Source organism: Pseudomonas sp. R37(2017), assembly GCF_002113375.1.
Classification (GTDB): domain Bacteria; phylum Pseudomonadota; class Gammaproteobacteria; order Pseudomonadales; family Pseudomonadaceae; genus Aquipseudomonas.
In genome coordinates, this window is record NZ_NEHO01000003.1 from 283,615 (window position 1) to 476,571 (window position 192,957).

Below are 192,957 nucleotides of genomic sequence, written 5' to 3' on the forward strand. Positions count from 1 at the left end.
TGATCTTGTCCAGCGGCAGGCTCTTGAGATAGCTCAAGGACGAATAGCCGGTTCCGAAGTCGTCGATGGCGATCAGCGCGCCGGAGCGGCGCAGGCTGAGCAAGTGCTGGGCGGCGGTGCTGATGTCTTCCATCAGGCCGGTTTCGGTGACTTCCAGCTCCAGGCTGCGCGGTGGCAGGCGGTATATTTGAAGCAGGTTGTTGACCACCCGCGGCAGTTCGGCGTGGTGCAATTGAACCGTGGACAGGTTCACCGCCATGCGCAGGTCGCTGAAACCCTGGTCATGCCACTCGCGTAGTTGTTTGCAGGCCTGATCCAGCACCCATTCGCCGATGGCAATGATGGTGCCGTTCTGTTCGGCCAGCGGGATGAACAGGTCTGGCGGCACCATGCCGTGCTCGGGGTGTTGCCAGCGAATCAGGGCTTCGACGCCCACCACGCGGTGATCGCGATAACTGATCTGCGGCTGGTAGACGAGGTAGAACTGGTTGCGGATCAGCGCGTCGCGCAGGTCTTTTTCCAGCTCGCGGCGGCGACGCATTTCGGTGTCGACGCTGGCGATATAGAACTGATACCGGTTGCGCGAGCGGGTCTTGGCCAGCGTCATGGTCTGCTCGGCCTTTTGCAGCAACTTCTCGGTGCTGTCGCCATCCTCGGGGAACAGAGTGATGCCGATGGTGGCGCGCAGGCGGATCTCCTGGTGGTCGAGGGCAAACGCCGCTTCCAGATCATCAAGAATGCTTTGCGCCAGCTCGGCGGCTTCGTAGGGTTGCTCGATATCGGCCTGGACCAGGGCGAACTGGTCGCCACCGAGGCGGGCGAGGGCGCCCAGGCGACCGCTATGACCGCGCAGGCGATCGGCCAGGGCCAGCAGCAACTGGTCGCCGGTCTGGTAGCTGAACTGCTCGTTGATGCCCTTGAAGTCATCGAGGCCGACACACAACACCGCGACCCGGCGCTGCAGTCTGCCAGCGTCGATGAGGATCTTGTCCAGTTGTTGCTGCAATTGCTGGCGGTTCGGCAGTCCCGTCAGGAAGTCGTACTGGGACATGCGCAACAGACTGTTTTCCGCTTCGTGGCGCAGATGGGTATTGCGTTCGATGGACTCGAGCAACTGGTTGGCGGTGTTGATCCAGATGCCCAGTTCGTTTTTCTCGTGCCCCTTGAGCAACGGAATCTTGTGTTCGCTGGGACGATCCGGGTTGATTTCCGTGAGGTGTTCGATGATCCGCGACAGCGGCTTGGTCAGCAGCCAGTGATAGACCAGGTACAACACCAGCCCCATTGCCATCGCGCGCAGTACGCCGGAGATGAAGATGATCACCGAGCTGACAATGAAACCCTGGCCGTAGGTGGCGGTATCGAGGGTGATGCTCAGGTCGCCGTAATACTCGCTGTAAGGCCCGCGACCGACCAACTGGGTGGTGAAGGTGCGTTCCTTGCCCAGAATCAGGTCAGTCAGCCAACGACTGCTGGAATGCTGCAACTCGCGGGTTTTTTGCGCGAGCATGGCTTCGTTGGGATGGCCGATGGAGGCCTGGCGCACGGCATCGTCCTGAAACAGGCCTTCGATCACCTGCATGCCCATTTCCCGGTCCAGGCTGTAGACCGCCTGGGTCGAGGGGTCGCGGAACATGTCGAGGATGCGTTCGGCATCGTTGGCGACGGCCTGGCGTGTTTTATAGGCATCGAACACGATCTGCGCACAGCTCAAGACCACGCCGACGATCAATGCCGACAGGAGCACGACCCGGAGCAACTTCACCGACAAGCTGTTCTTGAGTTCCAGCTTCAAAGGGTTATTCCTTGTTCCGTGCGGGTAGCATCAAATTGCCATGAGTATTGGCAATCCCGTGATGGCAGTCAAAGGGACAATCATCCTTGAGGGATTTTGCCTGCAGCTTGGCCGATTTGCAGTTGTCTTGACGAGTTAGCCTGTTAGCACTGTGTCGGTTGTCGAGTCCTTCAACTTGAGGAGAGAGCGCAGATATTTTCCATTTGTTGATGTTAGTCGGCGTGGGCGGGGGGGCAAGGGGCGGGAGGCTGGTTTCATCTTGGGATATTGGCTTCGTGCGGGTTTGGGTGGGGTACATATCCGTTTTTTTGGTAACGGCGACTGATGGTTTCGCCCTTACGGCGAGTCACTTTTAACAAGCGCCTTAAAAGTAACCAAAAGCGCTCGCCCCGGCGTCCGGCCCCTCGCTGAGGCTCGGGGTTCCTTCGCTCCGGCATTCATCCGGGGGCATCGCCCTCCGGTTTGCTTCGCTGCACCTACATGCGATGAGTTCGACTGCGTCGAACGGCGCTGCGCGCCAATCCCCGGATGAACACCTCCACTCAGCCTCCCGAAGGGGCGGATGGATCAAGATCAAGAGCGGCAGACGAGCTAACGCTCGGCCTGTTGAGTGGTGAAGAGCAGAGCGGGTGTTCGCCGATCTGCCTTTGCTCTGCTCTTCTGTGGGAGCGGCGGTGCGGCGATCCGACTTGCTCGCGAAGGGGGCTTGACAGCCGACCAGTATTTCTCGGATGTACCCAGTCCCTGTGGGAGCGAGCCTGCTCGCGAAGACGGCGGGATAATCGCCACCGTCCCCTCTGCTCATATTCCTTCCATAAAAAAACCCGGCAAAAGCCGGGTTTCTTGACTGGCGTCGAGCTTAAGCGGTGAAGGTCTTGCCTTCGAACTGCTCGGCCACGAACTTCCAGTTGACCAGGTTCCAGAACGCTTCGACATACTTCGGACGAAGGTTGCGGTAGTCGATGTAGTAGGCGTGTTCCCAGACGTCGCAGGTCAGCAGCGGGGTGTCGCCGTTGGTCAGCGGGTTGCCGGCGCCGATGGTGCTGGCCAGGGCCAGGGAACCGTCAGCCTTCTTCACCAGCCAGCCCCAACCGGAACCGAAGGTGCCGATGGACGTCTTGCTGAACTCTTCCTTGAACTTGTCGAACGAACCGAAAGCAGCGTTGATGGCTTCAGCCAGCGCGCCGGTTGGTTGACCACCAGCGTTTGGCGCCAGGCAGTTCCAGTAGAAAGTGTGGTTCCAGACCTGAGCCGCGTTGTTGAAGATACCGCCCGAGGAAGTCTTGACGATCTCTTCCAGGGTCTTGCCTTCGAACTCGGTGCCTGGCACCAGGTTGTTCAGGTTCACGACGTAGGTGTTGTGGTGCTTGTCGTGGTGGTATTCCAGGGTTTCCTTGGAAATGTGCGGCTGCAGGGCATCGTGTGCGTACGGCAGCGGCGGCAATTCGAAAGCCATAATGATTCTCCTATCAGGTCAGTTGCGGTGAGCGCAAGGCCTATCACGGGCGGCCAGACAAGCGCCGGGGAGTTTGTACTCTTTGCGGCGCAGGGAGTCGGATCATAGCACCGGGGGGGCGGCATAACCACGCAACAACTGTGTGGAATAGAGGTTCCGCGAGTCAGATGGCCGTGATCAACTGAAGCGCCACGGCAAACATCATCAGCGCCACCAGCAGATCGAGAATTCGCCAGGTACTGGGGCGGGCGAGCCAGGGGGCCAGCCATGCCGCACCGAGCGCCAGGGTGAAGAACCACAGCAGCGAGGCACTGGCCGCGCCCACGACATAAGCACCGGGCTCGGTTTGTTGTGCGCCCAGGGAGCCGATCAGCAGGACGGTGTCCAGATACACATGGGGATTGAGCAACGTCACCGCCAGTGCACTGAGCATCACTGCCCGCAGCGAGCGTACGGTCTGGCTCTCGCCCTGCTCAAGGCTCTGCTTCGAAAAGGCCCGGCGCAGTGCCTGGCTGCCGTACCACAACAGGAACGCTGCACCGCCCCAACGGGCAATCGCCAGCAGTGTCGGGTTTTGTGCCAGTACCGTTGCCAGGCCGAATACTCCGGCCGCCACCAACAGGGCGTCGCAGGCCACGCAGAGCGCCGCTACCGGCAGGTGATGTTCACGCCGCAGGCTTTGCGCCAGGACAAACGCATTCTGGGTGCCGATCGCCATGATCAGGCCGAAGGCTACCAACAGGCCGTTCAGATAACTTTGCCACATGATGTTTTACTCCGCGTTGGCTGCCAGATCCCGCAGCACTTGCAGGGCACGGTCGGCGTCGGCCTGGCCGACAAACAAATGGTCGTGGTAGTAGCCGGCGATCACATTGCAACTGATGCCGGCCTTGCCCAATGCCGTGGCGAACGCGGCGGTCAGGCCGACCGCTTCGAGGGCCGAATGCACGTTCAGGGTGATCCAGGCGGCGATGTAGTCGAAGCTCAACCCGGCTTTTTCGGCGTGGGCGCGTTCGAGAATCACGGTCAGGCCTTCCTGCTCGCGGAAGCTGCCGACAATCTCCAGATCCGCAGGCAACCTGCCGTCGCGCAGGGTACAGAACACGTATTCGCCGGCGTTGAGTTGCGGGCTCATGCTGCGCAGCAGCGTTGCCAATGAAGTTTCGCCAGCCATGTGGGTGATCCTTGTTCAAGTGTTCTTGCTGGTCATTGTCCTTGTGAAGGTTGTATAAGAAAAACCAATCTTGCTGATCGCTCATTAGGAAAACTGATGTTCGACTATAAATTGCTTTCTGCCCTGGCCGCCGTGGTCGAGCAGGCCGGTTTTGAACGTGCAGCCCAGGTGCTGGGTTTGTCGCAATCGGCGATTTCCCAGCGCATCAAGTTGCTGGAAGCACGGGTTGGCCAGCCGGTGCTGGTGCGGGCCACGCCACCCACGCCGACGGAAATCGGTCGGCGACTGCTCAACCATGTGCAGCAGGTGCGCTTGCTTGAACGGGATTTGCAAAGCCTGGTGCCGGCGCTGGATGAAGAGGGCCTGCCGGAACGCCTGCGGATCGCCCTTAACGCCGACAGCCTGGCCACCTGGTGGGCGCAGGCGGTGGGCGAGTTTTGCGCCGAGCAACATCTGTTGATGGATCTGGTGGTCGAAGACCAGACTGTCGGCCTCAAACGCATGCGCGCCGGTGAAGTGGCGGCCTGTGTGTGCGCCAGCGAGCGCCCGGTGGCCGGTGCGCGCAGCGTGTTGCTGGGGGCCATGCGTTACCGTGCACTGGCCAGCCCGGCTTTTATTGCCCGGCATTTTCCACAAGGCGTACGTGCCGATCAGCTGGCCCGCACCCCGGCGCTGGTGTTTGGCCCGGACGATTTCCTGCAGCATCGCTACCTTGCGTCCCTGGGCGTCGAGGGTGGTTTCGAACACCATCTATGTCCGTCCTCCGAAGGTTTCATTCGGTTGACGGAAGCCGGGTTGGGCTGGGGGCTGGTGCCGGAACTGCAGGTACGGGAACAACTGCAAAGGGGCGTGTTGCAGGAATTACTGCCAGATAAGCCGATCGATGTGCCGCTGTACTGGCATCATTGGCGTAATGGCGGCCAGTTGCTGGGTTTACTCACCGATCAATTGGTACGCGCGTCGAAACAATGGCTGGTGCCCTTGGCGCAGCCTTGAGCGTCAAGCTGCAAGCCGCAAGTGAAGCGCTTGCGCACTCGATTTAACTTGCAGCTCGTAGCTTGAAGCTTGTAGCTGCATCTGTAGGAGCAATTCATGAAGATTCTGGTTACCGGCGCAAGCGGCTTCATTGGCGGGCGCTTTGCGCGTTTTGCCCTGGAGCAGGGCCTGGACGTGCGGGTCAACGGTCGCCGGGCCGAGAGTGTGGAGCATCTGGTGCGCCGGGGCGCCGAGTTCATCCAGGGGGATTTGAGCGATCCGGAACTGGCGCGCGAATTGTGTTCGGACGTCGAGGCCGTGGTGCATTGCGCCGGTGCAGTCGGTTTATGGGGACGTTATCAGGACTTCCATCAGGGCAACGTCCAGGTCACCGAGAACGTGGTCGAGGCCTGCCTGAAGCAACGGGTTCGGCGGCTGGTCCATTTATCGTCACCCTCGATCTATTTCGATGGTCGCGATCATCTTGGCCTGACCGAAGAGCAGGTGCCCAAGCGCTTCAGGCACCCTTACGCCGCCACCAAGTACCTGGCCGAGCAAAAAGTCTTCGGTGCCCAGGAGTTCGGCCTCGAAACCCTGGCCCTGCGCCCGCGTTTCGTCACCGGGGCTGGCGACATGAGCATCTTCCCGCGCCTGTTGAACATGCAACGCAAAGGGCGCTTGGCAATCATCGGCAACGGTCTGAACAAAGTCGATTTCACCAGCGCGCAAAACCTCAACGAGGCGTTGCTCAGCAGTTTGCTGGCCAGCGGTTCTGCGCTGGGCAAGGTTTACAACATCAGCAACGGCACGCCGGTTCCGTTGTGGGACGTGGTCAATTACGTCATGCGCAAAATGGAAGTCCCACAGGTCACCCGCCATCGTTCCTACGGCCTGGCCTACGGTGTGGCGGCGTTGAACGAGGGTGTGTGCAAGTTGTGGCCGGGGCGCCCCGAGCCGACACTGTCGCGCCTGGGCATGCAGGTCATGAACAAAAATTTCACACTGGACATCAGCCGCGCCCGGCATTATCTGGACTACGATCCCAAAGTCAGTCTCTGGGCGGCCCTCGATGAATTCTGCGGCTGGTGGAAGGCCCAGGATGTTCGCTGATGCTCGAACAACGGCCCCTTACTGAACCGGAAACGGGACCTCAGGGTCAATGGTTATGGCTGTGGGGTTTATACTGCGCGGCATAACGCCATTATGTGATTCATTAAGGTTGATCCAATGTCCATGCGTAACGATGCCAACGACGACTTCGACGATGTACCGAGCCTGCGTGCAGACGTTCTCGATGACGATTTTCCACCCACGATCCGCTCGGTAGTGCATCCGCGCACGGCGCCGGTGGTAAAGGTCAAGGCGGCGAGCACCGGACCTCTGTGGGCGTTGGTCGGGGCCTTGTTCTTTGCGTTCGCGGGCCTGGCCTGGTGGAGCTTCCAGCAGATTTCTCTGATGGAACAGCAACTGGTGGCGACCCAGGAAAGTTTCGCCCGGATCAGCGAGGAAGCGGCCGGGCGCCTGCAGGATATTTCCGGCAAGGTTGTGGCCAGCCAGACCAGTGTCACCACCGACAGCGAAGCCCTGAAGCTGCAAATCCGCCAGCTGGAAAGCAAACTCCACGACCAGGGCGCTCAGCAGCAAGGGGTTGTCGGCCAAGCCTCGGAGCTGGACAAGCGTCTGGCACAAATGACCACGCAAACCGCCGAGGTGGACAAACGCCTGGTGCAGTTGACAGCGCAGGGCGCCGAACACCAGGCGGCCAATACGCAGTTACAGGCCGAGGTCAAAGCCTTGAACGCTGAATTGGCTGCGCTGAAAAATGCCCCGTCCGACTCGGAAAAGATCGATGCACAGCTCAAGAGCCTGGGCGCCGATATCACCGCGCTGAAGAAGCAAGGCAACCCGAGCGCTGCCATCGAGCGTCTCGAGCAAGACATGATCGTGGTCAAAAGCGTGCAGGATAACCGTCCGGCTTCCGCTCAGGGCTCGACCAACACAGCCGAGTTCGACGCATTCCGCAGCCAGGTCACCCGCAACATCAATACCCTCCAGGCGCAGATCCAGAACCTTCAGCAGCAACTGCGCGCCAAGCAGTAATCCAGGTATTTGTGGCGAGGGAGCTGGCTCCATCGCCACACAAGATCATCTCCCACAGTGATCTCTGGCGTGCACAAATTCTGCAATGACTGGAGATCCAATGTGGGAGCGAGCCTGCTCCGGGCGGCGTTCCGACGAATACAGGCAACGCGGTCTACCTAGCGAACCTTGTCCTCGCGTCCGCGCAGCAACATGTTCGGCATGGCAACCGCCGCCGCCAACCCCAGCAACGACACCAGCGCACTGACCGTCAGCAAATGCCGGAACGTCAACAACAACTCGGCGCGCAAAGCGTTTTGTGCATCACCTGGCGCGGCGTTCAAGCCATCGAGCAACACATTCCCCGAACTGCCTTCGGCCATCAGCGACGAGCCGGCCAGGTGGGCGAAACTCGAATCCTGCAACAGCGCCAGCAGCAGCGCCGACATCAATGCCACGCCGACCGCGCCCCCCAACGAACGAAACAGATTGGTGGTGCTGGTGGCCACTCCGATATCCCGCTGGTCCACGGCGTTCTGCGTACCCACCAATGAAGTGGGGAACTGCATGCCGGAGGAGATCCCGCAGAGCAGCATGAACAGGCTACTCACGATGAAAGACTGCGGTGGGCTGAACGCCATGCCCATGATCGCAATGGGCATCAGTGCAGCGCCGGTGAGGATCATCGGCTTGTAGCGCCCGGTCACGGACGTGCGCCGGCCAGCGAAATACGCGCCAATCGGCAGGCCCATGGCCAACGGCAGCAGGTGCAGGGCGGCGCTGTCGGCACCGGCACCGGTCACGCTCTGGAAGCGCAAGGGCATCAGTACGATCAGCGAGATGGCCTGGAAACTGGTGAAGAAGATCGTGCACCAGCACAGGATCGCATGGCGGTTGGCGAACAGATGCATCGGCAGCAATGGCTCCCGTGCCCGCCGCTCATGGGCGACGAACAGCCCCAGAACGAGCACTGCACAAGCGAGCAACGCCAGCACTTCGACACTTCGCCACGAATGGCCCTGACCGACCTGGGTGATGCCCAGCAACAAAGCGGTCAGGCCGATGATCATCAGCACGGTGCCCAGGTAATCGATGATCGGCTTGCGTTGCGGAATCGGCAGGCCCACCAGCGTGCGCCAGGCTACCAGCCAGGCGCCCAGGCCCAGCGGCAGGTTGATCAGGAACACCCAGCGCCAGGACAGGTATTCGGTCATGTAGCCGCCCAGCACCGGGCCGGCCACGCTGGCCACGGCATACATGCTGCTGAAATAGCCTTGATACCGACCGCGTTCCCGTGGCGGCACGATGTCACCGATGATCGCCTGACTCACCGAGATCATTCCGCCGGCCCCGATGCCCTGGAAGACCCGCGCCAGCACCAGTTGCTCCATGCTCTGGGCCATGCCGCAGAACACCGAGGCCAGGGTGAACAGGCCCATGCCGAACAGCATCAGCTTGCGCCGCCCGTACAGGTCGCCCAGCTTGCCGTAGATCGGCACCGCCACGGTCATGGCCACCATGTAGCCGGAAATCACCCAGGCCAGCAGGCTGACGTCCTTGAACTGCGCGGAAATGGCCGGCATCGAAACGGCGACGATGGTCTGGTCCAGCGCCCCGAGAAAGATCGCCAGCATCAGCGCGATCAGCACGCTGCGGATGGCGGGTTTGGAGGTTTGAGGCTGGTGGAGATTGGTCACGGGAAAACCTGCGGGCAGTGATGGACCCGCACGAGGCAAGGCGAGCGGGGATGCTCGCCAGTTTAGATCGATAGCAAGCTATTCGATAGCCTCGTAGGGAAGTCCTACGTAATTTTCCGCAATGGTCTTGCGACCCGCCTCGGAGTCGATGAAGTACTCCAGTTCCGATTCGGCAATGCGCTGGCTGAAGGCATCGTGCTCATCGAAGCGGTGCAGCATCGAAGTCATCCACCAGGAAAACCGCTCGGCCTTCCACACTCGGCGCAGGCAGATTTGCGAGTACTTCTCCAGCAGATCAAGGCGATCTTCGCGATAAACCTTGAGCAGGATGTTGAACAGCGTGCTGACGTCACTGGCCGCCAGGTTCAGGCCCTTGGCGCCGGTGGGCGGGACGATGTGCGCCGCATCGCCGACCAGGAACATGCGCCCGTATTGCATCGGTTCGACCACGAAGCTGCGCAGTGGCGCGATGCTTTTTTCGATGGACGGGCCAGTGACCAGTTTGTCTGCCAGCGCTTGGGGCAAACGCAACTTGAGTTCGTCCCAGAAACGTTGATCCGACCAGTTGTCTACATGATCGCTGGTGGGTACTTGCAGGTAGTAACGGGTGCGGGTCGGCGAGCGCATGCTGCACAGGGCAAAACCGCGCTCATGGCGGGCATAGACCAGTTCTTCGTGGACCGGCGGGGTATCGGCGAGGATCCCGAGCCAACCGAACGGATAGATCCGTTCGAAGACTTTCAGGCTGTCGGCGGGAATCGATTGTCGCGCCACGCCATGGAAGCCGTCGCAACCGGCGATGTAGTCGCAATCGAGGCGATAGCGTTCGCCGTCTTTCTCAAAAGTGACAAAGGCTTCATCGGTTTTCATGCCGTGGGGAACGACGTTCTCGGCTTGATAAATCGTCTGCGCGCCAGCCTCCCGACGAGCGGACATCAAGTCGCGGGTGACTTCGGTCTGGCCGTAGATCATCACGGTCTTGCCACCCGTCAGGGCGTGCAGATCGATGTGGACCCGGCGTCCGTCGAGGGCCAGTTCGAAGCCATCATGCACCAGTCCCTCGGCGTCCATGCGCTGACTCACGCCGGCCTGGCGCAACAGCTCTACCATGCCTTGTTCAAGCACGCCGGCGCGGATTCGGCCGAGTACATAGTCCGGGGTCTGGCGTTCGAGTATGAGAGTGTCGATGCCGGCGTTGTGCAGCAGTTGGCCGAGCAACAGGCCGGAAGGGCCGGCGCCAATGATGGCGACCTGGGTTTTCAGCGTTTTCATTGTTTTTATGACTCGCAAGCTTCACACGGCCAGGGCCGGTGATTGATTTTTATGGATCGAGTGCTTGCATTTTTCCCTTGCGGGTCTGTCAATTGAAGGTGAAAACTGAGCCGATAGCTGTACATTCTGCCAATCGGTGCGATTATCGCCCGTCATCTACTCCGAGGCCTGGATTGAAGTGATGAACAAGCCTGACCTGCCTTCGATTCCGGTGTTCAAGCTCTACGGTGAAAGCCTGGATTGGCCGACCCCGGACTTGCTGCACTGTGAAACCATTTCCAAACGCAGCCGCGAACATCATTGGGAAATCAAACCTCACCGCCACGCGGATTTGTGCCAGTTGCTCTTCGTATTCAAAGGTCAGGCAGAGCTTGAAATCGAAGGCAAGCGAACGCAACTGGTGGAACCGGCCATCCAGATCCTGCCACCGTTGTCGGTGCACGGCTTTCGCTTTTGCGAAGACGTGGAAGGCTTTGTCGTGACCCTGGCCGCGCCGCTGATCGCCCACCTGCAGATGCAACTGGGGCACTCGGTCAATGCCCTGGCCCAGTCCGAAAGCTACCCGGCCGGCAAGGATGCCGAGTACCTCAACAGCCTGTTCAGTGCGTTGCAGAACGAATACAACAGCCATCAACCGGCGCGGGAAATGCTCATGCACTCTCTGGTCAGTGTGATCGTGGTGTGGATCAGTCGTCAGGTGATCCAGCGTCGCACCGCCCTGGCACGACCGCAGCGGGCCAGGGAATACCTGAACGGTTTTATTCAACTGGTGGAAGAGACCTATCGCCAGCACGTCAAGGTCGAGGACCTGGCTCATCGGCTGGGGATTTCCGTGTCCCACCTCAACGGCACCTGTCGTGAGCTGGCCGGGCAACCGGCGTTGCAGATCATGCATGAACGGCAATTGCTGGAGGCCAAGCGTTTGCTGACCTACACCAGCATGACCATCTATGAAATGTCCGACGTGTTGGGGTTTTCCGATCCGACCAACTTCACACGCCTGTTCCGGCGTCGCGTGGGGATTTCGCCAAAGGCGTTCCGCGACCGCTTGAAGGCCGATCAGGGCAACGAAGCCTGACCCCCTTCGTTACCGTAGGGCGTTGAGGGTCGCGTTGTGGGGAATGCAGCGCTCGAAGTTGCAGCTCGCGTATTCACGGGGCAGGTTGCGCAGTTGCTCGACGCGCCAGGCGGCAGCGCCATACAGTCCGAGCGTGACCGCGCAGGTGATGAAAATCGCGAGGTACCTTCTTGTTCTGATGTTCATGGCGTTGACCTCTGAACGAATACCTTTCGGTATTACTTTGAGCATAGGTCACTCGATGGCAGCTGCAAGCTTCAAGTTTCAAGCTGCAAGCAGGTGCTTTGATCTTGTAGCTTGTAGCTGGGTCAAAGGCCCACATCCCACTCAGGTTCCTCCGGAAATCTGAGCACCAGAAAATCCAGCAAGCTGCGCAACGCCGCCGGCATGTGCTTGCGCGAGGCATACACCGCATACACGTTCATTTGCCGGGGCTCGGCCGCCGGCAACAGGCGAATCAACTCGCCGCTGTGGATATGTACGCCGGCCTGGTAGGTGGGCAGCATCGCCACCCCGGCGCCGGCGATCGTGGCGCGCAACAACGTGCCGGTTTCATTGGCGCTGATGTTGCCCTGCACCGGCACTGAAACCTGCTCGCCGTCCTGCTCGAAATGCCAGAGGCTTTTGCCGAAGTAGGAATGGGTCAGGCAATTGTGCAGGCTCAGATCCTCGACCCGTTGCGGCACCGGGTGCTCGCGCAAGTAAGCAGGGGAGGCGCAGATCACCGAGCGGCAGACCGTCAGGCGGCGGGCGATCAGGTTCGGGTCCAGGTCGTTGCTGGTGCGGATCGCCAGGTCGATGCGTTCATCCACCAGGTTCACGGTGCGGTCGAGCATCTGCATGTCAATGCTGACGCCGGGGTAGCGCCTGACGTACGCAGCCATGGCATCGGCCAGTTGCGCCTGGCCGAAGGAGGTGCTGACACTGATCCGCAACAGCCCGCGCGGTGCGTCGTCCGGCTCACTGACGGCGGCTTGCATATCGGTGGACAAGTCGAGCATTTGCCGGCAGCGCGGAAGGATCTCGTTGCCCGCGGCGGTCAGGCTCAACTTGCGCGTGGTGCGGTGCATCAGGCGCGCGCCGACCCAGTTTTCCAGTTCCGCCAGATAGCGCGACACCACCGGCCGTGACAGCTCCAGATGATCGGCGGCGGCTGACTGGCTGCCGAGATCGACCACCGTGACGAACACACGCATTGCTTGAAGACGATCCATGATTTGCCCGTTTTCAGAAACAAACTATGTTCAAGCATCGCATTTTTTGTACTGAGTCAGGCAACTAAGCTCTACCTCATTCTCCCTCTACCCTGTAGGAGCGAGCACGCTCGCGATGGACCTGAGAACACCGCTGGGTTTCAGGGTGTCAGGGGGCCAGCGTTATCGTTCACGACCATCGCGAGCTTGCTCGCTCCTACAGGGGGAGGGACGGTGTTATTTGACTACGGAGCAACAGATGATCGGACTCATTTCTCTCAAGCGCATTTTGCTGGCTACGGCCACCCTCACTTTCGCCGCCCACGCCAGCGCGTCAACGCTGACCCTGGATGTCTACAACCCCGGCGAGAAAGCCATTTTTCCAGTGACCTCGGTGCTGGTCAGTGGCGAAAAAGAAGCGATCCTGGTGGACGCGCAGTTCGGCAAATCCCAGGCCGAACAGGTGGTGGAAAAAATCCGCGCCAGCGGCAAGCAACTGACCACCATCTACATCAGCCACGGTGACCCGGACTACTACTTCGGCCTCGATACCCTGACGACCGCATTCCCCAAGGCCAAGGTCCTCGCTTCGCAGCCGACCGTTGACCACATCAAGCGAACCGTCGACGGCAAACTGGCCTTCTGGGGGCCGAAAATGGGTACCGACGTGCCGGCAAAAACCATCGTGCCGGGCGTGCTCAAGGGCGACAGCCTGATCCTTGAAGGGCAGAAGTTGCAGGTGATTGGTCTTGATGGCCCACAGCCGGATCGCAGCTTTGTGTGGATTCCGTCGATCAAGGCGGTAGTCGGTGGTGTCGTGGTGGCGCAGAACATTCACCTGTGGATGGCTGATACACAAACTGCGCAGTCCCATGCCGATTGGTTGACCACGCTGCATTCCATTGAAACCCTGAAACCGCAGACCGTGGTGCCGGGTCATTACCTGGGTGACAGCACGGGTTCTTTGGCCTCTGTGCAGTTCACCGCCGACTACATCAAGGCCTTCGACGAAGAAACCGCCAAGGCCAGGGATTCTGCGGCACTGATCGCCGCGATGAAAAAACGCTTCCCGACCCTGGGTGACGAGAGCTCCCTGGAGCTGAGCGCCAAGGTCGCGAAGGGCGAGATGAAGTGGTAACCCATTGAGCTACCCAATCCGTAGGAGAATGTCATGAGCAAAATCGCAATCATCGGGGCCACCGGTCGTGCCGGCAGCCAATTGCTGGAAGAGGCCTTGCGTCGCGGCCACAGCGTCACTGCCATCGCCCGCGATACATCGAAGATCGATCAGCGTGAAGGTGTGGTCAGCAAGAATGTCGATGCCCTTGATGCTGCCGCCTTGCAAGCAGCCGTCGCCGGTCATGATGTGGTGATCAGCGCGGCGCATTTCGCCACCCTGCCAGCCAGTGCCGTGGTCGGGCCGGTGAAGAAGGCCGGGGTCAAGCGCCTGCTGGTAGTAGGCGGTGCCGGCTCGTTGTTGTTGCCGGACGGCACTCGGGTGATCGATAGCAAGGGCTTCCCGGCCGAGTACAAGGCAGAGGCCGGTGCCGGTGCCGAGTTCCTGGGTAGCCTGCATCAGGAAAAGGAACTGGACTGGACTTTTCTGTCGCCATCGGCGGAGTTTGTCGAAGGTGAACGCACCGGCAAGTTCCGCATCGGCAAGGATGATTTGCTGGTGAGCAGCGAAGGGCGCAGCTGGATTACCTTTGCCGACTACGCGATCGCGATGCTCGACGAAGTGGAAGCACCGAAGCATTCGCGGCAGCGGTTTGCAGTCGGGTATTGAGGTCCCTGATCTCCTGTAGGAGCGGGTGCCCGCTTGCGGCATGCTCGCGATGGTCGTCAACGATAACGCGGGCTGCCTGACGCCCCGCGGTGCCTGGTCTTGCATCGCGAGCATGCTCGCTCCTACAGGGTTACCGACTCTGCGCCTGCTCCACCAGCCAGCCCATCAATTCACGCAACTTCGGCGAAGGTCCGGGTTTTTCGGGGAACACCAGGTAATACGCCAATCCCGTTGTCACCTTCAGTTCGAATGGCATGACCAGCCGCCCGGCGTTCAGGTCGTCGCCGATCAGCGACCAATCGCCAATCGCCACCCCCGTTCCCTGGGACGCCATCGACATCGCCAGGTCCAGTGTTTCGAAATGCTGGCCCTTGCCGACATTCGTCAGCTGTACATCCGCCGCTTTCAACCAGGCTTTCCAGTCCCGTTCATCGCGGGTCGGGTGCAATAGCAGGTGTCGTTGCAGATCGGCAGGGGTCTGCAGAGGCATGGGGCCTTCGAGCATGGGCCTGGAGCACACCGGCGTGAGTTGTTCATCGAAGAGTTTTTGCGACATCAATGAATCGTCAGGCGGTGTGCCGTACATCACTGCCGCATCGAACTGCTCGCGATGAAAATCCACGCCGTGCTTGACCGTGGTGGTCAGTTCCACCGGCACGTCCGGGCGCTCCCTTTGCCATTGCAGCAGACGCGGCAGCAACCAGCGCATGACGCAGGTCGGTGCCTTGAGTTGCAGGGTTTCGCGCTTCTCGCCGATCTGTTCCACCGCCTCGTCGATCAGGCCGAAAATCTGCTGCACCCGTGGCAGCCACTCTCGTCCTTCGGCCGTCAGGTCCAGGCCTCGGGCCTGGCGAATGAACAGTTCATAACCCAGATGATCTTCCAGACCGGCGATCTGTCGGCTGACCGCGCCCTGGGTGATGTGCAGTTGTTCGGCAGCCCGGGTGAAGTTGCAGCACTGCGCGGTAATCAGAAAAGTGTGCAGCGCCGGCAGGGGAGGCAGTCGTTTCATTGGGATCCAAGGTATGACGTGAGGACATGGCTAGTATGACTTTTTATCCATTGTTGCGACTACCTGTCGCCCGTTCCAATGAGGCCATTCCCGGGCCTGCGAATCCATCATAAACACAGCGCATGCCCGGTGTCTCAAACGAACAAGAAGGGCAAAGACATGGCGACGTGCGGCGAAGTATTGGTCAAGTTACTCGAAAACTACGGAGTCGAGCAGGTGTTCGGCATTCCGGGGGTGCATACCGTGGAGCTGTATCGCGGGCTGGCCCGTTCGAGCATCAACCACGTCACGCCGCGCCATGAACAAGGCGCCGGCTTCATGGCCGACGGCTATGCGCGCACCAGCGGCAAGCCGGGGGTGTGCTTCATCATCACCGGCCCTGGCATGACCAACATCACCACCGCCATGGGCCAGGCCTACGCCGACTCGATCCCGATGCTGGTGATCTCCAGCGTGCAATCGCGCAGTCAATTGGGCGGCGGTCGCGGCAAGTTGCATGAACTGCCGAACCAGGGCGCACTGTGCTCCGGTGTCGCGGCGTTCTCTCACACCCTGATGTCGGCGTCGGAATTGCCGGGCGTGTTGGCTCGCGCCTTTGCATTGTTCCAGGCTGGCCGTCCGCGTCCGGTGCACATTGAAATTCCGCTGGACGTATTGGTCGAAGACGCTGACGAATTGCTCGCCAGCCTGCCGGTCAACATCGACCGCGCCGGTGCTTCGCCGAGTGCCGTGTCGCGCATGACCGATTTGCTGGCCGCCGCCAAGCGTCCGCTGATCCTCGCCGGTGGTGGTGCCATCGATGCCGCTGCCGAACTGACTGCGCTGGCCGAACTGCTGGACGCGCCGGTAGCGCTGACCATCAATGCCAAGGGCATGCTCGCCTCCGGCCACCCGCTGCTGATCGGTTCGACCCAGAGCCTGGTCGCCACCCGCGCGCTGGTCGCCGAGGCCGATGTGGTCCTGGCCATCGGCACCGAACTGGCCGAGACCGACTATGACGTGACCTTCGCCGGTGGCTTCGAGATTCCAGGCCAACTGCTGCGCGTGGACATCGATCCGGACCAGACCGTGCGCAACTACCCACCGCACGTGGCACTGGTGGCCGACTCGCGCAACGCCGCCCAGGCCTTGCTCAGCGCCCTGTCGCACAAATCCCTGGCCGAGCGCCGCAACGATTGGGGCCAGGTACGTGCCGCTCGTTTGCGTGAAGAGCTGGCCACCACTTGGGATGCACCGACCCTGGCCCAGACCCGATTCCTCGAAACCGTGCTGCACGAACTGCCGGATGCGGTGTTCGTCGGCGACTCGACCCAGCCTGTGTACACCGGCAACCTGACGTTCAACCCGGAGCGCCCGCGTCGCTGGTTCAACTCGTCCACCGGTTACGGCACCCTCGGTTACGCCTTGCCGGCGGCGATTGGCGCGTGGCTTGGCGGCAGTGCTGAAAACGGTACTCGCCCGCCAGTGATGTGCCTGATCGGCGATGGTGGCCTGCAGTTCACCCTGTCGGAACTGGCCAGCGCCGTTGAAGCGCGCACTCCGGTCATCGTGCTGCTGTGGAATAACCAGGGCTACGAAGAGATCAAGAAATACATGGTCAACCGCGCCATCGAGCCGGTCGGCGTGGACATCTACACCCCGGACTTCATCGGTGTGGCCAAGGCATTGGGCTGCGCTGCCGAAGCGATCGACAGTGTCGAGCAACTGCGCGGCGCATTGCGCATGGCGGCGGATCGCCAAGGCCCGACCCTGATTGAAATCGATCAGGCCGTGTGGATGAAGGCGGTGTCGAAATGACTTTCCCGACTACCTTGGACGGCCTCTACATCAACGGCCAATGGTCGGCCGGTAACGAACACCTGCGGGTGATCAACCCGGCGACCGAAGCCCTGTTGACCACGGTCAATGGCGGCGACGAGCGCGCTGTCGATCAAGCGGTGAGCGCGGCAACCCAGGCGTTCGCCGACTGGTCGAAAACCACCGGTGCCGAACGCGCTGCAATCCTGCGCAAAATCGCCGCGGGCGTGCAGGCCCACCGTGAAAAACTGATGTACCTGCAGTCGAGCAACAACGGCAAGCCGCAGTTTGAAGCGGCGATCGACGTCGATGACGTGATCGCCACGTTCGAGTACTACGCCGGCCTTGCCGAAGGGCTGGATGCGAAACAGGACAGCGCCGTTGAGCTGCCGACTGACGACTTCAGCGCTCGTTTGCGCCGCGAGCCGTGCGGTGTGGTCGGCCTGATCGTGCCGTGGAACTTCCCGATGGTCACCACCGCGTGGAAACTCGCCCCGGCCCTGGCCGCCGGTTGCTGCGTGGTGCTCAAGCCTTCGGAAGTGACGCCGCTGCCGGAGCTGGAACTGGCGGCAATCATCGCCCAGGCCGGCGTGCCGGCGGGGGTGTTCAACCTGGTGTGCGGCACCGGTCTGGCCGTTGGTGCGCCGCTGTCGGCAGATCCGCGCATTGCCAAGGTGTCGTTCACCGGCAGCAATGCGGTCGGCGTGCAGGTCATGCAGCGTGCGGCAGAGTCCGTCAAGGGCGTGAGCCTGGAACTGGGCGGCAAATCTTCGCTGCTGGTGCTGGCCGATGCCGATCTCGACCTGGCGGTGGAAGTGGCATGCGGCGGCGGTTTCTTCAACGCCGGGCAGATGTGCTCCGCCACCAGTCGCGTGCTGGTCGCCGATGAGTTGGCCGATGAGTTCCTCGGCCGCGTGAAGGCGCGTGCCGAAGCCATTCGCGTGGCCGACCCGTTTGACCCGAATGTGGAAATGGGCGCACTGGTCAATCAGGCGCAATACCAGCGCGTGCTCGGCCACATCGATCGCGGCTTGAGTGCCGGTGCCAGGCTGGTGTGCGGCGGCAATCGCCCGGCCGACCTGCCGCGCGGATATTTCTTGCAGCCGACGGTTTTCACCGAAGTGCCCCTCGACAGTGCGCTGTGGAATGAAGAGATTTTCGGCCCGGTGATCTGCGTGCGCCGTTTCACCTCTGAAGCCGAGGCGATTGCCCTGGCCAACGATAGTCAGTTCGGCCTGGTGGCCAGCGTGGTGACGCGCAATGCACAGACCGCTGACCGCGTCGCCAATGCTTTGCAGGCGGGGCTGGTGTGGATCAACGCGCCGCAGGTGATCTTCCCGCAGACCGCCTGGGGTGGCTACAAGCAGAGCAGTATCGGCCGTGAGTTGGGGCCGTGGGGCTTGCAGGCTTTCCAGGAAATCAAACACGTGGTTCGAGCCGTATGACACCCCTCCTGTACTCCTGTAGGAGCGAGTGCCCGCTTGCGGCACGCTCGCGATGGGCGCAAGGACGACACGGGCTGTCTGACGCCCCACGTTATCGCTGACGTCCATCGCGAGCTTGCTCGCTCCTACAGGCACAGGGAGGCATGCGCTGGTGTCATGGCTTCAATGAGTTTTTATCGATAGTCAGGGGTTTTAAGCGACCTCAGGATTAACTCACTGGTTCAGCCAACCCCCGAAAACAGAGGGGCCAACGCTGATCAAGTGATGCGGATGCAACAGTTTCGACCTGCCTCATACCTACAAAAACAAAGGGAGTCCGTAATGGGCGAGCATGATCTGAACAGACGTCAATTCATCAAGACCGTAGGCGTAGCCTCGGTAGCGGCAGCGGCGATGAGCATGCCGTTCATCAAGGCCAATGCCAGTGATACACGCTTTGCCGGCAAGACCCTGCGTTTGCTGACCTGGTCCGACGATACCGGCCTGGCTGCACTGCGCAACATTGCTGCGACTTTCGAAGACAAGTACGGCTGCAAGGTCATCGCTGACCGCACCGGCAGTACCTCGGAAATGGTCGCCAAACTCAAGGCCGGCGGCGATCGTCCGCAGTACGACGTCATCACCCTGGCCGGCGTCGGTGCCGAAGGTCTGGCCGCCGCCAACCTGTTGGAAAAACCCGACCTCAACCGCATCCCCAACCTGGTCGATGTACCGGAAAAATACCGCACCGGCGCCAATGGCCACGGTATCGGTTACCTGCTGTGGTGCAACAGCCTGGTCTACAGCACCCGCACCCAGAAGGAAGCGCCAACCAGCTACGCTTCCCTGTGGGACGCCGACCTGGCACCGAACATCTTCCTGCCGCCGCCGAACTGGACCGAGGCCATGGACCTGATCATCATCGCCGCCAAACTGGCCGGCGGTGACGAGCACAACATCGAGCCTGGCTTCAGGAAACTCGCCGAGCTGAAGGATCGTGTGGTGACCCTGGGTGAAAACCCGAACCAGATCGCCGAACTGTTCCGCACCGGTTCCCTGGACATGGGCGGCCTGTACGCGCCAGCCTTCTTCCCGAAACAGATCCGCGATCCGAACTACGGCCTGGGCGCCACGTTCGGCATGAAGGAAGGTTTCTACACCGACCTGATGCTGTCGGTGATGCCGAAGAACCGTCCTGGCGATACCGACCTGGCCTATGCCTTCATCAACCACTCTCTGGACCCGCTGGTACAGGGCAAGATGGCTGAAGACATCTACAACGGCCCGGTCAACGCCAAGGCGATCATTTCCGCCGAAGCACGCAAGAGCCCGTACATCCTCACGCCGGAGCAGATTGCCGAGAAGGCGATCATGCACGACAACGCCTTCCTGGCGACTGTGCATGACCAATGGATTCGTCGTTACACGGAAATCTTTTCTTCCTGATCGAGTGACGAACACAGGATCTTCAAACACTGAAGATCCCCTGTGGGAGCGAGCCTGCTCGCGAATGCGTCAGCACATTCGGTAAAGATGTGACTGACACACCGCTTTCGCGAGCAGGCTCGCTCCCACAAGGGGCCGATGCGTCTGGAGGTCTTGTGTCTGTCAGCCGCTTTCCATTGACGAGACCCTTTGCTATGGAACACCAACCTCTGACCCATCCGGTGAGTGCCGCTCCCGTGCGCGTAGCTCAGGGTGTTTCACCCACGACGCGCGCCTGGTTTTTCCTCTCGCCGTCGATGCTGTTTCTTGGCGTATTGATTGCCGCGAGCCTCCTGGTACTGCGCATGAGCGTGGGCACCAAAGGCGCGGAATAGTCCGGGTTCAGCCTGGCCAGCTACGCCCAGTTGCTGGAACCCTATTACCTCAAATCGCTGGTGCTGACCCTGCGCCTGGCGCTGATCAGCGCGGTGATCGCCGTGATGCTGGCGATCCCGGTGGCCTACACCATGTCGCGCCTGACCTCGCCATTGGTGCGGCGGATCTTCCTGGCGGCGGTGTTGCTGCCATTGCTGGTCAACCTGCTGCTGCAAAGCTACGGCTGGCTGGTGATCCTCGGTCCCGGTGGCATGCTTAACCAGACCCTGATGGGACTGGGCCTGATCAGTCGCCCGATCATGCTGTTGTACAACCAGAACGGCGTGTTGATGGGCCTGGTGCAAACCGCCTTCCCGCTGGCCGTGTTGCCGATTGCCAGCGCCATGCGCGGCGTCGCCCGCAGCTACGAAGAAGCTGCCGCCACCCTCGGCGCCAGCCGCTTGCAGGTGTTCCGCCAGGTGGTCTTGCCGATGAGCCTGCCGGGGATCATTACCGGAGCGACCCTGGTGTTCGCCTACAACGCCAGCAGTTTCGTGGTGCCGTTGCTGCTCGGTGGTCGGCGCGTGCCGATGCTGGCGGTGATGGTGCATGACCAGATCGCCCCGCTGATGAATTGGCCCGCCGCATCCGCTGCCGGTGTGGTGCTGATCGTGACCACCCTGGCGATCATGACCTTGTCCGAATACATCACTGGCCGTCGTCGCCGCATGCTGGAGGCTTCGCAATGAGTACCCTGATCAAGAAGCGCCAGTTGTTGCCGGGTGATACCGGCAGGTTTGCCGGCATCCTTTCGGGCTTCATCCTGCTGTTGGCGGTGCTGCCGATCCTGACCATGATCGTGATGTCGTTCAGCGGCGCGTCGAACCTCGACTTCCCGCCGAGCAGCTACAGCCTGCAATGGTACAAGGCCGCCTGGCACACCTTCGTGTCGCCGGATGCCAGTGATGTCCTGAGCCTCGGCCAGGCCATGACCACCAGCCTGCTGGTGTCGTGCCTGACCATGATCTTCGCCACGATCATCGCGGTGCCGGCAGCCTACGCGCTGACCCGTTGCGAGTTCCGTGGCAAGGCCGTGGCGCTGCAACTGATGTCGTTGCCCCTGGTGTTCCCGATGGTAGTGTTGGGCCTGGCGTTGCTGCTGGTGTTCGACAGCCTGCCGTTCCACATGACCACTTCGCGCCTGGTGATTGCCCACGTGATCCTCGCGTTGCCGTTCGTGATCAAGAACTGCACGGCGGCGATGCTCTCGATCGGCAGCGAAGTCGAAGAGGCCGCGCAAATGCTCGGTGCTTCACCGTTGCGGGCGATTGTCGATGTGGTGGTGCCGTTGATGAAGTCGGGGATCCTGGCGGGCATGCTGCTGGCGTTCATCGTCTCGTTCAACGAGTTCACCGTGACTTACTTCCTCTACACCATCGATGTGATGACCGTGCCGATCTGGATGTACAGCCGCACCGTGTCTTCGCTCGACCCCACCGTATTTTCGTTTGCCGTGCTGATTGTGTTGATCGACTTCGTCCTGATCTGGGCGCTCGAAAAACTGGTTGGTGAAGGTGGCGTTTCGTTCTGATTTCTTGAGGTGCTTCATATGTCTGGTCTGATTCTGGAAAACGTCGAGAAACATTACGGCTCGGCCTGCGCGGTAACCGATGTAAACCTGCATTTGCCCGAGGGCAAGCTGGTGTGTTTCCTCGGCCCTTCGGGCTGTGGCAAAACCACCTTGCTGCGCATGATCGCCGGCCTTGAAACCCTGACCGGCGGCGAGATTCGCCTGGACGGCGAAGACATCGGCAACACCCCGGCGCACCTGCGCAACTTCGGCATGGTGTTCCAGTCCCTGGCCCTGTTCCCGCACATGACCGTGGGCGAGAACATCGCCTACCCACTGAAACTGCGCGGGGTCAGCAAGGCCGACCAGCAGGCGCGGGTGGTGGAGTTGCTGGAACTGATCCAGCTGCAACCGATGATCAATCGCCCGGTGGCCAAGCTGTCCGGTGGCCAGCGCCAGCGCGTGGCGATTGCCCGGGCGATTGCCTCGCACCCGAAGATCCTCCTGCTCGACGAACCGTTGTCGGCACTGGATGCCAAACTGCGCGAATCGATGCAGGTGGAAATCCGTCAACTGCAACAACGTCTGAACATCACCACCATCATGGTGACCCACGACCAGCGTGAGGCCATGACCATGGCCGATATCGTGGTCGTGCTGGGTGAACATCGGATTCAGCAGGTGGGCACGCCGATTGAAATCTACCGCCATCCGGCCAACGAGTTCGTCGCGGATTTCATCGGCTCTGGCAACATCTTCCCGGCCACTGTCCTGGGCAACGGCAAGGTCATCCTGCCTGGGGGCGATGCGCTGCAAGTACCGATCTGCAGCAGCATTGGGGCCGGGGAAAAGGTGAAGATGCTGATTCGCCCCGAAGACCTGCAACTGTCGGCGCCACAGGCGACTGCGGGTAATCGTTTGTTGGGCAAGGTGACGTTCGTGCGCGATATCGGCGCGACCATCGAGACCACCGTCGAGTGTTCCGGAGTGTCGTTCACCGCGCTGAGCACGCCGTGCCAGGGCTTTGGCCTGGGCGTTGGGCATCCGGTGTCGGTGACCTTGCCGATGGAGGCTTGTCGGGTGCTGGGGGCCTGATCGGGACTTGATGGTGTTTGTGCCGGCCTCATCGCGAGCATGCTCGCTCCTACAGGTTTTGTGATCACTGTAGGAGCGAGCATGCTCGCGATGAGGCAGGCACAACCAACACAACTTCCGGATCAGACCGACAACCGCAACCGCGCCAGATCCCTTGACGGCGGCGCCCCGAACAACCGGCTGTATTCCCGGCTGAACTGCGAAGGGCTTTCATAGCCGACCCGATACCCCGCCGCCGAAGCCTCCAGCCCTTCGGCCAGCATCAACCGTCGCGCTTCCTGCAGGCGCAACTGCTTCTGATACTGCAAAGGACTCATCGCCGTCATCGCCTTGAAGCGGTGATGCAGCGTCGACACGCTCAGGTTCACTTCCCTGGCCAGATCATCGATGCGCAACGGCTGTTCAAAATTGCCATTGAGCCACTTGATCGCCTGGCTGATGCGATGGCTCTGACTGTTGGTGATGGCAATTTCATACAACCGATGCCCCTGTTTGCTGCGCAACAGTCGATAGAGGATCTCGCGGCGAATCAGCGGCGCGAGCATGGCGATGTCTTTGGGTGTGTCCAGCAACCGTGCCAGGCGCAGCACCGCATCGAGCATGGCGGTGTCGAGCCGTTCGACGTAAAGCCCGCGCCCGGTCGGCCGGGTAGGCACGCCGAGGGGGCCGGCGTCGGCGATCAAGGCAGTGATTTCCGCCGGATCGATGTCCAGGCGCAAGGCCAGGATCGGCTCTTCGGCCGAGGCATCCACCACCCGTCCACTCAACGGCATCGAAACCGAGACCACCAGGTAGTTCAACGGGTCGTAGTTGAAGTACTCGTTGGCCAACTGAACTTCCTTGCGCCCCTGGGCCATGATGCACAGCGCCGGTTGCGCGAGCACCGGGGCGAATTCATGGGGCTGGCTATGGCGAGACATGAACAGCGAGCCGATGGCCGTGGCATAACTGCCATCTTCGGCGGTGTTGCGGCGGATGATCGCCGCCAGTTCCGCGCGCTGCTTTTCCATGTCGGTGTCCAGCGGGGCTTGAAAGTGATCGAGCGACGACATGCGCGGCATCCTCGGCAAGGCATGGAAGGAATGGTGCAGAGCATATGTTTGTGCAAGTGACAGCGGTAGACACATCCTGCCGGATGCTTGCCTGATTCTGCCCGGGGGCGACCGGCGGTGTGAATGGTAGAGCCTCGTGCCTGAAAAACTTGCTTGAAACGCAGATGGCAGAACCGTGACAGGGTTTTACCGCTTGTTACAGGCTGAACATGCAGTTTCGCAGGATTGTGCAACGCGCCAGCAGGAATCGACTAACGAGACCGGCGTCGAAGCCCTTAACCTTTGATCCTGTCGCAGCCCGTCCCCGGCTGCCACGCGACTCCCCGGGAGGGTTGAACATGTCCAAGCAGATCCCCGTCAGTCATATGGCCTTCGTTCGAGCGCGCGCCGGGCGTTCGGCGGAACTCGGTTTGCGCCTGAGCGCCCTGATCGAACCGTCTCGCGCGGCGCCAGGCTGCCTGAGCTTTGCCTTGCAGCATTCGCAGTGCGATCCGCAATTATGGTTGGTGTCCGGCTTCTGGAGCAGTCAACAGGCAATGACCGCGTACTTCGGCACGCCGACGATGGAGATTTTTGCCGAACTGGTGCAGGAACTGGTGGTCAACAGCCTGGATTTCCACACGTTCAAGGATGTCTCGGCGGCGCAGGCCTTGCATCAGTCCGGGGCGGCGGTACACAAACTGGCCGGTTGAGGGTTTAATGGCGACATTCTCAACCAGCCAGGATTCGCGACATGGCACGTAAAGCCTTTGAACACTTCGAAGCTGTTTCCGCTGTAATACCGGGTGAGGGTGGTTACCACGCCGCTATCGCCGTCAAAGCGCTGGGTGGTTCCGGCGCCCCGCGTTTTCACAAAGTGCTGGAAGGCCAGGTTTTCAAGACCGCCCATGACGCCGATCTGGCGGCCGCCAAGGAGCTGACCCACCTCAAGGACGTCAAGGAAAACACCGACCTGCTCTGGTGATCACTTCACCGCCCCCGGGCGGTACATCTTGAACAACGCCTCAGGCCCCAGCTGGAAGTAATCCGCCGGCCCGCCGCCGCGCAGAATCGGTTCTGCCGCGGCGGTGTCGTATATCCCGTCTTTCAACAGCCACTTGGCGATATGCACGGCGACCACTTCGCCGAGGATCAGCCAGCTCGGTACCACGTTGCCATCGGCCCGCTGCAACTGAATGATCTGCGTGACCTTGCACTCGAAGGACACCGGGCTTTCGGCCACCCTTGGCACCTGAATGACTTTAGAGGCAGCGGTCGTCAGGCCGGCCAGTTCGAATTCGTTGACCTCCGGCCCGACCATGGCACAGCTCTGGTTCATCTGCTCGGCCAGCGGCCGGGTGGCCAGGTTCCAGGCGAATTCGCCGGTTTGCTCGATGTTGTTCAGGCTGTCTTTGCGCCCGACACTGGAAAACCCAATGATCGGCGGAATGTAGTTGAAGGCATTGAAGAAACTGTAGGGCGCCAGGTTCAAGCGGCCCTCGGCATCCTGTGACGAGATCCAGCCGATGGGGCGCGGGCCGACGATGGCGTTGAACGGATCGTGGGGCAGGCCGTGGCCGTTGGCGGGTTCGTAGAAGTGGATGTCGTCGGGCATTGGGGATTTCCAGTCGGATGAAGAACACTGTAGGAGCGAGTATGCTCGCGATAGCAGTTTGTCAGTCACATCAGGGGTGACTGGCGGACAGCCATCGTCGGAACGCCGCCCGGAGCATACTCGCTCCTACAGGTTTTGAAGCGGGTTTTGGCAGTCAGTCCGTGACGATCCGCGAATGCTTGCGGGTGTCTTTCATGGTGATGTACACCAGCAGCGACACGGCAATACACGCGGTCACGTACCAGTAGTAACCCGTTTCCATGCCGATGCTCTTGAACCACAGCGCGATGTATTCAGCGGTGCCGCCGAAGATCGAGACGGTCAGTGCGTACGGCAGGCCGACGCCCAGGGCGCGGATTTCGGTCGGGAACAGTTCGGCTTTCACCACCGCGTTGATCGAGGTGTAGCCGCTGACGATGATCAGCGCCGCCATGATCAGGAAGAACGCGCCCCACCAGGTCGTGATGGTATGCAGGGTAGTGAGGATCGGCACGGTGAACAGCGTCCCGAGGATGCCGAAGGCAATCAGGATCGGCCGGCGACCGATTTTATCCGACAGCCCGCCGATGACCGGTTGCAGGCACATGAACAGGAACAGCGTGGCGGCGGAAATGGTAGTGGAGTCGGAAATGCTCATGCCGACGGTGTTCACCAGGTATTTCTGCATGTAGGTGGTGTAGGTGTAGAACGCCAGGGTGCCGCCCATGGTCAGGCCGACCACGGTCATCAGCTCCTTGGGGTGACGCAGCAAGGTGCGCATGGCGCTTTCCTTGGCCTTCTCTTTTTTGGTGAACGACTCGGTTTCTTCCATGCCGCGACGCAGGTACAACGCCACCACGGCACACAGCGCGCCGATGGCGAACGGGATGCGCCAGCCCCAGGCGTAGAGCTCTTCGCTGGTCAGCAATTGTTGCAGCACGATCAACACCGCCAGGGCGATGAGCTGGCCGGAGATCAGGGTCACGTACTGGAAGCTGGAGTAGAAGCCGCGACGTTCCTTGGTCGCCATCTCGCTGAGGTAAGTGGCGGAGGTGCCGTATTCGCCACCCACCGACAGGCCCTGCAGCAAGCGCGCGAACACCAGCAGGATCGGCGCGCCGATGCCGATGACTTCATAGCTCGGGCTCAGGGCGATCAGCAGCGAGCCAAAGCACATCAGGTACACCGAGGCCATCAGGGCCTTTTTGCGCCCGACCTTGTCGGCATACAGGCCCATCAGCCAGCCACCGATCGGACGCATCAGGAAGCCCACGGCGAAGATCGCGGCAGTGTTGAGCAGTTGGGCGGTGGTGTCGCCTTTGGGGAAGAAAGTCTTGGCGAAGTACAGGGAGAAGGCGGCATAGACGTACCAGTCGTACCACTCGACCATGTTCCCGACGGAACCGCTGAAGATCGATTTGATGCGGCTGGCAGTGCTTTTTTCCTTGGCCGGTGCGGCAACCGACCCAAGCGGCAGGGAGTTGGAGTTATCCATTGCAGGATCCTTCATTTAATTGTTTTTGTGGAGCGCGATGAAACGCAGCCTGCAGGGGCTATAGCAGGAGCTGTGCCAAGGGGGAGAGGGCCGGTTTAGAGGGGTGAAGGTGTTTCGGTGAGCGGAAATCCGCTCATAAGAAAGTGGCTGTGGGCGGAAAGTTGCTCATCTGCCTGCAAGAGTTCCTGTGTTTGTGCTGGCCTCTTCGCGAGCAGGCTCGCTCCCACAAGGGATCGGTGTCCACAAAACCAATGTGGGAGCGAGCCTGCTCGCGAAGAGGCCAGTTCAGGCGCTACAAAAACATCTCTCTGCTCAACCCATGCCGCTGCATCTTTTCATTGAAGGTCCGGCGCGGCAGTTGCAGTTCTTCGAGCACCGCTTTCACATCGCCCTTGTGCCGGGTCAATGCCGCACGCAGGCATTGCGCCTCGAACGCTTCCTGCTGCGCCGCCAGTGACTGGCCGGGCTCGATGCCCATTGGCTCCGGTTCACCCAAGCCCAGAACCTGACGCTCGGCGACGTTCGCCAGTTCGCGCACGTTGCCCGGCCAGTCATGGCTCAGCAGGTGGCTCAACTGCGCGCCGCTCAACGGTGGAAATTTACGTCCCAGCCGTTCGGCGGCGTTTTGTGCAAAGGACTCGAACAGCAGGGGTATGTCTTCACGGCGTTCGCGCAAGGGCGGCAGGCGCAGTTGCGCGACGTTCAAACGATAAGCCAGGTCTTCGCGGAAACGTCCGGCCCGCGCTTCGTCCAGCAGGTCCGGCTTGGTCGCGGCAATGATGCGCAGATCCACGCGGATGCTTTGGTTCGAGCCCAGCCGTTCAAGCTTTTGCTCTTGCAACACCCGCAGCAGTTTTACCTGTTGGGCCAGTGGCATGCTTTCGATTTCATCGAGAAACAGCGTGCCACCGTCGGCATATTCCAGTTTGCCGATGCGCTTGCCGGACGCCCCGGTGAACGCACCGCTCTCGTGACCGAACAGCTCGGCCTCGAACAATTGCTCGGGGATGGCCGCGCAGTTGAGGGCGACAAAGGGCTTGTCGGCCCGTGGCCCGAAGTCGTGCAGGCAACGCGCAACCAGCTCCTTGCCGCTACCGGTTTCCCCGCGAATCAGCACGTTGACCGGCAGTGCCGCCAGGTCCAGTACCTGTCGCCGCAGGGTCTGCAAACCCCGGGACACGCCGAGCAGCGTGGCATCCAGTCTGGCGCGGTTGTCCGCCTGTTCGTGCAGGGCGCGGTTTTCCAGCACCAGGCGGCGCTTGTCGAGGGCGCGACGCAGGCTGCCGAGCAGGGTTTGCGGGCTGAAGGGTTTTTCGAGGAAATCGTAGGCGCCATCACGCATGGCCTCGACAGCCATCGGCACATCGCCGTGGCCGGTCAACAGGATCACCGGCAAATCGGCATCCCGGCGTTGTACTTCGGCCAGCAGTTCCAGGCCGCTCATGCCGGGCATGCGCACATCGCTGAGGATCACCCCGGCAAAATGCCTGGGCAATTGCGCCAGGCATTCATCGGCGCGGCTGAACAACTGCACCTCGAAGCCCGACAGGCTCAACCATTGCTCGACGGCGCTGCGGATGCTGCTTTCGTCGTCGACCACGATCACTGAATTCAGCATGGCTCATGCACCTCCAGGTCGATGGGCAAGGTCACGGTAAACACGGCACCTTTGGCATGATTGTCGGCACTCAGGCGTCCGCCGGATTCGTGGACGATGGCGAACGATACGGCCAAACCGATCCCCAGGCCATCGCCCACCGGTTTGGTGGTGAAGAACGGATCGAACACCTTGGACAGGTTCTCTTCGGCGATACCGCCACCGTTGTCGATCACACTCAGGCGCCATAATTGTTCGTCGGCTTCGAGGCGGATTTCCAGGCGTTTGCAGGGTTTGTCCTGCATCGCATCGAGGGCGTTGCGCAGCAGGTTGATCAGCACCTGTTCCAGGCGGATCGCATCGCCGCGCACCCAGGCCGGGCGGGTCAGGTGTAACACCGTACTGACCTGTTCGTCACGCAAGCGCGTATCGAGCAGTTGCAGCGACTGGTCCACCACTGCCGCCAGGTCCAGGCGTTCGCGCAAGCCGCTGGGGCTTTTGCGGGCGAAGGTTTTCAGGTGGCCGGTGAGGGCGGCCATGCGTGTGAGCATTTCATCCACCGGTCTGAGCGCCTTGTAGGCGTCGTCGATGCGGCCGTGGTCGAGCAGCAGTCTCAACGTAGCAAGCTGCATGCGCTGGGCGGTGAGCGGCTGGTTGATTTCGTGGGCCAGGGCGGCGGACATCTGCCCCAGCGCCGCGAGTTTGGCCGATTGCACCAGGCCTTCCTGGGCGGTACGCAGGTCGCGGGTTCTCTCCTCTACAAGCTGTTCGAGTTCTTCACGGCTGCGCTGGCGCAACTTGGCCAGGCGCCAGCGCTGGTTGAGAAACAGCAGCAGGAACACCAGGGTCAACCACAGCCCGGCCGCGGCAAGTGCGGCGTTACGGCTGTCTTCGAAGGCGACTTGCGGGCGACGCAACAGGTGCAGGGTCCAGCCCTCGGCACTCAGCGGCAAGGACTCCCACAGGTAATTCGCCTCGCCGTCCGGGCCATCGACCCGGGCCAGGTCACTGTTGTCGTCGAAGCGCCGCAGTGATTGAAACGCAAGCGGCGTCAGCGGCTGCTTGTCGTACTGGCGGGTGCTCTTGAGTTCGGCGCGATCGCTGTCACTCAGCGGCTTGAGCAGGCGATAGCGCCAGCCCGGCTGGTTGGCGATAAAGACGATCCCGCGGGCATCGCTGACCAGCAGCGTGTCGCTGCCCTGACGCCACTCGCGTTCCAGTTCGGGGAACTCCAGTTTCACCACCATGGCACCGAGGAACTGACCGTCGTCGTCGGTGACCGCGCTGGAGAGGAAGTAGCCGGGAATCCCGCTGGTCACGCCCACGGCGTAGAAGCGCCCGGTGCCCTGGGTGCGGGTCTGGTTGAAATAAGGGCGGAAACCGTAGTTGTGGCCGACATAGCTGCTGGGCAAACGCCAATTGCTGGCCGCCACGGCGAGGCCGGTGCGGTCGAGCAGTTCCAGGGTCGAGGATTCGGCCGCGCCGTTGATCTTTTCCAGTTTGCGGTTCAGTGCTTCCTGCTGCTCGGGGCTCACCGCCCCCTTGAGCGCCGAGCGCAGCTCCGGGTCCAACGCCAGTACCGAAGGCAGGGTACGGTAGCGTTCGATCAGGGTATGCAGGGACGTGGCGTACAGCGCCAATTGCTGATTGGCGCGGCCAGCGTCTTCGACCATGGACTGGCGCACGGCGTGGCGCATGGCCAGGGTCGCGGCGATGGCGGCGCCGGCGATGATCAACAAGGTGTAGAGCGCCAGGCGCAGGGATCTGGAGGTCGGGAGCATGGGCCGAAATCGGACTGAAGACAGGAGGCGCAAGATAGCATGCGGACTATCTTGTGCCAGATCTCATCTCACTGCGCCCGAGTAGATAACTTGAGCTTTCAACTATTCATGTTTCTTCTCATCTGTTCCGGTTCATCTGTCAGTTTCCCCAACGAAACTACCTAGTTCCCGGAGTTACTAAGATCATCATTGTTCAAGTGTGCTTCATGCGTTCTTTTGGCTAGCCCGCTCTGCTCAGATGGGCATTGATTGGCTCCACGAGTTCGGTAAGGCGATACGGTGAAAACACATGGGTGATTCACGGAGAAACGTTTCGCATACTCAAGGGGAAACTACGACGGGTAGATGGCCGCTGATGAGTCGCCTTGTACGGAGTTACCCGGGAGCATTCCCAAGCGTTTCACTGTGAAACGCTTCGAATGACCGGCACCTCACGCTCAGAGCCGTCTTCAAGTATGGCGCGCATTAAAACAACCCCGCTTGGATTTTCTGCAGCAGCAGCGCAGCTAGCTCCTGGTTGGGGTATTGGGCTTGCAGTCCCCAAGCTTTACAGCCGAGTGCATGCCGAAAAGCGCTGGCGTCCGTAAGGTCCTGAACGCTTCCACACAGCCGACAGCGCACTAGCTGGCCGTCGAGTGTCCAGTGTTTATTCCAGGCTTTCAGCGGCAGGTAGGTCATGGACATTCAATACTGGACCTTTGGCAAGGTATGACGAGGGGCTGCGTGCGGGTAAAACCACCCAGTACAAGTGATGGTAGGCCAGTCCCCAGGGGTTGGTGACCACCAGGCATAAAAAAGCCGCGCTGTCGTACAAACAGCGCGGCTCTTTTTATACAGCGGTTGAGTGCTTACTGCACTTCCACCGCCAGACTTTCACTGATCTTCTTCTGCCAGATGGCCGGACCGGTGATGTGTACCGACTCGCCCTTGCTGTCGACCGCAACGGTGACCGGCATGTCCTTGACCTCGAACTCGTAGATCGCTTCCATGCCCAGTTCGGCAAATGCCAGCACCTTGGACTTCTTGATCGCCTGGGCGACCAGGTAGGCGGCGCCGCCGACGGCCATCAGGTACACGGCCTTGCTGTCCTTGATCGCGTCGATCGCGGTCGGGCCGCGTTCGGATTTGCCGATCATGCCCAGCAGGCCAGTCTGCTCGAGGATCTGACGGGTGAACTTGTCCATCCTCGTCGCGGTGGTCGGACCGGCCGGGCCAACCACTTCGTCACCGACCGGATCGACCGGGCCGACGTAGTAGATGAAGCGACCCTTGAGGTCTACCGGCAGGGTTTCGCCCTTGTTCAGCATCTCGACCATGCGCTTGTGCGCCGCGTCGCGACCGGTGAGCATCTTGCCGTTGAGCAGGACGGTTTCGCCCGGCTTCCAGCTCTGCACTTCTTCCGGGGTCAGGGTGTCGAGGTTGACGCGACGGGCCGACGGACCCGCTTCCCAGACGATTTCCGGGTAGGCGTCCAAAGGTGGCGCTTCCAGCGAGGCCGGGCCGGAGCCATCCAGCACGAAGTGGGCGTGACGGGTGGCGGCGCAGTTCGGGATCATGCACACCGGCAGGGACGCGGCGTGGGTCGGGTAGTCCATGATCTTCACGTCGAGCACGGTGGTCAGGCCACCGAGACCCTGGGCGCCGATGCCCAACTGGTTGACCTTCTCGAACAGCTCCAGACGCATTTCTTCAATGCGATTCTGCGGGCCACGGGCCTTCAGTTCGTGAATGTCGATGGATTCCATCAACACTTCCTTGGCCATCACCGCGGCTTTCTCGGCGGTGCCGCCGATGCCGATGCCGAGCATGCCCGGTGGGCACCAGCCGGCGCCCATTTCCGGAACGGTCTTGAGCACCCAGTCGACGATCGAGTCGGACGGGTTGAGCATGGCCATCTTCGACTTGTTCTCGGAGCCGCCGCCCTTGGCCGCCACGTCCACTTCCACGGTGTTGCCCGGAACGATGGAGTAGTGGATGACGGCCGGGGTGTTGTCCTTGGTGTTCTTGCGAGCGCCCGCCGGGTCGGCGAGGATCGAAGCGCGCAGGACGTTTTCCGGCAGGTTGTAGGCGCGACGCACGCCTTCGTTGATCATGTCGTCCAGGCTCATGGTGGCGCCATCCCAACGCACGTCCATGCCGACACGGACAAACACGGTGACGATACCGGTGTCCTGGCAGATCGGACGGTGGCCGGTGGCACACATGCGCGAGTTGATCAGGATCTGGGCCATCGAGTCGCGGGCCGCTGGCGATTCTTCGCGCAGGTAGGCCTCGTGCATCGCCTGGATGAAATCCACGGGGTGGTAGTAGGAAATGAACTGCAGGGCGTCGGCAACGCTCTGAATCAGGTCGTCTTGCTTGATCACGGTCATGAGTCGCGCTCCTCTAAAAGACGGGAACATTTTGTAAAGGCAGATGCGAGCCATAAGCTGCAAGCGGCAAGTTCAAAGCAGTACGCGGACTGCCTTGAGCTTGTTGCTTGAAGCTTGCGGCTTGCAGCTGCCCCTGGGCCACACCGGGGCAAGCTGGCGCGACGCTAAAAAGGCGCGGCAGTATAGCGCGCATCAACGGCACGTACACGCGCCGGCAGTCAATCGTTGGTCGTATGGGAGCAGCTACACGCGGCAAGTTTGCAGCTGCAAGAGTAGTGTGTGGCTTTTGTGGCGAGGGGGCTTGCCCCCGTTCGGCTGCGAAGCAGCTGTAAAACCGTTGAATACAATCCGCCTGACACCACGATAGGTCTGTTTCCGGGACTGCTTCGCAGTCCAACGGGGGCAAGCCCCCTCGCCACAGTGCCTACAGTGCCCGGGCCGTCCATCCCGAAATTTGAATGGTCATTTATCGGTGACGCCACTAAAGTGACACACGGTCTGTAGAGTAGGACGCTCTGTCAGTCTCCTTTCATCTGGTGAGTCAACGATTGACCCATAACGCCATCCAGCGCCTGTTGCTTAAACGTTTCGCCCTCGCGGCCGGCACCTATGCCCTGGCATTGCTGTTGTTGTGGCTGGCATTTTTCACCGGTCACTTCGACGCGCCGCTGTTGAGCGTCGCCATCGGCAGCGCACTGGTTGTGACCAGCCAGTCCATCCTGTTCGCCGTGTTCTACAGCGGCTGCAACCTGCGTTTCACCGACCCCAGCCTGACCGAGGTGCAGGTTTTGCTGGGGCTGGGCTGGCAAACCTGGCTGATCGCCCACCTGGACGAAGCCCGGGGCGCGTTTCTGGTGTTTTACGTGCTGATCCTGCTGTTCGGACTGTTCCATCTGTCGCGCCGGTCCTTTGTGCGTTGTGCGCTGCTGGTGTTTTTCAGTTTCAGTGCGATCACGCTGTGGGAGGGCTATCACTTCCAGTTGCCCGACCCGGCCATGGCGGTTTTGCAGGTCTGCGTGCTGTTCATCGTGCTGGTGTGGCTGGTGCTGTATGCGCGCTATGTCCAGGCTTCGCGGCAGCGCATGCGCCAGCGGCGTTTTGCGTTGCAGGCGCACCAGGACACGTTGCGCGGGATGATGCGGCAGCTCGAAGGTCTGGTGGCCACCGACGAGCTCACAGGCCTGTTCAATCGTCGGCACTTCCTGCGTCTGGCGTCCCGCGAGCTGAATGCCATGGATGCCGATGTGGTACACGGTCTGGCACTGATCGACCTCGACCATTTCAAGCGCATCAACGATCTGCACGGGCACGCCGCAGGCGATCAGGTGCTGCAAGCCTTTGCCGGCGTTGCCACGGCGTGCCTGCGCGACGGTGACGTTCTGGCCCGTTACGGCGGTGAAGAGTTCGTTGTTCTGCTGCCCGATTGCGATGCCGACAGTTTGACTTCGTGCTGCGAACGGCTGCGCATTGCGTTCACCGATGTTGAATTGATTGGTCTGAATGTGCGCAACCTCAGCCTGTCCGCCGGCATGACCCTTTTGTCGTTGGGGGATGACCTCGATGTCGCACTGCAACAGGCCGATCAGGCGCTTTATCGCGCCAAGCGTGACGGCCGCAACCGATGCGCGGCAGCGTGGGAGAATGTCGATGCCTGAGCTGCGGGTCGGCGAGCGCCACTGGTCGGTGGCGGTGGGCAGCAACCTGCTCGACGCACTGAATCAGAACGGCGTGCCGGTGCCTTACAGTTGCCGCGCCGGCAGTTGCCATGCGTGCCTGGTGCAATGTGTGCGGGGTCTGCCGGGCGACAGTCGCCCCGACGCCCTGAGCCCGCAGCAGCGTGAACAGGGTTGGCGCCTGGCCTGCCAGTGTCAGGTGGTAGAGGACTTGCAGGTGCATGCCTTCGACCCGCAAACCGATGGCTTGCCGGCCGAAGTGGCCGCGGTCGATTGGTTGAGCGCCACGGTCCTGCGTCTACGCGTGATCCCTCAGCGACCGTTGCGCTACAGCGCCGGCCAGCACCTGGTGTTGTGGGCGGGCAGCGTAGCGCGACCGTACTCCCTCGCCAGCCTGCCGCAGGAAGAACGCTTTCTGGAGTTTCATCTCGATTGCCGCAAGCCCGGGGAATTCAGCGATGCCGCCAGGCAATTGCGCATCGGCGATGCGATCCGCCTCGGCGAACTGCGCGGTGGCGCCTTGCATTACGACCCTGACTGGCACGCCCGGCCGTTGTGGCTGATGGCCGCTGGTACCGGGTTGGGGCCATTGTTTGGCGTATTGCGTGAAGCGCTGCGCCAGGATCATCAGGGCGCCATCCGCGTCATTCACCTCGCCCATGATGCCGATGAGCACTACCTGGCCAAACCGCTGCAAGCCATGGCCGCCAGTCGTCCGAACCTCAGTGTCGAACTGTGGACCCCGGCCGAGTTGCCTGCGGCTTTGGCGCAACTGCGGCTTGTTTCCCGGCAAACCCTGGCCTTACTCTGCGGAGCCCCCGACAGTGTCGACGCCTTTGCCCGGCGCCTGTACCTGGCGGGATTGCCGCGCAATCAACTGCTGGCCGATGTGTTCCTGCCCCGTGGTTGAGCGCTGACTTTTCAGACGCGAGACCTGTCATGACCGATGCCATCCAAGTTGAACGCGAACGCGGCCTGTTGACCCTGCGCCTGAATCGCCCGGACAAGAAAAACGCCCTGACCCGCGCCATGTACAGCCACCTGGCCGAAGCGTTGCAACAGGCCGACAGCGACCCCGAGGTCAACGCCGTGCTGATCACCGGTTCCGCCGAATGCTTCACCGCCGGCAACGACATTGCCGATTTCGTCCAGCAACCGCCGAGCAACCTCGACAGCCCGGTGTTCCACTTCATGCTCAGTCTGCTCGAATGCCGCAAGCCGGTGATCGCCGCCGTGGCTGGCGCGGCGGTGGGCATCGGTACGACGATGCTGCTGCATTGCGATCTGGTCTATGTCAGCCGCGATGCGCGGTTGCGCATGCCATTCGTCAACCTTGGCTTATGCCCGGAGTTCGGTTCCAGCCTGATTCTGCCGCGCTTGCTCGGGCAGGCCAAAGCGGCGGAGTTGCTGCTGCTCGGTGAAGGTTTCAATGGTGAACAGGCTGCCGCGTGGGGCATTGCGTCCGAAGCCTTGGACAGTGGTGAGGAAGCCTTGGCCAGGGCGCGGGAGATGGCGTTGCGCTTTGAGTCGCTACCGCCGCAAGCGGTGCGCATCAGCAAGCAATTGATGAAGGCGCCGGATCGGGAGCTGTTGCGCAAGGTGATTGAAGAAGAGGGAGCGTTGTTCACCCAGCGGCTGCGTTCGCCGGAAGCGTTGGCGGCGTTGACGGGGTTTATCAAGCGGCATTGATTTTTTGGCGACAAGGCTGGCCTCTTCGTCGGAACGCCGCCCGGAGCAAGCTCGCTCCCACAGGGATTTTGTGGACACCGCAAGTCCAATGTGGGAGCGAGCCTGCTCGCGAAGGCGGCGGTTGAACCAATACAAATTCAAAATCAGAAAGCCAAAAGCCCCGCCATTCACATGGCGGGGCTTTTGTTTTTCAGCGGGTCACTCAGACCATCGGGTCGCCAACGTGCAGGATCTTCATGCCGTTGGTGCCGCCGGTGGTGTGGTAGCTGTCGCCCTTGGTCAGGATGACCCAGTCGCCTTTCTCTACGACGCCGCGCTTGACCAATTCGTCGATCGCCTTCTGGCTGACTTCGTTCGGTGCCAGCGAAGCCGGGTCGAACGGGATGGTGTACACGCCACGGAACATCGCCGCGCGAGCCTGGGCTTCGCGGTGTGGGGTGAACGCATAGATCGGCACCGAGGAGCGGATACGCGACATGATCAGCGGGGTGTAGCCACTTTCGGTCAGGGCGATGATCGCCTTCACGCCCGGGAAGTGGTTGGCGGTGTACATGGTCGCCAGTGCGATGCTTTCGTCGCAGCGCTGGAACTCTTTGCCGATGCGGTGGCTGGAGGTCTTGCTGGTCGGGTGCTTTTCGGCACCGACGCAGATACGCGCCATGGCCTGAACGGCTTCCAGCGGGTACAGGCCGGCGGCACTTTCGGCCGAGAGCATCACGGCGTCGGTGTAGTCGAGCACGGCGTTGGCTACGTCGGACACTTCGGCGCGGGTCGGCATCGGGTTCTGGATCATCGACTCCATCATCTGGGTCGCGACGATCACTGCCTTGTTGTGGCGGCGTGCGTGCAGAATGATTTTCTTCTGGATGCCCACCAGCTCGGCGTCGCCGATTTCCACACCCAGGTCACCACGGGCAACCATCACCGCGTCGGACGCCTTGATCAGGCCGTCGAGGGTTTCGTCGTCGGCCACGGCTTCGGCGCGTTCGATCTTCGCCACCAGCCAGGCGGTGCCGCCGGCTTCGTCGCGCAGTTGACGGGCGTATTCCATGTCGGCGGCGTCACGGGGGAAGGAGACCGCGAGGTAGTCGACCTCCATTTCCGCGGCGAGCTTGATGTCGGCCTTGTCTTTTTCGGTCAGGGCCGGAGCGGTCAGGCCGCCACCGCGACGGTTGATGCCTTTGTGGTCCGACAGCGGGCCGCCGATGGTCACGGTGCAGTTCAGTTCGGTGGCCGTGGCGGTATCGACGCGCATCACCACGCGACCGTCGTCGAGCAGCAGTTCGTCGCCCACGCCGCAGTCCTTGACCAGGTCCGGGTAGTCGATGCCGACCACTTGCTGGTTGCCTTCGGTCAGAGGATGGCTGGTGGAGAAGGTGAATTGATCACCGATCTTCAGCTCGATCTTCTTGTTGGCGAATTTGGCGATACGGATTTTCGGACCTTGCAGGTCACCCAGCAGGGCGACGAAGCGGCCATGCTTGGCAGCCAGGTCACGCACCAGCTTCGCGCGAGCCTTGTGCTCGTCGGGGGTGCCGTGGGAGAAGTTCAGGCGGGCGACGTCCAGGCCAGCCAGAATCAGCTGTTCGAGAACTTCCGGCGAGTGACTGGCCGGGCCAAGGGTGGCGACGATTTTGGTACGACGGACGGACATGCAAAGACTCCTGAGTTCAAGCGCTGAGTGAGGCTACTATGCTCTCGAGGTGTAGTCATTGTTCGTATGCACTACTTTTTTTGAAGAGCTTTGTGATTCCCTTCTTTATAGAACGTAGCGACTTTGCATCTGGTGCCTGAAGATTTTCGCTCGCGGGTCGATACAGCGTTCAAGACAGGAGATCTCCATGCGATTCGTACTCATTGCTGCCCTTGCCGTCGGCGCCCTCAGTGTCACGGGCTGCACCCGTTGGGCAATGAACCATCACTTGAACAATGCCTACAGCGCCTATGACCGGGGCAATTGCGAGCAGGTGATGCTCGAACTGTCCAAGGTCGAGCGCGACAGCCGCGCGCGGCCTTACGTGTGGCCGGAAGTATCGATGATGCGCGGCCAGTGTCTGGAGCGACAGAAGATGTTTATCGACGCGGCCCAGACCTATCAGTTCATCATTGATGCATATCCGCAAAGCGAATACGCCTACCGCGCCCGTGCCCGCCTGGAAACCTTGCAGAGCCTGGGGCACTACCCGATGCGCAGCGCCGCGGCGGTAAAACCGACGCAGTTCTGATGGCAGTTGTCATGCAATCGCTGGCTCCCCGGTGGTGAGCTATAGTCCAGTGAACCGGTTTTAGAGCCTTGCCTCTGAGCCGGGGCAACACCTGTGACCGGCATAAGCAGGACTCAGCGCTGTAAACACTGGCGCACCGGGAGCGGGGAGAGCGGGCCAGGACTCAACGTACACCCGTTCCGAAGCAGTAGTGCGGCTCTGCTTAAGAGCCTTGCATGGCGAAATTGCACATGTTCACCGTCCGCCGAATCGAGCGGCATCAACTGCCGTATTTCCTGAAAGTGTTCAACGGCATCACCGGCAAACCCATCGGCTATCTGGGCAATGTCTCCGAAGACGGGCTGATGCTGATCAGCCAACTGCCGATGTTGATCGGCGCGGACTTCAGCCTGCGCCTGAAAATTCCCGCCAGTGAAGGTGGTCAGCGGATCATCGATCTGCAGGCCTGCTGTCTGTGGTGCCACGAAGACGCGACACCCCATCATTACGACGCCGGGTTCAGCCTGCAACGGGCGCCACCGGAATATGGACAACTGGTGGCGGCGCTGAAGCAGTATTTCAGTTTTCTGCCGCTGCCGACTTCGGCTTGAGATCAATGGCAACCCGGCTGTGAGTGACTGCTGCGGCTCAACGTCCGGTTCGTTTCCAGCCCAGGTACCGAGTCACCAGATCTGCGCCCAACTCGTCGGGTCGTGCATCCATCACCCACACTCCATGAGCGTTCAAGCGCTCATGGAGTTCTGCGCGCGCGTTCAGGTAATCCACGGTCCCGCAATAGGCCAGCGCTTCGGGCAAAGTCTGCACGGGTGACTGACGCAGGCTGTCGAGCACGCCTTCGCGCAGGCTCGCGACCAGTACTTGATGCTGCTGGCTCAGGCGCTTGACGGCCGCAAGCAGTTCATCGTCGTCCTCTTCGCGCAGGTTGGTCACCAGCACCACCAGTGCCCGGCGTTTTTGCCGCGCCAGCAGTTGCGACGCCGCGGCTTGGTAGTCGGCGCTGCGCTGGGTGCTGTTCAAGTCATAGACAGCATTGAGCAGGGTGTTGAGATGGCTGGTGCCCTTGATCGGCGCGAGGTAGCGCGGCTGTTCGCTGGCAAAGGTACTCAGGCCCACGGCATCGCCCTGGCGTAGCGCCACGTAGCTGAGCAGCAAACAGGCGTTGAGGGCGTGATCGAAGTGCGACAACTCATCATCCTGGCTGCGCATGTGCCGGCCGCAGTCGAGCATGAAGATGATCTGCTGATCCCGTTCGTCCTGATACTCCCGGGCAATCGGCGTGCGTTGGCGGGCGGTGGCTTTCCAGTCGATCTGGCGCAGGCTGTCGCCCTCGCGAAATTCACGCAATTGGTGGAATTCCAGGCCCAGGCCCCGTCGTTGTTTCTGGCGGACGCCAAGCTGGCTGAGCCAGTTATCCACAGCCAGCAATTGCCCGCCATAGAGGCGGGCGAAGTCAGGGTAGACGCGGGTGGCGTCCGGTCGTTCGAGCAAGCGTCTGTCCGACCAGAGTCCCAAGGGGCTTGGCAGGTTGATTTCGCAGAGTTCGAAGCTGAAATGACCACGCTTGAGCGGACGCAGGCGATAACTGGCCTGGCTGTGCCGACCGGGCTGCAGCTCGACTGTCAGGGGCAGGTGTTCGAAGCCCAGGCCCGGCGGCAGATGGTCGAAGATTTGTACATTCAACGGTTGGGGAAAGTCGTGTTCAAGGGTCAGTTGCACCTCGCTCCATCGACCCAGTGCCAGGCTGCCGGGCAACTGGCGTTTCAGCCGGGGCGAAGGCAGGCGATTCACGCGAGCAGCATCCAGCAAGGCCAGGGCCAGCAGCGCCAGGAGCAACCCCCAGTTGATCGCCATGAGATTCGCCGGAACCGCAAACTCCAATGCCTGCAAAGTACCCGACACAATCCCGCAGGCCAGCAGGACCAGCAGCCAGGCGAGCATCAGGCGCGAGGGCTTCACAGGCGCGGTGCCGGTACTTGGTCGAGCATCTGCTGGAGCACCTGATCGACATCCAGCCCCTCGATGTCCAACTCCGGCGCGATTCGCACGCGATGACGCAGCACGGCCAGGGCACAACCCTTGATGTCATCGGGAAGCACGAATTCACCACCGCGCAGCAACGCGCGGGCACGAGCACAACGTACCAGCGCGATGGAAGCACGGGGGCCGGCGCCGAGGATCAAGCCAGGCCAACTGCGGGTGGAACGGGCCAGGCGCACGGCGTAATCGAGCACCTGATCGTCCAGCGCCAGGTCGCTGGCAATGCGTTGCAGGGCCAGCACATCCCTGGCCTGCAACAAGGTGCGCATTGGCTGAACATCGAGCATGTCGGCCCGGGTCGAGCGGCTGACCTGGCGCACCATGCTCAGTTCTTGCTCGGCATCGGGGTAATCCATGCGCACCTTGAGCATGAAACGGTCCAGTTCGGCCTCCGGCAACGGGTAAGTGCCTTCCTGCTCGATCGGGTTTTGCGTGGCGAGCACCATGAACGGTTGCACAATCGGCAATGCCTGGCCTTCGAGGGTGACTTGCCGCTCCTGCATGGCTTCGAGCAGCGCCGCCTGGGTTTTCGCCGGGGCACGGTTGATCTCGTCAGCCAATAGCAGGTTGGTGAACAGCGGTCCCTTGCGCAATTTGAATTGCTCGGTCTGCAAGTCATAGACCGCATGCCCGGTGACGTCGCTGGGCATCAGGTCCGGGGTGAACTGGATGCGTGCGAAGTCACCACCAAAGCAGCGGGCGAGGGCGCGTACCAACAGGGTCTTGCCCAAACCCGGCACGCCTTCGAGCAACACATGGCCACCGGCGATCAACGCCGTCAGCACATCGTCGATCATACTGTCCTGGCCAATCACGGCTTTCTGCAATTCTTTGCGTACGGCCTGGGCCAGATGGCCTGCACGCTGACGTTGTCGAGCGGCATGGCTCGCGGCGTCGGGTTCGATCGGTTCACTCATGGCTTCTGGAGCCTTGTTAACAGTTACATGCGCTTTATCTTCCATAAATCAGTCACTTACCTAATCCGACTTTTGCACGTCGTTTACGCGTGGAACGAGTGAGTGACTGCCAATCTGCCTCATGGCAACCCTTCACTTGCGCGTTCGTCAGAGGTGGAGGTTAGTCGATGATGGTCAACCGACTCCCTCATTTCGTTGTCGTTGCATCGACCGGTTGAATCCACGGCCGAAATCTGCCGACCATCAAGGGCTGCTATCGAGCTGGAGCAGTCGGCGAACAGAATAGTGGCAAGTTACTGGCTATGCTTGGTCTGCTACACCAGCAGGCGCAGAACGAGGCTGAGTAAATTGAAAGGAACAGAACATCCGGCAAAAGTGGCCGGCGTTCAGTTCTACACTGGAGAGCGAGGAGAATCGTTACTCGCTCACGAAAACCAGCGTGAATCCAGAGCAGATAAAAATTTGGCTAATGCTGCGTGCGGTGTGTTTTCAGGTTCAGGTGTCGACACAAAAGGTCAATTGGTTTCCGAATACCGCTTCTATTGGTCAATTTAGAAGGATTATGTTTGGAGATTGTGAAATGGATTCTTTCAGGGATAAAAGCGCCGCACAGCAAGCCATACCCACCAGTCCAAACAAGCCGCGCTCGACCAAATGGCACCGCATGTACTTTTTTCTTGCGGGATTCGACGTGCTGGTTGTTGTGCTTAGCGTGCTATTGAATCACCTGATCGTCGATACCTATCACCGCTCCATCAAGGCAAACCAGTCGTGGGTCCAACAGCTGTCGAGCTATTCAACGCTGGGCAGCCTGGCTTCCACAGTCAATGCGCCGGGCAATAATGTGTTCGATACACATAATGTCGAAGCCGAATCGCGGAACATGGATGAAGCCTTGCGCGCCTTCAACGAGCATTTGGCAATGACCAAAAAGCAGTTGGAGGTACGGATCGCCAATGAGGCTGAACACAGTGCGGATATACAAGCCTTTACCCTCGCATTGAAGGATGAGGTGGGTGCAGTTGATGCCGCGATGGGCGAAATGGTGAACGAGGCCTTGCTGATCTTTTCCTACTTCAGGGGAGGGCAGTCGGATGATGCCGGCAAGCGCATGGCCACGATGGACAGGAAGTTTGCCCTGTTGCTCGCCTCCCTCAGTACCGTGCGGGATCGCGTTGGCCTGATTCAAAGCAAGCTCCTGGAGGAGGAGCTCGAGGCGGTCGAAGAGCTGCGCCGGGTCGAATACGCGATCATGGTGTTCGTGCTGCTGATGGTCAGTGCGGCCGTTATCTACGGGGGCAAGATCAGGCGCGAAATGGAGTCGCAAGCAGCCGAAAGGGAAGGTTATCTGGCAGTGCTGCGCGAAAGCGAGAAGCAGGCCCGCCAGCAGGCATCGCTGCTGGACAAGGCCCAGGACGCCATTGTCGTTCACGGGATGGATAACCGCATCCTGTACTGGAACAAAAGTGCCGAGCGTCTCTACGGTCTGTCCAAGGAAGAGGCACTCGGCAAATCGGCACAGGAATTGATCTACCAGGGTAGCGCCGCTTTCAATGCGGCCACCAACAGCCTGATAGAAACGGGTGACTGGGCGGACGAAGTGACACTTCGACGCCGGGATGGCTGCACCATCACGCTCGAAAGTCATCGAACCCTGGTGCGAGACGATGATGGCCAGCCGCAATCCGTTCTGTCGATCAATACTGACATCACTCACCGCAAGACCGCTGAGCAAGAGGTCCAGCGTTTGGCCTTCTACGATCAGTTGACCGGGCTGGCCAACAGGCGGCTCATGCTGGACCGGTTACAGCATCTGCTGGCGGGCAGCTCCCGCAGCCTGCATACGAGCGGGATAATTCTCATTGACCTGGATAACTTCAAGGCACTGAACGACACGCTGGGGCATGACAGAGGCGATATGTTGCTGCAGCAAGTCGCTCTGCGCCTTTGCGGCTGCATACGCGAGAGCGACACCGTGGCTCGCCTGGGCGGCGACGAATTCGTCGTCCTGCTCGATGGCCTTAATGAGAACCCTCCGGAAGCGGCTATCCAGGCCAAGGCTATCGGCGAAAAGATTCTCCATTCCCTGAACATTTCCTACCAGTTGGATGGATATGAGCACCACAGCACCCCCAGCCTCGGCATTGCGCTGTTCCAGGGGCAACTGAGCACAGTGGACGATATTATGAAGCGCGCCGACCTGGCGATGTATCGCGCCAAGGCAGCGGGCCGCAATACCATGCGCTTCTTCGATCCGGAAATGCAGGCGGTTGCCACGGCACGCGCCAGACTGGAAGTAGACTTGCGCCAAGGCTTGCAGGACAACGAATTCCTTCTTCATTACCAGCCGCAGGTGAATTGTGAGGGCCGTATCATTGGCGCAGAGGCCCTGATGAGATGGCAGAACCCTGAACGCGGAGTCGTGTTTCCAGGCGAGTTCATTCCATTGGCAGAGGAAACGGGGTTGATTCTGCCGTTAGGCCGTTGGGCGCTGCAGGCAGCCTGCACTCAACTGGTTGCCTGGGCAAAGCAATCGGAAACCGCCCGACTGGGCATGGCTGTGAATGTCAGCGCCCGCCAGTTTCACCATCCGGACTTCGTCGAGGAGGTACTGCAAGTACTGAGATACACGGGGGCCGACCCGAAGAAATTGAAACTGGAGCTGACCGAAGGCCTGCTGATAGAGGATATGGAAGGGACTGTCGCCAAAATGATCGAGCTGAAAGAGATCGGCATAGGCCTTTCGCTGGATGATTTCGGAACCGGCTACTCGTCACTGTCATACCTCAAGAGCCTACCGCTGGATCAACTCAAGATCGACCAGTCCTTCATCAGAGATGTGCTGGTTGACCCCAACGACGCCGCCATCGCCTGCGCGATTGTGAGCCTGAGCCGGATATTGGGGCTTTCGGTGATTGCCGAAGGTGTGGAGACAGAAGCTCAGCGCACCTTTCTGGTCAAGCATGGCTGCCAGACCTACCAGGGCTTTCTGTTTTCCCCGCCACTGCCAGCCGAACAATTCGAGGCGTATGTTCACGAAAGATTAATGGCGAGCACTGATCTCCGATCATAAGGCGTTCCTCAGGGATTGCAGGTTGGCGACCTGACGGCTGAATTCAACGCTGGAAATCCGTTGCTTCGGTGGTGGGCTCATGGCCTGGTTGATAACGCGTGTGGGGTGGCCGGTCAGGCGTGCGAGCACCAGCCATTGTTCTGCGACGCCGAGTCGTTCAAAGCCGGGATGGCGACGTCGCAAACGCCGCAGAATGTCCTGTTGCAAGGCTTGCAGCAGGTCGGTCTGACCATTGCGACGCATCAGGAAGTCAGCACTGGCGCGCAGGTGCTCCTGCAGTTGCCGGCGTGCTTTCGGTGCCGGTTCCAGCAAGGGACCCTGGCGCATGCCGAAGTGCCAGAAACCCAGGCCGATCAAGGCGAGCAACGCGACCAGCGCCTGGGGGAAGTAACGCAACAGCAACGTCGGCAGGCTGTCGTGATCGGTATTGAATATCAATGTCACTTGGGTCTCGGCGGTCAGGTACCAGAGCAACCAGGCGTTGTCGTATCGGTCGATGGCCGGGGTTTTCCACAAGTCGGCATCGGTGACCACGACGATCGAGCCGAGGCCGTAATCGAGTTGCATCATGTGCGTGGCCATGGCGCTGTTGGCCCAGGCCTGGGCCAGGTTGTTCGGGTCTTCGAGGTGGAAAGCGGTATCGAAACCGGCGTAGGCCGGGGCGTCTTCGTCTTCCAGATAAAGCTTGGTCAATTGCGGGTACGGATCTTCGCCGACATTGGGTGGCTGCTCCTTGAGGTCTTTGCTCAGGGATTGGCGCAGTTGTACCCGATCAAGCAGCAGGTCATCGCTATGGCCGAGTTTTTCATCCCACAACGACCCTGCAACGAACAGAAGCCGGCCGCCGGCCCGGGTCCAGTTCAGTACCTGGTCGATCTGTCGCGGGGACATGTTGGAGCGGTCCTCGAGCAACAGCAGGCTGTGCTGATGCGGGTCGAGACTGGGCAGGATTTCGAGGCCATTGGCGTGGTCGACATTCAGGCCTTGCTTGCGCAAAAAAAGCTCCGCCGCCAGATAAGGGTTGGCCCTGGCTTCGGGAGAGGGGCCTCGGTCGATTTTTTCCTGATAAGGCGTTGCCTTGAGGTACAGATAAACCCCCAGCGCCGCCACCAGCACGGCGAGCAGTGCAACGGTTATCGCTCCCCGGCGCCGGCTCAACGGATCGTCCCCGCGTCGAACAATACTCGCCAGCCATCACACAGTTGCTGTTGCACCTGTTCGGGCGGCAAACGGTGACCGTAGGCCATGTTTTGCCAGTGCCCGGTCAGGTTTTTGCTGTAGGCCAGCAAGGCCGGTTGCTGTAGCGACTCGACCCGTCGCAGCACTTGCCCTTCGGTGTCGGCCGCTTTGAGCGCGATGTTGAAATCGTGCAAAAGGCGGCTGAGCAAGGCGCGATAGAGCAAGCCGAGAGCTTCGCGCGGATCAGTCTGCCAGAGACTTTCAGCGCGGGCGGCAATGTCGGCGGGCAGGGATTCGGGCTTGAGGTCCAGGCCGAATGCCTGCCGAGGTAATGACGGGGTGGTTTTAACCTTGAGCGTCGGTTGTCGGCTGACGAACGCCTGCAACCAGTCGCGATAGCGCCAGATCAACAGGCCGATGCTGGCGATGACGATGCTCCACAGCGTGACTTCGATCAGTGTCGCCAGGGCTGCGAAGTCTTGCCCCGCAAACAGCTTCAACAGTGCCTTCCACCATGGCGATGTAGGAGCATCAGCACCCGGTTTTTCGTCGCCCAGGCGAAAGCGTGTCACCGTTTGCCGGTTCTTGAAGGGTGGCTGTTCGAGGATCTTCTTGATGCTGTCCCTGGAGGCCTGGCTGGTCAGGGGCTGGTTCAGCAGGCGCGGGCTGGCGAGTGAATTGGCCGGTTCGGCGGCCCATACACTGTGCGTGGCTGGCATCAGCGCAATCACGGCCACCAACAAGACAGTGCCTGTACTGACCAGGCGTTGGCGCATTCGGCGGAACACCAGTTCGATATCCCAGGCTTCAAGCACGGTGCGCCGGTTCAGGTAAAGGCTGAAGCCGCAGGCGACATAGACCGGCTCCCAGACCACCAGCACCAGTGCATAAAAGGCGTTGGTCAGGTGTTCCAGCCAGCGCCAGTCCTGTCTGGCGGCCGAGATCAGCGACTGCCAGCTCCAATCGAGCGCGACCTGTTGTGGCAGCAGCAGATAGAACAACACCATCAAGCCGATCCACAACACGCCTTCCAGGTGCGCGCCGATGATCGTCAGCCAGCGCGCGGCGCCCGCCTCTCGCTGCAGAAGCACCTGTAAACGTTGCTGGCGTTGCGCTCCGTCGAGGCCTTCGAGTTGCACCACCGGCATCACGAAACTGCGGTACAGGCTCAGGCGGCGCCAGGTCAGGCTGGCCAGCAACTGTGGTTTGAGCAGGCGTGGCCATTGCTGCAGGGCCTGCCTGAGCGTGGGTGTTTCACCGAACATGGCTTTGGACAGGATGTACAAGGGCAGGCGTTCGAACGCCGGCTTCAGCCACCAGAATATGAACACGGCGAGGGAGGGTGAATCCCAGAGCCCCCAACTGAGCAGCGCGAAAACGGGCAAAGTGATCATGGCCCAACTGGATATCAGCAGGCGTCGGTGGCGCTGGCTCAGGAGCACGCCGAGGTCCATGGCTTCCCAGGTCGAGCGCGGACGAATCACCACAGTGGCGTCACTCAGGCGCATGGCGGCGACGTCCGGCAAACATGAGATAGGTCACCATCAGCAACCAGAGCCCCGCGCCGACCAGGTACTTGGTCTGGTACGACGGGCCAGTCATGGATGACCAGTAGGCTTCGATAAACGCCGCAATCAACAGAAACAGCATGACCCCGAAGATCAGCTGCACGCTCTTGCGCGCCGCCAATCGCAAGGCCTCGGCCCGTGGCAGGCGTCCCGGGGCGATCAACGCCCAGCCCAGTTTCAGGCCGGCGGCACCGGCCAGGGCGATGGCACTGAGTTCGAAAGCGCCATGACCGATCACGAATGACCAAAAGGTTTGCCCGTAGCCGACGTAGGTCAGGTGACCGGCCACCGCACCCATCATCAGGCCGTTGAAGATCAGGAAAAACACGCTGCCCAAACCAAACAGCAGACCGGTGGCAAAGGTCTGAAAGGCAATGCCGATGTTGTGCATGATGTAGTAGCCGAACATCGCCCAATCCTCGCTGGCGGCCCGTTCCACCGTGCGCCCGAGATGGCCGGCAACGGGGTCGTACATGCTTTGCATTTCGCTGACCTGTTCGGCGGGGATCAGGTTGTAGACCAGGTCCGGATACAGGTACACCAGCAGCGCGAAACCGGCCAGGCTGGCAAAGAGCATCAGGCTGGCGGCGAGGACGAAATGCCATTGTTCGCGCACCAGTCGCGGAAAGTCGGCGAGGATGAATGCCAGCACATTGGCGCCCAAATGGCTGCGGTGACGATAGAGCTGCTGGTGTCCGCGCAGGACTTGTTGCTGCAAGGAGTCGATCAGAAAGCTGCTGTAGCCACGCTCCCGTGCCAGTGCCAACTGGTGGCAGAGGCGTCGGTAGTCCTTCGGGAAACTGTCGGCGCTGGTGGCTTTGCCGCCCCGTTCCAAACGATCGAGCAGGCCGGAGAAACGCTCCCATTCGGCCCTGTGCCGGCTTTCGAAAAGGCTTTGCTTCATGTCGACCCCAACAAGCCGCGGGCGATGCCGTTGAGCTCGTTCACAGCCTGCGGGGCCGGAACCTGCAAGGGTTGGGCGAGAATCGCGGCCAGCTCATCGGCCCGCGCCCGGGAGAGTTCAGCCTGACGCTCGGCAAACCCCAGGATCGCCCGTTGCTCGGTGAGTGTCAGGGCAAAGGGCGGGCGGCGGGGCTGGGCTTCGGGGAGTTCGGGGCGGCGGTGTGACCGTTCGTGGTGGATCACCAGGGTTCCTGCAGCGAGATCGCCGAGGCGCTTGAAGTGAGGGTGTTGCAGGCAACTGATGGCTCCGAGGAAGTAACCGAACGGCAGCAGGTCGACAACGCGCAACAGGTTGCGCAGCAGGGACGCCGACCAGCCGATGGGAGTGCCATCGTCATGCACCACCCGTAGTCCCATCCACAGCTTGCCCGGCGAGCGGCCATCGTTCAGCGCTTCGAACAGCACCATGTACCACCAGCTCACGACGAACAGCAGGATCGACCCGAGGCCGGCACCCAATTTGCCGAGCATCGCCAAGGCAATGAACAGCACGCCCAGGATCAGTCCGCGCACCCCCAGATCGAAGGAGAACGCCAGCGCACGGACCATCAATCCGGCCGGGCGCAGTGGCAGGTCGACGCCCTCTGGCGTTTCGACCTGGTACCGCGTATCCAGTGGCGGTGACAGCGGCGCATTCCCTGGCAGTGCTGTGGTCTCTGGCATGGGCAACCTGATGAATGTGGCCTGGATCGGGATTGTGTATCCATTCGATGCTAGCAGCCTATTCGAGGGGGTGGGGCAGGGGGAAACGACATAACGGTGAATAGCCAGGCGAGTCGCGCAAAGTGTTTGAATGACAAGACACTGGCCGGGACGGGAGGTGAACGCCTAGACTTTGCCGATCTTCAGTTCAGGAATTGCCCGTGACTTCCATCTTCTGGTACGACTACGAAACCACTGGCATCAATCCCCGTTGCGACCGTCCGTTGCAAATGGCCGGCCTGCGCACTGACTTCGACCTCAATGAAATCGACGAACCGGTCAATCTTTACTGCCGGCCCAGTGACGATATCCTGCCGCACCCGGCCGCCTGCGCGATCACTGGAATCACCCCCGCACAACTGCAGGCACAGGGCTTGAGCGAAGCCGACTTCATGACCCGGGTGCACGCCCAACTTGCTGCACCCGGTACCTGTGGCGCGGGGTACAACACCTTGCGTTTCGATGACGAGATGACCCGCTACAGCCTGTACCGAAACTTTTTCGACCCTTATGCGCGGGAGTGGCAGGGCGGCAACAGCCGCTGGGACCTGATCGACGTGGTGCGCGCCACCTATGCCTTGCGCCCCGATGGGCTGGTCTGGCCAACCGATGACGAGGGACGGGTCACGCTCAAGCTCGAACGCCTGACCGCTGCCAATGGCATCGATCATGGCAACGCCCACGAAGCGCTGTCGGACGTTCGCGCGACGATCGCCCTGGCGCGCCTGATACGGGAAAAACAGCCAAAGCTGTACGACTGGCTGTTTCAGCTGCGCAGCAAGCAAAAAGTCATGGACCAGATACGCCTGCTGCAACCGCTGGTGCATGTTTCCGGGCGCTTTTCGGCCGCGCGCAGCTATGTGGGTGTGGTGTTGCCGCTGGCCTGGCACCCGCGCAACAAGAACGCCCTGATTGCCTGTGACCTGCACCTCGATCCCCAGGGCCTGATCGATCTGGATGCCGAAAGCTTGCGCCAGCGCTTGTATACCCGCCGCGACGAACTGGCCGAAGGCGAGTTGCCGGTGCCGTTGAAGCTGATTCACATCAACAAGTGCCCGGTGGTGGCGCCGTTGTCGGTTCTTCGCCAGGAAGACCAGCAACGCCTGGGGCTGGATATGGCGTTATACCAGCAGCGGGCGTTGCGACTAAATGACGCGCAGAAAGTTTGGCGAGATAAAATCCTGGCGATTTATGCCCGTGAAGATTTTGCTCAGAGCCAGGATCCGGAACAACAGTTATACGATGGATTTATCGGTGATCGGGATCGGCGATTGTGTGAACAAGTCAGAACCGTGGACCCGCAGCAATTGGCGCAAGAGCAGTGGCCTTTCGATGACGAACGTTTGCCTCAATTGCTGTTTCGATACCGCGCACGCAACTTTCCCGAGACGTTGAATGCCGAGGAGCAAGAGCGCTGGCGAATATTCTGTCGGAAACGTTTGTCGGAACCCGAGTGGGGAGCGCCAAATACCCTTGAAAGTTTTGTAGACGCCGCGGCCCAGTTGAGCGTTAGTGCTACTCCGTTTCAGCAGGGTGTGCTCGCGCAGTGGCAGGATTATGTCCAGGGACTGCGCCAGCGTTTGTGTCTTTGAAATCGAACATACCGGGGCTTAAACGCCGCGCATAAAAAAACGCCAGCATTTGCTGGCGTTCTTTTTTTGTCACGGATCCATCTGCGACAAGCTCTGAGGCTTAGCCCAGCAGGGTCGCCCAGCCTTCCACGACGTCACCGCCCCACTTGGCCTTCCACTCTTTCAGAGTCTTGTGGTTGCCGCCTTTGGTTTCGATGACTTCGCCGTTGTGCGGGTTTTTGTATTGTTTAACTTTGCGGGCACGCTTGGTGCCGGTAGTTTTCACTGCACCGCCGCGTGGTGCCTTGGTTTTGGACTCTGGGTCCAGCAGCGCGATGATGTCACGCAGGGACTTGGAGTATTCACCCATCAGAGTGCGCAGTTTGCCTTCGAATTCCAGCTCGGTTTGCAGTTTGTCGTCTTGGGACAGGTTCTTCAAACGGGCTTGAAGCTCTTTGATAGCTTCTTCGGTGGCGCGATATTCGTTGATCAAGGACATGTGGACTACCTTATGTTGTGCGCTGGATGGCAGGTGACAGTGCGGCAATAATAGTCACGGTGTTTCATCAAGTAAACATTTAAGCCGACTTTATTTAATTGAATTGCTGTGTCTTTGGCGCGCATTGGGTAGTGCAGTTATTGTCTGTCGGATATACATAAATTAACAATTGACCGGCCCCGCTAGAGCAGCGGCTAACAAACACGGATGTTGTCCGACCGGCCGCGCCGACCTTCCGGCAGGGCGAATCGTCGACAATACTGCAGTTTTGCTGCGCAATCGCTAGAATGGCGGCCTTTGCGAAGTTCTGGAGTTCCCCCCTCATGCGCACTTTTCGTCTGGTGATTTCTTGCCCGGACCGTGTTGGCATCGTTGCCAAAGTCAGTAACTTTCTGGCATCACACAACGGCTGGATCACTGAAGCGAGCCATCACTCGGACAATCTCAGTGGCTGGTTCTTCATGCGTCACGAAATCCGTGCCGACTCCCTGCCATTTGGTATCGAAGCGTTTCGCGAAGCCTTTGCGCCGATCGCAGAAGAGTTCTCGATGGACTGGCGTATCACCGATACCGAACAAAAGAAACGCGTGGTCCTGATGGCCAGCCGCGAGTCGCACTGCCTGGCCGACTTGCTGCACCGTTGGCACAGCGATGAACTGGACTGCGAAATTTCCTGCGTCATTTCCAACCATGATGACTTGCGCAGCATGGTGGAGTGGCACGGCATTCCGTACTACCACGTCCCGGTCAATCCGCAGGACAAGCAGCCAGCCTTCACCGAGGTTTCGCGCCTGGTCAAACAGCACGATGCCGACGTGGTGGTGCTTGCCCGTTACATGCAAATCCTGCCGCCCGAGTTGTGCAGCGAATACGCTCACAAGGTGATCAACATTCACCACAGCTTCCTGCCCTCGTTCGTCGGCGCAAAGCCTTATCACCAGGCCTCGATGCGGGGCGTGAAGCTGATCGGCGCGACTTGCCACTACGTGACCGAAGAGCTGGATGCCGGCCCGATCATCGAGCAGGACGTGGTGCGCGTAAACCACGGCGACAGCATCGAAGACATGGTGCGTTTCGGCCGTGATGTCGAGAAAATGGTGCTGGCCCGTGGCCTGCGGTATCACCTGGAGGACCGGGTGCTGGTGCACGGCAATAAAACCGTCGTCTTCTGACAGACGTACCATGCGGTTGAAGTTCGAAGGGCCTGGGCGTTCAATCGCTTCAGGCCCTTCGCCGTTTCTGCACCGAGGACAAGACCATGGCCGATCCACTGGACAAAGCCACATCCAAGGCCCCCGCCACGCTGGGCGAGGGTTGCCTGAGTCGCTACGACCCGGATGACATGGGGCCGGAAACAGGTACGGAGTTCCCTGGCGCCGCGCAATTGTGGGAGCAGTTGCAGCAAGAGTCAGAGGACAAGCCCGAGTCTGCCTGAGCTTCATCAACTTCATCCACAGCGCTCGGCCCACCCCCACAAAATGCTCAAGCTGTGGGAGCGAGCCTGCTCGCGAAGGGGCCAGTTCCGTCGCTAGATCCGGAAGCTGCCCACCAACTGCTTCAACCGCGCCGCCTGCTGCTCAAGGTCCGAGCACGCGCGCAAGGTCGATTGCAGGTTTTCCACGCCTTCCTGGTTCAACGTGTTGATCTCGGTGATGTCGACGTTGATCGACTCCACCACGGCGGTCTGTTCCTCGGTCGCGGTGGCCACCGACTGGTTCATGCCGTCGATTTCACCGATACGCAGCGTTACGCTGTTCAGGCGCTCGCCTGCGAGGTTGGCGATTTCCACGCTGTCCTGGCTGTGGCGCTGACTGTCGCTCATGGTGCTGACCGATTCCCGGGCGCCGACTTGCAGCTCCTCGATCATGGTCTGTACCTGTTGTGCCGATTCCTGCGTGCGGTGTGCCAGGTTGCGCACCTCGTCCGCCACCACGGCAAAACCGCGACCGGCTTCACCGGCGCGGGCAGCTTCAATGGCGGCGTTGAGCGCCAGCAAGTTGGTTTGTTGGGAAATGCTGGTGATCACTTCGAGAATCTGCCCGATGTTCACCGTTTTACTGTTCAACGATTCGATGTTGGTACTCGATGCGCTGAGCATGCTCGACAGTTGATTCATCGCCACGATGCTGCGGTCCACCACTTGCTGACCGTCTTCGGCCAGGCTGCGGGCATCGCTTGCCTGGCTCGAAGCCTGGGCGGCGTTGCGGGCAATTTCCTGGGCAGCGGCGCCGAGTTGGTTGATGGCGGCTGCGACGCTGTTTGTGCGCGAGGCTTGCTGGTCGGAGTTGAACATCGACGAGTTGGAAGCGGCCACTACACGCAACGCCACTTCGTTCACTTGCCCGGTCGCCGAGGACACTTCGCGGATCGAACCATGAATGCGCTCCACGAAGCGGTTGAACGCGGTGCCGAGGGTGCCGAATTCATCGTTGTTCTGAATGGTCAGGCGCTTGGTCAGGTCGCCTTCGCCATCGGCGATGTCGGCCATGGCGCGGGTCATGACGTGCAACGGCTGGATCAGGATGCGAATCAACATGCCCAGCAGGGCGATGATGATTGCCACGGCAATGATGGTCGCAACCACAGCAGAGGCGCGGAATTCGCTGAGCATCGAGTAGGCTTTTTCTTTGTCGACCGACAGACCGATGTACCAGTTGACCGATGGCAGGCCCTTGATCGCGGTGAAGCTGACGATGCGGGTCTTGCCATCGACGTCCACTTCGCTGAAACCGTTGCCGATGCGCGGGGTATCTTTCGGATACGCCTCGCTCAGGGACTTCATCACCAGCGCTTTGTCCGGGTGAACCAGAATCTTGCCGTCGGCGCTGACCAGGAACGCGTAACCCATGCCATCGAAGTCGCGGGCGCTGAGGGTGTCGATCAGGGTTTGCAGGCTCAAGTCACCGCCCACCACACCCACGCTCTGGCCGGCCTTTTTCGAAGCCGTGGCCATGGAAATGATCGTTTGGCCGGTTGCCGCATCGACGTAGGGTTCGGTCAGGGTTGGCGTGCCGCTGCTTTCGGCGCCTTTGTACCAGGGGCGCACACGCGGATCGAAACCGTCCGGCATCTTTGCGTCCGGACGAATGGTGAAGTGCCCGGTGGCGTCACCCAGGTAGGACGCCATGAACGTCGACGTCAGGGCTTTCTGCTCAAGCAGGCTGGCGACATTGCTTTGTTCCGGGTTGATGGCGATGTTTTGCGAGAGGTTCTCGATCAACAAAATACGCCCGGTCAGCCAGGTCTGGATGTTGTTGGCGGTGACGTCGCCCATCTCGTTGAGATAGTTGTTGAGGTCTTCGCGGATGGCGTTGCGCTGTAGATAGTCGTTGTACAAGGTGAATGAGGCGAAGGCGGCAATCACAACGAGGGCGGCGGCAAGCAGGATTTTATGGCTGAAACGCAGATTTTTGTTCATGGCTTGGGGTTCCGCTAAGGTCTTAATGTCCAGCGCGTGCTTTTATAAAGCGGCGCACTACGGGCAAGGTTGAAAGCAAGTGAATTTTCCGACTCTCCTTAGGGAAATTTCCTACCAGATCGTGTCTGACTGCTTTGTCGTTATCTCTATCGGCCGTGTAGGACCAAAGATTAATCATGGGTGACCAAATGCCTGACTCACTGCAACTCGTTATCGGCGCCGACCTCAAAGGTCAGCCGATTGCCCAGGCCATGCGCCTGGCGAACCGCCACGGTTTGATCGCGGGTGCGACCGGCACCGGCAAAACCGTCACTTTGCAACGATTGGCCGAAGCGTTCAGTGATGCCGGCGTGGCGGTTTTCGCCGCCGACATCAAAGGTGACCTGTGCGGCCTCGGTGCCGCTGGCAACCCCCAGGGCAAGATCGCCGAGCGGATTGCCGGGATGCCCTGGCTCAACCACAAGCCTCAGGCTTATCCGGTGACGTTGTGGGACATACACGGTCAGTCCGGTCATCCTTTACGTACAACCTTGAGTGAAATGGGGCCGCTGCTGCTGGGCAGCCTGTTGGAACTGACCGACAGTCAGCAGTCGGCGCTGTATGCGGCGTTCAAGGTGGCGGACCGCGAAGGCCTGTTGTTGCTCGATCTCAAAGACCTGAAGGCGTTACTCAATCACCTGCGGGACAACCCCCAGTTGCTGGGCGACGATGCGGCATTGATGACCACCGGCTCCAGTCAGGCGCTGCTGCGACGCCTGGCGACCCTGGAGCAACAGGGGGCCGAAGCCTTGTTCGGCGAGCCGGCGCTGCAACTCGAAGACATCCTCCAACCCACTGCGGATGGCCGCGGACGCATTCATTTGCTCGATGCCAGCCGTCTGGTGCACGAAGCGCCGAAGGTCTACGCGACGTTCCTGCTGTGGCTGCTGGCCGAGTTGTTCGAGCAACTGCCGGAGCGTGGCGATGCCGATAAACCGCTGCTGGCGTTGTTCTTCGACGAGGCCCACTTGTTGTTCAACGGTACGCCCCAGGCATTGCGTGATCGTCTGGAACAAGTCGTGAGGCTGATTCGTTCGAAAGGCGTGGGCGTGTATTTCGTCACGCAATCGCCGGGTGACCTGCCGGACGATGTGCTGGCGCAACTGGGCTTGCGCATCCAGCATGGCTTGCGTGCGTTCACCGCCAAAGAACAGAAGTCCCTGCGCGCGGTGGCCGAAGGTTTCCGGCCGAATCCGGCGTTCGATACGTTGCCGGTATTGACCGAGCTCGGAATCGGCGAGGCGCTGGTCGGCACCTTGCAGGAAAAGGGCACGCCGGAAATGGTCCAGCGGGTGCTGGTGGCACCGCCGCAATCGCGGATCGGGCCTTTGACCGATACCGAGCGCAGCGCGCTGATTGCCGGGTCGCCGTTGCAGGGGCGGTATGACAAGCCGATTGACCGTGAGTCGGCCTATGAGGTGCTGGCGGGGCGCAAAGGCCTGGCGCCGACACCCGAAGCGGCACCGGGTAAGCCGGAAGCCGAGGAGCCAAGCTTCACCGAGCAGGCCGGTGAGTTTCTTGGGACCGTGGCAGGGAAGGCGCTGAAGTCGGCGATGCAACAGGCGGCGAACCAGATTGGCCGACAATTGGTGCGCGGCTTGATGGGCTCGTTATTGGGTGGCAGCAAACGCCGGTAGCGAGCGGAGACAATTTAACTGTGGGAGCGAGCCTGCTCGCGAATCGGTGTGTCAGGCAACATCATTGTTGAATGTCATGCCGCCTTCGCGAGCAGGCTCGCTCCCACAGAGGGCGCCTGTCAGGATTTTGATTTGGCGTGCGCCGCCAGTCGTTCCAGCGCCGCCCGCAGGTTCGGGTCGCTGATCCCGTCGGCCGTGGCCTGAATGGTTGCCGCAGCATCGTCCGACAGATCCATGGTGTGTCCGGCCGCGCCCCGCTGGACGGTAGGCGGCTGCACCTTGAACAGGATTCGCGTCAGGTTGGCAAATTCGTCGAACATTTGCAGTTGCCGTTGCAGGCGCTTCTGTTGGTAGCGCAGGCGGGTTGCCCAATGACCGTCGGTGACGATCAGCAACAAACTGCCTTCGCGCCAGGACGCCACGTGGCAATGCTCGCGGGCGGCGGGCTGCAATTGGCTCTCGAGCAAGCGTTGCAGATGGCCCAGGCGTTGAGCGTGGCCGAGAATGGCTTTCAGCGGCCTGGCTTCGCGTAATAGAACGGCAGGTACTTTGGCCGTAAGTGGGCGAAATGCCATGATCAGACACCTGAAGTAACAGAGACGCCATGGTAGCAGAAAGCGCCGGATGCGCCCGCCCATTGCTTTTGTGGGCGCTTTACCCATTAAATCAATAACTAACTTCTGCCTTGAACGGCTTGAAGTTGAGCAAAATGCCCCTATTTAAAGTGAGCCCCGTCAAAGCGCTGTGCCAGCATCGTGGAATTTCGCCACTTTCCTCACCACCGTTTCCGGGTAGAATGCTCGTTCGCATGCGGCCATGAGGGCTGCACGGGCGACTCACGGGGCCGCCCTCCATCCCTTTAGTGTGGAAGATCCTGCCGATATGTTTGCGCCTTTGTTAAAGAAACTTTTTGGAAGCAAGAACGAGCGTGAAGTCAAGCGCATGCTCAAGACGGTGCAACTCGTCAATGCCTTCGAAGAGCAAATGGTGGCCCTTTCGGACGATCAATTGCGTGCCAGGACGGATGAGTTCAAGGCCCGCATCGCCAAAGGGGAAACCCTCGACAAGCTGCTGCCGGAAGCCTTTGCGGTCGCCCGCGAAGCCGGTAAGCGCGTCATGGGTATGCGCCACTTCGATGTCCAGCTGATTGGCGGCATGACCTTGCATGAAGGCAAGATCGCTGAAATGCGCACCGGTGAAGGCAAGACCCTGGTGGGAACACTGGGCGTTTACCTCAATGCATTGTCCGGCAAGGGCGTGCACGTGGTGACGGTGAACGACTACCTGGCCCGCCGTGACGCCAACTGGATGCGCCCGCTGTATGAGTTCCTCGGCCTGACGGTCGGCATCGTCACGCCGTTCCAGCCGCCGGAAGAGAAGCGCGCCGCCTACGCCGCCGACATCACCTATGGCACCAACAACGAATTCGGTTTCGATTACCTGCGCGACAACATGGCGTTCAGCATGGAAGAAAAATTCCAGCGCGAACTCAATTTTGCCGTGATCGACGAAGTCGACTCCATTCTCATCGATGAAGCCCGTACGCCGCTGATCATTTCCGGTCAGGCCGAGGACAGCTCCAAGCTGTACATCGAGGTCAACAAGCTGATCCCGCAGCTCAAGCTGCACGTTGAAGAAGTCGAAGGCGAAGTGACCCAGGCCGGTCACTACACCGTCGATGAAAAGACCCGTCAGGTCGAACTCAACGAAGCCGGTCATCAGTTCGTCGAAGATGCACTGACCCGTCTCGGCCTGCTGGCCGAGGGCGAGAGCCTGTACTCGGCGCACAACCTGAGCCTGCTGACTCACGTCTACGCCGGCCTGCGCGCGCACAAGCTGTTCCATCGCAATGTCGAATACATCGTGCAGGACGGCCAGGTCGTCCTGGTCGACGAACACACCGGCCGTACCATGCCGGGTCGCCGTTTGTCCGAAGGCCTGCACCAGGCCATCGAAGCCAAGGAACAGCTGAACATCCAGGCCGAAAGCCAGACCCTGGCATCGACCACCTTCCAGAACTACTTCCGTCTGTACGAAAAACTGTCCGGCATGACCGGTACAGCCGACACCGAAGCGTTCGAATTCCATCAGATCTACAACCTGCCGGTCATCGTCATCCCGACCAACAAGCCGCTGGCACGTAAAGACTACAACGACCTGGTGTTCCTGACCGCCGACGAGAAATACGCGGCCATCGTCAATGACATCAAGGAAAGCATGGCGGCGGGCCGTCCGGTGCTGGTGGGTACTGCCACGATCGAGACCTCCGAGCACATGTCCAACCTTCTGGTGAAGGAAGGCATCGAGCACAAGGTCCTGAACGCCAAGTTCCACGAGAAAGAAGCCGAAATCATCGCCCAGGCCGGTCGCCCGGGTGCACTGACCATCGCCACCAACATGGCCGGTCGTGGTACCGACATCCTGTTGGGCGGTAACTGGGAAGTGGAAGTGGCTTCCCTGGAAAACCCGACCCCCGAGCAGATTGCCCAGATCAAGGCCGACTGGCAGAAGCGTCACCAGCAAGTGCTCGAATCGGGTGGTTTGCAGGTGATCGCGTCCGAGCGTCACGAGTCGCGCCGTATCGACAACCAGCTGCGTGGTCGTGCCGGTCGTCAGGGCGACGCCGGTTCCAGCCGTTTCTACCTGTCCCTGGAAGACAGCCTGATGCGCATCTTCGCCTCTGACCGGGTGAAGAACTTCATGAAGGCCCTGGGCATGCAGCCTGGCGAAGCGATCGAGCACCGCATGGTGACCAACGCCATCGAAAAGGCCCAGCGCAAGGTTGAAGGCCGCAACTTCGACATTCGCAAACAACTGCTCGAGTTCGACGACGTCAACAACGAACAGCGTAAAGTGATCTATCACATGCGTAACACGTTGCTGGCCGCCGACAACATCGGTGAGACCATCGCCGACTTCCGTCAGGACGTGCTCAACGCCACCGTCAGCGCACACATTCCTCCACAATCGCTGCCTGAGCAGTGGGACGTGGCCGGTCTGGAGGCAGCGCTGCAGAGCGATTTCGGTGTGACGCTGCCGATCCAGCAATGGCTCGACGAAGACGATCACCTGTACGAGGAAACCCTGCGCGAGAAGCTCATGAACGAGCTCGTCGCGGCGTACAACGAGAAAGAAGACCAGGCGGGCGCCGAAGCGCTGCGCACCTTCGAGAAGCAAATCGTTCTGCGTGTACTGGACGACCTGTGGAAAGACCACCTGTCGACCATGGACCACCTGCGCCACGGTATCCACCTGCGTGGCTATGCCCAGAAGAACCCGAAGCAGGAATACAAGCGCGAGTCGTTCACCCTGTTCTCCGAGTTGCTGGATTCGATCAAGCGCGATTCGATCCGTGTGCTGTCCCACGTTCAGGTTCGCCGCGAAGATCCGATCGAAGAAGAACAGCGCCTGCGCCAGGAAGCCGAGGCACTGGCCGCTCGCATGCAGTTCCTGCATGAGGAGGCTCCAGGCCTGGAGCAGCCGGAAGTGTTGGGCGAAGAGGTCGATGTGGCTCTCGCTGCCGCACCGGTTCGCAACGAGCAGAAGCTGGGTCGCAACGAGCTGTGCTACTGCGGTTCGGGCAAGAAATTCAAGCATTGTCACGGGCAGATCCAGTAAAACCCGTTTCAAACGCTGAAATACCCGCGCCGCGACCGGCTTTTGCCGTCGCGGCGTTTTACCATTCGAACCACCGTTCTGCTGAAACGGTGCTGACATCATTTTTAAAGGAGCGCATTCATGGCTGTTGGTCTTGGTCCTTTGCCAACGTTGCACCCGGTTGCCGGTTTTGAACTCGGTATCGCCTCGGCCGGCATCAAGCGCCCGGGGCGCAAGGATGTTGTGGTCATGCGCTGTGTCGAAGGCTCCACGGTTGCCGGCGTGTTCACCTTGAACGCCTTTTGCGCCGCACCGGTGATCCTGGCCAAGCAACGCGTACAAGGCCCGGTGCGTTACCTGCTGACCAATACCGGCAATGCCAACGCCGGTACCGGCGAGCCAGGCCTGGCTGCTGCCGAGCGCACCTGCGCCAGGCTGGCCGAGCTGACCGGTGTCGATGCCAGCCAGGTGCTGCCGTATTCCACTGGTGTGATCGGCGAGCCGCTGCCTGTGGAGAAAATCGAAGGTGCGCTGCAAGCCGCCCTCGACGACCTGTCGATTCACAATTGGGAAGCTGCCGCCACCGGCATCATGACCACTGACACCCTGCCCAAGGGTGCCAGCCGTCAGTTCCAGCACGACGGCGTGACCATCACCGTTACCGGCATCAGCAAAGGCGCCGGGATGATTCGCCCGAACATGGCGACCATGCTCGGCTACATCGCCACCGACGCCAAGGTTTCCCGCGACGTACTGCAAAACCTGATGCTCGATGGTGCCAACAAGTCGTTCAACCGCATCACCATCGACGGTGATACGTCGACCAACGACTGCTGCATGCTGATTGCCACGGGGCAGGCCGCGCTGCCGGAAATCACCCGCGCCGAAGGCGAGTTGTTCGCCAAGTTGAAGCAGGCGGTGTTCGAAGTGTGCATGGACGTAGCCCAGGCCATCGTTCGTGACGGTGAAGGCGCGACCAAGTTCGTCACCGTTGAAGTCAACGGCGGCGGCAATCACCAGGAATGCCTGGATGTCGGTTACACCGTGGCTCACTCGCCGCTGATCAAGACCGCATTGTTCGCTTCCGACCCGAACTGGGGCCGTATCCTGGCGGCCGTAGGTCGTGCCGGTGTGCCGAACCTGGACGTGAGCAAGATCGACGTATTCCTCGGCGACGTGTGCATCGCCAGCCGTGGCGCGCGCGCGGCGACCTACACCGAAGCCCAGGGCGCAGCGGTGATGCAGCAGGAAGAAATCACCATTCGCATCGAGTTGGGTCGTGGCGATTGCAGCGAAACCATCTGGACCACCGACCTGTCCCATGAGTACGTGAAGATCAACGCCGAGTACCGTACTTGATCTCTCGTTAGATCTAGTCGCTGCTATCGCGAGCAAGCTCGCTCCCACAGGGATTCTTGGTGCTCACACCCTTTGTGTTTCACCTTCACCACTGCGGGAGCGAGCTTGCTCGCGATGGCGGTCTGTCAGTTGCCAACTAGACTGGCCTGTCCCCCCATCAAAAGGTCCCGAATATGAGCCTGCACCTGATCATCGGCGACAAACTGTTATCTTCCTGGTCCCTGCGCGGCGCCCTGGCTCTGGATCTGACCGGCGCGGCCTACACCGAAGAATTGATCAAACTGAACCAGCCGGACACTCGCGAGCGCCTGCTCAAGCATTCGCCGACCGGCAAGGTCCCGCTGCTGAAAACCGAACACGGCACCATCGCCGACTCCCTGGCGATTGCCGAATACCTGGCCGAACAGTTCCCGGCCGCCGACCTCTGGCCCAAAGACACCGCTGCTCGCGCCCAGGCGCGCTCGGCGTGTGCGCAGATGCACAGTGGATTCTTCGCCATGCGCGGCAATATGCCGTTCGACCTGAGCCATGACGCCCCTTTGTCGCCGGTCCCGGCTGACGTCCAGGCCGACATCGAGCGCATGTCGGCGTTGTGGGCCGAGTGTCGTGCCGCCGCGACCGAGAGCGGGCCGTACCTGTTTGGCCGCATCACGTTGGCCGACGCGTTCTTCGCACCCATCGCCGTACGCCTGCGTACCTATCGGGTGAAATTGTCCGCGGCTGACGAAGCCTATGTTGAAACCCTCTACCAATGGTCAGCCTTCAAGACCTGGCAGAAGGCCGGACTGGAGGAGGTCGAGCGGTGAAACGAGTACATGTCGCCGCCGCCGTTATCCGTGATAACAACGGCAATATTCTCATCGCCCGCCGTGCCGATACCCAGCACCAGGGTGGTCTGTGGGAATTTCCCGGGGGCAAGGTCGAGGCCGATGAGTCGGTCGAAACCGCACTGGCCCGCGAACTCCATGAGGAGCTGGGCATTGTGGTCAGCGCGGCGCGCCCGTTGATCAAGATTCGGCACGATTACCCGGACAAGCAGGTGTTGCTGGATGTCTGGGAAGTCTCGGCGTTCACCGGCGAGCCCCATGGTGCCGAGGGCCAACCGCTGGCCTGGGTTGCACCTCGTGATTTGTCGAGTTACGAGTTCCCTGCGGCCAATCAGCCGATCGTCGCGGCCGCGAAATTACCTGCTCAGTACCTGATCACCCCGGAAGATCTGGAAGCGCCGGCCATGCTGCGTGGTATTCAGAAGGCCATTGCCAGCGGCGTCAAGCTGATCCAGTTGCGTGCACCGAACGGTTACGATCCGAAGTATCGCGACCTGGCTGTCGATGCGGTGGGGCTGTGTGCCGGCAAGGCACAGTTGATGATCAAGGGGCCATTCGAATGGCTGGGCGACTTCCCGTCCGCGGGCTGGCACATTACCTCCGCCCAATTGCGCAAGTACGCAGCGGCTGGCCGACCGCTACCGGCATCGCGCTGGCTGGCGGCGTCGTGCCATAACGCTGAAGAGCTGGCGCTGGCGGAGCAGATGGGGGTGGATTTCGTGACCCTGTCACCGGTTCAACCCACCCAGACTCACCCAGACGCCGAACCCTTGGGTTGGGAGCAGGCGTCGAGCCTGATCGAAGGGTTCAGCAAGCCGGTGTTCCTGCTCGGTGGTGTTGGCCCGGCCGAGGTCGAGAAAGCCTGGGCGGCGGGAGCACAGGGAGTGGCGGGAATTCGGGCGTTTTGGCCTGAGGCGTGATTCTGTGTTGTAGCTTCTGACGCCATCGTCGGAGCGCCGCCCGGAGCAAGCTCGCTCCCACAGTGGATTTGTGGCGCACACAAAACCTGTGGGAGCGGGCTTGCCCGCGAAGGGGGCCTGACAGGCGCTGGCTAAACCTCAGGTTTCGCCGCAGGCTGCCAAAGAATCTCGGCAATCCCCTGGCGCTTGGCAATCAACCGCGCGGCGACAAACAACAGGTCCGACAACCGATTGATGTAGGCCAGGCCAACCCCGGCCAACGGCTCGATCGCATTCAATCGCTGGCAGCGCCGTTCTGCGCTACGCGCCAGGCTGCGGCAGACATGGGCCTGGGCAATCAGCGTCGAGCCGCCGGGCAAGATGAAGTTTTCCAGCGGTCCCAACTCTTCATTCCAGGCATCGATCGCAGCTTCCAGGCGTTCGATTTCCGCTGCATTCAATGCTTGATACACCGGCATCGCCAGTTCGCCTCCGAGGTCGAACAATCGGTGCTGGCAAGGTGCCAAAACATCGATCACTTCCTGCAATCCTGCAAAAGTGTGCGTTTGCGCCGCCAGTCCGGCCAGCAACACGCCTACCTGGCTGTTCAGCGTATCGACTTCGCCAATGGCCTCGATCCGTGGGTGATCCTTGGGCACGCGGCGTCCGTCGCCCAGCCCGGTCTCGCCTTTGTCGCCAGTGCGGGTGTAAATCTTCGACAAGCGAAAGCCCATGGTTACCTCGATAGCAGGTTGAGTTCTGGCGAGACAGGTGGCGTGCTCGCCAAGGGCAGGCGCAAGGTAAAGCACGTGCCTTGGCCCAGGGTCGATTGCACTTCCATCTGCCCCTTGTGGTTGTTGGTGATGATGAAATACGACACCGACAGCCCAAGGCCGGTACCCTGGCCGATTTCCTTGGTGGTGAAGAACGGCTCGAAGGTGCGTTTGCGTACGCTTTCACTCATGCCGATGCCGTTGTCCTCGACCTGAATTTCCGCCCATGGCGGGTTGAGCCGGGTGCGCAGAATGATCCGTCCCGGCTCGCTGTCGTCTTCGCGCTGGTGGATGGCTTGCGCGGCGTTTTTCAACAGGTTGAGCAGCACTTGTTCCAGCTCGTTGGCGGTGCCGGGGACGGGGCCCAGTGCGGGGTCGAACTGACGAATGATGGCCTGGCCTTTGAAATCGAAACCGATCGCCAGGTCGAAATCGTTGCCAGCGATCTCCACCGCCTGATCGATCAGGGCAGGCAGGTCGCACGGGGCCATCTGGCGTGTGCTGCGACGGCTGAAACTGAGCATGTGGGTGACGATTTTCGCCGCCCGGGCACCGGCCTGCTGGATGCCATCGAGCAACTGCGGCACCTCGCGGATTTGCAGATACTGGTTGACCGTTGCCAGTTCGATGCCGGCCTGTTCGGCTACCTCGAGGTTCTTCGGCAGATCGGGAGACAGGCGTCGGCGAATGTTTTGCACGTTGTGCAGGATTGCCCCCAAAGGGTTGTTGATCTCGTGGGCCATGCCGGCGGCGAGACCGCCGACCGAAAGCATTTTTTCCGACTGCACCATCATCTCTTCCAGGGACAGGCGCTGGGTGATGTCGTCGATCCGGATCACCACGCCCCTCCCTGCACCGCCCATCAACGGATAGAAAGTCAGGGCGTAGTGGCGGGGCTCTTCGTCCTTGAGCCAGGTGACACGTTCGATTTTGGCCACTGTGTGCTGTTCGACCGTTTGCTTGAGTTGCGGCAGGAACGGCTTGAGCGGTTCGAAGGCAAGGAAGATCGGCTGGTTCAGGGCTTCGTCGAGGCGAGTGCCAGACAGGGCGCTGGCTTCCTGGTTCCATTGCGTCACATAGAGCTGTTCGTCGAGTGCGATCAGTGCCGACGGCATGGAGTCGATGATGCTGTTGAGGTAGTTCTGGAAGCCGGTGAGTTTTTTCTCGATCTTGCTGCGCACCTGGACTTCGAGCTCCAGCTTGCGGTTGGTATGGCGGGTTTCTTCCGCCAGGCCCTGGGCCTGGTCGTAGGCAGCCTGGGAATCGTCCCTGGCGCGTTTGAGTTGCTGCTCTCGGGCCTCGATCCGCGAGAGCATGGTGTTGAACGCTTCGGCGAGGCTGCCGATTTCATCGTGGTTGCCTCGCGAAGCACGCAGTGCGTAGTTTTCCTCACGGGTTACCTGGCGGGACAACTCTTCGAGCTGATGGATCGGTCGGGTAATCAGGCGCTTGATCTGGCGGGCGATGATCAGCCACAGCAGCACACTGAAAGTCAGAATCCCCAGGCTGGCCGTCAGGGTCCCGGTGTAGAACGCCACCGGCAGTTCACTGCTGGCGACCAACAGCAAATGCCCGGGTGCGGTTCCGGGGCGGGGCAGGGTGATGACCTGGTTGCTGCGAAACTCGGTCACTTGCCAGTCTTCGATATGTCGGAACCGTTTCGGCAACTCCAGTTTGTCACCGCGCTGCAGTTGTGCCAGCTGTTCGCCCTTTCCGTCATACAGGACTGCCGCTCGCAGCGGTGAGTAACTGTTGAGTTCGTTGAGCAAGCGTTCGGCGCTTTGTGGCGATTGCAGGGCGTCGGACACCAGGCTCGGATTCGATACCAGTCGGCCGATGGTCTGCAGGGCCTGTGGCGCCATGCTTTCCTGGGAAATGTAGTAGGCGGCGCCGATAAAGGTCAGGTTGGCAACCAGCAGGACGGTGATCATCAGCACCAGCAGGGCAGCCAGCAGTTTCTGGCCGACGGGCAGGTTTTCAAGGCGCTGGCGCAATGGCATCGGATTCATCGCAGAAAAGGAACAAGTGGCCAGCGTAGCCGCTGCTCAGTCGCTGGGCAATCCAAGGCTTTGCAGGCGAGCAATCAACCTTGACTCAAGCTGATTGAGGTGAGGCAGGTTCAGTTGATGGCGCCCGGCCACTTTGCAGGCGTAGCCCAGCAGGTAACTGATCTCTGTGCGGCGCTGGCTGGTGACGTCCTGATGCATCGAGGAGTAATTGGCTGCGGTGGCATGTATCACCCGTTCGACTTCCTGTTGAAGGTTTTCGGCGGCTGCCGGCTGACCGCAACGCTCGAGCAACTCCACCAGTTCACCGCACAGGGTGGCGACTTCGCAGTGATGTTGCTGTAAGCCGCCATTGCGGCAATCGTGGAGCACCGTCAGCGGATTGATTGCGCAGTTGAGGGCGAGTTTGCGCCACAGCCGGGTCAGGATATCGGTGCTCCACTCGTGGGGGATGCCGGCAGTGCTCAGGTCGTCGAGCCAGATCGGCGCAACCGGATGGCTCGCATCCCCCAGCCAGGTGAAGCCATGCCCGGCAAAAACCACGCGCCAATCGCCGTCGCGGAAGGCGCCCTCGGTGCTCGACGCATAGATGCAGCGTGCTTGCGGAACCTGTGCGGCCACTGCGTCCTGGCTGCCCAGGCCATTTTGCAGCAGGATCAGCTCGGCGCCGGGGGCCAGGCGGGGCGCCAGTCGGGCCACTGCGCTTTCGGTATCGTAGGCTTTACACGCTACCAGCAGTCGGTTGATCGGCTGCGTGCTGTCGGCTGTCTCGGCGGGCACGGCATAGTGTTGCGCCTCGCCGTGTTCCACCAGTGTCAAACCACCGGCCGCCTCATAGGCCTGTAGCCTCGCGGTGTCCCGCAGGATCAGCCTCACCGGTACGCCAGCCCGCGCCAGGCGTGTTGCCCATAATGTGCCGAGGCTGCCGGCGCCCAGAACATGCCAGGTGGTGGACATCAGCTTTTTGCTCTCTTTAAGGCGTGCATCGGCAGCTCGCAGTGAATGATGGGAAAGACCCGTTATAATCAGCGCGGATTTTAACCGCAAGCCAGGCGTGCTTCATCGGCGCGCCTTTACATTGGAGAGATTACATGCCGTCGTTCGACGTGGTATCCGAACTGGACAAGCACGAGGTCACCAACGCGGTCGAGAACGCCGTCAAGGAACTCGATCGTCGTTATGACCTGAAAGGCAAAGGCAGCTTCGAGTTCAAGGAAAAAGACCTGACTGTCAACTTGACCGCGGAAGCGGATTTCCAGCTCGAAGCGATGATTGAGATTCTCAAGCTGGCCCTGGTCAAGCGCAAAATCGACGTGCAGTGCCTTGAGGTCAAGGACGCGTTCGCTTCGGGCAAGCTGATGAAGCAGGAAGCCGTCCTCAAGGAAGGCATCGACAAGGAACTGGCGAAGAAAATCGTCGCTCACGTCAAAGACGCCAAGCTCAAGGTCCAGGCCGCCATTCAGGGCGAGCAGGTTCGTATTACCGGCAAGAAGCGTGATGACCTGCAGGAAGCCATTGCTGTGCTGCGAGCCAAGGAATTCGGTATGCCGCTGCAGTTCAACAACTTCCGCGACTAACCTGAAGGCGGGAACCTATTGACGTTCACGACGTCGGAGGCCCAGGCAACGGCAGAAACGATTGAGCCCGTCACGGTTCGATCTTTCTGCCGCTTTTTTTACGCAACCCTCATAGCCGGAAAAAAGGAGTAAGCAGATGGACTTAAGTGCTGAGGTAGACAACCTGGTCAAGGTTTCCCAGACCTGGATCCCGATGATCATGGAATACGGCAGTCGTGTACTGCTGGCGGTCATCACCCTGGCCATCGGCTGGTGGCTAATCAACAAAGTCACGAAAAAGCTCGGCAGCCTGATTGCCTTGCGCAATGCCGACCTGGCGCTGCAAGGTTTTATCAGCAGCCTGGCGAACATCATCCTCAAGATCCTGCTGGTCATCAGCGTAGCCTCGATGATCGGTGTGGAAACCACTTCGTTTGTCGCGGCGATTGGTGCAGCGGGCCTGGCCATTGGCCTGGCCTTGCAGGGCAGCCTGGCGAACTTCGCCGGCGGCGTGCTGATCTTGCTGTTCCGTCCGTTTCGTATCGGTGACTGGATCGAGGCTCAGGGTATCGCCGGCACCGTCGACAGCATCCAGATTTTCCATACCGTGCTGCGTACCGGTGACAACAAGACCATCATCGTGCCCAACGGCAATCTGTCGAACGGCATCATCACCAACACCAATCGTCAGCCCACCCGTAAAGTGGTGTTCGATGTAGGTGTTGATTACGAAGCGGACTTGCAGAAAGCCCGTGAAGTATTGCTGGAACTGGCCAAGGATCCCCGTGTATTGCTTGACCCAGCGCCTCAGGCAGTTGTTTCGACATTGGGTGACAGTTCCATCACTGTTTCCCTGCGTGTCTGGGTGAAGACAGCAGATTATTGGGATGTGATGTTCATGTTCAACGAACTGTCCCGTGATCACCTGAGAAAGGCTGGCATCGATATTCCATTTCCACAGCGGGTTATTCGCGTGGTTCAGGAATCAGCAGTGCAGTAACAGGCCTTGCAATACATGTCTGACTTTTCGGTCAGGCATTTATCCCAGTTGTTCAATAATTGAGCAATTTGCACAGGCAACAAAAAAGGCCCATCCGAAGATGGGCCTTTTGTTTTGTTACCGCAAACTAACTGGATGCGATTACAAAACCGACAGCGGGTAGTCGACGATGAAACGGAACTCTTTCACGTCACCTTCACCTTCGTCAGCGTTAGCGAAGTGCCATGCTTGACGAATACGGAAGGACAGGTCTTTTGCCGGGCCAGACTGAACAACGTACTTGGCTTCGAAGTTGGTTTCGTTGTGCTTGCCGTCTTCGCCATACAGACCAGCGTAAGGGCTGCCTACTGGAGTTTTGGTGCCGTCGATATCCCAGCCTTTAACGTAACGGGTCATGAAGCTCAGACCTGGAACGCCGTACTCAGCCATTTTCAGGTCGTAACGAACCTGGGCAGATTTCTCGCCAGGGGCGTTGAAGTCAGAGTACTGGATGGAGTTGGCGAGGAAGATCGAGTCGCCGCCGCGGTTGTTTTTGCCCACACCGATGTAGTCGAACGGAGTGTCACCGTTAACCTTCTGGAAGGCGAGGGTGATGGTGTGTGCTTTCAGGAACGAGAAAGCGGCTGCCAGGGAGTAGGCAGTGTTGCTGATCTCGCCAGCTTTGGCATCACCAGTGTCTTTGGTGTTGTAGATGTTACCGTCCAGGTTCAGCGACTCGTCGCCGCCCATTGGGATGGTGTAGTTCAGGTTGGCGTAGTACTGGTTCCAGATGTCTTCCAGCTTGGCCGCATACAGCGATGCCGACAGGTTGTCGGTGATGCCGTATTTGCCGCCGAAGTAGTCGATGCTGTTGGCTTCTACGCCGGCGTAGGTTGCAAACAGGCCGCCATCACGAGCGTTACGGTCCTGGCTGGTCGCCGAGTAGAAGTGGCCGCCTTCGAGGTCAAGGTCTTTGACTTCGCTGCTCTGCAGCTGGATGCCGCTGGCAGTTTGAGGAAGGATACGGGAGCCGCCAACCGCGAACACCGGAGCGGTGCTTGGCTGCATGTCGCCGACTTTCAGCTCGGTCTTGGAAACGCGGAACTTAACAGCGCCACCGGCTTTGCCCTGGCTGTTGTTGACTTCGCCGTCGGCATCGCGGCTCATGTTGCCGGTGCCGCCGGTGCCATCACCGCCGTCCAGTTTGATTGCCAGGTAACCGAATGCATCAACACCAACACCGATCAGGCCTTGGGTGTAACCGGAGCTGAAGTTGCCCCAGATGCCTTGGGTCCAGTCTTTCTGGTCGCTTGCGCCATCTTTGCGGTCACGGTTGAAGTAGTAGTTGCGAACCAGCAAGTTCAGGGAGCTGTCTTCAACAATACCTTTGGCTTCAGCCTGGTCACTTACGAAAGGGGCGGCCGTAGCCAATTGGGTACTGGCTGCTGCTGCAACTGCCAGTGCGATCATGCTCCACTTCATCACGCGCATCGTGATTTGCTCCTTTGGTTTTAGAAGAGTACTGCCGTCCCACCTGTTTTATTATCTGGGCGGCTCTTTCTTTTTGTGTCGGCGCAAACTTATATCACGCCGACAATGTTGGCGATACTTGCGTATCTAACCTTTCGCGTTCTTTACGACCCTGTCGCAAACAGCGTGGTAGATGTCGCAAATTTCGAGCTCCAACGCAACCGGGCTGACAACTTTAATGCTGTTTTTCGAGCCTTGGCGTCGGCAAAAAGAGTCCTGGTGAAACGTTTGAATCTCCATCGGGCTACCTTGCCACTGTCTTTTTTTGCCTGAAGGCCTCCGCTTCCAACGGGTGCCACTCAGGTGATAATGGGTATGAATGCAACAAACATGCACAAATCTGGTTTTGTTACGCTTTTTTTTCCAATTGACTGCCTGGTGCTGTAAAAACCTCATGAAACCGGGGGGTTCAAGCGCATTTGGTCTGGGCTTGACGCCTTGCCTTGCATCATGTTGGATCCCTCAACTCGACTGTCTGGCAACCATAAATGTTACCGGTTCACCCCGCCAGTGAGTAAATGGCGGATGTCGAAGCGTTCAGCGTAGACCCACTGTGCGGTTTTGGTGCAAATTTTTTTTGCCTGGTGTTGATTCATCCCTGTCGAGCGCTTGTCTGAAGCGAACTTTCTCTTTCCGGTCAGTCATTTTGGCGCTTTTTGCCGGAAAGCCAGTTCTGTAATAGTGCGTGGCGGTGAAAAGTGTCTCATCCGGGGGCGGGCTGTCAGTCTTTCGTTGGCGCTTGTGGCCTCCGTGCAAGGTTCGTCGTGAAGCGCGCGCCGTTCGCAGGTATGCTGCCGTCCGGTCGCTTGGTGCGCTGTCCCGTCTGGATGGGCGCTAAGCTGAAAAATGATGACCCGGCGGGAGTACGCGCAGTGTTCGCTCTAGATCCACGACTTCAACAAGACACGTTACCGATCGGGGACTTCCCGCTCTGCCGGTTGCTGTTGTCCAACGATTCGAACTATCCCTGGTTCATCCTGGTACCTCGTCGTGAGGCTATCAGTGAGATATTTCAGTTGGATGTCGCAGACCAGCAGCAGCTTTGGCAGGAAACGACGGTGCTTTCGCAAGTGCTCAAGGACTCGTTCGATGCGGACAAGTTGAATGTTGCGGCGTTGGGCAATGTTGTCAGTCAGTTGCACATGCATGTGATCGTGCGCAAGCGCGAAGATGCCGCCTGGCCGGCGCCGGTTTGGGGTAGGCATCCGGCAAAACCCTACAATTCGGAGCAGATTGCCGTCATTCGTGAACGTTTGCGCTTGATTTTGACCGATGATTTTACGTTTCTGGAGGGCTGAGCCATGAGCCTGGAAGAACGCGTTACCGACCTTGAAAGCCGCCTGGCCTTTCAGGATGACACCATCCAGGCATTGAACGATGTACTGGTCGCGCAGCAACGGGTGGTCGAGCGTCTGCAGCTGCAAATGGCTGCGCTGCTCAAGCGGCAGGAGGAGATGGTCGGCCAGTTCGAGTCGTTCGAAGAAGAAGCGCCGCCACCGCACTATTAAGCAATATGCAGGCATTAAAAAACCGCGGACAGCCAGGCTGTGCGCGGTTTTTTTTGCCTCGAATCAGCGGCGCGGAAGCGCGGCGATCACATCTTCGGCTTGCAGGCCCTTGTCACGATTCATGACAGAGAACTCCACGCGCTGGCCTTCGACCAGGACGCGGTGGCCTTCACCGCGAATGGCTCGGAAGTGGACGAAGATATCGTCGCCGGAGTCGCGGGAAATGAAGCCGAAGCCTTTGGAGGTGTTGAACCACTTGACGGTACCGGTATCGCGGTTGCTCATGTCGTAGCTGGGCGAGGCGGCGGCCGGTGACGATTTGTAGAAGCTGACACCCAGGTGCAGGGCAACAGCGATCACAGCTGCGACCAGGCTGAACAGAACGGCTGGTTGGCCGGCGATGACGGGCATCGGTGCGATCAGCGTCAGGGTTTGCAGGACTACCGACAGCACCAGCAGGGCGCTTGCCAGATTCTGCAGTTGGTGGCGCGGGCCCTTGTTCCAGTAAGGGATGACAGGTGCAAGCGTGAGGTTGAGCAGGCCGAAAAAGGCCAGGTACAGCGCGTCAGGTTGTTGCAGGTAAGGTAAGGCTTCGGAGTGCAGGCTAGGGATGAAGGACAGCAGCAAGGCCGCTGTACCTATCAACAGATGGACGATTTTCAACATTTTAATTAACTCACGTTAAGACAGCTCACAAGGAAGAGCTGATGGCGCACGGTTCGCTTCAAAACAATGAAAGAGGCGTTGGACACGTGCCCGATATCAGCCTATGCGCCATGCCCCGAAAAATAGGCACTGGCGACACGCTGTCTATTTAACAGCAAAGCCGCAGGCTACTCAAATCAGGGCGTCCGGCGGCACTTTGAGCGAGATTTGCTGCAGGTTGCCCGAAGTTTCGCTGGGGTTTCCTGCTCTCGATGCCAATTCCGTCCAGGCGCGGCTTTCCTCTGTCAGGGGGAGAGGATGTGCTCTTCTTTCCTACGTCATTCAATGGGTGCTTCTGAAGGGCGCATCGTTTCGCTTTGTGGGAAAAAGCCCGGAGTAGGACGTTCTCCGGGGTCTGCCAATAGTTGTTGGCTTATCCTACACCGAAGGCCATAAAGTCATCTGGATATACCCTTGTGCCTGCGTTTTTATAAGCCGAACACAGTTGTGCTTAAGGAAACCAGGATGACAAAGGAGTGTCGGCATTATGGTTTATGAACGGCAGGAAGAGGGGCGAAACGGTTCGCGCAAGGATGTAAGGGTGGATCCGTTTGTTCACGAGTTTGATATGGGGTTGGCCCAGCCGTTGTCCCGCTCGGTACGATTGAATGGCTTCGCAACCTGTTTGCGGCTTGAACAGGTTTATTGGGATATTTTGGGGGAGATGGCCCGGGTCAATGGTTGCTCGGTCAGTAGCCTGCTGTCCCATGTGGATCGCGAAGTTCACCTGCGTCACGGCGGGGTAAGGAACTTCAGTGGATTGGTTCGGGTTGTCTGTGTCGTGCACAGTCTCAAGGAGGGAGGTTGCATCGTCACGGCCTAGCCTGGGCGGCAAAAGCAACAGAGTGTCGGCCTGTGCAGTCTTACGGCTGCACAGGCCGCATTTAATGGATATAATCCCGCTCTTTGCCGCAAAACCCAGCGTGTGCGGTAGCAATCTGATCGCCGAGACAACCTCCATGCCGATGTACGATTATCAATGTGCTTCCTGTGGTCATCAGTTGGAAGCCATTCAAAAGATCAGCGATGCACCGCTGGTCGACTGCCCTGCCTGTCAGGCGCCAGAGCTGAAGAAAATGCTGTCCATGCCGGGCTTTCGCCTAAGCGGCACGGGTTGGTACGAAACCGATTTCAAGACCGGTTCCAAGAAGAACCTGGTCGGCGGCGACAAAGCTGACTAAGGTCTGGAACCTGAGTTGAACGACACGCGTGTTCTTGCATCGCCCGACGACCTTTCAAAGGCGGGGCTGCTGCAGGATCTCCACCGAATTTCGAATTACGAGAAGTGAAACCACGACCATGATGCGCAGCCATTATTGCGGCCAACTGAACGAAAGCCTGGACGGCCAGGAAATTACCCTTTGTGGATGGGTCCACCGTCGCCGTGACCACGGTGGGGTGATTTTCCTCGATATCCGTGATCGTGATGGTCTGGCCCAGGTCGTTTTCGATCCGGACCGTGCTGAAACCTTCGCCGCAGCCGATCGCGTGCGCAGCGAGTACGTCGTGAAGATCACCGGCAAGGTTCGCCTGCGTCCGGCCGGTGCGACCAACGCCAACATGGCGTCGGGCATGATCGAAGTCCTCGGCTACGAGCTGGAAGTGCTGAACGAATCGGAAACCCCGCCGTTCCCGTTGAACGAGTTCTCCGACGTCGGCGAAGAAACCCGTCTGCGCTACCGTTTCCTCGATCTGCGTCGCCCGGAGATGGCCGAGAAGCTGCGTCTGCGTTCGCGCATGACCACCAGCATCCGCCGCTTCCTGGACGAGAATGGCTTCCTCGACGTCGAGACGCCGATCCTGACCCGTGCCACCCCTGAAGGTGCGCGTGACTACCTGGTGCCGAGCCGTACTCACGCCGGTTCGTTCTTCGCCCTGCCGCAATCGCCACAGCTGTTCAAGCAACTGCTGATGGTCGCCGGCTTCGATCGTTACTACCAGATCGCCAAGTGCTTCCGTGACGAAGACCTGCGTGCCGACCGTCAGCCGGAATTCACCCAGATCGACATCGAGACCAGCTTCCTCGATGAAAAAGACATCATGGGGCTGACCGAAGCCATGATCCGCAACCTGTTCAAGGAAGTGCTGGATCTGGAATTCGGCGATTTCCCGCACATGACCTTCGAAGAAGCCATGCGCCGCTACGGTTCCGACAAGCCAGACCTGCGTAACCCGCTGGAACTGGTGGACGTTGCCGACCAGCTCAAGGAAGTCGACTTCAAGGTGTTCAGCGGCCCGGCCAACGACCCGAAATGCCGTGTGACTGCGCTGCGCGTACCGGGCGGGGCAAGCATGCCGCGCAGCAAGATCGACGACTACACCAAGTTCGTCGGCATCTACGGTGCCAAGGGCCTGGCATACATCAAGGTCAACGAGCGCGCCAAAGGTGTCGAAGGCCTTCAGTCGCCAATCGTCAAGAACATCCCTGAAGCCAACCTCAATGTGATCCTCGATCGCGTTGGTGCGGTTGACGGCGATATCGTGTTCTTCGGTGCCGACAAGTTCAAGATCGTCAGCGAAGCCCTGGGCGCGCTGCGAATCAAGCTGGGTCACGACCTGAACCTGCTGACCTGCGAGTGGGCGCCAATGTGGGTCGTCGACTTCCCGATGTTCGAAGAAAACGACGACGGCAGCTTCACCGCCTTGCACCACCCGTTCACCGCGCCGAAATGCACCCCGGCCGAGCTGGAGGCCAACCCGGCCACCGCGCTGTCCCGTGCTTACGACATGGTCCTGAACGGTACCGAGCTGGGTGGCGGTTCGATCCGTATCCATCGCAAGGAAATGCAACAGGCAGTATTCCGCCTGCTGGGCATCAACGAAGCGGAGCAGGAAGAAAAATTCGGCTTCCTGCTCGACGCCCTGAAATACGGCGCGCCGCCCCACGGTGGTCTGGCCTTCGGTCTTGACCGTCTGGTGATGCTGATGACCGGCGCCCAGTCGATCCGTGAAGTGATCGCCTTCCCGAAAACCCAGAGCGCGGCAGACGTCATGACTCAGGCACCGGGTCAGGTGGATGCCAAGGCGCTGCGTGAATTGCACATTCGTTTGCGCGAAACGCCTAAAGCCGAGTAAGGCTGTCTGAAGGGCGCATCTTCGGATGCGCCTTTTTTATTGGTAAAGTCGATTTTTTGTTTGCCGGCGGGCGCCTCAAGGCGCAGCGGGCAATGTTTCAAAGAGAATTCGGAGCGAGTTATGGCAGGTCATTCCAAGTGGGCGAACATCAAGCACCGCAAAGAACGTCAGGATGCCAAGAGGGGCAAGATCTTCACCAAGTGGATTCGTGAGCTGACCGTTGCAGCCCGCCAGGGTGGCGGCGATCCGGGCTCCAACCCGCGCCTGCGTCTGGCCCTGGACAAGGCCCTGGGCGCCAACATGAGCCGCGACATCATCGATCGCGCGATCGCTCGTGGTACTGGCGCTGCCGACACCGACGACGTGGTCGAGTTGACCTACGAAGGTTATGGTCCGGGCGGCGTGGCGGTAATGGTCGAATGCATGACCGACAACCGCAATCGCACCGCGGCCGCGGTTCGCCACGCGTTCAGCAAGTGCGGTGGCAACCTTGGCACCGATGGTTCGGTAGCTTATCTGTTCGAACGCAAGGGGCAGATCTCCTTCGCTGCCGGCGTCGACGAAGACGCTCTGATGGAAGCGGCCATGGAGGCAGATGCCGATGACGTGGTGACCAACGAAGACGGTTCCATCGATGTGTTCACCTCGTTCGCTGGTTTCTATTCCGTGCGTAATGCCCTGGAAGCGGCGGGTTTCAAAGGTGACGATGCGGAAATCGTCATGCTGCCGACTACCAGCGCCGAGCTCGATCTTGAAGGTGCGGAGAAAGTCCTCAAGCTGATCGACATGCTCGAAGACCTGGATGACGTACAAAACGTCTATTCCAACGCGGAGATTCCGGAGTCGGTGGCCGCGCAACTCGGCTGAGGCTGACCCGGACCCCTTGTGGGAGCGGGCTTGCTCGCGAAAGCGGTGTGTCTGTCTCATCATTGACAACTGACACACCGCCTTCGCGAGCAAGCCCGCTCCCACATTTATTATGTGTTGTACTTGGATATCGATAGTTCACGGACCCCCCACAGGCGTTATGACTTTAATTCTTGGTATCGACCCCGGCTCGCGCATCACCGGTTACGGTGTGGTTCGTGATACCGGCCGTGGCTGCGAGTATGTCGCCTCCGGTTGTATCCGCACCGGCGCCGGCGAGCTGCATGAGCGGCTGCAAATTGTCTATCGCGGGGTGCGGGAGATCATTCAGACATACCATCCGGTGACCATGGGGATCGAAAAGGTGTTCATGGCCCGTAACGCCGACTCCGCCCTGAAGCTGGGGCAGGCCCGTGGCGCCGCGATCGTGGCGGGCGCCGAGGAAAGCCTGGAGATTGCCGAATACACCGCAACCCAGGTCAAGCAGGCGGTCGTCGGCACGGGTGCGGCCAACAAGGAGCAGGTGCAGATGATGGTCATGCACATGCTCAAGCTGACCAGCAAGCCGCAGATCGATGCTTCGGACGCCCTGGCCATTGCCATTTGCCACGCTCATACCCGTTCCAGCCTGCTGCCCCATGGTCTGGGAGCTGCACGCAGTCGTGGCGGGCGCCTGCGTCTCTGATAGCATCAGCAATCAACTTTAAGGAGTGGGGACGTTTCGCCCGGATTGTCGGCGCCATACCCTCGCTCTGTCAGTCGCTGGCCCAGAGCTGGCCAACGCTCAAGGATTTGTAACGTGATTGGACGTTTGCGCGGCACCCTGGCTGAGAAGCAGCCTCCGCACCTGATTCTGGATGTAAACGGCCTGGGCTATGAACTCGAAGTGCCCATGACGACCCTTTACCGCTTGCCGTCGGTCGGTGAGCCGCTGACCTTGCACACCCATCTGGTCGTGCGCGAAGACGCACAGTTGCTCTATGGTTTTGTCGGCAAGCGTGAGCGAGACTTTTTTCGCGAGCTGATCCGCCTCAATGGTGTCGGGCCGAAGCTGGCGCTGGCCTTGATGTCGAGCCTGGAAGTCGACGAACTGGTTCGTTGCGTGCAGTCCCAGGATACTTCGGCGTTGACCAAGGTCCCGGGTGTTGGCAAGAAAACCGCCGAACGCTTGCTGGTAGAACTCAAGGACCGCTTCAAGGCATGGGAAACCGTACCGGCCATGTTCGCCCTGGTACCGAACCAGCCGGATGGACCAGCCCCGGTGAACACTGCTGAAAACGATGCCGTCAGCGCGCTGATTTCCCTGGGCTATAAACCCCAGGAAGCGAGCAAGGCGGTGTCTGCGATCAAGGAGAAAGGTTTGAGCAGTGAAGACATGATCCGCCGCGCCTTGAAGGGAATGATCTAAGTGATTGAAGCTGATCGTCTGATCGCTGCCACGCACAGCCCGCGTGAGCGCGAAGAAGTCCAGGACCGAGCGATTCGCCCGGTCAGCCTGGCCGAATACATTGGCCAGCCGACTGTTCGCGAGCAAATGGAATTGTTCATTCAAGCCGCTCGCGGTCGCAGCGAGTCCCTCGATCACACGCTGATCTTCGGGCCGCCTGGCTTGGGCAAGACCACCCTCGCCAACATCATCGCCCAGGAAATGGGCGTGTCGATCAAGAGCACCTCGGGGCCTGTGCTGGAGCGCCCGGGTGACCTGGCGGCGCTGTTGACCAACCTTGAGCCTCACGATGTGTTGTTTATCGACGAAATCCATCGCCTGTCGCCCATCGTTGAAGAAGTGCTGTACCCGGCCATGGAGGACTTTCAGCTCGATATCATGATCGGCGAGGGGCCGGCCGCGCGTTCGATCAAGCTGGATCTGCCGCCGTTCACCCTGGTTGGCGCAACGACGCGGGCCGGGATGTTGACCAACCCGTTGCGCGACCGTTTCGGCATCGTGCAGCGTCTTGAGTTCTACAGCAACGCCGACTTGTCGACGATTGTCAGTCGTTCGGCGAGCATCCTCGGTTTGCCATTGGACCCGGAAGGTGCTTTCGAAATCGCCCGGCGTGCCCGTGGCACTCCACGAATTGCCAACCGGTTGCTGCGTCGGGTGCGTGACTTCGCCGAAGTTCGCGCCAAGGGGCACATCACCAAGCCGATTGCCGACCTGGCGCTGAATCTGCTGGACGTCGATGAGCGTGGCTTCGATCACCAGGACCGGCGTCTGTTGCTGACCATGATCGAGAAGTTCGACGGTGGGCCAGTCGGGGTCGACAGCCTGGCCGCCGCCATCAGTGAAGAGCGTCACACCATTGAGGATGTGCTGGAGCCTTATCTGATCCAGCAGGGCTATATCATGCGCACGCCACGGGGGCGGGTGGTGACGCGGCATGCCTACCTGCATTTCGGTTTAAACATTCCGTCACGATTGGGTGAAGTGCCCGTAGTAGACGAGTTTCTCGATGCCGCTGACGATTAATTAACATTGCATGCAGATTTTTTCGGGCAATGTAGGGTCCCAGGGCCGTACTTTCACGAGAAAGACGCAGAACCATGAAAAACAGTTGCCTGGCCGGATTGGCAACCTGAGGAGTAAGCACTAGAGTATGCGCGCGCAAAACGGGCTTGAGCCTTTCGCACATCGTTGTCGCGTTTATTACGAGGACACCGATGCGGGCGGCATCGTGTATTACGTTAATTACCTCAAGTTTATGGAACGGGCTCGAACCGAGCGGCTACGAGATCTGGGTTTTGCCCAATCGCAGCTTGCCGGGGAGGACCTGTTGTTCGTCGTGCATTCCAGCGAAGCGCGCTACCACGCGCCGGCGCGACTGGACGACGAACTGCTGGTAAGCGCCGAGGTAATCGAATTGAACCGTGCCAGCCTGCGCTTCAAACAGCAGGTCAGGCGGGCGACGGATAATGTGCTGCTCTGCGAAGGGCAGTTTCTGGTGGCCTGTGTGCGCACCGAAAGTTTGAAACCCCGGGCCATTCCCGAAGCTCTGCGAGCGGCCTTTGCCGACGTGAGCGGCGCGGGTACACACTCAAAGCAGGAGATAAAGCGTGGAAGCTAACGTCGTCGACCATTCCTCCATGTGGAGCCTGGTCAGCAATGCCAGTATCGTGGTGCAACTGGTAATGCTGACCCTGGTAGCCGCATCGGTGACCTCGTGGATCATGATCTTTCAGCGCAGCAATCTGCTGCGTGCCGGTCGACGTGCCCTGGAGAGCTTTGAGGAGCGCTTCTGGTCGGGCATCGACCTGTCCAAACTGTACCGTCAGGCCGGCAGCAACCCGGACCCTGATTCGGGCGTCGAGCAAATCTTCCGTGCCGGTTTCAAGGAGTTCTCCCGTCTGCGCCAACAGCCAGGCGTAGATCCGGAAGCGGTCATGGAAGGCGTGGCCCGCGCCATGCGCGTTGCCATTTCCCGCGAAGAAGAAAAGCTTGAGCAAAGCCTGCCGTTCCTGGCCACTGTCGGTTCCGTGAGCCCTTACATCGGCCTGTTCGGTACGGTCTGGGGCATCATGAACTCCTTCCGCGGCCTGGCGACTGCCCAGCAGGCGACCCTCGCCACTGTTGCACCAGGTATCGCCGAAGCCCTCATCGCCACCGCGATCGGTCTGTTCGCCGCGATCCCGGCCGTTATCGCCTACAACCGCTTCTCTGCTCGCAGCGAAACCCTGCTGGGCCGCTACTACACCTTCGCCGACGAGTTCCAGGCGATCCTGCACCGCAAAGTGCACACCAGCGAAGAATAAGCAGGTAATTTTCGATGGCTTTAATCGCTCGAGCACGAAACAAGCGCAAGCCGGTCGCCGAGATGAACGTGGTGCCATACATCGACGTGATGTTGGTGCTGCTGGTCATCTTCATGGTGACCGCGCCGATGCTCAATCAGGGCGTGAAAGTTGATCTGCCCAAGGTTTCCAGCGAAGCCTTGCCGCAGGACAACAACACCCAGGTCCTGACCATTTCCATCAAATCCGACAAGACCTACTACTGGAACCTCGGCAGCGAAGTCGACACCGACAAGCAGCAGGACCGGGCCATGACGTTGCCGCAGATGACTGACGCGGTGACCAAGATCATTCGCGTCGGCAATGAAAACGGCAAGCACACCCAGGTCTTCATTCGCGGTGACAAATCCGTCGACTACGGTTCCGTCATGGGGGCCATGGGCGGGTTGCAGAAAGCCGGGGTCGGTAATGTTGGCTTGATTACCGAGGCGCCCTGATGCAGCAACAGCGAGAGCCGTCCGCCTCGGAAAGCTACTTCTGGCCTAGTGTCTGGGCGATTGGCTTGCACGTGCTGGTGTTCGGCATGCTGTTCGTCAGTTTTGCCTTTACCCCGGAACTGCCGCCGGCCAAGCCGATTGTCCAGGCGACCCTGTACCAGCTGAAATCGAAAAGTCGGGCGACCACCCAGACCAATCAGAAGATTGCCGGTGAAGCGCAGAAGTCTGCTGCGCGCCAGACCGAAGTCGAACAGTTGGAACAGAAAAAGGTCGAGCAGGAAGCGGTGAAGGCTGCGGAACAAAAGAAAGAAGAGGCGGCTCAAAAGGCCGAAGAAGCCAGGAAGGCCGACGAGGCGAAGAAAGCGGACGAGGCGAAGAAGGCTGATGAAGCCAAGAAAGCCGACGACGCGAAGAAAGCTGCGGAAGCCAAGAAGGCAGAAGAGAAACAATTGGCTGATATAGCCAAGAAGAAAGCTGAAGAAGAAGCCAAGAAGGCTGCGGAAGAAGAGGCCAAGAAAGCGGCCGCTGAAGAAGCCAAGAAGAAGATCGTCGAAGACGCGAAGAAGAAAGCCGCGGAAGACGCCAAGAAGAAAGCCGAAGCTGAAGAGGCGAAGAAGAAAGTCGCCGAGGAAGCGAAGAAGAAAGCTGCTGCCGATGCCGCGAAGAAGAAATCGCAGGATGCGGCACGTAAGTCCGCCGAAGACAAAAAGGCTCAGGCCCTGGCAGATTTGCTTTCCGACACGCCGCAGCGTCAGCAGGCCTTGGCCGATGAGCAGGGCGACGAAGTCGCCGGCAGTTTCGATGACCTGATTCGAATACGTGCAGCGGAAGGCTGGGCTCGTCCACCTTCGGCCCGCAAAGGCATGACTGTTCAGCTGCAAATCGGCATGTTGCCGGACGGTACGGTGACTTCGGTCAAGGTGCTCAAGTCCAGTGGCGACGGTCCGTTTGACGCTTCGGCCGTAGCGGCAGTGAAGAATATTGGACGATTGACAGAAATGCAGGGAATGAAGCCGAGCGATTTTGCTCCGTATCGTTCATTCAAGATGACATTCACACCTGAGGATCTAGCCCCGTGAGAAACCTCCTTCGAGGAATGCTCGTCGTGATCTGCTGCATGGCAGGGATCGCGATGGCAGATGAGAAAAACATTCTGGTCACCAGCGGCAGCGATCGGGCGACCCCGATCGCGGTCGTGCCATTCGGTTTCCAGGGCGGTAGCGTGCTGCCGGACGACATGGCGGAAATCATCGGTAACGACCTGCGCAACTCGGGTTACTACTCGCCGATTCCAAAGCAGAACATGATCAGCCAGCCGAGCCAGGCCAGCGAAATCATCTTCCGTGACTTCAAGGCGCTGGGTGCCCAGTACGTCATGGTCGGCAGCATTGTTCCGGCGGGCGGTCGCCTGCAGGTGCAGTACGCACTGTTCAACGTGGCCACCGAGCAGCAAGTGCTGACCGGCAGCGTGTCGGGCGGTGTCGATCAGTTGCGCGACATGGCGCACTACATCTCTGACCAGTCGTTCGAAAAACTCACGGGTATCAAGGGTGCCTTCTCGACTCGCCTGCTGTACGTAACGGCCGAGCGTTTCTCCGAGAACAATACTCGCTACACCCTGCAACGTTCGGACTACGACGGTGCCCGCGCCGTGACCCTGCTGCAATCGCGCGAGCCGATCCTGTCGCCACGTTTCGCACCGGATGGCAAGCGCATCGCTTATGTCTCCTTCGAGCAGAAGCGTCCACGCATCTTCATGCAGAACATCGACACCGGTCGCCGCGAGCAGATCACCAACTTCGAAGGCCTGAACGGTGCACCGGCCTGGTCGCCGGATGGCAATCGCCTGGCGTTCGTGCTGTCCAAGGACGGCAACCCGGACATCTACGTGATGAACCTGGGCTCGCGTCAGATCACTCGCGTCACCAGCGGTCCTGGCATCAACACCGAACCGTTCTGGGGCAAGGATGGCTCGACCATCTACTTTACTTCCGACCGTGGCGGCAAGCCGCAGATCTACAAAACCAGCGCAGGTGGCGGCGGTGCCGAACGTGTGACTTTCGTCGGTAACTACAACGCCAACCCTAAACTGTCGGCCGATGAAAAGACGCTTGTCATGATTCACCGTCAGGATGGTTTCACCAATTTCAAGGTGGCGGCCCAGGACTTGCAGCGCGGTAGTGTAAAAATCCTCACTGATAGCACTCTGGACGAGTCGCCCACTGTCGCGCCCAACGGCACCATGGTAATCTACGCCACCCGCCAGCAGGGCCGGGGAGTCTTGATGCTCGTGTCCATCAATGGACGCGTAAGGCTCCCGCTTCCTACCGCACAAGGCGAAGTCAGAGAACCTTCCTGGTCCCCTTACCTGAACTGACGCGGCGCTTTACGTTTTACTTAACACACTGGGGTTCATTAGGAGTTTCACGATGGAAATGCTGAAGTTTGGTAAATTTGCTGCGCTGGCACTGGCCATGGCTGTAGCTGTAGGTTGCTCGTCCAAAGGCGGCGACAATGCCGGTGAAGGCGCGGTAGATCCAAACGCTGGTTACGGCGCAAACACTGGTGCAGTCGACGGCTCCCTGAGCGAAGAAGCTGCCCTGCGCGCTATCACCACTTTCTACTTCGAATACGACAGCTCGGACCTGAAACCAGAAGCCATGCGCGCTCTGGACGTTCACGCCAAAGACCTGAAAGCAAACGGCGCTCGCGTTGTTCTGGAAGGCAACACCGACGAACGTGGTACTCGTGAGTACAACATGGCACTGGGCGAGCGTCGTGCGAAAGCCGTTCAGCGCTACCTGGTACTGCAAGGCGTTTCCCCAGCTCAGCTGGAACTGGTTTCCTACGGCGAAGAGCGTCCAGTTGCTACCGGCAACGACGAGCAGTCCTGGGCTCAAAACCGTCGCGTCGAACTGCGTAAGTAATTCGTCATGCGAACATGCCGTCGTGCTGTAACTGTTCTGGCTCTCAGTCTCGCACCGCTTGCGGCGTGGGCTGCGGTTCCTGTGGTCGATAACGACTCCGGCTATAACAGTAGCGGAAGCAGTTATCCGCCTGCTGGTTACGGTACGAACGGCGCCTATGCCGGGGGAGGGGTTTCGACCCCTGTCTCGGCACAGGGTCAGCTGTTCAACCAACTGCAACAAATGCAGGAGCAGATCTCGCGCCAACAGGGTGTGATCGAAGAACTGCAAAATGATGTAGCGCGCATGAAGCAGGAAAGCCTGGAGCGATATCAGGATCTTGATCGGCGCATAGGAACCGGCGTTGCACCCGCCGCGACTCCTGAAAATTCTTCCACCGGTGGTGATATGAACACCCCTGGTGCGGCCGCAGGTGCGGCAGCTGGCGCAGCCGCCGCGCAAGCACCTGCCGCGGGTAGCGAGCCGGCGGACCCGGCGAAGGAAAAGCTCTATTACGATGCTGCCTTCGACCTGATCAAGGCCAAGGATTTCGACAAGGCCAGCCAGGCTTTCGCCGCTTTCCTGCGCAAATACCCGAACAGTCAGTACGCGGGCAACGCCCAGTACTGGTTGGGCGAAGTGAACCTGGCCAAGGGCGATCTGCAAGGTGCAGGTCAGGCATTTGCCAAGGTTTCGCAGTTGTATCCGAAGCACGCCAAAGTGCCGGACTCGCTGTACAAGCTCGCTGATGTGGAGCGTCGCCTGGGTCACACCGACCGGGTCAAAGGCATTCTGCAGCAGGTCGTGTCCCAGTATCCGGGCACTTCCGCCGCTCAGTTGGCCCAACGCGATTTGCAGAAGATGTAAGCTTGCTTGAGTCGTTTCAAAGAAACCCGCGCTTGTCGCGGGTTTTTTCGTTAGAATTCACACCCTTTTTCTGAAACACGCTTTTTGGGATCTGCGCATTGCCGGGGTTCCTTGAAGTGCCTGACGGAGGCGGACAGCCTGTTTAGCTGTTACGCCCGTGGCGACTATGCAAGACACATTGAGAATCACCGAAGTTTTCTACTCGTTGCAGGGTGAAACTCGGACTGCCGGCCTGCCCACCGTTTTTGTGCGCCTGACCGGTTGCCCGTTGCGTTGCCAATACTGCGACAGCGCCTACGCGTTCACAGGCGGCACCATTCGCACGCTCGACGACATCCTCGAGCAGGTCGCCGGTTACCGCCCGCGTTATGTCTGTGTCACGGGCGGCGAGCCCCTGGCACAACCCAACGCCATTCCCTTGCTCAAGCGCTTGTGTGATGCCGGTTACGAAGTGTCGCTGGAAACCAGCGGCTCTATCGATATCTCGGCAGTCGATTCCCGGGTCAGTCGCGTTGTCGACCTGAAAACCCCGGGTTCGAAGGAAGCGCACCGCAATCGTTACGAAAACATTGAGCTGCTGACGCCCAACGATCAGGTGAAGTTTGTCATCTGCTCTCGGGAGGACTATGACTGGTCGGTTTCCAAGCTGATCCAGTACGGTCTGGACCAGCGCGCGGGTGAAGTCCTGTTCTCGCCAAGTCACCATGATCTCAATGCCCGGGATCTGGCGGATTGGGTGGTGGCGGACAATCTGCCAGTGCGTTTGCAATTGCAGCTGCACAAATATCTTTGGAATGACGAGCCGGGGCGCTGAAATGGCTGAACAACTGAACACTGCTGAAAAACGTGCGGTCATCCTGCTGTCTGGTGGCCTGGACTCGGCGACCGTAGTGGCGATGGCTCGTGCCGAGGGCTATAGCTGCTACACCATGAGCTTCGACTATGGGCAGCGTTCTCATGCCGAGTTGTATGCCGCCGAGCGCGTCGCCCGCGACCTGGGCGTGGTCGAGCACAAGGTGATCGGTCTCAATCTGAATGGCATGGGCGGCTCGGCACTGACCGACAGCAGCATCGATATTCCGGAAGAGTTGGGTGAGGGCATTCCGGTGACTTACGTGCCTGCGCGTAACACGGTGTTCCTGTCCCTGGCCCTGGGCTGGGCAGAAGTACTGGGTGCACGCGACATCTTCATCGGCGTCAATGCGGTGGATTACTCCGGTTACCCGGACTGCCGCCCGGAGTTCATCGAGTCGTTCGAGCGGATGGCCAACCTGGCAACCAAAGCCGGCGTGGAAGGCAATGGCTTTCGCATTCAGGCGCCGCTGCAAAACCTCAGCAAGGCCCAGATCGTCCAGGCCGGCGTGAAGCTTGGCGTGAACTACGGGCTGACCGTTTCCTGCTATCAGGCAGACGATGATGGCCGTGCTTGCGGCAAATGCGACAGCTGCCGACTGCGCGCAGAAGGCTTTGCCGCGGCCGGAATCAGCGATCCAACGCCTTATTTTTGATTTTTTTCAAAATAGGTGTTGAATAGTCCTTAAAAATCAGTATTATACGCGCCACCACACAGCGGGTCGTTAGCTCAGTTGGTAGAGCAGTTGGCTTTTAACCAATTGGTCGCAGGTTCGAATCCTGCACGACCCACCATATTTGGCGGTTTAGAAAATCCGGAAGGCCCACGCAAGTGAGGATTTCCGGGTTTTTTTTTTGCCTGCGATTCAGGTCCGCCTCGCTTCGGGCTGCTGCTCAAGGCGCAGGTCAGAATCATCTTTTGCATCTGCCGGATATTCTGTAGCCTTGCGCATCTTCAATGCTGTCCGTGCCTGATGAATACTCACTTTCCCGGCGGTACCCTGATGGGGTCGGAGCCGGGTGTATACTCGACTTTCGCGCGAATGCGCCTGCAGGTCTTGCGAACATGACGCAAATTTCCGAACGCCTTCTGGTTCAAGCCCACCTCGACGCCAAACAGCCCAAGCCGCTGACCGCCGAAGAAGAGGCTTATTACCGTGCCGCCATCGCTGCCGAGCTCAAGGCTCAGGACGCGGTTCTGGTGGCCCACTTCTATTGTGACCCTGTCATTCAGGCGCTGGCCGAAGAAACGGGTGGCTGTGTCTCCGATTCGCTGGAAATGGCCCGTTTCGGCAACGCCCATCCGGCCAAGACCGTGGTTGTCGCCGGCGTCAAGTTCATGGGTGAGACTGCCAAGATTCTCAACCCGGAAAAACGCGTGCTGATGCCGACACTCGAAGCGACCTGTTCGCTCGACCTGGGTTGCCCGGTGGACGAGTTTTCCGCTTTCTGCGATCAACACCCGGAGCGCACGGTGGTGGTGTACGCCAACACCTCCGCTGCGGTAAAAGCCCGAGCGGATTGGGTCGTGACGTCAAGCTGTGCACTGGAAATCGTCGAAAGCCTTATGGACAACGGCGAGACCATCATCTGGGGGCCGGACAAGCACCTGGGGACCTACATCCAGCGCCAGACCGGTGCCGATATGCTGCTGTGGGACGGTGCCTGCATCGTTCACGAAGAGTTCAAGTCCAAGCAGCTTGAGGACATGAAGGCGCTCTACCCGGATGCGGCGATTCTGGTACACCCTGAGTCGCCGACATCGGTGATCGAACTGGCCGATGCCGTCGGCTCTACCAGTCAGTTGATTGCGGCGGCACAGAGCCTGCCGAACAAGACGCTGATTGTGGCGACCGACCGTGGCATCTTCTACAAGATGCAGCAGCTGTGCCCGGACAAGGTCTTTATCGAGGCTCCGACGGCGGGTAACGGCGCGGCGTGCCGCAGCTGTGCACATTGCCCGTGGATGGCCATGAACACCCTTGAGCGCACGCTCAAGGCGTTGAAGGAAGGTGCGAACGAGATCCTTGTCGATCCGGCGCTGATTCCCCAGGCGATTCGCCCGCTCAAGCGCATGCTTGATTTCACTGCGGCAGCCCGGTTGAAGCTGGCCGGTAACGCCTGAGGTCTGTCAGGTAAGTCGTAAAAACTGTGGGAGCGAGCCTGCTCGCGAAGACGGAGTTCCAGTCGACATCAATGTCAGCTGAAATACCGCCTTCGCGAGCAGGCTCGCTCCCACAGTGGTTTCTGTGTAGGGAAATTATTTGGTCTTCTTCGGGATCCGCACCAGTTCGGTATTGGAGTAGATGTCATGCCAACTGCGCTTTTGCTTGTCGAACAGCGACCAGATGAATCCCAGGCCGACGCACAGCAACGAGGCGATCGAGACCACAAAGCGCAACAGCGCCTGCCACAGGCTGATGGACGAACCATCGGCATTCTGAACGCGGATGCACCAGACCTGCATGCCCAGGGTCTGACCGGACCAGGTCCAGAACTTGGCGAAGAAGCCGAACAGTACGAACAGCAGCACGGTGGAGAGCAGGGGGTCGCCGTCCAGCGCGCCGGCTTCGGTCAGGGTGCGCATCCGTTCTTCGCCGATGATCGCCATCTGGATCATCTTGTAAATGCCGCTGGTGACGATCAGCAGGGCGGTGCACAGCAGAAAATCATAGAACATCGCTGCCAGGCGACGCCCCAGGCCAGCGGCAGGAAAGTCGCCCTGGGGGGTAAGCAGGTGTTTCGACATGGCAGGCTCTCGGCGAAAAAAGAAGCCATTTTACGGATTTACGCGCACAAAAAAGCCCCTGATGTCAGCATCAGGGGCTTTTTCGTTACAGAAGATTAGCCTTCTGCTTGTACTTCGTCAGCCTGCATGCCTTTCTGGCCCTGCACAGCGATGAAGGTCACTTTCTGGCCTTCTTTCAGGCTCTTGAAACCGTTGCCCTGGATAGCGCGGAAATGCACGAACAGATCCGGACCGCTTTCAGGAGTGATAAAACCAAAACCTTTCTCGTCGTTAAACCACTTGACGGTACCGCTCTGACGTTGGGACATTTCTTATTTCCTTTGACGCAAAAAATTAATGACAGCCTCCTTCTCATGAAAGAGTACTGGGGCTGGTTGCAGGAGAGTAAGAAGACGTCGAACGGGATGTAGCTAACTTGTAGGCTACTGCCCAGGTCACGATTCCAAGCGACCCATGCAAACACAGTGAACAAACTCTACGCCAACTACGGGAGAAAAAACAAGCCCCGTGAAGGCCCCGTATTTCCTCAGGTTGATGGCAAAGTCAGTCCACTAGCGGGGCCTTATACGTGAACGCTGTTCAAATGTTTTCGATCGTTATAAGCAAAGTTCATAATCGAAGCTTAGAGCCAAACAATGCACTCTTTTATGGCGGTTGCGTTACACATTAGTGCACAGTTAACGCAACCGCGTTACTTATAGGAACATTCAATCAGCCGCGATAGTAGCGTTGTGGAACGAATGGCATTTTGCTTACAAGCAAAGGCACCTTTTTCCCACGTACGATCGCCCAGACGGGTGTGTCCAGTGCGATGTAAGCGCTGTCGACATAACCCATGGCCAGCGGCCCGCCCAGGGTCGGCCCGAAACCGCCGCTGCAGACGCTTCCGATGATGTCGCCGGCTTCATTGACGATCTCGGCACCTTCGCGCACCGGTGTGCGTTCCTGCGGTAACAGGCCGACGCGCTTGCGGCTGACACCTGCCTGTTGCTGGGCAAATACCGTTTCGGCACCAGGGAAACCGCCGGCCCGTGCGCCATCGGCGCGACGTGGCTTGGAGATGGCCCACAGCAGGCTTGCTTCGATCGGGCTGGTCTCGGTGTTCATGTCATGGCCATACAGGCACAGACCCGCTTCCAGGCGCAGGGAATCGCGGGCGCCAAGGCCGATGGCAGCCACTTCCGGTTCGGCCAGCAGGGCGCGAGCCAGGTCTTCGGCATTGGCGGCCGGCACGGAGATTTCGAACCCGTCTTCACCGGTGTACCCCGAACGGCTGACGAAACAGTCCACGCCCAGCAGTTTTACTCGAGCAAACTGCATGAAGGTCATCTTCGCAACTGTAGGTGCCAGACGCGCCAGTACAGTGACCGCCGCCGGGCCTTGCAGGGCGAGCAGGGCGCGCTCCTCGAACAGCGGTTCGATGCTGCACTGATCGCCGATGTGCTGGCGCAGGTGCGCCAGGTCCTGATCCTTGCACGCGGCGTTGACCACCAGGAACAGTTCGTCGTTACCCAGGTTGGCGACCATCAGGTCATCGAGGATGCCGCCCGTCGCATTGGTGAACATCGCGTAACGCTGCATGCCCACCGGCAGGTCGATGATGTCCACCGGCACCAGGGTTTCCAGGGCCTTGGCGGCATTGGCGCCGTTCAGGCGGATCTGGCCCATGTGCGAGACATCGAACAGCCCGGCCTGGTCGCGGGTGTGCTGGTGTTCTTTCATCACGCCCAACGGGTACTGCACCGGCATGTCATAGCCGGCGAACGGTACCATGCGCGCGCCGAGTTCGATGTGAAGTGCGTGCAACGGGGTTTTCAACAGTTGTTCGGTGGACATATTCAGCTCCTGAAGAAGAGTGCAGGTGAGCGCACATCAGCACTCGATAATGTTGACCGCCAAACCGCCACGGGCGGTTTCCTTGTATTTGCTTTTCATGTCGGCGCCGGTCTGGCGCATGGTGCGGATGACCTTGTCGAGGGAGACGAAATGTTGCCCGTCGCCACGCATGGCCATGCGCACGGCATTGATGGCCTTGACCGAACCCATGGCGTTGCGCTCGATGCAAGGCACTTGCACCAGCCCGCCAATCGGGTCGCAGGTCAGCCCGAGGTTGTGTTCCATGCCGATTTCCGCAGCGTTTTCCACTTGTTGCACGCTGCCGCCGAGCACTTCGCACAGGGCACCGGCGGCCATCGAGCAGGCGACGCCGACTTCACCCTGGCAACCGACTTCGGCGCCGGAGATCGAGGCGTTTTCCTTGTACAGAATGCCGATCGCCGCGGCAGTGAGCAGGAAGCGCACCACGCCGTCGTCATTCGAGCCGGGGATGAAGCGCATGTAGTAATGCAGTACTGCCGGAATGATTCCCGCCGCACCGTTTGTGGGTGCGGTCACGACGCGTCCGCCGTTGGCGTTCTCTTCATTGACCGCCAGGGCGTAGAGGTTGACCCAGTCCAGCACTGACAACGGGTCGCGTAACGACGATTCCGGGTTCTTGCACAACTGCCGATGCAGTGCGGCGGCCCGGCGTTTGACCTTCAGGCCACCTGGCAGGATGCCTTCATTGCGGCAACCGGCAGCAACGCAGTCCTGCATCACTTGCCAGATGTTCAGCAAACCGGCGCGGGTTTCCGCTTCCGGGCGCCAGGCGCTTTCGTTGGTCAGCATCACCTGGCTGATCGAGAGCCCATATTTGACGCAATGACCGAGAAGATCCTTGGCGTTTTTGAATGGAAAGGTCAGGGGCGTGGCGTCTTCGACGATGCGATCGGCGCCGGCGGCGTCCTCATCGACCACAAAACCGCCGCCGACCGAGTAGTACTCACGACTGCGGATTTGCAGGCCCGCTGCGTCGAAGGCGCGGAAAATCATGCCGTTGGGGTGATAGGCCAACGGTTTTCGAATCATCGCCAGATGTTCTTTCTCGTTGAACGCGATGCTGTGTTCGCCGAGCAGATTCAAGCGTCCGTTGTTGCGGATTTCCTGCAGGCGCGCAGCGACATTTTCGGTGTCAACGGTGTCCGGGTGTTCGCCTTCCAGGCCCAGCAATACAGCCTTGTCGCTGCCGTGGCCCTTGCCGGTGGCGCCGAGGGAGCCATACAGCTCGACTTTCACGCAGGTCGTTGCCGCCAGCAGCCCTTCACGGCGCAGGCCTTCGACGAATCGCGCAGCGGCACGCATCGGGCCGACGGTATGGGAACTGGAGGGGCCGATGCCAATCTTGAACAGGTCGAACACGCTTAACGACATGGTGGTTCTCCGGTTTCTTGTTATAGGGATTCACGGAATCGGGGGGAGAGCGCAATTCACTGTGGGAGCGAGCCTGCTCGCGATAGCGGACTGACATTGACCATAGATGTCGACTGAAAGACCGCTATCGCGAGCAGGCTCGCTCCCACAGGGTTTTGCGGTGTTCTTGAGATTGGGGGCGGGATCAACCGCCCCCTCTTTCGTTTAAGCGTAGCTTTCGATCGACGGGCAGGCGCAGACCAGGTTGCGGTCGCCGAACACGTTGTCGACGCGACCGACCGGTGGCCAGTACTTGCCTTCGATCAGCGAGGCAACCGGGTAAACCGCTTGCTCGCGGCTGTACGGGTGCGACCACTCCCCGACCAGTTCCCTGGCGGTGTGCGGAGCGTTTTTCAGCGGGTTGTCGTCCTTGTCCAGCGTGCCGTTTTCCACCGCGCGGATTTCTTCACGGATGCGGATCATGGCGTCGCAGAAGCGGTCCAGTTCTTCCTTGGATTCGCTTTCGGTCGGCTCGATCATCAACGTGCCGGCTACCGGGAACGACATGGTCGGCGCGTGGAACCCGAAGTCGATCAGGCGCTTGGCCACGTCATCGACGCTGATGCCGCTGCTGTCCTTCAGCGGGCGCAGGTCGAGGATGCACTCGTGGGCCACCAGGCCGTTGCTGCCGGTGTACAGAACCGGGTAGTGCTCTTCGAGGCGACGGGAAATGTAGTTGGCATTGAGGATCGCCAACTGCGAAGCGCGCTTGAGACCCGCACCACCCATCATGCGAATGTACATCCAGGTGATCGGCAGAATGCTTGCGCTGCCGAACGGTGCCGCGCAAACGGCGCCTTCCTTGCGCTCCATCTGTGCGTGGCCCGGCAGGAATGGCGCCAGGTGCGATTTCACACCAATCGGGCCGACGCCCGGGCCGCCACCGCCGTGAGGGATGCAGAAGGTCTTGTGCAGGTTCAGGTGCGAAACGTCGCCGCCGAACTTGCCCGGCGCGCACAGGCCGACCATCGCGTTCATGTTGGCGCCGTCGATGTACACCTGGCCGCCGTTGTCGTGAATGATGCCGCAGATTTCGCGGATGCCTTCTTCGAACACGCCGTGGGTCGACGGGTAGGTGATCATCAGCGCAGCGAGGTGTTCGCGGTGCTCGATGGCCTTGGCGCGCAGGTCTTCGATGTCGACGTTGCCGCGGGCATCGCACGCGGTCACGACCACGCGCATGCCAGCCATTTGTGCGGTGGCCGGGTTGGTGCCGTGGGCCGACGACGGGATCAGGCAGATGTCGCGACGGTCTTCGCCACGGCTCTGGTGGTAGGCGCGAATCGCCAGGAGACCTGCGTATTCACCCTGGGAGCCGGCGTTCGGTTGCAGCGAAACCGAGTCATAACCGGTCGCCGCGCACAGCATGGCCTCCAGTTCGTCGGTCAATTGCTGATAACCGGCGCTTTGTTCGGCCGGGGCGAACGGGTGCAGGGCGCCGAACTCGGCCCAGGTCACCGGAATCATTTCGCTGGCGGCGTTGAGTTTCATGGTGCACGAACCCAGCGGGATCATGGTGCGGTCCAGCGCCAGGTCCTTGTCCGCCAGTTTGCGCAGGTAGCGCATCAGCTCGGTTTCCGAGTGATAGCGGTTGAACACCGGATGGCTGAGGATTGGCGACTGACGCACCAGCGTGGCCGGGATGGCGCTCTGCACCGAGGCGGCGAGGGCGGCGAAGTCCGGCAGGGCCTTGCCCTCGGACAGCAGGCTCCACAGGGTTTCAACGTCGGCCGCAGTGGTGGTTTCGTCCAGGGACAGGCCCAGGCGCTCGCCATCGACCACGCGCAGGTTGATGCGCTGGGCGTGTGCCTTGTCGTGCAGGGCGGCGGTTTGAGCGCCGGTCTTGACGGTCAGGGTGTCGAAGAAGCTCGCTTGCTCGACGTTCAGGCCCAATGCGCTCAAGCCTTTGGCCAGGATCGCGGTCAGGTGGTGCACGCGATTGGCGATCTGCGTCAGGCCTTTTGGACCGTGGTACACGGCGTACATGCTGGCGATGTTGGCCAGCAGCACTTGCGCGGTGCAGATGTTCGACGTGGCTTTCTCGCGACGGATGTGTTGCTCGCGGGTCTGCATGGCCAGGCGCAGGGCCGGGTTGCCGAAACGGTCTACCGAAACACCGACCAGGCGGCCCGGCATGTCACGTTTGAACGCATCCTTGGTGGAGAAGTACGCCGCGTGCGGGCCACCGAAGCCCAGCGGCACGCCGAAGCGTTGTGCGCTGCCGATGGCCACGTCGGCACCGAATTCGCCCGGCGCGGTCAGTACGGTCAGGGCCAGCAGGTCGGCAGCCACGGCTACCAGGGCGTTGGCGGCGTGGAAGCGTTCGGTGAGTTCGCGGTAATCGAACACGTCACCGTTGCTCGCCGGGTATTGCAGCAGGGCGCCGAAGAACGGCGTCACGTCGCTCAGTTCGCGCTCGTCGCCAACCACCACGTCGATGCCCAGAGGCTCGGCACGGGTGCGCAGTACGTCGAGGGTCTGCGGGTGGCAATGCACGGAGGCGAAGAACTGGTGGCTGCCCTTGTTCTTGCTCAGGCGTTTGCAGAAGGTCATGGCTTCGGCAGCGGCGGTGGCTTCGTCGAGCAGGGAGGCGTTGGCGATCGGCAGGCCGGTGAGGTCGCTGATCAGGGTCTGGAAGTTCAGCAGCGCTTCGAGACGGCCCTGGGAGATTTCTGGCTGGTACGGGGTGTAGGCGGTGTACCAGGCCGGGTTTTCCAGCAGGTTGCGCAGGATCGGCGACGGCGTGTGGGTGCCGTAGTAACCCTGGCCGATGAAGGTCTTGAACAGCTGGTTTTTGGTCGCGATGGACTTGATCAACGCCAGGGCGTCGGCTTCGCTCAGGCCGTCTTCCAGGCCGAGGATGCTGGTGCCCTTGATGCTGTCGGGAATCACGCTGGTGCTCAGGGCTTCCAGCGAGTCGAAGCCGAGGCTGTTGAGCATGGCCTGCTCGTCACCAGCGCGCGGGCCGATGTGACGAGCGATGAATTCGTTGGCAGTGGTCAGATTCACTTGGGTCATGTCAGTGCTCCTCAGGCTTCGGCTTGGGCTTTGATCAGGCGGTCGTAGGCGTCCTGATCCAGCAGTTGGGCGACTGCCGAGGCGTCGCTTGGCTGGAAGCGGAAGAACCAGCCTTCGCCCAGCGGATCTTCGTTGACCAGTTCCGGGCTGCTGTCGAGCGCCGGGTTCACTTCCAGCACTTCGCCATCCAGCGGCATGTACACGCCGCTGGCAGCTTTTACCGATTCCACGGTGGCGGCTTCGGCGCCTTTGTCGTAGGACTGCAACTCAGGCAGTTGAACGAAAACCACGTCGCCCAGGGCGTTCTGTGCGAAAGCGGTGATGCCGACCGTGACGCTGCCGTCAGCTTCGGTGCGCAGCCATTCGTGATCTTCAGTAAAACGCAACTCGCTCATGGAAACTCCTAAGGGGGCCAGACTCGTCTGGTGGACGCGATTGAATACTGGGGCGATGCCCGTGTTATGGAGGACTACATAGCAAGAACGCGGCCAACGTTGTTTTTATTGTTATTGATCAATGATTTAGGTGGTTTCGACAAAGGCTGGAATGCATTCGCTGTAGCGAAATCGATACGTCATGAGTCAGGGATAAAAGCCGAGGGGGATCAAAGCCTTGCACAGCCGTGATCGCAGAGGGGTGTATCGATATCGTTCCGCTGTAGCGCTTTCAGTACAGGTGGAGGTCGTTTTTGACGCAATTCCAGGCTGGGCACAAAACCTGTGGGAGCGAGCCTGCTCGCGAAAGCGTAGTGTCAGGCAATGTTGAAGTGACTGATCCACCGTATTCGCGAGCAGGCTCGCTCCCACAGTTGTCCGGTGTCAGGCCTTGCTGGGAATCCCGTACTTGCGCAACCGATGGGCAATCGCCGTGTGGGAGGTTTGCAGGCGGGTCGCCAGTTGCCGGGTCGAGGGATAGCTGACGTAGAGTTTCTCCAGCAGGGTTTTCTCGAATTCGTCCATGGCCTGTTCCAGGCTGTCGACGTCATGGTCGCCCTGGCGGGCCACCGAGGTGCCGGCGATATCGAGGTCGCCAATGTCCACCAGGCTGCTTTCGCAAATCGCCGCGGCGCGGAAGATCACGTTCTGCAATTGCCGCACGTTGCCCGGCCAGCGGTTGCCCAGCAGCGCCGGGTAAGTGCCTGGCGCCAGGCGACAGATCGGGCGCTGGATCTGTGCACAGGCCTGCTGCATGAAGTAGCGGGCCAGCAGCAGAATGTCCTGGCCCCGCTCGCGTAGCGGCGGCACTTCAACGTTGAGCACGTTGAGACGATAGAACAGGTCTTCGCGGAACAGGCCTTCGCTGACCATGTTTTCCAGGTCACGGTGGGTTGCACTGAGGATTCGCACGTTGACTTTGACCTCGCGGTCACCGCCGACCCGGCGGAAACTGCCGTCGTTGAGGAAACGCAGCAATTTGGCCTGCAAGTACGGCGACATCTCGCCGATTTCATCGAGAAACACCGTGCCCTGGTTGGCCAGCTCCATCAGTCCTGGCTTACCGCCTCGTTGTGCGCCGGTGAAGGCGCCAGGGGCGTAGCCGAACAGTTCACTTTCGGCGAGGTTCTCCGGCAATGCCGCGCAGTTCAACGCCAGGAAGGGTGAGCTGTGCCGGGCGCTGACGGCATGGCAGGCACGGGCCACCAATTCCTTGCCGGTGCCGGTCTCACCCTGGATCAGCAGCGGTGCATCGAGGGCCGCTACCCGCTGGGCGCGCGCCTTGAGGGTGCGGATCACCGGGGATTCGCCGAGCAGCGCATCGAAACCTTCGGCGTGATCGTGATGCAACGCGGAGAGGCGTTCGCCGATGCGGTTCGGTTGGTACAGGGTCAGCAGGGCGCCGGCGTCGGTGATCGGTGTGGCGTCGAGCAACAGGGTCTGGCCATTGACGGTTATTTCCCGCAAAGGCAGACGAAAGCCGTGTTCGAGCAAGGCGTCGAGCAGGGCCGGGTCGGCAAACAGGTCGGCCACGCTTTCACCGGCTGGTTCGCGGCCGTACAGGGCGATCAACGCCGGGTTGGCCAGCAGCACCTTGCCGGCGCTGTCCAGTGCCAGCACCGGGTCGGTCATGGCGGCAAGCAGCGCGTCGAGCTGCAAGTGCCGGCGCTGGCCGGGCAGGATGTCGACCACCGTCACCGCTTGCACGCCGCGCACGCTGAACAGTGCATCACGCAACTCTTCGAGGACTTGCGGGCTCAAGGTCGGGGCGTCGATGTAGACATTGGGCGGGACCATTTCCACCGCATCCAGATTGAGATTGCGTCCACCGAGCAGGGCCAGGACTTCCTGGGTAATGCCGACGCGGTCGATGAAGCTGACGTGGATACGCATGGGGCGCTTTCGGGTTCTGGATTGCGAGGGGGGGCAATTATGCCTTGGGGCGGGCTAATGGTGAAATGTGCCGCCGATATTCCGGACGACATTATCCCCTGTGGGAGCGGCGGTGCGGCGATCCGACTTGCCCGCGATGACGGCGGTAGATCTGGCATTGATGTGACAGATATACCGCTATCGCGGGCAAGTCGGATCGCCGCACCGCCGCTCCCACAGTAGTTTGTGGTTGATCACAGATTGTGTGTTCGGGTTATTCGAATTTCTCGAGATCTATCGGGTCACCTGATTTCATGTCCAGCTGCTTGCGGATGTCTTCGAACATCAAATCGTAATGCTTGTGTTGCGAGCTGATCTGGCTGTGTGTCTTGGGAATTCCATATTTCTCGGCGATTTTCGTTACGTTGCTGGCGAAGTTGTAGGCCTCTTCCTTGGGCAGGAAGAAGGGTTCCGACATGACCTTGCCCTGAATGTTGCCATGCATGGTGAACTGGATGCCTTTTTCACCTTTGGCATTCTTGCTGACTTCATAGTCGAGGTGAACGTTGTAGCTGACATCATCCGGGGTCAATGCGTGACGTTCGATGTGCAAATGACCTGGCTCAAACATTGCCATGGGGGTTTCTCCTTACAAATAAGTAATGCCAGGCGTCGCCGTGCTGATGCGCGTGCCGGCCTTGCCCTGAACGATCGCTTCAATGTCCGAGAGCGAACCGATCACCGCCACTTTTCCAGTATGGCGTGCGAATTCGCAGGCTGCCTGCACCTTCGGTCCCATGGAGCCGGCGGCGAAGCCGAGTTTTTCCATTTCGTCGGGGTGGGCCTGGGCGATGGCTTTCTGCGTGGGTTTGCCAAAGTCGATGAAGGCGGCGTTGACGTCGGTGGCGATCACCAGCAGATCGGCTTCAAGCTGTTCGGCCAGCAACGCCGAGCACAGGTCTTTGTCGATGACCGCTTCGACGCCCTCGAGTTTGCCGGGCGAGGTGTACATGGTCGGAATGCCGCCGCCACCGGCGCAGATCACGATGCTGCTTTTTTCCAGCAGCCATTTGATCGGACGGATTTCGAAGATTCGTTTCGGTTTCGGGCTGGCGACCACGCGGCGATATTTGTCGCCGTCCGGGGCGATTGCCCAGCCTTTTTCGACGGCGAGTCTTTCCGCATCGGCCTTGCTGTAGACCGGGCCGATGGGTTTGGTCGGGTTCTTGAACGCCGGGTCATTGGCATCGACTTCGACCTGGGTCAGCAAGGTCGCGAAGGGCACTTCGAAGTCCAGCAGGTTGCCCAGTTCCTGTTCGATGATGTAGCCGATCATGCCTTCGGTTTCGGCACCGAGCACGTCCAGCGGGTAAGGGGTGACGGAGGTGTAGGCCGCCGCTTGCAATGACAGCAGGCCGACCTGGGGGCCATTGCCGTGGGCGATGACCAGTTGGTTGCCGGGATGGATCTTGGCGATCTGTTCGGTGGCGATCCGGATATTGGCGCGCTGGTTGTCAGCGGTCATGGGTTCGCCCCGACGGAGCAGGGCATTACCGCCAAGAGCTACGACGATACGCATGGTGCAGTCCTTCTAAAAGAGAAGTCACAAACAACCCGGTCCTTTGTGGGAGCGAGCCTGCTCGCGAAGAGGGCATGTCAGTCGACATCCCTATCGTCTGTTGCATCGCATTCGCGAGCAGGCTCGCTCCCACATTGACCGGGTCCGGCCGTCAGAGATCCGCCAGTGTCGACACCAGAATCGCCTTGATGGTGTGCATGCGGTTTTCCGCTTGCTCGAAGGCGATGCAGGCCGGGGACTCGAACACGTCATCGGTCACTTCGATGCCGTTCTTCAGGTGCGGATACTGCTCGGCAATCTGCTTGCCGACCTTGGTGTCGCTGTTGTGGAACGCCGGCAGGCAGTGCATGAACTTGGTGCGCGGGTTGCCGGTGGCTTTCATCAGTTCGGCGTTGACCTGATACGGCAGCAGTTGCTGGATGCGTTCGGCCCAGGCTTCGACCGGCTCGCCCATCGACACCCACACATCGGTATGGATGAAGTCCACGCCCTTGACCGCCGCTTTCGGGTCTTCGGTGAGGGTGATGCGCGCGCCGCTTTCTTCGCCGTATTGCTTGCAGCGAGCCACCAGGTCGTCCGCCGGCCACAGGGCCTTCGGCGCGCAGATGCGCACGTCCATGCCGAGTTTGGCGCCGATCAGCAACAACGAGTTGCCCATGTTGTTACGGGCATCGCCGAGGTAGGCGTAGCTGATTTCGTGGAGCGGCTTGTCGGCGTGTTCACGCATGGTCAGCACGTCGGCGATCATTTGCGTCGGGTGGTATTCGTCGGTCAGGCCGTTGAACACCGGTACGCCGGCGAACTTGGCCAGTTCCTCGACGATTTCCTGCTTGAAGCCACGGTACTCGATGGCATCGTACATGCGCCCGAGCACGCGGGCGGTGTCCTTCATGCTTTCCTTGTGGCCGATCTGCGAGGAGTTCGGGTCGATGTAGGTGACGTTGGCGCCCTGGTCATAGGCGGCCACTTCGAACGCGCAGCGGGTGCGGGTCGAGGTTTTTTCGAAGATCAGCGCGATGTTGTTGCCCTTGAGATGCTGCTGTTCGGTGCCGGTGTACTTGGCACGCTTGAGGTCGCGGGACAAGTCGAGCAGGTAGCGCAATTCGCGAGGGGTGTGGTGTTCCAGGCTCAGCAGATTGCGGTTATGGATGTTGAACGCCATTTTGGATCTCCTAAGGTGTCGGTTAACCCCTTGGCCTGGGCATGCTCTCGGTGCGAGAGCTGCGCGGGCCAAGGTTCATAGGTCAGTAGTCAATCGGGTCGCGGATGATCGGGCAGGTCATGCAATGACCGCCGCCCCGTCCCCGGCCGAGTTCGCCGGCGCTGATGGTGATGACTTCCACCCCGGCCTTGCGCAGCAGGGTGTTGGTGTAGGTATTGCGGTCGTAGCCGATGACCACGCCAGGCTCCACGGCCACCACGTTGTTGCCGTCGTCCCATTGTTCGCGTTCGGCGGCGAAGCTGTTGCCGCCGGTTTCCACCACGCGCAACGCCTTGAGGTTCAGGGCCTTGGCCACGGTGTCGAGGAAGTTGGTTTTTTCGCGGCGGATGTCGATGCCGCCCGGTTTGCTTTCATCGGGACGCAGGGTGAAGGCGACGATCTGGTTCACCACTTCCGGGAAGATCGTGACGACATCGCGATCACAGAAGCTGAACACGGTGTCCAGGTGCATGGCCGCGCGGGATTTAGGCAAGCCGGCGACTATCACTTTCTCGACGGCTTTGTTTTTGAACAGGTTCACCGCCAGTTGGGCGATGGCCTGGCGCGACGAGCGTTCGCCCATGCCGACCAACACCACGCCATTGCCGATCGGCATCACATCACCGCCCTCAAGGGTGGAGTTGCCATGGTCTTTGTCCGGGTCGCCGTACCAGATCTGGAAGTCGGCGTCGGTGAACTCGGGGTGGAATTTGTAGATGGCGGTGGTCAGCAGGGTTTCCTGGCGGCGCGCCGGCCAATACATCGGGTTGAGGGTGACGCCACCATAGATCCAGCAGGTGGTATCGCGGGTGAACTGGGTGTTGGGCAGCGGCGGCAAGATGAAGCTGGAGTTGCCGAGGAAGTCGCGGAACATCTCGATGGCCTTGCCACCGAAGCTGGTGGGCAAATCGTCACCCGATACGCCGCCGATCAGGAACTCGGCGATCTTGCGCGGCTCCAGGCTGCGCAACCACGAGGCCGTTTCGTTGATCAGGCCCAGGCCCACCGAGTTGGCGGTGATCTTGCGCTCCAGGATCCAGTCCAGGGCTTCGGGAATGGCAACGATGTCGGTCAGCAGGTTGTGCATTTCCAGCACATCGATGTCGCGTTCGCGCATCTTGGTGACGAAGTCGAAGTGGTCGCGCTTGGCCTGGGCCACCCACAGCACGTCATCGAACAGCAGTTCATCGCAGTTGTTCGGGGTCAGCCGCTGATGGGCCAGGCCTGGAGAGCAAACCATGACTTTGCGCAGTTTGCCGGCTTCGGAATGGACGCCGTATTTAACTTTTTCCGTGGTCATTGCAGTGATCCTCCAGATGACAAAACAGGGTTGTGCTTCTAGAAGCAGGAGCTAAAGGGTCAGGAAGCCGTCATAGAGACCATAGGCCGCCACCACGGCGCCCACGACCACCGCGGCGAAAATCAGCTTCTCGACGTGGGTGAAAACCGGTTTGTTTACTTCAAGCTTAGCCTTGGCGAACAGGATCACGCCGGGGGCGTAGAGCAGGGCGGACAGCAGGAGGTATTTGATGCCGCCCGCGTACAGCAGCCAGATCGCGTAGATCAGGGCCACGGCACCGATGATCAGATCCTTGCGCCGTTCGCTTGCCGCGCCTTCGTAGCTTTCGCCACGCACCGCCAACAGCAACGCATAGGCCGCCGACCACAGGTAGGGCACCAGAATCATCGAGGTGGCGAGGTAGATCAGCGACAGGTAGGTACTGGCGGAGAACAGCGTGATGACCAGGAAAATCTGGACCATGGCGTTGGTCAGCCACAGGGCGTTGACCGGTACATGGTTGGCGTTTTCCTTGCGCAAAAACTCCGGCATCGTGTGGTCCCTGGCGGCGGCGAACATGATCTCCGCGCACAGCAGCACCCACGACAGCAACGCCCCCAGCAACGAAATGATCAAGCCGACGCTGATCAGCACCGCACCCCAGTGACCGACCACGTGCTCCAGCACGGCGGCCATTGACGGGTTCTGCAGTTTGGCCAGTTCCGGCTGGGTCATGATCCCCAGCGACAGCACGTTGACCAGGACCAAAAACAGCAGCACGGTGACAAAGCCGATCACGGTGGCCTTGCCCACATCGCTGCGTTTTTCCGCCCGGGCGGAAAAGATGCTCGCGCCTTCGATGCCGATGAACACCCACACGGTGACCAGCATCATTTTGCGTACCTGGTCCATCACGCTGCCCAGGTCCGGGTTCTTGAGGCCCCAGATGTCGGCAGTGAAGATGTCCAGTTTGAAGGCGAACAACGCGATCAACATGAACAACAGCAACGGCACGATCTTGGCGACCGTGGTCACCAGGTTGATGAACGCTGCTTCCTTTATTCCTCGCAGAACGAGGAAATGTACGGCCCAGAGCAGTACCGAGGCACCGATCACGGCGGCAGCGGTATTGCCCTCGCCAAAAACAGGAAAGAAATAGCCCAGGGTGCTGAATAAAAGTACGAAGTACCCCACGTTGCCCAGCCAGGCGCTGATCCAGTACCCCCAGGCGGACGAGAAACCCATGTAGTCGCCGAAACCGGCCTTGGCGTAGGCGTAGACCCCGCCGTCCAGGTCAGGCTTGCGGTTGGCCAGGGTCTGGAACACGAATGCCAGGGTGAGCATGCCGACGGCGGTGATCGCCCAACCGATCAGAATGGCGCCGACGTCGGCACTGGCGGCCATGTTTTGCGGCAGGGAAAAGATCCCGCCACCAATCATCGACCCGACGACTAACGCAACCAGCGCGCCGAGTTTGAGTTTTCCGGGAGCTTCAGACATTGCATGACTCCAATGCAGGAGAAGAGAGGCAACAGATTATTTCTGTTGGCAATCTGATCAGATGACTTAGATCACTAAATGAGAGCGTTCCCTGGAGGCTGTCTGAGTGACATCATTTATAAGTATCCTGCTTGGAATGCTTGGTCTAGAGGCTTTTCCCGGTTATTCAAAAACTTTTCAGCATCTGTTTCGAATTATGACGCTAGTTGGTTTTTGGAAATCTGCAAATTTTATTCATGCATTTTTTGGACAGAAATGGATGTATTAAAAAAACGTATGAAGCAAACGATTATATGGACGCCCTGGCAGCCGTTTTGTGCAAGTTAAAAGACCGTTGTTGGCGTTATCCAATAAACGTTATTACTCTTCAACCGTTCAGTTGACGCCCGATATGTGACGGTCTTGTGGCGGTGCCGCCCCCGGAAAATGGAGATGTAGTAATGTCGCAATCACCGAACAAGCTTCGCCTGAGCGCATTGATCGCGTTGGTGGTGGGTTCGATGATCGGCGGCGGGATCTTTTCCCTGCCGCAAAACATGGCGGCCAAGGCCGATGCCGGGGCGATTCTGATCGGTTGGGCGATCACCGCCGTCGGCATGCTCACCCTGGCGTTCGTGTTCCAGACCCTGGCCAATCGCAAGCCGGAACTGAACTCCGGCGTTTACGCCTATGCCAAGGCGGGGTTCGGCGACTACATGGGGTTTTCATCCGCCTGGGGGTACTGGATCAGTGCCTGGCTGGGCAACGTCGGATACTTCATTTTGCTGTTCAGTACCCTCGGCTATTTCTTTCCGGTCTTCGGCGAAGGCAACACGCCGATTGCCATCGCCTGTGCCTCGGTGCTGCTCTGGACCGTGCATTTTGTGGTGCTGCGCGGGATCAAGGAGGCCGCGTTCATCAACCAGGTGACCACAGTCGCCAAGATCGTGCCGCTGATCATGTTCATCGTTATCGCCGCCGTGGCGTTCAAGGCGGACATCTTTACCCTGGATATCTGGGGGCGCAACAACCCGGAATTCGGCAGCGTGATGGATCAGGTCCGGCACATGATGCTGGTCACCGTATTCGTGTTCATCGGGATCGAAGGCGCCAGTGTCTATTCGGCCCGGGCGGAGAAACGTTCCGACGTGGGCCGGGCGACCGTGATCGGGTTCATTGGAGTGTTGGCGCTGCTGGTGCTGGTAAATGTGCTGTCGCTGGGGATCATGACCCAACCGGAACTGGCGAAACTGCAGAACCCCTCGTTGGCAGCGGTGCTTGAACACATCGTCGGCCCCTGGGGCGCGTTGTTGATCAGCGTCGGCCTGGCGATCTCGTTGTTGGGTGCCTTGTTGTCCTGGGCGCTGCTGTGCGCCGAAATCCTGTTTGCCACGGCGAAAGACAAGACCATGCCAGCATTCCTGACCAGGGAGAACGCCAACCACGTGCCGGTCAATGCGATGTGGCTGACCAACTCGATGATCCAGTTGTTCCTGCTGATCACGCTGTTTTCCGCCGGCACCTACACCAGTCTGATTTATCTGGCGTCATCGATGATTCTGGTGCCGTACCTGTGGTCGGCGGCCTATGCGGTGTTGCTGTGCGCGCGGGGCGACACTTATCAACAGGCGCCCGCCGAGCGCACCAGGGATCTGCTGATTGGTGGCATTGCCCTGGCCTACTCGGTGTGGTTGCTGTATGCCGGCGGCCTGAAGTATCTGCTGCTGTCGGCGTTGCTGTATGCGCCGGGCGTGATTCTGTTCGCCAAGGCTCGCCATGAGCAGGGCATGCCATTGTTCACGGTGATCGAGAAAGGCATTTTCACCTGTGTCATCGGCGGTGCGGGGCTGGCGGCCTTTGGCTTGTACAGCGGCTTGTTGAGCCTGTGAAGCGGTTGCTGGCGTATCAACCACCCTATGACTGGCCGGCGATGCTGGGTTTTTTGTCGACGCGGGCGATTACCGGGCTGGAAACCGTGGCCGATGGCGTGTATTCGCGCAGCATCGGCTTGAACGGTGTCTGCGGTACGTTCTCGATCCAGCCTGCCGCCCCGGACGCCCTCGAGTTGGACCTGGACTTTCCAGACCCGGCCGCCGTACCTGCAATCGTTGCAAGCGTGCGGCGGATGTTCGATCTGGACGCCGACCTGTCCAGGATTCATCGGCACCTGGCAGTTGATCCGCTGCTGGCGCGGTTGATTGCCGAGCGCCCCGGGCTGCGTGTGCCGGGGGCATGGGATGGCCTGGAACTGGCGATCCGCGCGGTGCTGGGGCAGCAGATTACGGTGGCGGCGGCGATCAAACTGGCGGGCAAACTGGTCGCGCAGTACGGCACGCCATTGCATTCACGATTGCCGGGGGTGACCCATGTGTTTCCCCAGGCCGGTGTTCTGGCGGGTGCTGATCTGGCCGCGTTGGGAATGCCGAAAAGCCGTGGCCGGACGTTGTCGGGCGTGGCTCAGGCGTTGCTCGATGATCCGCGGTTGTTCGAGCCCTCTCGGGAAGGGGGTGTTGCGCGGTTGCTGGCCTTGCACGGAGTGGGTGACTGGACGGCGCAGTACGTCGCGCTGCGGCAATTGCGGGAGATGGATGGGTTCCCCAATGGCGATGTCGGCCTGATCAATGCGTTGGTGGCGCTGGAGGGCGGGCCGGTGACTGCCAGGCAGTTGCTGTTGCGGGCTGAGGGGTGGCGGCCTTATCGAGGGTATGCGGCGCAATTGCTGTGGACGTCGTTGAGTCGGGCGGACTGAGCTGATCGGGGTTTTGTGTGGCTGTTTCTGGCCTCATCGCGAGCTTGCCGCAAGCGGGCACCCGCTCCTACAGGGGATCCACGGCCTGGCAAAGATCCCGGGAGCGCCATACAAACCTGTAGGAGCGAGCATGCTCGCGATGGCTATCCAAAACTCACCACCACTGTGCGCGGTGTGAACCCAATTCCGTTGCCGGAAGCGCCCACTGCAACGGCGCCCCGGTTATCTTCAGTGGCGCATGCAACCGATGCGCCGGCCCCCACGGAGTCTGCTCCATCTCCAACCCCTGATCCTGTATATCCTCCGCGCGCAATGCCTCGCCTGTCCCTGGCCCCTGTTCGATCAACAACTTCGCCGTACGCGCCAATGACAACCGCGCCGAGCCCCCCGTACCGTCGCTCAGCCGCTGCGCCAACAACCTGATCGCACTGGCCGCCATCAAATACCCGGTGGCGTGATCGAGGGCCTGCACCGGCAACGGCCCCGGCTTGTCCGCCTGCTTCCAGCGCATGCCTGCCTCGGCAATGCCGCTGCTCATCTGCACCAGGCTGTCGAAGCCCCGGCGGTTTTGCCAGGGGCCGCTCCAGCCATAAGCGTTGAGGCAAACATCGATCAGGCCGGGGTTCAGTTGCCGGCGCTGATTCGTGTCCAAGCCAAGTCGCTCCAGTGCATCGGCACGATAGCCATGGATCAGAATGTCGGCGTCCTTGAGCAGGCATTCGAATACGGCGCGGTCGGACTTTTCGTTCAGATCAAGACGCGCGCAACGTTTGCCCAACGTGACTTCCGGCACCACCCCCGGCTCGTTCCAGGTCGGCGGATCGATGCGCAGGACATCGGCACCGAGGCCTGCGAGAAAGCGACTGGCAATGGGACCGGCCAGCACACGGGTCAAGTCCAGCACCTTGATGCCGGCCAATGGTCGAGCCACGGAACCTGTCCACGCTTTGTTGCCCGGGCCGGGGTGGCTGGCGAGTCGAATCAAGGGTTCGGCATTCACCGCCAGGCCTTGAGGATGGGTCTGCCATTGATCCCAAGTGCGCATTTCGGCAGCACAACCACCGGCATCGACCACCGCCTGTTCCAGCTCGCTTTTCGCCCATTGCGCCACTCTGCCGGCCATCGCGCTGCGGTCGACACAGGCACCGAGCACGCTTTGGGCGGCGGCACGGTGATGGGGCGCGTTGGTGTGCAGGCGAATCCAGCCATCGCGGGTGGCGTAATCACCGGCGACCGCATCCCACAGCGGCGGAACGCTCCAGCCCAGCGGGCGAATCGAGGTCGCGAACCAGAACGAGGCCAGGCGTCGGTCAACTTCAAGATCGGGCAGGTGTCCGGTTTGTTGGTGCAGCAATTCGCTGGCGGCCTGGCCAGCGACGGCCAGGCTGGCGCAGGCTAGGTCCGTGACGGCAAACGCCGAGGGCAGGGCGCCGCTGGAGATGAATGGAATCGGTGTGTGAGGCAAACCGAGCGCGGCTTGAACGGACGTGAGCAGATCAGTCATCGAAGGGCCCTCCGGAGCGAGAGCCTGATCTTAATCCCAAACATGACCGGATCATGCGAAACCTTGTGGGAGCGAGCCTGCTCGCGAAGGCGATGTGTCAGCCACATTGATGTTGTATGGGCTGCCGTCTTCGCGAGCAGGCTCGCTCCCACAGAGGGGATGTAGCGATTGTTCAGACGCGGAACTGATCCATCAACTTCATCTGGTGGTTGGTCAGGGCGTTGAGCTGGCCGCTGATCTGCGCCGATTCGGTGGCCTGTCCGGTCAGGGTTTCGGTGACGGTGCGGATTGCCGAGACGTTGCGGTTGACCTCTTCGGCCACGGCGCTCTGCTGTTCGGCGGCGCTGGCGATTTGCAGGTTCATGTCGCTGATCACGGTGACCGCGTCGCTGATCTTGCTCAAGGCCTGGACCGCCTGCTGGATCTGCCCGGCGTTGCTGTGGGCCTGGGTCTGGCTCGAATGCATGGTGGCGACGACACCGCGGGTGCCGGACTGGATGCGTTCGATGACCAGGCGAATTTCTTCCACCGAATCCTGTGTGCGTTTAGCCAGGTTGCGCACCTCGTCGGCCACCACCGCAAAGCCGCGACCGCTCTCGCCGGCACGGGCGGCTTCGATCGCTGCGTTGAGGGCCAGCAGGTTGGTTTGTTCGGCGATGCTGCGAATCACCTCCAGTACCGAACCGATTTGTTCGCTGTTGACCGCCAGGGCTTCGACTTCGGTCACGGCCTTGCTGACTTCGTCGGCCAGTTGATTGATGTCGCGGGTGCTGCGCTCGATGATCTGCATGCCGTCGCGGGCCGACTGGTCGGCGCCCTTGGCGGCACTGGCGGCATTCGAGGCGCTGTTGGCGACATCGTGGGCGGTGGCGCTCATTTCGTTGGACGCCGTGGCGACCTGATCGATTTCGCGGAACTGCACCTGCATGCCTTCGCTGGTCTGACGGGCGATTTCCGAGGACTGGTCAGCCGTGCCACGGGCATCGGTGATGCTTTGCTTGATCTGCGCGATGGTCGGTTGCAGCTTGTCGAGGAAGCGGTTGAACCAGCTCACCAGTTCGCCCAGTTCGTCCTTCTTGCTGTAGTGCAGGCGCTGGGTCAGGTCGCCGTCGCCACTGGCAATCGCCTTGAGCATGTCGGCCACGCTATTGATCGGTCGGGTCACGCCCGAGGCGGTGAGCCACATCAGCAGCAGGCCGAGCACGCCAGCGATCACCGCCACTGACAGGGCCTTGATCGTGCCGCTTTGCTGGGCATCGTCGAGCACGGCCTGCAGTTTCACCGAATCGGCCAGCAGCACTTGTTTGGGCAGGTCGATCACAACGGCCCAGGCCTTGGCGTCGGCGATCGGGCTGACCGGGTACACCGCACGGATCAGGTCCCCTTGCTGGAGAATCTTCGGTGCACCGCTGCCGAGCAATTGCAGGACGTCCTTGCCATCCGCACCCAGGGTGTCGCCGATGCGCTTGCCGACTTTCGTTGCGTCGACGCTGTAGGCGGCCAACACGCCAGTGCCGGAGACGATCAGCATGTGCCCGGCGCTGTTGAACAGTTCGCGCTGGGAATCAACGGCCGCCGCTTGCAGGGAGTCGAGGGCGATGTCGATGCCAACCACGCCGATGGACTTGCCATCGACCAGCAGCGGTACGGAAATGCTGGTCATCAATACTTCCTTGCCGCCGACGGTATCGGCGTAAGGGTCGAGCAGGCAGGTGCGCTTGCTGTCCCGCGGGCAGGTGTACCAGACGTTGTACGGTGTGCCGCTGAGGTTCAGGGTGGTTTTGGTCATGTCCTCTTCGACCATGATCGTGTTCAGTGACTCTCCCCCGGCGCGGCTCCAATAGGTGGCGAATCGGCCGATCTCGTTGGACTGGCGGGCGGCGTCGTTGACGAATTCGCTGTCCTTGCCGTCCAGCCCATTGGGTTCGAACGCCAGCCAGATGCCCAGCACTTTGCTGTTGCGCTCGAAGGCGGTTTTCAGGCTCTGGTTCAACTCTTCACGCAGGGCGCCCGGCTCGAGCGAACGCTTGACGGCCAGGTTGCGCATGTCCTGGATCTGGTCCGCGAGGGCGGTCACCACCGTCAGGGTCTCACCGAACGTCTTCTGTACCCGCACCGCTTGCTCGGCGGCCTTGGCCTGGAGCAGGTCCTGCACACTGGCGGTGAGCATTCTGCTGCTGGAATCGTTGACCAGATCATCGTTCTGATTGGTCTGGTAGATGTTCATGCCCACTATCAAGGCGACTACGCCCAGCAGGCACAGACCGGACAGCAGGACGATTTTCAGGCGAATGGACAGTGAGTCGAACATGGGGCGAGCTCGCGAATGGATGAAGTGTTGGCTGTGGGCCGTCGTGGCTCACTCGCTAAATCCATTTAGCGCCGGTCAATGCACATCGGCGTGGCGTTGAGGTTACATGAGGGGTAACCCGACGAACGGTAGTTGTTGAACGTTTGCGCAGAAGAATGTGCCGAAAATGGGGGTAAAAAGAGGAAAAGTCACGGACGGGCAACGATCGATCCGGCATCGGCGCCAGGGGCTTTTTGTGCCTTCAGTCGGTGGCTTGCGACAGGGTTTCCGGCCGTGACCAGATCCACAGATTGCCCAGCGCCATGCCGGTAATCGCCAGGTAAATCGGCCAACCATGATCGAGCATCACCAGCATCAGGCCTGCACATAACAGCATGCTGACCGTGGCGCTGATTTTTGCTCGGCGGGCAATGAGCTTGCCGTTGCGCCAGTTATGGAGGACAGGGCCGAACAGGCGGTGGTTTTCCAGCCAGGCACTCAGGCGCGGCGAACTGCGCGTCGCGGCCCAGGCGGCCAGCAGAATGAATTCGGTGGTTGGCAGGCCGGGTATGACAATGGCGATCAGGCCGATGCCCAGGCTGACATAGGCCAGCAGGCCGAAGAGGAGGCGGGAGAGTTTTGAAGAGGCGGGCATGGGCTCAAGGCAGCATGTAGGGCTAATCGAAATCTTACAGGCTTGCTTCGTCCCTTGTAGGAGCGAGCCTGCTCGCGATAGCGGTTTATCAGCCAACATCTCTGTTGAATGTCAGTCCGTCATCGCGAGCAGGCTCGCTCCTACAGGGGCGGTGTTGTGTCAGGCGGCTTCGGTGGCGTAAGCCTGCTCCAGCAACACGGTGAACCGGTTGAACGCGTCGATGGCGCCTTTTTCCACTTCGGCTTCTTCCTGGGCGTTGAACTCAAGGCTGTCCAGGGTCCTGACGAAGCTCTTCCAGCCTTCCGCGCGGCCACCGGCCGGTTCGCCAAGGTGACGGGCGCCGAAGGTTTCGCTCAGGCCAAGGCCCACGGCGCGCTTGATCAGGAACGCCGCGCCGAGCTTCGAACCTTCCGAAACAAAGATCCAGCCCAGGGCTTGGGCCCTGGTCGGGTTCTTCAGGGCGCCGGCGACGGGTGCCGGCACGTCGGTGTCCAGGTCCGCCAGGTCAGCCTTGGCCGCATCGGCGCGGCAGCGAGCCGGCAGGTCCGGGACGATGGCGATCAATTCGGCATCGTTGTACAGCGAGACCAGTTCCGATTGGAACAGGTACTGCGCCACCACGAAGCGGGCGAAATTGCCTTGGGTTTCAAAGGGGGCGTGGGCTTTGACCAGGGTATCGAGCCTGGTGTGTGGCTCGTTGGTGACCTGGTTCAAACGCTGGGAGCGCAGGTTGGGGCGTTGTTCGGTGGCCTGGGTGGTCATGGCAATTCCTTGGAGAAATCAGAGGCACTTGGTAACGAGACGTACAAGCAGGTGCCAGACAGTAAAAAATCCTTGCCGGGCGGTTTCTGTTCACCGCCCGGCGGGATGAGCGGATCAGATATCCCAGACCAGGTTGACTGCAAAGTTGCGACCCGGCTGGGTCAGGCGGTCGAGGTTGGCCGGTTGGGTCACCGAGGCTTCGCCGACACTGTCGTACCCGCGCACGTCATCCCACAGCCAGTACTTTTTGTCGGTGAGGTTGTAGACGCCGCCACTGACGGTCACATCGTCGGTCACCCTGTAGAACGCGCTCAGGTCCAGAATGCCGAAGCCCGGGGTCTTGAACTGGGTGCTGGTGCCGTCCGGGGTTTTGAAGCTGGTGCTGTCGACGCGATCCTTCTTCTTCACCAGTGTCCAGTTGAGCAATCCACCGTAGCTGTCCTGGTCGTAGCCGAGGCCGAACACACCGGTCAGCGGATTGACGCTGTTGAGTGGCTCGCCGTTGTCGTCGTTGCGACCGTAGGCATAGGCCACCGATCCCTGGGTGTAGAGGCCTTGCGGCGCGCCGAAGGCATCGAGGTTCAGGCGACCCTTGACCTCGGCACCCTTGATGGTGGCGTGCTTGATGTTGTTGCTCTGGAAGGTGGTCTCGGTGTAGCCCGGAGTGATGGCGTTCTCGTCAATGAAGTCGCGGTATTTGTTGTAGAACACGTCGACGTCAAACGAGCCCTGTTCGAAATTGCCGCGCAAACCCGTCTCGTAGCTTTTGCTCTTTTCCGGTTCCAGATCCGGATTGGGTGCGACTCGATAGCCGCCAGCGAGGTTTTCGAAACGACCATACAAGGCCTTGGCGCTCGGTGTGCGGAAGCCTTCGGCGTATTGGCCGTACCAAGTGTAATTGTCGTCGAAGCTGTAGGTGGTGCCGAATTTCGGCGACAGGCGATGCCAGGTCTTGGTTTCGTCGCTTACCGAGCCGTTGCGACTCTGGTCGGCGGTGGCCAGGAACTCTTCGGTGATGTGCGGCTTGAGCCGAGTGTAGTCGTAGCGGGCACCGGGCGCGAAAGTCCAGTTGCCCCAGCTGATCTGATCCTGGGCGAACAGGCTGTAGGTGTTGATGGTCGGGTCCGGGAAGTCACTGGCGGGTGTCAGCGTGTCGAGGGCGCTCGGGGCGCCAATGGCACGGCAGGCGCCAGCCACGGTCAGGCAGGTGCCGGTGCCGGTGCGCAGGCCGGTGATTTTATCCTGCTTGATGGTGGTGCCATAGGTGACGAGGTGTTCGGTGTCGGCGAGGGCAAACCACTTGTCGGCCTGGGCATCGAAGACCCATTGGCGATCCTTGTAGTTGGTATCGCGGTTACGCAGCACGGTCCGTGACGGCGCGTAGATTTCTTCGGTGCTCTGGTCGGTCTTGGCGATCTGGTAGTTCAGTGTCCACTTGATGTTGTCAGCCAGTGCGCTGTCCAGACCGAAGCTGTGTTCCAGGCCAAAGCGTTCGCGGGTGATCGTGTCGTTACCGGTACGGGACTTATAAAAGCCGAAACCGCGTCCGGCATTGAACGGGCCGCCCACTGCACTCAATTGATTGGTATCACGGTCGTTCTTGTAATGCTCGTAGGTCAGGCCCAGGCGCGCGTCATCGGCGTAGTTCCAGCCCAGTTTGGCCAGTACGCTGGTGGTGCGAGCGTCCTGGGGGTTGGCTTCGGTGCGGTTCAGGCCCGTGCCGCCGGTTTCGCCAAAGGACTCTGTTTCATGGCCGTTGCGTTGACTGAGATGCAGCAGGCCATCGAACTCGCCGGTACGACCGGCGACGGTGCCGGAAGTCAGCCAGCTGTCGTCGGCGGAGCTGTAGCCGGTTTTCAGCCGTGCGCCGACATCCTTGCCCGGTTTGATGATGTCGTCAGGGTCCAGGGTGTAGTAGCTGACCGCACCGCCAATGGCGTTGCTGCCGTACAGCACAGAGGCCGGGCCGCGGAGGATTTCCACGCGCTTGACGATTTCCGGGTCGACATAGTTGCGGTTGGTCTGGGCATAGGGGCCGTTGAAGAAACCGTCGGGGACCTGCACACCATCGACCTGGGTCAGCACGCGGTCGCCATCGATACCGCGAATGTTGTAGCCGGTGATACCGGCCCTCTGGCCTGTGCCGCCAACCGAAACACCGGGCTCGTAGCGCACCAGTTCCTTGATGGTGTTGACGTTGTTGCGGTCCAGATCTTCGCGAGTGTAGACAGAGACCGTGCTCGGCACGCTAATGACAGACTGTTCGTTACGGGTGGCACTGATGGTCACCTGATCCAGATTCAGGGCGCTGCCGGCGCTGCGCTTTTCCAGCACGATGCTGTTGTCGCCCAGTTTGCGATAGCTCAGGTTGGTCCCCACCAACAGGCGCTCCAGGGCTTTCTCCGGCGACAGCGAGCCACGGACTCCCGGCGAGGCCACACCTTGCGCCAGCTCCGACGACACACCGACCTGCCAGCCCGTCACGGCGCTAAAGGCATTGAGTGCCGACACCAGCGACTGCTGGGGAATGGCGAACGAGTAGTCGCCCATTTTGCGGGTCGATTGCTCGGCGGCGGTGGCGGCCATCAGCGGTGCGGTGCCGGCCATCAGGATGGCAGCGGTCAGCAGCGACAGCACGCGGGAAGGGGAAGGGGCTTGGCGGGTAAGGCGAGAGGACATCGATAGCGCTCCGTGTCGCACGAATCTTTATAGGTGCTGACTGGCATCGTGAGATGCGAATCAATTGCATTGGCTATAACGAGACGTACCGGACTTGGCTATCGAGTAAAAATAATTCTCATTCAGTTAAGGATGACCAGCGCCGGGAATTCCTGGAGCCGGGCCGAGGTGATGTGGGCCAGGGAGCGAACCACGTCCAGCGGCTGATCGAGGCGATAGTTGCCGGTCACGGCGACATCGGCCAGTTGTTCGTTGTTGTTGATGATCCAGCCCGGGTAGTAGCGGCGCAGTTCTGCCAGCACCTGGTTCAGCGGGCAGTTTTCAAACACCAGTCGCCCCTGGACCCAGGCCAGATCGGTGGCGGCATCCAGCTTGGCCGGGTGGTCGAAGCCATTGGGGCCGATGCGGATACTTTCCCCGGCGGACAAGCGCACCCGGGCATCGTCACGGGTGGCGCGCAAATCGACATCCCCGCGCTGTACCCGAACCTGTGCCACGCCGTCGAGGTAACGCACGGCAAACGCGGTATCGCGAACGCTGGCCGTGACCGGGCCGGCATCGATTTCCAGAGGCTGGCTGCGATTGGCCTGGACTTCGAAAAACGCTTCCCCCTGATACAGACGGGCAACTCGTTGCTGATCGTTGATGGTGCTGGAGAACGCCGAATTGGTATTGAGCAGGACCCTGGAGCCGTCCTCCAGTTGCAGGCGCTGGCGCTCGCCGACCACGGTCAGGTGATCGGCCTGCAGGCGCATCGGCAAATTGCTGAAATTGAACAGGCCAAGCAACAGCACGGCGGCGGTGGCCAGCGGTTTCCAGTGCGGACGCAGGCGAGCGAGGACCGTGACTTTCGCCGGGCGCGCAGCCAGGCTTTGCGCGCATTGCGCTACCTGCTGGCCGTCCCAGATCGCCTGGGCCTTGGCGAACGCCTGGGCATTGAGCGGGTCGGCGTCGAGCCAGGCATGGAACTGGCGGGTCTGCTCCTCGTCGGGACTGTCGAGCAGGATCAGCCAATCCAGGGCCTGGTCCATCGCGCTGGCAGGGTCCTGCGCCGATGAAGGCTCAGGGGAGCGGTGGTTGTCCGTCACGGTGTTTCCTCGGCAGGGGCTTTTGAACGCAGTTTCAAGTTTCAAGTTTCAAGCTGCAAGCTCGGTTTGGCGTTGAGCTTGAGTCTTGCAACTTAAGGCTTGCCGCTACTGTCATTGCGATCGGCAACGACGATGCAGATCGACATGATCAATTTGAGTTCTTTCTGCACGGTACTGAGGGACACGTCCAGCTCGTCGGCGATTTCCTGGTAGCTGTGCCCGTGCAGGCGGCTGAGGATGAAAATCCGCTGTTGGCGGACGCTGAGTTCACTGAGGCTCACGTTCAGGCGTTCCAGCAATTGTTCGGCATGGGCGGCGTCTTCGGCGCTGCTGGTGGGGGCGGCGACGCTGTGCATCACCTCCTGCGGCACGTCGTCGACCATGGTGCGCGAATGGAGGCGTCGCGCGCGCAGATGGTCCAGCGCCAGGTTGCGCGCAGTCTGGAAAACAAAGGGCTCAAGATGATCGATGGCCCGTTCGCTCAGCGCACGGGTCACCCGCAGGTAGGTTTCCTGCAAGAGGTCTTCGGCGGTGCTGTGATTGTTGACCATCCGCTCCAGCGTGCGCAGCAGGGAGGTGCGCTGGGCGAGGAAAACGTGGTTGAAGTGCGACTGACTCACGGGGGGACCTGATCCATTTCGAGCAAATGATAATGCTTATCATCCGCTCGAATGGTCAAGTACTGATTTGTGAAGCGTTACCCGCGACCCTGTAAATAGGTTGCGTAATCGGGAATCCGATGGGGATGCGCCTGATCCATCAACGGGCTGCTGATCAGGTAGTCGGCGCTGCATTCGTTGCAGGCCACCGGAATGTTCCAGACCGCCGCGACCCGCAGCAGCGCCTTGATGTCCGGGTCGTGTGGCTGCGGTTCGAACGGGTCCCAGAAGAACACCAGGATGTCGACCCGCTGCTCGGCGATTTGCGCACCGAGCTGTTGGTCTCCGCCCAGCGGACCACTGATCATGCTCTCCACGGGCAGGTCGAGGCGTTGTTGCAACAACAGCCCCGTGGTGCCGGTGGCGACCAGATCATGCTGGGCCAGTTTGTTTTTTTGCCGTTCGGCCCAGTCCAGCAAGAACGCCTTGCAGTGGTCATGGGCAACCAGGGCGATACGCTTGCGCGCCGCCAGGGTCTTTTGCGTAAAGCCGATGCCGATCATGGGTTGTTGCTCCAGAAATGACGCGCACCCTGTAGGAGCGGGTGCCCGCTTGCGGTTTACTCGCGATGGACTGTAGAACGCCGCGGGGCATCAGGTTCCCCGCGTTATCGTTCACGACCATCGCGAGCAGGCTCGCTCCTACAGGACCGGGGGGGCTGCCTACTCGGCGTTGCACAGCGCCAGGCAGTTATCGAGCATGCGGTTGGAGAAGCCCCACTCGTTGTCATACCAGGCCAATACCTTGAGCAGCTTGCCGCTGGATTTGGTGTGGTTGGCGTCGAAGATCGAGGACAGCGGGTTGTGATTGAAGTCGCTGGAGACCAGCGGCAGGGTGTTGTAGCCGAGGATCTTCGAATGCAGGCTGGCGTCTTTCATCAGCGCATTGACTTGCTCTGCGCTGGCTTCTTTTTTCAGTTGCACGGTCAGGTCCACCAGCGACACGTTGATCACCGGGACGCGCACCGCCATGCCGGTCAGTTTGCCCGCCAGTTCCGGCAGCACCAGGCCGACCGCTTCGGCGGCACCTGTCTTGCTCGGGATCATGTTCTGGGTGGCTGAGCGGGCACGGTACGGGTCGCTGTGGTAAACGTCGGTCAGGTTCTGGTCGTTGGTGTAGGCGTGAATGGTGGTCATCAGGCCGCTTTCGATGCCCAGCTCGCGGTGCAGCACCTGGGCCACCGGGGCCAGGCAGTTGGTGGTGCACGACGCATTGGAAATGATCTGGTGCGATTGGCGCAGAATGTCGTGGTTCACCCCGTAAACCACGGTGGCGTCGGCGCCTTTGGCCGGGGCCGAGATGATCACTTTGCGCGCGCCCGCCGTAATATGCGCGGCGGCTTTGGCCCGGTCGGTGAACAGACCGGTGCATTCGAACACCACATCAATCTTTTCCGCGGCCCAGGGCAGGTCGGCCGGGTTGCGGATGGCACTGACCGAAATGCGGTCGCCATTGACGGTCAGGCTCTCCTGGTCGTGCTGGACATCGGCATCGAACGTGCCGTGAACGGTGTCGTACTTGAGCAGGTGAGCATTGATCGCGCTGTCGCCCAGGTCGTTGATGGCGACGATCTGCAGATCCTGACGGTAGCCCTGGGTATAGAGTGCGCGCAGGACGTTACGGCCGATGCGGCCAAAACCATTGATTGCGATTCGAAGAGTCATATTGCGGCGCTACCGTCGTTTTGTTGTTGGAATTACAAGATTATTCGTAAAAAAATAGAAAACAAGCCTTTTTGATGGCAATATTTTGTTCAATCTACAACGAGTGACCTGAACCAACTGGTCCAACCGATCAAGAAAACCGTCTGTCATGCCATCGACACCGGCCTTTGATCAGCATAGACAATCAGGTCGCCACATCCGTTAGCCTGGAGTTCTACACATGCATCCCCGCGTCCTTGAGGTCACCGAACGGCTTATCGCCCGCAGCCGCACCACGCGTGAGGCCTACCTTGCATTGATCCGCGGCGCGGCCAGCGACGGTCCGATGCGCGGCAAGCTGCAATGCGCCAACTTCGCCCATGGCGTGGCCGGTTGCGGCAGCGACGACAAGCACAGCCTGCGGATGATGAACTCCGCCAACATCGCGATAGTTTCGTCATATAACGACATGCTCTCGGCGCACCAGCCGTACGAAGTCTTTCCCGAACTGATCAAGAAGGCCCTGCGCGAGATCGGCTCCGTCGGTCAGTTCGCCGGTGGCACCCCGGCCATGTGCGATGGCGTGACCCAGGGCGAGCCGGGCATGGAACTGAGCCTGCCGAGCCGCGAAGTGATCGCGCTGTCCACCGCCGTGGCGCTGTCCCACAACATGTTCGACGGCGCACTGATGCTCGGCATCTGCGACAAGATCGTGCCGGGCCTGATGATGGGCGCGTTGCGCTTCGGCCATCTGCCGATGATCTTCGTGCCGGGCGGGCCGATGGTGTCGGGCATTTCCAACAAGCAGAAAGCCGACGTGCGCCAGAAGTACGCCGAAGGCAAGGCGACCCGCGAGGAGCTGCTGGAATCGGAAATGAAGTCCTACCACAGCCCTGGCACCTGCACGTTCTACGGCACCGCCAACACCAACCAGTTGCTGATGGAAGTCATGGGCCTGCACTTGCCGGGCGCGTCCTTCGTCAACCCGAACACGCCTTTGCGCGATGCCTTGACCCGCGAAGCGGCGCACCAGGTCACGCGCCTGACCAAACAGAATGGCGACTTCATGCCGATCGGCGAAATCGTCGACGAGCGTTCGCTGGTCAACTCGATTGTCGCGCTGCACGCCACCGGCGGCTCGACCAACCACACCCTGCACATGCCGGCCATCGCCATGGCGGCGGGCATTCAATTGACCTGGCAGGACATGGCCGACCTCTCCGAAGTCGTGCCGACCCTGAGCCACGTCTACCCGAACGGCAAAGCCGACATTAACCACTTCCAGGCGGCGGGCGGCATGTCGTTCCTGATCCGCGAACTGCTGGAAGCCGGGTTGCTCCACGAAAACGTCAACACCGTGATGGGTCACGGCCTGAGCCGCTACACCCAGGAACCGTTCCTCGACAATGGCCAACTGGTGTGGCGTGAAGGTGTGACCGAAAGCCTCGATGAAAGCATCCTGCGCCCGGTCGCCCGTGCATTCTCGCCGGAAGGTGGCCTGCGGGTGATGGAAGGCAACCTCGGTCGCGGTGTGATGAAAGTTTCCGCCGTGGCCGTGGAAAACCAGGTCGTCGAAGCACCGGCCATGGTGTTCCAGGACCAGCAGGACCTGGCCGATGCGTTCAAGGCCGGATTGCTGGAGAAGGATTTCGTCGCGGTGATGCGCTTCCAGGGCCCGCGCTCCAATGGCATGCCGGAACTGCACAAGATGACGCCGTTCCTCGGCGTGTTGCAGGATCGCGGCTTCAAAGTCGCACTGGTGACCGACGGGCGCATGTCCGGCGCATCGGGGAAAATCCCGGCGGCCATCCACGTCAGCCCCGAAGCTTATGTCGGCGGCGCTTTGGCGCGGGTGCAAGAGGGCGATATCATCCGCGTCGATGGCGTCAAAGGCACCCTGGAGCTTAAGGTGGACGCCGAAGAATTCGCAGCGCGCACGCCAGCCAAGGGCCTGTTGGGCAACAACATCGGCACCGGTCGCGAACTGTTTGGCTTCATGCGCATGGCCTTCAGCTCGGCGGAGCAGGGCGCCAGCGCCTTCACTTCTGCCCTGGAGACGCTTAATTGAAACTGGCCTTGGTCGGTGACATCGGTGGGACCAACGCACGTTTCGCGTTGTGGAAAAACCAGCAGCTGGAATCGGTCCAGGTGCTGGCGACCGCAGACTTCCCCAGTCCGGAAGAGGCCATCGGCCTCTATCTGAGCGGCTTGGGGCTGGCGCCTGGCGCGATCGGTTCGGTGTGCCTGTCGGTGGCAGGTCCCGTGAGCGGCGATGAATTCAAGTTCACCAACAATCACTGGCGCCTGAGTCGCAAGGGCTTTTGCCAGGCCTTGCAGGTTGATCAGCTGTTGTTGGTCAACGACTTCTCGGCCATGGCCCTGGGCATGACCCGTTTGCAGCCCGGCGAATTCCGCGTGGTCTGCGAAGGCACGCCGGAGCCATTGCGCCCGGCGGTGGTGATTGGTCCGGGCACGGGGCTGGGCGTCGGCACCTTGCTCGATTTGGGCGAAAACCGCTTCGCCGCATTGCCGGGCGAGGGCGGTCACGTCGATCTGCCATTGAGCAGTCCCCGTGAAACCCAACTCTGGCAGCACATCTTTAACGAAATTGGCCATGTCAGTGCCGAAACAGCACTGAGCGGTGGCGGCTTGCCCCGCGTCTACCGGGCAATTTGCGCGGTGGACGGGCACACGCCGGTGCTCGATACGCCGGAAGCCATCACCGCTGCCGGGCTGGCGGGCGATCCGATTGCCGTGGAAGTGCTTGAGCAGTTCTGCTGCTGGCTCGGTCGCGTGGCCGGCAACAACGTGCTGACCACCGGTGGGCGTGGTGGCGTGTACATCGTTGGCGGAGTGATTCCGCGCTTTGCCGATTTCTTCCTCGAAAGCGGTTTCGCCCGCTGCTTCGCCGACAAGGGTTGCATGAGCGATTACTTCAAGGGGATTCCGGTGTGGCTGGTGACGGCGCCGTATTCCGGCCTCGTCGGTGCCGGTGTAGCGCTGGAACAGGCTTGATCGCGATTCCCTGTAGGAGCGAGCAAGCTCGCGATGGACGACCTGACACCGCGGGGCATCAGGCTGCCAGCGTTATCGTTGACGACCATCGCGAGCATGCTCGCTCCTACAGGTGTTGTGTGGTGTTTGCAGGTTCGGTGCTTAAGGCAAATCGGCCCAATTCGGTGCCGGTGTAGCGCTGGAACAGGCTTGATCGCGATTCCCTGTAGGAGCGAGCAAGCTCGCGATGGACGACCTGACACCGCGGGGCATCAGGCTGCCAGCGTTATCGTTGACGACCATCGCGAGCTTGCTCGCTCCTACAGGTGTTGTGTGGTGTTTGCAGGTTCGGTGCTTAAGGCAAATCGGCCCAATTCGGTGCCGGTGTAGCGCTGGAACAGGCTTGATCGCGATTCCCTGTAGGAGCGAGCAAGCTCGCGATGGACGACCTGACACCGCGGGGCATCAGGCTGCCAGCGTTATCGTTGACGACCATCGCGAGCTTGCTCGCTCCTACAGGTGTTGTGTGGTGTTTGCAGGTTCGGTGCTTAAGGCAAATCGGCCCACTTCGGTGCCGGTGTAGCGCTGGAACAGGCTTGATCGCGATTCCCTGTAGGAGCGAGCAAGCTCGCGATGGACGACCTGACACTGCGGGGCATCAGGCTGCCAGCGTTATCGTTGACGACCATCGCGAGCTTGCTCGCTCCTACAGGTGTTGTGTGGTGTTTGCAGGTTCGGTGCTTAAGGCAAATCGGCCCAATTCGGTGCCGGTGTAGCGCTGGAACAGGCTTGATCGCGATTCCCTGTAGGAGCGAGCAAGCTCGCGATGGACGACCTGACACTGCGGGGCATCAGGCTGCCAGCGTTATCGTTGACGACCATCGCGAGCTTGCTCGCTCCTACAGGTGTTGTGTGGTGTTTGCAGGTTCGGTGCTTAAGGCAAATCGGCCCAATTCGGTGCCGGTGTAGCGCTGGAACAGGCTTGATCGCGATTCCCTGTAGGAGCGAGCAAGCTCGCGATGGACGACCTGACACTGCGGGGCATCAGGCTGCCAGCGTTATCGTTGACGACCATCGCGAGCTTGCTCGCTCCTGCAGGGTTGTTGTGTGGTGTTTGCAGTGCATAATCGGCCCAATTCCAATAACAAGGACGCCGCCCGTGAGCTCAGTCAACAAGTCGATTTTGTTGGTCGATGACGATCAAGAGATACGCGAGTTGCTCGACACCTACCTGACCCGCGCGGGTTTCCAGGTGCGTGCCACCGCCGATGGCGCCGGTTTTCGCCTGGCGCTGAACGACGCACCGGCCGATCTGGTGATCCTTGATGTGATGCTGCCCGACGAAGACGGCTTCAGCCTGTGCCGCTGGATTCGCCAGCATCCACGCCAGGCGCAGGTGCCGATCATCATGCTCACCGCCAGTTCCGATGAAGCCGACCGTGTCATCGGCCTGGAGCTGGGCGCCGACGATTACCTCGGCAAACCGTTCAGCCCACGGGAGTTGCAGGCGCGGATCAAGGCGTTGCTGCGCCGCGCGCAGTTCGGCCAGGAGCGTAACGGCGGCGAGGTGCTGGCCTTCGATGACTGGCGCCTGGACATGGTCAGCCACCGGTTGTTTCACATCGACGGCGAAGAGGTGATTCTCTCGGGCGCCGACTTCGCGCTGCTGAAACTGTTCCTCGATCACCCGCAGGAAATCCTCGACCGCGACACCATCGGCAACGCCACCCGTGGCCGTGAACTGATGCCCCTTGATCGCATTGTCGACATGGCGGTCAGCCGGTTGCGCCAGCGTCTGCGCGACACGGAAAAACCGCCACGGCTGATCCGCACCGTACGTGGCAGTGGCTACCAATTGGCGGCCAACGTGGTTGCCGGCAATGGTCACTGAGATTTTCCGCACGCTTGCCGCCAAGGTGCCGATGCCGCGCTCGCTGCTCGGTCGAATGTTGCTGTTGACCCTGCTGGCGGTGTTGTTCGCCCAGGCGTTGTCGAGCGTGATCTGGGTGTCGCAGCTGCGTGCCTCGCAGCTCGAAGGCCTGGTCACCAGCGCCCGCAGCCTGGCCCATTCGATGACGGCCAGTGTCAGTTATTTCCGTTCGTTGCCGGTGGCGTTTCGGCCCCTGGTGCTCGATCAGTTGCGCAGCATGGGTGGCACCCGGTTCGTGGTGACACTCAATGACAAACCCCTGGGCATGGAAGTGCTGCCCATCACTCCGCGCAAAGCGGCGGTGATCAAGGCGGTGGACGAGGTGCTGCGCCAGTCCCTTGGTCAGGACGCGGACATCTCGGTGACCTTCGTCAGCCCGGAGGACCTGCGCATCTTCAATGGCGGCCTGAAGCTCGATGAGCTGCCGCGATCCTGGGCGCACTACGCGCTGACCCTGGAGCCGGTGAACCCACCGGTGCTGGTTACACAGATCCAGATGGCGCCGGGCGAATGGCTGTACATCGCCTCGCTGTTGCCCGAGCCCTACACCAGCCTTGAAGAGCAAGGCCTGCCGGCGCAGCAGGTGTGGTTCATCGTCCTCACCAGCGGCTTTTTGCTGTTGTTCATCGGCCTGCTGGTGCATTGGCAGAGTCGACCGCTCAAGCGCCTGGCGCGGGCGGCGCGGGATCTGTCGTTGGGGGCAGACGTGGAACCCGTGGCCGAAGGCGGTGGCAGCGAAGTGGTCGAGGTCGGGCGCGCCTTCAACACCATGCGCGAGCGCATCAGCCGTTACCTGACCGAGCGCAGCCAGTTGTTCAGCGCCATTTCCCACGACCTGCGCACGCCGATCACCCGCTTGCGTTTGCGGGTCGAGCTGCTCGAAGACGAGCAGTTGCAAGCCAAGTTCGGCCGCGACCTGGATGAGCTTGAACTGCTGGTCAAGGGCGCGCTGCAATGCGTGAAAGACACCGACATCCACGAGAACATCGAGCCGGTGGACCTCAATCATGTGCTCGACTGTCTGGTGGAACCGTACCTGGCCCCCAACGGCAATGGTCGCGTCACTCAGCAGGGGCGGGCGCTGGCGGCGTATCCGGGCAAACCGCTGGCGCTCAAGCGCTGCATCGGCAACCTGATCGACAATGCGTTGAAATACGGACAGAACGCGCACCTGCATATCGATGACGATGCAAGTGCATTCATCCTGCATGTCGATGATGAAGGGCCGGGCGTACCGGAACAGCGGCTGGAGCAGGTGTTCGAACCGCATTTCCGCCTGGCCGGGCAGCAGCAGGGTTATGGGCTGGGGCTGGGGATTGCCCGCAACATTGCCCATAGCCATGGGGGCGAGGTCAGCCTGCAGAACCTGCGTGAGGGTGGGTTGCGGGTGACCCTGCAGTTGCCCCGCAGCGTTGACTAGTCAGACCGCGTTATCGTTCATCGCGGGCAAGCCCGCTCCCACAGGGGGTTGCGTCATACACAGATCCAATGTGGGAGCGAGCCTGCTCGCGAAGGCGTCAGATGATTCAACACCTTCCTCAAGATGAATGTCACAGTCTGGTGACATAACCCACCCCCTTCGTTACAAGCCCGCCTGCGTCCGTTGTTTATGCTGCCCCACAGTCATAACAACAAAAAAGGTACGCCATGGACACCTTCCAACCCGCCTTCAGCAGTTGGCTGAAGGCACCTGCCCATCAGCAATGGCTTGCCGCCGAAGGCTTGCGCCTGCTGGCGTTTGCCAAGGCTTCGAAGCTGCCTGAAGGCTTCGGCAACCTCGATGAAAAAGGTCGACTTCCGACCAATGCACAAGCCTGGACCATGAACACCGCGCGCATGACCCACAGCTTCGCCATGGCCCATATCCAGGGTTTGCCGGGCTTTGCCGAACTGGTGGATCACGGTGTCACGGCACTGCGCGGGCCGTTGCGTGATGGGATTCACGGCGGCTGGTTCGCGGCTGCCGAACATCGCGACGGCGACACCGGCAAGAACGCCTACCTGCATGCCTTCGTCGCGCTGGCCGCGAGTTCTGCAGTGGTGGCGCAACGTCCCGGGGCGCAGGCCTTGCTCGATGATGCCATCGACATCATCGACACCTACTTCTGGAGCGAAGAAGAGGGCGCCATGCGTGAGTCCTTCAATCGCGACTGGAGCGAAGAGGAGGCGTACCGGGGCGCCAACAGCAACATGCACGCCACCGAAGCCTTCCTTGCCCTGGCCGATGTCACCGATGACACCCGCTGGCTGAGTCGCGCCCAACGGATTGTCGAGCGCGTGATCCATGGCCACGCCGCCGCCAACGACTACCTGGTGATCGAGCATTTCGACCGCGCCTGGCAGCCGCTGCGGGACTACAACCGCGACAATCCGGCCGACGGCTTCCGCCCCTACGGCACCACGCCGGGTCACGGTTTCGAGTGGGCGCGGCTGTTGCTGCATCTCGAGGCTTCGCGGGTGAGAGTGGGGATGTCAGCGCCGGGCTGGCTGGTCGCCGACGCGCAAAAACTCTTCGAGCACAATTGCCGTCACGGCTGGAGCACCGATGGTGCGCCGGGGATTGTCTATACCCTGGACTGGGACAACAAAGCGGTGGTCCGCCATCGCCTGCACTGGACCCATTGCGAAGCCAGTGCCGCCGCCAGTGCCTTGCTCAGGCGTACCGGTCAAGAGCAATACGAGCAGTGGTACCGGCTATTCTGGGAATTCTGTGACAGTCATTTCATCGACCGCTGTGATGGTGGCTGGCATCACGAGCTCGACCCGCAAAACCGCCCGAGTGCCGATATCTGGCCCGGCAAACCTGACCTTTACCACGCCTGGCAAGCCGTGCTGATTCCGCGCCTGGCGCTGGCGCCCAGCATGGCCACGGCGCTGGCGCAGCAGTCCCAGAGCGGTTCTATGTAACCATACGGTGACATTCGCGCATCCCTTCGTTACCTGCGAGGGGATATCCCCTGTTTAGAATCCTGTGCAGCGCAAGCAACAGACTTGCATGCATAACAACAAGAAAGGTACTCCCGGATGAATGCGATTTCTCGCCTCGCTACTGTCATTTCTCTCGCTTCCTTGTCTGCGCTCCCCCTCAGTGTCCTGGCTGCCGAATCCAAGGGTTCCGTTGAAGTCGTTCACTGGTGGACCTCCGGTGGTGAAAAGGCTGCGGTCGATGTCCTGAAGGCCCAGGTCGAAAAGGACGGCTTCACCTGGAAGGACGGCGCAGTCGCCGGTGGTGGCGGTTCCACGGCCATGACCGTACTGAAAAGTCGCGCCGTGGCCGGCAATCCGCCAGGCGTTGCCCAGATCAAAGGTCCGGACATCCAGGAGTGGGGCAGCACCGGCCTGCTCAGCACCGATGCGTTGACGGAAGTATCCAGGGCGGAAAACTGGGATGGCCTGCTGTCGAAAAAGGTCTCCGACACCGTCAAGTACGAAGGTGACTACGTCGCCGTGCCGGTGAACATCCACCGCGTCAACTGGCTGTGGATCAACCCGCAAGTGTTCAAGAAAGCCGGGATCGAAAAAGCCCCGACGACCCTCGAAGAATTCTATGCCGCCGGCGACAAGCTCAAGGCCGCAGGCTTCATCGCGCTCGCCCACGGCGGTCAGCCTTGGCAGGACAGCACCGTGTTCGAGGACGTGGTGCTCTCGGTCATGGGCGCTGACGGCTACAAGAAAGCCCTGGTCGACCTCGACCAGAAAACCCTGTCCGGCCCGGAGATGACCAAGTCGTTCGCCGAGCTGAAAAAAATCACCACCTACATGGACCCGAACCGCGCTGGTCGTGACTGGAACATCGCCGCCGCTGACGTCATCAATGGCAAGGCCGGCATGCAGATGATGGGCGACTGGGCCAAGAGCGAGTGGACCGCCGCGAAGAAAGTCGCTGGCAAGGACTACCAGTGCGTGGCGTTCCCGGGCACGGAAAAGGCCTTCACCTACAACATCGACTCCCTGGCGGTGTTCAAGCTCAATGCCGATCGCAAGGGCGACATCGCTGCCCAGCAAGACTTGGCCAAAGTGGCGTTGGGTACCGACTTCCAGAAAGTCTTCAGCATGAACAAGGGTTCCATCCCGGTGCGTAACGACATGCTGAACGAAATGGACAAGATCGGCTTCGACGAGTGCGCGCAGAAGTCGGCGAAGGACTTCATCGCGGACGACAAGACCGGCGGCCTGCAACCGAGCATGGCACACAACATGGCCACTTCCCTGGCCGTGCAGGGCGCGATCTTCGACGTGGTCACCAACTTCATGAACGACAAGGACGCGGACCCGGCCAAGGCCAGCGCCCAACTGGCATCGGCTGTCAAAGCGGCCCAGTGAGGTCCCCCCTCCTCTGTAGGAGCGAGCATGCTCGCGATAGCCGACTGACATTCAACATCGGTGTCGACTGATATACCGCTATCGCGAGCTTGCTCGCTCCTACAGGGGATCGCACCCCAATCCTTTCATCTAAACCTGGATTATCCCGATGAGCTCTGTGGCGGTTTTCAGCAAAGCCTCACCGTTCGATGCGCTGCAACGCTGGCTACCCAAGTTGGTACTCGCGCCGAGCATGCTGATCGTGCTGGTTGGCTTTTACGGTTACATCATCTGGACGTTCATTCTGTCCTTCACCAACTCCAGCTTCATGCCGAGCTACAAGTGGGTCGGCCTGCAGCAATACATGCGCCTGCTGGACAACGACCGCTGGTGGGTCGCGAGCAAGAACCTCGCGTTGTTCGGTGGCATGTTCATCGGCATCAGCCTGGTGCTGGGCGTGCTCCTCGCCGTGCTGCTGGATCAGCGCATTCGCAAGGAAGGTTTCATCCGCACCATCTATCTGTACCCGATGGCGCTGTCGATGATCGTCACCGGTACCGCATGGAAATGGCTGCTCAACCCAGGCCTGGGCCTGGACAAAATGCTGCGTGACTGGGGCTGGGAAGGCTTTCGTCTCGACTGGCTGGTGGATCAGGATCGCGTCGTCTACTGCCTGGTGATCGCCGCCGTGTGGCAAGCCTCCGGGTTCGTCATGGCGATGTTCCTCGCCGGCCTGCGCGGTGTCGATCAGTCGATCATCCGTGCCGCGCAAGTCGACGGTGCGAGCCTGCCGACCATCTACCTGAAGATCGTTTTGCCGAGCCTGCGCCCGGTGTTCTTCAGTGCCTTCATGATCCTGGCGCACATCGCGATCAAGAGCTTCGACCTGGTCGCGGCGATGACCGCGGGCGGTCCGGGTTACTCCTCCGACCTGCCAGCGATGTTCATGTATTCCTTCACCTTCAGCCGTGGCCAGATGGGTATCGGTTCGGCCAGCGCCATGCTGATGCTCGGTGCCGTGCTGACCATCCTCGTGCCGTACCTGTACTCCGAGCTGCGAGGCAAACGCCATGACTGATCGAATTGGAAAACCCGGCATCGGTTTCAGCCGCATCGCCATCTACGCAACCCTGTTGCTGGCTGCGGCGGTGTACCTGATCCCGCTGATCGTGATGCTGCTGACCAGCTTCAAATCCCCGGAAGACATCCGCACCGGCAACCTGTTGAGCTGGCCGACCGTGATCGACGGCATCGGCTGGATCAAGGCCTGGGACGTGGTCGGCGGCTACTTCTGGAACTCGGTGAAAATCACCGTACCGGCGGTGCTGATCTCGACCTTCATCGGGGCCATGAACGGGTATGTGCTGTCGATGTGGCGCTTCCGTGGTTCGCAACTGTTCTTCGGCCTGCTGCTGTTCGGCTGCTTCCTGCCGTTCCAGACCGTGCTGTTGCCGGCCTCGTTCACCCTCGGCAAGTTCGGCCTGGCCAACACCACCGCCGGCCTGGTGCTGGTGCACGTGGTCTACGGCCTGGCGTTCACCACGCTGTTCTTCCGCAACTACTACGTGAGCATTCCGAATGCGCTGGTCAAGGCCGCAAGGCTCGATGGCGCGGGCTTCTTCACGATCTTCCTGAAGATCCTGCTGCCGATGTCGATCCCGATCGTGATGGTCTGCCTGATCTGGCAGTTCACCCAGATCTGGAACGACTTTCTGTTCGGCGTGGTCTTCGCCAATGGCGATGCCCAGCCAATTACCGTGGCCCTGAACAACCTGGTCAACACCAGCACCGGGGTCAAGGAATACAACGTTGATATGGCCGCCGCGATGATCGCCGGGCTGCCGACACTGCTGGTCTACATATTCGCTGGCAAGTATTTCCTGCGTGGGCTGACGTCCGGCGCGGTCAAGGGGTGAAACATGGCAACTCTCGAATTACGCAACGTCAACAAGACCTACGGCCCTGGCCTGCCGGACACCCTGAAAAACATCGAGCTGAAAATCGATGACGGTGAGTTCCTGATCCTGGTCGGCCCGTCGGGCTGCGGCAAATCGACCTTGATGAACTGCATCGCCGGCCTGGAAACCATCAGTGGCGGTGCGATCCTGGTAGACGACGCCGACATCAGCGGCATGAGCCCCAAGGATCGCGACATTGCCATGGTGTTCCAGTCCTACGCGCTGTATCCGACCATGAGCGTGCGCGACAACATCGCCTTCGGCCTGAAGATCCGCAAAATGCCGACCGCTGAAATCGACGAAGAAGTCGCTCGGGTTTCCAGGCTGTTGCAGATCGAACACCTGCTCAGCCGCAAGCCCGGGCAACTCTCCGGTGGTCAGCAGCAACGTGTGGCGATGGGCCGTGCCCTGGCGCGGCGGCCGAAGATTTATCTGTTCGACGAGCCGTTGTCCAACCTCGACGCCAAGCTGCGGGTCGAGATGCGTACCGAAATGAAACTGATGCACCAGCGCCTGAAAACCACCACGGTCTACGTGACCCACGACCAGATCGAAGCCATGACCCTGGGCGACAAAGTGGCGGTGATGAAGGACGGGATCATCCAGCAGTTCGGTTCGCCGAAAGACATCTACAACAACCCGGCCAATCTGTTCGTGGCGAGCTTCATCGGTTCGCCACCGATGAACTTCATCCCGCTGCGCCTGCAGCGCAAGGACGGTCGTCTGCTGGCGTTGCTCGACAGTGGCCAGGCCCGTTGCGAATTGCCGCTGGGCATGCAGGACGCCGGACTCGAGGATCGCGAAGTGATCCTCGGCGTGCGCCCTGAGCAGATCATCCTGGCCAACGGCGAAGCGAACGGTTTGCCGACCATTCGTGCCGAAGTCCAGGTCGCCGAGCCGACCGGGCCCGACACCCTGGTCTTCGTCAATCTCAACGACACCAAGGTCTGCTGCCGCCTGGCCCCGGACGTAGCGCCAGGCGCGGGCGAGACGCTGACCCTGCAATTCGACCCGGCGAAAGTGCTGCTGTTCGATGCGAAAACGGGTGAGCGACTGGGGGGCGCTGGCGTAGCGAAAGCCGCATCACACGCTGACAACGTCGCCCAATTCAAAGGCCGTTGAAGATCAAACCTGTAGGAGCGGGTGCCCGCTTGCGGCAAGCTCGCGATGGACGTCAACGATGACACTGGAAACCTGACACCCCACGGTGTTCTCAGGTTTCTCGCGAGCATGCTCGCTCCTACAGAGGGGAGAGGGGGGATTCGCAATGCGCGGCCTGTCGCGCATTGCACCGGATGTAACCGCGTTGGAAAAGAAAAGTTAATAACAATAAGACGAGGATGTAGGGATGAAGATGAAGAACAAGGCCCGGTTGATCTGCCAGGTGTCAGCAGCGGCAGCACTGGTTCTGGCCGGCAATGCGATGGCCGATGAAGCGTTCAGCTCCGACTCCAGATGGATGACGGGCGATTGGGGTGGCGAGCGAACCAAACTGATCGAGCAAGGCATCGACATCAAGATGGACTACGTCGGTGAAGTCGGCGGCAACCTGCATGGCGGTTTCAACGATGACAAGACCGCGCGCTATGCCGACCAGTTTGGCCTGGGCGCGGCACTGGACCTGGAGAAACTGTTCGGCTGGGATAACACCCAGGCCAAGATCCAGCTCACCAACCGTAACGGTGAGAACATCTCCAATGACCGTATCGGCGACCCGCGTGCCGGCACCCTGAGTTCCTCCCAGGAAGTCTTCGGGCGTGGCCATATGGTGCGTCTGACCCAGTTGTGGATTCAGCACCAGTTCTTCGACAACAAACTGGACATCAAGGCCGGTTACTTCGGTGAAGGCGAAGACTTCAACACCTTCCCGTGCGAGTTCCAGAACCTAGCGTTCTGCGGATCCCAGGTGGGTAACTGGGCGACCAACATCTGGTACAACTGGCCGGTCAGCCAGGCGGCGATCCGCGTGAAGTACAACATCAACGACGAGCTCTACGCGCAGATCGGCGCGTACAACCAGAACACCTCGCAACTGGAGCACGGCAACGGCTTCAAGCTCAGTGGCAGTGGCACCAATGGCACCGTCCTGCCGGTCGAGCTGGTCTGGTCGCCGAAGGTCAACAGCCTGCCGGGCGAGTACCGTGTCGGTTACTACAAAAGTACCTCCGATGCCGCGGACGTTCTCAAGGACGACAACGGTCAGGATGCTGCGACCACCGGCAACCCTTATCGCGTTCACGATAGCAAGCACGGCTACTGGTTCGTCGCGCAGCAACAACTGACCAGCCACAACGGTGACGCTTCTCGCGGTCTGAACATCGCGGCCAACGCCACTTTCCACGACAAGGACACCAACTTCATCGACAACTACCAGTCGTTGATGTTTGTCTACAAGGGGCCGTTCGATGCTCGTCCGAAGGATGACGTGGGCATCGGTTTCGCCCGTATCCATGTCAACGATGACGTGAAGAAAAACACCGAGTTGGTCAACGCGTCCAATGGCGTTTCGGATTACGACAATCCGCTGTTCTCGCCCATTCGTGAAACCGAATACAACTACGAGATCAACTACGGCGTCCACGTAACCAACTGGCTGACCGTACGTCCCAACCTGCAATACATCACGCATCCGGGTGGTGTGGATGAAGTCGATAACGCGCTGGTGGCCGGCTTGAAAATTCAGTCGGTGTTCTGACGCGTCTGCGATAAGCTGCTCTCCATGTGCGCATATTTGCGGACAGCCATGGCTGTCCGCTTTTTTTTGCCGGCCGCGCACCCCGGTGACAGATGACTTTCAGGACCGTGGCACATGCTTGAGCATCCGCTACAACGCTTCTTCAAATCCTTGCGCGAACGACCGGTGTTTGCGTGGGAGCGCTATCAGAAGCGCGACGTGTTGGTGATCGATCATCCGCTGTGTCAGGCGGTGTTCAGTCGTCAGGGCGCGCAGTTGCTGCACTTCCAGCCCAAGGGTCAGAAACCCTGGCTATGGTGCGCGGCGAAGTGGCCGCAAGTGGGTGCCATTCGTGGTGGCGTGCCGGTGTGCTGGCCGTGGTATGGCCGTCATCCGAGCGAGAATGCATGGCCGTCTCATGGCTGGGCACGTTTGCTCGACTGGAAGTTGATCGACAGCAGCAGTGACGATGAAGGTGTGCGTTTGCACTGGCGGCTTGAGTTGTGCGACTGGCAGGTAGACCTTCACGCGCATCTGGGTGAACGTATGGAACTGCGCCTGAGTACCGAGCACCAGGACGACATGCCATGCCAATTGAGCCAGGCTTTGCACGCCTACTGGCGTATTGGCGACGTCGGTGAGGTAGCGCTGTCTGGACTCGACGGCGCGCAAGGTTACGACCACTTGAACCGGCAGGTTTGCCAGCAGGAAGGCGAGTTGCGCGTGGACGGCGGCTGTCAGCGAGTGTTCCAGCATGACGGCGAGTTGCAGCTCAACGACCATGCCTGGCAACGGGCGCTGTGCATTGATACCGGGGAAATGGCAGACACGGTGGTGTGGCATCCCGGTTCACGTCCGTTGCTGGGCGTTACCTGGAACGAGATATCCGAATTTGTCTGTGTGGAGGCGGCGAGCGGTGGCACCGACAGCCTGTGCCTTGCGCCCGGGGAGCGGGCGCATTTGAGCTTGCAGGCGCGGGTGGGGGCTTGATTCTGCGGTGTTGCGGCCAACCCCTTCGCGAGCAGGCTCGCTCCCACAATGGATCCTCAGTGGACACAGTATTGGTGTTCAACACATATCCACAGTGGGAGCGAGCCTGCTCGCGAAGAGGCCGGGACAGACAGTAAAGATTTCGGGCTAGTTGAACTCATCACCCACCGGATACCGGCTGGCATTCAAGCTTTCCTTGATCTTGCGCAAATGCGGCTGGAAATCCACGCCCCGGCGCAAGGTCATGCCAGTGGCGAGCACGTCCAGCACGGTCAGCTGAATGATCCGCGACGTCATTGGCATGTAGATGTCGGTGTCTTCCGGCAGCGGAATGTTCAGGCTCAGGGTGCTGGCCTTGGCCAGCGGCGAGTTCTCGGCGGTCAGGCCAAGTACCGAGGCACCGTTTTCCCGGGCGATGCGCGCCACTTCCACCAGTTCGCGGGTGCGGCCGGTGTAGGAAATGATCACGAACAACTCGCCGGTGTGGGCTACCGAGGCAATCATGCGCTGCATCAGTACATCGGCGTGGGCCGTGACGGCGAGGTTGAAACGGAAGAATTTGTGCTGCGCATCCAGTGCCACCGGGGCCGAGGCGCCGAGGCCGAAGAAGTGGATCTGCCGGGCCTGGATCAGCAGGTCGACGGCGCGGCTGATCAGGTTCGGGTCCAGTGCCTGGCAAGCGCTGTCCAGCGAGGCGATGGCGCTGCCGAAGATCTTCTGGGTGTAGGCCTCCGGATTGTCGTCGGCTTCCACCGCACGGCTGACGTAGGCGGCGCCACTGGCCAGGCTCTGGGCCAGTTGCAGTTTGAGCTCGGGGTAGCCGCTGACGCCGAAGGAACGGCAGAAACGGTTGACCGTCGGTTCGCTGACCGAGGCGGCCTGGGCGAGGGCGGCGATGCTGAAGCGGGTGGCCTGCTGCGGGTTGAGCAGGATCACTTCGGCGACTTTGCGTTCGGCCTTGTTCAGCTCTTCAAGGCGATTCTGGATTTGCTCCAGTAGATTTCGCACGCGGTCCATATAAGTATCCTTGATTCACCGGCACCGATAAGCGCGCGGCTAATGCAAAAAGGGCCTTTGGTGAGGCCCGTAACGGTGGCCTATCCTACTGATGGCTCCGACCGACCACCACTCGGAATCTACATTTTGCAAAAATGTTGTGGTTATTACTACATTTTCCCTTGAGTGATGCCTTGAAAAAAGGTATTTGTAGCTTAACTTGATAAAAGAACAAACATCATGCTCTCGATTACGGTTGAACCGTGCACCTTTGCCTTGTTCGGCGCCCTGGGCGATCTGGCCTTGCGCAAGCTGTTTCCTGCCCTTTATCAACTCGACGGCGCAGGCCTGCTGCACGAGGACACGCGCATCATCGCGTTGGCCCGTGAGGCTGGCAGCGAGCAGGAACACCTGGCGTTCATTGCCTCCGAGCTGCGCCGCTATGTCGGTGCCAAAGAGCTGGACGAGGCGGTGGTCGAGCGTTTTCTGGCACGCCTGAGCTACCTGCACGTCGACTTCCTCAACTCCGAAGATTACGTGGCCCTGGCCGAATCCGCCGGCAGTGCGCAGCGGGTCATCGCCTACTTTGCGACCCCGGCCGCCGTCTATGGCGCGATTTGCGAGAACCTGGCCAAGGTCGGCCTGGCGGCAAACACCCGCGTGGTCCTGGAAAAGCCCATCGGTTCCGACCTGGAATCCTCGCGCAAGGTCAATGACGCCGTGGCGCAGTTCTTCCCGGAGAACCGCACCTACCGCATCGACCACTACCTGGGCAAAGAGACCGTCCAGAACCTGATCGCCCTGCGCTTCGCCAACAGCCTGTTCGAAACCCAGTGGAACCAGAACTACATCTCCCACGTGGAAATCACCGTGGCCGAGAAGGTTGGTATCGAAGGCCGCTGGGGTTACTTCGACAAGGCCGGTCAACTGCGGGACATGATCCAGAACCACTTGCTGCAACTGCTCTGCCTGATCGCCATGGACCCGCCGGCCGACCTGTCCGCCGACAGTATCCGCGACGAGAAGGTCAAGGTGCTCAAGGCCCTGGCGCCGATCAGCCCGGAGGGCCTGACCACCCAGGTGGTGCGCGGCCAGTACATCGCCGGCTACAGCGAAGGCAAAGCGGTGCCCGGGTACCTGGAAGAACCCAATTCCAACACCCAGAGCAATACCGAAACCTTCGTTGCCCTGCGTGCCGACATCCGTAACTGGCGCTGGGCCGGCGTGCCGTTCTACCTGCGTACCGGCAAGCGCATGCCGCAGAAGCTGTCGCAGATCGTCATCCACTTCAAGGAACCGTCGCACTACATCTTCGCTCCCGAGCAGCGCCTGCAAATCAGCAACAAGCTGATTATCCGCCTGCAACCGGATGAAGGCATTTCCTTGCGCGTGATGACCAAGGATCAAGGCCTGGATAAAGGCATGCAGCTGCGCAGCGGTCCATTGCAGCTGAATTTTTCCGACACCTGGAGCAGCGCACGGATTCCCGATGCCTACGAGCGGTTGTTGCTGGAAGTGATGCGCGGCAATCAGAACCTGTTTGTCCGTAAAGATGAAATCGAAGCCGCGTGGAAGTGGTGTGACCAGTTGATCGCCGGGTGGAAAAAGTCCGGTGATGCGCCCAAGCCGTACGCGGCCGGGTCCTGGGGGCCGATGAGCTCCATTGCTTTGATCACGCGGGACGGGAGGTCGTGGTATGGCGATATCTAAACTGAAACTGCCTCAAGGCGTCAGCGCCCATGGGTTCAAGAGCCCGGTGCTGCTGGCTGAAAGCCTGGCACTGAACGTGGCGAAGCAGCTGAGCGATGCGATCGACGCCCGGGGCACTGCGACCCTGGTGGTTTCCGGCGGCCGCAGCCCGGTGGCGTTTTTCCAGCACCTGGCCAAGCAGACACTGGACTGGTCGAACGTGGTGGTCAGCCTGGCCGACGAGCGCTGGGTGCCGGTCGAACACGCTGACAGTAACGCCGGCTTGATCAAGAAATACCTGCTGCAAGGCCCCGCGGCCAAGGCGCGGTTCCTGAGCCTGTACAGCGCCAGCGCCAACCTTGAACAGGCGGCCGAGAAGGCTGACCGTTTGCTGTCCGAACTGCCGGCGATTGACGTACTGATCCTCGGCATGGGCGATGACGGCCACACCGCGTCGCTGTTCCCCAACAGTCCGAACCTTGCCGAGGCCCTGCAGGCCGATGGCATTCGTCACTGCTGGCCGATGCTGGCGCCGACTGTGCCGCGTCAGCGCCTGACCATGAGTCGTGCGCTACTGGCCTCGGCCAAGCACAAGGTTCTATCGATTTCCGGTCAGTCCAAGCTGACCACCCTGAGTTTCGCGCTGGCCGGTGACGATGTCGCCGAAATGCCGGTGCGCGCCTTTCTGCAACCCACGTTAGAGATTTACTGGTGCCCATGAGCCAAGGAACAGCCGCTATGACAAACCCATCCCCGACCGTTTCCATGGCGGACAAAGTTGCCCTGATCGACAGCCTCTGCGCGAAAGCGCGGATTCTGCCGGTGATCACCATTGCCCGCGAGCAGGACGTCCTGCCGTTGGCCGATGCCCTTGCCGCCGGTGGCCTGACCGCCCTGGAAGTGACCCTGCGTTCGCAGTTCGGCCTCAAGGCCATCCAGATCCTGCGCGAGCAGCGCCCGGAGCTGGTGACCGGTGCCGGCACCGTGCTCGATCGCCACATGCTGGCGGCGGCGGAAGCGGCGGGCTCGCAATTCATCGTCACGCCGGGCATCACCCGTGATCTGCTGGAAGCGAGCGTCGCCAGCCCGATTCCACTGTTGCCGGGCATCAGCAATGCCTCGGGCATCATGGAAGGCTATGGTCTGGGCTATCGCCGCTTCAAGCTGTTCCCGGCGGAAGTCAGCGGTGGCGTTGCAGCCATCAAGGCGTTGGGCGGCCCGTTCGGCGAAGTGAAATTCTGCCCGACCGGCGGCGTCGGCCCGGCCAATATCAAGAGCTACATGGCGTTGAAAAACGTCATGTGCGTGGGCGGTAGCTGGATGCTTGATCCGGAGTGGATCAAGAACGGCGACTGGGCCCGCATTCAGGAATGCACCGCCGAGGCTTTGGCGCTGCTGGACTGATCGCTTCACCCGACACTTCGTTGTGTGTTCTACGGCTTTACGGTGCGCTTGGTCGGTGCACCGTTTTTTTTTGCCCGCGAAAAGTCGTGGCAATCAATACCTGTAGGAGCGAGCACGCTCGCGATGGACGTGAACGATAACGCGGGGCATCAGGTTGGCCCGAGTCGACTGAGCGACCATCGCGAGCGTGCTCGCTCCTACAGGTACCGGCGTTATCGTTCGACCATCGCGAGTAGGTCAGCACAACTCCGTCAGCGCCGTGGTCAGCCGCGTCATGTGTTCGGCGGTGGTGGTCAGCCCTGGAGTGATACGGATGCACGGACCGCACGCCGCGCCGGTGCGTACTACGGTGAACAGGTTGTAGTCGTTGAGCAGCCGCTCGACCATTGACTGCTGATCGGCCTGGGCGATGAAACGCATGGACGTGATGCCGCAATACAGGCGCGGGTCATCCGGGGTCAGGACTTCAATGCCCGGCAACTGCCGCGCCGCCCTGACCCAGCGGTTGCGCAGATAATTGAGCCGCGTGCCTTTGGCCGCGGCGCCCCCCATCGCCCAATGTTCTTCAAGCACCAGCGGCAGGGTCAGAAGCGCCGGGATGTTGGGGGTGCTGTACGAGGTGCGGGCACGGATGTCGGTCGGCGGAAAATGCATCTCGCCCATGTCCGGGTCAATGTCGGCCAGGCGCTCGGGGGCGATGTAGATGAAGCCGAGCGTCAACGGCGCGCCGATCCACTTGTGCAGGTTGAAACCGGCGAAGTGGATGCCCAGTGCGGTGAGGTCGAATTCGATCTGGCCGAGGGCATGGGCCCCGTCGAGGATGACGTCGATGCCATGTTCCTTCGCAGCGGCTGCAATTGCCTGCACCGGCATCACCAGGCCCGTGCGATGGGTGACGTGGGTCAGGGCCATCAACTTCAGCCGTGGATACCGTGCGAAAGTTTCGCGGTAGGTGTTCAACAGGCTGTCGAAAGTTGCCGGGTGCGCATGTTCGATTTCGACAACTTCAACGCCGCGATTGCGCGCCAGCCAGCGCATGGCGCCTTTGACCGTATCGTATTCCAGGTCGCAGATCAGTACCTGATCGCCGGGCTGGAGCCGATTGTAATTGCGGATCAGCGACTGCAAGCCTTCCGACGCGTTGCGGGTCAGGGCGATGCTGTCGGCGGGTGCGCCAATCAACCTGGCCAGTTGCGCACGGATCTTCAGGCTGTCGTCCTGTTCGAAACGCTGGCGCACGTACACCGAGTTACTGCGGTTGATGAGTTCGATGTTGCGCTGGTATTCCTCGACCACCGTGCGCGACATGCGCCCGAAGTAACCGTTTTCCAGGTTGAGCGGGCCGGGTTCGACATCGTAGCGGTCGGCAAAGGTCTGCCAGAAGGCTTCATCACGGGCGCGGAGGGTGTTGTCGGGCATGGCGTACTCGGTAGGTGATTCAGTGGCGCGGGGCCGGCTTGCCGTGTTTGGCGCGCAGCGGTTCGAGCAAGTCCGACAAACCGTTGTGATCGATTTCCTGCATCAGGGCCAGCAGGCCACCCAACTCGCCATGGGGGAAACCCTCCCGGGCGAACCAGTTCAGGTAAGGGCCGGGCAGGTCGGCAATGATTCGACCCTTGTACTTGCCGAAGGGCATTTCGCGGGTGATCAGCAGTTCGAGTTTTTCAGGGTTCATCGATCAGTCGTCTTGATTCAGTCAGTCTGGAAAATACAGGCATTCTGCATGCAGGCCAAATGACAGATCATGCAAATAAAACGGATACAGATTCTCTGGCGATTGATAACTCTTTGAAAAACAAGAAATAAATTAACGGTTCCAGTCTGGCATGCAGGGTGCACTACTCATTGCATCTTTCATGACACGCGAGGAACCGAAAAATGACCGACATGAACAAAGAAGCGATTTCTGTGCTCAATGACCTGATTGAAACCAGCAAGGACGGTCAGGCGGGGTTCAAGACTTGCGCTGAAGACATCAAGCATCCTGAACTCAAAACCCTGTTTATCAACCGTGCGGCCGATTGCGGGACGGCGGCTGCAGAGTTGCAGTCTGCCGTACGCTCGATGGGCGGCGATCCGCAAACCTCCACCAGTGTCAGCGGCGACCTGCACCGTCGTTGGGTCGACGTGAAGTCGATGTTCACCGGCAAGGGCGAGGAGGCGGTACTCAATGAAGCCGAGCGCGGTGAGGACCACGCAATGAAGGCTTATCGCGATGCCATGGAAAAAATCCACAAGCACAACCTGGCAGGCATTCGTGACCTGGTGGAGCGTCAGTACCACGGCGTCCAGCGTAACCACGACCAGGTCAAAGCCCTGCGTAACCAGGCGCGCGCACGTTCGTAAGCCACGCTGAAACAGCCGCGGGAGCGAGCAAGCTCGCTCCCGCATGGTTTGTTCTTGTCTCGTCAATCAGCCGATGTTGATCGCCGGCAGCTCCGTCAACGTCAGGCTCTGTTGCTTGCGAGGCGCGAGGATTTCCGCCACGCCATCCACTACCAGTTCTTCGCGCTGGTTGAACACGCGGGTGGCAATGCGCACGCGGAACTTCGGCAGTTTTTCCAGGATTTCCAGGCGCACGGTCAGGGTGTCGCCGATCTTTACAGGTTTCTGAAAGCTCATTGTCTGGCCGATGTAGATAGTTCCCGGTCCAGGCAATTCGCAGGCGACCGCCGCGCTGATCAGTGCGCCACTGAACATGCCGTGGGCGATGCGCTCCTTGAACATGGTGCCAGCGGCGTATTCGGCATCCAGGTGTACCGGATTGTGATCGCCGGACATCGCGGCGAACAGCTGGATGTCGCGCTCTTCGACGGTCTTGCTGAAGCTGGCGGTCTGGCCGACTTCGAGGGCTTCGTAAGGGGTGTTGGTAACCTGGGTCATCTGTCTCGATTCCTGTGACGAAATAAAAAATTCACAAAAAACTATTCGGATCGCTGGGGCCGAGGAGTGCTCAAGGCTTGTGCGATCCAGTTCAGCACATCGGCGATGATTTCATCGCGGTTGCTCTCGTTGAACAGTTCGTGGCGCGCCTGCGGGTAAACGGTCAGTTGCAGGTGCTGGCTGCCGGCCGCCCGCAGCGCGGCGGCCAGATCCTTGAGACGTTTGCCTTCGCTCACCGGATCACATTCACCGCCAATCACCAGCAGTGGCAGGCCCGGGTCGATCTGGGCGAGATTGGACGCTTTGCTGATTTGCTGCAAGCCACCGAGCAGGTCGATCCACAGTTGATTGGTGCAGCGGAAACCGCAGAGTGGGTCGTTGACGTACAGGTCGACCTGCGCCGGATCACGACTGAGCCAATCGAACGGCGTGCGTGCCGGTTTGAATTTGTTGTTGAACGAGCCGAACGACAGCCATTCGATCAATGCGCTGCGTCCTTTGCGGCCCTGGCGCAGGCGTTCGAAGCGGGCGATTTGCCGTGCCGCGCGATAAAGCGTCACAGGCTGGAAGTTCGAGCCGCTGAGGATTGCCCCGTGCAGGCTGGCGCTGTGGTGTACCAGATAGGCCTGGGCGATGTAGCTGCCCATGCTGTGGCCGAGCAGCAAGATCGGTACGCCAGGGTGGTGCTGGCCGACGTGTTGGTTGAGGCAGGCCAGGTCGCTCACGACCTTGCACCAGCCGTCGTCATCGGCGAAATGTCCGAGTGTCCCGTTTTCGGCAGTTTTGCCATGTCCACGCAGGTCCGGTGCGCACACGCCATAGCCCTGATCACAGAGTTTTTCCGCCAGAGGTCCATAACGACCGCTGTGCTCGGCCATGCCGTGGGCCAGCAGAATCATTGCCTTGAGGCTCCCGGCGGGAAGCCACTGGTTGACGAAGAGGCGGCTGTGGTCGCTCGTGGTCAGCCAGAAAGAGTCATGGATCATGGCGGTTCCTTTGCATGAGGCTGCCTGGTCGCAAACAGCTCGTTGCAGTTTATAGCGCATCCTTGGCCGGGCGTCCGATTAGCCTACGCCACGGCTGGAAGATTCATACGGTCAATGACGGCCCTGAGCATATTTGCCTGCTACGGCATAGCTGCTAGTGTCCGTGGAGCTCCGCTTTTTGCATTTTTTTTGAAAAGTGACAGAAAAGTGGCCCGGATGGATTCAGGTAAAGAGGACAAGAACAATGCAACCTGATTTCTGGAATGACAAACGCCCGGCCGGCGTCCCCCTGGATATCGATCTGGGGACCTACAAGTCGGTGCTCGAGGTGTTCGAGCGTTCCTGCAAGAAGTTTGCTGACCGCCCAGCGTTCAGCAACATGGGTGTCACCCTGACCTACGCCGAGCTGGAGCGACTGAGCGCTGCTTTCGCTGGCTACCTGCAAGCCCACACCGACCTGGTGCCGGGAGACCGCATTGCCGTGCAGATGCCCAACGTTCTGCATTATCCGATTGCCGTGTTCGGTGCCTTGCGCGCCGGGCTGATCGTGGTCAACACCAACCCGCTGTACACCGCGCGGGAAATGCGTCACCAGTTCAAGGACTCCGGTGCCCGGGCGCTGGTGTACCTGAACATGTTCGGCCAGAAAGTCCAGGAAGTGCTCCCCGACACCGATATCCAGTATCTGATCGAAGCGAAGATGGGCGACCTGATGCCCGCTGCCAGGGGGTGGCTGGTCAACACGGTGGTGAGCAAGGTCAAGAAGATGGTCCCTGGCTATTCCTTGCCCCAGGCTGTTTCCTTCAAGAGTGCGCTGCGCATGGGCCGGGGGCTCGGCATCAAGCCGCTGAACGTCGGTCTCGACGACATCGCCGTGCTGCAATACACCGGCGGCACCACCGGCCTGGCCAAGGGCGCGATGCTGACCCATGGCAACCTGGTGGCGAACATGCAGCAGGCACGGGCCTGCCTCAGCCAGTCGGCCAGGGACGGCCAGCCGTTGTTGCGCGAAGGCCAGGAGGTCATGATCGCGCCGCTGCCGCTTTACCATATCTATGCCTTCACGGCGAACTGCATGTGCATGATGGTCACCGGCAACCACAACGTGTTGATCACCAATCCACGGGACATCGCCGGCTTCATCAAGGAACTGAAGAACTGGCGGTTCTCGGCGTTGCTGGGGCTCAACACGCTGTTCGTCGCGCTGATGGATCACCCGGACTTCAAGAGCCTGGACTTCTCCAGCCTCAAACTCACCAATTCCGGCGGTACTGCGCTGGTCAAGGCCACCGCCGAGCGTTGGGAACAACTGACCGGTTGCCGCATCACCGAAGGCTACGGCCTGACCGAAACTTCGCCGGTGGCCTGCACCAACCCCTACGGCGATCAATCGCGGATCGGTACGGTCGGCATGCCGGTGCCGGGCACCACGTTGAAAGTCATCAGCGATGACGGCGTCGAACAACCATTGGGTGAGCGCGGCGAGCTATGCATCAAGGGCCCGCAGATCATGAAGGGCTACTGGCAGAAACCTGATGCCACCGCCGAGGTACTGGATGCCGAGGGCTGGTTCAAGTCCGGTGACATTGCGGTGATCGACCCGGACGGTTTCGTGCGCATTGTCGATCGCAAGAAGGACATGATCATCGTCTCGGGTTTCAACGTGTACCCGAACGAGATCGAAGACATCGTGATGGCTCACCCTAAAGTTGCCAACTGTGCGGTCATCGGTGTGCCGGATGAAAGGTCGGGAGAGGCGGTGAAGTTGTTCGTGGTGGCCCGAGAAGCGGGCGTCAGCCTTGAAGAGCTGAAGGCCTACTGCAAGGAGAACTTCACGGCGTACAAGGTACCCAAGCACATCGTGCTGCGTGAGTCGTTGCCGATGACACCGGTGGGCAAGATCCTGCGGCGGGAGTTGCGTGACATTGCCTGACCGGTGAATGGCCGATCCCTGTCCTGTAGGAGCGAGCATGCTCCGGGCGGCGTTCCGACGATGGACGTCAACGATAACGCGTGCTGTCTGAATGATCGCGTTGCCCGGACGTTTTTCGCGAGCATGCTCGCTCCTACAGGTTTAAGCGAAAGCCCCGACTTTCGGGGCTTTCAGGGGTGTATAGAATTTTTGCTCTAAAATGACCGCCTTCAAGTCTTGAGTCATAAAAGTGACCGTAGAGGCCGCTTTTGGCTCTAGTCGACCCTTGGCAAAGCTGCTACTCTCGGCGCGCTTTGTGACTTCTCGGCCTTCTATCAGCCAGATTCACCAATGGCCAAACACCAATAATAATCGCATCAAATGCGGTGCTGAATTCGCGTTGCTGAGGAGTGGGCTTCCATGATCGAAGACTTTTGGAAGGATAAGTACCCAGCTGGGATTGCTGCTGACATCAATCCAGACGAGTATCCGAATATTCAGGCAGTGTTGAAGCAATCCTGCCAACGCTTCGCCAACAAGCCGGCATTCAGCAATCTGGGCAAAACACTCACCTACGGTGAGCTGTACGAATTGTCCGGTGCGTTTGCCGCTTACCTGCAACAGCATACCGATTTGCAGCCCGGCGATCGAATCGCCGTGCAACTGCCCAACGTGCTGCAGTACCCGGTTGCCGTCTTCGGCGCCATCCGCGCCGGGCTGATCGTGGTCAACACCAACCCGCTGTACACCGCACGGGAAATGGAGCACCAATTCAACGACTCCGGTGCCAAGGCCCTGGTTTGCCTGGCCAACATGGCGCACCTGGCGGAAACCGTGGTGCCGAAAACCGGCGTCAAGCACGTGATCGTCACCGAAGTCGCCGACCTGCTGCCGCCGCTCAAGCGCTTGCTGATCAACAGCGTCATCAAGTACGTGAAGAAGATGGTACCGGCCTATCACTTGCCAAAAGCCGTCAAGTTCAATGACGTGCTGAGCAAAGGCCTGGGCCAGCCAGTGGCGGAAGCCAACCCGCTCAGCAGCGATGTCGCGGTGCTGCAATACACCGGCGGCACCACCGGCGTTGCCAAGGGCGCGATGCTGACCCACCGCAACCTGGTGGCGAACATGCTGCAGTGCAAGGCGCTGATGGGGTCGAACCTCAATGAAGGTTGCGAGATCCTGATCACGCCGCTGCCGCTGTACCACATCTATGCGTTCACCTTTCATTGCATGGCGATGATGCTGGCGGGCAACCACAACATCCTGATCAGCAACCCGCGCGACCTGCCGGCGATGGTCAAGGAACTGTCGAAGTGGAAGTTCAGCGGCTTTGTCGGTTTGAACACACTGTTCGTGGCCCTGTGCAACAACGAAGGCTTCCGCAAGCTGGATTTCTCCGCGCTGAAAGTGACCTTGTCCGGCGGCATGGCCCTGCAACTGGCCGCGGCCGAGCGCTGGAAAGCGGTGACTGGTTGCGCCATCTGCGAAGGCTACGGCATGACCGAAACCAGCCCGGTGGCGACAGTGAACCCGATCCAGCACATCCAGGTCGGCACCATCGGCATTCCGGTTCCGTCGACCCTGTGCAAAGTCGTCAACGATGCCGGTGTCGAGCAGCCATTGGGCGAAATCGGCGAGCTGTGCGTGAAGGGCCCGCAAGTCATGAAGGGTTACTGGAAGCGCCAGGAAGCCACCGATGAAATTCTCGACAGCGAAGGCTGGTTGAAGACCGGTGATATCGCGCTGATCCAACCCGATGGCTACATGCGCATTGTCGATCGCAAGAAAGACATGATCCTGGTGTCCGGTTTCAACGTGTATCCGAACGAGCTCGAAGACGTGCTGGCTACCTTGCCGGGCGTGCTGCAATGCGCGGCCATCGGAATACCGGACGAGAAGTCGGGCGAGGCGATCAAGATTTTCATCGTGGCCAAGCCGGGCGTGACCCTGACCAAGGAACAGGTGATGGAGCACATGCGCGCCAATGTCACCGGCTACAAGGTCCCGCGCTCCGTGGAGTTCCGCGACGCTCTGCCAACCACCAACGTCGGCAAGATCCTGCGTCGTGAATTGCGCGATGAAGAACTGAAGAAGATCAACGCGAAGAAAGCCACCGCGTAATCAACAAGAAGCCCCGCAGATGCGGGGCTTTCTGTTGGTCGACTGGCAACACCGATCCTCTGTAGGAGCGAGCATGCTCGCGAAAAACCTCCAGATTACGCGTTCATTCAGGCAGCCCGCGTCATCGTTGACGTCCATCGCGAGCAGGCTCGCTCCTACAGGAATGATGTTTATTGGCGAAACGACGCGAAGTTGACGTTGGTCCCCGCCGGACGCATGTCCTGCAGGAAGGAGTCCTTGTCGGCGCTCAGTTCCAGGCTCAATGCGGCCTTGCGCTTGCCTTGATTGCGCACCACCAGGCCTTCGAGTTTCTCGCGCAGGAACACGGTCGGCACTTTCAGGTGCAGCAATTCGTCGGTGCTCGGCGTGTGCATCAGCAGGTGAATCCACTCGTACTGACCCACGGCCAGGCGCGATACCGGGATGTCGAACCAAAAGATATTGCGGTTGCGGTTCAATTCGGCGAAGTGGCAGTTGTTGACGCCAAGCACAGCACCGCCGAGTTCCTGGTTTCTGCGGGCAATGGCCTGCTTTTTATCGAGTTTCATAACATTCCTGTGGGATTGGATCTTCAGTGCCATGGCCTGAACGTGTTGCGCATTCTCGGGGGTTGGCCGGCAAACATAAAGCGCAACCTGCACTGAGCGATGAAATGTCACGGTGAAAACAAATGAAACTCCCCGCAAAAGCCCTCGGTCAACCTTGTGTAACGACTTTTCTTCCCATTGAAATGCCTTTGATGAAAAGAAGAAACGGCCACCTCGGATGGCTGTTTTTGTGTCAGCCTGAACTTGCGCATTGAAATTGTTTCAAAGTCGCCAACTGGGCTACCTTGATGAAAGAAAACAGCCCCTGAGTCGCCACGACTTCCACCCAAATCCGTATGCGGCGAATGGAGACGCGAATGATTTTCCCGGACATGAGAGGCTTGCCTTTGCACCGTGTGATGATGCGCACGGTCACCGAGTTCATCGCCGACGAGATGTCGACCTATGCCTCGGCGCTGGCCTATCAAATGCTGTTTTCGCTGTTTCCGTTCATCCTGTTCCTGATTGCCTTGATCGGCTTCCTGCACCTGCCGGATTTTTTCTCCTGGTTGCGCCTGCAATCGGAACTCGTATTGCCACCCCAGGCGCTGGAGCAGGTCAACCCGGTGATCGACCAGTTGCAGCAATCCAAGGGTGGCTTGCTCTCGGTGGGTATCGTGATTGCGCTGTATACAGCCTCCGCCGGTGTACGGCTGATGATGAGCGCGATGAACGCGGCCTACGACGTGGTTGAAGGGCGCCCACTGTGGAAACGCTTTCCATTGTCGATCATCTACACCGTCGGCATTGCCGGCATGCTGCTGATCGCCGCGGCGCTGATGGTGCTCGGGCCGCAGGTGATGGGCTGGATTGCGGCGCAAGTCGGCCTTGAGTACTTTATCGTCACACTCTGGACCATTGCGCGCTGGCCGGTGATCGTGATTCTGCTGATGGTCGCGGTGGCGTTGATGTACTACGTCATGCCCGACGTCAAACAGGAGTTTCGCTTCATCACCCCCGGCTCGGTGCTGGCGGTGGTGGTGTGGATCATTGCCTCCCTGGGCTTCGGTCTGTACGTCAAGGAGTTCGCCAACTACAACGCCATGTATGGCAGTATCGGTGCAATCATCGTGCTATTGCTGTACTTCTACATTTCCGCCGCAGTGCTGCTGCTGGGCGCGGAAATGAACGCGGTGATCGAACACATGTCGCGAGAGGGCAAGGACCCTGGCGAAAAAGTGGCTGGTGAGCATGGGCCTGTCCATGAGGAAAAACACCACGTGTCGGGACTGGGCCGCGATCACTCACACAAACCGACCATCGATGAAACCAGATCATGATTCGTGAAATTCTGAAAATGGGCGATGAGCGCCTGCTGCGCATTGCCCCGCCAGTGCCGGCCGAAATGTTCGACAGCCCCGAGCTGTGGCAACTGATCGATGACATGTTCCAGACCATGGAAAGTGTGGGGGGCGTTGGCCTGGCGGCTCCGCAAATCGGCGTCGACCTGCAGCTGGTGATCTTCGGTTTCGAGCATAGCGAGCGTTATCCGGATGCCGAAGCCGTGCCGCAGACGATCCTGATCAACCCCTTGATCACACCGCTGAGCCCGATCCTGGAAGAGGGATTCGAGGGCTGCTTGTCCGTGCCGGGCCTGCGCGGCGCGGTGCAGCGTTACCAGCAGATTCGCTACGAAGGCTTCGATCCCAAGGGTGAGCCGATTGTGCGTATCGCCTCGGGGTTCCACGCACGGGTGGTGCAGCATGAATGTGATCATCTGATCGGCCGCCTGTACCCGTCGCGCATTACCGACTTCAGCAAGTTCGGCTTCACCGAGGTGATGTTCCCGGGCCTGGACCCAACGCGGACGATTGAACACATCAAAAAACCAAGGTGGGAGCGAGCCTGCTCGCGAAAACGGTCTAACAGTCAGCATTGATGATGACTGACACATCGTCTTCGCGAGCAGGCTCGCTCCCACATTTTTGATCCCGGCTACTTCGGCGCCAACCCCATCGCAATCATCGGCTTGCTGCGCGCATATCGGCTCAAGCGTTCAACCATCGCGTAAGGCATCGGCGGATCGAAAGTAAATCCGCGTCGCTCATAAAACCCGCGCAAATCCGGATGACAGAACAACCACACCGGTTGTTCGCAGTCCTTCACCGCGGCGGCAATCAACCCGGCTGCAATCCCTTGTTCGCGACACTGCGGATCGACAAACAACCCGGTCAGCCAATGCCCGCCGGACACCGGACGCAAACACAGCGCGGCAACGATCCGCTCACGCCGCGCCACCCACAACTGTGCGTCGCGCACGGCCTTCATCGACGATTGGTGAGCGCGGTAGAACTTGTTCATCAAGGGCCATAACGGCTCTTCGAGTCGACTGAAATGAGTGCAGGGCATGATTCGGACTGTCGGTGCGCAAACGGGCGATTATAAAAGAACGCGCCTCCAAGGATAGGTGTATACCTGATCTCACATTCCTTGCGAGTGGAGTACACATCATGTCCAAAGGTCTGGATGCAAAGAAAGCAGACAAGAAAAAGCCGGCGAAAACCGCCATGGAAAAGCGCGCCGACAAGAGAGCGAAAAAGCTGAATGTGTTCGGGCATTGATCCGGCGCTGACCGATCGCTCCCGGGAACGGCGGGAGCGATCGCTCTAAAAACAATCTGCAAGAAATCCCGGTGTCGTTGCTGGACGTGCTTGATAGACGCTAACCCCCGGCAAGCGGCTGAACCGTTTTTGTCCTCAATGATGGCCGACTAGTGGCCTTGCAGGCCCGAAGTTGCTGTCTATGCTCAAATGTAACTAACCATGTCGGCCGTGATGGGCGGTCGATGCAGTGCCGCAAGAGTGCGCAATTGAAGGCACCGACACTCAACGAAAATGGAGCTGTGGGCTAAATGGAATTTGTTTTGAATCTGTTAGGGCTGGCCCGCTTGCGGGCTATCAAGAGAAGGATGTCTTGATGAGCGTGTCGCTATAAGGACCCTCCGATTGATCATCATTTATCACCTGACTAGTCCTTCTTTTTGGAGGAATGCGTGTGCCTGTTCCACGGAACGTAGTGGTGGATTTGAAAGACCTGAAACTTTCATCAATCAAAAAACCGCGCTGAAGGTGATACAACAATGTTCAACCTACATCACAAGGCTGACCTGCTGGAAATCGAACGATTCAGCTGTGCGCTGACTGAGGCCAACGCCAAATTGGCGGCGATCAGTCGTTCAATGGCGATGATTGAATTCACCCCGGACGGCATCGTCATCGATGCCAACGAAAACTTTTGCAGTGCCATGGGCTACAGCGCCGACGAGATACGCGGCAAGCATCACCGGGTTTTTTGTGAAGAACGGTATTACCGCAGCGATGACTACACCAGGTTGTGGCGCGACCTGGCGCGGGGCGAGCCGCTGAGCGGGACCTTTTTGCGCCTGCACAAAAGCGGCCGGGAGATCTGGCTCGAAGCCAGCTACATGCCGGTGCTGGGTCCCGACCGCCAAGTAAAAAGCGTGATCAAGGTCGCCACCGACATCACCGCGCGGGTCAACAAGGAGCACGAAAACGAAAGCAGGCTCGCCGCGATCGGCCGCTCCATGGCCGTGATCGAATTCACCCCCGAAGGCAAGGTCATCAGCGCCAACGAAAACTTCCTGAAAACCATGCAGTACTCGCTCAACGAAGTGGTGGGGCAGCATCACAGCCTGTTCTGCCACCGTGCCGAAGCCGAGTCCCAGAACTACCGGAATTTCTGGGCGTCGCTCAACCGTGGCGAATTTCACTCCCATCGTTTCGAGCGCAGAAACAAACAGGGGCAGACGGTATTTCTCGAAGCGTCCTATAACCCATTGTTCGACGCCAAGGGCCGGTTGTACAAAGTGGTCAAGTTTGCCAGCGACATCACTCAGCAGATGACCACCCTGCAAACCGCCGCCGAGTCGGCCCACAGCACCTCGGTGCAAAACGACGTCTGTGCACGCAAAGGTTCCGAGGTGGTGCAGCAGACCGTGCAGATCATTCAGGACATTTCCCGGGACCTGAACGAGGCGGCGCTGAGCATCGATGCCGTGAACAAGCAGTCCGACATCATCGGCACCATTGTGCAGACCATCCGCGGCATTGCCGATCAGACCAACCTGCTGGCGCTCAACGCCGCGATCGAAGCGGCCCGCGCTGGCGAACACGGGCGCGGTTTCGCGGTAGTGGCCGATGAAGTGCGCAGCCTCGCGGCACGCACCAGCCAGGCGACGCTGGAGATTGTCGAGGTGGTGCGCAAGAACCACGACTTGTCGCTGAGCGCGGTATCGAGCATGCAATCGAGTCTGAGTCGAACCGGCCTCGGCGTGGAACTGGCGAACGAGGCAGGGGAGGTGATCCTCGAAATCCAGCAGGGCTCGCGCCACGTGGTGGATGCGATCAGTCAATTCAACTCGACGTTGCAACTGAACTGAGCAAACTACCTGTAGGAGCGAGCAAGCTCGCGATGGCGGCGTGTCAGGCGACGTGGATGTTGGTTGTGCCGGCCTCATCGCGAGCATGCTCGCTCCTACAGGATATGAGCAAATGAAACAGGGTCCCGGTCGAGGGACCCTTTTTTGTCATTGCCCACGCATCGCCTGGAACCGTTCAGATCGCCCCCGCGAGGTCATCTTGCAGCTTGGTGCAACGGCAGAACTGTCAGTTCTGCTAGTTGGCCGCACCTGAGAAGCGCTCTAGAGTGAAAAACGTCGCCCGAGCCACATGTCAGGGCATTTTTCGCAATATCGCCAAGCCGTATCGATGCGAGTGATTTTGCTGCTTGCATCCGAGCCGGATGAGTCAGGGAGAGACACGATGCGCACCTCGAACCTCGCGGCATTCCGTCTGCTGTGGATCATCACCCTTCTTGTTCTGAGCTTCTCGGTGCCGGGTTTTGCCCAGGCGGATCCGGCCAATGTGCGTGCATTGCTGTCGCTGGAGCAAACGAGCGCCAAGGCCGCGCTGAGTCGCAACGCCAACCCCTACCTCAAGCGCCTGATCGACGACAGCCAAAGCGAAGTGATTACCCTGGCCCGCGGGCACGGGCAGGTTGTGCTGGATGAACAGCAATGGCTGGAAATCCCGCTGGAACCGGGGGTGACGGTGCGGGCCAGGAAATTGCACTACACCACCGAGTCGGGAATGGGCGTGTGGGTCGGTGAAGTCCAGTCGGATGACCTGCGCCAGCGCCGGGGGCAGGCGAAGGCGGACCTGTCGCGGGAAGTGGTGGTTGATCCGCAAAACCTCGTGGTGCTGGTGCGCAATGGCGAGCGGATCACCGGAACCGTGAGTGCGGGTGGGCGGCAGTATCAGATTGAACCGGTGGACAAGGGGCAGGTTGCGATTACTCGGATCAAGCCATCGGATAATGGCAAGGATCAGGACGATTCACCCGCCGAGGTCATGAAGCAGACCTTGACCAAGTCAGGCCAAACGGCGCGGCATACCTCTCAACAACCCATTCGAATTCTGACCGTCTACAGCAATGATGTGAAAAACGCCTATGCCGACCCTGTGGCGTTGGGTGTTCAGCGTTTCGAGTATTTCAAGGAAATTGCCAGGGCCAGTGGCGTAACGGTCACTTATGTAAACGCAGGAGTTGAGCACCTTCCCTATGACGAGTCGTCGTTTCCCGGTTGTGATCAACTTGATTGCATGAACAAGCAATTGGCTGAGGTCAGGCGCAACAGCGAGAGCCTGCAAGTACAGTTAAAGGCGCATGTGGTGATGGGGGTGGTAGCAAAAAAACTCACCAGCCGGGGTTGCGGTCTTGCCGGGAGCGTTGGCGCCGACAGTGTCTCTCACAGCGTTGGTTATGCCTGTGCCGGGGAGCGCGGTACCTACGCTCATGAATTGGGTCACGTGATCGGGGCGCATCACAGTGGAATGACGACCCCTTTTGCGTACTCCAGCGCTTTTTGCCAGGGCAGTGTCGAACCCAAGTGGCAAACCATCATGGCCTACTGCGATTCGAACGGTCGGGTAATCGATCTGTTTTCCAACCCCGAGCGAACCTATGAGGGAATCCCGATGGGGGTAGCCGATCGGCATGATAACGCTCGCTCGATCAATAACTGGTACCCCACGCTGGTCGGTCTGTTTCCGCCCCCGGACAATAGCGCGCCTCCCATCGCCAGCGGCTTCGTCGAGCTGGGCCAAAAAGAACTGCCGTTCTCCACCGAGAGCGCGACCCTCAACGGCGCCGCTTCGCGTAACCCCGGCAGCGATGCCCTGCGTTATGAATGGACGCAGACGGCGGGCGTTCCGGCGGTGACGATCGACGATAGCCAAGCGAAGAAAGCCACGGCGAATTTCCCCGAGGTGACGGTGCCCACCGATTACCGGTTCCGCCTGACGGTGGCCAATGCCACCGGCCAGGTGGATGCTACCGAGGTCGGTGTGCGGGTTTACCCCCGTGACATCGGCGCTGCTTGCGAAAACAGCGCGGCCTGGGACCCGGACAGGACCTACTCGATCGTGGGTGAGCAAGTCAGCTATCAGGGTAGTCTGTACCGTCTGCTTACCCAACCTTCGGGGAGTTTTGCCCGACGGCCCCCGGTGGTCTGGTCCGGGCTCATCGCACCCATGAACTGGGCCTTGGTGAAAACCTGCGACGCCCCGCGCACTCTTGAGCAACGCCTGGCGACGATGGACGCCTGGGCCCAGGCAAATGGCGCTATACCGGTAACCACCGGCTTGCAGGAGCAACTGCGTAACCTGCTGGCGCAGCAACAATTCACCTGGCCGGCCGCAGAAGCGGCGGGGCGTTTGCGGCCCATCGCGTTTGAGTCGAAAAACTGTGTGGTCAGCGATCCGGCCAACCCCAACCGCCTGGTCTTGCAGCAGGCCTGCAATGAAGAGCGCGCCGGTCGTTGGCTGCTCGATGGCAGTGGCCGCCTGCACAACATGGATGATCCGGGTCTGTGCCTGCAGAACAACGGCAACAATCAACGAGTCACCCTTGCGGCCTGTACAGACGCCAGCACGCCATGGATCAGGCTCAAGGACGACGTCAGTGATTACCAAACGATCAGCGGGCAGTCGCTGCTGAGCAATTTCACTTTGCATGGGACGGTGAACTACGGTGATTATCTGGCGGACGACGGTCATCAGAACCTGATCGTCAAGACCCGCACGCCAACCAACTCCATACGCTATGCCACCTTCGGCAATGTCCCCCATGACAGCAGCCTGCTGCTGGCCCATGCCAAGGCCCAGACCCTGACGGCGATCGGTCGCGTGCTGGATGGCGAGGGCGTACCGGGGACAGCGCCGCCGATGCCACCGCAGATCATCGTCAGCGGCCCGAGCACTGCCGTGGCCTTGGAATCTGTGCTGCTGGACGCCAGCCAGTCGAGTTCGATCAACCCGGGGGCCAGCGACCTGCAATACACCTGGCAGGTGCCACCGGGGATATCGGCGCAGGCCAATGGTGCGCAATTGCGCTTTACCGCACCCAACGTCAGCAGCGCCACGCCCTTTACATTCAACCTCACAGTCAGTGACGGCCAGGCACAGGCGCAGGCGCAGCATACGGTGACCGTTACCCGCCAGGGGCACAGTGATCCTGAGGGCGAGTTGAGTCTGCCGGCGCAAGTGCTGGAAAAAACCGCTGTCACCTTCACCGCCAACGTGCGTTCACCCGGTGACTTCCCGTTGACCTATGCCTGGCAACGGCCCACCGGCTTCACCGGGACGGTGGGCAACACCCCCTCCGTCACCCTGACCGCACCGGCTGTCGCGGCGGATACTCCGGTGGCGGTGGAAGTCACTGTCACCGACAGTGAGGGTGGTGCCCTGACGTTGCGGGGGACGGTGCTGGTGAAAAAGGATACGCAGATGACCGGTGGCAGAATCGACGGTCCTGTCGAGGTCAATAGCGAGGAGCAATTCACCCAGACAGCTTATGTTCACAATCCACAGAACCGTCCGTTGACCTATGCCTGGACGGTGACTTCTCCAACCAAGGGTGAGCTGGAGATTATCGGACCCGATAATCAGCGCGAAATCCACCTCAAGGCGCCACGAATACTGACCCCAAACATTCAGGGGTACGTTCGGGTGGTTATCAGGGATGGCGTAAGCCTGGTGTCGTTACCCAACAAGACGATCAAGATCAATCCACAGGTATTACCGCCATTGGAAGGGCGTCTGATCATGCCGTCGATGGTCAATGTCGGCGATGTGTTCGTACCGCGAGTGGTGCTGGACAATCCTGAAGGCCGGGATATCAGCTACAGCTGGATCGTCAATCAGGGTTACTTTGAGATCCTGTCATCCGATCCCGGACAACCCACCGCGCAGATCCGGGCAACCCGTTCCAGTAATAATGGGGGCGTGCTCGTCCAGGCCACAGTGGCCGATGGTACTGGCCGTAATACGGTATACAACGAGCCGCGGGTGATCGTTTATGAGCCCAAAGGCAACAACCCGCCCCAGGGCCAGATCGAAGGACCGTTGGAAGTAGCCTCCGGGCAGTCGGTCAGTTACCGCGCCGGTTTTTCCTCGCCGGTGGGCAACCCGTTGAGCTATGCCTGGGCCAAAGGTTCGCTCATCGGCGCCACACCCAACAGCGCGGAGCAGACCTGGACCGCGCCGGTGGTGACCACGGACCAGGTGATCACCGTCCGCGTCACGGTCACCGATAACGCCGGCAACGCCAACAGCCATGCCATCGCGGTGGTGATCAAGGCTCCGGGAGACAACCCGCCCCCGCAACCGCCGGTAGGGCAGATCATCAGTGACGATACGGTCGAAAGTGGCGCCCAGGTACTGTTCAGTACCGATGCCACCTCGACCCCGCCGGGCGACAAGCTGACTTACGATTGGTCGGCGCCTTCAGGTTTTACCGGGACGATCGGCGATCGACCCTCTGGCACCTTGACCGCGCCGGTGATCAACTCCGACACCTTCTCCACGGTGCAGCTGACGGTCACAGACAGCAAAAATGCCCGGCATGTGATGCGCAAGACACTGACGGTCAAGGCCCAGGTGCCGGCGCCAGTCGCGCGGATCAGCGGCGCGGAAAGGATCGAGGCCGGCAAGTCGGCGGTATGGTCGGCCAGCGGGTCCACGGGTAGCGGCTTGCGTTATGCGTGGAAGACCATCGGCTTCACGCCGGCCACCTCGACCCAGGTCAGCCCGACCTTCACCGCGCCGGCGACGTCAGGTGTTGCCGGCATTCTGGAACTGACTGTCACCAGCACCACGGGCGCGACGGCCACCACCGTTAAAACGGTGAGCGTCCTGCCGCCGGAACAGGCCGGCGATTGCGCACCCCCGTGGATTGCCTCCAAGGTCTATGCGGTGGAGAACGAGCAGGTGTCCTATGACGGCTACAACTATGAAGTGGCGCACTGGACGCAGAACCAGCGGCCGGACCTGAACTGGGTCATCATCGGCAATGCCAAGCCGTGGCGGCGCTTGCAGACCTGCTCGCCATAACCCTCCTGCGAATGGGGAGCTTGTCGTCTTGGGCGTACAGGCTCCCTGTCTGGCCATCGATAATGCCCAACTCTTTCAGGTCAGCGGTCGCCGCCGGGCGGCAACCGGCGGTCATTCAAGGCAAACCGTTGCAGCAATGCTTGAGGAAACCCGGGTGTGGCGCCAGGCGTTTGAAGTACTCATCGATGGCGGGGTAGTCAGGACGTTCGATCGGGGTCATCAGCCAGCGGTTGACGGACAGGCCGATGACAACGTCGGCCAGGGTAAACCGTGGCCCGGCGACATACGCCTTGGTGGTTGCCAGTTGATGTTCGAGGATGGCCATCTTCTGGTTCCAGCCGCGGATACCGACCTCGAGGCTATGCGCGTCCTGGAACTCCGGGTCCATGCGCACCAGTGCCATGAACGGGTATCTCCAGGACGGGTTGAGCTCTGTGGCTTGCCAATCCATCCACTGCTCCACCCGGGCGCGGGCGGCCGGTTCGGCAGGCAGCAGCTCGGCATGATGGTGATGGTGTTTGCCCACCAGGTAGCGGCAGATGGTGTTGGACTCCCACAACACACCGGCCTCATCGATGATCACCGGTACCAGGGCATTGGGGTTGAGCCTGAGAAATTCGGGGCTGTGGGTGGACGCAAAGCCGCTGCCCCAGTCCTCGCGTTCGTAGGTTATGCCCAGTTCCTCGCAGGTCCACAGGACTTTTCTGACGTTGATGGACGAGGCTTTGCCAAGAATTTTCAGGGAGTGTTCCATTTGAGCAGCTCCATCGCGAATGGCGTGTCTGTAAGTGTAGGAGCGGTCTGAGGGAAAGGGGTTTCATCCGATTTGCGCAAGCTACGGTTTCTTGCTCCATTGCCTACAACTGCGTCAGAATCCGCCGGCTTGTGCGCCTGGTAGCCGGACTTTATCGTTCCGTGTCGCTGCAAATTCAGCGATCGGGTCTAGCAGCCTGGATACTTTAGACGCATGACGTCCAGCCATCGTGAACTGCACGCCAGTTCACGTTATGGCGGTTGTGCGTGGGAAGACCTTCGGGTCTACCGGGTTCTAGAGTCCTGGTCTGCTAGCCCGCGCACAGCTGCCACCTTGTTTTTCGTCTAGCAGCGAACTGTGGCAGCTCCATTACTCTAGGAGCATTGCCATGTTCAAACCCACGCCCAACCCCCCACGCAATCCCAGCCCGATGTTCTCCATCTCGCCCGGCATCAATAACGAAACCCTGTTGGCTCACGCCTGCGAATCACTGGCCTCGGCGAGTGTGATGACCAATGACTTCGCTGCGTTTCTGCAAGGCAGCCAGCGCAACACGGCACTGGCGATCGCACAGATCATCATGCTGGCCGAGCTGGCGGTGAACCGGGTGCTGGATAACCTCGATCCGCAGGATTGAATGCTGACTTGCAGCAAATCATTCCCACGTGTTGCGTGGGAATGATCCAGGGCGGACTCAGGTGCTTTCCCGCACCTTCAACTCAAACCCCATGTCCTGCACCGGCCTGGCCACGGTATTGCCGGCCATCAGCGTCAGCATCTGCTCCGCCGCGCGGCGGCCGATGGCTTCGCGCGGGGTGTTGATGCTGCTCAGGCGCGGGACCATGTGTTCGGACATGGGCAGGTCGTTGAAGCCCAGGACCGCCACTTGTTCGGGGATCTTGATGCCGTGTCGCAGCGCTTCGAGCAGTGCGCCCTGGGCCAGGTCGTCGTTGCCGAAGAAGATCGCATCGACATCCGGGTGGTTGGCGATCATCTGCAAGAACAGTTCGCCGCCCAGGCCGACCGAAGACGGGCGGGGCGTCAGCACTTCCAGCGCCGGGTCATACAAACCGGCCTTTTGCAGGGCTTTGCGGAAACCTTCGCCGCGCAGCAGGGTGCGCTGGTCCAGTTGTGCGCCAATGTAGGCCAGGCGTTTGCGGCCGCGGGACAGCAAGTGTTCGGCTGCCGTTTCGCCGGCGGCCAGTTGCGAGAAACCCACGCAATTGAGCCCGGCGGCGCTGTCCAGTTCCATCATGTACACGCAAGGAATGTTGCTGGCTTCGATCATCCGCCGCGAACTTTCGGTGCGGTCGAATCCCGTCAGCAACAAGCCGCGGGGCTGATAGGCCATGTAATTGCGCAACAGGTTTTCTTCTTCTTCGCGCGAGTAGTGGAAGTTGCCGATCAGCACTTCGAAGCCCTTGGGCCGCAAGACCTGATGAATGGCTTCCAGGGTGTCGATGAACAGCAAGTTGGACAGTGAAGGCACCAACACCACGACGGAATGGCTCTGGGCCGAAGCCAGGGCACGGGCGGCAGGGTTGACCACGTAGTTGAGTTCCAGCGCCGCTTTCTGCACTTTTTCCACCAGTTCGGTGGCCACGGTGCTGACGCCCCGCAAGGCGCGCGAGGCGGTAATCGGGCTGACGCCGGCCAGTCGGGCGACTTCGTTCAGGGTAGGGCGGCCAGTGGTGCGGGTATTTTTATCGTTTTTAGTGGGATTCATCGATGGCTTGCCAAACAAAATTCAAGGCACTAAGGTAGCGCTGTCTCGATGCAGCTGCAAATGCGTGAGCGGGGGTTCGCCTGATCCTCGCTTTTTGGTGTCGGGATTTAACCTGCTGCAACCCATAAAATGACAAGAAAGGCGTCGGCAACTACTGCTTTTGGTCTAGTGTCATAACTGGCAAAGGTAGCGCTGTCTGCGCGCTGAGGTGTTACATGAATCATCCCATCACCGCCCTGGTCATCATGGGCGTTGCCGGTTGCGGCAAGACGTGCGTCAGCGAGGCCCTGTGCCAACTGAGCGGCGCCACGGCCATTGAAGGCGACTCTTTCCACCCTGCCGCCAATATCGAAAAGATGAGCGCGGGGATCCCCCTGAACGATGCAGACCGTGCCGGCTGGCTCGACAGCCTGTGCGATGAGCTGCGCCGTGTCGACGCCATGGGCCAGCGCCCGGTGCTGACCTGCTCGGCGCTCAAACACATCTATCGCGAACGTCTGCGCAGTGCCTTGCCGGGCCTGGGCTTCGTGTTCCTTGAACTGACCCCTGAAGTGGCCGCCGACCGCGTCTCCCATCGGCCGGGCCATTTCATGCCGTCGACCCTGATCGAAAGCCAGTTCGCCACCCTCGAATCCCCCGTCGGCGAGCCCTTGACCCTGGCGCTTGACGCTTCGACCCATAGCGTCGAGCAACTGGCTGCGCAGGCGCATGTCTGGTGGCAGGCGCACGGCCTGAAGCAGGCGGTATGACTGTGCCTGCAAAGACAGCGCTGTCCTTACGATTTCCGATTAACCCGCTTTAATAACAACAACAACCAGGAGACACCCCTAATGTTTGGCATGTCCCACGAGACGTTCCTGCTGCTCGATGCAGTGGTCACGGTGATCGGACTTATCGTTCTGATCACCAAGTTCAAGTTGCATCCCTTCCTTGCCCTGATCATCGCCGCCGCCTTCCTCGGGCTGACCTCCGGCATGCCGATCGGCACCATCATCAAGGCGTTCCAGGACGGCTTCGGTGGCGTGCTCGGCTTTGTCGGCATCATCCTCGCGCTGGGTACCATGCTCGGCAAAATGATGGCCGAATCCGGTGGTGCGGATCAGATTGCGCAGACGTTGATCCGCGCTTTCGGCAAGGACAAGGTGCAATGGGCGATGATGTTCGCCGCGTTCCTGGTCGGTATTCCGCTGTTCTTCGAAATCGGCTTCGTGCTGCTGATCCCGCTGGTGTTCATCGTTGCCCGGCGCACTGGCGTGTCGATCATCAAGATCGGTATCCCGCTGCTGGCCGGCCTGTCCGCCGTGCACGGCCTGGTGCCGCCGCACCCGGGCCCGCTGTTGGCCATCGGCGTGTTCGGTGCCGACATCGGCAAAACCATTCTGTACGGCCTGATCGTCGCGTTGCCAACCGCCATCATCGCTGGCCCGATCTTTGGTACGTTCATTGCCAAACACATTCCCGGTCATCCGAACCAGGAACTGGTGGATCAACTGGCGCGCGAAACCGATTCGGCCGAGCTGCCGAGTTTCGGCATCACCCTGGTGACCGTGCTGCTGCCGGTGTTCCTGATGTTGCTCAAGACCTTTGCCGACGTGGTGCTGCCCGATGGCAACATCTTCCGCACCTTCATGGACCTGATCGGCCACCCGATTTCGGCGTTGCTGCTGGCATTGCTGCTGTCGCTGTATACCTTCGGCTACAAGCAGGGCATCGGTTCCAGCCAAATGATGAAATGGCTCGACGCGAGCCTGGCGCCGACGGCCGCGATCATCCTGATCATCGGTGCTGGCGGTGGTTTCAAGCAGATGCTGGTGACCAGCGGCGTGGGTGATGTGATCGGCCATATGGCGGTGAACGCACAAATTTCGCCGATCCTGCTGGCCTGGCTGGTGGCAGCGGTGATTCGTATCGCAACCGGCTCGGCGACCGTGGCGACCATCACCGGTGCCGGCATCGTGGTGCCGGTGGTGGGGATGATTCCGGGGGTGAATCGTGAACTGCTGGTGCTGGCCACCGGTGCAGGCTCCCTGATCCTGTCCCACGTCAACGACGCCGGCTTCTGGCTGGTCAAGCAGTACTTCAACATGACCGTGGCCGAAACCTTCAAGACCTGGACCGCGATGGAAACCATCCTGTCGGTGGTGGGCCTGGGCTTTATCCTGTTGTTGTCGCTGTTCGTCTAAGCGATTCGACAGGCACAAAAAAACCGCAGCGATGCGGTTTTTTTGTGGGTGATCGATTTCAAGGACAAACATAGGCCATTGTGGGAGCGAGCCTGCTCGCGAATGCGTCATATCAGTCAGCATTTATGGCGACTGATGCACCGCATTCGCGAGCAGGCTCGCTCCCACAGGGGGATATGTGTCAGGCGTTGGTTTTTACGACTAACCCATCCGCCCGGAACATCCCGCGAATGCCGCGCACGGCCTGGCGAATCCGGTCCTGGTTTTCGATCAGGGCGAAACGCACATGGTCATCGCCGTACTCGCCGAAACCGACGCCCGGCGAGACACAGACCTTGGCCTCGGCCAGCAGTTTCTTGGCGAATTCCAGAGAACCCAGGTGCGCGTAAGCATCGGGAATCTTTGCCCAGACGTACATCGACGCTTTCGGGTTTTCCACCATCCAGCCCAGTTCATGCAGGCCCTTGACCAGCACATTGCGTCGCTGCCGATACTGCTCGGCGATGTCGCGCACGCATTGCTGATCGCCTTCCAGTGCGGCAATCGCCGCCACTTGCAGCGGGGTGAAGGTGCCGTAGTCGTGGTAACTCTTGATCCGCGCCAGGGCGTTGACCAGTTCCGGGTTGCCGACCATGAAGCCGATGCGCCAGCCGGCCATGTTGTAGCTCTTGGACAGGGTGAAGAACTCCACCGCAATGTCCTTGGCCCCCGGCACTTGCATGATCGATGGGGCTTTCCAGCCGTCGTAGACGATGTCGGCGTAGGCCAGGTCGTGCACCACCAGTACGTCGTACTGCTTGGCGAGGGCGATGACGCGCTCGAAGAAGTCCAGCTCCACGCACTGCGCGGTGGGGTTGGACGGGAAGCCGAGGATCATCATCTTCGGCTTGGGGATCGAGCCGCGAATGGCCCGCTCCAGCTCGGCGAAGAAATCCACGCCCGGCACCAACGGCACCGACCGCACCTGGGCGCCGGCAATCACGGCACCGTAGATGTGGATCGGGTAGCTCGGGTTAGGCACCAGTACGGTGTCGCCCTGGTCCAGGGTCGCCAGCATCAGGTGCGCCAGGCCTTCCTTGGAACCGATGGTGACAATGGCTTCGCTTTCCGGGTCGATGTCGACCTCGTAGCGTTCCTTGTACCAATTGGAAATCGCCCGGCGCAGGCGCGGAATACCCTTGGAGGTGGAGTAACCGTGGGTGTCTTCGCGCTGGGCCACCGTCACCAGTTTTTCGACGATGTGTGGCGGCGTGGCGCCGTCGGGGTTGCCCATGCTCAAGTCGATGATGTCTTCGCCACGACGACGGGCGGCCATCTTCAGCTCGGCAGTGATGTTGAAAACGTAAGGGGGGAGTCGATCTATGCGCGCAAAGCGGCGCGGCGAACCTTGTTCGGCCATTGTTGCCTCGGATAACGTAAGCGCCCGGAACCGTCCGAGCGACGCAGGTCACTGCGGTGACCTGAGGCGGAATGTACGGGCAGCTGTGGCAGACTGTCCAGCCTCGATGTAAACAAATTTTTCCGAAGGAAAGGGTTAGATGGAATTCACCAGTGGCTTTTTGCTGAGCCTTTCGCTGTGCCTGGACATTGGCGTGGCCAACATCGCGATGATCACCCTGGCGATGCAGCGCGGCTACTTTCAAGGCTTTGCACTGGGCCTGGGTACCTGCGTCGGCGACCTGATCTACGCAGTGCTGGCGCTGGCCGGCATGACCGTTTTGCTGCAATACGAAACCGTGCGTTGGGTGTTGTGGATCGGTGGCTCGGCGCTGCTGGTGTACTTCGCGGCGAAGATGGTCTATTCGGCAATCCACCATGAGGCGCTGCTGGCCGAGACAGCGGAGGTCGGCAACAACTCGCACCGCAAGGAATTCTTGCGCGGGATTTTCCTGGCCATGTCCTCGCCCAGTGCGATTCTCTGGTTCGCGGCGGTGGGCGGCACCCTGATCGCCCGTTCCGGTGGCGGTGGCCCGCTCAGTTCGGCGCTGTTTCTCGGTGGTTTCCTCTGTGCCGGTTTGCTGTGGTCGGCCGGGCTGTGCTTCGCCGCAAGCCACGGCGGCAAGTTGCTGGGCGACAGGCTGCTGCGTTATTCCTACATGGCATCGGCGGCGATCTTCTGCTATTTCGCGGTCTACGTGATTCTATCGGGCTATAACGAGTTTTTTGGTGTCGCGGCTGTCGAGCAGTTGCACGCACTGTAACTGGGCGGATCGGGTTTGGCTTCTATACTCCCTGCCGAACCCATTTTCATGTGTCAGGAGTCGAGTCATGGATGAGCAAACACAGGTCGAACTGGCGCAACCGCGCTTCGAACACGGGCATTTTCTGCTGATTGCGGGGTTGGGCGGACGATTTACCCAGCAGACCGTAAAAGACATTCCCGAGCTCTGGGAAAAATTCGGACCCCATATCGGCAATGTTCCGGGGCAAAAAGGCGACTTCACCTACGGCGTTTGCTGCAATTTCGACGGCAAGGGCGGCTTCGATTACATCGCCGGGGTCCAGATCAGCAAGCTTGACGATTTGCCGGAAACCTACCGCTGGGTAGAAATCCAACCCCAGCAGTACGTGGTGTTCGAGCACAAGGGCACGCTGGATACCTTGCCGCAGACCTTCCAGTACATCCATGGCAGCTGGCTGCCGAAGTCCGGGCACAAGCTGTTGGCAGAGCCGGAATTCGAGCGCTACAGCGAAGACTTCGATCCGCAACTCAACACAGGCACGCTGGAAATCTGGCTGCCGATCAAGGCGTGACCCGCGCATCGGGAGGCGGATCCGCCGATTCGTCTCTCGATGTCCCACGGCGGCTGATTTATCATTTCCAGCCTATCCCACGCTGATTCCGAGCTGCCATGAACACCGTCATCCGCAACGTAACCCCCGCCGATCTGGACCGCTGCTTTGCCATCGAAACCCTTGCCTATGAAGGTGACGAAGCCGCGACCCGCGAGAAGATCGCCACCCGCATCGCCACCTGGCCAGAGGGTTTTATCGTCGCCGAGGTGGACGGCGTGGTCGCCGGTTTCATCAATTCCGGCGCGGCGTTCCAGGTGGAAATGTCCGACGAAGCGTTCAAGGAACTGATCGGCCACGACCCGGCCGGGCCGCACGTGGTGATCATGTCGGTGGTGGTGCACCCGGATTATCAAGGGCAGGGCCTGGCCAAGCGCCTGATGGGCGAATTCATCGAGCGCATGCGCGCGATGGGCAAGGTCAGCATCAACCTGATGTGCAAGGAACGGCACATTCCGTTGTACGCCGGGTTCGGTTTTGCCTACGTCAAACCCTCGGCGTCCGACCACGGCGGCATGGCGTGGCATGAGATGGTGCTCAAGCTCTGATCCAACGCAGACCCCCTGTAGGAGCGAGCAGGCTCGCGATGGTCGTCAACGATGACGCTGGCTGCCTGATACACCAAGGTGTCTGGTCCACCATCGCGAGCCTGCTCGCTCCTACAGGGGCGGCGTTGTGTCGGTAATACCTGCGAACACCAGCCCCATCCGCCGCTCATAACCGATCCGCCCCCTGTACGCCTCGCCGCTGTCGACGAAACCATACCGGGCATACAAACCGATCGCCGATTCGTTGTCCGCATCCACCGACAACTCCAGCCCCTTGATCTCCGGCCAGGCCAGGCGCGCCGCCGCGGGTAGCGCCTGCAGGCAGGCCTTGCCATAACCTTTGCCCTGAGACCGTTGATCGACTTGCAGCGCATGCAGCGTTGCGCTGTGTTCATCGGCCCAGGCAGGCAGGGCGGGTGGGCGCTTGAGCAGCAGGAACGCCACGGGAATGTCCTCGACCAGCAGGGCAAATCCTTTGACCCCCGGACCTGGCTTGGACAGCAGAGCGTGCAATGCACCGTGAATATCGCCGGAGAACTTGATCTGCTCCGGATGTACTTCAATGGCCTCGACCTGTTGGCGTTGCAGCGTGTTCAGGCTTTCATAGGGCACGAGTCGAGCTGTCACGGGAGTGTCCTTTTTCCGACATGAATGAATCTCGGATTCTAGCGAGAATGGTCGTTTGGATTATTTTTATTTCACCTGTCGATTTGCCGGATCGCCAGACGACTAAGGGTGTCTTCCAATAAAAACCACGGAGAACCACCATGAACTCGCTAACCCAGATCCAGAACCTGATCGAGAACTATCGCCAGGCCGTCATGGCCAAGGACATTGAAAAAGTCATGGCCTTGTATGCCGATGACATCGTTTCCTTCGACGCCGTCAAGGCCCTGCAATTCAAGGGCAAGCAGGCGTATCGCGCGCATTGGCAGGCCTGCATGGAAATGTGCCCCGGCCCGCACATCTTCGAGTTCCACGAAGTCACCATCGAGCCGTCCCAGGAAATTGCGTTCGCTCACTGGTTGGCCCATTGCGGTGGTACCAACGACAAGGGCGAAACCCAGTCTTGCTGGATGCGCGTCACCGCCTGCTATCGGCAGGAAGCCGGGCTGTGGCAGATCGTCCATGAGCACTGGTCGGCCCCGTTCGACATGACCAGCGGCGCGACGCTGTTCGACCTCAAGCCCTGATATTTTTTTAGAAAGCAGCGCCAAAGCCGATCGGCGGCCATAGTTGAACCGTTCAATCAGGAGAGCGAGATGAAGTATTTATGCCTGGTCTACAGCGATGAGCACTTGCTGCATTCGCTGCCGGAAAGCCCCAAGGACGCAGAGTGCATGGACTATGCCGAGTCCATCCAGGCCAGTGGCCGAATGGTCGCCGCCGAGGCGCTGGAATCGGTGCAGACCGCCACCACGGTGCGCATGCGCAACGGCAAGATGTCGATCACCGATGGCCCGTTCGCCGAAACCAAGGAGCAACTGGCCGGCTTCTACCTGATCGACGCCAAGGACCTCAACGAGGCCATTCAGGTCGCCGGAAACATTCCGGCCGCCCGGGTCGGCAGTGTCGAGGTGCGTCCCGTTCGGCAGTTGAATCCTTAGATGCCAGGGCTACCGGTTCAGGCGCAGGTCGAGCGGGTCTATCGCGAAGACTCGCGGCGGGTTCTCGCGACCCTGATTCGCTTGCTGGGGGATTTCGACCTCGCCGAAGAAGCCTTGCACGAGGCGTTTTTCGTCGCGGTCGAACGCTGGCAACGTGACGGCGTGCCGGACAATCCGCGGGCCTGGCTGGTGTCCACCGGGCGTTTCAAGGCCATCGACGCCTTGCGTCGGCGGGCGCGTTTTGCCGCGTCGCAGCCCTTGTTGATCGCGCAACTGGAGGCGCTGGAACAGGCAGACTGGAGTGATGAAGACGTGGAAGACGATCGCCTGCGGCTGATCTTTACCTGCTGCCACCCGGCCCTGGCGGCGGACGCGCAAGTGCCGCTGACGCTGCGGGAAGTCTGCGACCTGACCACGGAGGAAATCGCCCGGGCCTTTCTCTCGGCCCCGGCCACCATCGCCCAGCGCATCGTGCGCGCCAAAGCGAAGATCCGCGACGCGAAAATCCCTTATCAAGTGCCGACGCTGGCTGAGTTGCCTGAGCGCCTGGACAACGTATTGCGGGTAATTTACCTGGTGTTCAACGAGGGTTATTCGGCGTCCATCGGGGCTGAACTGATCCGTGAGGATTTGACCCGCGAAGCGATCCGTCTTGGTCGACTGCTGGTGCAATTGTTGCCGGAGCCAGAGGTGATGGGCCTGCTGGCGCTGATGCTGCTGCACGAGTCGCGACGCCCGGCCAGGACTTCGGCGAGCGGCGAACTGATTGTGCTGGACGAACAGGATCGTACGCTGTGGGATGCCGGGTTGATCGCCGAAGGTTGCGCGCTGATCGAACAGGCACTGACCATGGGGCGTTTCGGACCCTATTGCCTGCAAGCGGCCATCGCGGCGGTGCACGCCGAGGCCCCGACGGCGGAGGAAACCGATTGGCCGCAGATTGTCGGTCTGTATGACGTGCTGCTGCGGGCGGTGCCGTCACCGGTGATCGAGTTGAATCGCGCGGCGGCGATTTCGCAACGGGATGGACCGCTGGCGGGCCTGGCGTTGGTCGATGCCATTCTGGAGCGTGGAGAGCTGCTCGATTACCACTTGGCCCATTCGGCGCGGGCAGCGTTTTGTCGGCAACTTGGCCGCAAGCAAGAGGCGCGGATGGCGTGGGAGCGAGCACTGGAGCTGACCCGCCAGGAGCCGGAGCGGCGGTTTATCGAAGAGCGGCTCAGGGCGTTGGATTGATGTGTCCTTGCTGGCCTCTTCGTCGGATCGCCGCCCGGAGCAGGCTCGCTCCCACATTCAGATCTCATTCGCCTGAACACTGCGATCACCTGTGGGAGCGAGCCTGCTCGCGAATGGCCACGCCGCTATTCCAGCATCTTGCCCAACAACCAGCTCCCCGCCGGCCCCGGCGGATTCAGTCGTGACCACAACGCATCCACCGACACCGTTTTCGGCCAGCCGCGCACCTCCAGTTCCTGTAACGTGCCCGGCCCGAACCGCTCGACCAGCCAGCGGGGCAATGGCGCCCAGCCGAATCCGCCCTGGGCCATTTCCAGCAGCATCAGATAGCTCGGCGCCGACCAGACGCGGCCCTTCGCCCGACTTTCATAGGGATTGATGATGGTGGCCAGGCGCAGCTCACGGTGCTGCTGCAGCACATCCTGATCAACGTAATCCAGCCTTGCCAATGGATGTGCCGGGGACACGAACAAGGCGATTTCAGTGCGCTCATCCACCGTCGAGCTGACCAGGTCCGGCGGGTAGCTGTCCTGCATTTCGGCGAAGGCAATCTGTGCCCGACCGCTTTGCACCAGGGACACCAGGTCATCGCATTCGGCGATCAGGCATTCGAGTTCCAGGTCGGGATAACGCTGCTCGAAGGCACTCAGTGCCGCCTCGAAGCGGTCCGACTGATAGGTATCGGACAGCGCCACCGTCAGTTTCGCCTCCACCCCTTGGGACAGTTGGCTGGCGGTTATCTCCAGGCGACTGGTGGCGGCCAGGATCTCTTCGGCCCGTTGCAGCACGACGCGCCCGGCCGGGGTCAGCCCGGGCTTGCGGCTGCTGCGGTCGAACAGCGTCAGGTTCAGGTCGATTTCCAGGCTGGCCACTGCCGCGCTGATGGTCGACTGACTGCGGCCCAGCTTGCGCGCCGCGGCGGAAAACGAGCCTTGGGTCGCCGCTTCGACAAACGCCAGCAGCACTTCGTGAGAGGCCATGAACTATCGCCCTGATCGATGGTTATTGGTTATGAAGTATCGGTTCGATGTCAGATCATGGCAACCACAGTCACTCAAGGGAGCTCGGCCATGAGCGCCAACAAGTCCATAGTCGAACGTATTTTCCAAGCCATCGGTTTCGAACTGCTGGCCATCCTGATCTGTACCCCGTTGTTGGCCTGGATCATGGATAAACCGATGCTGGACATGGGCGCGGTCACCCTCGCCATGGCTGTCCTGGCCCTGGCCTGGAACGTGTTTTTCAACGGTATGTTCGACCGTGCGCTCAAGCGCCTCGGCATTGCGCACAACGCCTGGGTTCGCGTGGTGCATGCGCTGATGTTCGAAGGTGGGCTGGTCGCGCTTGGCGTGCCGCTGATCGCCTGGTGGCTGAACATCAGCCTGTGGCAGGCGTTCGTGCTGGATATCGGCGTGCTGCTGTTCTTCCTGCCGTACACCTATATCTACCACTGGGTGTATGACGTGGTTCGCGAGCGGATGGTGATGACTCGTCAGGCTTGCTGAACAGCGTTGGAGCCAGTCTTTTGTGGCGAGGGAGCAAGCTCCCTCGCCACAGGGCGATTTACAGAAACATCCCCCCCGACGCCTCGATGCGCTGGCCGTTGATCCACTGGCTGCCCGGCGCCAGCAGCAGCGCAATCGCGGCGCCGATGTCGTCCGGCAAACCGGCGCGACCCAGGGCGGTGTTGTTCGCCACCAGCGTGTTCAACTCGGGGTTGTCGCGCACGGCGCCGCCGCTGAAATCCGTTTCAATCGCCCCCGGTGCCAGGATGTTCACGGCGATATTGCGTGCGCCGAGTTCCTTGGCCTGGTAGCGGGTCAGCACTTCCATCGCACCTTTCATCGCCGCGTAGGCGCTGTGGCCCGGCAGGCTGAAGCGGGCCAGACCACTGGAAATGTTGACGATGCGCCCGCCGTCATTGAGCAACGGCAACAGCGCCTGCGTGAGGAAAAACGGCCCCTTGAAGTGGATGTTCACCAACAGGTCGAACTGTTCGACGGTGGTGTCGACGAAGTTGGCGTGCAGGCCGATCCCGGCGTTGTTGACCAGAAATTCGAAGCGTTCGCGCTGGAATTGGTTCTGCAAGACTTTCGCCACTTCGCTTGCGAAGGCGCCGAAACCCTCGCTGCGGGCGACGTCCAGTTGCAACATGACGGCGCGGCCGCCCAGGCTTTCAATCTCGGCCACCAGTGCCTGCGCCTCATCGGCGCGGCTGTTGTAGGTACCGATGATGTCGATGCCCTGGGCGACCAGATGCAGGGCTGCGTTTTTGCCGAGGCCGCGGCTGGCGCCGGTGATCAGTGCGATTTTACGGTTCATGGGACTTCCTCAAGTGCAGTGGGCGGTGGATGCGAGGAAGTTTATTTATCCGCTTGGTGGTGATAAACAGAGTGAAACCGGAATCACTGGTCGGATAAACCGAACAATATAAGAGCGGGCCGATGAATAAACTGGAACTGTTGCGCACCTTTGTCCGGGTCAGCGAGATGTCGAGTTTCACCCTGGCCGGAGAAAGCCTGGGCCTGCCTCGTTCAACGGTGTCCGAGCATGTGCAGGCCCTGGAGGCATTGCTGGGCACCCGGCTGTTGCAACGCACCACGCGCAAGGTACAGGCGACCCAGGATGGCCTGGTGTTGTATGAGCGCAGCAAGGACCTGCTGTCGCACATGGACGAAATCGAGGGTTTGTTTCGCCAGGACGAGGCGTCGCTGGTCGGGCGGATTCGCATCGACCTGCCGAACATTCTCGCTCGTCGCGTGGTGATGCCACGTTTGCCGCAGTTCATGGCGCAACATCCGTTGCTTGAACTGGAAATCAGCAGTACCGACCGCCGTGTCGATCTGCTCGCCGAAGGCTTCGATTGCGTGCTGCGCATCGGCGCTCAACCGGACCAATCGGTGGTGGCGCGACACCTGTGTGACTTCACCATGGTCAACTGCGCCAGCCCGGCGTATTTGCAGCGCCATGGCATGCCCGGCCGGCTGGACGATCTGGCGCAACATCGGCTGGTGCACTACGTCGGCGTACTGGGCGGGCGTTCGGAAGGGTTTGTGTATGTCGACGAGGGGCAGGTGCAGCGACTGCCGATGGCCGGCAGTGTCACGGTCAACAGCACCGATGCCTACGAGGCCGCCTGCCTGGGTGGTTTTGGCCTGATTCAGGCACCCAGGATGGGCATGCGGCAATACCTGCAAAGCGGTGAATTGGTCGAGGTGTTGCCGGCATTCAACGCGCCGTCCATGGAGGTGTCGCTGCTCTATGCAAGGCAACGGCATTTGCCGTTGCGGGTGAGGGTGTTCATGGATTGGCTGGGGGAGGTGATCCGCGCGCAAGTCTGACCCGGCCCCTGTAGGAGCGAGCATGCTCGCGATCATTCAACATCACTGTTGACTGGACCACCGCTATCGCGAGCATGCTCGCTCCTACAGGTCTTGCGCCGTTACCGTCAGACGTGGAAGTAACCCACGCACGAATCGAACGGCAGGCGCTTGAGTTCGATCTTGTTCAGGTCGAGCACTTCGCGCAGGGCCTTGGTTTCGCCCGGGAAGTTGCGGTAGGCGACTTCGTCGAGTACCACGATCGCGCCTTTGGGCATGTAAGGCAGGAAGGTTTCCAGCGCGACTTTGGTCGACTCGTACAGGTCGGTGTCGAGGATCAGCATGGCCACGACCAGATCCGGGCGGGTCTTGACCCACTCTGGCACGGTCTTGACGATGTCGCCCTTGACCAGCTCGCAGCGTGGGATGCGGTTGACCGGGCGCAACAGGTCGTTGGCGTCGATCATGTCCTGGATCAGCGACTGGTCGGTGTCGGCGAACATGGTCTCGTTGACGTCGGCCGGGTCTTCTTTCTTGTCGATGCTCTGGAAGCCTTCAAAGGTGTCGAAACCCACGATCGAGCGGTTGATCGCATACGGCTCGAGAATCATCGACAAGTGCATGTAGAGCATCAACGAGTTGCCCTTGTACACGCCGCACTCAATGATCGCGCCCGGTACTTCTGCAACCTTCTTGAACAGCTCCATGCGCGACAACGCGGCGGTCACGCCAATGCGGTTGGCGAAGACGAACGGAGCGTCGGCCACGTATTCGGCATCGACCCGTTTCAGGACGTTGGAACGGGTTTCGTTGTACTGGGCCTCGGCGGGTGTGATGCGGCGCTTGGTCATTGCGGGATTCCTCGGAAATTCGAAAAGTCGTGGGCGTGGAAGTAGTCTTTGAAGCCGGCGCCGACATCCGGGCAGGCGCTGTCGACGTTGATCGCGCCGCGCTGCTGCTTGAGGTCGTCGAGGTGCATCAGGCGAAAGTCCACACTGAAGCGGGTTTGTTGCGTGTAGTTGGGCACGGTGCCGTGCAGGTGCGAACCCGAGAACACCAGCATCTCGGCGGTGTTGCCGGCGATGCGCAGTTCGGAAGCGCTGTTGATCGCTTCGGTGGGCACCGGGTGTTGGCGCGCTTCTTCCTTGACGTTGTCCTTGGCGCGCTGGCGTTGCACGTCGATCCAGTCAGACAGGCTCCACTGCGCCGAGGTGTTTTTCACCGGAACGTCGAAATAGGCCGGGTTGATCATCATGGTCTGGTCAGGCTGGATCGTGTAGACCGGCATCCAGGTGTTGATCTGGCAGTCGACACCGCCGTACCAGGTATCGCGATGGGGCTTGTAGGCATAGCTGACGCCGGCGTGCAGGTAGTCGTAGTTGGGCACGACACGGATGCGCGGTACGTCGAAAATGAATTCCTCGGGAGCGGCACCGATTTCGTCGGTGAAGCTGCGGATCAGCTCCTTGGCACGCAGGCTGTTGGTGAACTGACCCTTGAGGCGAGTCACCAGCACCACGAACTCTTCCACCGGCATCATCGTGTGCAGCGCCTGGTGGTTGGTTTCGCCGTCGAAGGCGAGCGTGATGCTTTCCTGCGCGAACGCGCAGAGTTCTTTAGCGGCGAGTAACTGCGTGTTCAGGAAAATATCGCCCGCATAAATGGCTTCTTTGAAGTCAGCTTTCTGTTGCAGCTGATTGATGTACAGATTCACGGTTCCTCTCCTGAATACATCGAGTGTCTTATGAGTCGGCACCACGCTGACAAACTGAAGGGCGGCCGGACATGTGGAGCGTCAATAAAGCGCAAGCCCTTGAGTTCACGAGCAAATGCCGTGCCGCTGGACGAAAAAATCCCGACGGGAAACCCGCCGGGATGTTTGGCTGCGACCTTGGGCTTTTTATCTGCGGGAGCAAGCCCGCTCCTGCATTCAGAACAGTTGGGTGAACAGCCAGTACAAACTGCCCGACAACAGGATCGCCGCCGGCAAGGTCAGCACCCAGGCCATCAGCAGGTTGCAGATGGTCTTCATCTGCAGGCCGCCACCGTTGGCAACCATGGTCCCGGCCACGCCCGAAGACAGCACGTGAGTGGTCGACACCGGCAGGCCGAAAATGTCGGCGGCGCCGATGGTCAGCATCGCCACGGTTTCTGCCGAGGCGCCCTGGGCGTAGGTCAGGTGGGACTTGCCGATTTTCTCGCCGACGGTCACCACGATGCGCTTCCAGCCGACCATGGTGCCAAGGCCCAGGGCGATGGCCACGGCGATCTTCACCCACAGTGGAATGAATCGCGTGGAGTTGTCGATCTGTTGCTTGAACAGTTGCAGCTTGCCGCTGGTGTCGGCATCGAAGTTGCCGACCTTGTTCTTGTCCATCAGGCGAATGGTTTCGCTGGTCAGGTACATGTCGTTACGCACGTTGCCCACAGCCTCGGCCGGGACTTTCGACAGTGAACCGTAACCCTTGACCTGGGCGCCGATACTGCCGGTCAGTGCAGCGAGCGCCGGCACCAGTTGCGGGGTCGCTTCCTTGCTGTGCACGTATTCGGACAGGATCGGACGTGGGTCGGCCGGCGCTGGCAGAGGTGCAGCCTTGAGCAACGCTTGCTGGGTGACTTCGGCCACCGCAGCGAACTGCAAGGCCTGATCGGCCGGCATGGTGCGGTTCAATGCGTAAGCCATTGGCAGCGTGCCCACCAGAATCAGCATGATCAGGCCCATGCCTTTCTGACCGTCGTTGGAGCCGTGGGCAAACGACACACCGGTACAGGTCGCGATCAACAGACCGCGAATCCACCATGGCGGCGGCGTCTCACCCTTTGGCTCCTTGTACAGCGCACGATTCTTGACGAACGCGCGCAGGGCCAGCAACAGCAGTGCGGCGCAGCCGAAGCCGACCATGGGCGAGAGCAGCAGCGCGTAACCGATCTTGGTGGCTTGTGCCCAGTCCACGCCGCTGGTGCCGTCGCGGCCGTGCATCAGGGCGTTGGCCACGCCAACGCCGATGATCGAACCGATCAGGGTGTGCGATGACGACGCCGGCAGGCCCAGCCACCAGGTGCCGAGGTTCCACAGGATCGCGGCGATCAACAGGGCGAAGATCATCGCGAAACCGGCGGACGAGCCGACTTGCAGGATCAGTTCCACCGGCAGCAGGGCGATGATGCCGAACGCCACCGCGCCGCTGGACAGCAGTACCCCGAGGAAATTGAAAAAACCGGACCAGACCACCGCCACGTTCGGTGGCAGCGAGTGGGTGTAGATCACCGTGGCCACCGCGTTGGCGGTGTCATGGAAGCCATTGACGAACTCAAAGCCCAGGGCGATCAACAGCGCCACGCCCAGCAGCAGGAATGGCGTCCAGGTGATGACCAGCGTGCCGAGTGCGTTCACGTCGCGCATCAGGCTGTAGGCGGTAAACAGCAAGCCGATGGCCAGCACGGCAAAAAACATCACGATGGTGATCAGGCCGGGCTTCTTGTCGAGTTGCGGTTTGGCGCTACTGGCAGGTGCCTGGGCGGCGGTGAAGGAGGGTGTAGCCATCACGGACATTCCTGAAAAGGGAGGTGTACCGTGATGATCGTGGTCAATGGATACAGGAAAAGTGCTCTGGGTCAGTGTTTGGTTTTTTTTGCACAAATCGATGGTCTGCTTCTTTGTAGGAGCGAGCATGCTCGCGATGAACTCGAGAGCACCGCGGGGTGTCTGGCCGCCAGCGTTATCGTTGGCGACCATCGCGAGCGTGCTCGCTCCTACAGGGATTACAGGGATTTCAGGGATGTTCAATAGTCCCGCTGCTTGCGAAACGCCCAGCGCCCGGCAATCACGGTAAAGCTCGCGACCAGCGCCACCAGGATCCAGAAACCCTCCGGATCACCGGCCAGGGGGATGCCGCCGACGTTCATGCCAAAGAAGCCGGCAATGATGTTGATCGGCAGTGCCAGCACCGTCACGACCGTCAGGGTGAACAGCGTGCGGTTGGTCTGTTCGTTGATGTTGGCGGCGATCTCTTCCTGCAACAGTTTGATCCGCTCACCCAGTGCCGTGAGGTCGTTGATGATCAGCGCAAACTCTTCGGTGGATTTGCGCAGCTCCTTGACGTCTTCCTTTTGCAGCCATTGCGGCGGCCGATTGAGCAGGCGCAGCAATGAGCCTGGCTCAAGCGCCAGCAGGCGTTGCAAACGCACCAGCACCCGGCGATTGGCACCCAGCTCGGCGCGGTTGGTCGACAGGCGCGAAGAGAGCAATTCGTCTTCGATCTGGTCCACGCTCTGGCTGGTCCTGCGCACGATCTGGGTCAGCACTTCACCCTGGTCACGCAGCAGATGCACCAGCAATTCCAGCGGGGAACGGAAGCATTCCCGGGCCTTCACCGAGGAACGCAATTTGTCCACGGAGTGCAGCGGTTGCAGGCGGGCACTGATGAGCAGCCGGCTGCGGGCGCACACCCACAGCGTCGAAACATCCGACGAAACCATGTTGCTGAGGTTGAACACCACGTCGTTGACCACCGCCAGCAACGCGGAGTCGACATGTTCGATGCGCGTCGAACGCGACCCTTCGTGCAGCGCTTCGAAAAACTCTTCGGGCAACGCCAGATGGCTTTTCATCCAGCGTTCACACGCGGCGTGGGCCAGGTTCAGGTGCAGCCAGAGAAATTGCTCGTCGCTCTGCGGTTGTCGCAGGTACTGCAAGGCTTCGGCGGAGTTGATTTCCCGACCGGGTTCACCGGGGCGAAAACTGAAACCGTAAAGCAGGCCGAACAGATCCGTGTCGCGATGACTGTGATCGATGCTGTGGTTCATGAGGGCTCGCAAGGTGAGACGCCTGTCGCAGGTTTTGCAGGTTCACTTGAGCGGCATCATCGCAAGGCGAGATGACGTTTTTGTGACGGGAAAATAACGCAAAAAATTTTCCTACCGACGGTCGGTATTTTCTCAAGAACCGCTCTGGCACGCCGATCACGCTTGGGTCAAGTTGCGCGCCGCCGGTGATCAGCCGGGACCGCAGACAAGGATGTCCGGACACCTTTCACGCCTTTGCGGGCGTGCCTCATTCCTGCCATGAGTACATCCAATGCTTTTGCAAAAGTCCTTGAGAGCGCAAATTCTTGCCCTGCTGAGCGGTAGCCTGCTGGCGATGCTGTTGATTGCCCTGGCGTGCTTTCATTTCCTGTCCAGCGGCGTGCAGAACTACGCCAATCTGATCGAAGGCCCGCTTCATACCTCGCAATTGATCGATGAAGCCAACCTGCAATTCAAGGTGCAGGTGCAGGAGTGGAAAAACGTTTTGTTGCGCGGCAAGCAACCGGCGGACTTGAGCAAGTACTGGGGGCAATTCGAAGACCGCCAGCGCGATGTGCAAAACATCCTCGGCGAATTGGTCGCGCAAAAGGGCATCGAGCCGCCACTCAAGAGCCGCATCGAGCGCTTGCGTGACGAACATCGCCAGTTGGGCACGGCCTATCAGAAGGGCCGCGACGCGTTCGTGGCCAGCGGTGGCGATCCGACGGCGGGCGACGCCGCGGTCAAGGGCGTGGACCGCGCCACCAGCGATCAAATGAGCGAACTGGTCAGCGAGTTGCGCAAGCAGGGCGCCGAACAATCGACATTGATCAGTGCCAGTGCCGAACGCACGGTGTTGCTGGGGGTGATCGTGATGCTGGTTTCCGGGGGGCTGATCGGCTTGCTGAGCCTGTGGCTGGTCAATCGCAACCTGGTCGAGCCGATCCGCAAACTGATCGAGTACGTGGCGCAACTCAGTCAGGGGCGTTTTGCCGAGCGCGTGGCGAGCACCCGTCAGGACGAGTTGGGCAAACTGGCGATGGCCGCCAACACCCTGCGCGATTTTATCGCCGAAACCTTCAGCCGTTTGCAGCGCAGCGCGTCGGACCTGGACAGCGCCAGCGGTGAGCTGAACTCGATCGCCACCGTGATGGCCGGCGGTACCAACGAGCAGTTCAGCCGCACCGATCAGGTCGCCACGGCGATGAACGAAATGTCCGCGACCGCGCAGGAAGTCGCCCGTCATGCCGCCGAAGCGGCGCGGGCCGCCGACGATGCCGACCAGTCTGCCCAGCAGGGCGAAAAAGTCATGCAGGGCACCATCCACACCATCACGCAAATGCGCGGCGAAATCGCCAACACCGCCACGGTCATCCGCCAGTTGGAAACCGACAGCGGGCGCATTGGCAAAGTGCTGGAGGTGATTCGCGGCATCGCCGAGCAGACCAACCTGCTGGCGCTCAACGCGGCCATCGAAGCCGCGCGCGCCGGTGAAGCCGGACGCGGATTCGCCGTGGTGGCCGACGAAGTGCGCAGCCTGGCCCAGCGCACGGCGGCGTCGATCATCGAGATCAACCAGATCATCCAGACCGTGCAGACCGGTGCGGTGGAAGCAGCCCAGGCCATTGAAAGCGGTCAGTCGCGCAGCGAACTGAGCGTGCAGCAAGTGACCGAGGCCGGCGCCATGCTCGAACGCATCACCCTGGCCGTGGAAGCCATCCGCGACATGAATCGTCAGATCGCCACTGCCGCTGAAGAGCAAACTTCGGTGGCCGAAGACATCTCGCGCAACCTCACCGAGATCACCAGCATCGCCAGCACCAACCTGGACAATGTGCAACGCACCGAAGCGGCCAGCAGCAACCTGCATGGCTTGTCGGGGCAATTGAACGAGGTGACGGCGCGCCTGAGCGCTTGATTCCAGGATGTACAAAAGCCGCACGACCTCTCGATCGTGCGGCTTTTGTGCGATCAGGTGTCCTGTTTGTTTTTCAGGACCTTGCCATTGGAGGCATCGATGTCCACGTCCCACTCGACGTTGCTGGCGTCACGCAGTTCGATTTCGTACTCGTAACCGTTGAAGTGGTTATCCAGTTCGGTTTTGGTAATCGTTGCGCCCGGATGCAGATCCAGCGCAATCCTGTTCAGATCTTCCAGCGGCTTGATCTTGCCATCCTTGACCAGTTGCGGGATCTCATCGACCCGGACATCGGCCTGGGCCAGGCCTGCGGTGAGCATCAGGGTTGCAGCGGTAAACAAAGCGGTCAGGGTCTTCATGGGCTTCTGTCCTTGGGTGATCTGTTCAAGTGAGATCAGGTTAACCTGTGTAACTTAATCCACCCTTAAAACCCTGGCCTGATCCGGATCAGGGTTTGCACAACCTTGTAGGAGCGAGCCTGCTCGCGAAACAGGCACCTCGGTGCTGTGACAACTCAGGCTCAATAGCCGTTGTTCTTCAACACTTGATCGACACTCGCCGGCGCCGGACGTTTATAGAACTTCAACAACTCGCTGGCGCAATTGGTGAAAATGCCGTCGACCCCGGCGTCCATGACTTTCTGGTAGTCCACCGCATCGTCGATGGTGTAGACGTGCACCAGCAGGCCCTGATCGTGGGTGTACTGGTTCATCCACGGTTGCACCAGATCCGAGTAACTCTGGTCGCCACCCCGCGTCAGTGCGGCGGACGGGCCGGTACCGATGGCGCCCTGGGCCTTGGCGTAGTCGATCCAGCGCTGGAATTCGGCCTTGTCCTTCGGTTCCTGTTTGGCGTAGTAGACGGCTTTATCCTTCTCGCCGGAGTCGGCGAAGGTCACCCTGGACTTGGGTTCGATACTGCCTTCACCGACCCACAACAGCAGGATCCGGGGCACCGTCGGCATTTCCTTTTGCAGCAGTTCGAGGCTGCTCTTCTCGAAGGTCTGCAGGACCACCTTGCCTTTACCCTGGCCGACCGCCAGCTCGCCATTCGCCGGTTTCGAATCGGCCTGGCTCAGCCAGCCACGGTCCTGGAGTTTTACCTTGAGGTCGTGTTCGATGCCGGGAAACTGCTTCGGCTCCTTGGTCTCGATGTACAGGCCAGGCTTGTGCAGCGCATTGCCCTCGGCAATGTCGATGACTTCATCAAGGGTCAGAATCTTCAGGCCGGCGAAGGCAGGTCGCGCGCGATCGGGGTATGCGGCATTGAACCAGCTGCCCGCATCCAGGGTTTTCAGTTCGGCCATGGTGAACGCATTGGCCGGGCTGTCCTTGCGTTCGGGAAATTTGCTGGCGACGTCGGTGGTGCGTTGCAGGTTGTTGTCGTGCAGGACAAACAGCACGCCATCCTTGCTGCGCTGCAAATCCATTTCCAAGTAATCGGCGCCCAGGTCGCGGGCAGTCTTGTAAGCGGCGGCGGTGGATTCCGGCGCATCGAAAGACGCGCCACGGTGGGCGATCACCGCTGGATGTGGAATGCCCAAACGGCTCGCCAGCGCCACGGGGCCGGGTTCGCTGGCGGCCTGTGCCTGGCCGAGACCCAGCAACAGGCTCAGTAACAGGGCACTTTTAGTCAAGGTTGCGGGCATGTTCGAGTTCCTTTCGCAATGAATGAGCGGTCCCTTTTAACAACTCATCTTTGCAGGCGCTATCGCCAGACCGACACAAACCTGCCTGAAGCTGATTTTCGTCAGCGTTTTTGTGCACCCGTTTGCAGTACGCTGGGGCCCTGCCATTTCCCCGGCAGAGGGAAGCGCAGGCCCTGCGTGTAAACCAACGATCACCTATGCGGGGTTTACCATGCGCATCACTTCCCAGCTCATCTGCCGGGCCGCCGACCAACTCAAAGGCTTCGTCGGCCTGAACCGCAAGACCGGCCACTACATCGTGCGCTTCAGTGAAGACTCGTTCGGCATGGACGTGGCGGACGACGGCATCATCCCGGCCAGCGAATTTGTCTGGGCGACTGGCCCCGGGCAGGCCATGACGCTCAAGCGCGAATTGATTCAGTTGCTGCTGGACCAGAACATCGATGAGCGGATCAATATCACCGAACCGTTGCGGGTTTACATGAGTCGGGTGGAGGTGCTGGAGATTTCAGCGGTTCGCCGTTTGGTTCATGGGTGATGGTTTTGCGTTGACTTGACCGGCCTCTTCGCGAGCAGGCTCGCTCCCACAGGATCTTGGGCGTACACAAATCACTGTGGGAGCGAGCCTGCTCGCGAAGACCGCATCATTTACAGGCTGAACCCGTAGGCCCGCTCAACCCTGCACACCCGCGTATGACACCGCGCATACCAGGTCGAGCGCCCACGTTCGCGAATGGCTGTGTGCTCCGGATGGTTTTTCCACGCCAGAATCGCCGCTTCACTGGCCCAGTACGACACGGTTATTCCCAGCCCATCCTCGCCCCGAGCCGATTCCACCCCGAGAAACCCCGGCTGCTCACTGGCCAGCTCCAGCATCCTTGCGGCCGCTTCGGCGTAACCCTGGTCACCCTCAGTGCGCACCGAGGTGAAGATCACCGTGTAATAGGGCGCAGCTGGCGTATCGGCAATTATCATGATTGCCCCGCACAGGCTTCGACAAAGGCGCCCACCAACGGCGGCAAGATGCCTTTGAGCGCCGCTCGCTCGGGTTGGAACAAGGTCGCGACAAAGAACGGATGACCGCTGAGTTCGACCACGCGCAGTCCCTGTTCGGCATCGTGACCGACGGCGTGCAGTTCGCCCTTGAGCAGCTCCCCTTCGAATTGTCGATTGACCCCATAACGACAGCGATAGCCTTCACGAATCTCGGAGCTTTCGTACGCCCGGGCAATCAACGAACCTTCATCCAAATAAATGCTGTCGACCGCCTCCACCAGCGCGCACGTCAGCGGTGTCAGCAGCGCCCGAGTTGCATCGGGTGAAGTCTCGCCGTGTTCGGCATCCGACCAGCCCAGCACATTGCGCGCATATTCCAGCACCGCGTGTTGAAAACCACCGCAGGTGCCGAGGAAAGCTCGTCGTTGCTCGCGGGCAAAACGGATCGCCGTCAATGCGCCGTCCTCGCTGCGATAGGGGCTGGCCGGTACGCACCAGAAGCCATCGAATGTGTGCAACGGTGACTCGGGGTGGATTTCATCGGTGGCCAGCCATTGCCATTGCACATTCCGACCACTGTGTTCGGCGGCCTTTTCCAGGGCGACGGGAATGGCCTGGTGGGCGGTGACTTGCGGGTCGTAATCACCGATCAGGGCGATGCGAATCGGGCGGGTTTCCATGTGGGGCCTCTGCACTTGTTGATTCCTGGTGCCCACTATAGATTGGCGTTCACGCATTCAATATTGGCGTTTTCCCAAGTGATCAATGCAGCGACGCACTATCAACTCGACTATCCCGACCTGGCCCTGATCCTCGCGCTGGTACGCGGTGGCTCTCTGGCCCGCGCCGCGCAACTGCTCAAGGTGGATGTCTCGACGGTGTTTCGAGCGGTGCGCCGGCTGGAGGCTGCACTGGGTCAGCAACTGTTCGAAAAAAGCCGCGCCGGTTACCTGCCCACCACCCTGGCGCAGTCCCTGGCTGGACAGGCCGAACGTGCCGAGCAGGCACTGGAGGCGGCGCGCATCGGTGTGGAGCAGGGCGGTGAAGTGATCAGCGGCATCGTGCGCCTGACCTGCACCGACTCGGTCCTGCAAGGTTTGCTGTTGCCGGCGCTGGCGCAGTTCATGCCGAACTATCCGGCGCTGACCATCGAACTCAGCACGTCCAATGATTTTGCCAATCTCAGTCGTCGGGATGCCGATATCGCCCTGCGCCTGACGCGCACGCCGCCGGAGCATTTGGTGGGTCGGCGAGTGGCGGATATTTCTTACCGTGTATGCGCCAGCGAGCGATACCTGCAATCGGTCAACAGTGCAGACCTGGCTACATTGACCTGGATTGCCCCGGATGACTTCCTGCCCGATCACCCGACCGTTGCCTGGCGTCGCCAGGCCTTGCCGGGCGTAACGCCGGGCTATCGCTGCAACAGCATGCTGTCGGTTACCGAGTTGGTCAGGGCGGGGCTGGGTGTCGCGGCGTTGCCGGATTTTTTGATCGGCGACGGATTACGGCCGCTGGGCGAGCCTCTGCATGGATACGACACCGCGCTGTGGCTGCTGACCCGTCCCGACTGCCGCGCCTTGCGCTCGGTGGTCACGCTGTTCGATGAGTTGGGGCGGGCACTGAAACTGCCGTGAAACGCAATCGCCCAGCTATTGCATCATACGGCCGACGTTTCCAGGCAGGTGGTGCCCGGGTTGACACTGACCTTGTTGCGGCCGGTGTTCTTCGCGGTGTACAGGGCTTTGTCAGCGTCTTCGAACCAGGCCGTCGCATCGGTAAACGACGGTTGGTAAGCCGCCAGGCCGATACTCAGGCTGACCCGCAGTTCGGGCACTTCACGATGTCGATAGTCTTGCGACACCTTGCGCAATCGCTCCATGACGTCCATGGCCTGATTGAGTGGCATGTTGGGCAGGATCACGCAAAACTCGTCACCCCCATAGCGCCCGGCCAGATCGCTTTCGCGCAGGTTGCATTTGAGCTCGATGCTTAACTGGCGTAACACCGAGTCGCCAATGATATGACCGTAGGTGTCATTGATGACCTTGAAATGGTCGATGTCGATCAGTGCGATTGCGGCCTGCTGCTGACGCTGGCTGCATTCGCGAAACTTCAGTTGCAGCAAGTCCTTCCAGGCACCGTGGTTGAGCAGACCGGTCAAACTGTCGGTGCGGCTCAAAGCGCTCAGCGTACGTTTATGCTCCGACAACTTGATCGCCAACTGGTAGCAGACCATGCCCAACGCCAACGGGTAGAGCGTCAGCATCGGCAAGCACGCCCACATCTGCAATTGCGTGGTCGACAGGGTGAGTGCCGCGCCGAACAGCGACCAGGCAATCATCACGCCCACCGCTTGACTCAGGCTGCCCAACAGGAACATCCGTTGACCACCGGCGGCGACATTGTTCATCGCCATCATCGCCAGAATAGTCACGGTGCAAAGCGGATTGAACTGAAACGTCGCGACCCAAAAGCCACCGCACAGCGAATCGTAAAGTAGATTGCGGCGTTCGGCCTTGTAGGGAAAAGCCGAGCGACTCGACAGTTGATAAGCGACATGCGGCCAGGCAAAACCATTGAGTGCCAACAAAACCCAGACCCAGACCGGCGGGTGCAACGGATACAGTGCAGCGGCCACGCTGAAACTGCCGATGCCCAAGCCTATGGCTCGAGGCAGGTAGATGCGTCTGGCAAATGACAAACCCTTGCCGTGTTGTTTATCCATGATTCCCTGCGCCAGATTCATTCTGAAACACTTTACTGCATGGGGTTAAGAATTACCGTTCACCGGTAAAAAACGCTGCACATTGTCATTTATTCCAGCCGGAATAATCAGTGTCCTTCGAAGCCATTTGAATCCGGGTTGTGCTCCAGGCAATTGATCTAGAGCTGGTAACAGGCCAGGAACATGTCCAGCGCGGAATCCGCCACCGTGTTTTGCTCCTCGGCGGACAAGCTTGGCTGTCCCATGGAAATCTGTGGCCAGAAGGCAAATGACTTGAGCAGGCCATGGATCTGCTGAGCGGCGAATTCGGGGGCGACGGGCTTCAATCGGCCATCGGCCTGAGCAGCCCGAATCCACACCGTCAGCCCCTCCTCGCGCGCGCCCATTCGGGCCACCATGTCCCGTGCCCGCTCCGGTGAATGAATCGTCGCCGCAATGGCGACCCGTGCCAGGTCGAGCAGATTGTCGTCGCCCAACATTTGCAGTTTGGCCACCAGCAGCGAGCGCAACTGGTCGCGCAACGGTTGGTCGGGGCGGTAGGACGTTTCCTGTTCTGCCGTCACCCGAATCCATAACTGATTGAGGATCTCGGCGAACAACTCTTCCTTGCTGGGGAAGTGGTTGTACACCGTGCGCTTCGACACCCCGGCAGTGGCGGCAATCTTGTCCATGCTGGTGATCTCGAAACCGTTGTCACGGAACTCGTCGATCGCTGCCTGGATGATCGCTTGGCGTTTTCGGTCGGTGAGGCGCTGTGGAGCTGTCATAAGTACGCTTCGGCAGAAAGAAGGGGGAGAGTTACACTCGGCAGTTTACTTGTCATCGACTTTGATGCAACCTAGAAACTACACTGTGCAGTGTAATGTTTTGTTAATCCTGCCCAGCAAAAATAGAAAGTCCGGCTGATGCGTGCGTGCCTTGGCCATTTATCGTCCCAAAGCGGAAAGCCGCGTCATGCGCGGTTTTTCTGGAGTCATTCAGTCATGGCCAATTCAAACTCTTCGGCGGACACCGCCTCTACACCAGAAGCGTCCCGACAGGCTCAAGGGCAGTATCAAAACTTCACGCCGGTTCAACGTTTAAGCTTTGGCAAAACCATGGGCATCCTGTGGAACGCGCTGTTCCACAAACCGCAAAACACCCGCCCGAGCGCTCCAATCCCGCTGCAAGCCCTGACTCAAGCCGCGTTGATGGCTGCACCGAACCACAGTGTCTATCGCCTGGGCCATTCCACGGTGTTGCTGAAGTTGCGCGATAAGTTCTGGATCACCGACCCGGTCTTCGCCGAACGCGCCTCACCTGTGCAATGGGCCGGCCCCAAGCGTTTCCACCAGCCACCGATCAGCCTGGAAGAGTTGCCGCCGATCGAAGCGGTGATCCTGTCCCACGATCACTACGACCACCTGGATCATCAGGCCGTGCTGAAGCTCGCGGGCAAGACCAGGCACTTCCTTGCCCCGCTGGGCGTAGGCGACACCCTGATCAAGTGGGGCATCGACGCCAGCAAGGTTCGCCAACTGGATTGGTGGCAAGGCACGGACGTCGATGGCATCCGGTTCATCGCCACCCCGTCGCAGCACTTTTCCGGCCGTGGCCTGTTCGACGGCAACAGCACCCTCTGGGCCTCATGGGTGATGATCGACGGCGACACGCGCGTTTTCTTCAGCGGCGACAGCGGTTACTTCGATGGCTTCAAACGCATCGGCGAGCAATACGGCCCATTCGACCTGACCTTGATGGAAACCGGCGCCTACAACGTCGACTGGCCACACGTGCACATGCAACCCGAACAAACCCTGCAAGCCCACCTCGATCTCAAGGGTCGCTGGCTACTGCCGATCCACAACGGCACCTTCGACCTGTCGATGCACGCCTGGTACGAACCTTTCGACCGCATCCTGGCCCTGGCCTGGGAACGCAACGTATCGATCACCACACCGCAGATGGGGGAGGCGTTCAACCTGATGCATCCGCAGCGTGGTGGGGCGTGGTGGCTGGCGGTGGAAGGGGAGAGTGGTCGGGAAGCGGTGCAGAACGCGTAGAGTAACGGGCCCTGTAGGAGCGAGCATGCTCGCGATGGATGTCAACGATGGCGCTGGGGGCCTGATACCCCGCGGTGTTCTGTCGTTCATCGCGAGCGTGCTCGCTCCTACAGGGGTATTTATCGTCAATCGATGAGCTGGGTCACTCCACCATCGAAAAATCCGCCCGCCCCACCGGATTCGGCGTCGACCCCTTCACATTCATCCCCCGACCCGGTGCAAACCCCGGAAAGAACACCAGTCCCTCCGATTCGAAGCGATAGGCCAACGCCAGGCGCGTAACATCCAGCACTTCCTGGCGCGCCTCGAAACGCTGGATGGCATTCACCGAGACTCGGGACTCCCGCGACAGCTCTTCCACACTCCAGCCCAGCATCGCTCGGGCCTGGGCACAGTGGGCCGGGGTGAATTGGAAGAGGGCGATACGTTCCAGGGTGATTTTCATCGCTTGAGAGGCCATGGGTATTCTCCGGGCTCGAGAGTGTTGGTTCAAAATATACTGTGTTTTTGTACAGTTGTTTTGCGCCCGGAGCAAATGCAATTTTTGAATAGCGCTTTCAAGCAGACGGACGGTGTCTGTCGTTATTGAGCGTCCAACCCCGGCGCCTCGCGCACAATAAAGTGGTCCAGGTTTTCAATGTTGGCGCTGAACACCCCGAACGTCTGCTCGGGGTTTTTCTTGCTCGGTACCTGCTTCAACTCGGGCGTCACCCCATAAAAGAAGCAATACAACGTCCGCCCACTCTCGATGGCGTGCTTGATCTCCTCCAGGAACGCCTTGCGCTTGCGGTAGCTGTCGATCAGCTTCTTGCTCAGGTAGACATTGACCGAGTACGGCTTTTTCTCGAACCAGACCTTCTTCTCGAAATCGATGCGAAAGCTCTGGGTGTAGTCCTTGATCTCCTTGACCTTGCCCCAGTAAATCAGCCCCTTGTTGTCTTGCAGATACTCGATTTTCTTGAAAAACGATCCGTAAGGCGCGGTGTGCTCGCCAATCTTCAGCGGCACGCGCTTGAGCAGATCCCTGTCGTCGAAGTTTGAAACGAAACACTCCACCGGGTGAGCGAAGACGCTGGTCTTGTCCGGGGCCGATCCCCTGCCCGGTTGCTCGCCATTGCTGGTCACCGAAGGCGTTGGCGGCTCATCCCGCACCCCGCCTGCCGCGACTTTCGGACTGGATGGCTGGCGCACATACTCACGCCGAGTCAGCAACAATTCCGACGGGAAATGTTCCTCGCGGTTGTCATCCGTTTCCGCCTCATCCACACCCGACGCCGGTGTCTTCACGCTGGCATAGGGGCAGCCCTCGACATGTCGCGTACTCGGCAAGTTCTTGAAGTGCGGTGTGCGTACGTAATTCACATTCCAGGCGTTGAACGTGCCCAGCTCATTGGCCGCGTCGAAGGCCTGGCGACAGCTATCGTTCGGGCATTGGAAATGTTCCCGGGCGGAGTCGAACGCCATCGTCTCGTCGAAATTCAGATCCCGAACGTCGTAGATCGACAACTTGTCGTTGAGGCTGAGGCAGTAGGCGAGGTCGAATTTCATGTCGGGTTCCAAGTCCTTTAGGTGAACAGCTTCCAGTGATGGCGGATTTGAAGCAATAGCTACACTGATCACTCGATATCGTTGAGTTGGCAGGGCCCATCAAGGAGGGCGGTGTATGAGCTATTCGGATGTTTCGCCCCCTCTCCCGGAGCCGGGCCGCATAGCCCGCCGGGATGAACAGACCGGTTGGCGTCGTTGGCTGCCGGGACTGGGCATGTTGCGCGAGTATCAATGGGCGTGGCTGCGTTACGACATCGTGGCCGGCCTGGTGCTGACCACGATGCTCGTGCCCGTCGGTATCGCCTATGCGGTGGCATCGGGTGTGCCCGGCATTTATGGCCTCTACGCGACGATCGTTCCGCTGCTGTTCTATGCCTTGTTCGGCCCCAGCCGGATTCTGGTGATGGGGCCGGACTCCTCCCTGGTGGCCGTTATCCTTGCCGTCATCCTGCCACTCTCCGCTGGCGACCCGCAGCGCGCCGTCGCCCTGGCGGGGATGATGGCGATCGTCTCGGGAGCGGTGTGTATCCTGGCCGGTATCGCGCGCCTGGGGTTTATTACCGAGTTGCTGTCCAAGCCGATCCGCTACGGCTACATGAACGGCATCGCACTGACCGTATTGATCAGCCAGTTGCCCAAGCTGTTCGGTTTTTCGATTGAGTCCGATGGCCCATTGAGAGACCTATGGTCCATCGCCACGGCACTGATGGAGGGCAAAGCCAACTGGACCGCCTTCATGGTGGGTGGGCTCACCCTGGCGGTGATCCTGCTGCTCAAGCGCAAACCGCAATGGCCGGGGATCCTGATCGCCGTGGCGGGTGCCACGATTGCCGTGGGTGTATTCGACCTTGCAACACGCGCCGATGTGAAGGTCCTCGGTTCGCTCCCCCAGGGTTTGCCCGGGTTTGCCATCCCCTGGATCACCACTGCCGATATCGTCCCGGTGCTGATCGGTGGTTGCGCCGTCGCACTTGTTTCGTTCGCCGACACCAGCGTGCTCTCCCGCGTCTATGCGGCGCGGACCCGTACGTACGTCAACCCGAACCAGGAAATGGTCGGCCTCGGTATCGCCAATCTGGCGGCCGGGTTTTTCCAGGGCTTCCCGATCAGCAGCAGTTCGTCCCGCACGCCCGTGGCCGAGGCCGCTGGCGCCAAAACCCAGTTGACCGGCGTCGTCGGGGCACTGGCTGTGGCTTTGTTGCTGCTGGTGGCACCGGACCTGCTGCAACATTTACCGTCCAGCGCCCTGGCGGCGGTCGTCATCGCCTCGGCCATCGGCCTGATCGAGATTGCCGACCTGCGCCGGATCCATCGCATTCAACGCTGGGAGTGCTGGCTATCGATTGTCTGCACCGTCGGCGTGGCTGCGTTCGGCGCGATCGAAGGCATCGGCCTGGCCATCGTGATTGCGATCATCGAATTCCTCTGGGATGCCTGGCGCCCGTACTCCGCGGTGTTGGGCCGCACTGATGAGGTCAAGGGTTACCACGACATCAAACGCTACCCCGATGCGCGCCTGCTACCCGGCCTGGTCCTGTTTCGCTGGGATGCGCCCTTGTTTTTTGCCAATGCCGAGCTGTTCAACGAGCGCGTGCTGGACGCCGTGGCGGCATCGCCCACACCGGTGCGCTGGCTGGTGGTCGCTGCAGAGCCGGTCACCAGCGTCGACGTGACCTCCGCCGACATGCTGGCCGAACTGGACGACACCCTGCACGCGGCGGGTATCGAACTGTGCATTGCCGAGATGAAGGACCCGGTCAAGGACAAGCTCAAGCGGTTCGGATTGTTTGCGCGCTTGGGGGAAACGGCGTTTTTTCCGACGATTGGGACGGCTGTGGACAGTTATGTGGCGAACTTTCAGGTGGATTTCAACGAGCGGGAAGAGCAAGGGAAAGGATTGTCGTGAAACCCGCGGGGTCGAAGTAGAGACTTCACATCAAGGAGAGCGCCATGGCGAACAACTGGCCGGCCGGGATTGAACACGTTGTCGTGCTGATGATGGAAAACCGTTCGTTCGACCATTTGCTGGGGGATTACACCAGCATCAATCCGGCGTGTGACGGTATCAACCGCAAGGCGCCCAGCAGCAACCCGCTGAAGCTGGCCAGTGGCAGTTCGATTTTGATCACTCAAACCTTTGAGGACCCGAAGAACTACAGCCTGTGGGCGCCACCACCTCCTTTGGCTCCCGCACTGCCGGCCAGGGACAGTGAGGGTTTCGACCTGGGCCACGAGTTCGACAACGTAGAGAGGCAACTGGGTGTTTCCTTCAAGACCAGCCCAGCCATTCCTGCGCTCACGGGTTTCGCCCAGGACGCCTACAACAAGGCCCGCACGGACTTGAAGGTGTACAAGACCTGGTCGCAATCCATGGCCCAGCGGGCGATGAACTACATCCCGTTCGGCGCTACGCCAGCGGGTGATACGTTGCCGGCGATCCAGGGACTGGCGCGCAATTTCACCGTATGCGATCGCTGGTTTTCCTCGGTGCCAGGCCCAACCTGGCCGAACCGTTTTTTTGCCATGCTCGGCAGCTGCAATGGTCATTTACTGATGCCTTCCACTGGCACCGTGCTGGCCGGCATCAAAAGCCTGATTGCACAGTTCGGCGGCGAGAGCATTTTTTCGTTGCTGCGCAACAGCGGCCATGACGCACGCATTTACTCCGACGGCTCCATTCCCCTGGCGGCGCTGGTCAAGGGTGGTTTGCAACACCTGAGCATCGAGGACTTCAAGTCGGACGTCGCGGGTAACAAGCTCCCTGAACTGTCCTGGATCGAACCGAGCTATGGCCTGCTCAACGGTAAGCTCGGGCCAAACGTTTCGCATCATCCACCCGAAGACCTGCGCTTTGGCGATCAGTTTGTCGGTGAGGTGTACAACGCCTTGTCGGCCAATACCGCTGTCTGGAACAAGACCCTGTTCGTGCTGCTGTACGACGAACATGGCGGTTTCCATGACCACGTGGTGCCGCCGACTTGCGTGGCGACCGGTTCAACTGTCGATGTCGAATGGCAAAATCCCTTCACCCGCCTTGGCGTTCGTGTGCCGGCGATCCTGGCTTCGCCGTGGCTCAAGCCAGGCTTGATTCCCTGGACGGGCGATGTCCAGGCGCAGCACTACGATCACACCAGCCTGCTGGCCTTTCTTTGCGATCATTTCAAATTGCCGCGCAGCGCCCTCGGTCCGCGGGTGATCGCGGCGCAGCACTTTGGCAACGCGCCCATCTGGCGCACTGCACCGAGCGCAACGGCCGCGCCAAAGTTGGCGGTCAGCGTGGTGCCGAGTCGCGTCGGCTTGCCATTGATCGAATCCGAACTGGCGACCCAAAGTCGGCAAGTGGTGGACAGCGCCACCGGTTACCTCGACGGCCTCGATCCGGAGCAGATCTGGAAGCGCAGCGCCCAATGGGTCAACGGTTTTCTCGACAACCGCAGCCGTGCCCTGGGCGACCCCGGTGAGGCTGCGCTCACGCCTGCCGCACCCAGTGCGGACAGCCTGGAGGCGAAACTGCGGCGCCTGCAGGACTTGATGGTCACCGCCCAAGGGCAATCGGTTCCTGCGGTCACGACGCCGGCCAGCAAAGCCGTGGCAGAGCCGGGATTGGATGACGTGGCAACGCGCCTGCGCATCCTCTGCCTGCCAGGTGTCGGATTCAGCCGGGCAATCGACGGGCAGGGGAGCATCGATGGGAACTGGCAGGAGCAATGGCGCACCTTGATCCGCACTCGACTGGCGCAGAACGGTCGTTTCATAGATGACCAGGACATCGATTTTCTGCTCTTCGATGACCAGCTGGAAGGTGGGCCGGACTTCGCCCAGATCACCCGAGGCCTGGCGATGTTGAGCGCCGACGCCAGGGGCAAGGCCGACGAGAATTTCGGCAGTTGGGGCCTGCCGGTCAATCAGATGTTGCGCGTCACGGTGGGCGCCATCGTGCAGTGGATCGAAGACGCCGATTTACGTAGCCGACTGACCCAGCATCTGTTGGCGAAGATCGAGGCTTTCGACCCACAGATCATCTTCGCCCAAGGGCTGGGCAGTTTGATCGGCTACGACGCCTTGCGCCGTTCGGTGGCGAAAAAAGGTTCGGCACTCAAGCGCATCGATGGCCGGGTGTTCGTCAGTTTCGGCTCACCGATCGCGTTGCCGTTGGTGATGCGTGAAGTGTGGGGTGGGCGGGTCCTGCGCCTGAGCGAAAGTGGCCGGGGCATCCGCCGCTGGTTCCACCTCTACAATCCCTGCGACGGTTTGCTCACCCGGCCTGTCACCTCGCCTGACTCGGCGCGGGTCGACCTGAAAACCGAATTCATTCTGCCGCTGCGCGATGACCTGCTCGACCTCAATCACGCCGCCCAGGCCTACCTGTCGTCACCCACCAGCCAGACCGGCCTGTGGCCGCAACTGGCCCGGGATGTGGTGGCGGCACGGGCGCTGGAAGTGCCGGCGTTCCTGTCCCGCAGCGGCCAACGCAAACGCCGCGCCCTGGTGGTCGGCATCAACGATTACCCCGACCCCGGTGCACGCCTCGATGGCTGCATCAACGACACCTATCTGATCAGCCGCATGCTCCAGGAAAGCGGCTACGACGCCGGTGACATCCGATTGCTGCACGACGCCCGGGCAACCCGGGCCAACTTCGTCGAGCGCCTCGAATGGCTGGTGGAAGGCGCCCGCGCCGGGGACGAGCGTGTGCTGTTCTACTCCGGCCACGGTACCCAGTTGCCGGTCTACAGCAGCAGCGGCGAAGCCGACTGCATGGATGAAACCCTGGTCCTCCATGACTTCGACTGGGACGACGAAAGCACCCACTTCACTGACAAACTGTTCCGCCAGTTCTACAGTCACCTGCCATTCGACCCGGACGGCCACGGCGCCAAACTCACCGTCATGTTCGACTGCTGCTACGCCGGCGGCATGACCCGCGGCAACGGCCGCGTGCGCGGCATCACACCCCCCAGCGACATCCGCCACCGCATGCTGCGCTGGGACCCCTATGCCGGCGACTGGGATCGCCGCGTCTATGCCGTCGACAGCGACCGGCGCGACTTCAGCGAACAAGACAACAAAACCCGCGACCTCACCCGCACCCGCAGCACCCAAGGCGCCGCCACCGGCCTGCGCCCCGAGAAAAAAGCCCAACTGCTGCGCCAGGGCAAACTCTACGGCCATCACGGCCCCTACATGCCCCTGATGCTCTACGCCGCGCGGGAAAACGAAAAGGCCAACGAGTACGAGGTGGGCTCCAACAGCTACGGCGCCTTCACCTACGCCCTGGTTGAGCAACTGCGCAAATTGCATCAGGAGGATGCGACGTTGGGGTTTGATCAGTTGATTGAACGGGTGGGCAGTGTGCTGAGCGCGAGATCGCTGGGGCAGACGCCGGAGATTGTCGGGCCGAGCGGGGTGAGGGCGGCGGTTTGTCCGTGGCGGATCAGTGGGTTGGGGAGGTGAGGTTTTGGCTTTGTTGCAGATAAAGAAAAGGGTCGCAGTAAACCCCTGCGACCCAGATAACAACGACGTTCAAAAACCAGCTACTGCCCCCTTATGGGAGTAGCCAGCTTACGATCCATAAGATCAACGCAGCAACCTGCCTTGAGCCAGTTCAGAGCACTAAGTCGCCCTTAACGCCGATCCAGCCAAACCGTCTGTGCATTACAGAATTCGCGCACCCCGAAATGCGAGAGTTCCCGGCCAAAACCACTCTTCTTCACGCCGCCAAAACTGACGCGCGGATCGCTGGCGCTGTAGCCGTTGATGAACACGCCGCCGGTTTCAAGTTCGTTGGCCATTTGTTGGGCGAGTTCGACCTTGCGCGTGTAGACCGTGGCGGTGAGACCGAACTCGCTGTCATTGGCCAGTTCCAGCGCATGGGCTGCGTCTCGGGCCGTGATGATTGATGCCACTGGGCCAAACAATTCCTGTTTGAAGGATGTCATCCGGTCGGTCACATTGCCCAGGACCGTGGGTTCATAGTAGTTGCCGGTGCCTTCAGCCTTTTTTCCGCCCATCAGCAGCGTTGCGCCTTCTTCCAGTGTGTCGCGCACTTGTTGGTCCAGTTCGTCGCGCAGGTCGAAGCGCGCCATCGGGCCGATGTAAGTGTTGGTGGCGAGTGGGTCACCGACAACCAGTCGTTGGGTGGCCTCGACGAATTTGCGGGTGAATTCCTCGACAACGCCTTGCTCGACAATCAGGCGTTTGGCGGCGGCGCAGACTTGTCCGGTGTTTTGATAGCGCCCGATCACGGCGGCTTTTACCGCTTCATCGAGGTCCGCGTCGTCGAGCACGATAAAGGGGTCGGAGCCTCCCAGTTCCAATACACATTTCTTCAGTGCCGCTCCGGCCTGGGCACCAATGGCCATGCCCGCGCGGACGCTGCCGGTGAGGGTGACGGCCGCGATACGTGGATCGGCGATCGCCCTGGATACGCCCTCCGGCGTGACGTTGATGACCTCGAAAACACCTTCAGGAAAATCCGCTTGCTTGATGGCGTCCAGCAGCAGGTAGGCGCTGCCCATGACGTTGGGCGCGTGCTTGAGCACGTAGGTATTGCCAGCCAGCAAGGTGGGGACGGCGCCGCGCAGTACTTGCCAGATGGGGAAGTTCCACGGCATGACGGCGAGAATCGGGCCGAGCGGGCGATATTCAATGCGGGCCTTGCCGCCTTCAATCAGGGTCGGTTCCGGGCTCAGCATGGCGGGACCGTGTTCGGCGTACCACTCGCAGAGCTGCGCGCACTTTTCAATTTCACCTCGGGCCTGAGTAATCGGCTTGCCCATTTCCAGGGTGATCATGTTGGCCATCGCCTCTGCATTGTTGCGCAAGGCGTGGCCAAGGTTGATCAAAAGCTGCGCACGGTGTTCAACCGGTTGGCTGCGCCAGGCTCGAAACCCGCTGGCGGCCCGGCTCAGTGAGGCTTGCAACGCTGAATCAGAGTCGAAAGGGTACTGGCCGATCTGTTCGCCCGTGGCCGGGTTGATCGAAATGGCATGGGTAAGGCTGGAAACGTTGGTCATGGCACCGTCCTGCAAAGAGGGAATGTGCTCAGGTTAGGGTGGTATATGTTTTATGGAAACTGAATAATACTGAGTATTACATTCACGTTTGGAGAATGAATTGGATCTGGTTCAGCTCGAAATTTTCAAGGCTGTCGCCGAGCACGGCAGCATCAGCGTGGCCGCCCAGCATATCCACCGGGTGCCTTCGAATCTGACGACCCGAATCAAGCAGCTTGAACTGGACTTGGGCGTGGACCTGTTTATTCGCGAGAAGAGTCGACTGCGCTTGTCGCCAGCCGGTTGGAGTTTTCTGGATTACGCTCGACGTATTCTCGATCTGGTTCAAGAGGCGCGCGCCACGGTGGCGGGTGAGGAACCGCAAGGCGCTTTCGCCCTGGGTTCGCTGGAAAGCACTGCGGCGGTACGGATTCCGGAACTGTTGGCCGCCTACAACCAGAAGCACGCCAAGGTCGAACTGGACCTGTCCACCGGCCCCTCCGGGACCATGATCGACGGGGTGCTGTCGGGGCGCCTGGCTGCGGCTTTTGTCGATGGCCCGGTGTTGCATCCGGCGCTGGAGGGCGTGCCGGCATTCGAGGAGGAAATGGTCCTGATCGCACCGCTCAACCATGATCCGATTCATCGGGCCAAGGATGTGAATGGCGAAAACATTTATGCGTTCCGCTCCAACTGCTCCTATCGCCATCATTTCGAAAGCTGGTTCGCCAATGGCGCGGCGGTGCCCGGCAAGATTTTCGAAATGGAGTCCTATCACGGCATGCTGGCCTGCGTCAGTGCCGGGGCCGGCCTGGCATTGATGCCCCGCAGCATGCTCGAAAGCATGCCGGGATGCACGACGGTCAGCGTCTGGCCATTGTCGGAGTCCTTCCGGTATTTGCGCACCTGGCTGGTGTGGCGCAGGGGGACGGTGTCGCGGAGCCTGACGATGTTTGTGCGCTTGCTTGAGGAACGTGGTGTCGTGTTGGCCGATAAATAGTGGAAAGTTAACGGTCTGCGCTGAAAAACCGGATAATGGCGGCCAAATCGTTTAGCTCGTTATTCTGGTAATCGCACATGGAAATCAAGGTCAACTTTCTCGACAACCTTCGACTTGAAGCCAAGTTCGACGACTTCACGGTGATTGCCGATCAACCCATTCGCTACAAGGGCGATGGCTCGGCACCGGGGCCGTTCGATTATTTCCTGGCTTCGTCGGCGTTGTGTGCGGCGTACTTCGTGAAGCTGTATTGCGAGACTCGCAATATCCCCACCGAAAATATCCGCCTGTCGCAGAACAACATTGTTGACCCGGAAAACCGCTACAACCAGATTTTCAAGATTCAGGTCGAATTGCCGGCGGATATCTCCGCCAAGGATCGCCAGGGGATCTTGCGCTCCATTGACCGTTGCACGGTAAAGAAGGTGGTGCAAACCGGGCCTGAGTTTGTGATTGAAGAGGTCGAGAACCTCGACGCCGATGCCCAGGCATTGCTGATGCCGCACTCGACCAGCGACGCGGGCACCTACATCTTGGGCAAGGACCTGCCGCTGGAACAAACCATCGCCAATATGTCGGGCATCCTGGCCGATCTGGGCATGAAGATTGAAATCGCTTCGTGGCGCAATATCGTTCCCAATGTGTGGTCGCTGCATATCCGCGATGCGCACTCGCCGATGTGTTTTACCAACGGCAAAGGCGCAACCAAAGAGGGCGCGCTGGCATCGGCACTGGGCGAGTTCATCGAGCGGCTCAACTGCAACTTCTTCTATAACGATCAGTTCTGGGGTGAGGACATCGCCAACGCGGCGTTTGTACATTACCCGGACGAGCGCTGGTTCAAGCCTGGCCCGAAGGACGAACTGCCGTCTGAAATCCTCGACGAGTACTGCCTGAAGATTTACGACCGGGATGGCGAGTTGCGTGGTTCGCATCTGTACGACACCAACTCCGGCAACACCCAGCGCGGTATTTGTTCGCTACCCTTTGTGCGCCAGTCGGACAATGAGGTGGTGTACTTCCCTTCCAACTTGATCGAAAACCTCTACCTGAGTAATGGCATGAGCGCCGGCAATACGCTGGCCGAAGCGCAGGTGCAATGTCTGTCGGAGATCTTCGAACGCGCGGTCAAGCGCGAAATCCTCGAAGGCGAAATGGCCCTTCCGGATGTGCCGCAGGAAGTGCTGGCGAAGTACCCGGGGATTCTGGCCGGTATCCAGGGCCTGGAAGAGCAGGGCTTCCCGGTGCTGGTCAAGGATGCGTCACTGGGTGGTGAGTTTCCGGTGATGTGTGTGACCTTGATGAACCCGCGTACCGGTGGCGTATTTGCCTCGTTCGGCGCGCACCCAAGCCTGGAAGTGGCGCTGGAGCGCAGCCTGACGGAACTGCTGCAAGGTCGCAGTTTTGAAGGTTTGAATGATCTGCCTCAGCCGACGTTCGAAGGTCAGGCGGTGACTGAGCCGAACAACTTTGTCGAGCACTTCATCGACTCCAGCGGTGTGGTTTCGTGGCGCTTCTTCAGTGCCAAGCCGGATTTCGAATTCGTCGAGTGGGACTTTTCCGGTCAAGGCGAAAACTCCAACGTAGAAGAAGCCGCGACGTTGTTCGGCATTCTCGAAGACATGGGCAAAGAAGTGTACATGGCGGTCTATGAACACATCGGCGCCAAGGCCTGCCGCATTCTGGTGCCGGATTACTCGGAAATTTATCCGGTAGAAGACTTGATCTGGGATAACACCAACAAGGCGTTGCAGTTCCGTGCCGACATCCTCAACCTGCACAACCTGAGCAAGGTCGGCCTGAGAACGCTGGCCAAGGGTTTGGAAAACAGCGAGCTGGATGATTACACCGACATCACTACCTTGATCGGCATCGAGTTCGACGACAACACGCCTTGGGGCAAGTTGACGATCCTGGAGCTGAGGCTGCTGATTTATCTCGCCTTGCAGAAGTTTGACCAGGCCAAGGATCTGGTGGAAGCCTTCTTGCAATACAACGACAACACCGTCGAGCGCGGCTTGTTTTATCAAGCGGTGAACGTCGTGCTGGAAATGCAACTGGACGATGATCTGGAGCTGAGCGACTACGAGGTCAACTTCCGTCGGATGTTTGGTAACGAGCGGATGGACGCGGCGATAGGGTCGGTGGATGGCAGCGTGCGTTTCTACGGCCTGACGCCGACGAGCATGAAGCTGGAGGGGCTCGACAGGCACCTTCGCCTGATCGACAGCTACAAGAAGCTGCACCAGGCGCGGGCGAGGGTGACGGCGTTGTCCAACTGAACGTGATAACAAAAAAAGCACCTTGGGTGCTTTTTTTGTTTTTTGGGTGGTCAGTCAATCGTCTGTGCGTGGTGGGCTCATTTATGGCGGCCTATGGGGAAGCTCTTCTATATAGGTGTCATTTGGGGCTCTTTGCTGCTTTCTACAGATTGTTGATAGAAAACCTGAATCACTGCTTGACGGCAGGTTTCAGATGTCTATAATTCGCCCCACTTCCGGCGCAGTCGAAACGAAAAACTCCTTGATAAACAACGAGTTACGCAGTTTTGACAGCAGGTTGCTTCAGTTC

The 192,957-nt window shown here is 60.2% G+C and carries 167 protein-coding genes, 1 tRNA gene and 5 pseudogenes (1 of these 173 only partly in view); 94 read left to right on the plus strand and 79 right to left on the minus strand.

The genetic code is table 11. The annotated features are described in order from the left end of the window. From CAG47_RS07080 to CAG47_RS07100, 4 genes are all read right to left on the minus strand, one after another. Positions 1-1,795 carry the 5' portion of a bifunctional diguanylate cyclase/phosphodiesterase gene (locus tag CAG47_RS07080; protein WP_085724186.1) on the minus strand. 257 nt of this gene lie to the left of the window's left edge, so the window shows 1,795 of its 2,052 coding nt (coding positions 1-1,795); the start codon lies at positions 1,793-1,795; its stop codon lies off the left edge, out of view. An 859-nt stretch (positions 1,796-2,654) separates the two neighbouring features. Continuing rightward, positions 2,655-3,251, minus strand: a complete 597-nt coding sequence (locus CAG47_RS07090; protein ID WP_007986065.1) for a superoxide dismutase — start codon at positions 3,249-3,251, stop codon at positions 2,655-2,657. A gap of 163 nt (positions 3,252-3,414) precedes the next feature. Further along, a complete protein-coding gene (locus CAG47_RS07095) occupies positions 3,415-4,017 on the minus strand; it encodes a LysE/ArgO family amino acid transporter (protein WP_085724188.1) in 603 nt (200 codons plus the stop codon). A 6-nt stretch (positions 4,018-4,023) separates the two neighbouring features. Continuing rightward, complete coding sequence (locus tag CAG47_RS07100; protein WP_085724189.1) at positions 4,024-4,425, minus strand: ACT domain-containing protein; 402 nt, start codon at positions 4,423-4,425, stop codon at positions 4,024-4,026. Positions 4,426-4,521: 96 nt separating this feature from the next. Between CAG47_RS07100 and CAG47_RS07105 the strand changes: the two genes are divergently transcribed. The 3 genes from CAG47_RS07105 (at position 4,522) to CAG47_RS07115 (ending at position 7,500) form a co-directional block, all read left to right on the plus strand. After that, complete coding sequence (locus CAG47_RS07105) at positions 4,522-5,421, plus strand: LysR family transcriptional regulator ArgP (protein ID WP_085724190.1); 900 nt, start codon at positions 4,522-4,524, stop codon at positions 5,419-5,421. A gap of 96 nt (positions 5,422-5,517) precedes the next feature. Beyond that, on the plus strand, positions 5,518-6,510 hold the full coding sequence (locus CAG47_RS07110; RefSeq protein WP_085724191.1) for an NAD(P)-dependent oxidoreductase: 993 nt from the start codon (positions 5,518-5,520) through the stop codon (positions 6,508-6,510). A gap of 117 nt (positions 6,511-6,627) precedes the next feature. Beyond that, positions 6,628-7,500, plus strand: coding sequence for an ATPase (locus tag CAG47_RS07115; RefSeq protein ID WP_085724192.1), 873 nt, complete (start codon positions 6,628-6,630; stop codon positions 7,498-7,500). A 158-nt stretch (positions 7,501-7,658) separates the two neighbouring features. Here the strand turns inward: CAG47_RS07115 and CAG47_RS07120 are convergent, their stop codons facing one another. Then, positions 7,659-9,176, minus strand: coding sequence for an MDR family MFS transporter (locus tag CAG47_RS07120; RefSeq protein WP_085724193.1), 1,518 nt, complete (start codon positions 9,174-9,176; stop codon positions 7,659-7,661). Positions 9,177-9,254: 78 nt separating this feature from the next. Further along, the gene (gene pobA / locus CAG47_RS07125; protein ID WP_177408933.1) at positions 9,255-10,439 is read right to left on the minus strand and encodes a 4-hydroxybenzoate 3-monooxygenase; all 1,185 of its coding nucleotides are present in this window, start codon (positions 10,437-10,439) and stop codon (positions 9,255-9,257) included. A 190-nt stretch (positions 10,440-10,629) separates the two neighbouring features. On the opposite strand from pobA, the gene CAG47_RS07130 reads away from it, so the two are divergent. Then, the gene (locus CAG47_RS07130) at positions 10,630-11,526 is read left to right on the plus strand and encodes a helix-turn-helix domain-containing protein (RefSeq protein ID WP_085724195.1); all 897 of its coding nucleotides are present in this window, start codon (positions 10,630-10,632) and stop codon (positions 11,524-11,526) included. A 9-nt stretch (positions 11,527-11,535) separates the two neighbouring features. Here the strand turns inward: CAG47_RS07130 and CAG47_RS28650 are convergent, their stop codons facing one another. Further along, a complete protein-coding gene (locus CAG47_RS28650; RefSeq protein WP_007986083.1) occupies positions 11,536-11,712 on the minus strand; it encodes a hypothetical protein in 177 nt (58 codons plus the stop codon). A gap of 122 nt (positions 11,713-11,834) precedes the next feature. Beyond that, positions 11,835-12,740, minus strand: coding sequence for a LysR family transcriptional regulator (locus tag CAG47_RS07140; RefSeq protein WP_218190672.1), 906 nt, complete (start codon positions 12,738-12,740; stop codon positions 11,835-11,837). Between the two features lie 238 nt (positions 12,741-12,978). On the opposite strand from CAG47_RS07140, the gene CAG47_RS07145 reads away from it, so the two are divergent. Together CAG47_RS07145 and CAG47_RS07150 are read left to right on the plus strand one after the other, a co-directional pair. Continuing rightward, on the plus strand, positions 12,979-13,857 hold the full coding sequence (locus tag CAG47_RS07145) for an MBL fold metallo-hydrolase (RefSeq protein WP_085724197.1): 879 nt from the start codon (positions 12,979-12,981) through the stop codon (positions 13,855-13,857). A 33-nt stretch (positions 13,858-13,890) separates the two neighbouring features. Continuing rightward, complete coding sequence (locus CAG47_RS07150) at positions 13,891-14,505, plus strand: NAD(P)-dependent oxidoreductase (protein WP_085724198.1); 615 nt, start codon at positions 13,891-13,893, stop codon at positions 14,503-14,505. Between the two features lie 130 nt (positions 14,506-14,635). Here CAG47_RS07150 and CAG47_RS07155 read toward each other — a convergent pair whose 3' ends face one another. Continuing rightward, positions 14,636-15,517 carry a LysR substrate-binding domain-containing protein gene (locus tag CAG47_RS07155; protein ID WP_085724199.1) on the minus strand — a complete coding sequence of 294 codons (882 nt, stop codon included), beginning with the start codon at positions 15,515-15,517 and terminating at the stop codon, positions 14,636-14,638. A gap of 159 nt (positions 15,518-15,676) precedes the next feature. Here CAG47_RS07155 and CAG47_RS07160 point away from each other — a divergent pair, with 159 nt between their 5' ends. From CAG47_RS07160 to CAG47_RS07185, 6 genes and pseudogenes are all read left to right on the plus strand, one after another. Continuing rightward, entirely contained in the window at positions 15,677-17,314 is a 1,638-nt protein-coding gene (locus tag CAG47_RS07160; RefSeq protein ID WP_085724200.1) for a 5-guanidino-2-oxopentanoate decarboxylase, read from the plus strand. Next, on the plus strand, positions 17,311-18,759 hold the full coding sequence (locus tag CAG47_RS07165; protein ID WP_085724201.1) for an aldehyde dehydrogenase family protein: 1,449 nt from the start codon (positions 17,311-17,313) through the stop codon (positions 18,757-18,759). Before CAG47_RS07160 ends, CAG47_RS07165 begins: the two co-directional genes overlap by 4 nt. A gap of 321 nt (positions 18,760-19,080) precedes the next feature. Next, positions 19,081-20,184, plus strand: coding sequence for an ABC transporter substrate-binding protein (locus CAG47_RS07170; RefSeq protein WP_085724202.1), 1,104 nt, complete (start codon positions 19,081-19,083; stop codon positions 20,182-20,184). Between the two features lie 194 nt (positions 20,185-20,378). Next, positions 20,379-21,287 (plus strand): annotated as a pseudogene (locus tag CAG47_RS07175) (ABC transporter permease). Next, positions 21,284-22,129, plus strand: coding sequence for an ABC transporter permease (locus CAG47_RS07180; protein ID WP_085724203.1), 846 nt, complete (start codon positions 21,284-21,286; stop codon positions 22,127-22,129). Before CAG47_RS07175 ends, CAG47_RS07180 begins: the two are co-directional and overlap by 4 nt. 18 nt (positions 22,130-22,147) lie before the next feature. Further along, positions 22,148-23,203 (plus strand): ABC transporter ATP-binding protein, encoded by a 1,056-nt coding sequence (locus CAG47_RS07185; RefSeq protein ID WP_085724204.1) that lies wholly within the window; start codon positions 22,148-22,150, stop codon positions 23,201-23,203. A gap of 122 nt (positions 23,204-23,325) precedes the next feature. On the opposite strand, the gene CAG47_RS07190 is transcribed toward CAG47_RS07185, so the two are convergent. Next, entirely contained in the window at positions 23,326-24,255 is a 930-nt protein-coding gene (locus tag CAG47_RS07190) for an AraC family transcriptional regulator (protein ID WP_085724205.1), read from the minus strand. 338 nt (positions 24,256-24,593) lie between these two features. Here CAG47_RS07190 and CAG47_RS07195 point away from each other — a divergent pair, with 338 nt between their 5' ends. Further along, positions 24,594-24,947: a putative quinol monooxygenase gene (locus tag CAG47_RS07195; protein ID WP_085724206.1), complete on the plus strand. Its 354-nt coding sequence runs from the start codon at positions 24,594-24,596 to the stop codon at positions 24,945-24,947. A 41-nt stretch (positions 24,948-24,988) separates the two neighbouring features. Further along, positions 24,989-25,219, plus strand: coding sequence for a hypothetical protein (locus CAG47_RS07200; protein WP_085724207.1), 231 nt, complete (start codon positions 24,989-24,991; stop codon positions 25,217-25,219). Here the strand turns inward: CAG47_RS07200 and CAG47_RS07205 are convergent, their stop codons facing one another. The 6 genes from CAG47_RS07205 to CAG47_RS07230 all read right to left on the minus strand — a co-directional run bounded on the left by CAG47_RS07205 (position 25,220) and on the right by CAG47_RS07230 (position 33,073). Then, positions 25,220-25,849, minus strand: a complete 630-nt coding sequence (locus tag CAG47_RS07205) for a flavin reductase family protein (protein WP_085724208.1) — start codon at positions 25,847-25,849, stop codon at positions 25,220-25,222. Between the two features lie 154 nt (positions 25,850-26,003). Next, positions 26,004-27,323 carry an MFS transporter gene (locus CAG47_RS07210; RefSeq protein ID WP_085724209.1) on the minus strand — a complete coding sequence of 440 codons (1,320 nt, stop codon included), beginning with the start codon at positions 27,321-27,323 and terminating at the stop codon, positions 26,004-26,006. A gap of 292 nt (positions 27,324-27,615) precedes the next feature. Then, positions 27,616-28,941 carry a sigma-54 dependent transcriptional regulator gene (locus CAG47_RS07215; RefSeq protein ID WP_085724210.1) on the minus strand — a complete coding sequence of 442 codons (1,326 nt, stop codon included), beginning with the start codon at positions 28,939-28,941 and terminating at the stop codon, positions 27,616-27,618. Next, positions 28,935-30,701 carry an ATP-binding protein gene (locus CAG47_RS07220; protein ID WP_085724211.1) on the minus strand — a complete coding sequence of 589 codons (1,767 nt, stop codon included), beginning with the start codon at positions 30,699-30,701 and terminating at the stop codon, positions 28,935-28,937. The genes CAG47_RS07215 and CAG47_RS07220 overlap by 7 nt, the downstream gene beginning before the upstream one ends. A 465-nt stretch (positions 30,702-31,166) precedes the next feature. Continuing rightward, positions 31,167-31,385 carry a hypothetical protein gene (locus CAG47_RS07225; protein ID WP_085724212.1) on the minus strand — a complete coding sequence of 73 codons (219 nt, stop codon included), beginning with the start codon at positions 31,383-31,385 and terminating at the stop codon, positions 31,167-31,169. A gap of 164 nt (positions 31,386-31,549) precedes the next feature. Next, positions 31,550-33,073 (minus strand): fumarate hydratase, encoded by a 1,524-nt coding sequence (locus CAG47_RS07230; protein WP_085724213.1) that lies wholly within the window; start codon positions 33,071-33,073, stop codon positions 31,550-31,552. Positions 33,074-33,621: 548 nt separating this feature from the next. Between CAG47_RS07230 and CAG47_RS07240 the strand changes: the two genes are divergently transcribed. Genes CAG47_RS07240 through CAG47_RS07250 form a run of 3 tightly spaced genes read left to right on the plus strand, consistent with a single transcriptional unit; the run spans position 33,622 to position 36,435 of the window. Then, complete coding sequence (locus CAG47_RS07240) at positions 33,622-34,728, plus strand: GGDEF domain-containing protein (protein ID WP_085724215.1); 1,107 nt, start codon at positions 33,622-33,624, stop codon at positions 34,726-34,728. After that, on the plus strand, positions 34,721-35,656 hold the full coding sequence (locus CAG47_RS07245) for an iron-sulfur-binding ferredoxin reductase (protein WP_085724216.1): 936 nt from the start codon (positions 34,721-34,723) through the stop codon (positions 35,654-35,656). The genes CAG47_RS07240 and CAG47_RS07245 overlap by 8 nt, the downstream gene beginning before the upstream one ends. 29 nt (positions 35,657-35,685) lie before the next feature. Beyond that, positions 35,686-36,435 (plus strand): enoyl-CoA hydratase-related protein, encoded by a 750-nt coding sequence (locus CAG47_RS07250; RefSeq protein WP_085724217.1) that lies wholly within the window; start codon positions 35,686-35,688, stop codon positions 36,433-36,435. Positions 36,436-36,637: 202 nt separating this feature from the next. On the opposite strand, the gene pyk is transcribed toward CAG47_RS07250, so the two are convergent. Continuing rightward, on the minus strand, positions 36,638-38,089 hold the full coding sequence (pyk, locus tag CAG47_RS07255; protein ID WP_085724218.1) for a pyruvate kinase: 1,452 nt from the start codon (positions 38,087-38,089) through the stop codon (positions 36,638-36,640). 187 nt (positions 38,090-38,276) lie between these two features. Here pyk and CAG47_RS07260 point away from each other — a divergent pair, with 187 nt between their 5' ends. Together CAG47_RS07260 and CAG47_RS07265 are read left to right on the plus strand one after the other, a co-directional pair. After that, complete coding sequence (locus CAG47_RS07260; protein ID WP_085724219.1) at positions 38,277-38,660, plus strand: tol-pal system YbgF family protein; 384 nt, start codon at positions 38,277-38,279, stop codon at positions 38,658-38,660. A gap of 230 nt (positions 38,661-38,890) precedes the next feature. Next, entirely contained in the window at positions 38,891-39,250 is a 360-nt protein-coding gene (locus tag CAG47_RS07265; protein WP_085724345.1) for a PilZ domain-containing protein, read from the plus strand. Between the two features lie 37 nt (positions 39,251-39,287). On the opposite strand, the gene CAG47_RS07270 is transcribed toward CAG47_RS07265, so the two are convergent. Continuing rightward, positions 39,288-40,616, minus strand: a complete 1,329-nt coding sequence (locus CAG47_RS07270; RefSeq protein WP_085724220.1) for a DUF58 domain-containing protein — start codon at positions 40,614-40,616, stop codon at positions 39,288-39,290. Then, positions 40,613-41,614 carry a MoxR family ATPase gene (locus CAG47_RS07275; RefSeq protein WP_085724221.1) on the minus strand — a complete coding sequence of 334 codons (1,002 nt, stop codon included), beginning with the start codon at positions 41,612-41,614 and terminating at the stop codon, positions 40,613-40,615. The genes CAG47_RS07270 and CAG47_RS07275 overlap by 4 nt, the downstream gene beginning before the upstream one ends. Positions 41,615-42,194: 580 nt before the next feature. Between CAG47_RS07275 and CAG47_RS07280 the strand changes: the two genes are divergently transcribed. Continuing rightward, on the plus strand, positions 42,195-44,687 hold the full coding sequence (locus CAG47_RS07280) for a bifunctional diguanylate cyclase/phosphodiesterase (protein WP_085724222.1): 2,493 nt from the start codon (positions 42,195-42,197) through the stop codon (positions 44,685-44,687). Here CAG47_RS07280 and CAG47_RS07285 read toward each other — a convergent pair. From CAG47_RS07285 to CAG47_RS07300, 4 genes are read right to left on the minus strand one after another with little or no spacing between them, the layout of a single operon-like run. Further along, the gene (locus tag CAG47_RS07285; protein ID WP_085724223.1) at positions 44,682-45,845 is read right to left on the minus strand and encodes a DUF4350 domain-containing protein; all 1,164 of its coding nucleotides are present in this window, start codon (positions 45,843-45,845) and stop codon (positions 44,682-44,684) included. The two genes, CAG47_RS07280 and CAG47_RS07285, sit on opposite strands and share 6 nt — an antisense overlap. Beyond that, positions 45,842-47,374, minus strand: coding sequence for a DUF4129 domain-containing protein (locus CAG47_RS07290; RefSeq protein WP_085724224.1), 1,533 nt, complete (start codon positions 47,372-47,374; stop codon positions 45,842-45,844). The genes CAG47_RS07285 and CAG47_RS07290 overlap by 4 nt, the downstream gene beginning before the upstream one ends. After that, the gene (locus tag CAG47_RS07295) at positions 47,361-48,338 is read right to left on the minus strand and encodes a stage II sporulation protein M (RefSeq protein WP_085724225.1); all 978 of its coding nucleotides are present in this window, start codon (positions 48,336-48,338) and stop codon (positions 47,361-47,363) included. The genes CAG47_RS07290 and CAG47_RS07295 overlap by 14 nt, the downstream gene beginning before the upstream one ends. Then, positions 48,335-49,060: an RDD family protein gene (locus tag CAG47_RS07300; protein ID WP_085724226.1), complete on the minus strand. Its 726-nt coding sequence runs from the start codon at positions 49,058-49,060 to the stop codon at positions 48,335-48,337. Before CAG47_RS07300 ends, CAG47_RS07295 begins: the two co-directional genes overlap by 4 nt. A 200-nt stretch (positions 49,061-49,260) precedes the next feature. On the opposite strand from CAG47_RS07300, the gene sbcB reads away from it, so the two are divergent. Further along, on the plus strand, positions 49,261-50,691 hold the full coding sequence (sbcB, locus tag CAG47_RS07305; protein WP_085724227.1) for an exodeoxyribonuclease I: 1,431 nt from the start codon (positions 49,261-49,263) through the stop codon (positions 50,689-50,691). Positions 50,692-50,791: 100 nt separating this feature from the next. Here the strand turns inward: sbcB and mvaT are convergent, their stop codons facing one another. Then, the gene (mvaT, locus tag CAG47_RS07310; RefSeq protein WP_007933316.1) at positions 50,792-51,169 is read right to left on the minus strand and encodes a histone-like nucleoid-structuring protein MvaT; all 378 of its coding nucleotides are present in this window, start codon (positions 51,167-51,169) and stop codon (positions 50,792-50,794) included. A 323-nt stretch (positions 51,170-51,492) separates the two neighbouring features. Between mvaT and purU the strand changes: the two genes are divergently transcribed. Both purU and CAG47_RS28655 read left to right on the plus strand, forming a co-directional pair. Then, positions 51,493-52,341 (plus strand): formyltetrahydrofolate deformylase, encoded by an 849-nt coding sequence (gene purU, locus CAG47_RS07315; protein WP_085724228.1) that lies wholly within the window; start codon positions 51,493-51,495, stop codon positions 52,339-52,341. A gap of 86 nt (positions 52,342-52,427) precedes the next feature. Next, positions 52,428-52,604, plus strand: coding sequence for a hypothetical protein (locus CAG47_RS28655; protein WP_177408921.1), 177 nt, complete (start codon positions 52,428-52,430; stop codon positions 52,602-52,604). A 93-nt stretch (positions 52,605-52,697) separates the two neighbouring features. Here CAG47_RS28655 and CAG47_RS07320 read toward each other — a convergent pair whose 3' ends face one another. Continuing rightward, positions 52,698-54,587 (minus strand): methyl-accepting chemotaxis protein, encoded by a 1,890-nt coding sequence (locus CAG47_RS07320; protein ID WP_085724229.1) that lies wholly within the window; start codon positions 54,585-54,587, stop codon positions 52,698-52,700. A 188-nt stretch (positions 54,588-54,775) separates the two neighbouring features. On the opposite strand from CAG47_RS07320, the gene CAG47_RS07325 reads away from it, so the two are divergent. After that, complete coding sequence (locus CAG47_RS07325) at positions 54,776-56,263, plus strand: helicase HerA-like domain-containing protein (RefSeq protein WP_085724346.1); 1,488 nt, start codon at positions 54,776-54,778, stop codon at positions 56,261-56,263. 119 nt (positions 56,264-56,382) lie between these two features. Here CAG47_RS07325 and CAG47_RS07330 read toward each other — a convergent pair whose 3' ends face one another. Next, positions 56,383-56,838: a DUF721 domain-containing protein gene (locus CAG47_RS07330; RefSeq protein WP_085724230.1), complete on the minus strand. Its 456-nt coding sequence runs from the start codon at positions 56,836-56,838 to the stop codon at positions 56,383-56,385. Positions 56,839-57,145: 307 nt separating this feature from the next. Between CAG47_RS07330 and secA the strand changes: the two genes are divergently transcribed. The 4 genes from secA (at position 57,146) to CAG47_RS07350 (ending at position 62,966) form a co-directional block, all read left to right on the plus strand. After that, positions 57,146-59,881: a preprotein translocase subunit SecA gene (secA, locus tag CAG47_RS07335; protein WP_085724231.1), complete on the plus strand. Its 2,736-nt coding sequence runs from the start codon at positions 57,146-57,148 to the stop codon at positions 59,879-59,881. A 120-nt stretch (positions 59,882-60,001) separates the two neighbouring features. Continuing rightward, positions 60,002-61,219: a bifunctional glutamate N-acetyltransferase/amino-acid acetyltransferase ArgJ gene (gene argJ, locus CAG47_RS07340; RefSeq protein WP_007990760.1), complete on the plus strand. Its 1,218-nt coding sequence runs from the start codon at positions 60,002-60,004 to the stop codon at positions 61,217-61,219. A 173-nt stretch (positions 61,220-61,392) separates the two neighbouring features. Further along, positions 61,393-62,025 (plus strand): glutathione S-transferase family protein, encoded by a 633-nt coding sequence (locus tag CAG47_RS07345; protein WP_085724232.1) that lies wholly within the window; start codon positions 61,393-61,395, stop codon positions 62,023-62,025. Beyond that, complete coding sequence (locus CAG47_RS07350) at positions 62,022-62,966, plus strand: Nudix family hydrolase (RefSeq protein WP_085724233.1); 945 nt, start codon at positions 62,022-62,024, stop codon at positions 62,964-62,966. Before CAG47_RS07345 ends, CAG47_RS07350 begins: the two co-directional genes overlap by 4 nt. Before the next feature lie 131 nt (positions 62,967-63,097). Here CAG47_RS07350 and CAG47_RS07355 read toward each other — a convergent pair whose 3' ends face one another. The 3 genes from CAG47_RS07355 to CAG47_RS07365 are packed head-to-tail and all read right to left on the minus strand — an operon-like array spanning position 63,098 to position 66,681. Next, positions 63,098-63,679, minus strand: coding sequence for a cob(I)yrinic acid a,c-diamide adenosyltransferase (locus CAG47_RS07355; protein ID WP_085724234.1), 582 nt, complete (start codon positions 63,677-63,679; stop codon positions 63,098-63,100). A 2-nt stretch (positions 63,680-63,681) separates the two neighbouring features. Beyond that, positions 63,682-65,718, minus strand: coding sequence for a HAMP domain-containing sensor histidine kinase (locus CAG47_RS07360; protein WP_085724235.1), 2,037 nt, complete (start codon positions 65,716-65,718; stop codon positions 63,682-63,684). A 45-nt stretch (positions 65,719-65,763) separates the two neighbouring features. After that, positions 65,764-66,681, minus strand: coding sequence for a putative 2-dehydropantoate 2-reductase (locus tag CAG47_RS07365; RefSeq protein ID WP_085724236.1), 918 nt, complete (start codon positions 66,679-66,681; stop codon positions 65,764-65,766). Between the two features lie 134 nt (positions 66,682-66,815). Between CAG47_RS07365 and CAG47_RS07370 the strand changes: the two genes are divergently transcribed. Next, positions 66,816-67,301 (plus strand): YajQ family cyclic di-GMP-binding protein, encoded by a 486-nt coding sequence (locus CAG47_RS07370; RefSeq protein ID WP_007977344.1) that lies wholly within the window; start codon positions 66,816-66,818, stop codon positions 67,299-67,301. A gap of 136 nt (positions 67,302-67,437) precedes the next feature. Next, positions 67,438-68,280, plus strand: a complete 843-nt coding sequence (locus CAG47_RS07375; protein ID WP_085724237.1) for a mechanosensitive ion channel family protein — start codon at positions 67,438-67,440, stop codon at positions 68,278-68,280. 141 nt (positions 68,281-68,421) lie between these two features. On the opposite strand, the gene CAG47_RS07380 is transcribed toward CAG47_RS07375, so the two are convergent. After that, positions 68,422-69,750 carry an OprD family porin gene (locus CAG47_RS07380; RefSeq protein ID WP_085724238.1) on the minus strand — a complete coding sequence of 443 codons (1,329 nt, stop codon included), beginning with the start codon at positions 69,748-69,750 and terminating at the stop codon, positions 68,422-68,424. A 911-nt stretch (positions 69,751-70,661) separates the two neighbouring features. Here CAG47_RS07380 and CAG47_RS07385 point away from each other — a divergent pair. Next, positions 70,662-71,087, plus strand: a complete 426-nt coding sequence (locus CAG47_RS07385; RefSeq protein ID WP_085724347.1) for an HIT domain-containing protein — start codon at positions 70,662-70,664, stop codon at positions 71,085-71,087. A 3-nt stretch (positions 71,088-71,090) separates the two neighbouring features. After that, positions 71,091-71,297 (plus strand): SlyX family protein, encoded by a 207-nt coding sequence (locus CAG47_RS07390; protein WP_007977339.1) that lies wholly within the window; start codon positions 71,091-71,093, stop codon positions 71,295-71,297. A 63-nt stretch (positions 71,298-71,360) separates the two neighbouring features. On the opposite strand, the gene CAG47_RS29220 is transcribed toward CAG47_RS07390, so the two are convergent. Next, on the minus strand, positions 71,361-71,963 hold the full coding sequence (locus tag CAG47_RS29220) for a cold-shock protein (RefSeq protein ID WP_085724239.1): 603 nt from the start codon (positions 71,961-71,963) through the stop codon (positions 71,361-71,363). A gap of 526 nt (positions 71,964-72,489) precedes the next feature. Here CAG47_RS29220 and CAG47_RS07400 point away from each other — a divergent pair. The 18 genes from CAG47_RS07400 (at position 72,490) to nadA (ending at position 86,920) form a co-directional block, all read left to right on the plus strand. Further along, positions 72,490-72,825: a ribbon-helix-helix domain-containing protein gene (locus tag CAG47_RS07400; RefSeq protein ID WP_085724240.1), complete on the plus strand. Its 336-nt coding sequence runs from the start codon at positions 72,490-72,492 to the stop codon at positions 72,823-72,825. A 136-nt stretch (positions 72,826-72,961) separates the two neighbouring features. Beyond that, on the plus strand, positions 72,962-73,183 hold the full coding sequence (locus CAG47_RS07405; protein ID WP_085724348.1) for an FmdB family zinc ribbon protein: 222 nt from the start codon (positions 72,962-72,964) through the stop codon (positions 73,181-73,183). A 118-nt stretch (positions 73,184-73,301) separates the two neighbouring features. After that, a complete protein-coding gene (aspS, locus tag CAG47_RS07410) occupies positions 73,302-75,077 on the plus strand; it encodes an aspartate--tRNA ligase (RefSeq protein WP_085724241.1) in 1,776 nt (591 codons plus the stop codon). A 120-nt stretch (positions 75,078-75,197) separates the two neighbouring features. After that, on the plus strand, positions 75,198-75,944 hold the full coding sequence (locus CAG47_RS07415) for a YebC/PmpR family DNA-binding transcriptional regulator (RefSeq protein WP_007977329.1): 747 nt from the start codon (positions 75,198-75,200) through the stop codon (positions 75,942-75,944). A gap of 160 nt (positions 75,945-76,104) precedes the next feature. Continuing rightward, positions 76,105-76,629, plus strand: coding sequence for a crossover junction endodeoxyribonuclease RuvC (ruvC, locus tag CAG47_RS07420; protein ID WP_008015799.1), 525 nt, complete (start codon positions 76,105-76,107; stop codon positions 76,627-76,629). Positions 76,630-76,743: 114 nt separating this feature from the next. After that, positions 76,744-77,352: a Holliday junction branch migration protein RuvA gene (gene ruvA / locus CAG47_RS07425; protein ID WP_007995640.1), complete on the plus strand. Its 609-nt coding sequence runs from the start codon at positions 76,744-76,746 to the stop codon at positions 77,350-77,352. Further along, a complete protein-coding gene (gene ruvB, locus CAG47_RS07430; RefSeq protein WP_085724242.1) occupies positions 77,353-78,414 on the plus strand; it encodes a Holliday junction branch migration DNA helicase RuvB in 1,062 nt (353 codons plus the stop codon). It abuts the gene before it with no gap. Positions 78,415-78,541: 127 nt separating this feature from the next. After that, positions 78,542-79,009 carry a tol-pal system-associated acyl-CoA thioesterase gene (ybgC, locus tag CAG47_RS07435; RefSeq protein WP_007990726.1) on the plus strand — a complete coding sequence of 156 codons (468 nt, stop codon included), beginning with the start codon at positions 78,542-78,544 and terminating at the stop codon, positions 79,007-79,009. Beyond that, positions 78,999-79,694 (plus strand): protein TolQ, encoded by a 696-nt coding sequence (gene tolQ / locus CAG47_RS07440; RefSeq protein WP_085724243.1) that lies wholly within the window; start codon positions 78,999-79,001, stop codon positions 79,692-79,694. The genes ybgC and tolQ overlap by 11 nt, the downstream gene beginning before the upstream one ends. Before the next feature lie 23 nt (positions 79,695-79,717). Further along, positions 79,718-80,170, plus strand: coding sequence for a protein TolR (gene tolR, locus CAG47_RS07445; protein WP_177408934.1), 453 nt, complete (start codon positions 79,718-79,720; stop codon positions 80,168-80,170). Then, entirely contained in the window at positions 80,170-81,249 is a 1,080-nt protein-coding gene (tolA, locus tag CAG47_RS07450; RefSeq protein WP_085724244.1) for a cell envelope integrity protein TolA, read from the plus strand. Before tolR ends, tolA begins: the two co-directional genes overlap by 1 nt. Positions 81,250-81,266: 17 nt before the next feature. Then, entirely contained in the window at positions 81,267-82,547 is a 1,281-nt protein-coding gene (gene tolB, locus CAG47_RS07455; RefSeq protein WP_177408935.1) for a Tol-Pal system beta propeller repeat protein TolB, read from the plus strand. A gap of 52 nt (positions 82,548-82,599) precedes the next feature. Then, entirely contained in the window at positions 82,600-83,097 is a 498-nt protein-coding gene (pal, locus tag CAG47_RS07460) for a peptidoglycan-associated lipoprotein Pal (RefSeq protein ID WP_003178634.1), read from the plus strand. Positions 83,098-83,103: 6 nt separating this feature from the next. Then, a complete protein-coding gene (gene ybgF / locus CAG47_RS07465) occupies positions 83,104-83,943 on the plus strand; it encodes a tol-pal system protein YbgF (protein WP_085724246.1) in 840 nt (279 codons plus the stop codon). 166 nt (positions 83,944-84,109) lie between these two features. Continuing rightward, complete coding sequence (gene queE, locus CAG47_RS07470; protein WP_056852655.1) at positions 84,110-84,757, plus strand: 7-carboxy-7-deazaguanine synthase QueE; 648 nt, start codon at positions 84,110-84,112, stop codon at positions 84,755-84,757. Between the two features lies 1 nt (position 84,758). Next, positions 84,759-85,451: a 7-cyano-7-deazaguanine synthase QueC gene (gene queC, locus CAG47_RS07475; protein WP_085724247.1), complete on the plus strand. Its 693-nt coding sequence runs from the start codon at positions 84,759-84,761 to the stop codon at positions 85,449-85,451. Between the two features lie 63 nt (positions 85,452-85,514). Beyond that, positions 85,515-85,590: transfer RNA gene (locus CAG47_RS07480), tRNA-Lys, on the plus strand. 271 nt (positions 85,591-85,861) lie between these two features. Continuing rightward, a complete protein-coding gene (gene nadA / locus CAG47_RS07485) occupies positions 85,862-86,920 on the plus strand; it encodes a quinolinate synthase NadA (protein ID WP_085724248.1) in 1,059 nt (352 codons plus the stop codon). Positions 86,921-87,055: 135 nt separating this feature from the next. Here nadA and CAG47_RS07490 read toward each other — a convergent pair whose 3' ends face one another. The 6 genes from CAG47_RS07490 to gcvH all read right to left on the minus strand — a co-directional run bounded on the left by CAG47_RS07490 (position 87,056) and on the right by gcvH (position 94,245). Then, positions 87,056-87,544: an RDD family protein gene (locus CAG47_RS07490; RefSeq protein ID WP_085724249.1), complete on the minus strand. Its 489-nt coding sequence runs from the start codon at positions 87,542-87,544 to the stop codon at positions 87,056-87,058. Positions 87,545-87,639: 95 nt separating this feature from the next. After that, a complete protein-coding gene (locus tag CAG47_RS07495; protein WP_007931076.1) occupies positions 87,640-87,852 on the minus strand; it encodes a cold-shock protein in 213 nt (70 codons plus the stop codon). Positions 87,853-88,255: 403 nt separating this feature from the next. Further along, entirely contained in the window at positions 88,256-89,380 is a 1,125-nt protein-coding gene (gene gcvT, locus CAG47_RS07500) for a glycine cleavage system aminomethyltransferase GcvT (RefSeq protein WP_085724250.1), read from the minus strand. A 36-nt stretch (positions 89,381-89,416) separates the two neighbouring features. Continuing rightward, positions 89,417-90,793, minus strand: a complete 1,377-nt coding sequence (locus CAG47_RS07505) for an L-serine ammonia-lyase (protein WP_085724251.1) — start codon at positions 90,791-90,793, stop codon at positions 89,417-89,419. A 204-nt stretch (positions 90,794-90,997) separates the two neighbouring features. Next, entirely contained in the window at positions 90,998-93,850 is a 2,853-nt protein-coding gene (gene gcvP, locus CAG47_RS07510; protein ID WP_085724252.1) for an aminomethyl-transferring glycine dehydrogenase, read from the minus strand. A gap of 11 nt (positions 93,851-93,861) precedes the next feature. Continuing rightward, positions 93,862-94,245 carry a glycine cleavage system protein GcvH gene (gene gcvH / locus CAG47_RS07515; protein ID WP_008047373.1) on the minus strand — a complete coding sequence of 128 codons (384 nt, stop codon included), beginning with the start codon at positions 94,243-94,245 and terminating at the stop codon, positions 93,862-93,864. A 30-nt stretch (positions 94,246-94,275) separates the two neighbouring features. On the opposite strand from gcvH, the gene CAG47_RS27755 reads away from it, so the two are divergent. Beyond that, on the plus strand, positions 94,276-94,476 hold the full coding sequence (locus CAG47_RS27755; RefSeq protein ID WP_143515816.1) for a hypothetical protein: 201 nt from the start codon (positions 94,276-94,278) through the stop codon (positions 94,474-94,476). Positions 94,477-94,668: 192 nt separating this feature from the next. Here the strand turns inward: CAG47_RS27755 and CAG47_RS07520 are convergent, their stop codons facing one another. The 6 genes from CAG47_RS07520 to arcD (CAG47_RS07545) form a co-directional block, all read right to left on the minus strand. Then, positions 94,669-96,177, minus strand: a complete 1,509-nt coding sequence (locus CAG47_RS07520; RefSeq protein ID WP_085724253.1) for a sigma-54-dependent transcriptional regulator — start codon at positions 96,175-96,177, stop codon at positions 94,669-94,671. Between the two features lie 253 nt (positions 96,178-96,430). After that, entirely contained in the window at positions 96,431-96,793 is a 363-nt protein-coding gene (locus CAG47_RS07525; RefSeq protein ID WP_085724254.1) for a DUF5064 family protein, read from the minus strand. 12 nt (positions 96,794-96,805) lie between these two features. After that, the gene (gene arcC, locus CAG47_RS07530) at positions 96,806-97,735 is read right to left on the minus strand and encodes a carbamate kinase (RefSeq protein WP_085724255.1); all 930 of its coding nucleotides are present in this window, start codon (positions 97,733-97,735) and stop codon (positions 96,806-96,808) included. A 151-nt stretch (positions 97,736-97,886) separates the two neighbouring features. Beyond that, complete coding sequence (locus CAG47_RS07535) at positions 97,887-98,897, minus strand: ornithine carbamoyltransferase (protein ID WP_085724256.1); 1,011 nt, start codon at positions 98,895-98,897, stop codon at positions 97,887-97,889. Between the two features lie 82 nt (positions 98,898-98,979). After that, complete coding sequence (gene arcA, locus CAG47_RS07540) at positions 98,980-100,236, minus strand: arginine deiminase (protein WP_085724257.1); 1,257 nt, start codon at positions 100,234-100,236, stop codon at positions 98,980-98,982. Positions 100,237-100,287: 51 nt separating this feature from the next. Beyond that, entirely contained in the window at positions 100,288-101,715 is a 1,428-nt protein-coding gene (gene arcD / locus CAG47_RS07545; RefSeq protein WP_085724258.1) for an arginine-ornithine antiporter, read from the minus strand. A gap of 440 nt (positions 101,716-102,155) precedes the next feature. On the opposite strand from arcD (CAG47_RS07545), the gene arcD (CAG47_RS07550) reads away from it, so the two are divergent. Further along, complete coding sequence (gene arcD, locus CAG47_RS07550; protein ID WP_085724259.1) at positions 102,156-103,583, plus strand: arginine-ornithine antiporter; 1,428 nt, start codon at positions 102,156-102,158, stop codon at positions 103,581-103,583. Continuing rightward, positions 103,580-104,443: a DNA-3-methyladenine glycosylase gene (locus CAG47_RS07555; RefSeq protein ID WP_085724260.1), complete on the plus strand. Its 864-nt coding sequence runs from the start codon at positions 103,580-103,582 to the stop codon at positions 104,441-104,443. The genes arcD (CAG47_RS07550) and CAG47_RS07555 overlap by 4 nt, the downstream gene beginning before the upstream one ends. A gap of 154 nt (positions 104,444-104,597) precedes the next feature. On the opposite strand, the gene CAG47_RS07560 is transcribed toward CAG47_RS07555, so the two are convergent. The 10 genes and pseudogenes from CAG47_RS07560 to gap form a co-directional block, all read right to left on the minus strand. Further along, on the minus strand, positions 104,598-105,947 hold the full coding sequence (locus CAG47_RS07560) for a CoA transferase (RefSeq protein ID WP_085724261.1): 1,350 nt from the start codon (positions 105,945-105,947) through the stop codon (positions 104,598-104,600). Between the two features lie 172 nt (positions 105,948-106,119). Continuing rightward, positions 106,120-106,875 (minus strand): methyl-accepting chemotaxis protein, encoded by a 756-nt coding sequence (locus CAG47_RS29300; protein WP_371917182.1) that lies wholly within the window; start codon positions 106,873-106,875, stop codon positions 106,120-106,122. A 150-nt stretch (positions 106,876-107,025) separates the two neighbouring features. Continuing rightward, positions 107,026-108,258 (minus strand): annotated as a pseudogene (locus tag CAG47_RS29305) (chemotaxis protein); the annotation flags it as partial. Between the two features lie 241 nt (positions 108,259-108,499). Beyond that, the gene (locus tag CAG47_RS07570; RefSeq protein ID WP_085724263.1) at positions 108,500-108,892 is read right to left on the minus strand and encodes a YbaN family protein; all 393 of its coding nucleotides are present in this window, start codon (positions 108,890-108,892) and stop codon (positions 108,500-108,502) included. A 159-nt stretch (positions 108,893-109,051) separates the two neighbouring features. Beyond that, positions 109,052-109,654, minus strand: coding sequence for a biliverdin-producing heme oxygenase (locus CAG47_RS07580; RefSeq protein ID WP_085724265.1), 603 nt, complete (start codon positions 109,652-109,654; stop codon positions 109,052-109,054). A 114-nt stretch (positions 109,655-109,768) separates the two neighbouring features. Then, positions 109,769-112,333 carry a TonB-dependent receptor gene (locus CAG47_RS07585; RefSeq protein WP_085724266.1) on the minus strand — a complete coding sequence of 855 codons (2,565 nt, stop codon included), beginning with the start codon at positions 112,331-112,333 and terminating at the stop codon, positions 109,769-109,771. Positions 112,334-112,455: 122 nt separating this feature from the next. Beyond that, complete coding sequence (locus CAG47_RS07590) at positions 112,456-113,421, minus strand: FecR domain-containing protein (RefSeq protein WP_085724267.1); 966 nt, start codon at positions 113,419-113,421, stop codon at positions 112,456-112,458. Between the two features lie 92 nt (positions 113,422-113,513). After that, entirely contained in the window at positions 113,514-114,041 is a 528-nt protein-coding gene (locus tag CAG47_RS07595) for an RNA polymerase sigma factor (RefSeq protein WP_085724268.1), read from the minus strand. Positions 114,042-114,118: 77 nt separating this feature from the next. Then, on the minus strand, positions 114,119-114,583 hold the full coding sequence (locus tag CAG47_RS07600) for a methylglyoxal synthase (RefSeq protein WP_085724269.1): 465 nt from the start codon (positions 114,581-114,583) through the stop codon (positions 114,119-114,121). A 159-nt stretch (positions 114,584-114,742) separates the two neighbouring features. Beyond that, the gene (gene gap / locus CAG47_RS07610) at positions 114,743-115,744 is read right to left on the minus strand and encodes a type I glyceraldehyde-3-phosphate dehydrogenase (RefSeq protein ID WP_085724271.1); all 1,002 of its coding nucleotides are present in this window, start codon (positions 115,742-115,744) and stop codon (positions 114,743-114,745) included. 220 nt (positions 115,745-115,964) lie between these two features. Between gap and edd the strand changes: the two genes are divergently transcribed. The 11 genes from edd (at position 115,965) to CAG47_RS07675 (ending at position 130,571) form a co-directional block, all read left to right on the plus strand. Continuing rightward, the gene (edd, locus tag CAG47_RS07615; protein WP_085724272.1) at positions 115,965-117,791 is read left to right on the plus strand and encodes a phosphogluconate dehydratase; all 1,827 of its coding nucleotides are present in this window, start codon (positions 115,965-115,967) and stop codon (positions 117,789-117,791) included. Further along, positions 117,788-118,738, plus strand: coding sequence for a glucokinase (locus CAG47_RS07620; protein ID WP_085724273.1), 951 nt, complete (start codon positions 117,788-117,790; stop codon positions 118,736-118,738). Before edd ends, CAG47_RS07620 begins: the two co-directional genes overlap by 4 nt. A 1,138-nt stretch (positions 118,739-119,876) precedes the next feature. Beyond that, entirely contained in the window at positions 119,877-120,608 is a 732-nt protein-coding gene (locus CAG47_RS07630; protein ID WP_085724275.1) for a response regulator, read from the plus strand. Positions 120,609-120,639: 31 nt separating this feature from the next. Next, complete coding sequence (locus CAG47_RS07635) at positions 120,640-122,067, plus strand: ATP-binding protein (RefSeq protein ID WP_218190673.1); 1,428 nt, start codon at positions 120,640-120,642, stop codon at positions 122,065-122,067. Positions 122,068-122,294: 227 nt separating this feature from the next. Continuing rightward, on the plus strand, positions 122,295-123,554 hold the full coding sequence (locus CAG47_RS07640) for an AGE family epimerase/isomerase (RefSeq protein WP_085724277.1): 1,260 nt from the start codon (positions 122,295-122,297) through the stop codon (positions 123,552-123,554). A 117-nt stretch (positions 123,555-123,671) separates the two neighbouring features. After that, positions 123,672-124,970 (plus strand): ABC transporter substrate-binding protein, encoded by a 1,299-nt coding sequence (locus tag CAG47_RS07645; protein ID WP_085724278.1) that lies wholly within the window; start codon positions 123,672-123,674, stop codon positions 124,968-124,970. 148 nt (positions 124,971-125,118) lie between these two features. Then, the gene (locus CAG47_RS07650) at positions 125,119-126,027 is read left to right on the plus strand and encodes a carbohydrate ABC transporter permease (RefSeq protein WP_085724279.1); all 909 of its coding nucleotides are present in this window, start codon (positions 125,119-125,121) and stop codon (positions 126,025-126,027) included. Beyond that, positions 126,020-126,865: a carbohydrate ABC transporter permease gene (locus CAG47_RS07655; protein WP_085724280.1), complete on the plus strand. Its 846-nt coding sequence runs from the start codon at positions 126,020-126,022 to the stop codon at positions 126,863-126,865. The genes CAG47_RS07650 and CAG47_RS07655 overlap by 8 nt, the downstream gene beginning before the upstream one ends. Positions 126,866-126,868: 3 nt before the next feature. Further along, positions 126,869-128,029 carry an ABC transporter ATP-binding protein gene (locus tag CAG47_RS07660; protein ID WP_085724281.1) on the plus strand — a complete coding sequence of 387 codons (1,161 nt, stop codon included), beginning with the start codon at positions 126,869-126,871 and terminating at the stop codon, positions 128,027-128,029. A 226-nt stretch (positions 128,030-128,255) separates the two neighbouring features. Further along, on the plus strand, positions 128,256-129,602 hold the full coding sequence (locus CAG47_RS07670) for a carbohydrate porin (protein WP_085724283.1): 1,347 nt from the start codon (positions 128,256-128,258) through the stop codon (positions 129,600-129,602). Positions 129,603-129,716: 114 nt separating this feature from the next. Then, on the plus strand, positions 129,717-130,571 hold the full coding sequence (locus CAG47_RS07675) for a D-hexose-6-phosphate mutarotase (RefSeq protein ID WP_085724284.1): 855 nt from the start codon (positions 129,717-129,719) through the stop codon (positions 130,569-130,571). Between the two features lie 147 nt (positions 130,572-130,718). Here the strand turns inward: CAG47_RS07675 and CAG47_RS07680 are convergent, their stop codons facing one another. Then, positions 130,719-131,579 carry a MurR/RpiR family transcriptional regulator gene (locus CAG47_RS07680; protein WP_170948639.1) on the minus strand — a complete coding sequence of 287 codons (861 nt, stop codon included), beginning with the start codon at positions 131,577-131,579 and terminating at the stop codon, positions 130,719-130,721. 228 nt (positions 131,580-131,807) lie between these two features. Between CAG47_RS07680 and zwf the strand changes: the two genes are divergently transcribed. The 3 genes from zwf to CAG47_RS07695 are packed head-to-tail and all read left to right on the plus strand — an operon-like array spanning position 131,808 to position 134,660. Then, complete coding sequence (zwf, locus tag CAG47_RS07685) at positions 131,808-133,277, plus strand: glucose-6-phosphate dehydrogenase (RefSeq protein ID WP_085724285.1); 1,470 nt, start codon at positions 131,808-131,810, stop codon at positions 133,275-133,277. Further along, positions 133,264-133,977 (plus strand): 6-phosphogluconolactonase, encoded by a 714-nt coding sequence (gene pgl / locus CAG47_RS07690; RefSeq protein ID WP_085724286.1) that lies wholly within the window; start codon positions 133,264-133,266, stop codon positions 133,975-133,977. The genes zwf and pgl overlap by 14 nt, the downstream gene beginning before the upstream one ends. A 17-nt stretch (positions 133,978-133,994) precedes the next feature. Then, positions 133,995-134,660, plus strand: coding sequence for a bifunctional 4-hydroxy-2-oxoglutarate aldolase/2-dehydro-3-deoxy-phosphogluconate aldolase (locus CAG47_RS07695; RefSeq protein WP_007974446.1), 666 nt, complete (start codon positions 133,995-133,997; stop codon positions 134,658-134,660). A gap of 237 nt (positions 134,661-134,897) precedes the next feature. Here the strand turns inward: CAG47_RS07695 and CAG47_RS07700 are convergent, their stop codons facing one another. Together CAG47_RS07700 and CAG47_RS07705 are read right to left on the minus strand one after the other, a co-directional pair. Further along, positions 134,898-136,079, minus strand: a complete 1,182-nt coding sequence (locus CAG47_RS07700; protein ID WP_085724287.1) for an aminotransferase class V-fold PLP-dependent enzyme — start codon at positions 136,077-136,079, stop codon at positions 134,898-134,900. A gap of 19 nt (positions 136,080-136,098) precedes the next feature. After that, on the minus strand, positions 136,099-136,335 hold the full coding sequence (locus tag CAG47_RS07705; protein WP_003227425.1) for a DUF3820 family protein: 237 nt from the start codon (positions 136,333-136,335) through the stop codon (positions 136,099-136,101). A gap of 203 nt (positions 136,336-136,538) precedes the next feature. On the opposite strand from CAG47_RS07705, the gene CAG47_RS07710 reads away from it, so the two are divergent. After that, on the plus strand, positions 136,539-137,006 hold the full coding sequence (locus CAG47_RS07710; RefSeq protein ID WP_085724288.1) for a PA2169 family four-helix-bundle protein: 468 nt from the start codon (positions 136,539-136,541) through the stop codon (positions 137,004-137,006). A gap of 66 nt (positions 137,007-137,072) precedes the next feature. On the opposite strand, the gene CAG47_RS07715 is transcribed toward CAG47_RS07710, so the two are convergent. After that, complete coding sequence (locus CAG47_RS07715) at positions 137,073-137,543, minus strand: MaoC family dehydratase (protein WP_085724289.1); 471 nt, start codon at positions 137,541-137,543, stop codon at positions 137,073-137,075. Between the two features lie 41 nt (positions 137,544-137,584). Beyond that, positions 137,585-138,529 carry an alpha/beta hydrolase gene (locus CAG47_RS07720; protein WP_085724290.1) on the minus strand — a complete coding sequence of 315 codons (945 nt, stop codon included), beginning with the start codon at positions 138,527-138,529 and terminating at the stop codon, positions 137,585-137,587. Between the two features lie 244 nt (positions 138,530-138,773). Between CAG47_RS07720 and fadD2 the strand changes: the two genes are divergently transcribed. Both fadD2 and fadD1 read left to right on the plus strand, forming a co-directional pair. Continuing rightward, positions 138,774-140,462, plus strand: coding sequence for a long-chain-fatty-acid--CoA ligase FadD2 (fadD2, locus tag CAG47_RS07725; RefSeq protein WP_085724291.1), 1,689 nt, complete (start codon positions 138,774-138,776; stop codon positions 140,460-140,462). Positions 140,463-140,861: 399 nt separating this feature from the next. Then, positions 140,862-142,562, plus strand: coding sequence for a long-chain-fatty-acid--CoA ligase FadD1 (fadD1, locus tag CAG47_RS07730; protein ID WP_085724292.1), 1,701 nt, complete (start codon positions 140,862-140,864; stop codon positions 142,560-142,562). Between the two features lie 170 nt (positions 142,563-142,732). On the opposite strand, the gene CAG47_RS07735 is transcribed toward fadD1, so the two are convergent. Beyond that, on the minus strand, positions 142,733-143,110 hold the full coding sequence (locus CAG47_RS07735; RefSeq protein WP_085724293.1) for a hypothetical protein: 378 nt from the start codon (positions 143,108-143,110) through the stop codon (positions 142,733-142,735). A 356-nt stretch (positions 143,111-143,466) separates the two neighbouring features. On the opposite strand from CAG47_RS07735, the gene CAG47_RS07740 reads away from it, so the two are divergent. After that, positions 143,467-144,429 (plus strand): YihY/virulence factor BrkB family protein, encoded by a 963-nt coding sequence (locus CAG47_RS07740; RefSeq protein ID WP_085724294.1) that lies wholly within the window; start codon positions 143,467-143,469, stop codon positions 144,427-144,429. After that, positions 144,426-144,950: pseudogene (gene def, locus CAG47_RS07745) on the plus strand (peptide deformylase); the annotation flags it as partial. The gene CAG47_RS07740 and the pseudogene def, both read left to right, overlap by 4 nt. A 134-nt stretch (positions 144,951-145,084) precedes the next feature. On the opposite strand, the gene CAG47_RS07750 reads toward def, so the two are convergent. Continuing rightward, positions 145,085-145,498: a GNAT family N-acetyltransferase gene (locus tag CAG47_RS07750; RefSeq protein ID WP_085724295.1), complete on the minus strand. Its 414-nt coding sequence runs from the start codon at positions 145,496-145,498 to the stop codon at positions 145,085-145,087. A 730-nt stretch (positions 145,499-146,228) separates the two neighbouring features. Here CAG47_RS07750 and CAG47_RS29310 point away from each other — a divergent pair. The 3 genes and pseudogenes from CAG47_RS29310 to CAG47_RS07760 all read left to right on the plus strand — a co-directional run. Next, positions 146,229-147,002: pseudogene (locus CAG47_RS29310) on the plus strand (PAS domain-containing protein); the annotation flags it as partial. Between the two features lie 132 nt (positions 147,003-147,134). After that, positions 147,135-147,548 (plus strand): annotated as a pseudogene (locus CAG47_RS29315) (methyl-accepting chemotaxis protein); the annotation flags it as partial. A gap of 382 nt (positions 147,549-147,930) precedes the next feature. Then, positions 147,931-152,559 (plus strand): M12 family metallo-peptidase, encoded by a 4,629-nt coding sequence (locus CAG47_RS07760; RefSeq protein ID WP_158091308.1) that lies wholly within the window; start codon positions 147,931-147,933, stop codon positions 152,557-152,559. 115 nt (positions 152,560-152,674) lie between these two features. Here the strand turns inward: CAG47_RS07760 and CAG47_RS07765 are convergent, their stop codons facing one another. Continuing rightward, positions 152,675-153,313 carry a glutathione S-transferase family protein gene (locus tag CAG47_RS07765; protein ID WP_085724298.1) on the minus strand — a complete coding sequence of 213 codons (639 nt, stop codon included), beginning with the start codon at positions 153,311-153,313 and terminating at the stop codon, positions 152,675-152,677. A 388-nt stretch (positions 153,314-153,701) separates the two neighbouring features. On the opposite strand from CAG47_RS07765, the gene CAG47_RS07770 reads away from it, so the two are divergent. Beyond that, positions 153,702-153,950 carry a DUF6124 family protein gene (locus tag CAG47_RS07770; RefSeq protein WP_085724299.1) on the plus strand — a complete coding sequence of 83 codons (249 nt, stop codon included), beginning with the start codon at positions 153,702-153,704 and terminating at the stop codon, positions 153,948-153,950. Between the two features lie 57 nt (positions 153,951-154,007). On the opposite strand, the gene CAG47_RS07775 is transcribed toward CAG47_RS07770, so the two are convergent. Then, complete coding sequence (locus tag CAG47_RS07775) at positions 154,008-155,039, minus strand: LacI family DNA-binding transcriptional regulator (protein ID WP_085724300.1); 1,032 nt, start codon at positions 155,037-155,039, stop codon at positions 154,008-154,010. Positions 155,040-155,254: 215 nt separating this feature from the next. On the opposite strand from CAG47_RS07775, the gene CAG47_RS07780 reads away from it, so the two are divergent. Beyond that, the gene (locus tag CAG47_RS07780) at positions 155,255-155,788 is read left to right on the plus strand and encodes a gluconokinase (protein ID WP_085724301.1); all 534 of its coding nucleotides are present in this window, start codon (positions 155,255-155,257) and stop codon (positions 155,786-155,788) included. An 81-nt stretch (positions 155,789-155,869) separates the two neighbouring features. Continuing rightward, a complete protein-coding gene (locus tag CAG47_RS07785) occupies positions 155,870-157,222 on the plus strand; it encodes a GntP family permease (protein ID WP_085724302.1) in 1,353 nt (450 codons plus the stop codon). Between the two features lie 181 nt (positions 157,223-157,403). Here CAG47_RS07785 and alaC read toward each other — a convergent pair whose 3' ends face one another. Continuing rightward, on the minus strand, positions 157,404-158,621 hold the full coding sequence (gene alaC, locus CAG47_RS07790; RefSeq protein ID WP_085724303.1) for an alanine transaminase: 1,218 nt from the start codon (positions 158,619-158,621) through the stop codon (positions 157,404-157,406). Between the two features lie 139 nt (positions 158,622-158,760). Between alaC and CAG47_RS07795 the strand changes: the two genes are divergently transcribed. From CAG47_RS07795 to CAG47_RS07805, 3 genes are all read left to right on the plus strand, one after another. Further along, entirely contained in the window at positions 158,761-159,423 is a 663-nt protein-coding gene (locus CAG47_RS07795; protein ID WP_085724304.1) for a LysE family translocator, read from the plus strand. A 67-nt stretch (positions 159,424-159,490) separates the two neighbouring features. Further along, positions 159,491-159,976 carry a GyrI-like domain-containing protein gene (locus CAG47_RS07800; RefSeq protein WP_085724305.1) on the plus strand — a complete coding sequence of 162 codons (486 nt, stop codon included), beginning with the start codon at positions 159,491-159,493 and terminating at the stop codon, positions 159,974-159,976. Between the two features lie 98 nt (positions 159,977-160,074). Next, the gene (locus CAG47_RS07805; RefSeq protein ID WP_085724306.1) at positions 160,075-160,563 is read left to right on the plus strand and encodes a GNAT family N-acetyltransferase; all 489 of its coding nucleotides are present in this window, start codon (positions 160,075-160,077) and stop codon (positions 160,561-160,563) included. A gap of 111 nt (positions 160,564-160,674) precedes the next feature. On the opposite strand, the gene CAG47_RS07810 is transcribed toward CAG47_RS07805, so the two are convergent. Next, positions 160,675-161,190: an N-acetyltransferase gene (locus CAG47_RS07810; RefSeq protein ID WP_085724307.1), complete on the minus strand. Its 516-nt coding sequence runs from the start codon at positions 161,188-161,190 to the stop codon at positions 160,675-160,677. A 140-nt stretch (positions 161,191-161,330) separates the two neighbouring features. Between CAG47_RS07810 and CAG47_RS07815 the strand changes: the two genes are divergently transcribed. From CAG47_RS07815 to CAG47_RS07825, 3 genes are all read left to right on the plus strand, one after another. Next, positions 161,331-161,756: a nuclear transport factor 2 family protein gene (locus CAG47_RS07815; protein WP_085724308.1), complete on the plus strand. Its 426-nt coding sequence runs from the start codon at positions 161,331-161,333 to the stop codon at positions 161,754-161,756. 69 nt (positions 161,757-161,825) lie between these two features. Further along, positions 161,826-162,170, plus strand: a complete 345-nt coding sequence (locus CAG47_RS07820) for a YciI family protein (RefSeq protein ID WP_085724309.1) — start codon at positions 161,826-161,828, stop codon at positions 162,168-162,170. Beyond that, positions 162,171-163,406 (plus strand): RNA polymerase sigma factor, encoded by a 1,236-nt coding sequence (locus CAG47_RS07825; protein ID WP_085724310.1) that lies wholly within the window; start codon positions 162,171-162,173, stop codon positions 163,404-163,406. It abuts the gene before it with no gap. Between the two features lie 125 nt (positions 163,407-163,531). On the opposite strand, the gene CAG47_RS07830 is transcribed toward CAG47_RS07825, so the two are convergent. After that, a complete protein-coding gene (locus tag CAG47_RS07830) occupies positions 163,532-164,386 on the minus strand; it encodes a LysR family transcriptional regulator (RefSeq protein WP_085724311.1) in 855 nt (284 codons plus the stop codon). A gap of 90 nt (positions 164,387-164,476) precedes the next feature. Between CAG47_RS07830 and CAG47_RS07835 the strand changes: the two genes are divergently transcribed. Further along, positions 164,477-164,911, plus strand: a complete 435-nt coding sequence (locus CAG47_RS07835; RefSeq protein ID WP_085724312.1) for a multidrug/biocide efflux PACE transporter — start codon at positions 164,477-164,479, stop codon at positions 164,909-164,911. A gap of 58 nt (positions 164,912-164,969) precedes the next feature. On the opposite strand, the gene CAG47_RS07840 is transcribed toward CAG47_RS07835, so the two are convergent. Then, on the minus strand, positions 164,970-165,728 hold the full coding sequence (locus CAG47_RS07840; RefSeq protein ID WP_085724313.1) for an SDR family NAD(P)-dependent oxidoreductase: 759 nt from the start codon (positions 165,726-165,728) through the stop codon (positions 164,970-164,972). Between the two features lie 122 nt (positions 165,729-165,850). On the opposite strand from CAG47_RS07840, the gene CAG47_RS07845 reads away from it, so the two are divergent. Continuing rightward, positions 165,851-166,747, plus strand: coding sequence for a LysR family transcriptional regulator (locus tag CAG47_RS07845; RefSeq protein WP_085724314.1), 897 nt, complete (start codon positions 165,851-165,853; stop codon positions 166,745-166,747). Positions 166,748-166,854: 107 nt separating this feature from the next. On the opposite strand, the gene CAG47_RS07850 is transcribed toward CAG47_RS07845, so the two are convergent. From CAG47_RS07850 to CAG47_RS07870, 4 genes are all read right to left on the minus strand, one after another. Next, a complete protein-coding gene (locus CAG47_RS07850; RefSeq protein WP_085724315.1) occupies positions 166,855-167,577 on the minus strand; it encodes a TylF/MycF/NovP-related O-methyltransferase in 723 nt (240 codons plus the stop codon). Continuing rightward, complete coding sequence (locus CAG47_RS07855; protein ID WP_085724316.1) at positions 167,574-168,440, minus strand: hypothetical protein; 867 nt, start codon at positions 168,438-168,440, stop codon at positions 167,574-167,576. Before CAG47_RS07855 ends, CAG47_RS07850 begins: the two co-directional genes overlap by 4 nt. Positions 168,441-168,656: 216 nt before the next feature. Continuing rightward, positions 168,657-170,270 carry an inorganic phosphate transporter gene (locus CAG47_RS07860; RefSeq protein WP_085724317.1) on the minus strand — a complete coding sequence of 538 codons (1,614 nt, stop codon included), beginning with the start codon at positions 170,268-170,270 and terminating at the stop codon, positions 168,657-168,659. Positions 170,271-170,509: 239 nt separating this feature from the next. Continuing rightward, complete coding sequence (locus CAG47_RS07870; protein WP_085724319.1) at positions 170,510-171,532, minus strand: transporter; 1,023 nt, start codon at positions 171,530-171,532, stop codon at positions 170,510-170,512. A 271-nt stretch (positions 171,533-171,803) separates the two neighbouring features. Here CAG47_RS07870 and CAG47_RS07875 point away from each other — a divergent pair, with 271 nt between their 5' ends. Further along, positions 171,804-173,429, plus strand: a complete 1,626-nt coding sequence (locus tag CAG47_RS07875) for a methyl-accepting chemotaxis protein (RefSeq protein ID WP_085724320.1) — start codon at positions 171,804-171,806, stop codon at positions 173,427-173,429. 53 nt (positions 173,430-173,482) lie between these two features. Here CAG47_RS07875 and CAG47_RS07880 read toward each other — a convergent pair whose 3' ends face one another. Both CAG47_RS07880 and CAG47_RS07885 read right to left on the minus strand, forming a co-directional pair. Continuing rightward, on the minus strand, positions 173,483-173,788 hold the full coding sequence (locus CAG47_RS07880; RefSeq protein WP_085724321.1) for a PepSY domain-containing protein: 306 nt from the start codon (positions 173,786-173,788) through the stop codon (positions 173,483-173,485). Between the two features lie 161 nt (positions 173,789-173,949). Next, complete coding sequence (locus CAG47_RS07885) at positions 173,950-175,077, minus strand: glycerophosphodiester phosphodiesterase (protein WP_085724322.1); 1,128 nt, start codon at positions 175,075-175,077, stop codon at positions 173,950-173,952. Positions 175,078-175,288: 211 nt separating this feature from the next. Here CAG47_RS07885 and CAG47_RS07890 point away from each other — a divergent pair, with 211 nt between their 5' ends. Further along, on the plus strand, positions 175,289-175,615 hold the full coding sequence (locus tag CAG47_RS07890) for a DUF2025 family protein (RefSeq protein ID WP_085724323.1): 327 nt from the start codon (positions 175,289-175,291) through the stop codon (positions 175,613-175,615). Between the two features lie 110 nt (positions 175,616-175,725). Here the strand turns inward: CAG47_RS07890 and CAG47_RS07895 are convergent, their stop codons facing one another. Beyond that, positions 175,726-176,049 (minus strand): antibiotic biosynthesis monooxygenase, encoded by a 324-nt coding sequence (locus tag CAG47_RS07895; RefSeq protein ID WP_085724349.1) that lies wholly within the window; start codon positions 176,047-176,049, stop codon positions 175,726-175,728. Next, the gene (locus CAG47_RS07900; RefSeq protein ID WP_085724324.1) at positions 176,049-176,753 is read right to left on the minus strand and encodes a CTP synthase; all 705 of its coding nucleotides are present in this window, start codon (positions 176,751-176,753) and stop codon (positions 176,049-176,051) included. The genes CAG47_RS07895 and CAG47_RS07900 overlap by 1 nt, the downstream gene beginning before the upstream one ends. Before the next feature lie 15 nt (positions 176,754-176,768). On the opposite strand from CAG47_RS07900, the gene CAG47_RS07905 reads away from it, so the two are divergent. After that, a complete protein-coding gene (locus CAG47_RS07905) occupies positions 176,769-177,710 on the plus strand; it encodes a LysR family transcriptional regulator (protein WP_085724350.1) in 942 nt (313 codons plus the stop codon). A gap of 23 nt (positions 177,711-177,733) precedes the next feature. On the opposite strand, the gene CAG47_RS07910 is transcribed toward CAG47_RS07905, so the two are convergent. Together CAG47_RS07910 and CAG47_RS07915 are read right to left on the minus strand one after the other, a co-directional pair. Further along, entirely contained in the window at positions 177,734-178,801 is a 1,068-nt protein-coding gene (locus CAG47_RS07910; protein WP_085724351.1) for a diguanylate cyclase, read from the minus strand. A gap of 158 nt (positions 178,802-178,959) precedes the next feature. Beyond that, entirely contained in the window at positions 178,960-179,568 is a 609-nt protein-coding gene (locus CAG47_RS07915) for a TetR/AcrR family transcriptional regulator (RefSeq protein ID WP_085724325.1), read from the minus strand. Positions 179,569-179,784: 216 nt separating this feature from the next. Here CAG47_RS07915 and CAG47_RS07920 point away from each other — a divergent pair, with 216 nt between their 5' ends. After that, positions 179,785-180,843 carry an MBL fold metallo-hydrolase gene (locus CAG47_RS07920; RefSeq protein ID WP_085724326.1) on the plus strand — a complete coding sequence of 353 codons (1,059 nt, stop codon included), beginning with the start codon at positions 179,785-179,787 and terminating at the stop codon, positions 180,841-180,843. A 142-nt stretch (positions 180,844-180,985) separates the two neighbouring features. Here the strand turns inward: CAG47_RS07920 and CAG47_RS07925 are convergent, their stop codons facing one another. Both CAG47_RS07925 and CAG47_RS07930 read right to left on the minus strand, forming a co-directional pair. Then, a complete protein-coding gene (locus CAG47_RS07925; protein WP_085724327.1) occupies positions 180,986-181,303 on the minus strand; it encodes a helix-turn-helix transcriptional regulator in 318 nt (105 codons plus the stop codon). A 122-nt stretch (positions 181,304-181,425) separates the two neighbouring features. Further along, on the minus strand, positions 181,426-182,391 hold the full coding sequence (locus CAG47_RS07930) for a hypothetical protein (RefSeq protein WP_085724328.1): 966 nt from the start codon (positions 182,389-182,391) through the stop codon (positions 181,426-181,428). Between the two features lie 115 nt (positions 182,392-182,506). On the opposite strand from CAG47_RS07930, the gene CAG47_RS07935 reads away from it, so the two are divergent. Together CAG47_RS07935 and CAG47_RS07940 are read left to right on the plus strand one after the other, a co-directional pair. Continuing rightward, the gene (locus tag CAG47_RS07935; RefSeq protein ID WP_085724329.1) at positions 182,507-184,297 is read left to right on the plus strand and encodes a SulP family inorganic anion transporter; all 1,791 of its coding nucleotides are present in this window, start codon (positions 182,507-182,509) and stop codon (positions 184,295-184,297) included. Positions 184,298-184,341: 44 nt separating this feature from the next. Then, on the plus strand, positions 184,342-187,845 hold the full coding sequence (locus CAG47_RS07940) for an alkaline phosphatase family protein (protein ID WP_085724330.1): 3,504 nt from the start codon (positions 184,342-184,344) through the stop codon (positions 187,843-187,845). A 170-nt stretch (positions 187,846-188,015) separates the two neighbouring features. Here CAG47_RS07940 and CAG47_RS07945 read toward each other — a convergent pair whose 3' ends face one another. Beyond that, positions 188,016-189,407 carry an aldehyde dehydrogenase family protein gene (locus CAG47_RS07945; protein ID WP_085724331.1) on the minus strand — a complete coding sequence of 464 codons (1,392 nt, stop codon included), beginning with the start codon at positions 189,405-189,407 and terminating at the stop codon, positions 188,016-188,018. 100 nt (positions 189,408-189,507) lie between these two features. On the opposite strand from CAG47_RS07945, the gene CAG47_RS07950 reads away from it, so the two are divergent. Together CAG47_RS07950 and CAG47_RS07955 are read left to right on the plus strand one after the other, a co-directional pair. Beyond that, the gene (locus tag CAG47_RS07950) at positions 189,508-190,386 is read left to right on the plus strand and encodes a LysR family transcriptional regulator (protein ID WP_085724332.1); all 879 of its coding nucleotides are present in this window, start codon (positions 189,508-189,510) and stop codon (positions 190,384-190,386) included. Positions 190,387-190,463: 77 nt separating this feature from the next. Beyond that, positions 190,464-192,668, plus strand: coding sequence for an OsmC domain/YcaO domain-containing protein (locus CAG47_RS07955; protein ID WP_085724333.1), 2,205 nt, complete (start codon positions 190,464-190,466; stop codon positions 192,666-192,668). The last annotated feature ends 289 nt before the right edge of the window (positions 192,669-192,957 follow it).

Excerpts from the sequence above, each read along its gene's own strand:
- CAG47_RS07090 (WP_007986065.1), bottom strand. The coding sequence starts at position 3,251 with ATGGCTTTCGAATTGCCGCCGCTGCCGTACGCACACGATGCCCTGCAG.
- CAG47_RS07095 (WP_085724188.1), bottom strand. The coding sequence starts at position 4,017 with ATGTGGCAAAGTTATCTGAACGGCCTGTTGGTAGCCTTCGGCCTGATC.
- CAG47_RS07100 (WP_085724189.1), bottom strand. The coding sequence starts at position 4,425 with ATGGCTGGCGAAACTTCATTGGCAACGCTGCTGCGCAGCATGAGCCCG.
- CAG47_RS07105 (WP_085724190.1), top strand. The coding sequence starts at position 4,522 with ATGTTCGACTATAAATTGCTTTCTGCCCTGGCCGCCGTGGTCGAGCAG.
- CAG47_RS07110 (WP_085724191.1), top strand. The coding sequence starts at position 5,518 with ATGAAGATTCTGGTTACCGGCGCAAGCGGCTTCATTGGCGGGCGCTTT.
- CAG47_RS07115 (WP_085724192.1), top strand. The coding sequence starts at position 6,628 with ATGTCCATGCGTAACGATGCCAACGACGACTTCGACGATGTACCGAGC.
- CAG47_RS07130 (WP_085724195.1), top strand. The coding sequence starts at position 10,630 with ATGAACAAGCCTGACCTGCCTTCGATTCCGGTGTTCAAGCTCTACGGT.
- CAG47_RS28650 (WP_007986083.1), bottom strand. The coding sequence starts at position 11,712 with ATGAACATCAGAACAAGAAGGTACCTCGCGATTTTCATCACCTGCGCG.
- CAG47_RS07140 (WP_218190672.1), bottom strand. The coding sequence starts at position 12,740 with ATGGATCGTCTTCAAGCAATGCGTGTGTTCGTCACGGTGGTCGATCTC.
- CAG47_RS07145 (WP_085724197.1), top strand. The coding sequence starts at position 12,979 with ATGATCGGACTCATTTCTCTCAAGCGCATTTTGCTGGCTACGGCCACC.
- CAG47_RS07150 (WP_085724198.1), top strand. The coding sequence starts at position 13,891 with ATGAGCAAAATCGCAATCATCGGGGCCACCGGTCGTGCCGGCAGCCAA.
- CAG47_RS07155 (WP_085724199.1), bottom strand. The coding sequence starts at position 15,517 with ATGAAACGACTGCCTCCCCTGCCGGCGCTGCACACTTTTCTGATTACC.
- CAG47_RS07160 (WP_085724200.1), top strand. The coding sequence starts at position 15,677 with ATGGCGACGTGCGGCGAAGTATTGGTCAAGTTACTCGAAAACTACGGA.
- CAG47_RS07165 (WP_085724201.1), top strand. The coding sequence starts at position 17,311 with ATGACTTTCCCGACTACCTTGGACGGCCTCTACATCAACGGCCAATGG.
- CAG47_RS07170 (WP_085724202.1), top strand. The coding sequence starts at position 19,081 with ATGGGCGAGCATGATCTGAACAGACGTCAATTCATCAAGACCGTAGGC.
- CAG47_RS07180 (WP_085724203.1), top strand. The coding sequence starts at position 21,284 with ATGAGTACCCTGATCAAGAAGCGCCAGTTGTTGCCGGGTGATACCGGC.
- CAG47_RS07185 (WP_085724204.1), top strand. The coding sequence starts at position 22,148 with ATGTCTGGTCTGATTCTGGAAAACGTCGAGAAACATTACGGCTCGGCC.
- CAG47_RS07190 (WP_085724205.1), bottom strand. The coding sequence starts at position 24,255 with ATGTCGTCGCTCGATCACTTTCAAGCCCCGCTGGACACCGACATGGAA.
- CAG47_RS07195 (WP_085724206.1), top strand. The coding sequence starts at position 24,594 with ATGTCCAAGCAGATCCCCGTCAGTCATATGGCCTTCGTTCGAGCGCGC.
- CAG47_RS07200 (WP_085724207.1), top strand. The coding sequence starts at position 24,989 with ATGGCACGTAAAGCCTTTGAACACTTCGAAGCTGTTTCCGCTGTAATA.
- CAG47_RS07205 (WP_085724208.1), bottom strand. The coding sequence starts at position 25,849 with ATGCCCGACGACATCCACTTCTACGAACCCGCCAACGGCCACGGCCTG.
- CAG47_RS07210 (WP_085724209.1), bottom strand. The coding sequence starts at position 27,323 with ATGGATAACTCCAACTCCCTGCCGCTTGGGTCGGTTGCCGCACCGGCC.
- CAG47_RS07215 (WP_085724210.1), bottom strand. The coding sequence starts at position 28,941 with ATGCTGAATTCAGTGATCGTGGTCGACGACGAAAGCAGCATCCGCAGC.
- CAG47_RS07220 (WP_085724211.1), bottom strand. The coding sequence starts at position 30,701 with ATGCTCCCGACCTCCAGATCCCTGCGCCTGGCGCTCTACACCTTGTTG.
- CAG47_RS07225 (WP_085724212.1), bottom strand. The coding sequence starts at position 31,385 with ATGTCCATGACCTACCTGCCGCTGAAAGCCTGGAATAAACACTGGACA.
- CAG47_RS07230 (WP_085724213.1), bottom strand. The coding sequence starts at position 33,073 with ATGACCGTGATCAAGCAAGACGACCTGATTCAGAGCGTTGCCGACGCC.
- CAG47_RS07245 (WP_085724216.1), top strand. The coding sequence starts at position 34,721 with ATGCCTGAGCTGCGGGTCGGCGAGCGCCACTGGTCGGTGGCGGTGGGC.
- CAG47_RS07250 (WP_085724217.1), top strand. The coding sequence starts at position 35,686 with ATGACCGATGCCATCCAAGTTGAACGCGAACGCGGCCTGTTGACCCTG.
- pyk (WP_085724218.1), bottom strand. The coding sequence starts at position 38,089 with ATGTCCGTCCGTCGTACCAAAATCGTCGCCACCCTTGGCCCGGCCAGT.
- CAG47_RS07260 (WP_085724219.1), top strand. The coding sequence starts at position 38,277 with ATGCGATTCGTACTCATTGCTGCCCTTGCCGTCGGCGCCCTCAGTGTC.
- CAG47_RS07265 (WP_085724345.1), top strand. The coding sequence starts at position 38,891 with ATGTTCACCGTCCGCCGAATCGAGCGGCATCAACTGCCGTATTTCCTG.
- CAG47_RS07275 (WP_085724221.1), bottom strand. The coding sequence starts at position 41,614 with ATGAGTGAACCGATCGAACCCGACGCCGCGAGCCATGCCGCTCGACAA.
- CAG47_RS07280 (WP_085724222.1), top strand. The coding sequence starts at position 42,195 with ATGGATTCTTTCAGGGATAAAAGCGCCGCACAGCAAGCCATACCCACC.
- CAG47_RS07290 (WP_085724224.1), bottom strand. The coding sequence starts at position 47,374 with ATGCGCCTGAGTGACGCCACTGTGGTGATTCGTCCGCGCTCGACCTGG.
- CAG47_RS07295 (WP_085724225.1), bottom strand. The coding sequence starts at position 48,338 with ATGAAGCAAAGCCTTTTCGAAAGCCGGCACAGGGCCGAATGGGAGCGT.
- CAG47_RS07300 (WP_085724226.1), bottom strand. The coding sequence starts at position 49,060 with ATGCCAGAGACCACAGCACTGCCAGGGAATGCGCCGCTGTCACCGCCA.
- mvaT (WP_007933316.1), bottom strand. The coding sequence starts at position 51,169 with ATGTCCTTGATCAACGAATATCGCGCCACCGAAGAAGCTATCAAAGAG.
- purU (WP_085724228.1), top strand. The coding sequence starts at position 51,493 with ATGCGCACTTTTCGTCTGGTGATTTCTTGCCCGGACCGTGTTGGCATC.
- CAG47_RS28655 (WP_177408921.1), top strand. The coding sequence starts at position 52,428 with ATGGCCGATCCACTGGACAAAGCCACATCCAAGGCCCCCGCCACGCTG.
- CAG47_RS07320 (WP_085724229.1), bottom strand. The coding sequence starts at position 54,587 with ATGAACAAAAATCTGCGTTTCAGCCATAAAATCCTGCTTGCCGCCGCC.
- CAG47_RS07325 (WP_085724346.1), top strand. The coding sequence starts at position 54,776 with ATGCCTGACTCACTGCAACTCGTTATCGGCGCCGACCTCAAAGGTCAG.
- CAG47_RS07330 (WP_085724230.1), bottom strand. The coding sequence starts at position 56,838 with ATGGCATTTCGCCCACTTACGGCCAAAGTACCTGCCGTTCTATTACGC.
- secA (WP_085724231.1), top strand. The coding sequence starts at position 57,146 with ATGTTTGCGCCTTTGTTAAAGAAACTTTTTGGAAGCAAGAACGAGCGT.
- argJ (WP_007990760.1), top strand. The coding sequence starts at position 60,002 with ATGGCTGTTGGTCTTGGTCCTTTGCCAACGTTGCACCCGGTTGCCGGT.
- CAG47_RS07345 (WP_085724232.1), top strand. The coding sequence starts at position 61,393 with ATGAGCCTGCACCTGATCATCGGCGACAAACTGTTATCTTCCTGGTCC.
- CAG47_RS07355 (WP_085724234.1), bottom strand. The coding sequence starts at position 63,679 with ATGGGCTTTCGCTTGTCGAAGATTTACACCCGCACTGGCGACAAAGGC.
- CAG47_RS07360 (WP_085724235.1), bottom strand. The coding sequence starts at position 65,718 with ATGCCATTGCGCCAGCGCCTTGAAAACCTGCCCGTCGGCCAGAAACTG.
- CAG47_RS07365 (WP_085724236.1), bottom strand. The coding sequence starts at position 66,681 with ATGTCCACCACCTGGCATGTTCTGGGCGCCGGCAGCCTCGGCACATTA.
- CAG47_RS07370 (WP_007977344.1), top strand. The coding sequence starts at position 66,816 with ATGCCGTCGTTCGACGTGGTATCCGAACTGGACAAGCACGAGGTCACC.
- CAG47_RS07375 (WP_085724237.1), top strand. The coding sequence starts at position 67,438 with ATGGACTTAAGTGCTGAGGTAGACAACCTGGTCAAGGTTTCCCAGACC.
- CAG47_RS07380 (WP_085724238.1), bottom strand. The coding sequence starts at position 69,750 with ATGCGCGTGATGAAGTGGAGCATGATCGCACTGGCAGTTGCAGCAGCA.
- CAG47_RS07390 (WP_007977339.1), top strand. The coding sequence starts at position 71,091 with ATGAGCCTGGAAGAACGCGTTACCGACCTTGAAAGCCGCCTGGCCTTT.
- CAG47_RS29220 (WP_085724239.1), bottom strand. The coding sequence starts at position 71,963 with ATGTTGAAAATCGTCCATCTGTTGATAGGTACAGCGGCCTTGCTGCTG.
- CAG47_RS07400 (WP_085724240.1), top strand. The coding sequence starts at position 72,490 with ATGGTTTATGAACGGCAGGAAGAGGGGCGAAACGGTTCGCGCAAGGAT.
- CAG47_RS07405 (WP_085724348.1), top strand. The coding sequence starts at position 72,962 with ATGCCGATGTACGATTATCAATGTGCTTCCTGTGGTCATCAGTTGGAA.
- aspS (WP_085724241.1), top strand. The coding sequence starts at position 73,302 with ATGATGCGCAGCCATTATTGCGGCCAACTGAACGAAAGCCTGGACGGC.
- CAG47_RS07415 (WP_007977329.1), top strand. The coding sequence starts at position 75,198 with ATGGCAGGTCATTCCAAGTGGGCGAACATCAAGCACCGCAAAGAACGT.
- ruvC (WP_008015799.1), top strand. The coding sequence starts at position 76,105 with ATGACTTTAATTCTTGGTATCGACCCCGGCTCGCGCATCACCGGTTAC.
- ybgC (WP_007990726.1), top strand. The coding sequence starts at position 78,542 with ATGCGCGCGCAAAACGGGCTTGAGCCTTTCGCACATCGTTGTCGCGTT.
- tolA (WP_085724244.1), top strand. The coding sequence starts at position 80,170 with ATGCAGCAACAGCGAGAGCCGTCCGCCTCGGAAAGCTACTTCTGGCCT.
- tolB (WP_177408935.1), top strand. The coding sequence starts at position 81,267 with ATGCTCGTCGTGATCTGCTGCATGGCAGGGATCGCGATGGCAGATGAG.
- pal (WP_003178634.1), top strand. The coding sequence starts at position 82,600 with ATGGAAATGCTGAAGTTTGGTAAATTTGCTGCGCTGGCACTGGCCATG.
- ybgF (WP_085724246.1), top strand. The coding sequence starts at position 83,104 with ATGCGAACATGCCGTCGTGCTGTAACTGTTCTGGCTCTCAGTCTCGCA.
- queE (WP_056852655.1), top strand. The coding sequence starts at position 84,110 with ATGCAAGACACATTGAGAATCACCGAAGTTTTCTACTCGTTGCAGGGT.
- queC (WP_085724247.1), top strand. The coding sequence starts at position 84,759 with ATGGCTGAACAACTGAACACTGCTGAAAAACGTGCGGTCATCCTGCTG.
- nadA (WP_085724248.1), top strand. The coding sequence starts at position 85,862 with ATGACGCAAATTTCCGAACGCCTTCTGGTTCAAGCCCACCTCGACGCC.
- CAG47_RS07490 (WP_085724249.1), bottom strand. The coding sequence starts at position 87,544 with ATGTCGAAACACCTGCTTACCCCCCAGGGCGACTTTCCTGCCGCTGGC.
- CAG47_RS07495 (WP_007931076.1), bottom strand. The coding sequence starts at position 87,852 with ATGTCCCAACGTCAGAGCGGTACCGTCAAGTGGTTTAACGACGAGAAA.
- gcvT (WP_085724250.1), bottom strand. The coding sequence starts at position 89,380 with ATGTCCACCGAACAACTGTTGAAAACCCCGTTGCACGCACTTCACATC.
- CAG47_RS07505 (WP_085724251.1), bottom strand. The coding sequence starts at position 90,793 with ATGTCGTTAAGCGTGTTCGACCTGTTCAAGATTGGCATCGGCCCCTCC.
- gcvP (WP_085724252.1), bottom strand. The coding sequence starts at position 93,850 with ATGACCCAAGTGAATCTGACCACTGCCAACGAATTCATCGCTCGTCAC.
- gcvH (WP_008047373.1), bottom strand. The coding sequence starts at position 94,245 with ATGAGCGAGTTGCGTTTTACTGAAGATCACGAATGGCTGCGCACCGAA.
- CAG47_RS07520 (WP_085724253.1), bottom strand. The coding sequence starts at position 96,177 with ATGCGTATCCACGTCAGCTTCATCGACCGCGTCGGCATTACCCAGGAA.
- CAG47_RS07525 (WP_085724254.1), bottom strand. The coding sequence starts at position 96,793 with ATGGCAATGTTTGAGCCAGGTCATTTGCACATCGAACGTCACGCATTG.
- arcC (WP_085724255.1), bottom strand. The coding sequence starts at position 97,735 with ATGCGTATCGTCGTAGCTCTTGGCGGTAATGCCCTGCTCCGTCGGGGC.
- CAG47_RS07535 (WP_085724256.1), bottom strand. The coding sequence starts at position 98,897 with ATGGCGTTCAACATCCATAACCGCAATCTGCTGAGCCTGGAACACCAC.
- arcA (WP_085724257.1), bottom strand. The coding sequence starts at position 100,236 with ATGACCACGGAAAAAGTTAAATACGGCGTCCATTCCGAAGCCGGCAAA.
- arcD (WP_085724258.1), bottom strand. The coding sequence starts at position 101,715 with ATGTCTGAAGCTCCCGGAAAACTCAAACTCGGCGCGCTGGTTGCGTTA.
- arcD (WP_085724259.1), top strand. The coding sequence starts at position 102,156 with ATGTCGCAATCACCGAACAAGCTTCGCCTGAGCGCATTGATCGCGTTG.
- CAG47_RS07560 (WP_085724261.1), bottom strand. The coding sequence starts at position 105,947 with ATGACTGATCTGCTCACGTCCGTTCAAGCCGCGCTCGGTTTGCCTCAC.
- CAG47_RS29300 (WP_371917182.1), bottom strand. The coding sequence starts at position 106,875 with ATGCAGGTGCAGTTCCGCGAAATCGATCAGGTCGCCACGGCGTCCAAC.
- CAG47_RS07570 (WP_085724263.1), bottom strand. The coding sequence starts at position 108,892 with ATGCCCGCCTCTTCAAAACTCTCCCGCCTCCTCTTCGGCCTGCTGGCC.
- CAG47_RS07580 (WP_085724265.1), bottom strand. The coding sequence starts at position 109,654 with ATGACCACCCAGGCCACCGAACAACGCCCCAACCTGCGCTCCCAGCGT.
- CAG47_RS07585 (WP_085724266.1), bottom strand. The coding sequence starts at position 112,333 with ATGTCCTCTCGCCTTACCCGCCAAGCCCCTTCCCCTTCCCGCGTGCTG.
- CAG47_RS07600 (WP_085724269.1), bottom strand. The coding sequence starts at position 114,583 with ATGATCGGCATCGGCTTTACGCAAAAGACCCTGGCGGCGCGCAAGCGT.
- gap (WP_085724271.1), bottom strand. The coding sequence starts at position 115,744 with ATGACTCTTCGAATCGCAATCAATGGTTTTGGCCGCATCGGCCGTAAC.
- edd (WP_085724272.1), top strand. The coding sequence starts at position 115,965 with ATGCATCCCCGCGTCCTTGAGGTCACCGAACGGCTTATCGCCCGCAGC.
- CAG47_RS07635 (WP_218190673.1), top strand. The coding sequence starts at position 120,640 with ATGCCGCGCTCGCTGCTCGGTCGAATGTTGCTGTTGACCCTGCTGGCG.
- CAG47_RS07640 (WP_085724277.1), top strand. The coding sequence starts at position 122,295 with ATGGACACCTTCCAACCCGCCTTCAGCAGTTGGCTGAAGGCACCTGCC.
- CAG47_RS07645 (WP_085724278.1), top strand. The coding sequence starts at position 123,672 with ATGAATGCGATTTCTCGCCTCGCTACTGTCATTTCTCTCGCTTCCTTG.
- CAG47_RS07650 (WP_085724279.1), top strand. The coding sequence starts at position 125,119 with ATGAGCTCTGTGGCGGTTTTCAGCAAAGCCTCACCGTTCGATGCGCTG.
- CAG47_RS07655 (WP_085724280.1), top strand. The coding sequence starts at position 126,020 with ATGACTGATCGAATTGGAAAACCCGGCATCGGTTTCAGCCGCATCGCC.
- CAG47_RS07660 (WP_085724281.1), top strand. The coding sequence starts at position 126,869 with ATGGCAACTCTCGAATTACGCAACGTCAACAAGACCTACGGCCCTGGC.
- CAG47_RS07670 (WP_085724283.1), top strand. The coding sequence starts at position 128,256 with ATGAAGATGAAGAACAAGGCCCGGTTGATCTGCCAGGTGTCAGCAGCG.
- CAG47_RS07675 (WP_085724284.1), top strand. The coding sequence starts at position 129,717 with ATGCTTGAGCATCCGCTACAACGCTTCTTCAAATCCTTGCGCGAACGA.
- zwf (WP_085724285.1), top strand. The coding sequence starts at position 131,808 with ATGCTCTCGATTACGGTTGAACCGTGCACCTTTGCCTTGTTCGGCGCC.
- pgl (WP_085724286.1), top strand. The coding sequence starts at position 133,264 with ATGGCGATATCTAAACTGAAACTGCCTCAAGGCGTCAGCGCCCATGGG.
- CAG47_RS07695 (WP_007974446.1), top strand. The coding sequence starts at position 133,995 with ATGACAAACCCATCCCCGACCGTTTCCATGGCGGACAAAGTTGCCCTG.
- CAG47_RS07700 (WP_085724287.1), bottom strand. The coding sequence starts at position 136,079 with ATGCCCGACAACACCCTCCGCGCCCGTGATGAAGCCTTCTGGCAGACC.
- CAG47_RS07705 (WP_003227425.1), bottom strand. The coding sequence starts at position 136,335 with ATGAACCCTGAAAAACTCGAACTGCTGATCACCCGCGAAATGCCCTTC.
- CAG47_RS07710 (WP_085724288.1), top strand. The coding sequence starts at position 136,539 with ATGACCGACATGAACAAAGAAGCGATTTCTGTGCTCAATGACCTGATT.
- CAG47_RS07715 (WP_085724289.1), bottom strand. The coding sequence starts at position 137,543 with ATGACCCAGGTTACCAACACCCCTTACGAAGCCCTCGAAGTCGGCCAG.
- CAG47_RS07720 (WP_085724290.1), bottom strand. The coding sequence starts at position 138,529 with ATGATCCATGACTCTTTCTGGCTGACCACGAGCGACCACAGCCGCCTC.
- fadD2 (WP_085724291.1), top strand. The coding sequence starts at position 138,774 with ATGCAACCTGATTTCTGGAATGACAAACGCCCGGCCGGCGTCCCCCTG.
- fadD1 (WP_085724292.1), top strand. The coding sequence starts at position 140,862 with ATGATCGAAGACTTTTGGAAGGATAAGTACCCAGCTGGGATTGCTGCT.
- CAG47_RS07735 (WP_085724293.1), bottom strand. The coding sequence starts at position 143,110 with ATGAAACTCGATAAAAAGCAGGCCATTGCCCGCAGAAACCAGGAACTC.
- CAG47_RS07740 (WP_085724294.1), top strand. The coding sequence starts at position 143,467 with ATGATTTTCCCGGACATGAGAGGCTTGCCTTTGCACCGTGTGATGATG.
- CAG47_RS07750 (WP_085724295.1), bottom strand. The coding sequence starts at position 145,498 with ATGCCCTGCACTCATTTCAGTCGACTCGAAGAGCCGTTATGGCCCTTG.
- CAG47_RS07760 (WP_158091308.1), top strand. The coding sequence starts at position 147,931 with ATGCGCACCTCGAACCTCGCGGCATTCCGTCTGCTGTGGATCATCACC.
- CAG47_RS07765 (WP_085724298.1), bottom strand. The coding sequence starts at position 153,313 with ATGGAACACTCCCTGAAAATTCTTGGCAAAGCCTCGTCCATCAACGTC.
- CAG47_RS07770 (WP_085724299.1), top strand. The coding sequence starts at position 153,702 with ATGTTCAAACCCACGCCCAACCCCCCACGCAATCCCAGCCCGATGTTC.
- CAG47_RS07775 (WP_085724300.1), bottom strand. The coding sequence starts at position 155,039 with ATGAATCCCACTAAAAACGATAAAAATACCCGCACCACTGGCCGCCCT.
- CAG47_RS07780 (WP_085724301.1), top strand. The coding sequence starts at position 155,255 with ATGAATCATCCCATCACCGCCCTGGTCATCATGGGCGTTGCCGGTTGC.
- CAG47_RS07785 (WP_085724302.1), top strand. The coding sequence starts at position 155,870 with ATGTTTGGCATGTCCCACGAGACGTTCCTGCTGCTCGATGCAGTGGTC.
- alaC (WP_085724303.1), bottom strand. The coding sequence starts at position 158,621 with ATGGCCGAACAAGGTTCGCCGCGCCGCTTTGCGCGCATAGATCGACTC.
- CAG47_RS07795 (WP_085724304.1), top strand. The coding sequence starts at position 158,761 with ATGGAATTCACCAGTGGCTTTTTGCTGAGCCTTTCGCTGTGCCTGGAC.
- CAG47_RS07800 (WP_085724305.1), top strand. The coding sequence starts at position 159,491 with ATGGATGAGCAAACACAGGTCGAACTGGCGCAACCGCGCTTCGAACAC.
- CAG47_RS07805 (WP_085724306.1), top strand. The coding sequence starts at position 160,075 with ATGAACACCGTCATCCGCAACGTAACCCCCGCCGATCTGGACCGCTGC.
- CAG47_RS07815 (WP_085724308.1), top strand. The coding sequence starts at position 161,331 with ATGAACTCGCTAACCCAGATCCAGAACCTGATCGAGAACTATCGCCAG.
- CAG47_RS07820 (WP_085724309.1), top strand. The coding sequence starts at position 161,826 with ATGAAGTATTTATGCCTGGTCTACAGCGATGAGCACTTGCTGCATTCG.
- CAG47_RS07825 (WP_085724310.1), top strand. The coding sequence starts at position 162,171 with ATGCCAGGGCTACCGGTTCAGGCGCAGGTCGAGCGGGTCTATCGCGAA.
- CAG47_RS07830 (WP_085724311.1), bottom strand. The coding sequence starts at position 164,386 with ATGGCCTCTCACGAAGTGCTGCTGGCGTTTGTCGAAGCGGCGACCCAA.
- CAG47_RS07835 (WP_085724312.1), top strand. The coding sequence starts at position 164,477 with ATGAGCGCCAACAAGTCCATAGTCGAACGTATTTTCCAAGCCATCGGT.
- CAG47_RS07840 (WP_085724313.1), bottom strand. The coding sequence starts at position 165,728 with ATGAACCGTAAAATCGCACTGATCACCGGCGCCAGCCGCGGCCTCGGC.
- CAG47_RS07845 (WP_085724314.1), top strand. The coding sequence starts at position 165,851 with ATGAATAAACTGGAACTGTTGCGCACCTTTGTCCGGGTCAGCGAGATG.
- CAG47_RS07850 (WP_085724315.1), bottom strand. The coding sequence starts at position 167,577 with ATGACCAAGCGCCGCATCACACCCGCCGAGGCCCAGTACAACGAAACC.
- CAG47_RS07860 (WP_085724317.1), bottom strand. The coding sequence starts at position 170,270 with ATGGCTACACCCTCCTTCACCGCCGCCCAGGCACCTGCCAGTAGCGCC.
- CAG47_RS07870 (WP_085724319.1), bottom strand. The coding sequence starts at position 171,532 with ATGAACCACAGCATCGATCACAGTCATCGCGACACGGATCTGTTCGGC.
- CAG47_RS07875 (WP_085724320.1), top strand. The coding sequence starts at position 171,804 with ATGCTTTTGCAAAAGTCCTTGAGAGCGCAAATTCTTGCCCTGCTGAGC.
- CAG47_RS07880 (WP_085724321.1), bottom strand. The coding sequence starts at position 173,788 with ATGAAGACCCTGACCGCTTTGTTTACCGCTGCAACCCTGATGCTCACC.
- CAG47_RS07885 (WP_085724322.1), bottom strand. The coding sequence starts at position 175,077 with ATGCCCGCAACCTTGACTAAAAGTGCCCTGTTACTGAGCCTGTTGCTG.
- CAG47_RS07890 (WP_085724323.1), top strand. The coding sequence starts at position 175,289 with ATGCGCATCACTTCCCAGCTCATCTGCCGGGCCGCCGACCAACTCAAA.
- CAG47_RS07900 (WP_085724324.1), bottom strand. The coding sequence starts at position 176,753 with ATGGAAACCCGCCCGATTCGCATCGCCCTGATCGGTGATTACGACCCG.
- CAG47_RS07910 (WP_085724351.1), bottom strand. The coding sequence starts at position 178,801 with ATGGATAAACAACACGGCAAGGGTTTGTCATTTGCCAGACGCATCTAC.
- CAG47_RS07915 (WP_085724325.1), bottom strand. The coding sequence starts at position 179,568 with ATGACAGCTCCACAGCGCCTCACCGACCGAAAACGCCAAGCGATCATC.
- CAG47_RS07920 (WP_085724326.1), top strand. The coding sequence starts at position 179,785 with ATGGCCAATTCAAACTCTTCGGCGGACACCGCCTCTACACCAGAAGCG.
- CAG47_RS07925 (WP_085724327.1), bottom strand. The coding sequence starts at position 181,303 with ATGGCCTCTCAAGCGATGAAAATCACCCTGGAACGTATCGCCCTCTTC.
- CAG47_RS07930 (WP_085724328.1), bottom strand. The coding sequence starts at position 182,391 with ATGAAATTCGACCTCGCCTACTGCCTCAGCCTCAACGACAAGTTGTCG.
- CAG47_RS07935 (WP_085724329.1), top strand. The coding sequence starts at position 182,507 with ATGAGCTATTCGGATGTTTCGCCCCCTCTCCCGGAGCCGGGCCGCATA.
- CAG47_RS07940 (WP_085724330.1), top strand. The coding sequence starts at position 184,342 with ATGGCGAACAACTGGCCGGCCGGGATTGAACACGTTGTCGTGCTGATG.
- CAG47_RS07945 (WP_085724331.1), bottom strand. The coding sequence starts at position 189,407 with ATGACCAACGTTTCCAGCCTTACCCATGCCATTTCGATCAACCCGGCC.
- CAG47_RS07955 (WP_085724333.1), top strand. The coding sequence starts at position 190,464 with ATGGAAATCAAGGTCAACTTTCTCGACAACCTTCGACTTGAAGCCAAG.